Here is a 226,692-nt window from a genome sequence, read left to right on the forward strand (position 1 = left end):
GGCCGGTGGCGATGCCGACGCCGACATTGATGAGGGTGACGGTCAGCAGATAATTGCCGAGATGGACCTCGATCTCGTTGAGGATCCGGAGCGTGCGCAGCCGCGCGTCATGATCGCTGAAGGTCATGATCATGGCCCGCCGCAGGTCGCGCCAGCTTGCGATGAACAGGATCAGGGTGACGAAGAACAGCAGGAATTCGGTAAAGGTCGGTGACAGGAATTCCAGCGTCGGCTGCACCCACTCGACCTTGGGGATGTGGAGGCTCGGGAATCCCTCCGAGCCGCCGAGCATGGCTTGCATCTCCCGCCAGAGCGCAAGCGGCCGATCGAACACGTGCAGCTTGTCCCTCAGTTGCGCGCCAAGCTCCGGCAGGCGCGTGCTCCACTGCATGACTGGCGAAGCGATCAGCGCCACGACGAAAGCGGCCACCGCGGTCACCGCGACCACGATCAGCACGGCGCCGAGGCTGCGTGGGACCTTGTAACGCTCGAGAAAGCCGGCCGCCGGCGATAGCATTGTGCCGGTGACGAAGGCCATCACGACCGGCAGGAAGAACGCCTTGCCGACATAAAGCACGGCGACGATCGCAATCAGCAACAGGCCGGCCAGCGCGAACGCGACGAATTCGGTGCGGCGGATCACCGGCGGCAGCTCGACATGGCTCTCGGGAAGCGGATCGCCTTCGCTGTTGCCGGAAATCAGACGTTCACTGGGTAGGACGCGCACAATATCTCTCCCGCACGGAATCCGTGATCCGCGCGCCCATTGATGACCTGACTAATGCTTGGGCGGCGTGCTGGTTCCATCGCGGCTTCGTGAACAGACGCTCGCTTGACTGTGACGTCGCTGCCGCACGCTGAGCCGGAACTTCGATCCAGCCGGCGGAGTTTGTTGGAGCAGCGCATCACCTGATGCACATCCAACGGGGCAGCTCATGACAAAGTTGTTTGCAGTCCGTCGCAGCTTCTCGCCGCGCGCCGTCAGCGCGTTCGCTTTCGCAACCGCTCTTCTCGCAGGGCCGGTGGGCACTGCGAGCGCGCAAACCTTCGGCTATGCGCCGATGCAGCGGGTGTACCCGCAGGACCTGTACCAGCAGGACCACGGCTATTCGCAGGATAACATCAACGCGCCGCCGCAGGTCGCCGACGAGGATGCCCAATTGCCCGATCGGCTGCGCAGGCAGATCGTCGGCTTCGACCGGAGCGAGCCGGCCGGTACGATCGTCATCGATACCAACAGCACCTATCTCTATTACGTGCTCGGAGGCGGCCGCGCGATCCGCTACGGCGTCGGCGTCGGCCGCGAGGGCTTTACCTGGTCGGGCGTGCAGAGCGTCAGCCGCAAGGCCGAGTGGCCGGACTGGCATCCGCCGGCCGAGATGATCGCGCGCCAGCCCTATCTGCCGCGCTTCGTCGCCGGCGGCCCCGGCAACCCGCTCGGTGCGCGCGCAATGTATCTCGGCTCGAGCCAATACCGCATCCACGGCACCAACGATCCCTCCACCATTGGCAAGTTCGTCTCGTCCGGCTGCATCCGCATGACGAATGAGGACGTCATCGACCTGTTCAACCGCGTCAATGTCGGCGCCAAGGTCGTGGTGCTGCCGAAGAACGCGCCCTTGATGGCCAGAGGAGGCGACAAGGCAGGCGAGCCTGTACGCAGGCGGCCGGCCGTGACGACGCTGCCCTCGGGCCGGCAGGCGTTGAACATCACCTCGTCGGCCGTGAACTGAGCGTGAGCGAGGTCATATGAGCAGACGCCTGATTGGCAAATGGGCTGGTGGAACGGCGATCCTGATCGCGGTTTCCGCCGGTCTCGCATCGGCGCCGGTGGCCCATGCGGAGGATTTCTTCTCGGCATTGTTCGGCGGCTTCCGGGTGCGGCCGCCGCCGGAGATCCGCATGCCGTTCCCGAATGACCTGCCGCGCTACGATGCGCCACGTCAGCGGCCCTCCTATGGCGGCGGCACGGCCTATTGCGTGCGCGGCTGTGACGGCCGCTATTTCCCGGCGCAAGGCAGCGATGCCGAGAGCAAGGCGCAATCCTGCAAGAGCTTCTGCCCGGCCTCGGAAACCTCGCTGGTCTACGGCAGCAACATCGACGACGCCACCACGGAGAACGGAAAGTCCTATTCCGACCTGCCGAACGCGTTCCGCTATCGCAACGAGATCGTTGCGGGCTGTACCTGCAACGGCAAGGATCCGGTCGGGCTCGCATCGGTCAAGGTCGAGGACGACCCCACCCTGCGCAAGGGCGACATCGTCGCCGGTGCCAATGGCCTCGTGGTCGCCAGCCGCAACGCCAATGACCGCCGCGGCGTCGCGATGAATTTCTCGCCACTGCCGGAATCGGTGCGCGCCAGATTCCGCCAGGTCCCCGTGGTGGCGAAGGAGTAGCGCGCGACTGCATCGACGGCGGCCATCCCGTGTCGGACGCCCAAACTGCTGGCCGACCCGGCTCGGGACCGAATTTCGTAAGAGGCTACGGCAGGGTTTCCGAAATGGAACCGGCCTCGCTGCGGCGCGTTAGAACAGCATAGCAATTGCCTGAAGGGGGCCTCGCGATGCTGGTCGGCGTACTCGTCACCTTTCTCGTCGTCATTCTCGTGCTTTATCTCATCAACATGCTGCCGATGGACGGCCGCGCCAAGCAGATCGCGCGCGTGATCGTCATCATCATCGGCGTCGTGTCGCTGTTGAAATATTTGACGGTATTCTAGCGACGCTGTCCCAGTCCGGACGAGCGAAGCGACATCCGAAGCGACTTCTGGGGTGCCGCAACAAAAGTCCGGGATATCGCTGCGCGCATCCGGACTACTGCTCTCAAGCAATTAGCCCCGGCGTGAGCCGGGGCTTCGTTCGTGCCGCCTCAATGCAGCGACTTCAGCCAATCATCGACGTCCTGACGAACCTGGTCCTTGGCCTTGCCGTAGCGCTCCTGAAGCCGGCCCTCGAGCTGCTCGCGGCGGCCCTCGATCAGTTGGAGGTCGTCATCGGTGAGCTTGCCCCATTTCTCCTTGGCCTGACCCTTGAACTGCTTCCAGTTTCCTTCGATCCGATTCCAGTCCATGACCATCTCCCGTTGGTTGATGGCCCGACAACGCAAGGCCCATGGGGCCTGTTCCGTGACACAGCGCGACGTTTCGCCCAACAAAAAGCCCCGGCTTAGGCCGGGGCTTTCGATGTTCCCGTGACTTCGCTCAGCCGAGCGCCCTGTTATCCAAGAGCCTTGTTATCCAAGAGCCTCTTTATCCCAGCGCCTTGGCCTCGCGACGGCGCGCGGTGAGGATGTATTCGGTGTAGCCGTTCGGCTGCTCGCGCCCCTTGAAGATGAGGTCGCAGGCGGCCTTGAAGGCCACGCCGTCGAAGGCAGGCGCCATCGGCTTGTAGATGGGATCGGACGCGTTCTGCTTGTCGACAACGACCGCCATGCGCTTGAGCGACTCCATCACCTGCACCTCCGTGATGACGCCCTGGTGCAGCCAGTTGGCGAGGTGCTGGCTGGAGATGCGCAAGGTAGCGCGGTCTTCCATCAGGCCGACATCGTGGATGTCGGGCACCTTGGAGCAGCCGACGCCCTGATCGATCCAGCGCACGACATAGCCCAGAATGCCTTGGCAATTGTTGTCGATCTCCTGCCTGACGTCATCGGGCGCCCAGTTCGACTTCGACACCGGAATGGTGAGGATGTCGGACAGTTTTGCGCGCGGGCCGCCCTTGGCAAGCTCCTCCTGGCGCGCGATCACGTTGACCTGATGGTAGTGTAGCGCGTGCAGCGTCGCCGCGGTCGGCGAGGGCACCCACGCGGTGGTGGCGCCGGCCTGCGGATGGCCGAGCTTCTGTGCCAGCATGTCCGCCATCTTGTCGGGCGCGGCCCACATGCCCTTGCCGATCTGGGCGTGGCCGGGCAGGCCGCAGCTCAGGCCCATGTCGACGTTCCAGTCCTCGTACGCCTTGATCCAGGCCTGCGCCTTCATCTCGTTCTTGCGGATCATCGGGCCCGCTTCCATCGAGGTATGGATCTCGTCGCCGGTGCGGTCGAGGAAGCCGGTGTTGATGAACATGATGCGCTTGGAGGCGCGCTGGATGCAGGCCTTGAGGTTGACGGTGGTGCGCCGCTCCTCGTCCATGATGCCGACCTTCAGTGTGTTCTCCGGCAGGCCCAGCATCTTCTCGACGCGGTCGAAGATCTCGCAGGTCAGCGAGACCTCGTCCGGGCCGTGCATCTTCGGCTTGACGATATAGGCAGAGCCGGTGCGGCTGTTCTTGACCTTGGAATGGCCCTTGAGGTCGTGGATCGCGAGCAGGCCCGAGACGGCGGCGTCCAACAGGCCTTCCGGAACTTCTTCGCCCTTCTCGTCGAGCACCGCGTCGGTGAACATGTGGTGACCGCAATTGCGCATCAGCAGCAGGCTGCGGCCGTGCAGCTTGAGCTCGCCCTTGCCGTCGGGCGTCTTGTAGAGGCGGTCGGAATTGAGCGAACGGGTCAGCGTCTTGCCGCCCTTCTCGAAGTCGGCCGACAACGTGCCGTTCATCAGGCCGAGCGTGTTGCGGTAGACCAGCACCTTGTCCTCGGCATCGACAGCGGCGACCGAGTCCTCCATGTCCAGAATGGTGGAGACCGCGGCCTCCATGATCATGTCGGCGACGCCGGCCGGATCGTCCTTGCCGATCGCGCTGCTGCGGTCGATCTTGACCTCGATATGCAGGCCGTTGTTGACGAGCAGCACTGCGCTCGGCGCGGCCGGATCGCCCTGGTAGCCCGCGAACTGCGCGGCATTCTTCAGCGCCGTTGCGTTGCCGCTCTTCAGCTTCACCGCGAGCTGGCTCGCGACGACGCTGTAGCCGGTAACGTCGGTGTGGCTGCCGGTTGCGAGCGGCACGGCGTTATCGAGGAACGCCTTGGCCTTGGCGATCACCTTGTCGCCGCGCGCCTTGTTGTAGCCCTTGCCGCTCTCGGACGGGTCGTTCGGGATCGCATCGGTGCCGTAGAAGGCATCATAGAGCGAGCCCCAGCGCGCATTCGCCGCGTTCAGCGCGTATCGCGCATTGGTGAGCGGCACCACCAGCTGCGGTCCGCAGATCTTGCCGATCTCTTCGTCGACATTGGCGGTCTCGACCTTCTGCGTCGCCGGCTCCGGGACGAGATAGCCGATCTCCTTCAGGAAGGCGGTATAGGCATCGAGGTCGAACGCCTTGCCCTTGTTGGCGCGGTGCCAGTCATCGATCTTGCCCTGCAGCTTGTCGCGGAACGCGAGCAGCTCGCGGTTCTTCGGTCCCAGCTCCTTGATCATGCCGGCGAGCCCGGCCCAGAACGCATCCGGCGCGATCCCCGTTTTCGGGGTGGCTTCCTTGGCGATGAAGTCAAACAGAACAGGGGCGATCTTCAATCCGTGGGCGTCGACGCGTTTCATGATGGGCTTTCTTGTTGGAAATGGCTGTTTTTGGCTGCTTTTGACCCGACAGCAGCAAAATGCGCCCACGCGGGGCAGCTTTCGGACCTATTAGCCCCAAAATCAGGGCGGTGAGAAGACCCCCGGAGGCTTGTCAAAATGTCAAGAAGGGAGGGATGCGCTCGTTTTACAAGCCGATTGAGCCCAGCTCTCGGCCACGCACACAACTGCGCTCCCTCCCCCCTTGTGGGGGAGGCGGGGGAGAGGGGTAGCCCAGCAAAAGGTGTGTCTGAGATCGACGAAGCGGGATGTTCTTACTGACGGAGAGAATCCCCGTGGGGACCCCTCTCCCTAGCCCTCCCCCACAAGGGGGGAGGGAACGCACTACCTGTGTGGCGGCAGCGAGTGCAGCAACGAGAATGTGCTCAAATATTCGCAGCGAGGTCCACGACTTCGTCGAACAGCACGCCTGATGCCTTCAGCATCTGCTCGATCTCGTCGGCCGCTTCCGCAACCGTTCGCTTCGACGTATCAATCACGAGCTCGGCCGCCTCAGGCTTCTCGTAGTCGTTGCCGATGCCGGTGAACGAGGCGAGCGCGCCAGCGCGGGCCTTCTTGTAATGGCCCTTGGGATCGCGCTCCTCGCACACCTCGGCCGGCGTCGCGACATGGATCTCGCGAAACGCGGTGTCGGCGATGCGACGTGCGGCGGCGCGATCTTCGCGCGCGGGCGAGACCGCCGCGACGATGGCGATGTGGCCGTTGCGGGCGAGATGCGTCGCGACCTCGGCGAGGCGGCGGATGTTCTCGCTGCGATCAGTGGCGGAGAAGCCGAGATCGCTGTTGAGCCCGGCGCGCAGCGTGTCGCCGTCGAGCAGGATCGGCGAGCCGCCATTGGTGAAGAGACGCCGCTCCAGCGCCCGCGCCAGCGTCGACTTGCCGGAGGCCGGCAGGCCGGTGAGCCAGACCACGGCGCCGTTGTGGCGGTAGCGTGCCGAGCGCTCGTCGCTGCGCAGCGCCGATTCCACCGGCACGATGTCAACAGGCACGGCACGCTGACCGGCATCGACCGACAGCACCAGACCGCCGCCGGCGATGCGTCCGGAGACCTCGATCACGAGGCGGCCGGTGCGGGGATTCTCGGTGTAGGGATCGGTCGCGATCGGATTGGACAGGGAGATGTCGATCTCGCCGACATGGTTGCGGCCGATCGCCTTGTTCTCGCTGCTCGAGAGCTCGCCGGGATCGACCGCCTTCTCGATGGCGACCACGGTGGCGCGGCTTTCCTTCGGCCCGCAGCGCACCAAGAGCTGATTGCCCTTGGCGAGCGGCTTATCGTGCAGCCAGAATATCCGCGCGCGCAGCCGCCGCGTCTCGCGCGGGGCGCTGCCCGCATGCGCGATGATGTCGCCGCGCTCGATGAACAATTCGCGGTCGAGCGTGATGCCGACCGAGCGGCCCGCGCCCTGCCGTCCCGCCACGGGCGTCACCGGCCAGCTCTCGACCGTCTTGATTTTCGCGATCTTGCCTGCAGGCATGATCACGATCTCGTCGCCGGCGATCAGGCTGCCGGATTCGATGCGGCCGGCGACGATGCGGCGGTCGTCGAACTTGTAGATCGCCTGCACCGGCAGCCGCAGCGACAAGGCTTCGAGCGGACGTGCCGGCTCGAGGCGATCCAGCGCCTCGACCACGGTCGGCCCCTTGTACCAGCCGATGCGGTCGGTGCGCATCGCAACGCCGTCGCCGTCACGCGCGGAAATCGGGATCACGGCCGTGGGTGTCACGCCGAGGCCGTTCAGATGCGCGGAAATCTCGTCGCTGATGTCCTTGAAGCGTGCGGCGGAGAAATCGACGCGGTCCATCTTGTTGACGACGACGGCGACCTGCTTCACGCCGAGCAGATGCAGGAGATAGCCGTGCCGCCTGGTCTGGTCGCGCACGCCCTCCAGCGCGTCGATGATTAGGACAGCACCGTCGGCCTGCGAGGCGCCGGTGATCATGTTGCGCAGGAATTCGGCGTGGCCGGGCGCATCGATCAGCACGATGTCGCGCGAATTGGTGCGGAAGCGGATCTGCGTGGTGTCGATGGTGATGCCCTGGTCGCGCTCGGTCTGCAGCGCGTCGAGCAGGAACGACCATTCGAACGGCATGCCGCGCCGCGCGCTGACGGCTTTCAGCATTTCGAGCTTGCCCTCGGGCAGGCTGCCGGTCTCGTGCAGGAGGCGGCCGACCAGCGTCGATTTGCCGTGATCGACGTGACCAACGATGACGATGCGGACCTGCGGACGCGTGGTGCCGTTCGGCGTGGCGGGCGAAGCCGGGGTGACGATCATGTTCATATCGCGCTCGCGTCCTTGATCAGAGATAGCCGGCGACGCGAAGGCGCTCGAAGGCGTCCTCGGTCTCGTGGTCGAGCGCGCGCCCCGAGCGCTCCGGCACCTTGGTCTGCTCGAGCTCGATCAGGATCTCGTCGATGCTCGCAGCGTTTGAGGCAACCGGATTGGTGATGTCCTGGTCACCCAGCGAGCGATAACGCTTGCCATTCTTGGCGAGGTACAGCGGAATGATCGGGATGTTCTCGCGCTTGGTGTAGGCCCAGATGTCGGCCTCGGTCCAATGCAAGATCGGATGGATGCGCAAATGCGCGCCTTGCGGCGGCGAGGCGTTGAAATGATCCCAGAACTCCGGCGGCTGGTCGCGCACGTCCCAATTGCCCTCCAAGCCGCGCGGCGAGAACACCCGCTCCTTGGCGCGCGTTGCTTCCTCGTCGCGGCGGATGCCGGCGATCAGGCCGTCGAAGCCGTACTTTGCCAGCGCCATCTTGAGGCCCTCGGTCTTGCGCGCGGCGGACCGGGCCGCTGGCGGCAGCGTCGGGTCGACGGCATCGATCGGCGGACAGGGCTCGACGCGCAGATCGAGATCCCATTCCTTGCCGTAATGATCGCGGAAGCGGTACATCTCCGGAAACTTCTTGCCGGTATCGACGTGAAGGGCCGGGAACGGCATCCTGCCGAAGAAGGCTTTCCGCGCCAGCCAGATCATGACGTTGGAGTCCTTGCCGAGCGACCACAACAGAGCGATCTTCTTCAGCCGGGCAAAGGCCTCACGGAAGATGTAGATGCTCTGCGCTTCGAGCTGGTCGAGATGGTCCATGCTCGGGGCAAGTTCGGCAGAAAATTCTTGCGCGCGCACGCGCTCAGCCAGCGCCGGATTGCTCAGTCGATCAGCAGCGGAATCGTCCTTGAGAAGATGCATCTCTGCCACTTTGCGTTTGGAGGCGAAAATTCTATAGTTGCGCTGCGGAAGAGAAGAAAAAATTTCTCTTTGCGCGCTCGAAACGAGACATATATAGAAAATAATTCCAGTCAACCCCGTTTGTGGGGAAGCGAGTATCACATGCGGTTCTTGCCGGTGTTCCTCGATCTCAAGGCCGGCCCGGTGGTCCTCATCGGGGCGGGCGAGCTTTTGCGCGCCAAGCTGCGCGTGCTCGCCGCTGCCGGCGCGCGCCTGCGCGTGCATGCGATCGACGGCAATCATGACCTTGGCCTGGCTTACGAAGATGCGGCGCGCATCGAGATCGCGGCGGGCGATCCGCTCACGGCGGATCTTTCTGGCGTCATCGCCGTCGTCTGCGCGGGCGCAGGCGATGTCGGTGTCGCCATGTCGGCTCGCGCCAAGGCGGCTGGCCTGCCCGTCAACGTCATGGACGACCTCGAACATTCCAGCTTCATCTTTCCGGCCATCGTCGATCGCGGCGATGTCGTGGTCGCGGTCGGCACCGGCGGCACCTCCCCGGTGGTGGCGCGGCGCGTGCGCGAGAAGATCGAAGCGCTGCTGCCGGCGCGCATCGGCGAGCTCGCCGAGTTCATCGGCACCTTCCGCAAGTCGATCAACGAGCGCATCGCCGAGTTTCCGCTGCGCCGCCGCTTCTGGGAGCGCGTCGTCGACGGTCCGATCGGCGCCGCCGTGCTCGCGGGCCGCAACAGCGAAGCGGACGCATCGCTCAGGGCGATCTCCGATCCGGCCGCATTCGCGCGCGCGGGCAAGCCGGAAGGCTCCGTCACGCTGGTCGGCGCCGGCCCCGGCGATCCCGATCTGCTCACCATCAAGGCGCTGCGCGCGCTGCAGGACGCCGACATCGTCTTCCATGACGAGCTGGTCTCGCCCGAGATTCTTGACCGCATTCGCCGCGACACCACCCGCGTTGCGGTCGGCCGCCGCGTCGGCAAGCCCGGCATCGGCCAGGACGCCATCAACAAGCGCATGATCGAGGCCGCGCAATCGGGCCAACGCGTGGTGCGGCTGAAAGGCGGCGATCCCTTCGTGTTCGGCCGCGGCGGCGAAGAGGTGGAAGCGCTGCGTGCGGCCGGCGTCGCCTATTCGATCATTCCCGGCATCACCGCAGGGCTCGGCGCTGCTGCCGATTTCGAGGTGCCGCTCACTTACCGTCACGAAGCGACCCGCATCACCTTCCTCACCGCGCACAAGGCGCGCGATGCCGAGAACGTGGATTGGTCGACCCTGACCGACACCAGAATGACGGTCGTGGTCTACATGGGCATGACCGCAGCGCCCGCCGTGCGCGCCGGCCTGTTCGCCGCCGGCCGCTCGCCGGAGACGCCGGTCGGCGTGTTCGCGCGCGTCACGCGGCCCGATGCGCAAGGCGCGATCGGCACGCTGCGCGACCTACCGGAACTGGTGCGGCGGATCCATGGCGGTCCCGCCATCCTCATCATCGGCGACGTGGTCCGGCATGCCGGCTCGCTTCGCCGCCAGATACCCAAGAAAATCATCTCTGACCTATTGGATGCAGCCGAATGACCTCTCCGCTCGAACAAAAGAAGATCCGTATCGCCGGTCCCTCGGTCGTGACCGCCAACCGCACCTGGGACGGCATCGTGGTCTACCGCACTGCCGCCAAGAGCTGGTCCGCCGAGCTGTCGGAAGCCGCGATCGTGCGCAACTCCGACGAGGCCAAGGCGTTGCTTGCGGAGGCCGTGGCCGATGACGTCGGCGCCATCGGCCCCTATATCGCGCCGGTGCAGATCGGCGACGATGGCAAGGTCCTGCCCGGCAATCTGCGCGAACAGATTCGCCGCACCGGCGTCACCATTGGACAGCCGGCCCAGGTTTAAGGCACGCACTTATGTATGCTTACGACGAAATTGACCGCACGCTCGTCAACGAGCGCGTCTCGGAGTTCCGCGACCAGGTGAAGCGGCGCCTGTCCGGCGAGCTCACCGAGGACGAGTTCAAGATCCTGCGGCTTCAGAACGGCGTGTATCTGCAGCTGCACGCTTACATGTTCCGCGTCGCGATTCCCTACGGCACGCTGGCGACGAACCAAATGCGGGCGCTCGCCCACGTCGCGCGCAAATACGACCGCGGCTACGGCCACTTCACCACGCGGCAGAACATCCAGTTCAACTGGATCAAGCTCGCCGAGCTGCCGGATGCGCTCGAGGATCTCGCCAAGGTCGGCATCCATGCGATGCAGACCTCCGGCAACAATATGCGCAACGTCACGTCGGACCAATGGGCCGGCGTCGCGCCGGGCGAGATCGAGGACCCCCGTATCTGGTCGGAGCTGATCCGCCAGCACACCACGCTGCATCCGGAATTCTCGTTCCTGCCGCGCAAGTTCAAGATCGCGATCACCGCCTCGGACCACGACCGCGCTGCGATCAAGATCCACGATATCGGCCTGCGGCTGATCAAGAACGAGAAGGGCGAGACCGGCTTCGAGGTGCTCGTCGGCGGCGGTCTCGGCCGCACGCCGTTCATCGCCAAGACCATCAAGCACTTCGTGCACGGCCGCGACATCCTCAGCTACATCGAGGCGATCTTACGCGTCTACAATCAGTACGGCCGCCGCGACAACATCTACAAGGCGCGCATCAAGATCCTGGTGCACGAGCTCGGCATCGAAAAATTCTCGCGCGAGGTCGAGGACGAGTGGCAGCACATTCGCAACTCCTCGCTCCAGCTCGACGACGAGGTGATCGAGGACATCCGCTCGCGCTTCACCTATCCTGCTTACGAGAAGCTGCCGCACATGCCGGACGAGCTGCGCCAGGCCGCGGCCGACCCTGATTTCGAGGCATGGCGCAAGAACTCGGTGGCCCCTCACAAGGTGCAGGGTTACTCCATCGTCACGATCTCGCTGAAGCCGACCGGCGGGCCTCCTGGCGATGCCACCGCCGAGCAGATGGACGCGCTGGCCGATCTTGCCGACAAATATTCCTTCGGCGAGATCCGCGTCGGCCACGAGCAGAACCTGGCGCTGCCGCACGTCGCCAAGCGCGACCTGCCGGCGCTGTGGAAGGCGCTCGACAAGCTTGGGCTGGCGACGCCCAACGTCAACCTGATCACCGACATCATCGCTTGCCCCGGGCTCGATTATTGCTCGCTGGCGAATGCGCGCTCGATCCCGATCGCGCAGGAGCTCACGCGGCGCTTCGCCAATCACGAGCTGGCCAACCTGATCGGCCGTCTGCACATCAACATCTCCGGCTGCATCAATGCCTGCGGTCATCACCATGTCGGCCATATCGGCATTCTCGGCGTCGAGAAGAACGGCGAGGAGGTCTACCAGATCACCATCGGCGGCCGTGCCGACGAGAACGCCGCGCTCGGCACCCTGATCGGCCCCGGCGTCAAGTTCGACGAGGTCGCCGACGTGGTCGAGGATATCGTGGAAGCCTATCTGGCGCTGCGCGAGCGGCCGGAGGAGCTGTTCATGGACACGGTGAAGCGCCTCGGCGTCGAACCCTTCAAGGAGCGGGTCTATGCCACTCGTTAACGGCGGAAAGATCGTCGATGACAGCTTCGTCAAGCTCGCCGTCGACACCCCGCTGCCCGAGGGCGGCGACATCCTGGTGCCCGCCGAGCGCTTCTTTGGCGAAGCCGACGTGCTGCTCAAGCGGTCGGGCAAGGTCGGCGTGATCTGGCCCAACAATCGCGACATCGCCGAGCTCGTGCCGTATCTCGGCAAGGTCGCCGCGGTCGCGCTGGTGTTCCCGACCTTCCGTGACGGACGGGCTTACAGCCAGGCGCGGCTGCTGCGTGAACGTTACAATTACCGCGGCGAATTGCGCGCCACCGGTCAGGTGCTGCGCGATCAGTTCGTGTTCATGCTGCGTGCGGGCTTCGATGCCTTCGAGGTCAAGAAGCAGGCCGACGCGGAAGCCTTCATGCAGACCGCGAAGCGCTATTCGGTATTCTACCAGCCCACCGGCGATGGCCGCATCACCGCGCTGCACCGGCGCATGCAATTGCGCCACTCCGAAGGGGTCGGCACGTGAACGCGATCGCGCCTCAGGTTTCGCCCGTGTCTGCGCTGCCTTCGGCGGACGAGCTCGATCGCGCCTTGCGCGATGCCTCGCCTGCGGAGGTCATTGCCGCGGCGCTCAAGACGGTCGGGCGCGAGAAGCTTGCGCTGGTGTCCTCCTTCGGCACGGAATCGGCGACGCTGTTGAAGGTCATGGCGGACGTCGATCCGGCGATCCCCGTGATCTTTCTCGACACCGGCTGGTTGTTCGAGGAGACGCTGGCTTATCGCGATACGCTCATTGCGACGCTGGGCCTGAAGGACGTTCGCTCGATCAAGCCGGCCGAGGAGACACTGTCGCGGGAAGATCCCGACCGCGACCTCTGGTTCTCCGATCCCGACGCCTGCTGCCGCATCCGCAAGGTCGAGCCGCTGGCGCGCGCGCTGAAGCCGTTCGACGCCTGGCTCAACGGCCGCAAGCGCTTCCAGGGCAATGCGCGCGCCGACATTCCGGTGGTCGAGGACGACGGCGCGCGGCTGAAGTTCAATCCATTCGCCAACGTCTCGCGCGAGGAGATCGAGGCGATCTTCACCCGCGCCAAATTGCCGCGGCACCCTCTGGTTGTGTCAGGATTCCTGTCGGTTGGGTGTATGCCTTGCACCAGCAGAACGACTGAAGGCGAGGATGCACGCGCCGGCCGGTGGCGCGGCCGGGCCAAGACAGAATGCGGCATCCACACGATGAAGACTTCGTAGCACAGTCACGCTGCCACGCTGCGAACAAGAAAATCGGGTTCCGTTGACACAAGAGCGTTTCGCCACGAGTTATGCCTGCCGTCGATGACGCTGACGTCGTCGAGGTGAATGGAGATGGACATGATGCGCCGTATCGTTCCGCTCGCCGCAGCATTGCTCGCGACAGGGTTCTGGGCAGGCTCGGCTCTGGCCGCTGACATCAATTTGCTGAACGTGTCGTACGATCCGACGCGCGAGCTCTATGTCGAGTTCAACAAGGCGTTCGCGACCGCCTATCAGAAGGAAACCGGCAAGAGCGTCGAGATCAAGCAGTCGCACGGCGGCAGCGGCTCGCAGGCACGCGCGGTGATCGACGGCTTGCAGGCCGATGTGGTGACGCTTGCGCTGGCCTATGACATCGACGCCATCGCGAACAAGGGCCTCACCGCGGCTGATTGGCAGAAGCGGCTGCCGCAGAATTCATCACCCTATACCTCGACCATCGTCTTCCTGGTGCGCAAGGGCAATCCCAAGGGCGTCAAGGACTGGGACGATCTGATCAAGCCGGGCGTTGCCGTCATTACGCCCAACCCGAAGACGTCGGGCGGCGCACGCTGGAATTATCTGGCCGCCTGGGGCTTTGCGCAGAAGAAGTACGGCTCGACCGACAAGGCCAAGGACTTCATTGGAAAGCTCTACCAGCAGGTGCCGGTCCTGGATACCGGCGCGCGCGGCGCCACCGTGACCTTTGTCGAGCGCGGCGTCGGCGACGTGCTGCTCGCCTGGGAGAACGAGGCCTATCTCGCGCTTAAGGAGTTTGGTCCCGAAAAATTCCAGATCGTTGCACCGCCGCAGTCGATCCTCGCCGAGCCCCCGGTCGCGATCGTGGACAAGGTTGCCGACAAAAAAGGCACCCGCAATGCGGCCGACGCCTACCTTCAGTACTGGTACACCAAGGAAGGGCAGGAGATCGCCGCGCGCAATTTCTACCGTCCGCGCGATACCGAGACCGCCAAAAAGTATGAAAATTCCTTCGCCAAGGTCGAGCTGTTCACGATCGACGACGTCTTCGGCGGCTGGACCAAGGCACAGAAGGAACATTTTGCAGACGGCGGCGTTTTCGATCAGATTTACAAGAACTGATCGGGCGCTGTCGTAGGGGGCTTTAGCAGGGGGCCTGGTGAGCGCACTCGCAGCACGACGCCGGACATTGCCGGGCTTCGGTCTCACCATGGGACTGACGCTTTCCTGGCTGTCCGTGATCATCCTGATTCCGCTCGCCGGCCTGTTCCTGAGATCGCTTGAGCTCAGCCCCGAGCAGTTCTGGAACATCCTCTCCAGCCGCCGCACCCTGAACGCGCTCCGCGTCTCGTTCGGCCTCGCCTTTGCGGCGGCCTGCGTCAATCTGGTGATGGGCAGCATCATCGTCTGGGCGCTGGTGCGCTACCGCTTCCCCGGCCGCCGCATTTTCGACGCCATCGTCGACGTGCCGTTTGCGTTGCCGACGGCGGTGGCCGGCGTCGCGTTGACGGCGCTGTTCGCCGAGAAGGGCTGGCTGGGGGCACCGCTCGCCGCACTCGGCCTCAAGGTGGCGTTCACGCCGGTCGGCATCTTCGTCGCCATGATCTTCATCGGCATTCCCTTTGTTGTGCGCACCGTGCAGCCGGTGCTGCAGGATCTCGATCCTGAAATCGAGGAGGCCGCGGGCAGCCTGGGAGCCAGCCGCTGGCAGACCATCGTCCGCGTGATCCTGCCATCGCTCGCGCCGGCGCTGCTCACGGGCCTTGCGCTGGCCTTCGCCCGCGCGGTCGGTGAATATGGCTCGGTGATCTTCATCGCCGGCAATCTGCCCAACGTCTCCGAGATCGCGCCGCTCTTGATCGTGATCCGCCTGTCCGAATTCCGTTACGCCGATGCGACCGCGATTGCGGTGGTCATGCTGGTCGTCTCCTTCGTCATCATCTTTGCGGTCAATCGGCTCCAGCGCTGGGCGCAGAGCCGGATCCCGGCGCGCTGAGGGCGGATCATGACGATGCAGATCGCAGATTCCATGTCGCTCTCGGCCTCCGACTCGAAGGCACGCGCGCACGCGGCGGCAGCGCGGAACAATTTGCGCACCGAGCCGCGCGCTGTCCGCATCGCCATCATCACGCTGGCGGTGCTGTTTCTCACCGTCTTCGTCGTGCTGCCGCTCGTCGTCGTATTCGCGCAGGCGTTTTCGCGCGGCATCCTCGCCTATTTCGCCGCGCTCGCCGAGCCGGAGGCGATGGCGGCGATCAAGCTGACGTTGATCGTCGCCGCCATCTCCGTCGGACTCAATCTGGTGTTCGGCCTCGTCGCCTCCTGGGCGATTGCAAAATTCGAATTTCCGGGCAAGACCTTCCTGATCACGCTGATCGACCTGCCGTTCTCGGTCAGCCCGGTGATCTCGGGCCTCGTCTTCGTGCTGCTGTTCGGCGCGCAAGGCTATTTCGGCAGCTGGCTGCGCGAGCACGACATCCAGATCCTGTTCGCGGTTCCCGGCATCGCGCTCGCCACCACCTTTGTGACCTTCCCGTTCGTGGCGCGCGCGCTGATCCCCTTGATGCAGGAGCAGGGCACGCAGGAAGAGGAGGCCGCGATCTCGCTCGGCGCCTCCGGCCTGCAGACCTTCTTCCGCGTCACCCTGCCCAACATCAAATGGGGCGTGCTCTACGGCGTCCTGCTCTGCAACGCGCGCGCGATGGGCGAGTTCGGTGCGGTCTCCGTCGTCTCCGGCCACATCCGCGGCGAGACCAACACCATGCCGCTCTTGGTCGAGATCCTTTACAACGAATACCAGTTCGTCGCCGCGTTCGCGATCGCCTCGCTGCTCGCAATGCTGGCGCTGATCACGCTGATCGCAAAAACCGTTCTCGAACGTCATCTGGACGAAGGACACGAGCCCCGTGACCATTGAAGTCAAGAATCTCGTCAAGAAGTTCGGCAGTTTTGCAGCCCTCGACGGCGTTGATCTCAAGGTCAATGACGGTGAGCTGCTGGCGCTGCTCGGCCCGTCCGGCTCCGGCAAGACCACCTTGCTGCGGATCATCGCCGGCCTCGACTGGCCGGACTCGGGTGAAGTCACCTTCAACGGTGAGGACGCGCTGGCGCAAGGCGCCCGCGAGCGCCACGTCGGATTCGTGTTCCAGCACTATGCGCTGTTCCGCCACATGACGGTGTTCGAGAACGTTGCCTTTGGCCTCCGCGTGCAGCCGCGCGCGGTGCGAAAGGACGAGGCTGCGATCCGCTCGCGCGTCAAGGAGCTGCTCGATCTGGTGCAGCTCGACTGGCTCGCCGACCGCTATCCGAGCCAGCTCTCCGGCGGTCAGCGCCAGCGCATCGCGCTCGCCCGCGCGCTCGCGATCGAGCCGCGCATCCTCCTGCTCGATGAGCCCTTCGGCGCGCTCGACGCCAAGGTGCGCAAGGAGCTGCGCAAATGGCTGCGCTCGCTGCATCACGAGATCCACGTCACCTCGATCTTCGTCACGCACGACCAGGAGGAGGCGCTGGAAGTCGCCAACCGCGTGGTGGTGATGGATAAGGGACGGATCGAGCAGATCGGCTCGCCCGACGATGTCTACGACAATCCGGCGACGGCTTTCGTGCACGGCTTCATCGGCGAATCCATCGTGCTGCCGATCCAGATCGGCGATGGCGCGATCCGGCTCGGCGACCGGCAGCTCGATCTGGCCGCCGATGGGCTTGCGCCTGGCGCGTCGAGGCTGTTCGTGCGGCGACATGATATGCTGGTCGGACCGCCCGGCAGCGGCGCCTTCGAGGGGGCGGTCCAGCACGTCCGCAATTTCGGCCCGGTGCAGCGGGCGGAAGTAGCCCTGTCCGGCGGCGAGACCATCGAAATCGACGCCCCCCGCGACAAGGAACTGCGTGCCGGCGACACGATCGGCCTCAATCCGCGCCGTTACCGGATTTTTGCGGGCTGAACTGTCTCGTCATTCCGGGGCGCGCGCTAGCGCGAACCCGGAATGACGAGCTTGTAGCGTAAGATTCCGGGTTCAGTGCTGCGCACTGCCCCGGAATGACGGCTCAAATTCTCTTCAAAATTCACCTTTCAGCCATTGTTGGTATGCAACAACGGCCCCTCATTTGGGGGCCCCGATTCATGCGCGCTGCGGCCGCAATTCTCATCATGTTGCTGCTCGTCGGCTGTGCCGGCAACGAAGCACCGGTCGAGCAGCCGTCGATGTATGCCGACATGGCGGTCCCGGGCTCCAAGCTCGACGTCCAGGCAGCTGCGATCATGATCTCGCAATACCGCCAGAACAACGGGCTCGGCACGGTCGTGGTCGACCCGGATTTGACTCGGCTCGCCGAATCCCAGTCGGGCGCGATGGCGGCGGCCAACAAGATGGACCACGACGTCCGCGCGCCGCTGGCCAAGCGTCTGGCCTCTGGCGGTTATCCAGCCACCGTGGCGGTCGAGAACATCTCGGCCGGCTATCATACGCTGGCGGAAGCGTTTTCCGGCTGGCGCGACTCGCCTCCGCATCGCGCGAACATGCTCAAGAGCGGTGTCACAAAATTGGGCATCGCGGCGAGCTATGCTCCAGGCACCAAATACAAGGTGTTCTGGACCATGATCCTGGCCTCCACGGAGCCTCGATAAGGCAGACTTTATCCGGGGGATGCATTGACGTCGCGGCGGAGTGTCGCCACGGTGGCCAGCCTTTTGCTATTGTTCCCGCATGACCGATCATAGTCCGGAAACCGCAACAATCCCCACGAATGCGCAACGCGTTCTGGTCCTCCAGGGCGGCGGCGCGCTCGGCTCGTACCAGGCTGGCGCCTTCCAGGCGCTGTGCGGCTACGGCTTCGATCCGGAATGGGTGGCCGGCATCTCGATCGGCGCGGTCAATGCCGCCATCATCGCCGGCAACGAGGGGCGCACCCGCGTCGAGCGGCTCAAGGAATTCTGGGAAATGGTGTCCGCCCCGGTGCCGTGGAAGCCGGTCGGCAAGAGCGATCACAGCCGCGAGCTGTTCAATTCCACCAGTGCCGCGCTGATTGCGACCTTCGGCGTGCCCGGCTTCTTCACGCCGCGCATTCCGCCGGCGCCGCTGTGGCCGCCGGGGCATCCCGAAGCGGAAAGCTATTATGACACCGCGCCGCTGAAGAAGACGCTGGAACGTCTGGTCGATTTCGACCGCATCAACGATCTGAAGACACGCCTGTCGGTCGGCGCGGTCGGCGTCACCTCGGGCAATTTCAAATATTTCGACAATTACGCGTTCAAGAAGCTCGGCAAGAAAATCGGCCCCGAGCACATCATGGCCTCCGGCGCGCTGCCGCCGGGCTTTCCCTCCGTCGTCATCGACGGCGAACATTATTGGGACGGCGGCATCGCCTCCAACACCCCGCTCGACTACGTGCTCGATGCCGAGGTCGAACGCGACATGCTGATCTTCCAGGTCGATTTGTTTTCCGCGCGGGGCGAACTGCCGAACTCGCTGCTGGAGGCCGCCGAGCGCGAGAAGGACATCCGCTATTCCAGCCGCACGCGGATGAACACCGACAAGAACAAGCAGCTGCACAACGCCCGCAGGGCCGTGCGCGATCTGATCGGCAAATTGCCGGACTATCTCAAGAACGATCCTTCGGTCGAATTCCTGGCGAAAGTGTCGCGCGAAAGCACCGTCACCGTGGTGCATCTGATCTATCGCAGCAAGAACTACGAGTCCTCGTCCAAGGATTACGATTTCTCGCACATTGCCATGGTCGAGCATTGGGAAGCCGGCGTGCGCGACGTGCACCTGTCGATGCGCCACAAGGACTGGCTGGAGCGGCCGCAGTCGGGCGAGACCATGGTGACCTACGATCTCACGGGGGACGTCACCGCGCCCCCGGCAAAAAGGAGCGAATAGAATGGGTACTCTGTCAGGCAAGAACGCCGTCGTGACCGGATCGACCAGCGGCATCGGGCTCGCTTACGCGCGCGCCTTCGCCGCCGCCGGTGCCAACGTCGTCATCAACGGCTTCGGCTCGCCGGAGGACATCGAGAAGGAGCGCACCAAGATCGAATCCGACTTCGGCGTCAAGGCGGTCTACTCGCCCGCCGACATGACCAAGCCCGCCGAGATCGCCGGCATGATCGCGCTCGGCGAGAAGACGTTCGGCTCGGTCGACATCCTCGTCAACAATGCCGGCATCCAGTTCGTCTCGCCGATCGAGGAATTCCCGCCGGAGAAGTGGGACCAGATCATCGCGATCAACTTGTCCTCGGCCTTCCACGCCATCCGCGCCGCCGTGCCCGGCATGAAGAAGAAGGGCTGGGGCCGCATCATCAACACGGCGTCGGCGCACTCGCTGGTGGCCTCGCCGTTCAAGTCGGCCTACGTCTCGGCCAAGCACGGCATCGCCGGTCTCACCAAGACCGTGGCGCTGGAGGTCGCGACCCACAAGATCACTTGCAACTGCATCAGCCCGGGCTATGTCTGGACTCCGCTGGTCGAGAAGCAGATTCCCGACACGATGAAGGCGCGTAATCTGACGCGCGAGCAGGTCATCAACGACGTGCTGCTCGATGCGCAGCCGACCAAGGAGTTCGTCACCTCCGAACAGGTCGCCGCGCTCGCCCTGTTCCTGTGCAGCGACGACGCCGCCCAGATCACCGGTACCAACCTCTCGATCGACGGCGGCTGGACCGCGGAGTAGATCCATACTCCGTCATGCCCCGGCTTGACCGGGGCATCCAGCCGCAGGGTGGGCAAAGGCGCTCTTGCGCCGTGCCCACCATTTTTCCGCGATCGAGAGAGACGGTGGGCACGCTCCGCTTTGCCCACCCTACGAATTCCAATCGCTATTTTCCGAACGCCAGCACGTGCAGCCCCAACCGCTGCCGCACGATCCAGAACAACAGCACCGTCTCGAAGGTGAGCGAGATCGAGGTCGCAGCCGCCGCGCCGTGGCCGCCGTGGCGCGGCACCAGCGCGATGCAGAGCACGACATTCATCACGAAGGCCAGCGCGTAAGCGAGCGCGCAGATCTTCTGCTGGCCGAGCATGTTGAGCAGCCGCTCGACCGGCCCAATCGCGGCGCGCACCACGAGGCCGATCGCGGCCACGAACATGATGTCGTAGCCGATCACGAATTGCGGCCCGAACAGCCACAGCAGCGGCTTGCCGAGCGCAAGCAGCACGATCGTTGCCGCCAGCGACGGCCAGAACGTCCAGCTGATCGCATGCGCGACATAGGCCGACAGCCGCGCCTTGTCGCCGCTGGCGTTGTATTCGGCGAACCGGTGCGCCGTCGTCGCGGACATCGCATAGTGGATGAACGAGACCAGCGCCAGCGTCTTCACCACGGCGAAATAGACGCCGACCTCGTCCGAGGGACGGAATTGCTGCAGCACCAGCACGTCGGTGTAGGACAGGAGCAGGTAGAAGCTCTCGACCAGCAGGATCGGCAGCGAGACGGCGAGCCAGCCCTTGACGTCATAGGCCTTCGGTCCCGGCGCGATGTGCTCGGCGAGCTTGCGGTTCAGCACCACCAACTGGCCGGCCATCGCGATCCATACCGCGCCCAGGCTCGCCAGCATCGCGGCGACGGCGCCGAGATGATAGCCGAGCAGGAAGGCGAGCGCCGTGATGCCGATGATCAGCGCCTGGCGGATGATGAATTGCGGCATCAGGCCGAGCTGCATCCAGTCGTGCGAGCGCGCGATACCGTCCTGGGTGTTGGCGACGACGAAGGCGGGCAGCGTCATGCAGCCGATATAGAGCGGCAGCACCTCGGCCGGATCGATCCAGGGCGATAGCAGTTTGACGATGCCGGCAAGGCCGAGCGACACCAGCGTGGACACGGCAAAGGTCAGCCAGCGGCTGCCGGAGAGGAAGCCGCGCAGCAGCGCGTGCGCGGCGCTCGCGCGGTACTCCGGAATGATCTTTTGCGCGGAGGCCGAGATGCCGAAATCCATCATGCTGCCGAGCAGCAGCACCCAGGTCCAGACATAGACATAGATGCCGTAATCGGACGTCCCCATCCAGCGCGCGAGCAGCACCTGCGAGACATAAGCGAGGCCCGCGCTGATGACGCGGATGACGAAGATGGTGCCGGCGAGCCGCCGCGTCAGCGACGCCTCGCTCGAGCCGCCCGCGAGCTTGGCGCGCAGCCGCGCGACCAGCCCGGTCGGTCCGGTCGTTGCGGGTGGTGCGTCCATCACGGCCAATTCGAACAATCCCCAGAGCGACCTGCAGCGGCAGGTGAGGGATTAGCAACCATTCGTTAAGATTGGGTTGGGCGGCTATTCCATGCTCGGTGTCGTCCCGGACAAGCGCGCCTCAAGCGCGCCGATCCGGGACCCATACCCCCAGGGAAAAGTTGCAGCGCGAGCTGGCAACCGCGAGTCTTGGCCAAACCGCTCCCCGTGGCTGCACGCCGCTGCGCGGCGCTTGTCCGGGACGGCATTGAATGTGAGGCGCCGGTGGTGCAGCTGACTCGCGCTAACCGGCCTCACTGCAAATTCGTATTGAACTCGTACGCCTTGTCCGGCCCGACCAGCGTGAACTTCAGCGCGGCGCCCTCGGGCTTGGCGCCCGGCGGCAGCCCGTCGAGCTCGAACGAGAAGCGCACGACCCCCGGCGGGCCGTGCTGCACCGGCCCCGGAATCGGCAGCGCCCAATCGGGTGTCGGGCCTTCAACGAACAGATTGACGTTGCGGCCATCCGGCGTCGCCACGTCGACCACCACGTTCTTGGGCCCGTCCCGCTTGACGTCGCGAATGGTGAGCGGATTGGGATCGCCGATATTGGCCGGCTTCGGCACGGTGTCGAGCGCCGCTCGCAGGTTCGCGTCCTCGGTCGAGGCGACGCTGTTGAAGCCGAGCTCGGCGCTGGCCTCCACGGGAATGCAGAGCTTCTCGCACACCGCGTAGTTGATCTCGGCGCGCAGGGTCACCGGCTTGTCCGCGGCCTTGGCGACAATGCGCAAGGGAAGTACGATCTGGTCGCGATAGCCGATCGAATGGCCGCCCGCGCCGTCGTCGAACTTCAGCGGCGCCGGCCACATCACCGTCACCGCTTCGACATTATCGGACTTGGAGAAGTCGAACCGGGGTGGAACGCCGGAATCGCCGGGCGACCGCCAGTAGGTCTTCCAGCCGGGCTGCAGCTGGAAGGCGATACCGCCGAGCAGCACCGCGCCGCTGCGCGATCCCGCCAGGAGCCGCACCGCGGAATGTCCATCGCGCTGCCAGGGCGATGCGTCATCGGCACGGGCCGCGAGGGCCAACGACGACGCGAGCAGGGTTGTCGCGACGCCAATCGCCGCACGCAGGGGAACAATGCTGGACATGGCACGTCTTTACAGGGTCACCCAGGGCCAAACCATTGAATTGCTTGTGATGGATGCACTCGAATCAAGCCGCCGCAAGCCTTGATTTGACAGCCGCCCGGCCCGACATCAGGATAGGAATTGAAACCGGAGTGCTTGAGCGATGGCTCCCACAGGCAAGAGGACGGGCGAAAGCACCCGCAGCTCGGGCGCCGCGCTGCCCAGTTCCGGCGGCTATCTCGACGGCCGGCTCCTGATCGCAATGCCGGTGATGGGCGATTCCCGCTTCGAGCGCTCGGTGATCTATCTCTGCGCCCATTCGGCCGAGGGGGCGATGGGCATCATCGTGAACCAACCTGCCGGCAGCATCGATTTCCCCGAGCTCTTGCAGCAGCTCGGCATCATCAAGAAGGGCGAGCACATCAAGCTGCCGGAGAATGCCGAAAGCATGAAGGTGCTGCGGGGCGGTCCGGTCGATACCGGGCGCGGCTTCGTGCTGCATTCCAGCGACTTCTACATCGAGAACGCCACGCTGCGGATCGATGACGGCGTCTGCCTGACCGCGACGGTCGACATCCTGCGCGCCATCGCCAACGGCTCCGGCCCAAAGCACGCCATCCTCGCGCTCGGCTATGCCGGCTGGGCGCCGGGCCAGCTTGAGACGGAGATCCAGAGCAACGGCTGGCTGCATTGCGACGCGGATGCGGATCTAATCTTCGGCGACGACGTCGACGACAAGTACAACCGCGCCTTGCAGAAGATCGGCATCGACCCCGGCATGCTCTCGAACGAGGCCGGGCACGCGTAGTGCTATTGCTTCGCTGTAATCTTCCCACCCAGCTCTGTCGTCGCCCGGCTTGAACCGGGCCTAGTACGCCGCCGCCTCTCGGTTCAATCGCGGCCGTCTCTGGAATACTGGATCGCCCGGTCCCGGCTCCGCCAAGGCTACGCCGGGGCCCACACGGGTGCTTGGCGCGCCGAAGCCTTAGCGAAGGCGGCAAGCCGGGCGATGACACCGGTTACTGAGGAGCGTTGGTGCAGCGCCTACTCCGCCGCCTGCTGCTGCACCGTCGGCTCCGTCCCCGCCACCGTTGCGCGGCGCATGTCGCGGGGCTGGGACTGGTCGTAGCGGCGGACGCGGTGCATGGTCTGGCGGTTGTCCCACATCACGAGGTCATGCAGCTTCCATTTGTGCACATAGACAAACTCAGGCTGCGTGGCGTGCTCATTCAGATCGCGCAGCAATAGCCGCCCCTCGGGCACGCTCATGCCGACGACCTTGCCGGCATGCGATGACAGATACAGCGACTTGCGGCGATGCACGGGGTGGGTGCGCACCAGCCGTTGCAGCACCGGCTTGAACATCTCCTTCTCTTCGTCGGTGTATTCGGTGAAGCCGAGCGATCCCCGCGAATACATCAGCGAATGCTCGCAGACGAGGTCCTCGATCTCCGCCTTGGTCTCGTCGTCGAGCGCGTCATAGGCCGCGCGCATGTCGGCGAATTCGGTGTTGCCGCCCTTCGGGTTCACCACGCGAGCCGACAGCAGCGAGAACTTTGCGGGAATGGGGCGGAACGAGCTGTCCGAGTGCCACAGGCAATTGCCGAGGTTGAACAGATTGGCGCGGCTGTCCTTCGGCAGCGGCTTGCCGTCCTTGCCGAGGTTGGAGACGTCGTTCAGGCCCGAGGTGAGGCGGTATTCGTCCGCCTTGGTGATGTTGCCGCCGCGTGCATCCTCGCGCTGGCCGAAATTCAGCGCGAACGCCATCTGCTGCTCGTCGGTGATGTCCTGATCGTGGAAAACGAGCACCGCGTACTTGTCCATGGCGGCCTCGATCTCGCGCGCCTGATCCGGCGTGAGCGGCTTGCGCAAGTCGAGGCCGGACACCTCGCCGACGAAATGTTTCTGAAGCTGCCGGATGGCGATGGTCATGGCGTTCCTCCCGCATCTACGAGCGGTTTCCCCGCTCTGTTTGTGGAAAAAATGACTCCCGCATCCGGCGATGTCAACGCGCCGCGCGCATGCCTCTCACGCGTTCCGCGCCATCAGCCCGCCGTCGACCGGAATCACCGCGCCGGTGAGGAAGGATGCCGCCGGCAGGCACAGGCTCAGCGTCATATGCGCGACCTCTTCCGGGTCGCCGTAGCGGCCAAGTGCGGTGCGGCGCTTGGCGTAGATGGTCTTGTGCTCCTCCGGGATGCGGTCGGTGATTCCGGTGCGGATCGGTCCGGGGCAGATGCAGTTGACGGTGATGCCCTCGCGGCCGAGCTCCACCGCCAGCGAGCGGGTGAGGCTCGCAACGCCGCCCTTCGCGGCCGAATACGGGCTGTGCAATGCGGTGGCGCCGAGCGCCTCGGTCGAGGCGATGTTGACGATGCGCGGACATTTCGACTTGCGCAAATGCGGCAGCGCGGCGCGGATGATGCGCGGATGCGCCGTCAGCATCACGGCGATGCCCTTCGCCCAGGCATCCTCATAGGCCTCATCGTCGATCGCGACACGAACCGAGATGCCGGCATTGTTGACGACGATGTCGAGCGCACCGAAATGCGCGGCGACATCGCCGACCACGCGCTTGATCTCGCCGCCGTCAGCGACGTCGAGCTTCCACGCCCTTGCCGTGCCACCGCTCGCCGCGATCTCCCTGGCGACGTCATGCGCGCCCTGCTCGTCGAAATCCGTGACGGCGACGTTCGCACCTTCGTTTGCGAACACGCGCGCGGTGGCGCGCCCCATGCCGCTGGCCGCGCCCGTGACGAGCACGGTGAGGCCTTTCACGGACCGGCTGAGCTCCCTGACGTCGGACATGCTGTTTCCTCGCACTGAGCTGGCTCTTGTTATGATTGACAAGGCTGGCATCGATCCGCAGACAGGTCAAACAAGCAGAAAGCAACAGGGGAGGCCGGGAATGGCAAACGAGCTCAATTTCTCAGGCAAGCAGGTGCTGGTGGTCGGCGGTTCCAGCGGCATCGGCAACGGCATCGCGCAGGCCTTTCGCGCCAAGGGCGCAGCAGTTGCAGTTTGCGGCACGCGTGGTCGCGCAACGGAATATTCAACCGACGAAGGCTCCGATCTCGAAGGTCTTGCTTACGCGCAGCTCGACGTCGGCAGCCCCGGCGCGATCGAAGCATTCAGGCCGTCGTTCGACCGTCTCGACATCCTGGTGCTCGCGCAGGGCGCGGTGATCTACCGCTGCGGCGAATTCGAGATGGCGGGTTTCCGCAAGGTTGTCGAGATCAATCTGATGAGCCTGATGTCCTGTGCGACGCGCTTTCATTCCATGTTGCGGGACGCGAAGGGCGCGCTGATCATCGTGTCCTCGACCGCGGCCTATCATTCCACCATGGGCAATCCCGCCTACAACGCCTCGAAGACCGGTGCGGTCGGATTGACGCGCACGCTGGGCGAGGCCTGGGCCGAGGACGGCATCCGCGTCAACGGCATCGCCCCAGGGCTCGTCGACACCAAGATGACGAAGGTGACGACCGACAATCCGAAGCGGCTCGAAAGCGCGCTCGCCCGCATCCCGCTGCGGCGATTGGGCACGCCGGCCGACATGGCGGGCGCGGCGCTGTTCCTGGCCTCGCCCCTGTCGTCCTACATCATCGGCCAGACGCTGGTCGTCGATGGCGGCCTCATTCTGTAGGCAAGGCCAAGGAACCGCGCTGCGTCTGATCGGTTACTTCGGCTGACCACCGAGGAGGATCATCATGGACACGGATCGGATTGTTGGATCGGCGAAGGAATATGCCGGACGCGCGGAAGGCGCGATCGGAGACATGGCAGGCGATGCCAAGACGCAGGCGTCGGGCAAGGCGCGGGAAGCCGCGGGCACGGTGCAGAATCTCTACGGCCAGGCCAAGGATGCCGTGCGCGACGCCACGGACACCGCCGCGGGCTATGCCAAGGACGCCTACGAGAACAGCGGCGAGACGTTCCGCGACGGCTCGAAGGCCATTGCGCAGAAGGTGCAGGACAACCCGCTCGGCGCGCTGCTGGTTGCTGGCGGCATCGGCTTCGCGCTGGCGCTGCTGATGTCGCGTCCCGCCCGCCGTCCGCCGTCACGCTGGCGCTATTACGGCTGAGCGACGAACAGGCAGTCTCGTGCCCCGGACGCAGCGCAGCACGCAGTGTTGCGCTGCTGAGCCGGGGCCAATTCTTTCCTGAATGATGTGAGTGGGTCCCGGCTCTGCGCAGCAGCGTTTCACGCTGCTGCGCGTCCGGGACACGACTGTTGGCTTACCGAACGACTTCCGCCGACCGTCCAACATTGCCCGGCGGACGTGGGATCGCGGGGTTCGGATACGGATTGCGCGGTCCCGGCGCCGGCGCCAGCTGGCGCGGGGCCGGCGGGGGCTGTGGCGAGCCGAAGCCGAAGAAATCACGGAATGAGGGCGTTGCCTGGGCCGGCAGTTGCGGCGGGAGCTGCGGCTTCTTCGGCGCGAGCTTCGGCGGCGGCGCGATCGCGGCTGCCGCGCCCGGTGCGCCCTGAGCCGCCCCGCCGTCCGGAGTCGTTGCCGCCATCGGCGTATCGCCCTTGGCCTGCTCGCGGCCGACTTCCCGACGCGGCCAGGCGTAATCGTCGGCGCGGCCGGCGGGAGCCGCCAGCGGCTCACCCTTCACCATGGTCTTGGCGGCGAGTGCATCGACTGCGGCGGGACGCGTGCCTGGTCCGCCCAGCAATTGATCGGTCGAGATCGAGGCTGCAACCAGCGGCACGATCGGCCCGGCCAGCGGCCGCGGCGCGGGCTTGCCCGGCTCGGCGCTGGTGTCGGGGGTTGCGGGCTCGCTCGGCAGTGCGATCGGGCCGGAGCGTCCGGCGAGAAGGCGCGTGATCTCGCGCTCGACATAATGCGCGAGCTTGCGCGCGCCGGCCTTGGTGAAATAGACGCCGTCGGAGCTGCGCAGCTGGCGGATCTGGCCTTCGAAGTCCGGGCCCTTCTGCAGGAAGCGGCCGGCTTCGTCGACGAAGCCGTCCCACACGTCGACATAGGTGATGCCGGCCTTGGCCGCGCCCTCGCGGTATAGCGAATCCAGGAACAGCGTGTCCGCCGTGCCCTTCGGTCCGCGGACTGCGGGCAGGCCGACCCAGAGCACCGGCACGCCCTTGGTCTTGAGGACGGAAGCGAGCTCCTCGATCTTCTTGCCGTAGAGCTCGACCCAGCGCTCGTCACGGAATTCGTAGAGGCCGTTCGGATTGCGCGCGGTCTTTTCCGGCGCGGCCGCCGGCGTGTCGGCATTGTCGGCGTCGTCCTGCGGCAGGTCGGCATCGGCAGGCTTGTCATCCGGCTTTGCGGCGCTGTCGCCGGGCTTGGCGTCACCCGGCTTTGCTTGTGGCTTGGCGCGCGCACCCTTGTCGTTCTTCTTGTCCCTTTCCGCGGCCGCCTTGTCCGGTTTGTCGGCGGCTGGCTCGCGGATCGCGACGCGGTCGTTGAGGCCGAGCATGACGACGATCACGTCGGGCTTTTCGGTCTCGAGAATGCCCTTGGCCGCAGCCGCCCAGTCCGCAGGCTCGCCCTTGGGCTGGTACTTGATCAGGCCGGACGTGGTCTTGTGCTTGCGGATCACGCCCATGTCGGGCTGCTCGGCGTACGCGTCCTCGAGGCCATAGGCGAGCCAATCGGCCATGGCATCGCCGATCACCAGCACGTTCTTCTCGGGAATGGTGTCGCGCTTGGCCGGCGCCGGCGCACGCGAAAAATCCTGGCGCGGCGCCTGCGGCGGCGGCTGCTGGAAGGGTGCGAAGAAGTCGCCGCCGAACCAGCCGCCACCTCCGCCGCCCCGTGGCGGCGGTGGTGGGGCCGAACGCTGCGGCGGACCGCCGAAGCCGGGGAAGTTGAAGAATTGCGCCGAGGCGGGTGCCGCCACCGACACCAGGATCGCAAGCGCCGTCCCCAGCGCGATCAACGGGCCGGTCTCGGTCAGCGCCTTGAACAGGGACTTCTTCGACATGCGATCTCGGGCACGCGCAAATGGGGGATCGGAGCTAGCTCAATATAATAACGGAATCAGGCGCCAAACAGGCAAATTCCATCGCAGATTCTTGTCCATAGACCGGGGAACACCAGTCCCGGTCAAGGCTATCAGCCAAAATCCCCCTTCAAGGTTACTTCAGGCGCGATTTTACCGCCCGCGCAGCCGGTCCAGCACGTCGGACGAGGCAAAACCGTCGGCGGGCACGCCGATCGAGGCCTGGAAGTTGCGCAGGGCCTCCCTGGTCAGGCCACCGAACTGGCCGTCCGGGCTACCCTTGTAGAAGCCGCGCTGAGCCAGCAGCTGCTGCAGCTCCAGCCGCTCGGTGCGCGACAGCTCGCGCTCCTGCCGCGGCCAGGGCTGCACGAAAGGCTGTCCCCCGCGCAGGCGGTCGGCGAAATGGCCGATCGCCAGCGCATAGGCCTCGGCCGGGTTGTACTTCATGATGACGCGGTAATTCTGCAGCATCAAAAAGCCCGGCCCTTGCGCGCCGGCCGGTGCCAGCAGGTAGGCCTTCTCCGCCGAGTGCGGGAAGGGCTGGTTGTTCGGACGTTTGAGCCCGAGCTTCTCCCATTGCGCGATCGGCATTGCCTTGGCGCGGTCGGCCAGCATGTAGTTGAAGCCTTGCGGCACCACGACCTCGTAGCCCCAGGTCTGGCCGGGCTGCCAGCCGTCCTTCTTCAGATTGTTGGCGGTCGACGCGATCAGGTCGGTCGGATTGTCGACGACGTCGCGCCGGCCGTCGCCATCGCCGTCCACCGCGAAGCGCTTGAACGCGGTCGGCATGAACTGGGTCGGGCCGAAGGCGCCGGCCCAGGAGCCGCGCAGCTGCTCCGGACGCAAATCGCCGCGGTTGAGGATCTCCAGTGCGGAGAGGAATTCGTCCTTGAAATAGGCCTGGCGGCGGCCGATGCAGGCGAGCGTCGCGGTCGATTGCAGCACGCTGCGATCGCCCATCTGCGTCGAGTAATTGGACTCGATGCCCCAGATCGAGGCGATGATGTAGCGGTCCACGCCGGTGGCCTTTTCGGTGGCGTCGAACTGCGCCTTGTATTTGGCGAGGATCTCGCGGCCCTTGGCGAGGCGGTTGTCGTTCACCAGGATATCGAGATAGTCCCAGATCGACTTGGTGAATTCCGGCTGCGAATCCATGAGGTCCATGATGCGCAGGTCGGGCGAGAGTCCGCCGGTGAAGCGCTGAAAGTTTTCCTGCGTGACGCCGCGCCGTGCCGCATCGGGCCACATCGCAGCGACGCAATTGTTGAAGTTGCCGGCAGCCTCGCGGATCGCGGCTGCCGTCATCAACGGATGGCCGGAGGCGCCGTCCTCACCGCTCCATGGCAACGCTCCCGTCGGCGCGCCGCTCGGGCCAGGCGAGGGCTGCGCGGGTGCCGGGTTCGATCCCGAGAAGATGCCGCCGAACAGGTTGGACAGGCCGTTCTGCGCCTGGGCGTGCGCGCCAGCCGGCAGCAGCAAAGCCGCCGCAACGACTGCGCCGCCAGCCCGTCTCGCTAGTCCTGCCACTGATTGCATCATGTTCCACCCGTCGGCCTGAAAACCCGCCACAGGAGGCCTGGTTAGCGTTGCCAATAGCTTAACAAACGTGAAATTTTGGTGGCCGCCTTTTTCTTAACTCTGTCGGGGCGAGGCCCCACATCCGCCTTTGTTGGCGGCTGCAAACAGGCTAGCAAGGATGGATTGCTTCCGTCCCGTGTGCCCCAAGGTATTCGATCGATCCCATGAAAATTCGCAAAGCTGTATTCCCCGTCGCCGGCCTCGGCACCCGCGTTCTGCCTGCTACCAAGGCGATGCCAAAGGAAATGCTGACCATCGTCGACAAGCCCCTGATCCAATACGTCTATGACGAGGCCAAGGAAGCCGGGATCGAGCACTTCGTCTTCGTCACCGGCCGCAACAAGGCTGTCATCGAGGATCATTTCGACCGGATGTTCGAGCTCGACACGACGCTGGCCGCACGCGGCAAGAAAGCCGAGCAGGACATTCTGGCGCAGAACCAGCCCGAAGCCGGCGCGGTCAGCTTCACCCGCCAGCAGGCGCCGCTCGGCCTCGGCCATGCGGTCTGGTGCGCGCGCGACATCGTCGGCAACGAGCCGTTCGCCGTGGTGCTGCCGGACGAACTCGTGCTCAACACGCCCGGCTGCCTGAAGCAGATGATCGAGATGGCCTCCTCGCTCGGCGAGAAATCCAATCTGATCGCGGTCGAGGCGGTGCCCGATCACCTGACCCATCAATACGGCATCTGCGGTGTCGGCAAGCGCAACGGCAAGATGTTCGAGGTCGACGGCATGGTCGAGAAGCCGGCCAAGGGCACCGCGCCCTCCAACCTTTCGATCACCGGCCGCTACATCCTGCAGCCCGAGATCTTCAAGATCCTGGAGACCCAGGAGCGCGGCGCCGGCGGCGAGATCCAGCTCACCGACGCCATGATCGGGCTCGCCAAGACGCAGAAATTCTACGGCGTCGAATTCGAAGGCGAGCGCCATGATTGCGGCTCCAAGCCCGGCTTCCTGCGCGCCAACATCGCCTATGGCTTGAAGCGCCCGGAATTGCGCGACGGCCTGATCGCGGAGATGAAGAAGTATCTGGGGCAGTAGCTCTCGCCGTCATTGCGAGCGAAGCGAAGCAATCCAGAATCTTTCCGCAGAGAAAGTCTGGATTGCTTCGTCGCAAGCGCTCCTCGCAATGACGGGAGGGGAGCCTCACGCCACCAGCGACAGCTGCGGCAGGGTCGCCACCACCGACTGGTTGCGCCCGCCGGCCTTGGCGGCGTAAAGCGCCTTGTCGGCGGCGGCAATCAGCACCGGCCAATCCATGCCGGCGGCCGGGACGAGGCTGGCGATGCCGCAGGACACCGTCGACATCGCCTGATCGTCGGACCAGCCCTGCACCTTGAGGCGGATCGTCTCCGCCACCTTGAAGGCGTCGGTGGCCGAGGTGTTCGGCAGCAGCACGGCGAATTCCTCGCCGCCATAACGCGCCGCGCAATCGCCGGCGCGGCTCACCGAATCGGAAATGCAGATGGCGATGCCGACCAGCACCTGGTCGCCGGCCTGATGGCCGAACGTGTCGTTGTAGGCCTTGAAGTGATCGGCATCGATCATGAGCAGCGCGATCGGCGCCTTCTGGCGCATGGCGCGCCGCCATTCGACGTCGATGACGGAATCGAACTTGCGGCGGTTCTTCAGGCCCGTGAGCGCGTCCGTCGTCGCCAACTCCTCGAGCTTGCGCTCGGCCTCGGCGCGCCGGCCGATCTCGCGCGCGAGCACGAGGGTCGATCCCAGCACGAACAGGATGAGCGCCAGCACCACGGCGCCGATGCGGAGCGCCTCCTTTTGCCAAAGGGCGAACACCGCGGCCAAAGGCTTGCCGGCGACCACGAACAGTGGGCCGCTGTTGCCGCTGCGGACGTAGAGCCGGGGCGTCGGATCGACCGGGCCCTGTCCCGAATAGGAGGCGCCCACCCTGAGATTGTCGGCCTTCCAGTTCTGGCGATCGTTCAGGTTCGTGCCGATGATGTCGAGATCGAACGGCCGCCGCATGATGATGGTGCGGTCGCGCTTGAGCACGGTGATGGTGTCGTCGGCATCGAGCTTGAGCCGATCGAAAAATTCGTGGAAATAGCTGAAGCGGATCGAGCCGGCGACGACGCCCAGGAAGCCGCCGTCCGCATCGCTGATGCGCCGGCTCAGCACGATCGAGTAGGCGCCGCGAAACAGCATGGGACGGCTGATGAAAAGCTCCGCGCCGGGATTGTCGCGGTGAATCTTGAAGTAATCCTCCTCGCTGCGGTCCTCCGGCAGCGGATCGAGCGTGGAGGCGTCGATGGTCAGCCGGCCCTCGGCGTCGAACACCTGGATGGCGCCGAAATGCTTGGCAGTGGTCGCGTGGTCGAACAGGATCAGGTGACGGATCGGCTTGGAGACCGTCGCCAGCTCCGGCAGCAGCATGTTGCTGGCCACCGCCTTCAGCGACAGGTCGTAGATCTCGACGTTGCGGCTGACGTCGGACTCGATCGTGGTCGCGAGGTTCTGCAGCGTCTGGCGGGCGAGCGCCTCCTCGCCGCGGCGCATGTCGAGCATGACGTTGACGCAAATGGCGGAAAAGCCGATCACCGTCACCACGGACGAGATGATCAGCAGCTTCGCCGAAATCCGCCACGGCCGGCGGGCCGTGACGTCGCGCCATCCAGAGAACATTGTTCGCTCCTGTCCATAGTGGATGCGCCCGAAAGCTTGAGTAGTGTTTAAGCCGCGACGGCGCTGCCGCAATGAGTTAAGAATCGGTTTATGCGGCTGACGGTTTTGAGCAGGCCTGATCTTCCGCCCCGGACGAAGAGGACCATTGTGAACGACTACGACGCGTTGCGTGATTATCTGCTGCGGCAGAAGCAGGAGGAGTTCGTGCTGAGCTTCGAGCAGATCGAGGAGATCATCGGCGCGGCGCTGCCGCGCGCGGCCCAGCGTGCCTCATGGTGGGACAGCCTGCGCAGCCCCGACATCCAGATGCCGCAACGCGAAGCCTGCCTCGCCGCCGGCTTCGTCGCAACGCGCATGCCGGACGGCCAGAGCGTAAGGTTCAGGAAGCAGAAACCCCAGCGCAGGTGAGGAAGTCGCACACGGCTCATGCCTTGCGGACAGTCTCACCCTCCTCCTCCAGGGGAGGGTAAGAGAATGCTCAGCTCGCCGCTTCCAGCCGCACTTCCGTGAGCAGCCGCATCGCCGCGTCCGCATCCATCGGCTCGCCGAAGGCGAAGCCTTGTGCGTATTCGCAGCCCATCTGGTAGAGCTCTACTGCGTCCGAATCGGTCTCGGCGCCTTCGGCGACGACGTCCATGCCGAGATCGTGCGCGAGCGCGATGATCGACTTCAGGATCACGGGGCGGGTGCCGCGGCTGGTGGTGCGCACGAACGACTGGTCGATCTTGATAGTGTCGAACGGGAAGCGCTGCAGATAGGCCAGCGAGGAGTGGCCGGTGCCGAAATCGTCGAGCGACAGCCCGGTGCCGAGCTCGCGGATCCGGGTCAGCATCTGGGCTGCGTGCTCCGGATTCTCCATCACCAGCGATTCCGTCAGCTCGAGCTTGAGCGTGCCGCGCGCCACCGAGGAGCGCGACAGCACGGTGCGGATGTCGTGGATCAAATCGTGGCGCAGCAGCTGCCGCGATGAGACGTTGACCGAGGCGAAGATCGGGTCGCGCGAGCGCATCGCACGCTGCCACACCGAGAGCTGCTTGGCGGTCTGGTCGAGCACGAACATGCCGAGGTCGACGATCAACCCGGTCTCTTCGGCGATGGTGATGAACTCCGCGGGCGCCATGCGCCCGAGCTTCGGGTGGTCCCAGCGCGCCAGGGCCTCGAAGCCGGCGATGGAGCGATCCTCCAGCCGCACGATCGGCTGGTACAGGATCGTGATCTCCTGCCGCTCGATGGCGCGGCGCAATTCGCTCTCCAGCGTCAGGCGGTCGGTCTTGCGCGCGCGCATCGCCGGCTTGTAGACGTCGATGCGGTCGCCGCCGATGCGCTTGGAGTGATACATCGCGAGCTCGGCGTCCTTGATGATCTCGTCCGTGAGCTGGGTTTGCGGGTCGGACAGCGCGAGACCGATCGACGCGGTGAGGAAGATCTCGCGGTCGTTGAACGCGATCGGGGCGCGGATGGTCTTGCGGATGGTTTCGGCGAAAGCGGTGATGCGGGCCGGGTCCTGCTCCGACAGCAGGATCAGGCCGAACTGATCGCCGGCCATCCGGGCCAGCGTGTCCTGCGGCTTCAGGATGCGGGTGAGGCGCCGCGCCAGCGTGAGCAGGATGGAATCGCCGACCGCGATCCCGACGGAATCGTTGACCTGCTTGAAGCGGTCGAGGTCGATCACCATCAGCGTCGGCCGCAGCGTCGGCATGGTCTTGGCGAAGTTCGCGACCGCACCTAGCCGGTCCATGAACAGCTTGCGGTTGGGCAGGCCGGTGAGATTGTCGTGCACGGAATCGTGCAGCAGGCGCTCCTCGGCGTTGCGCAGCTCGGTGACGTCGGTGAGCGTGCCGACCACGCGCGAGACCTCGCCGTCAGAGCCGACCACCGGGCGCGCCTTGAGCGCGAACCACATGAAGTGGCCGTCCGGCGTGCGCAGGCGGAAATCCTGCACCAGACGGCCGCGGCGCTGGTCGAGCACGCTGTCGAGCGCGGCGCGGAAACGGTCCTGGTCGAGCGGATGCAGCACTTCTAACCAGGACGCCGCCGGTCCTTCCAGCGTGCCGCGCTTCAGCCCGAGCAGGGCTTCGGTCTCGGGGCTCGTGAACACCTTGTCGGCGGAGACGTCCCAGTCCCAGATCAGATCGCCGGAGCCGGCCAGCGCCAAGGCCCGCCGTTCGATGTCGGAGACGACGCCGGTGCTGGCGCCGCCGCCGGCAAAGGCGTGCTGCATCACCGTGAAGCCGATCAGCATCACGATGAGCACGAGGCCGCCGAGCAGGGCAGGGCCGACGATGTCGTTGGTGACGGAGCCGGCGACCGTCATACCGGCTGCGACCACCCAGACCACCAGGAGGAACCAGGTCGGGATCAACAGCACTGCGCGGTCGAAGCCGTGGGTGGAGAGATAGACAATCAGCGCGAAGCCGGCGAAGGCGATCAGCACCAGCGAGATGCGCGCGATGCCGGAGGCCACCGCCGGATCGAACAGCGCGAGCGCCACCAGCGAGCCGAGGAAGGCGAGCCAGCCGACCGTGATGTGCGAATAGCGCACGTGCCAGCGGCTGAGGTTGAGGTACGCAAACAGGAAGACCAGCAGCGTCGCCGCCAGGATCGCTTCGCCCGCCGCGCGCCAGATGCGCTCGGCGTTGTTCGACATGTCGAGCACCTTGCCCCAGAAGCCGAAATCGACGCCGATATAGACCAGCACCGCCCAGGCCAGCGCCGCCGCGGCCGGGAACATGATGCTGCCCTTGACCACGAACAGAATGGTGAGGACGAGCGCCAGGAGCCCGGAGATGCCGATCACGATGCCCTGGTACAGCGTGAAGGAGTTGACCTTGTCCTTGTAGGCTTCCGGCTCCCACAGATAGAGCTGCGGCAGCTTGTCGGTGCGCAGCTCCGCCACGAAGGTGACGACGGCGCCGGGGTCGAGCGTGATGCGGAACACGTCGGCGGTGGCGCTTTCCTGCCGTTCCGGCCGGTCGCCGATCGAGGGCGTGATGGTCGCGATGCGCGACAGGCCGAGGTCGGGCCAGAGCAATCCCGAGGAGACGATGCGGTAATGCGGGGCGACGATCAGGCGGTCGAGCTGGTCGTCGGTGTTGTTGGCGAGCGCGAACACCACCCAGTTCTGGCCGCCTTCGCGGGCGCGCACCTCGATGCGGCGGACGATGCCGTCGGTGCCGGGCGCGGTGGAGACCTGGATGCGATCGGCATCGCTGCGCTGATGCTCGAGCACGCCGGTGAGGTCGATCGCGGGCGCGTCGCTACGGACGCTGACGGCGTCGAGCGCGCGCGCGGGATACGCGGCGACGAGAATCATGAGGCCCAGCGCGATGGGCGCGAGGCACCTGATCAGACGCAAGGTCAGTTCTCCGCGTTCGACGCAAACTCGTCAGTGCAAGGCGAATCTAGAAGGCGATTTCAGACCGGACCGATGCGGTTCGGTGCGTCGCGATAGATGCCACGAAAGCGAGGAAAATCAAAGGGTTTCCGGCTTGCCCTGTGGGTCGGTGGCTTACGCCTCCAACACAATTTTGCCAATATGTGCGCTCGTTTCCATGCGCCGGTGGGCGTCTGCCGCCTTTTCCAGCGGGAAAGTGCTGTCCATCACCGGCTTGATGCGGCCTTCGCGCAAAAGCGGCATCACTTTCTGCTCGATCGCGGCCACCATCGCCGCCTTGTCCGCATTACTACGGGGGCGCAAGGTCGAGCCGGTATGGGTCAGGCGCTTGACCATGACCTTGGCGATGTTGACGCTGACCTTGGGGCCGTTGAGGGTCGCGATCTGGACGATGCGGCCGTCGACCGCCGCGGCATCATAGTTGCGATCGACATAGTCGCCGGCGACCATGTCGAGGATCAGGTTGACGCCAACGTTGTTGGTCTCTTCCTTGACCACGGCGACGAAGTCTTCGCTCTTGTAGTTGATGGCGCGGTCGGCCCCCAGCTTGAGGCAGGCGTCACACTTGTCCTGCGATCCCACGGTCACGAATACTTTTGCGCCGAAGGCTTTGGCGAGCTGAATGGCCATGGTGCCGATGCCGGAGGAGCCGCCATGGATCAGCAGCGTCTCGCCGGCCTTGAGGCCGCCGCGTTCGAACACGTTGTGCCAGACTGTCATCAGGGTTTCCGGCAGCGCGCCGGCTTCCTTCATCGACAGCGCCGGCGGCACGCTCATCGCCTGGGCGTCTTGGGCGATGCAGTACTGCGCATAGCCGCCGCCGGCGACCAGCGACATCACCTTGTCTCCGACCTTGTGCCGCTTGGCGTTGCTGCCGACCGCGACGACTTCGCCTGATATCTCGAGGCCGGGCAGGTCGCTGGCGCCGGGCGGCGGCGGATAGGCGCCGGAGCGCTGCGCCACGTCGGGCCGGTTGACGCCGGCAGCTTCGACCTTGACCAGGATCTCGTCGGGACCGGGCTGCGGAACGCTGCGTTGCTCCGGCACCAACACCTCCGGTCCACCGGGCTTGGAGATGGCGACCACGGTCATTTGCGCGGGCAGCTTGTCCATGATGTGTCCTTGAGCAAAGGTGCGGGAGGAAACGAGGCCCTTGCTTAGCCAGCGCGGTGCAGGCTGGCAACCGCCTTGGGCCGTGTGGTCCGGTCCGCGGACGAGAGGAGCAACGACGATGCCGATGGAAGAGGACGATCGCCCGCGCAAGAAGATCAGCCATGAAATTGGGCAGGACCTCTCACTTTTGTCAGTGGAGGAACTGACCGAGCGCGTGGCGCTGCTCAAGGCCGAGATCGCAAGATTGGAAGAAGCCGCCACCAAGAAGCGCGCCTCGCGCGATGCGGCGAACAGTATTTTCAAGTCGTAGTGGTCGCCACACAACGACTTCCCGGACGCGTGGGTTCTCCGCCTCGTCATTCCGGGGCGGCGCGTCAGCGCCGAGCCCGGAATCCATAACCACAAGAAGCCGTTGAAGCTGGCAGGCGGACCACTCCATCTTCCTGGGGCTATGGATTCCGGGCTCGCGCTGCGCGCGCCCCGGAATGACGGCGGAGCGCTTGTTCCGCACGTCCCTCGGCCACTGGCCGACATGGCTAACGAACTCCCAAAAAATTAGCTCGTTTACTTCGGATTAAGCTTTCGGGTTTATGACTGGAACTGTCCTCGTTTGGACACCGAGTGGCTCCTGTCCACTCTGTTTGACGCCTCCCTGTTATCAACTTTCAAAGCCGCCGGTCTCCGGCGGCTCTTTTTTGCGTTCACTGCCCGGTTTGGGCCTCTCACCCCGGTTGCATTCGAAAGGATTGACCCGCGGAAACCATATCCGCGCTTGTCACTGGACTCCGCGTCTCGCCCGCGCAATGATTTGTTCATCATAAGCCGGCGCCAAAGCCGGGCAGTCAAACAGTTGCGTAAGAGGCGTTAACCATGGAACGTTTGCAGGCCGAGGGCGCTCTCGTTCAGCTCAGCGAGCGATTCACCAATTCTGCGGCGTTCGGCAATTTGTTCCGTGAGGGCATGGACCTCGTCGAGGAGACCGCTGCCTATCTCGATGGCGCCGGCCGCGTCGAGGCCAAGGCGCTCGACCGCGCTGTCAGCCTCACCTATGCGACCGAGAGCATGCGCCTCACCACGCGCCTGATGCAGCTCGCCTCCTGGCTACTGCTGCACCGCGCGGTGAAGGAAGGCGAGATGACGCTGAGCCAGGCCAACCGCGAGAAGACCAAGGTCAAGCTCACCGCCGCCGATCCCGGTCCCGCCGATACCATCGAGAAGCTGCCCACCCAGCTTCAGGACCTGATCCATCGCTCGATGAGCCTGCAGACCCGCGTCCGCCGCCTCGACAGCACGATCCATACCCCGCCGGCGGAGCAGGCCGCGATCGGCAATCCGTTGGTGCCGCACCTCAACGCCCTGAAGGCCGCGTTCGAGCGGTAGGGACTATCAACAATCCCGATCGTCATTCCGGGACGCGCCTCTTGGCGCGGGCCCGGAATCCATACTCCCGATCGTGGTTATAGATTCCGGGCTCGCGACTTCGTCGCGCCCCGGAATGACAGCCCAAAAGAAAAACGCCCCCGGTCTCCCCGGGGGCGTTTTCATCTCCAGCCTTGCGGGCCGGCTCAATCCTTCTTGAGGAAGCCCGAAAACTTCTTCTGGAAGCGCGAGACGCGGCCGCCGCGGTCCATGATCTGGGCGGAGCCGCCGGTCCAGGCCGGGTGCGACTTCGGGTCGATGTCGAGGTTCAGCGTGTCGCCTTCCTTGCCCCAGGTCGAGCGGGTCAGGTACTCGGTTCCGTCGGTCATCACGACCTTAATCGTATGATAATTCGGATGAATTTCGGCTTTCATGGCAATTCCTCGGCGCTTCGGCGCCTTCTTGGGTGGCTAGCGAATGACGGATTTGGGCGGCTCTATACCCCACGAAACCTCGCAAAACAAGCCATACTGCCGCTGTGAACCGGGGTTTGCCCCTAAGGGACATCCCGGATTTGCCACTACTCTTGCACCGGCCTATTGGGAGCAAACGAATGCAATGGGTCGGATCTCATGAGCGCAGTGGAACGGCTTGATGACCGGGACATCGAACGGCCTGTAATGAACGCCGCGGACACCCCCTCGATCGAGGCCGAGCTGATCGAAGCGCCGGCCAAGGGCCGCGCCAGGCTGCGGCCGCTGCTCGCGCTCGCGCCGTATGTGATCCGCTATCGCGGCCGGGCGGCGCTGGCCTTCGTCGCGCTCACGATCGCAGCGCTGACCACGCTGCTGGTGCCGGTCGCGGTGCGCAGGATGATCGATTTCGGCCTGACGCCCGAGGGCATCGAGCTGATCAACAGCTACTTCTCGGTCATGCTCGCGGTCGTCGCCGTGCTCGCCATCGCCAGCGCGGCGCGCTACTACCTCGTGATGACGATCGGCGAACGCATCGTCGCCGATCTCCGGCGCGACGTTTTCGCGCATCTATTGTCGCTCTCCCCCGCCTTTTTCGATTCCGCGCGCAGCGGCGAATTGATCTCGCGCCTCACCGCCGACACCACCCAGCTGAAATCGGCCGTCGGCGCCTCCGTCTCGATCGCGCTGCGTAACCTGATGATGTTTCTGGGCGCGACAGCGATGATGGTGATCACGAGCCCGAAGCTCTCGGGCTTCGTGCTGCTGGCCATCCCTTTGATCGTGCTGCCGCTGGTGGCGTTCGGGCGCTGGGTGCGGCGCCTGTCGCGCAATGCGCAGGACACGCTCGCCGACGCCTCCGCCTATGCCGGCGAATTGGTCGGCGCGATCCGCACCGTGCAGGCCTATACCAGCGAGCAATTTGCCGAGAAGCGTTTCGGCGGTGAAGTTGAGCAGGCCTATGAAGCCGCGCGCACCTCGACCCAGGCTCGCGCCGTGCTCACCGCGATCATCATCTTCATCGTGTTCGCAAGCGTGGTCGCCATCCTCTGGATCGGCTCGCATGACGTGCTCACCGGCGCGATTACGCCGGGCCGGCTCGGTCAGTTCGTGCTGTATGCGGTGTTCGCCGCAGCGGGCCTCGGCCAGCTCAGCGAAGTCTGGGGCGAGGTCTCGGCGGCATCGGGCGCGGCCGAGCGCCTGTTCGAGATCCTCCACGTCAAGCCCGAGATCACCGCGCCTGCGGCGCCGCTTGCGCTGCCGGTGCCCGCGCGCGGCGAGGTCGGTTTCGATCGGGTCAGCTTCGCCTATCCGGCGCGGTCCGACGTCAACGTGCTCGACGCGGTGTCGTTCACCGTGCGTCCCGGCGAGAAGGTCGCGATCGTCGGTCCATCCGGCGCCGGCAAGAGCACCATCTTTCATCTGCTGCTGCGCTTCTACGATCCGCGCAGCGGGACGATCTCGCTCGACGGCGTGCCGGTCAAGTCCGCTGACCCCGGCGATTTCCGCGCGCGCATCGCACTGGTACCGCAGGAATCCGTGGTGTTCGCCGCGAGCGCCCGCGAGAACATCCGCTTCGGCCGGCCCGACGCGACCGATGCCGAGGTCGAGCGCGCCGCCGAGCTCGCCCATGCCGCCGAATTCATCCGTCGCCTGCCCGAAGGTTTCGAGACCGCGCTCGGCGAGCGCGGCGTGACGCTGTCCGGCGGCCAGCGCCAGCGCATCGCGATCGCGCGCGCCATCCTGCGCGATGCGCCGCTGTTGCTGCTGGACGAAGCCACCTCAGCGCTCGACGCCGAAAGCGAGACGCTGGTGCAGACCGCGCTGGAAGAGCTGATGCGCCACCGCACCACGCTCGTCATCGCTCATCGTCTCGCGACCGTTCTGTCCTGCGACCGCATCCTGGTGATGGACCAGGGCCGGATCGTCGAGCAGGGCACGCATGCCGAGCTCGTCGCGGCGAATGGGCTCTATGCGCGGCTGGCGCGGCTGCAGTTCGAGGGCGCGTGAGGCGTCGCCTCACTTTTGTCATTGCGAGGGCCGGCACTTCGGCGACAGCGCCGGCACGTTCGGCCAGGACCAGTTCTTCCAGCTTCCGTCCGCTTCGACGCAGGCTGATGCCCCAGGGCTGTTCGTCTGCGCAGGGGCGCTTGACGTCGCAAAGCGCTGGTCGACATAGGTCGTCGACACGTAGCCGGCGACGATGACGCCCAGCATCACCGAGGACCCCTTGGCCAGCTCGCTCAGCTTCATCGATCGTCTCCATCGGCCATGCCTGAGACAACGAATAACCGGCGCCTTGGGATCCCCGATGTGACAGGCCTCACGCCTTCCACACCATCTTCAACACCGGCCGCCCCGAGGTCGGGTTCACGTCGTCGCCGGCATGGGCAAAGCCGCTACGCTCGTAGAAGCGGATGGCACGGGCATTATCCTTGTTGACGAGCAGCGTGACGCCCGAGGGCGACAGGCGCTTGGCCTCGTCGACCAGCAGCCTTGCTGCATTGGAGCCCCAATGCGCGGGATCGACGACGAGCTGGTCGAGATAGCCTTCGCCGTCGATGGTAACGAAACCGATCAGCGCGCCGTCCTGCTCCGCCACCACGATCTGGGCCTTCGGCACCAGATCCTTGCGCCAGCGCTCGCGCCACCATTCCAGCCGTGCGGCGAAGTCGATCTGCGGATAGGCCTGCTGCCAGGTGCGATGCCAGAGGTCGATCGCAGCGGCCTCGTCGGAGGCCGCGTAGGGGCGGAGGTGGCGCGCGCTCACTACCGCTCCGTCAGCTTCAGCTCGATGCGGCGGTTGCGCTTGTAGGCCTCTTCCGTGTTGCCGGTATCGAGCGGCTGGAATTCGCCGAAGCCGGCCGCGACGAGGCGCTGGGCGGGCACGCCGAGCGAGACCAGATATTGTACCACCGAGATCGAGCGGGCCGCGGACAGGTCCCAGTTCGACTTGAAGTTCGGGCCATTGACGGGGCGCACGTCGGTATGGCCGTCGACGCGCAGCACCCAGGGGATGTCGCTCGGGATCTTCTTGTCGAGCTCGATCAGCGCGGCTGCCAAAGTGTCGAGCTCGGCGCGGCCCTCGGGCAGCAAGGTCGCCTGACCGGTGTCGAAGAACACTTCGGACTGGAACACGAAGCGGTCGCCGACGATGCGGATGTCGGGGCGGTTGCCGAGGATGGCACGCAGGCGGCCGAAGAATTCCGAGCGGTAGCGCGACAATTCCTGGACGCGCTGCGCCAGGGCGACGTTGAGGCGGGAGCCCAGATCGGCGATGCGGTTCTGCGATTCCTTGTCGCGCTTCTCGGAGGCATCGAGCGCCTCCTCCAGTGCCGCCAATTGCCGGCGCAGCGCGCTGATCTGCTGGTTCAGCACCTCGATCTGCGCCAGCGCCCGCGCCGAGACCGCCTTCTCCGAGTCCAATGCCTTGCCGAGCTCGGCGGTCTTGCCTTGCGCATCGTTGCCGGCGGCAGCTAAGCCGTCATAGAGACCCTTGATGCGGTCGCGCTCGGACTCGGCCGAGGCGAGGCCCGCCTTCAATTGCGACACCTGGTCGTCGAGCGAAAGCTTGCCGAGCTTCTCCAGCGACAACAGCTCGTTGAGCTGGGCGATCTTGGCGTTGAGCTGCTCCAGCGCCTTGTCCTTGCCGGTGACCTCCTGCGACAGGAAGAACTGCACCACCAGGAACACCGACAGCAGGAACACGATCGACAGCACCAGCGTCGACAGCGCGTCGACGAAGCCGGGCCAGTAGTTGAGACCGCCTTCGCTACGGCGGGCGCGGGCAAGGGCCATGTCATCCGTCTCCACTCTCGTGTCCCGGACGCGGTGCAGCGCCTTGGCGATGCGCCGCTGAGCCGGGACCCAGCGTTAGGTAGAAGATTCTGGGCCCCGGCTCGGCAGCGCATCACTGCGTGCTACGCTGCGTCCGGGGCAGGCTCTCTCCTTGCTGCTCAACTCTTCTCGGGCTGGCGCGCGATCCGTTCCAGGAGGCGCCGGATCTCGCGGTTCTGCTCGCCCTGGCCGTCGGCCCATTCGCGGATCATCTGCTGCTCGGTGCGCATGTGCGAGACCAGCGCCTGGATCGCTTCGGCAAGGCTCGCCATCGCCGCCGTGGTGCCGCGGCCGGCGCTGCCTTCCTCGAGCACGGAACGCAAGCGCTCGACCGCCGCTTGAAGCTCGCCGCTCGCGACGCCGCCACCTGAAGCGACCGGCACCTCGCCATTGCCGTATTCGCGAACGGTGGTGGCGAGCCAATCTTCGAGGTCGGTGTAGAAGCGGTTCTGCGCCTGGCTCGATTGCAGGTCGAGGAAGCCGAGGATCAGCGAGCCGGCAAGGCCGAACAGCGAGCTGGAGAACGAGATGCCCATGCCGCCGAGCGGGGCGGCGAGGCCCTCCTTCAGCGTGTCGAACAGCGCCCCGGAATCGCTCCCGACCTTGAGCCCCTCGATCACCTTGCCCACCGAGCCCACCGTCTCGATCAGGCCCCAGAAGGTGCCGAGCAGGCCGAGGAAGACCAACAGGCCGGTCATGTAGCGGGAGATGTCGCGGGCCTCGTCCAGGCGGGTTGCGATCGAATCGAGCAGGTGCCGCATCGTGGTCTGCGTGATGGTCATCCGCCCCGAGCGCTCCCCGCCGAGGATCGCCGCCATCGGCGCCAGCAGCTTGGGGTGGCGGGCCGGCGCCAGGCCGGGATCGGCGACGCGGAAATTGTTGACCCAGGAGACCTCGGGATAGAGCCGGATGACCTGGCGGAAGGCCAAGATGATGCCGATGAACAGCACCCCCCCGATCAGGGCGTTGAGCCCGGGATTGGCGAAGAAGGCCTGGACGATCTGCTTGTAGAGCACCACGCCCACCAGCGTGCACAGCACCAGGAAGACCAGCATCCGAACCAGGAAGACGCTGGGCGAGGACAATTTGGTGTACTCGATGTCCATGGTGGATCGGGAAGTGCCAGACCGCATGCCGGTATCATCCGTTACGTAAAGCTTGCTTGCGGCGCGCACTATGGCACAGCGCCGGCCCAAAAAAAGCGCCGGATGCGCCGATTTCGGGGACAGCTCGGGGAACCCGGCCCGGAAGCGGCGCTTTGATAAGCAGGTCTCTGCAGAAGTTCGCCATTCGGGGGGCGCATGAGCGTCGTTTCCGCGATCATCGGGACTGCCGAGCGCGTGCCGCTGCCCGACGTTGTGATCCGCGCCGCGATCCAGCGCCTGTGCTCCCGCATGGCGACGCGCCTGTCCGTGCTGGGCCCCGGCGACGATGCCGCCTTTGCCGGGCGGATGATGCTGCGGCCGATCGCCGAGGGCGCGGCAGCCTGGCGTGACGAGGTGCCCGCCGCCTTCTTCGCCGACTTGCTCGGCCCCAAACGTAAATTCTCCGCCTGCTTCTACAAGACCGACGCAACCACCTTGCGGGAGGCGGAGGAGGAGGCGCTGCGCCAGACTGTCGAGCATGCCGGCCTGGCCGACGGTCAGGCCATTCTGGAGCTCGGCTGCGGCTGGGGCTCGCTGTCGCTGTGGATGGCGCGGCAGTTTCCGCACGCGACGGTGACGGCGGTCGCGGCCTCGCAGGCGCAGCGCTCCTACGTCGAGGAGGAGGCGCGGCTGCGCGGGCTGGTGAATCTGCGCGTGGTCACGGCCGACATGAACGTGTTCGCGCCCGAGGGCCATTTCGACCGGATCGTCTCGGTCGAGATGTTCGAGCAGATGAGCAACTGGCGCAAGCTGATGACGCGCGCGCGGTCATGGCTCGCGCCGGAGGGGCGGTTCTTCATGCACCTCGTCACCCACCGGTCCGGCTCGCATCTGCCTGACCCGGCCGATCGCGACGATTGGATCGCCCAATACGTCTACACGGGCGGGCTGATGCCGAGCCATCATCTCGTCAGGCAGTTCGACGATATCTTTGCCATCGAGAAGGAATGGTGCTGGAGCGGCACGCACTACCAGCGCACCGCCAACGACTGGCTCGTTAATTTCGATGCGCGTCGCGAGGGCATTGAAGCCTCCCTGCGCAGGGTCCACGGCGAGGAGACCGCTCTCTGGATGCGTCGCTGGCGCTGGTTCCTGCTCGCGACCTCGGGCCTGTTCGGTCACGCCGGCGGAACCGAATGGGGCGTCAGCCATTACCGGATGATGGCCGCCGAGTAATTGCGATGTTCCGTCGCAGCACGTGCCGGTGGAACCCGACTCACAATCAAGTGACCCCGTAAAACCGTTCTGATCTCAACAGCATAAGCTGTGTGACAATGAGCCGCCCGCGCCATGCGTTGCATCGCAGCAGATGCATTCTATTTTGGCGGCATCAGCCGCGTGCAAAAGGCCCAGAACGGGCTTCGCGCGAGCATGATCAGTTTCAACAACGTCGGGGCATCCCATTCCATGTCTGGACTTCGTGCGCGATCGGCATGCGTTGCAATGATGCTCGCGGCCCTTGCGCCGCTGTTGGGTGCTTGCGAAGAATCCAGCTCCGCGGTGTCCGCCGCCCAGCCGCCTGCCCCTGACGTCAGCATCGTTATCGTCAAGCCGCAGCCGCGCGCCGTGGTGCGCGAGCTGCCGGGCCGCATCGCGCCGACCCGGGTCTCCGACGTGCGGCCGCGCGTGTCCGGCATCGTGGTCGAGCGCCTGTTCCGCCAGGGCAGCGAGGTCAGGGCCGGCGATCCGCTCTACCGCATCGATCCGCGCCCGTTCGAGGTCGAGGTCATGGCCAACGAGGCCGCGCTGGCCAAGGCCGAAGCGGCTGCGATGCAGGCGCAGCAGCAGGCACGCCGCATTGCCGCGCTCACCAAGGATCGCGCCGCGCCGGAAGCCGAGAACGAGAAGGCCATCGCCGCCGAACGCCAGGCCCATGCCGAGGTCGAGGGCCGCAAGGCCGAGCTCGCGCGGGCCAAGCTCAATCTCGATTATGCCACCGTGCGCGCGCCGATCGACGGCGTGGTCGGCGCGGCCCTCGTCAGTGAGGGCGCGCTCGCCGTGCAGAACGAGACCAATCTCGCCACCATCCAGCAGCTCGATCCGATCTATGCCGACTTCACCCAGTCGGTGACCGAGCTCAACCAGCTCCGCCGCGCCTTCGAGACCGGCGACCTCGAGCGCATCGCCGCCGATGCCGCCAAGGTGCGCCTCGTGCTCGACGACAACACCATCTATTCGCTGGACGGCAAGCTGCTGTTCTCCGACGCCAAGGTCGACGCCCACACTGGGCAGGTGACGTTGCGCGGCGAGTTCCCCAATCCCAAGCGCGAGCTGCTTCCGGGCATGTATGTCCGGGTCCGCATCGACCAGGGTCTTGATTCCGACGCGATCGCGGTGCCGCAGCAGGCGATCCAGCGCAATGGCGGCGGCGGCAGCGAGGTGTTCGTCGTCAAGGACGACAATCACATCGCGGTGCAGCCGGTGCGCACCGGGTCGGTGCAGGACGGCCTCTGGTTCGTTACCGAGGGTTTGAAGGCCGGCGACAAGGTCGTGGTGGAAGGCTTCCAGAAGTTCGCGGCCGGCGACAAGGTCAAGCCGCAATCCTGGTCGGAGGCGGAGGCGACCGCGGACAACCGGCACGCTCTTAAGCTCACGCGGTAACGCGATATGCCGAGTTTCTTCATCGACAGGCCGATCTTCGCCTGGGTCGTTGCGCTGTTCATCTGCTTGATCGGTGCGATCGCGGTGCCGCTGCTGCCGATCGCGCAATATCCGATCATCGCGCCGCCCTCGATCTCGGTCTCGACCAGCTATCCCGGCGCGTCGCCGGAAAACCTCTACAACAGCGTCACGCGACTGATCGAGGAGGAGCTCAACGGCGCCGCCAACATCCTCAATTTCGAATCGACCAGCGACTCGCTCGGTCAGGTCGAGATCATCGCCAACTTCCAGCCGGGTACCGATACCAGTGCAGCCTCGGTCGAGGTCCAGAACCGCATCAAGCGCGTCGAGGCGCGCTTGCCGCGCGCGGTGATGCAGCAGGGCATCCTGATCGAGGAAGCCTCGAGCGCAGTGCTTCAGATCATCACGCTGAACTCGACCGACGGCAGCCTGGATGAAGTCGGTCTCGGCGACTTCATGATCCGCAACGTGCTCGGCGAGATCCGGCGCATTCCCGGCGTCGGCCGCGCCACGCTGTACTCAACCGAGCGCTCGCTTCGTGTCTGGGTCGATCCGGCCAAGCTGGTCGGCTATGGCCTGACCGCCGACGACGTCAACAAGGCCATCAGCGCGCAGAACGCGCAGGTCGCTTCCGGCAGCATCGGCGCCGAGCCGTCGACCTCGAGCCAGCGCACCTCGGCGCTGGTGCTGGTCAAGGGTCAGCTCTCGTCGCCGGACGAGTTCGGCGCCATCATCCTGCGCGCCAATGCCGACGGCTCGACCGTGCGCCTGCGCGACGTCGCGCGCATCGAGGTCGGCGGTCTCAGCTATCAGTTCAACACGCGCCTCGACGGCAAGCCGACGGCGGGCCTGTCGGTGCTGATGTCGCCGACCGGCAATGCGCTGGCGACCGCGAGCGCGGTCGAGGCCAAGATGAAGGAGCTGTCGCGCTTCTTCCCAGCCAACATCACCTACGAGATCCCCTACAACATCACGCCCGTGGTCGAGGCCTCGATCAAGAAGGTGCTGTCGACGCTGGTCGAAGCCGTGGTGCTGGTGTTCGTGGTGATGTTCTTGTTCCTGCAGAACATCCGCTACACCATCATTCCGACCATCGTGGTGCCGGTGGCGCTGCTGGGCGCCTGCTCCACGCTGCTGCTCGCCGGCTATTCCATCAACATGCTCTCGATGTTCGGCATGGTGCTCGCGGTCGGCATCCTCGTCGACGACGCCATCGTCGTGGTCGAGAACGTCGAGCGCATCATGGCCGAGGAAGGCCTGCCGCCGAAGGAAGCGACGCGGAAAGCCATGTCGCAGATCACCGGCGCCATCATCGGCATCACGCTGGTGCTGATGGCGGTGTTCGTGCCTATGGCGTTCTTCCCGGGCTCGGTCGGCATCATCTACCGCCAGTTCTCCGTCACCATGGTCGCCGCGATCGGCTTCTCCGCCTTCCTGGCGCTGTCGTTGACGCCGGCGCTGTGCGCGACCTTGCTCAAGCCTGTTGCCAAGGGGCATGGCCATTCGACCAATTTCGTGTTCAGCCGGTTCAATCGTTTCCTTGAGGCCTGCCGGTTTCACTATGCGCGCACCGTCGGCTTTTCGCTGAATCGCACCAGCCGCCTGATGCTGGTCTATGCCGCGCTGCTGGTCGGGCTGTCCTGGGCCTTCGTCAACCTGCCCGGCGGCTTCCTGCCCGTCGACGACCAGGGCTTCATCACCACCGACGTGCAGACGCCGTCCGACTCATCCTATGCCCGCACCGAAGCCGTGATCGAGAAGGTCGAGAAATACCTCGCCGCTCGGCCGGGCGTCGACAACGTCACCTTCCTCACCGGCTTCAGCTTCTCCGGCCAGGGCATGAACACCGCGCAGGCCTTCATCACGCTGAAGGACTGGTCGGAGCGCGGGCCGAAGGACTCCGCTGCGGCGATCGTCAACGACATCAACCGCGACCTGGGCACCTCGATCCGCGACGCGAAAATCTCGGCGCTGCAGCCGCCGCCGATCGACAATCTCGGCAACTCTTCCGGCTTCTCGTTCCGCCTCCAGGATCGCGGCCAGAAGGGTTATCAGCAATTGATGCGCGCCGCCGACCAGCTGATCGCGGAGGCCAATGCCAGCCCGGTGCTGCAGAAGGTCTATATCGAAGGCCTGCCCGAGGCGGGCGTGGTCAATCTCATGATCGACCGCGAGAAGGCCGGTGCGTTTGGCGTCACCTTCGAGGACATCAACAACACCATCTCGACCAATCTCGGCTCGAACTACATCAACGACTTCCCGAACCGCGGCCGCATGCAGCGCGTCGTGGTGCAGGCTGATGCCCGCGACCGCATGCGGACCGAGGACATCCTCAACTACAACGTCAAGAACAGCCGCGGCCAGCTGGTGCCGTTCTCGTCCTTCGCCACGGTCGAATGGGCGCGCGGCCCGACCCAGATCGCGGGCTTCAACTACTATCCGGCGGTGCGCATCTCCGGCGAGGCCAGGCCCGGCTTCACCTCGGGCGATGCGATCGCCGAGATGGAGCGGCTCGCCGACCGGTTGCCGCGCGGCTTCGGCTATGAATGGACCGGACAGTCGCTGCAGGAAAAGCTGTCGGGTTCGCAGGCGCCGTTCCTGCTCGCGCTGTCGGTGTTCGTGGTGTTCCTGTGCCTCGCCGCGCTCTACGAGAGCTGGACCATTCCGCTCGCGGTGCTGCTCACCGTGCCGCTCGGCATCGTCGGCGCGGTCGCGGCTGCGACGCTGCGGAGCCTGCCCAACGACGTCTATTTCACCGTCGGCCTGATCACCATCATCGGCCTTGCCGCCAAGGACGCGATCCTGATCATCGAGTTCGCGAAAGACTTGCGGAAAGAAGGCAAGCCGCTGGTCGAAGCCACCATCGAAGCCTGCCGGCTGCGCTTCCGTCCCATTTTGATGACCGGTCTTGCCTTCATCTGCGGCGTGCTGCCGATGGCCATCGCCCACGGCGCCGGCGGCGCCAGCCAGCAGGCGCTCGGCAGCGTGGTGATGGGCGGCATGATCGCGGTGGTGATCCTGGCGCTGCTGATGGTGCCCGTGTTCTTCGTCTCGGTGCAGCGCGTGCTGGCGGGGGACCGGGAGCCGAAGGCGGCGAGAAAGGGCGAGGCCTACGGCCCGCCGGCGCGGGCGCACACCGGCCACTGACTTACCCTTCCGTCATTCCGGGCGCACGCAACGCGAACCGAGAATGAGAGCGGAGCTTGCCTTCTCGGGTTCGTCGATCCAGACTACATCTCTGGATTGAAAGAACGTGCATTCGCACTGCAGCGCGAATGCACACCTGCCGATTGAGAGCACCTGATGCGTCCGACCGATATTGCGATCTCGAACTATCGCTCGATCCGGCGGCTCTCCCTACCAATCCACCCCCTGTCCGTCTTCGTGGGCGAAAATGGTGTCGGCAAGTCCAATCTCTACAAGTCCCTGTCGCTGTTGCGCGACGCGGCGACCGGGCGGATCACGCGCACGATCGCCGAGGAGGGCGGACTGAATTCGGTCTGCTGGTCAGGCATCCGCAAACGGGGCGAGGATGGACGACTGCGATTATCGGCCAGATTCGATCGCCTGAAATACTCTATTGAGATCGGATTTCCGAGCCCGGTTGCGCCAGCGTTTGCCGGCGAGCCGATGATCAAGGAAGAGAGTATCGAGGCGACGCAGGGCAAACGAACGGTTCGGCTGATGGAGCGGAAGAATTCGCTCGTCAGCGTCCGCAGCGACAGCGGCGCATGGAGCAGCCACAAGGATGCTGTGCTGCCGTCCGAGCCGGCGCTTGCGGGCTTCTTCAACGGCAAGGAATGTCCTGAAATCGATTTGATCAGAAGCGCAATGCTGGGCTGGCGCTTCTATCACGACTTTCGCACCGATCCGGCGTCACCGATACGAAAGCCGTGCCTGGCGATCACGACGCCCTCGCTCAGTGCCGATGGTAGCGACCTGGCCGCGGCCCTGGCGACACTCTATACTATCAGGGAAGACGCAACCGACTTGCAGGACGCGATCCAGGATGCCTTTCCGGGCGCTGAGCTCCGCGCGTGGGAAAGAAACGGCTCGTGTGAATTCGATCTGCAACTCGAGGATATGCCGCGTCCGTTTGGGGCTCATGAATTGTCCGACGGGACGCTGAAATACATTTGCCTGCTCGCCGTGTTCATGGGATATCGGCTGCCGCCGTTCATCGCGCTGAACGAACCCGAGACCAGCCTGCATCCGTCGCTGCTGGCGCCGTTGGCCCGGCTGATCGTCAAAGCATCGGGCCGCGCCGACATCTGGATCGTCACCCACTCGGAGCAGTTGATGGAGGCCTTGCGAAGCGAGAGCTCGGTCCCGCTTCGCCGGGTGATCAAGTCAAAAGGCGCCACCATGATCGAGGGCCTGACCCTCGGCGGGGAATATCGGGACGAGGAGTCCGACGATGACGAGTCTTAGCCGCGACAGATGAGCCACAGCGCTGGCGCGGGAAGCTGAAGCGCACGGCCGGCCAGCGCGGGCGCACACCGATCAATGGATCGCGCCGAGAGGTGCGCCCGAGAATGAGAGGGGAATGTGGAGCGCGAGCTTCCGCCCTACGCCGCCTTCCGCAAAATCTTCACCAGCTCCCCGTGCACGTACTCGTTGCCGCACACGACATGGCCCGTCGTCAGCGCATCGCCCGGCGTGTCGATGTCGCTCACCGTGCCGCCGGCTTCCTTGACCATGATCTGCCCGGCCGCGATGTCCCAAGGCGACAGATTGCGCTCCCAATAGCCGTCGAGGCGGCCGGCGGCGACGAAGGCGAGATCGAGGGCGGCGGCGCCGAAGCGGCGCAGGCCGGCGACGCGGTCCTGGATCGCGGTCATCTCGCGGCGGAATTCCTCGTGATCGCCGCGGCCGATATGGGGCAGGCCGCAGGCCACCACGCATTCGCTCAGCTGGCGGCGGCCGGCGACGCGCAGGCGCTGGTCGTTGAGGAAGGCGCCCTTGCCGCGCTCGGCGATGTAGAGCTCGTCATTGGCGGGGTTGTAGATCACGCCGGCGATCACCGTGCCTTCGCGCGCAAGCCCGATCGAGATCGCAAATTGCGGGATACCGTGCAGGAAGTTGGTGGTGCCGTCCAGGGGATCGACGATCCAGGTGTGGCTCTTGTCGGTGCCCTCGCGCGTGCCCCCTTCCTCGCCGATGAAGCCGTAGCCGGGCCGGGCCTTGGCGAGGTCCTGGTAGAGGATCTCCTCGGCGCGCTTGTCGGCGAGCGAGACGAAATTCGCCGGCCCCTTCAGCGAGACCTGGAGATGCTCGATCTCGCCGAGATCGCGCTTGAGGCTGCGGCCGGCGCGGCGCGCCGCCTTGACCATGACGTTGATAGTGGCGGAATACAGCATGTGCTTCTGGTCTTGATCGGGAAGAGAGGCGCGGAAACACGCCTGTTTGAGGGACTGGGTGCCCCGTGAGGGGCCTCGCGTCAAGTCATTTGGACCCGAGCCACTTCCTGGCGGCGGCCTCGGCCTTGGCGCGGTCATCAGCCGGCAGATCGGAGAACTGCTTGTCGAGCTCCGGGTCGCCTTTGCCTGATGTCTTGGCCACCAGGTGCCATTTGAAGCCCTCGATCTTGTCCACGGGCGTGCCGACGCCGTTGATCAGCACCCATGCCAGCCGGTTCTGCGCGATCGCGCTGCCCTGGCGGGAGGCCTTGCGGAGCAGGGCGACGGCCGCCGGCTGGTTCTTCGGCGTGCCGGTGCCGTTGAACATCGCGATGGCATATTCGACCTCGGCATCGACATTGTCGGCGAGCGAGGCGGCCTGCAGCAGCCGCACCGCGCGTTCGGGGTCCTTCGGCACACCGGTGCCTTCCTTGTAGAAGGTCGCGAGCGCGTATTGCGCTTCGGGCAGGCCTGCATCGGCGGCCTGGCGCAACAGTTCCGCCGAACGCCGGACGTCCTGCGGCAGCGTCTGGCCGTCCAGGTAGAGCAGCGCGAGGTTGTAGGCCGCCTTGGGCTCGCCGAGCTTGGCGGCGGAGGCCATCAGCCTGACCGCCTCGCTTTTGTCGACCGGGCCGCCGCGGCCGGAGATGCGCAGCATGGCGAGCGCGAACATCGCCTCGCGATCGCCGGCATCGGCGGCGCGCTTGTACCATTCGGCCGCCTTGGCGTAATCGCGCCTTATGCCCATGGCGTTGGAATAGAGCTCGCCGAGCATGGTCATCGCCTTGGGATCGCCGGCCTGCGCGCGCACCGTGGCGAGCTCGAACGCCGTCTTGTATTGGCCGCGCTGATAGGCGCCGAACACGAGGTCTACGTTGGGATCATCGGCCGGCGGCGCGGGGATCACGGTTGCCGGCTTGGGCGAGGGGGACGGCTTGGGCGATGCCGAGGGCTTCGGCGCCGGTGCTGCCTCCTTCTTCTTGGCAGGCGCGGGCGGCTTTGGCTTCTGCTTTTCTGCCGGTGCGCTCGGCGTCGTCGCCGGCGGGGTGATCTGCAGCTGCGCCGCCGCGGGCCCTGTCAGCAGCAGCGTGGCCAGCATGGTGATGCACGGGAGCTTCATGTCGGGCGCTAGCCGTGCTCCCGGCTCTCTTGGCCGGCCAGCGCGGTCGCATGGGCCTTCTTGATCGCGGCATCGACCTCGATCAGCGCAGCCTTGGGCCCGCGCGGATCGGCCCAGATGAAGTCGCCGACCAGCACGAAATCGGCGCCGCTGGCGGCGAAATCGTAGGCCTCGTCCAGCGTGGTGGCAAAGCCGACGCAGGGCGGCTCGAACAGCTCGGCCCACCAGTCCAGCCGCTCGGCGATTGCTTGCGACGAGGGCCGCTGGCCTTTCGCATCGGGCTCGCCGAACAGCACATAGTCCGCCCCCATCTCGCCCGCATCCATGGAATGGTGCCGCGTCGTCAGCCCACCGACACCGGCGATGCGATCTGGCTTGAGCGACGGCAGCGCCTCCTCCAGCGCGGCGATGCCGGGCAGGTGTGCGCCGTCGGCGCCGCCGCGCGCGACGATATCAGGATGGCCGTCGACGAGGAGTGCCGCACCCGCCTTCTGCACGGGCGGCGCCAATGCCTTGACGCGCGAGATCATGCTGCGCTGATCGGTCTCCTTCAGCCGCAGCAGCACGGCGGCGACGTCGGCGGACGCGATCAGCCCCGGCAGCTCGGCAACCAGCGTCGCGGGATCATCGACGACGGGCGTCGCGAGATAGAGACGCGGCGCCGGACGCGGCGGAGGCGGTCTGTTCGACAAGGTCTAGGCTGCCTTCTGTTCCAGGCTGCTTTGCCATTCGCCCTTGGAGGCGAGGCCGTTCATCCGGGCGCGATGGCTGAAGGCGCGCTGGCCGGCCGCGACATTCTCGGCCTTGCCGGACCAGGCCTTCTGCGGTGCGGCCTGCAGCGCGCGGCCGTAGGAGAAGGTCAGGCCCCAGGGCAGGGACCCAAGCTTGTGCATGGCGTTGAGATGCGCGGTCGCTTCCTCGTCCGACTGGCCACCGGAGAGGAAGGCGATGCCGGGCACCGCCGCCGGCACGCAGGCCTTGAGCAGCCGTATCGTCTTCTCCGCGACCTCCTCGACGGAGGCCTGCTTTGCGCATTTCTTGCCGGCGATTGCCATGTTCGGCTTCAACACCATGCCTTCCAGCGCGACGCGCTGCACGCGCAATTCCTGGAAGGTCGTGTTGAGCACGCGTTGCGTCACCTCATAGCAGCGCTCGATATCGTGGTCGCCGTCCATCAGCACCTCCGGCTCGACGATCGGCACGATCTGCGCGGCCTGGCACAGCGCGGCGTAGCGCGCCAGCGCGTGGGCGTTGACGCTGATCGCGGTCATCGAGGGGATGCCGCTGCCGATGTCGATCACCGCGCGCCATTTGGCGAAGCGCGCGCCGCGCTCGTAGTACTTCTTTAAGCGCTCGGCGAGCTTGTCGAGCCCGACGGTGACGAGCTCGCCCGGACACATCGGCAGGGCCTGCGTGCCTTCGTCGACCTTGATGCCGGGAATGGCGCCGGCCTGCTCGATCAGCTTGATCAGCGGCGTGCCGTCCTTGGCGTTCTGCCAGATCGTCTCGTCATAGAGGATCACGCCGGAGATGTACTGGCTCATGGCGTCCTTGGCGCGAAACAGCATCTCGCGATAATCGCGGCGGTTCTCTTCGGTCGATTCCACGCCGATGGCGTCGAAGCGCTTCTTGATGGTGCCGGAGGATTCGTCGGCGGCAAGGATGCCCTTGCCCGGCGCGACCATGGTGGTCGCGATTCTGTTGAGCTCAGTCAGATTCATCGAGAGGTCCTCCCAAAACGATTCTGCCCTTGCCCGTGAAAATAGACCGTTCTCGGGCAATTGCCGAGTTATCGTTCGTCGCAGGGTAAAGGGGGTGGGAGGGAATGTCGTCGCAAGGAAGGCTGTCATTCCGGGATGCGCCGGAAGGCGCAGGCCCGGAATCCATAACCCCAGGCTGTGGTTATGGATTCCGGGCTCGCCGCTGCGGGGCGCCCCGGAATGACGGAGAGGCTATTCAGGAGTCAAGCCACCTTCGCGATCGCTGACGCGACGCGGGGATCCCTTACGCGACCTTCGGATCCAGCTCGCCCTTGGCGTAGCGCTTGGCCATCTCGGCGGTTGTCAGCACCTTCTTGATCTTGGACGCCTGGCCCGCGGTGTTGAACTCCTGCAGGCGCTGCTTGCACAGCTTGGTCATGGCTTCCATCGCCGGCTTCAGGTACTTGCGCGGATCGAACTCTTCCGGACTGTCCTTCAGCACTTTGCGGATCTGGCCGGTCATCGCCATGCGGTTGTCGGTATCGATGTTGATCTTGCGCACGCCGTTCTTGATGCCGCGCTGGATCTCGCTCACCGGCACGCCCCAGGTCGGCTTCATCTTGCCGCCATAGGCGTTGATGATGTCCTGCAGCTCCTGCGGCACCGAGGACGAGCCGTGCATGACGAGATGCGTGTTCGGCAACTTGCGGTGAATCTCCTCGATCACGTTCATGGCGAGGATGTCGCCGTCGGGCTTGCGGGTGAACTTGTAAGCGCCGTGCGAGGTGCCCATGGCGATCGCGAGCGCGTCGACCTTGGTCTCCTTGACGAACTTCACGGCCTCGTCCGGATTGGTCAGGAGCTGGTCGTGGCTGAGCTTGCCTTCGGCGCCGTGGCCGTCTTCCTTGTCGCCCATGCCGGTCTCGAGCGAGCCGAGCACGCCGAGTTCGCCCTCGACCGAGATGCCGCCGAGATGGGCCATGTCGGTCACCGTCTTGGTGACGCCGACATTGTAGCCCCAGTCGCCGGGGGTCTTGCCGTCGGCCTTGAGCGAGCCGTCCATCATCACCGAGGTGAAGCCGGCCTGGATCGCGGTCATGCAGGTCGCCGGCTCGTTGCCGTGGTCGAGATGCACGCAGACCGGAATGTGCGGATAGATCTCGGTTACCGCGTCCATCATGTGCTTGAGCATGACGTCGTTGGCGTAGGAGCGCGCACCGCGCGATGCCTGGATTATGACGGGCGCGTCGACCTGGTTGGCCGCGTCCATGATCGCCAGCGCCTGCTCCATATTGTTGATGTTGAAGGCCGGTACGCCGTAATCGTTCTCTGCCGCGTGGTCGAGCAATTGACGTAACGTGATCCGAGCCATCTGTCTTTGTCTCCCGTTGGGGCCTGCAAGGCCGCTTGATTACTTGCTACGCAGAACTTCAACGCCGGGCAGGGGCTTGCCTTCCATCCATTCAAGGAACGCGCCACCGGCCGTCGACACATAGGTGAAGTCACCGGCCACATGGGCCTGGTTGAGCGCTGCGACGGTGTCGCCGCCGCCCGCGATCGAGATCAGCTTCTTGGCCTTGGTGCGCTCGGCGGCGTGCTTGGCGGCCGCGACCGTGCCGCGGTCGAACGGCTGCATCTCGAACGCGCCCAGGGGTCCGTTCCAGACCAGCGTCGCCGCATCGTCTATGGCGGCGTGAACGCGCGCGACCGATTGCGGGCCGACGTCGAGGATCATGCCGTCGGCCGGGATCGCGTCGAGCCCATAGGCATGCGACGGCGCGTTGGCGGCGAAGTGGTAGGCGACGGTGGCATCGACCGGGAGGATGATCGCGCAATTGGCCGCGTCCGCCTTCTCCAAGATGCGCAGCGCGGTCGCGGCGAGATCCTTCTCGGCCAGCGACTTGCCGACCGCAACGCCCTGCGCGTGCAGGAAGGTGTTGGCCATGCCGCCGCCGATCACGAGCGCGTCGACCTTGGTCACGAGGTTTTCCAAAAGGTCGATCTTGGTCGAGACCTTGGCCCCGCCGATGATGGCGATGACAGGCTTGGTCGGCGAGCCCAGCGCCTTCTCCAGCGCGTCGAGCTCGGCCTGCATGGTGCGGCCGGCATAGGCCGGCAGCTTGTGGCCGAGGCCCTCGGTCGAGGCGTGGGCGCGGTGCGCGGCAGAGAACGCGTCATTGACCCAGATGTCGCCGAGCTTTGCCAATTCCGCGACGAAGGCGGGATCGTTCTTTTCCTCTTCCTTGTGGAAGCGGGTGTTTTCCAGGCACAGGATGTCGCCATCCTTCAGGCTGGCAACCGCCTTGGCCGCGGGCTCGCCGATGCAGTCGTCCGCGAAGGCGACGGGCTTCTTCACCACCTTCGCCAGCGCCTCGGCGACGGGCTTGAGTGAGTCCTTGGCGTCGCGTCCCTTCGGCCGGCCGAAATGCGCGAGCAGGATGACCTTGCCGCCCTTGTCCGCGATCTCGGTGATGGTCGGCGCAACGCGCTCGAGCCGGGTGGCGTCGGTGACGCGCCCGTTCTCCATGGGCACGTTGAGGTCGACGCGCAGCAGCACGCGCTTGCCCTTCACGTCGACGTCGTCGAGGGTGCGGAATTTGTTGGTCATCTGACGCTTCCTTGTCCCGGGCGAGCTGCGGCGCAAAGCGCCGCTGCGCTGAACCGGGACCCACGTTGCGGCGAGTCCCGCGGTTGAATGGGTCCCGGTTCTGCGGAGCAGCGCTTAGGCGCTGCACCGCGCCCGGGACACGAGACCGTGCTCAGATCACCTTCGCCATCGCAACGGCGGTGTCGGCCATGCGGTTCGAGAAGCCCCACTCGTTGTCGTACCAGGACATGACGCGCACCAGCGTGCCGTTCTGCACCTTGGTCTGGTCCTCGTGGAACGTCGAGGAGTGCGGATCGTGGTTGAAGTCGATCGAGACGTTGGGCGCGCTGGTGTAGCCGAGGATGCCCTTGAGCTGCTGCTCGCTGGCGCGCTTCATCGCAGCGTTCACTTCCTTGGCGTCGGTGGCGCGCTTGGCGACGATCTTGAGGTCGACGACCGAGACGTTCGGGGTCGGCACGCGGATCGCGACGCCGTCGAGCTTGCCCTTCAGCTCGGGCAGCACGAGTCCGATCGCCTTCGCGGCGCCGGTCGAGGTCGGGATCATCGACATCGCAGCGGCACGGCCGCGGTAGAGATCCTTGTGCAGCGTGTCCAGCGTCGGTTGGTCGCCGGTATAGGCGTGGATCGTGGTCATGAAGCCGGTCTCGATGCCGACGAGATCGTTCAGCACCTTGGCGACCGGGGCGAGGCAGTTGGTGGTGCAGGAACCGTTGGAGACGACCAGATGATCCTTGGTCAGCGTGTCGTGATTGACGCCGTAGACGATGGTGGCGTCGGCGCCGTCGGCGGGCGCGGAGACCAGCACGCGCTTGGCGCCGGCGGTCAGATGCGCGGAGGCCTTGTCCTTCGAGGTGAAGATGCCGGTGCATTCCAGCGCGATGTCGACGCCGAGATCCTTCCAGGGCAGCTTCGAGGGATCGCGCTCGGCGGTCACCTTGATCTTGCCGTTGCCGAGGCTGATGGAGTCGCCGTCGACGGTGACGGTGCCGGGGAAGCGGCCATGGACGCTGTCGAAGCGGAGGAGATGGGCGTTGGTCTCGACCGGGCCGAGGTCGTTGATGCCGACGACCTCGATGTCCTTGCGGCCGGACTCGGCGATAGCCCGCAGGATGTTGCGGCCGATGCGGCCAAAACCGTTAATTCCGACGCGGACTGCCATGTTTCGTCTCCTTCAATGACCGTTGTCATCCCGCACAACGCGCTTTGCACGCATGCGAGGGTTTTTTAGGGGCGGGCGCCCGGTTCGGCCGGGCGGTGCTTGATCATATGGGAGATTAGGTAGTCCTTTTTTGCGGCAAGCTCAACTCTCAGGAAACGCGCTTCAGCACAGCGTTAACCGCGGCCTCGGCGGTAATGCCGAAATGCTTGTAAAGCTCCTTTGCAGGGCCGCTTTCGCCGAACGAATGCATGCCGATGAATTCGCCATCCTGGCCGATCACGCCGTCCCAGCCCCAGCGCACGGCGGCCTCGATCGCGATCTTCACCGGCGCGTTGCCGATGATGGCAGCGCGTTTCGCCTCTGGTTGCGCTAACAACAGCTCGAGCGAGGGAACGGAGACAACGCGCGAGGCGACGCCGCGTTCCGCGAGCTGCTTCTGGGCCGCGACCGCGATCTCGACCTCGGACCCGGAGGCGAACAGCGTCGCCTTGGCTTCGCCCTGGGCTGCGACCAGTTCGTAGGCACCGGTCGCGCAGGGATTGTCGTTCGGCGCGGTGGTCCGCAGCTGCGGCAGGTTCTGCCGCGTCAGCGCCAGCACGGTCGGTCCGTCCACGCGGTTGAGCGCGAGCTCCCAGCACTCGGCGACCTCGATGGCATCGCAGGGACGGAATACGCGCATGTTGGGAATGGCGCGAAGCGCGGCGAGATGCTCGACCGGCTGATGGGTCGGGCCGTCTTCGCCGAGGCCGATGGAATCGTGGGTCATCACGTAGACGACGCCGGCACCCATCAGCGCGGCCAGGCGCATCGCCGGACGCGCATAATCGGTGAACACGAGGAAGGTCGCGCCATTCGGTGCGAAGCCGCCATGCAGGAAGATGCCGTTCATCGCGGCGGCCATGCCGTGCTCGCGGATGCCGTAGTGGATGAAGCGGCCCTTCGGCGTCTTGGCCGAGAAGGCGGTCGCTGACTTCGCCTTGTTGTTGTTGGAGCCGGTGAGGTCGGCCGAGCCGGCCAAAAATTCCATCGGCATCGCGGCTGCGATCGCCTCGATCGCGGCTTCCGAGGATTTGCGCGTCGCCGCCGTCAGCGGCTTCTCCAGGAGCTCCTTCTTGTGCGCCTTCAGCGCCTTTGCCAACGAGGCCGGACGCTCATGACGCAGGCGGCGCTCGAACTCGGCGCGCTTGCGGCTGCCGAGCTCGCCGAGCCGGGCTTCCCATTCCAGCCGCGCCGATGCGCCGCGGCTGCCGGCTGCGCGCCACGCCTTCAGCACGTCGTCGGCGACCGCGAACGGCTCGAGCGAGAGGCCGAGCTTTTCCTTGGCGGCCTTGAGCTCATCGGCTCCGAGCGCCTCGCCATGCACCTTCGCGGTGCCGGCCTTGTTCGGCGCACCGAAGCCGATCGTTGTGCGGCAGGCGATCAGCGTCGGCTTGTTGGATTTCTTTGCGCGCGTGATCGCGTCGGCGATCGCGGCCTGGTCGTGGCCGTCGATCTTTTCAGCGGCCCAGCCCGCCGACTTGAAACGTTTCACCTGGTCGACGGAATCGGAAATCGAGGTCGGGCCGTCGATCGAGATGCCGTTGTCGTCGTAGAGCACGATCAGCTTGTTGAGCTTCCAGTGCCCGGCCATCGCGATCGCTTCCTGCGAGACGCCTTCCATTAGGTCGCCGTCGGAGGCGAGCACATAGGTGTGGTGGTCGACGATCTTCTTGCCGAACTCGGCCGCGAGCATCTTCTCGGCCAGCGCCATGCCGACCGCAGTCGAGATGCCCTGGCCGAGCGGGCCGGTTGTGGTCTCGATGCCCTTGGTGCGGAAGTTCTCGGGGTGGCCGGGGGTCAGCGAGTCGACCTGGCGGAACTGCTTGATCTGATCCAGCGTCATTTCGGCATTGCCGGTCAAATACAGCAGCGAATAGAGCAACATCGAGCCGTGGCCGGCCGAGAGCACGAAGCGGTCACGGTCCGGCCAAGCGGGCGCTGAGGCATCGAATTTCAGGAACTGCGTGAACAGCACGGTGGCGATGTCCGCGGCGCCCATCGGCAGGCCGGGATGGCCCGATTTCGCCTTCTCGACAGCGTCCATCGAAAGGCCGCGGATCGCGTTAGCCATACGGGTGTGGTCGACCTGCGTATAGGCCGTACGGGTGGCATCGAGCTGCATCATGATGAAAATCCGTCTGAAATGAGGTGCTTGATGGCCGTGCGCGCCGCGCGGGATCGAGCCTGGCAGCCACGGGAGGTGGGGGCTGGATAGCACCTCGGTTCCGGGAGTCCAAGGCAATCAAACGCCGGTTTGGCCGTAAAAGTTGCCTGTGTGGACATCGGTTTCCGCCGCGATCGCGCCGAGCGGAATCGACGCAGCGACACGTCGTCCCGATTGATCGGTGCATAGTTTTGCGGCGGCGTTGCGCTTGGCTAGCTTGCCACGTAAATTTCTGCTTCTAACCGCTTGCCGAACCGAGTCTTTTGCCGGACGGCAAGCTCCAGGGAAAGGCCACTGGGCAAAGGCCGCCAGGTTCCGCCGCTGACTGCATGAACGATCGCGTATCCAACAGTTCCGCCATGACGGAATCATCCGCCGTCGAGATCGAGATTGCGACCCGCAGACTCACGGCGGCGCTCGACGCGCTCGAAAGTGCGGTGGAGCGGCGGCGCGACGCCGATCGCGACGAGAACGAGCTTGCGGCGCGAATCCAGGCGCTCGGCGCGGATCGCTCGCGTCTTGCCGACGAGCTCGATGGCGCGCTGGTGAAGGCACGCAAGCTCGAGCGCACCAATCGCGAGATCTCCGACCGGCTGGATTCCGCGATCGTCACGATACGCTCGGTGCTCGATACCGGAGAGGATGGATGAGCCACATCAACGTCACCATCAATGGCCGGCAATATCGCATGGCCTGCGAGGAGGGCCAGGAGGTGCGGCTGCTCAAGCTCGCCGAAACGCTGGAGACGCGTATCCAGTCGCTGCGCGGAAAATTCGGCGAGATCGGCGATGCGCGCCTGACCGTGATGGCCGCGCTGACCGTGTGCGACGAACTGATCGACACCACCAACCGCGTCCGTACCCTGGAGCAGGAATTGACCGAGCTCAGGGATTTCCGCAACGCCGCCGTCGAGCGCGCCCGCATGACGCAGACCGCCGTGGTCAACGCACTCAACGCCGCCGCCGAACGCATCGAGAAATCGACCCAGGTCCTGAACCGCACCGTCGGCAACGGCATCGCGATCGGCTGAAGCTCTTCGGAAGACTCGATCAATTGTTGAGCTTGATGGCTCCGCGCCCCTTACCCTCCCCTGGAGGGAGGGAGGGTCGATCGCGCGCAGCGCGAGCGGGGTGGGGTGATCTCTCCCCACGGGCACTGTTCGAGTGGAGAGACTGTCACCCCACCCCGCATTTCGCTTCGCTCCATGCGTCACAACCCTCCCCCTCCAGGGCAGGGCAATCGCATTTGAATATTGCAGAGGTCGTCATGCCCGGGCTTGTCCCGGGCATCCACGTTCTTTGTGCCGCGCGGAAAGACGTGGATGGCCGGGACAAGCCCGGCCATGACGCTGTGGAGACAGCCGGTGCCCATAGCCACATCTCATATGCGATAGCCCGGCCCCTCAAGGGGAGGGTAAGAAAGCGCAGCGGAGCCCGACCCTCTCGTCGCACTGGCGATTCGTCAGTATCGTTGTTACATTGCCCAGGCGAGGCTGCGACGTGCGTCAGGAGCCATATATCCCCGGGGCCTTATCGATCCTTTAGGGAACTGTCCCTGGCCGGGCCCGTGGGCCCGGACATATGGTGCCCACCTACTTTCGTAGGGAACTCCGGGATCGAGTGCTTCAACGGCGTCCGCGGCTTCGCACTTTCGTTTGCTTGCAATGAGTTCTTGTCGAGTGGGGTCTACGACAAACCGGCAGTGTCATGCCCCGGCTTGCCGTCTTCGCTGAAGCTTCGCCGGCCGAGCACCCGCGTTGGCCCGGCGTAGCCTAGCGGAGCCGGGACCGGGGCATCCAGGACGCCGCGGCGTCGATGTTTGATCACTGGCGTCTCTGGAATACTGGATCGCCCGCCCAGTGCGCGAGGGCGCACAAGGCGGGCGATGACCGCGGAGCAAGCGCACATGCCGAACTCGAAATCCGAACTTCGTGCCAAAGCCCTCGCCAAGCGCGATGCGCTGAGCGAGAAGAAACGCATCGCTGCGGCCGCAAAGCTCGCCAAGCGCGGGCTGCCGTTCAAGCTGCTGCCCGGCAGCATCGTCTCCGGCTATTCGCCGATCCGCAGCGAGATCGATCCGATGCCGCTGCTCACGAAGCTCGCGGAAGAGGGCGCCAGGCTCGCGCTGCCTTGCGTCACCGCGCGCGGCCAATCGCTGATCTTCCGCATCTTCCATCCGAACGACCGCCTGATGCTCGGCCCGCTCGGCATTCCCGAACCTTCACCTGCGGCGGCCGAAGTCATCCCCGACATCATGCTGACGCCGCTCGCCGCCTTCGACCGGCTCGGCCATCGCATCGGCTATGGCGCGGGCCATTACGATTTCACCTTCGCGCATTTGCGCAAGGCCAAGCACATCATCGGCATCGGCCTTGCGTTTGCAGCTCAGGAGATCGAGGCGGTTCCGGCACTATCCCACGACGTGGCGCTGGATTATGTGCTAACGGAATCGGACGTGTTCGATTTCCGGAGTTCTGAAGTTGCGCATTCTCTTCGTGGGTGACGTCGTCGGCCGTAGCGGGCGCGAGGCCGTTTCCGAACATCTGCCCGGCATGGTCAAGGACTGGTCGCTCGATCTCGTCGTCGTCAACGGCGAGAATTCGGCCGGCGGCTTCGGCATCACGGAAGCGATCTACCAGGAGTTTCTCGAGGCCGGCGCCGATGCGGTGACGCTCGGCAATCACTCCTGGGATCAGCGCGAGGCACTGGTGTTCATCGAACGCGCCGACCGCCTGGTGCGCCCCGCCAACTATCCGCGCGGCACGCCCGGCCGCGGCGCCGCCTTGGTCGAGACCAAGAATGGCAAGCACGCCCTCGTCATTAACGCGTTGGGCCGCGTCTTCATGACTCCGTTCGATGATCCCTTCGCGGCGCTCGAGCGCGAGCTCGGGGCCTGTCCGCTCGGTGTCGCCGCCGACGCCATCGTCGTCGATTTCCATTGCGAGGCTTCAAGCGAGAAGCAGGGCATCGGCTTCTTCTGCGACGGCCGCGCCAGCCTCGTCGTCGGCACGCACACGCATGTGCCGACGGCCGACCACCAGATCCTCTCAGGCGGCACCGCCTACATGACCGACGCCGGCATGACCGGCGATTACGATTCCATCATCGGCATGCAGAAGGAAGAGCCGCTGCGCCGGTTCACATCAGGCATTCCGTCGAGCCGCTTCGAGCCGGCGGCCGGCACTGCGACGCTCAGCGGCGTCGCCGTGGAGACCGACGACACAACGGGCCTCGCGCTGCGCATCGCGCCGGTGCGCATCGGCGGAAGGCTGGAGCCGACGACGCCGAAGTTCTGGTTGAGCTAGCTGGCACGGCAATCGCCGCTGCCACCCTCCCCTGGAGGGGGAGGGTCGATCGCGCGCAGCGCGAGCGGGGTGGGGTGATCTCTCCACACGGGCAGTGCTGGATGTGGAAAGACCGTCACCCCACCCCGCCACGCAATCTCGCTGCGCTCGATCGCGTGCCGACCCTCCCCCTCCAGGGGAGGGTAAGAGGAGCGACACCTCGTCTAGTCCCCGCTGTGAGAGGGAAAGGCGGGCGCTCCGACATTTCGGAATAATAGCATTAATGCCCGTGTTTTGCCCGACGAGTCAAAGCGCGCCATAGCTGCCGGTAAGCCATTGATTCCGCACACCCCGGCTACTGTGCATGGGGTTGTTTTCGAGCTTTTTGTTTTGGGACGCTGGAGCGCCCTCGGGGTGCTACAGCTTGTAAGCCGTGCGGAAGCCGCCCCAGTGCCGGCCCTGCACGCGGATCGGGACGTCGATCTCGCGCATCATCACCGTGTTGCCGTTGCCCATGTCGCGCGCATAGCTCTGGACCAGGTAGGATCGCAGGTTGCGTGCGGCGGCGAGCCCCGCCGGATCGTTGAAGATGCGCCGGTTGCGGCTGTTGGCCGTATTCCAGGCGACGTCGCCGGGCCGCTGCGGATGCGAATAGATCTTGTTGTGCACCGGCAAAAAGCCGTTGCGGTCGACCATGGCGCAGAACGCCATCCGCGGCTCCCTCGCCAGAAAGGCTTCCTGGAACGGCGGCAAAGCGCGATCGGCCCAGTCGAGATATTTGGTGCGGTATTGCTGCGGATTGGTGCCGGCGATTTCCACGTAGTCGGTGTCGAAGAGGTCGTCGATCTTGACCTCGCCGCGCGCAACCGCCTGCTCGAATAGCTTCGTCAGCGCATTGCCCGCCTCCATGGCGCGGGTGACGAACTCGGTGTTCTCCTCATGGATCGACCAGAGCTTGTCCTCGATCTTCTCGCTGAGCGCGGCGGTGGCGCCGACGAATTGCGCGCGGGCGCCGGCCTTGGATTGCTCGACCACGCGCAGCCGGCAGGCACCGATGTCCTCTAAGCTGCCTTCGATCGTCGCTTGCGCTGCGAGCCGGCCTGCGTCCGCGCCGCCGATCAGCACGCCGTCCATCGCGATTTCATAGACCGGCATCCCGCCGCGCGCGGTCTCGAATTTGAGGTGGCAGGGCAGCCGCTCGGTCTTGCGACGGTCGTCGTGCTCGCTCTGGCGCAGCAGCACCGCGCAGCGCGATTTCAGCTTCTGGGCGAAGGTGGTGACGGCCTTGCCGGCGCTGGCGACGCTTTCGCCATGGGACTCGGCCGCCTTGGTGGCCGCGTCGATCTCGGCCGCGCTCTCGCCGACCGAGACGATGAACTCCGAGGCGCTGGCGGCATTGCCGGAGACTTCGCTGGTCGTGGCATTCTGCTCGGCGACCGCGCCGTTGACGGTGTCGAACACCGGGCGGATCGCCTCGATCGCCTGCGAGATGCGGTGCACCGCCTCCGCCGAGCCGGCGGCGTCGCGCTGCAATGCGTCGATCTTCTTCGTGATTTCCTCGGTCGCGCTCTGAGTCTGCACCGCGAGCGCCTTGACCTCGGTGGCGACGACGGCAAAGCCTTTTCCAGCTGCGCCCGCGCGCGCGGCCTCGATCGTCGAGTTGAGCGCGAGCAGCGTGGTCTGCCGCGCGATCTGCGCGATCAGATTGACGACATTGCCGATGGCGGCGGAGGATTCGCGCAGGCGGTCGACATTGGCGCGGGCTTCCTGTGCGGCGGCGCTGGCCTCGTCGGCGAGCTTGCCGGCCTCGCGGACCTGCGCGCCGATGCCTTGCGCGGACTGGGTGAACTTGTCGGCGGCATGGGCGAAGGTGGAGGCGGTCGATTGCGCCGCGTTGGTCCGGCCGGTCAGGGCGTCGGTGCGGTCGCGAATGGCGGCGAGGGTCGCCGCGGTCGCCTCGGCGCCGCTGGCCACCGAATTGGCGGCGCGCTCGAGCTGGCGGATCATGGCGCCGAGCTCGAGTTCCAGCAGTTCCAGGATTTCCCGGGCCGAATCACTTTCGGCGGTCGGGGCGGGTGCGGAAGTAGCCGCCGGCTGCGCAGCCTCCGGGGCTGCCGCAGGCGCGGCCATGTCCGGCAGACGCTTCCGAAATAGTCCGAACGCCATCAGCTCTCTCTTGTTGGGGAACGGTCGGGCGCTATTTTCGCAAGTCGGAATGAAATCAGGGTTAACAGTGCCCGACATCTAGGCAGGCGCCGTTACGGCGGCTACCTTTACAGGGCTACCTCAGGAGCAGCCGAGCCCTTTGATTCCGGTGGGTTGGCGGCCTATAAGGCCGCGCTTCCCGCACTTACCTTGACGCACGCTTCCTTCACGAGACCACGCATGGCCGGACATTCCCAATTCAAGAACATCATGCACCGCAAGGGGCGGCAGGATGCCCAGAAGTCCAAGATCTTCGGCAAGCTGGCGCGTGAAATCACCGTCGCCGCCAAGCTGGGCACCCCCGACCCCGCCATGAACCCGCGCCTGCGCGCCGCCGTGATCGCGGCCCGCCAGGAGAACATGCCGAAGGACAATATCGAGCGCGCTATCAAGAAGGCGATCGGCAGCGACGGCGAGAACTATGACGAGATCCGCTACGAGGGCTACGGCCCCGGCGGGGTCGCCGTCATCGTCGAGGCGCTGACCGACAATCGCAACCGCGCCGCCTCCGACATCCGCTCCTTCTTCACCAAGTCCGGCGGCAATCTCGGCGAAACCGGCTCGGTCTCCTTCATGTTCGACCGCACCGGCATCATCGAATACGACCGCAGCGTCGCCTCTGACGACGCCGTGCTGGACGCCGCCATCGAGGCCGGCGCCGACGATGTGGTCTCGGGCGAGAACGGTCACGAAATCTACGCCTCGACCGAAAGCTATCGCGATGTCGCCAAGGCGCTGGAAGCCAAGTTCGGCGAGCCGCGCAAGGCCGCGCTGATCTGGAAGCCGCAGAACACGGTTGCGGTCGACGACGAGACCGGCGAGAAGCTCTTGAAGCTGATGGACCTGCTTAACGAGCACGACGACGTCCAGAACGTCTACGCCAATTTCGAGGTGTCGGACGCGCTGATGGCGAAGATGGGCGGCTGAGCCAGCTCCGAATTCCGCTGTCGTGGCCCGGCTCGACCGGGCGACCCAGTATTCCAGAGAGGTCAGAGGGATACGGATAAGCCGCGGCGTACTGGATACCCCGCTTTCGCGGGGTATGACGACGGAATGTGGAGTGGGCGGTGGTGCTCACCCGAGATACCCCACTTCCCCTGTTACTTCCGTTCTGTTTCTGTTTCCCTCGCGGCGGCCAGCCGCTATCACTGGCCCATGACTGCGCTCCCGATTCGTGGCCCCGTTCGCATCATCGGCATCGACCCCGGCCTGCGCCGCACCGGCTGGGGCGTGATTGAGGCCGAGGGCAATCGCCTGACCTACGTCGCCTGCGGCTCGGTGGAACCGGCGGACGATCTGCCCTTGTCGAGCCGGCTGCTCGCGATCCATGAAGGGCTCGCTTCCGTCTTGTCCGATCACCGGCCGGTGGAAGCGGCGGTCGAGCAGACCTTCGTCAACAAGGACGGCGTTGCGACGCTGAAGCTTGGCCAGGCCCGCGGCGTCGCCATGCTGGCGCCTGCAATGTTCGGCATCTCTGTCGCCGAATACGCACCGAACCAGGTCAAGAAGACGGTGGTCGGCGCCGGCCACGCCGACAAGCAACAGATCGCGATGATGTTGAAGATCCTGCTGCCGAAAGCCGAGCCGCCGTCCGCGGACGCCGCCGACGCGCTCGCCATCGCCATCACCCATGCCCATCACCGCCAGAGCACGGCGCTCCGGCTGAAGGTGGTGGGGATATGATCGGCAAGCTCAAGGGCCTGATCGATTCCTACGGCGAGGATTTCGTCATCCTCGACGTCGGCGGCGTCGGCTATCAGGTGCATTGCTCCTCGCGCACCTTGCAGCATCTGCCCTCGCCGGGCGAGGCGGCCGTGCTGTCGATCGAGACCTATGTCCGCGAGGACCAGATCAAGCTGTTCGGCTTCCGCACCGACCAGGAGCGCGAATGGTTTCGCCTGCTCCAGACCGTGCAGGGCGTCGGCGCCAAGGTCGCGCTGGCCGTGCTCGGCACGCTGTCGCCAGCCGATCTCGCCAATGCGATTGCGCTGCGCGACAAGGCCGCGGTGGCGCGCACGCCTGGCGTCGGCCCCAAGGTCGCCGAGCGCATCGTCACCGAATTGAAGGACAAGGCGCCGGCCTTCGCCAACGTCGATCCCGCCGTCGTGCATCTTGCCGGCGCCGTCGACGATCAGCGCGCGCCGCGGCCCGTGGCGGATGCGATCTCCGCGCTGGTCAATCTCGGCTACGGCCAGCCGCAGGCCGCCGCGGCGATTGCATCCGCATCGCGCAGTGCGGGCGAGGGCGCCGAGACGGCGCAGCTGATCCGGCTGGGCCTGAAGGAGCTCGCGAAGTGAGCGATCCCAAACCCAGCCGCATGGTCTCGCCCGAGCGCCGCAGCGATGATGTCGGCGACACCGCGCTGCGGCCGCAATCGCTGTCGGACTTCGTCGGCCAGCAGCAGGCGCGCAAGAACCTCTCGATCTTCATCGAAGCGGCGCGCAAGCGCGGCGAGGCGCTGGATCACGTGCTGTTCGTCGGTCCCCCGGGGCTCGGCAAGACCACGCTGGCGCAGATCGTCGCCAAGGAGCTCGGCGTCGGCTTCCGCGCCACCTCGGGTCCTGTCATCGCCAAGGCCGGCGATCTTGCCGCCCTCTTGACCAATCTCGAGGAGCGCGACGTGCTCTTCATCGACGAGATCCATCGCCTCAGCCCGGCGGTGGAAGAGGTGCTCTATCCCGCGATGGAGGATTTTCAGCTCGACCTCATCATCGGCGAGGGCCCGGCGGCGCGTTCGGTCAAGATCGAGCTGTCGAAATTCACGCTCGTCGGCGCCACCACGCGCGCCGGCCTGCTCACCAATCCCTTGCGCGACCGTTTCGGCATTCCGGTGCGGCTCAACTTCTACACGATCGAGGAGTTGGAGAGCATCGTCAGCCGCGGCGCGCGTGTGCTCAACGTCGGCATGAGCGCGGACGGCGCCAACGAGATCGCGCGCCGCGCCCGCGGCACGCCCCGCATCGCCGGCCGCCTGCTCCGCCGCGTGCGCGATTTCGCCTCGGCGGCCGATGCCGACAAGATCGACCGTGAGATCGCCGACCACGCGCTGAGCGCGCTCGAGGTCGACGCCGCGGGGCTGGACGCGATGGATCGACGCTATCTCTCGACCATCGCGCTCAACTATGGCGGCGGCCCGGTCGGCGTCGAGACGATGGCTGCGGCCTTGTCGGAGCCGCGCGATGCCATCGAGGACATCATCGAACCTTATCTGATCCAGTGCGGCTATCTGCAGCGCACGCCGCGCGGCCGCCTGCTGACCTCGCACGCCTTCCGCCATCTCGGTCTCGCCGAGCCCTCGCGCGATGCGGCGGCGCAGTTCGGCCTGTTCGGCACGGATGGCAGCGACGAGTGATCTGCAGAAACCGCTCGCCATTCCGGCTTTGATGAATTTCCGTTTACCTCGTGCAGACGATCTGCACGAACGCACCCCAATTCCGCTCCAATCGGATATCATCAAGACGCCGCATCATCATCGGGCTTCCATGATCACGCGCCGTCATCTCATCCGTTCCATCGGCGGCCTGTCCGCCCTCGGCGTCTCGACCGCCGCCTACGGCGTCGGTGTCGAGCCGGTGCTACGCCTCCGCGTCACGCGCTATCATCCGAAGCCGCGGCAGTGGCCGGCGGATCTTCCGCTGAAGATTGCCGCCATCGCCGACATCCATGCCTGCGATCCCTGGATGTCGCTGGAGCGCATCGAGGGCATCGTCGACCGTACCAACGCGCTCAACGCCGATCTCATCGTGCTGCTCGGCGACTATGTCGCTGGCCTTCACCACGTCACGCGCTTCATTCCGTCGCGCGAATGGGCAAGGGTGCTGGCGCGCCTGAAGGCGCCCCTCGGCGTCCATGCCGTCATGGGCAATCACGACTATTGGGATGACAGGACCGTGCAGCAGGCAGGGCACGGACCGACCATGGCGCATCGTGCGCTGGAGACGGCCGGCATCCCCGTCTACGAGAACGATGTCGTGCGCCTCACCAAGGACGGCCGGCCGTTCTGGCTCGCCGGCCTCGGCGATCAGCTCGCGTTCCTGCCGGCGCGCCGGTTTCGGAACGTGATGCGCTTCGGTGCCGATGATCTCAATGCTACGCTGGCGAAGATCACCGACGATGCGCCGGTCATCCTGCTCGCGCACGAGCCTAATATCGCGCCGCTCGTGCCCGCGCGCGTTGCGCTGCAACTGTCCGGCCATACCCATGGCGGCCAGGTCCGCCTGCTTGGCTGGTCGCCGGCCGTCGCGCCCAAGAACGGCCTGCGGCTCGCCTATGGCCACTTCCGCCTGAAATGCGATCTCATCGTCTCCGGCGGCCTCGGCTGCAGCATCATGCCGCTCCGCGTCGGCGTGCCGCCGGAGATCGTCGAGGTGACGCTGGGAAGGTCAGGACTGGTTGTGTCCTAACACGCTTGCGCGTCCGGCTGTTTTTAAGCAAAACGAGCCGGTTACCGATAAGCGAAGAGGCTCGCGACGTGACAGCTCATCTCGACGGCGAGATCCGCGACGGCCGCCACCACATGCAGGTCCGGGTCTATTACGAGGACACGGACTTTTCCGGGATCGTCTATCATGCCAATTACCTGCGCTACATGGAGCGCGGACGCACCAATCATCTCAGGCTGATGGGCGCCGAGCAGCAGGTGCTGTTCGAGCAGACCGAGACGGACGGTGCGGGCTTTGCCTTCGTGGTGCGTTCGATGCATCTGGACTTCTTGAAGCCCGCGCGAATGGATGACGTGCTCGATGTCGTGACCTGGCCGGTCGCGGTGAAGGGGGCGTCCATCATGCTGGCGCAGGAGGTGCGGCGCGGCCACCACGTGCTGGTGAAAGCCGAGGTCCGCGTTGCCTTCATCAGCGGCGGTCGCGCCCAGCCGATCCCGAAATCGATCCGCCAACTGATGAAGGCCGATCTGGTTTCGTGATCGCTCGATAGCGGATGGCCTATCGACTCCGCCAATTGCGACGATACATTCGCGGTCCCGATCAACCGATGAGGCCACCATGTCGCGCCCGCCGCTTCCACCCTTCACCCGCGAGACCGCCGCGCAAAAGGCCCGCATGGCCGAGGACGCCTGGAATTCACGCGATCCGGTGCGGGTCTCGCTCGCCTATACCGAGGACAGCCGCTGGCGCAACCGTTCGGAAATTTTTCAGGGCCGCGAAGCCATCGTCGCCTTCCTCACCCGCAAATGGGAGAAGGAGCAGGATTACCGCCTGATCAAGGACCTCTGGGCCTTCAACGGCAATCGCATCGCGGTGCGCTTCCAGTACGAATGGCACGATGCCAATGGCCAGTGGTATCGTTCCTACGGGAACGAGCAGTGGGAGTTCGACGAGCACGGCCTGATGAAGCGGCGGGAGGCGTCGATCAACGACATCGCCATTGCGGAGAAGGACCGCCGGTTTCACTGGGCGGCACCGGGTCCGCGGCCGGCGGACGTGCCGGGATTAGGAAGCAACCCGTTCTGAGTATCTAACCGCCCTCACTGCTCTTGGCTCTCGCTTTTGGGAAGTCCTCCCAGAGCCACATGCAGCCTAGCGCCGTCACGAAGCCGGCGGCCATTAACATCCAGCCCTTCCATGCAAGCGCGAAGAACAGGAGATATATTAGGGCCACCAGCCCCACGACGATCGGGGCGAGTGCAAACATCAGGCTTATCGTGCGACGAATCGGGCTCATTCCCCATCCAGCCTTAAGCGTCCAGAAGACAATTATGCCCCATCAATGAGGACACTCAAGGGGAGAGCTATGAAGTGTGCAACTAAGGCGCCGCGCGCCTCGCCAGAAATCGCGTAATCGCCCCGCCGAGCTTCGCGCTGTCCAGCGGCTCGGCCAGTGACGCCCTCGCTGTGGCCACGACATCCTCCGGTGCTTTCCCGTCGCGCAGCTCGCAGCACACTTGCGCAAACCCGACGTCGAATTCCGGATGCGGCTGGACGGTCAGAGTCGCGCCGTTGGCGTAGAGCAGGCCGGCATGCGGGGTGAACTCGGAGGAGAGGATCGTCAGCGCATCGCTTGGTGGCTCGATCACCTGGTCCTGATGCGAGGCGGCTACCGCAACCGCTTCACCGTCGATGAGGCCGTTCTCCGGGAGCACCTGATAGACATGCCGGCCGATGCCCCAGCCCTGTTCCGATTTGCGCACGGTGCCGCCGAGCGCCTGCGCGATCAACTGGTGGCCGAAGCAGACACCGACCATCGGCGTCTTGTTGGCGTAAGCCATCCGCACGAAATCTTCCAGCTGCGCGATCCAGTCGAGCCCGTCATACACCCCGGCCGCCGCGCCGGTGATCAGGACGGCCTCGAGCTTGCTCGGATCCGGAAGCGTATCGCCATTGGGGATGCTGACGACCTCGATCGTCGCGGCCGGATCCTCGGCGCGGATCATGCGCGCGAACATGTCCGGGAATGAACCGTGGCGCTCGCGGTATTTTTGCGGCACCTCTCCGGTCTCGATGATGGTGATGCGTGCCATGGGCCTCCCTGTCAAAAGGTTGCGAAGCTCAGCCGCTTTCTGCCCCATGTTGCTGGTGCGGCGCTGTGCGCTCGAGCAGAGCGCTTTCCTTGCGGATCTCGTTGAGGAAGGCCTTGGCCAGACGCGACAGTGGCTCGGCTTCCGACCATAGCATGTAGGCGATCGCCTGCGTCGTCGGCGTGAACGGACGGACGACGAGGCCGCTGCCGCCGTTCTGCCGCGGCGAGAAGGGATCGACCACCGCCGCGCCGACGCCGGCGGCGGCCAGCACGCAGGCCGTGTTGCAGTACCGCACCTCGACCGTCGGCCGGAACGGCGCGCCGGCGCGGGCAAAGCTGTCGCGCACGGCTTCGCCGAGCCGCGTGCCGCGTTCGAGCCCGATGAAGGGCAGGCCGGAGAGATCAGCAGCCGAGATCACCGGCCGTTCCGCGAGCGGATGCTGCGGCGGCAGCACGCACACCATCTCGCCGGTGTGCACCACCTCATGCGCGATCCCTGGGTGATGCGTCAGTCCGAGCGCAAAGCCGAGCTCGGCGACACGGCTCAGCACACCCTCGATGATGCCCTCATAGCGCCGTACGTCGAAGAACACCCGCGTCTCCGGGCGGCGGCGCAGGAAGCCCGACAGTGCGGACGGAATGATGCTGTAGGCGAGCGGCGGTGTCGCCACGATGGCGAGATGCCCGGAGCGGTTCTCGCGCAGATCGCGCACGCGGTTCTCGAGCTTGGCGTGCAGTGCAAAGATCGCTTCGCTCTCCTTGTAGAGCGCCATCGCTTCAGCGGTTGGAAACAGCCGGTTGTTGACGCGCTCGAACAGCGCAAAGCCCGCCTGCGCCTCCATCGTCTTCAGCGCGTTGCTGACCGCCGGCTGCGACAGCGCCAGCTCGTCCGCCGCCGCCACCGTGGTGCGGTGGCGGATCACGGCGCGAAGGATCTCGAGCTGACGCAGGTTCATATTACTGCCGATTATAGTCAGGGCCAAAACATCATAGCAACGCGAATTGATTTTGCAGCACCGCTTGCCCGTAATGGCAGCGGATTTGCACGTCGCATCAAAGGGTTCGTTCGCCCATTGAGGCAGCACTGCGCACAGATTGGAGGCAATCTTGGTTCGTGTCCTTCGCGCCGCCGCCGCTCAGATGGGGCCGACGCAAAAAGCCGATACGCGCGAGCATACGTTGTCGCGGATGCTCGACATGCTCGAGGAGGCGGCCGGTCGGGGTGCGAGCCTTGTGGTGTTTCCAGAGCTCGCCTTCACCACCTTCTTCCCGCGCTGGCTGCTCGAAGGCGAGGCACTCGACCGGTATTTCGAGCGCAGCATGCCGAACCCGGCGGTGGCAAAGCTGTTCGATCGTGCGCGTGCGCTCCGCGTCGGCTTCTATGTCGGCTACGCCGAGTTGACGCCGGAGGGCCGGCGCTACAATTGCTCCATACTGGTCGATCGCGACGGCGAGGTTCTCGGCCGCTATCGCAAGGTGCACCTGCCGGGCTCGGTCGAGCCGCGTCCGGGCGCGCGCTACCAGCAACTCGAGAAGCGCTACTTCGAATATGGAGACCTCGGCTTTCCCGCCTTCCGCGCCGGCTCGTCCTGGGCCCATGCCATCATGGGCATGATGATCTGCAATGATCGTCGCTGGCCGGAATCCTGGCGCGTGCTCGGTCTGCAAGGCGTCGAGCTCGTCTGCATCGGCTACAATTCGGCGGCCTACGATCCCAACGGCGGCACGACCGAAGACGGAGCCTTGCGCACCTTCCACTCGACGCTGGTGACGCAGGCCAACGCCTACATGAACGCGACCTGGGCGATTTCGGTGGCGAAGGCGGGTGAGGAGGACGGCTCCGGCCTGATCGGCGGCTCCTGCATCGTCGATCCCAACGGCCGCATCGTCGCGCAGGCGCAGACGCTGGCCGACGAGGTGATCGTCGCCGACATCGATCTCGACCTCTGCCGCCAGGGCAAGGACAAGATGTTCAACTTCGCCGCCCACCGGCGGCCCGACCAATACAGGGTGATCACCGAGCGTGCCGGCATCATCGAGCCGGCCGTTCTCGACGCAGATTGACCAACGGCCGGTCGCAGCATTGGCAAAAGGAGCTGACATGACACGCCTCTCGTATTTGCTTGCCTGCGCAGCGCTGGCTGCGGTGACGTCGGCGCGAGCCGCCGAGCTGCCGGCGGAGATCAGGCAGGCCGGCACGCTCAAGCTGACAGTCAATTCCACCTACGCGCCGATGGAATATCGCGACCCCGCAACCAACGAGCTGGTCGGGCTCGACATCGATCTCGCCAATGAGCTCGCCAGGCGACTCGGAGGCCTCAAGATCGTCTGGAGCGAGACGCCTTTCGCCGAGCTGATCCCCTCGCTCCAGACCAAGCGGGCCGATTTCATCATCTCCGGCATCTCCGATCGTGCCTCGCGGCGCGAGACCGGCGACTTCGTCGATTACCTCGCAACCGGCCCGCAGTTCTTCGTGATGGCGGAGAGCGCGGCCAAGGACGCCACCGATCTCTGCGGCAAAAAGGTCGGCACCACCCGCAGCACCAGCTTCCCGGTCGAGATCGAGAAGTGGAGCAAGCAGAATTGCGAGCCGGCCGGCAAGCCCGCGATCCAGTACGTGCCCGGCGAGAACTCGATCGACGTCCGCAACCAGCTCAAGCAGGGCCGCATCGACGCCGCCGTGCAGGGCAGCGAGACGCTGCCTTATGCGCAGCAACAGGAGCCCGGTAAATATCGCATCGTCGGCGAGCCCTTTGCCAGGGGCTATCAGGGCATCATGTTCCGCAAGGACGATGCCGCCTTGCGCGAGGTCGTGACCGAGAAGCTCGCGGCCATGATCGCCGACGGAGCCTACAAGGCCATTCTCGACAAATGGGGCTTGGGGACCAACGCGGTCGCCCAGCCCATGCTGAACGCGGCGCCGCAATGAAGCCGGCGCCGGCACTCGCGCAAGGATTTCCCGATCTGTCGGGCATGCGGATCGCGCGCGAGCCGCACTGGTTTCGCTGGATCAGTGCGGCCCTGATCGTCGTTGTGCTGGCGGCGATCGCGCGCGCCTTTGCGAACGGCCAGATCGAATGGTCCTATGTCAGCCGCTTCCTGACCGCAAAGGTCATCCTGGAAGGGATCGTCAACACCATGGTGATGGCGGTGCTGGCGATGATGCTCGGCATCTTTCTTGGCATCGTCGTCGCGATCATGCGGCTGTCGCCCAATCCGGTGCTGAAGTCGGTTGCCGCCGGTTACATCTGGCTGTTCCGCGGCACGCCGCTTATCCTACAATTGCTGCTGTGGTTCAACCTCGCGCTGGTGTTTCCGACCATCGGTATCCCCGGCCTGTGGTCCGCGCGCGCCGTCGACGTCATGACGCCGTTCCTCGCCGCGCTGCTCGGGCTCGGCATCAACCAGGGCGCCTACACCTCCGAAGTCATGCGCGCCGGCATGCTGTCGGTCGATATCGGGCAATATGAGGCGGCGCAGGCGATCGGCATGGGACGGCTGCGGGCGCTGCGGCGGATCGTGCTGCCGCAGGCGATGCGCGTGGTGATCCCGCCGCTCGGCAACGAGTTCATCAGCATGGTGAAGGCGACTTCGCTCGCGAGCGTCATCCAGTATCCGGAGCTGCTGCACAATGCCGAGAACATCTACTACGCCAACTCGCGTGTCATCGAGCTCCTGATCGTTGCCGGGCTCTGGTACCTGCTCGTGGTCTCGATCCTGACCCCGCTCCAGATGCTGCTCGAACGCCGCTTTGCGCGCGGCACATTGCGGCTGGCGCGATGACAAAACCGCTCGTCGCGATCCGCTCGGTAGCCAAGAACTTTGGAGAGTTTCAGGCTCTCAAGAACGTCTCGCTCGACGTCTGGCCCGGCGAGGTGATGTGCCTGATCGGCGCCTCCGGCTCCGGCAAGACCACGCTGCTCCGCTGCGTCAACCAACTTGCCACGATCGATGCCGGCGGCATCTGGCTCGACGGCGAGCTGCTCGGGGTGCGCGAGCAGGGCGGGAAGCTCCATCGCCTCAGCGAGCGCGAGATCGGGCGGCAGCGGCTCAAGACCGGCATGGTGTTCCAGCGCTTCAACCTGTTTCCACACAAGACCGCGCTGGAGAACATCACGGAAGGTCCGACCCAGGTTCAGGGGCGCAAGCTGGATGAGGTGCGCGCCGAGGCGATCGAACTGCTTCGTCGCGTCGGGCTGGCGACCAAGGCGGATTCCTATCCGGCGCAGCTCTCCGGCGGCCAGCAGCAGCGCGTCGCGATTGCGCGGGCGCTCGCCATGAAGCCGATGCTGATGCTGTTCGACGAGCCGACCAGCGCGCTCGATCCCGAGCTCGTCGGCGAGGTGCTCGCGGTGATCAAGGAGCTGGCGCGAAGCGGCATGACCATGATGGTGGTGACGCACGAGCTCGGCTTCGCCCGCGAGGTCGCCGACCGCGTCGTCTACATGGACCAGGGCGCGATCGTCGAGCAGGGCCGCGCCTCCGACGTGTTGGGCGCGCCGCGCGAGGAGCGCACCAAGGCATTTCTTTCGGCTGTGATCTGAAACGAGGGGGCGTGGTGATGAAGAGAATTTTGCTTGCTGCGGCGTTAGTGGGTGCCGTGAACGCGTCGGTGATGGCGGCCGAATTGCCGCCTGAGATCGCCAAGCGCGGCAGCATCAAGGTGGCCTTGGTGCCGAACTATCCGCCAATGGAATTCCGCGATCCCGCCACCAACGCGCTCTCCGGCTTCGACGTCGATCTCGGCGAGGCCATCGGCCGCAAGCTCGGCGTCAAGATCGAATGGACCGAGACCAGCTTTGCCGAATTCATGCCGTCGATCTCGACCGGGCGGGTGGATGCCATCCTGTCCGGCTTCACCGACTATGCGAGCCGGCATGAGGTCGCGACGTTCGTCGACTATTTGCGCAGCGGGCCGCAGTTCTTCGTGCAGGCGTCACGCAAGGCGGAATTCAAGGATGCGATGTCGCTGTGCGGCAAGAAGGTCGGCGCCAGCCGCCGCACCATGTTCCCGGCCCAGATCGCGGCGTGGAGCGATAAGAATTGCGGCAGCAATCCGATCCAGTTCGTCGGCACCGACGGTTCGGCCGATGCGCGCACCCAGCTGAGGCAAGGCCGCATCGATGCCGCCGCCCAGGGCAACGAGACGCTGCCCTACATCATGGACCTTGAGCCCAACGCCTATGCGACCGTGGGCGAGCCCATCGCACAGCAATTCACCGGTATTGCTCTGCCTGTGCAGGAGAAGGCATTGCAGCAGGCAATGCTGGAGGCGGTCGACGCGCTGATCGCGGACGGCACCTACAAGACGCTGCTGGCGAAGTGGAAATTGAGCGACAACGCAATCGAGAAGGCGACCATCAATGCTGGACAGTAAGGCACTCCAGAGCATCCCGCTCGTTCCGGCCAACACCGCGGATCCCGCGCCCGACTATCCATGGCCGAAGCCGTACTCGTCCGCGATGTTCCTGTCGTTCGACGTGGACGCCGAGAGTGCCTGGACCAGCAAGGACGCCTTGCATGCGCAGCGGCTGATCACCATGAGCTATGGCGGCTATGAGGCGCGCGTCGGCACGCCGAAGCTGCTGGAGCTGCTCGACCAGCTCGATCTCAAGGCGACGTTCTTCGTCACGGGGTGGTCGGTGGACGCGCATCCGGCGATGGCGGAGTCCATCCTCAAGGCCGGTCACGAGATCGGCCATCACGGCTATCACCATCTGCTGCCCGATCCCGGCGATCCCTGGATCGAGGAGGAGCTGGAGCGCGGCTTCGAGGCGCTGAAGCGCCGGCTCGGCGTCAAGCCGACCGGCTATCGCGCGCCCTATGGCGAGTTCACGGAGGAGCTGCGCGTCGGGCTGGTGCGCCACGGCATCGTCTACACGTCTTCGTTCCGCGACGACGTCAGGCCCTATCGCCATCGCCTCGCCGACGGCAGGCCCGGGACGATCGAACTGCCGGTGACCGCGAGCTATGACGACTGGATGCACGGCCTCTCGGCGCGCTTCAGCCCGCGCTCGATCTTCCCCAAGGAGCATGTTCTCTCGATGTGGAAGGACGAACTCGACGAAGTCCGCGACTGGGGCGCGATGGTGACGACCGTGCTGCATCCGCAATGCAGCGGTCGCCCGATGCGGCTGCGCCTGCTGCGCGAGTTCCTGACCTATGCGAAGTCGTGCCCGGATGTCTGGATTACCACCGGCGAGAACATCGCGGAAAACTTCCTGCGTCACGAAGCCGGTAGCCGCTAGGCAGCGAAGACGTGAGCCAGGAATGATGCAGTGTTTCCGTCGCGCTTCGCTCTGGCCGCGCCCTCGCTGCACCTCTCCCGCTTGCGGGAGAGGTCGGCGCAGCGCGCCGGGTGAGGGTTCTCTCCTCTGGGGGAGTCTCTCTGCGGAAGCACCCTCTCCCCAACCCTCGCCCGCAAGCGGGGGAGGGAGCGCACTGTCTTTGCCGCTGCATATCACATCCCTTAGGAGCCTCCCGTAATGTCCATCTCCCGCCGTTCGCTCCTCAAGGCCGGCGCGGCGCTGCCGGTGCTATCGCTGCCGGGCATCGTTCGCGCTGAATCGCAGTCCACGCTGCGCTTCATCCCTGTGATCGATCTCGCCTTCGTCGATCCCATCTATTCGACCGCGCAGGTGTCGCGAAACCATGGCTTCATGGTCTACGACACGCTCTACGGCATGAGCTCCTCGCTCCAGGTCTCGCCGCAGATGCTGTCGGGCCACGTCGTGTCCGGCGACCAATTGCAGTGGGACCTCACGCTTCGCGACGGCCTGTTCTGGCACGACGGCGAGCGCGTGCTGGCGCGGGATTGCGTTGCCAGCATCCGTCGCTGGGCCGCGCGCGATGGCTTCGGCGGCGAGCTGATGGAGGCGACCGCCAAGCTCTCGGCCGCCGACGACCCCACCATCCGCTTCCGTCTGAAGCGTCCGTTCCCGCTGCTGCCGCAGGCGCTCGGCAAGGCCGCGATCAACGCCTGTTTCATGATGCCGGAGCGGCTGGCGAGCCAGGATCCGTTCAAGCCGCTCACCGAGGTCATCGGCAGCGGCCCGTTCCGCTATCTCGCTGACGAGCGCGTGCAGGGCGCGCGCAACGCCTATGCCAGGTTCGAGCGCTACCAGCCGCGCACCGACGGCAAGCCGGATTGGACCGCTGGGCCGAAGATCGTGCACTACGACCGCGTGGTCTGGACCACGACGCCCGATGCTGGCACCGGCGTTGCCGCGCTCCAGACCGGCGAGCAGGATTGGCAGGAGACCACGCCGCACGATCTCTTGCCGGTGATCAAGGCGGCCGGTGACATCGAGACGCGCATCCTCGATCCCAGAGGCTACGCCTGCATGCTGCGCCTCAATCACCTGCAGCCGCCGTTCGACAATCCCGCCATCCGCCGCGCGCTCCTGGGTGCGATCGACCAGTCCGCGTTCATGGCCGCCGTCGCTGGCACCGATCCGGCGTTCCAGGTCTCACCGATCGGCTATTTCGCACCGGGCACGCCGATGGCGAACGATGTCGGCCTCGACGTGTTCCGCGGCCCGCGCAATTACGACAAGGTCAAGGCTGACCTCAGGGCCGCCGGCTATAACGGTGAGAAGATCGTGCTGCTGGTCCCGACCAACTCGCTGGCGCAGAAGCCGCTCGGCGAGATCGCGGTCGATACCTTGCGCAAGGCTGGCATGAATGTCGAATATGCCGGGCTCGATTTTGCCGTCGTGCTGCAGCGCCAGTTGAAGAAGGATCCGCTTTCGCAGGGCGGCTGGAGCGCCGCGGTCGGCAACTGGCAGGGCATCGACTGGCTCAACCCGGCCGGCAACACCAACATTCGCGGCGAAGGCAAGGTCGCCGGCTGGTATGCGAGCACGAAGATGGGCGAGTTGCGCAGCCAGTGGCTGGCGGCTTCCGAGCTCGCCGAGCAGCAGCGCATCTGCCGCGAGATCCAGGCGGTCGCGTTCGAGGAAATCCCCTATATTCCGATTGGCCTCTACAAGCAGCCGACCGCCTATCGCAAGGCGATCACCGGCATTCTCGACGGCACCGCCGTGTTCTGGAACGTGCGCCCCGCATGAGCACCACAGCCATCTTCGGCAGCTATGTGCTGTCACGGAAAGACGGCGCGCAGGATGTCTTGCGCGACCACTGGGTTCTGGTCGAAGGCAAGAAGATTGCAGCGATCACGCGCGACAGACCGAGCGCGGATCAGATCTATGACCGCCCCGGCCGCTTCGTATTGCCGGGCCTTCTGAACCTTCACAATCACTGCTTCTCCGAAGCTGTAGCGCGCAGTCACACCGAGGACGGCAACGGCCGCAAGAACAACCAGAGCATCGTCTACACGGTGCTGCTGCCGCTGACCAAGCGCGGCGCCGATATTCTGTCGGCGGAAGAGCGGCTTGCGGTGGCGCGGCTCGGCATCCTCCAGCTGCTCAAGGGCGGCGCCACCACGGTGATGGAGCCGTTCCGCAACTCGATCCCCGAAATGTTCGACGCGGCGGAGGAGATGGGCATCCGCTTCTACGGCGCGCCCTATCTGTTCTCGACCTCCGATGCCAAGGCCGGGCCTGACGGTGTGGTCCAATATTCCGGCGATGACGGCGCCGCGGACATGGCCACGTGGAATGCGCTCTATCAGCGCTGGAACAATCGCGGCGACGGCCGCATCAGCCTCGCTATGAGCCCGCATGCCACCGACACCTGCGGCCCCGATCTGCTGAAGGCCTGCGCCGCCCGGGCGCGCGAGCTTGGCGTCCCCATCACGACGCACATGGCGCAAAGCCGCGCCGAGGTCGAGACCATCGGCAAGCGCTATGGCGGCCGCACGCCGGCGCAATATCTGGACTGGCTCGGCCTGCTCGCGCCCGATCTGATGGCGGCGCATTGCATGTTCAGCAGCGACGACGATCTCAAGCTGATGGCTGCGCGCGGCATGACCGTGCTCAACTGCCCGCGCGTGTTCGCGCGCGCCGGCATCACCGCAGCGTTCAGCCGCTTCGCCGAGCATGGCGTGCGCACCGTGGTCGGCACCGACGGCTACAACATGGACCTGCTCGGCGAACTCAATGCGGCGTCGCTGATCTCCAAGATCACCTCGGCGCGCCCTGACGTCGCGAACTCACCCGAGCTGATCGAGGCGAACACGACGGTCGCCGCCGACGTCATCAAGCGGCCCGATCTCGGCCGCATCGAGCTTGGCGCGACCGCCGATCTCACGGTGGTCGATCTCACCCATCCGCATCTGCAGCCGCTGTTCGACCCGCGCCGCGCGCTGATCGCACTCGCCAACCGCGCCAATATCGATCAGGTCATGGTCGATGGCCGCGTGCTGGTCGATGAGGGACGCTATCTCGGCGTGGACGAGGCGGCGATCATTGCGGCGGGCAGCGCCGCAATCCGCAGGATCTGGGATCTGCCGGAGGCGCAGGCGGCGTTCAATGGGTGAGGGTCGCCGCTTGGGTTCGCGAGTCGGATAGGCGGTCACGCGCGGCAATATCGTGCCCGGCCCCCCACCCGGATTGCTCAGGCGCGCAATTGCGCGCCATAGCAATCCGACCTCTCCCCGCAGAAGGGCGGGGAGAGGTTGAGAGTAAGGGACGCGCCGCTCTCTCGCTCCCTCGCCCCGTTCTTACGGGGAGAGGGTGGGGTGAGGGGTGCCTCCGCAACTGAAGCTCTCAATCTAATCCTCGAACTCCACCAGCGCCTTGCGCATGGTCTCGACGAGATCCAGCGCCACCGGCGAGGGACTGCGCTGCGCCGGAAAGACCGCGGAGAATTCGAAGTCGATGCGCGGCAGAAAGCGGCGCACGACGACGCCGCGCGTTGCGAATTCCTGCGCCGTGAAGGGATCGCAGATCGCGACGCCAAGCCCTGACGACACCATGCCGCACATGATTTCCGACAGCGTGGTCTCGACCCTGAGCACGCGGCGGACATCGTGGCGGTGGAAGACCTGATCGACGAGATGCCGGCTCGACGATCCCGCCGACAGCGAGATGAAGGTCTCGCCCTCGAAATCGCGCGGCTCCAGGACTTCCTTCTCCGCGAGGCGATGACCGGTCGGCAGCACTGCGACGCGCGCCGGCGCTGGCAGCCTCTGGCTCGGCAGACCGGAATGCGCGATCGGCACCTCGGCGAAGCCGACGTCACATTGATTGTTCAGCACCCAGTCGACCACGATCGGCGAGATGACACCGAAGAACGCCAGGTTGAGGTTTGGCCGCTCCTTCAGGAAGTGACCGGTGAGCCGCGGCAGATAACCGTTCGACAGCGCAGGCAGTGCTGCGATGCGTAGCGAGCCCGTGCGGCGGCCGCGGATTTCTTCCGCCGCCGCAGTGATGCGTTCCAGGCCGACGAAGGAGCGCTCGACCTCGGTGTAGAGCGCCATCGCCGCGGCGGTCGGCACCAGGCCGGTGCCGCGCCGCTCGAACAGCTCCATTTTCAGCAGGGCCTGGAGGTCGCGCAGCAACCGGCTGACGGCCGGCTGCGTCACCTTCATCAGCGCCGCCGCCTCCGTCACGCTGCCCGTCAGCATTGTCGCCCGGAAGGCCTCCACCTGCCGCGAATTGATCCGCGCCATCCTAAATTCCGTCCATAATATTTCGGCATGCAGAGGGTGCCATTATTCATTGGACGATGGAAGTATAGGTTTGCAATCTTTTTCATCAGGACTGGAGACAGCCCGCTTTTTCGGCAGATTGGAGGGGTTCAAGCCTCCAGATCGCGCCAAAACCGCCGAATGGGGGCCGGGGCCCTGATCGGAGAGGGATTCGCGCGGAAGGAGATGCGGAAGGCGCTTCAGCCAGCGAGACTCGTCGGCACGTCACCTCATTCCGGTATGGAGATCGGTCCACATGAAGACTTTTCGCCTTCTGACCGCGGTCAGCATTGCAGCGCTCATTGCCGCCCCCTCGGTCGCCTCGGCCCAGCAGAAAACGCTCTATGTCGCCGGCTATGGCGGCTCGTTCGAGAAGACCATCCGTGACGAGGTGATCCCGGCTTTCGAGAAGGAGAACGGCGTCAAGGTCGAATACGTCGCCGGCAATTCCACCGACACTCTGGCCAAGCTCCAGGCGCAAAAGGGCAACCAGCAGATCGACGTCGCCATCGTCGATGATGGCCCGATGTACCAGGCGATCCAGCTCGGCTTCTGCGGCAAGCTCGACGGCCTGCCCTCCGATCTCTACGACACCGCGCGCTTCAAGGACGATCGCGCGGTTGCGATCGGCATCGTCGCCACCGGGCTGATGTACAACACGAAGGTGTTCAAGGAGAAAGGCTGGGCGCCGCCGACCTCGTGGAACGACCTGAAGGACACGAAGTACGCAAAACAGCTCGTGATTCCGCCGATCAACAACACCTACGGTCTCGAAGCGCTGGTGATGCTGTCGAAGATGAACGGCGGCGGCGAGACCAACGTCGAGTCCGGCTTCAAGATCTTCAAGGAGCAGATCAATCCGAACGTGCTGGCCTATGAGCCGTCGCCGGGCAAGATGACCGAGCTGTTCCAGTCCGGCCAAGCCGTGATCGCGGTGTGGGGCACCGGCCGCGTGCAGAGCTTCGCCAACACCGGCTTCCCCGTCGACTTCGTCTATCCTAAGGAAGGCGCAGCGACGCTGCTGACCACGGCGTGCCCGATCAACAAGCCCAACGCCTCGCCGCTCGCTGCGAGCTTCGTCAAGATGCTGCTCGATCCGAAAATCCAGCTCGTGATGCTGAAGGATTACGGCTACGGCCCGGTGCTGAAATCGCTGGTGATCCCGCCGGAGCTCGGCAAGATGGCGCCGATCGGGGAACGCGCGGCCAAGCTCTACAATCCGGACTGGACCGTCATCAACGAGAAGCGCGAGGAGTGGACCAAGCGCTGGAATCGCGAGGTCGAACGCTGATCGGTCGCCGCGGAGACAGCGCCATGGCCTATCTCGAGCTCGATCGGGTCGCAAAGCAGTTCGGCACGCAGACTGTGGTCGATGACTTCAGTCTGTCGGTCGGGAAGGGGGAGTTCATCTCCTTCCTCGGCCCGTCCGGCTGCGGCAAGACCACGACGTTGCAGATGATCGCGGGCTTCCTCGATCCCACGCGCGGCGCGATCCGGCTCGAGGGCAAGGACTTGACCGCGATCCATCCGGCCAAGCGCGGCCTCGGCATTGTGTTCCAGAGCTACGCGCTGTTTCCGCACATGACCGCGGCGGAGAACGTCGCCTTTGGCCTGGAGATGCGTGGCGTGCCGCGCGCTGAAAGGTCCGAGCGCGTCCGCGCCGCGCTCGCGATGGTGGGCCTCGCCGGATACGAGGACCGTCATCCCCGCCGTATGTCCGGCGGCCAGCAGCAGCGCGTGGCGCTGGCGCGTGCGCTGGTGATCAAGCCGAGCGTGCTGCTGCTCGACGAGCCGCTGTCCAACCTCGACGCCAAGCTGCGCGAGGAGATGCAGATCGAGCTGCGCCAGATCCAGCGCACCGTCGGCACCACCACGATCCTGGTGACGCACGACCAGAACGAAGCGATGTCGCTATCCGACCGCATCGTGGTGATGAGCCAGGGCAAGATCGAGCAGATCGGCACGCCGCAGGAGACCTATGAGAAGCCCGCCTCGGCCTTCGTCTCGCAGTTTCTCGGCAAGACCAACGACTTTGCCGGAACGATCGACCGGACCGTCGCGCCGACGCAGTTGGTGGCCGGCTCATGGCGTGCACCGGCGCCGGCCGGGCTTGGCGGCCCCGTTACCGTCAGCGTCCGCCCCGAAAGAATCGGCTTTGGCGAGACGGGGCTCAGCGCAAAGATCATCACACGAATCTTCCAGGGCAATCACTGGCTGTTCCAGTGCGACAGCGAATGCGGTCCGGCGATCGTGATCCGCCAGAATGACGGCAAAGCGCAGCCGGCCGAAGGCGACGCGGTTCGCCTCACCTGGCGGCCCGAGGACATGAGCGTGCGCGCGAGGGCCGGCGCATGAGCATGGCGGCCGAGGAGCGCAGCACACGCGCGCCGTGGGTGCTGACCGCGCCCGCCTTGATGCTGTTCGTCGGCGTGCTGCTGATTCCGCTGGCGATGACGGTGATGCTGTCGTTCCACGATTGGGGCCAGTACAAGGGCGTGGAGCCGGTCTTCATCCTCAAGAACTGGCACGAGATCGCGACCGATCCCTATTACGCGGAGATGTTCTGGCGGACGTTCCGCATCGCCATCTTGACCACGCTGCTCACCGCATTGCTGGGCGCACCCGAAGCCTACATCCTCAACCGCATGAGCGGCGGTTGGAAGAGTTTCTTCCTGCTGGTCATTCTCGGGCCGCTCTTGATCTCCGTCGTCGCGCGTACGCTGGGCTGGGCCCTGCTGTTCGGCGGCAACAACGGCCTCGTCAACAAGCTGCTGATGTCGCTTGGCGCGATCCGTTCACCCATTCCCTTCATGTTCACCGAAACCGGCATGGTCGTTGCGCTCGCGCATGTGATGATGCCGTTCATGGTGCTTTCCGTGTGGGCGGCGCTGCAGCGCCTCGATCCGCAGATCGAGAATGCCGCGATGTCGCTCGGCGCGGGCCCTGCGACCATCATCCGCCGCATCATCATGCCGCAGATCATGCCTGGCGTGCTGTCGGGAGCGATCATCGTGTTCTCGCTCTCGGCCAGCGCCTTCGCGACGCCGGCGATCATCGGCGGCCGCCGGCTCAAGGTCGCCGCGACGCTTGCCTACGACGAGTTCCTCAACACCCTGAACTGGCCGCTGGGCGCTGCGGTCGCAACGCTGCTGCTGGTCGCGCTGGTGCTGATCGTCGTCGGCAGCAACGCGCTGATCGAGCGCCGCTATGCGGAGGTGTTTCGATGAGCCGGAACGGCCCGCTCGCGCTGATCTTCCACACGGTGTTCGTCATCATCATGGTGGCGCCGATCCTGGTGGTCTGCCTCGTCGCCTTCACGCCCGAAGGTTTTCTGTCGCTGCCGACCAACGGCTTCTCGCTGCGCTGGTTCAGGACCATCGCGAACTATCCCGAATTCGTCCATGCCTTCTGGGTCAGCCTTGGCCTCGGGGCGCTCTCGTCCTTGGTGGCGCTCGTGTTCGCGGTGCCTGCCGCGCTCGCGATCGCGCGCTATCGCTTCCGCGGTCGCGATGTGCTCGCGGCTCTGTTCCTGTCGCCGCTGATGATCCCGCATGTCGTGCTCGGCATCGCCTTCCTGCGCTTCTTCACCTCGGCCGGTCTCGGCGGCAGCTTCGCGGCGCTGATCATCGCGCACGTCATTATCGTGTTTCCGTTCGCGCTGCGGCTGACGCTGGCGGCTGCGACCGGCATGGATCGCTCGGTCGAAATGGCTGCCGTCTCACTCGGTGCGGGCGGCTGGACTCTGTTCCGCCGCGTGACGCTGCCGCTGATCCTGCCCGGCGTCATCAGCGGCTGGGCGCTCGCCTTCATCCAGTCCTTCGACGATCTCACCATGACCGTCTTCCTCGCCGCCCCCGGGACCGAGACTTTGCCGGTCCGCATGTTCCTTTACATCCAGGACAACATCGATCCGCTGGTGACGTCGGTCTCGGCCTGCGTGATCGCGATCACCATGACCGCCCTCGTTCTGCTCGATCGCTTCTACGGGCTCGACCGTGTGCTCGCCGGCAAGGGCGATACGGGACGATAGGAGAACCTATGCGAACGGATTACGACGTCGCCGTCGTCGGCGGCGGACTGCTCGGCTCCGCCATTGCCTGGGGCCTCGGCCGGCTCGGCAAGAAGGTCGCTGTGCTCGACGAAGGCGACATCACAAAGCGCGCCTCGCGCGCGAATTTCGCGCTGGTGTGGGTGCAGAGCAAAGGGCTCGGCATGCCCGCCTATACGGTGTGGACCGTGCAGGCCTCGCAGGCGTGGGGCAGGCTGGCCTCCGAGCTGAAGCAGCAGACTGGCCTCGACGTCGCCCTGCAGCAGAACGGCGGCTTTCATCTCACGCTCGGCGAGGATGAATTCGGCCAGCGCACCGAGCTCGTCAAGCGCATGCACAACCAAGTTGGCGCGGCCGACTACAAGATGGAGATGCTGCGGCCGTCCGAGGTGAAGAAGGCGCTGCCGTTGATCGGGCCCGAGGTCTCCGGCGGCAGCTATTGCCCGCTCGACGGCCACGTCAATTCGCTGCGCACCTTTCGTGCGTTTCACACCGGCTTCATTGCGTTCGGCATCGACTATTTTCCGGAGCGCCCGGTCTCGGCCATCAGCAAGAGCGGCGGCGAGTTTCGTCTGACCACGCCGAAGGGCGAGCTGCGGGCCGCCAAGATCGTGCTGGCCGCCGGCAATGCCAACCAGACGCTGGCGCCAATGGTCGGCCTCTTTGCTCCGATGGGCCCGACCCGCGGCCAGGTCGTCGTGACCGAGCGCACCATGCCGTTCCTGCCGCATCCCCTGACCACGATCCGCCAGACCGACGAGGGCACGGTGATGATCGGCGACAGCAAGGAGGACGAGCTGGACGATCGCACGCTGAAGCCGTCGATCAGCGGCGTCATGGCCGATCGCGCGCAGCGGATGTTCCCGCATCTGGCGCGGCTCAACGTGGTCAGGAGTTGGTCCGGCATTCGCGTGATGCCGCAGGACGGCTTTCCGATCTACGACCAGTCGGAGACGCATCCCGGCGCCTTCGTCGCCTGCTGCCATTCCGGTGTGACGCTCGCCTCCAACCACGCCTTCGAGATCGCGCGCATGGTGGCGCAAGGCGCGCTTGAGCCGGAGCTGGTCGGCGCGTTCTCCGCAAGCCGTTTTGGCGGCGCAGGTGCTGCCAACAGCAGCGGTTATTGAAGATTTTGAGAAGGAGCCAAGAGGCATCCCCATGTTCAAGCGATCCGAACAGGACAAGCGGCCACAGGTGCAGATCTTCGTCGACGGCGTCGCCGTCGCGGCGCGCCAGGGCGACACCGTCTCTGCCGCGCTGCTCGCCTCCGGTGTTGACGCACGGCGTTCCACCGCAGTCAGCGGCGCGCCGCGCCTGCCTTATTGCATGATGGGCGTGTGCTTCGACTGCCTCGTCACCATCGATGGCGTCGGCAACCGGCAAGGCTGTCTCGTGCCCGTCGCCGAGGGCATGAGAATCGAAATCCAGAAGGGCAAGCGGGAGATCGGAAAATGAGCGTGGCTCCCAAGCGCGAAAACTACGACGTCGTGGTGATCGGCGCCGGCCCTGCCGGCCTTGCTGCTGCCGCAACATCCGCCGAGGCCGGCCTGTCGACGCTGCTGCTCGACGAGAACATCGGCCCGGGCGGCCAGGTGTTCCGCGCGATTTCCTCGACGCCGGTCACCGAGCGCAATCAGCTAGGCGCCGATTATTGGGTCGGGGCCGATCTCGTGCAGTCGCTGCGCGCAAGCAATGCGGAGGTGATCCAGCGTGCGACCGTCTGGAGCCTCGACCGCAATCTCGATATTGCCGTCTCGATCGGCGGCGCGTCCGCTTTCGTCAAGGCCAAGCGCGTGATTCTCGCGACCGGTGCGCTGGAGCGGCCATTCCCAATTCCCGGCTGGACGCTGCCGGGCGTGATGACCGCGGGCGCGGCGCAGACCATGCTGAAGTCCTCAGGCCTGGTGCCCGACGGACGCACGGTGATCGCAGGGCAGGGGCCGCTGCTCTGGCTGCTCGCCGCGCAGATCCTGCGGCTTGGCGGCCGCATCGACCGCATTCTCGACACCACCCAGCGCGGCAACTATTTCGCCGCGCTCCCGCACGCTTTCGCCTTCCTGACCTCGCCCTATTTCGCCAAAGGCCTGTCGATGATGCGCGAGGTGAAGGCGAAGGTGCAGGTCGTCTCTGGTGTCACCGAGCTTGCGGCTTCCGGTGATGGCCAGCTTGCCAGCGTGAGCTATGTCGCGGGCAGCAAGCGCGAGACCATTCCGGCCGATCTGCTGCTGCTGCATCAGGGTGTCGTGCCCAATGTCAATCTGGCGATGTCCGCCGGCATCGAACATCGTTGGGATGACCTGCAATTGTGCTGGTCGCCGGTGCTCGATGCGAGCGGCAATTCGTCGGTCGCGGGCATCGCGATCGCAGGCGATGGCGCGGGCATCGGCGGTGCCAATGCGGCCGTGGTGCGGGGCCGCATCGCCGCGCGCGCCGCGGTGGAGGCGCTGGCGCCCGCGGCAGCCGCAAAGCTGCCCGCAATGGCGACGCTCCGTTCCGATCTCGCCAAGGCCGAGCGCGGTCGCGTCTTTCTCGACACGCTGTTCCGCCCGGCGCCGCAGTTCCGCATTCCCTCGGGCGATACCATCGTGTGCCGCTGCGAGGAGGTGACCGCCAAGGGCGTTCTGGATTCCGTCGCGATCGGCGCGACCGGGCCGAACCAGCTCAAGGCCTATCGCCGCACCGGCATGGGCCCGTGCCAGGGCCGGCTCTGCGGTCTCACCGTCACCGAGCTGATGGCGCAGGCGCGGGGCAAGACCCCGCAGGAGATCGGCTATTACCGGCTGCGCGCGCCGGTGAAGCCGATCACGCTGGCCGAGCTCGCCGCCGTTCCGAAGAGCGAGGCCGACGTCAAGGCCGTGGTGCGCGGATGAGCACAAACGTGGATGCGATCGTCATTGGCGCCGGCATCCACGGATGCTCGACCACGCTGCATCTGTGTCTCGCCGGCATGAAGCCGGTGCTGATCGAAAAGGACTATGCCGGCCGCCACGCCTCCGGCGTCAATGCCGGCGGCGTGCGCCAGCTCGCCCGGCATGTCCCGGAGATACCGTTGTCGATCCGCTCGATGGGCATCTGGGAGAAGATCACGGATCTCGTCGACGACGATTGCAGCTTCGAGAGCAACGGTCAGGTGCTGGTCGCCGAGAACGAAGACGAGCTCGTGGCCTGCCGCGCCCGCGTCGCCGAGCTCAACGCGCTGGGCTTCACCCACGAAGAACTGATCGACGCGGCCGAACTGCGCCGGCTCGTGCCGGCGGTGGCCGAGACCTGTCCCGGCGGCGTGGTCTCGCGCCGCGACGGCGCGGCCAATCCGGCGCAGACGACGACGGCGTTCCGCCGCAAGGCCGAGCAGCTCGGTGCGACCGTGCGCGAAGGCGTAGCGGCCAGCAACATCCGCTACAACGACGGTCTCTGGCACGTCGATGCGGGTTCGGAGAGCTTTGCCGCGCCGGTGCTGGTCAATGCCGCCGGCGCCTGGGCCGGCAAGATCGCGGCTGATCTTGGCGAGCCGGTGCCGGTCGAGACCGTGGCGCCGATGCTGATGATCACCTCGCGCGTGCCGCACTTCATCGATCCGGTCGTGATCCTGCGCGGTCGCAAGCTTTCCTTCAAGCAGTTCAAGAACGGCACCGTGCTGATCGGCGGCGGCCATCTGGCGACGCCCTATCAGGATCGCAACGAGACCGTGCTGGACTGGAAGAGCCTTGCGACCAGCGCGCAGACCGTGTTCGAGCTGTTTCCGGTCATGCGCGGCGCGACCATCGTCCGCGCCTGGGCCGGCATCGAAGCCAAGATGAAGGACGACATTCCCGTGTTCGGGCCGAGCTCGCGTCACAAGGGGCTCTACCACCAGTTCGGCTTCTCGCTGCACGGCTTTCAACTCGGCCCCGGCGCCGGCGCCGTGATGGCGGAGCTGATTGTCAACGGCGGCACGCAGACCCGCGTCAGCGATCTCGGCATCGACCGCTTCCACCCTTCCACGCTCTAGCATGATCCGGAAAAGTGTGTAGCGGTTTTCCGAAAGGATCATGCTCAAACAAAGGAACAAGAGGACATCATGAGCATTACCCGCAGCATCCGCACGCCCATCATGCACCGCGCCGTCGAAGCCAATGGCTTCGTCTTCCTCGGCGGTACCATCGCCGACGACACCTCGGTCTCGATGGGCGACCAGACCCGCAACATCCTCGGCAAGATCGCCGGCTATCTGAAAGAGGCGGGAACCGACAAGTCGCGCGTGGTCAGCGCCTCGATCTTCGTCACCGATCTCTCCAAGAAGAACGAGATGGACGCGGCCTGGACCGAATTCTTCGGCGACAACCTGCCGACGCGCGCCACCGTCGGCGTCGCCGATCTCGGCGGCGGCGCGCTGATCGAGGTGGTGGTGACCGCGCTCAAGGGCTGATCAGCGATCGGCGGGAATCGAAACGACGCGAACTCTATTTTGCCAGCCCGCCAATGGCGGGATGGTCTAATCCCGCGCGAAGTTCCGAAGTCTTAGAACTATCAAACGCCCGACGCCCTGCCCCCAGCGCGTCGGGCGGAAAAAATGAGTATCAATCCGTCATCCCAACGCCGTTGTTGTGACGCGGGCCGCATCGATTTTCTACTCCGGGAAACTACCGCATCGGAACCAGGCGTCGTCTGCTCACGCACTGCGCGGCCTACGACGCAGCGCCCCCGCCTGGCTCCAGCGCCTCGCCGATCTCCAGCGGATGCGCCATGGTCTCGTGCAGCGCGTCGCGGTCGAGCTCGCCTTCGGAGATGCTGATGACGACGCAGGCAACGCCATTGCCGATCAGATTGGTGAGCGCGCGGCATTCGCTCATGAACTTGTCGATGCCGACCAGGATCGCGATCGATTGGATCGGTATATCAGGCACGATCGACAGCGTCGCGGCGAGAGTGATGAAGCCGGCGCCGGTCACGCCGGAGGCGCCCTTGGAGGTGATCATGGCGATGCCGAGAATGCCGAGCTCCTGCCAGATGGTCAGATGGGTGTTGGTCGCCTGCGCCAGGAACAGCGTCGCCAGCGTCATGTAGATGTTGGTCCCATCGAGGTTGAAGCTGTAGCCGGTCGGGATCACGAGGCCCACCACGGAGCGTGAGGCGCCGAGATGCTCCATCTTCTGGATCATCTGCGGCAGCACGGTCTCGGAGGACGAGGTGCCGAGCACGATCAAGAGCTCGTCCTTGATATAGGCGATGAAGCGCAGGATCGAGAAGCCGGCGAGCCGGGCGATTGCACCCAGCACGATCAGCACGAACAGGATGCTGGTCAGATAGAACGTGCCGATCAGGGCGGCGAGATTGAGCAGCGAGCCGAGGCCGTAGGCGCCGACGGTGAACGCCATCGCGCCGAAGGCGCCGATCGGCGCGACGCGCACGATGATGCGGATGATGCCGAAGAACATCTTCGCCGCCTTGTCGATCGCGTCCGCAATGGGCTCACCGGCCTTGCCGAGGAAGGCGATGGCGAAGCCGGACAGGATCGAGATCAGCAGCACCTGCAAGAGGTCGCCGCGCGCGATCGCGCCGAGATAGCTGTCGGGAATGATCGCCATCAGATGGGCGACGATGCCCTCTTCCTTGGCCTTGGTGACGTAGGTTGCCACCGAATTGGGGTCGATCGTGGCCGGATCGATGTTGAAGCCGTGCCCGGGCTGGAGAATCTCGCCGACCAGCAAACCCACCGCGAGCGCCACGGTCGAGACCGTCTCGAAATAGATCAGCGACTTCAGCCCGACCCGGCCAACCCGCTTGAGATCGCCCATCGAGGAGATGCCGTGCACCACGGTGCAGAAGATCACGGGCGCGATCATCATCTTGATCAGCGCGATGAAGCCGTCGCCGAGCGGCTTCAAGGCCTTGCCGAGATCTGGATAGACATAGCCGATGAGCACGCCGAGTGCGATCGCGATCAGCACCTGGACGTAGAGGATCTTGTACCAGGGCTGGTGCCGGCGCTGGATGGCTGACGGGATCGCAATCTGTGTCATAATGCGGGCTCGGGAACGGATTGATCGTGCATGATTTGCATCATGTGATGGGCGTCGCAGAAGCGACAATCACATTTTTGTCTGTTGGCACGCCATCGATCGCTGCACCGGAACCGGGGGAAACATGACGATCGCAACAGGCTCGGACGAGCAGAGCTATTTTCCACGTTGGAAGCTCAAGACCTCGGGCGTGATCATGCCGGAGGAGCGGCTGTCCTGGGGCCAGACTATCGTCTCAGGTCTTCAACATTGCGTCGCGATGTCCGGTGCGACGATCATCGCGCCGCTGTTGATGGGGTTCGATCCCAACGTTGCAGTTCTGTTCTCCGGCGTCGGCACGCTGATCTTCTTCGTCGTCGTCGCCGGGCGCGTGCCGAGCTACCTCGGCTCGAGCTTCGCCTTCATCGCCGTCGTCATCGCCGCGACGGGCTATGCCGGGCAGGGGCCAAACCCGAACCTGTCGGTTGCACTCGGCGGCATCGTCGGCGCCGGGGTGCTGTATGGCCTGATTTCGCTGGTCGTGATGTGGTCCGGTGTTGGCTGGATCGAGCGGCTGCTGCCGCCGGCCGTCACCGGCGCTGTCGTCGCCGCGATCGGCCTCAATCTCGCGCCAGTGGCGGTCAAGGCGGTGAGCGCCAATGCCTTCGACACCTGGATCGGGCTCGCCACCGTCTTGATCATCGGCGTGGTGGCCGTTGCAGCGCCAGGCCTGTGGCGCCGCCTGCCGATCATCCTCGGGGCGGTCGGCGGCTATCTCCTCTACCTGCTGTTCGCGAACGGCCTCGGCTTCGGCAAGCCGATCGACTTCACGCGATTGTCGGCCGCGCCGTGGCTCGGGCTGCCGAACTTCACGGCGCCGAGCTTTCAGGCCGATGCGATCTTCCTCATCGCGCCGGTTGCGGTCATTCTCGTTGCTGAGAACCTCGGGCACATCAAGGCCGTCGGCGCCATGACGGGCCGGAACCTCGATGCCTATCTCGGCCGCGCCCTGTTCGCGGACAGTCTCGCGACCATCGTGGCGGCGTGCGGCGGTGGCACCGGCGTCACCACCTACGCCGAGAACATCGGCGTGATGGCGGCGACCAAGGTCTATTCGACCCTGCTGTTTGCGTTCGCAGCCTTGGTGTCGATCCTGCTCGGCTTCTCGCCGAAATTCGGCGCGCTCATCTTGTCCATCCCGGGTCCCGTCATTGGGGGGCTTTCGATCGTGCTGTTCGGGCTGATCGCGGCGATGGCCGGACGAATCTGGGTCGAGAACAAGGTCGACTTTGCCAATCCTGCGAACCTCATCACCGTCGCGGTGGCGCTGATCGCAGGGGCCGGCGATCTCACGCTCAAATTCGGTGCGTTCACGATCGGCGGCATCGGCACTGCGACTTTCGGCGCGATCATCCTCTATCAAATCCTGACCTCGCCGCTCGCGCAGCCAGTCGACTAAAGCGCGATGCGATTAGGATTGATCGTCATCGCGCTTTAGGTTGTTGTTTGAGCATGATCCTTTCGGAAAACCGCTACACACTTTTCCGGATCATGCTCTAGATCCCGGCATCTGCGAGGGATGGAACAAAACGCCGGTTCCATCCATGATGATGCATCCCGGAGAGAACACATGCCGCAAACCGAACGCTCGACCTCGTTTCCCTCGCGCCTCGTCGGCCAGTACGCGCTGGTGACCGGCGCCTCCCAAGGCATCGGCCGCGCCGTCGCCATCCGGCTGGCGCAGGAAGGCGCGACCGTCGCCATCAACTATTTCGATCACGCCGGCAACGCCGAGGAGACCCTCGCGCTGGCGCGAACGGCATCGAGCGATCGCGGCCACGGCAGGCTCGACCATATCGTCGTCAAGGCCGATATCGGGGTCGAGCAGGACATCGCCGCGATGTTCGAGACCGTCCTGGCGCGCTTCAAGCGCCTCGACTGTCTCGTCAACAATGCCGGCTTCCAGCGGGAATCGCCGAGCGAGGGGCTCGACGTCGAAACCTACCGCCGCATCATCGACGTCAATCTCAACGGCGCCGTGCTCTGCGCGCACAAGGCGCTGGCGCATTTCGTCGCGCGTGGCGGAGGTGGCAGCATCATCAACTGCTCCAGCGTCCACCAGATCATCCCAAAGCCCGGCTATCTCGCTTATTCCATCAGCAAGAGCGGTATGGCCGGTCTCACCCGCACGCTGGCGCTCGAATTCGCGCGGCACGGCATCCGCGTCAATGCGGTCGGTCCCGGCGCAATCGATACGCCGATCAACGCGGCCTGGACCGGCGATCCCGAAAAGCGCGGTGTCGTCACCAGCCACATTCCGCTCGGCCGCGTCGGCACTCCCGAAGAGATCGCGGCGGTGTTCGCCTTCCTCGCCTCGGACGATTCCAGCTACATCACCGGGCAGACCATCTATGCCTGCGGAGGCATCACGCTGTTTCCGGAGTTTCGCGAGAACTGGGCGAGCTAAACTCGGGCCGCCACGCGGCATCTGGCAGAATCCGCCGGCGCAGACTACATCTGCACCATGACGAGTTCTCCGCTGGCAGATTCCCCACTCCAGGATTTCGTCGGCCGGCACGAAAAACTATTCGTGCTGACCGGCGCCGGCTGCAGCACCAATTCGGGCATTCCCGATTATCGCGACAGCCAGGGCAACTGGAAGCGGACCCAGCCGGTCAATTTCCAGGCTTTCATGTCGGACGAGCCGACGCGCCGGCGCTATTGGGCGCGCAGCCTGATCGGCTGGCGGCGGTTCGGCCAGGCGAAGCCGAACGATGCGCATCGCGCGTTGGCCCGGCTCGAGGCGAATGGCCGGTGCGGGATGCTGCTGACGCAGAATGTCGACCGGCTGCATCAGTCGGCCGGCCACCGGCAGGTGATCGACCTGCACGGCCGGCTCGATCTGGTCCGCTGCATGGGCTGCGGTCGCAAGACGCGTCGCGACCAGTTTCAGCACGCTCTCGGCCGCGCCAATGCGGCATGGCTGACGCTTGATGCCGCGGATGCACCTGATGGCGACGCCGATCTGGAGCACGAGGATTTTTCCTCCTTCGAGGTGCCGCCTTGCGAAGCCTGCGGCGGCATTCTCAAGCCCGACGTGGTGTTCTTCGGCGAGAATGTGCCGCGCGATGTGGTGGCCAAGGCGCAGGATCATCTGGGGCAGGCCGATGCCATGCTGATCGTCGGCTCGTCATTGATGGTCTATTCCGGCTTCCGCTTCGTGCAGGCTGCCGCGAAACGGCAGATTCCGATCGCCGCGATCAATCTCGGGCGTACCCGTGCCGACGATCTCTTGACGCTGAAGGTCGAGGAGCGCTGCGAAGCGGCGCTTGCATTCCTGCTCTGATCGCGCTCACGGCGAACACGCCTTGCCTATTGCATAGGTGCCGCGCAAAATAGCCGGGCACAGCGTTGCCGGCATGCCTCATGGCACGGGAATTGCTGCGCTTTTGGACCCAGTCTTGACGACCAGCACGGAGAATTTGGAATGCTTGAGGGAGCCGAGGTACGGCTTGCCGTGGATATCGGTGGCACCTTCACCGACATCGTGCTGGACGTGGGACAAGACCGCAAAACCCGCAAGGTGTTGACGACCCCGCAGCGCCCCGAGCAGGCGGTGCTGGACGGCATGCGGCTCATTCTTGCCGATGCACGTGCCCATATCAGCGATATCGACGTCTTCATCCATGGCACGACGCTCGCGACCAATGCGATCATCGAACGGCGCGGCGCCAAGACGGCGCTGATCGCAACCGAAGGCTTTCGCGACGTGCTCGATATCGGCACCGAGAGCCGGTACGACCAGTACGATCTCAGCATCGACAAGCCGAAGCCGCTGGCCCCGCGCAGCCTCCGCTTCACGGTGCCGGAGCGCATCGACGCCCATGGCGCCGTCCGCCTCCCGCTCGACGAGACGGCCGTGCGCGCGCTCGCGCCGAAATTGCGTGAGCTCGGCGTCGAGAGCGTCGCGATCGCCTTCCTGCACTCCTACGCCAATCCCGAGCACGAGCGACGCGCAGCGGCGATCCTGGCCGAGGAGATGCCCGGCATCTCCGTGACGGTGTCTTCCGCCGTCTGTCCCGAAATTCGCGAGTACGAGCGCACATCGACTGCGGTCGCGAACGCCTATGTGCAACCCCTGATCGACGGCTATCTCGCCCGCATGGCCGACGCCCTGCAGGTCGAGCAGTTTCGTGGCGCCATCTATCTGGTCACCTCGGGCGGAGGTGTCACCTCGATCGAGACGGCGCGGCGCTTTCCGGTGCGTCTCGTCGAATCCGGGCCTGCCGGCGGCGCGATCTTCGCTGCACAGATCGCGGCGCGGCTCGGCGAGAGCAAGGTGCTGTCCTTCGACATGGGCGGCACCACGGCCAAGATCTGCCTGATCGAGAAATACCAGCCCGAGACCTCGCGCGTGTTCGAGGTCGATCGCGCCGCGCGCTTCCTCAAGGGCTCCGGCCTGCCGGTGCGCATCCCCGTGATCGAGATGGTCGAGATCGGCGCCGGCGGCGGTTCGATCGCCCATGTCGATGCGATGAAGCGCGTCACCGTCGGCCCGGAGAGCGCCTCGTCGGAGCCGGGGCCGGCCTGCTATGGCCGAGGCGGCCAGCGTCCGGCGGTGACGGATGCCGACGTCGCGCTCGGCATGATCGATCCCGATGCCTTTGCGGCCGGCACAATCAAGCTCGATCCGGAGCTGTCGAAACAGGCGCTGCTGCGCGATGTCGGTGCGCCGCTCGGCCTGTCCGCGGAGACGGCAGCCTATGCCGTGCACGAGGTCGTCTGCGAGAACATGGCGAGCGCGGCGCGCGTGCACGCCGTCGAGCGCGGCGCCGTGGTCGGCCAGCACACGCTGATCGCCTTCGGCGGTGCCGCGCCGCTGCATGCGGCGCGCGTCGCCGAAAAGATCGGCGTCTCCCGCGTGATCGTGCCGTCGAATGCCGGCGTCGGCTCGGCGGTCGGCTTTCTGGCCGCGCCGATCGCCTATGAGCTGGTGCGCAGCCGGCACGTCCGCCTCGATGATTTCGACACCGCGGCCGTCTCCGACTTACTTCAGGAGATGGCGACCGAAGCGCGTGCGCTGGTCGAGCCTGGTGCCGCCGGTGCGCCGGTGCGCGAGCGCCGCGCGGCCTTCATGCGCTATGTCGGCCAGGGCCACGAGATCACCGTCGAGCTGCCGAACCGGCCGCTGATCTCCGCCGATCTCGCCGGCCTGCGCCAGAAGTTCGAGACGGATTATTCAGCCATGTTCGAGCGGCCGATCCCGGGCGCGGCCATCGAGGTGCTGAGCTGGTCGGTGCTCGCAACGACGGAGGCGCGCAATCCGCCTGCCGTTGCGGCGGTCGCGCGCAAGGCCGCGGCCACGGCGTCCGGCAGTCGAAAATTCTTCGACGGCCGGGCCGGAGAAGTGATCGAGATCCCGCTCTACCGGCGCGAGGACATGGCGCCGGGGGCGATCATCGCGGGCCCCGCCGTGATCGCGGAAGACGAAACCTCGACCTTCGTCTCCACCAGTTTCGACGCCCATATCGACGGTGCCGGCAGCATCGTCATGGAACGAAAGGCGGCCTGATCATGAGCAAGGCAAATGGCGCGAGCCTGATCGACCTTCAGATCATGTGGCACCGGCTGATCGCCGTGGTCGAGGAGCAGGCGCAGGTGCTCTTGCGCACCGCCTTCAGCCCGATCGTGCGCGAATGCGGCGACCTCTCGGCCGGCGTGTTCGACCTCAAGGGCCGGATGCTGGCGCAGGCGGTGACCGGCACGCCCGGCCACGTCAACTCGATGGCGGAATCGGTGAAGCACTTCATCGCTCACTTCCCGCTTGAGACGATGAAGGAGGGCGATGCCTACATCACCAACGATCCCTGGATGGGCACCGGTCATCTCAACGATTTCGTCGTCACCACGCCCTGCTTCAAGGACGGCAAGGTCGTCGCGCTGTTCTCCTGCACCAGTCATCTCATGGATATCGGCGGCATCGGCTTCGGGCCCGATGCCACCGACGTGTTCATGGAGGGGCTCTACATCCCCATGCTGAAGCTGATCGATCAGGGCGTCGTCAACGAGACGCTGATGGCGATGATCCGCACCAACACGCGCCTGCCGATCGATACCGAGGGCGACACCTATTCACTCGCGGGCTGCAACGATGTCGGCTGCGAGCGCCTGGTCGAGATGATGAGCGAGTTCAGCATCGACACGCTCGACGAGCTCGGCGATTACATCTGCGACCGCTCGCGCGAGGCCGTGCTGGCCGAGATCGCAAAGCTGCCGAAGGGCAGCTGGCGCAACACCATGGTGGTCGACGGTTATGATGCGCCGGTGACGCTGGCGGCGACGCTGACGATCTCGGATAGCGGCATCCACGTCGATTTCGACGGCACATCCGCGGCCTCGAAGTTCGGCATCAACGTGCCGCTGTCCTACACCACGGCCTATACTGTGTTCGGCCTCGGCTGCGTCGTCGCCTCTCAGATCCCCAACAATGCCGGCTCGCTCTCGCCGCTCACGGTGTCGGCGCCGGCGGGCGCGATCCTCAATGCGCCGAAGCCGGCGCCCGTGGCGTCGCGCCACGTCATCGGCCAGATGCTGCCGGACGTCGTGTTCGGCTGCCTGCGCCAGATCATTCCCGAGCGCGTTCCGGCGGAAGGCACCTCCTGCCTGTGGAATCTCAACGTGCGCGGCCAGACCCGCTCTGGCGCCGGCGGCAATTACGGTTTCTCGATGGCGGTCACCTCCAACGGCGGCACCGGCGCGCGCTTTACCAAGGACGGGTTGTCGGCCACCGCTTACCCAAGCGGCGTGCGCGGCACGCCGGTCGAGATTGCGGAAACGCAGACCCCGCTGATCTTCTGGCGCAAGGAGCTGCGCCCGGATTCCGGCGGGGCGGGGCGCACCCGCGGCGGTCTCGGCCAGATCATCGAGGTCGGCAGCGGGGTCGATGCGCCGTTCGACATTCTCGCCGCGTTCGACCGCATCGATCATCCGCCGCGCGGGCGGGACGGCGGCCGGAACGGCGAGGCCGGCTATGTCGGTCTCAAGTCCGGCAAGAAGCTGCGCGGCAAGGGCTTTCAGCAGGTGCCGCCGGACGACCGGCTGGTCGTGATGACGCCCGGCGGTGCCGGCATTGGCGATCCCAGGGAGCGCGATCGCGCGGCCGTCAACGACGACGTCGCGAGCGGTCTCGTGTCTTCGGAGAACGCAGTCAAGGTCTATGGGTACGCGCGTTGATGCATCAACGCGCTCGGTAAACGGAGGGGAGCAATGATTACGCGACGTCATTTCACCGCGGGCGCAGCAACGCTGCTCGCCGCCGGCCACATCTCGACGCGGTCGCGGGCGGCGACGACAAGCTGGGACATGTCAACGGTCTGGCCCGACGGCAATTTCCACACCCAGAACGCGATGGCGTTTGCGGAGGAGGTGAAGAAGCAGAGCGGCGGCGCGGTTGCCATCACCGTGAAGGCCGGCGGTCAGCTCGGCTTCAAGGGGCCCGAGCATCTGCGCGCCGTGCGCGACGGCCTCGTGCCGCTCGCCGACGTCCTCAACATCCAGCAGGTCGGCGACGAGCCCTTCATGGGCGTCGAGAGCATCCCCTTCCTCTGCGGGTCCGTGGACGAGCTCAAGGTGCTGCACAAATATGTGCGGCCCGAATACGAGAAGATCGCCGCGCGCAACAACCAGAAGATCCTCTACATCGTGCCGTGGCCGACGCAATATCTGCATCTGAAGACGAAGGTCGCCGACGTCGAGGGCCTCAAGAACATCAAGATCCGGGTACCCGACAAGAATGCGGTCGAGATGCTCAATGCCATCGGCATGGCGGCGGTGATGATCCCCTGGGGCGAAACGATCCCCGCACTCGCCTCCGGCGCGGTGGCTGGGGTCTCCACCTCGTCGGTTTCCGGCGTTGACGGCAAGTTCTGGGAGTTCCTGAAATACGTCTACCCGACCAACCATGTCTGGTCGTCGCAGATGCTCACCGTCAATCTGGATTCCTGGAAGGCGCTCTCCGCAGATCAGCAGAAGCTCGTCGCCGATGTCGCGGCGAAGATGGAGCCGGGCTTCTGGGCCAATTCGCTCAAGGCCGACGTCGACAGCCTCAACCGCCTCAAGGAGGGCGGCATGGAGGTGGTGCCGGTGTCGGACGCGATGATGGCGGAGATCCGGGCCAAGACCGCGCCGCAGCTGGACGCCTTCCTCAAGCGCGTGCCGGCCGCGGACAAGCCGGTGCGGGCCTATCTCGCCGAAATGAAGCGCGGCTGAGGACGAGGCGTGGTGAGCGTTACGCCCGAAGCATCGCACAGCCTCAACGCAGCGGCGCCCGCGCCGCTGCGCATCATGCTCGACGGCATCGATCGCCTCGGCCGGCTCGACGGCTGGATCGGCGGCTTCTGTCTCTTGATGCTGACGCTGTTGATGTTGTGCGAGGTCGCAACCCGCTTTCTCTCGAATTTCCTGCCGTTCTTTCCGCCAACCATCTCGATCGCGTGGGAATACTCGTCCTATCTGATGGCGGCGTCCTTCACCTTCGGCGCCGCCATGACGCTGCGCGTCGGCGGCCACATTCGCGTCGTGCTGCTGCTGAAGAACGCACCAGCGACCGTGCAGCGCGGGCTCGAGATCCTCTCGGCGGCGGCCGGCTTCGCCTTCATGGCGTTCCTGACCTCGGCCATGGCGAAATTCGCCTGGAGCGCCTTCCTGCGCGGCCAGGTCTCGACCTCGAGCGACACGCCGCTGTGGTTTCCCCAAGCGATCGTCACCTTCGGCATGCTGCTGCTGACGCTGCAGTTCCTGGCGCGTGCGATCCAGGCCGCGCTCGGCCTGCCGCTGGAAGATCATCGCATGAAAGCCTCGCCCGTCGAATGACCGCCCTATCCGCATCCGGATCCAAGATCGCATGACCATCGAAGTCGTCGCCCTGTTCGCGATCCTGTTTGTGCTGCTGGCCTGCGGCGTCTGGATCGGCCTCACGCTTGCGCTCACCGCGACGTTGCTGCTCGCGATGTTCCGTTCGATCCCGCTCGACAAGCTGCTGCCGCAATACGCCTGGAACATCCTGACCACGCAGGAGCTGCTGGCGCTGCCGCTGTTCATCCTGATGGGCGAGTTGCTTTTTCGCACCCGCCTGTCGCGCTCGCTGTTTCAGGGATTGGCGCCGTGGGCCGGGCTGCTGCCCGGCCGCCTCCTGCATGTCAACGTGATCGGCTGCACCATCTTCGCGGCGATCTCTGGCTCCTCGGCCGCGACGACGCAGGTGATCGGCCGCATGTCGCTCAACGAGCTCCTGCGCCGCGGCTATTCCCGCGACATCGCGATCGGCTCGCTCGCCGGCGCCGGCACGCTCGGCTTCCTGATCCCGCCGTCCAACATCATGATCATCTACGGCGTGCTCGGCGATGTCTCGATCCTGAAGCTGTTCACCGCCGGCGTGCTGCCGGGCTTCCTGCTGGCCGCGACCTTCATGGCCTGGGTGATGCTGCATACGAGCCTCAAGCCCGCGATGGTACCCGAGACGGAAGCCAAGCTTTCGCAGGTGCCGTGGAGCGAGCGCTTTGCAGCACTGAAGGATCTCGCGCCGGCGCTGTTCCTGATCGCCTGTGTGCTCGGCTCGATGTATGGCGGGCTCGCAACGCCCTCGGAGGCCGCCGCCGTCGGCGTGCTCGGCGCGGGCCTGGTTGCCTGGGCGCAAGGCGCGATCTCGCAACAGGTGATGCGCGACGTGCTGATCGGCTCGGTCGTGACCTGCTCGATGATCGCGCTGATCGTGCTGGGGGCCTCGATCCTCGGCAATGCCGCGGCGTTCCTCGGCATTCCTCAAGCGGTCGCCGCGTTCGTCAAGGGCCTCGGCCTGTCGCCCTTCATGCTGATCGTGGCGCTGATCGTCTTCTATCTCGTGCTCGGCTGTTTCCTCGACGGCTTCTCGATGATCGTGATGACGCTGCCGATCGTGCTGCCGATCGTGAAGGGCGCCGGCTTCGACGAGGTCTGGTTCGGCGTCTTCCTTGTGCTCGCCGTAGAAATGGCGCAGATCACCCCGCCCGTCGGCTTCAACCTGTTCGTCATCCAGGGCCTGACCGAAGACGGCCTCGGCTACATCGCGCGCGTCACCTTGCCGTATCTCTTGATCATGATCGGCTTCGTGCTGCTGCTGACGCTCTGGCCGGGCATCGTCACGATTCTGCCAAAGGTGCTTTACGGATAAAACGACATGTTTCGGGATCGGCGGATCAAAAGCAAAAACGGTCAGTGTCACTGCCGTTTCAGGTCGCCCTGCATCGAACCGACTTCAGCGCGCATTCCGTATTTGCACGTCCTGTGATCCGTCGTACAGTGTAACGGCAAGCGGAAGTACAACAGCAACCACTCCGGTGAACGTGGCTCCTCGGCGCAATGTGCCGAGAGAGGGGCATCTGTTGACGATTCGGTCCGATGGAGGACGATCGACGCACACTGAACTGCAAATAGCCCTCGTAGCGGCGTTCACGAGACGCAATCAACAAACACAAGAGCGGGAGGAAGTACAAATGAGGAAGCAGTGGCTCAGCTCGGTCTTGCCTGTCGTTGTCGTTGCGACATTTGCAGCGACGGCGGCATTGGCTCAGTCCGTGGATACGGCCCGTATCGAGTCCGCCGGCCAGAACGATTGGCTCACCTATCACGGTTCCTACAAGTCCCATCACTACAGCCCGCTTGCGCAGATCAATGCGAGCAATGTCGGCAATCTGAGCGTGGCATGGACGCACATTCCCGGGCGATCGACGCGCGGCCTGCAGTCGATGCCGCTCGTCGCCGATGGCGTGCTGTACTATTCGGGCTCTTACAGCCGGGTGTTCGCGCTGAACGGCGCGACCGGCGAGGTCATCTGGTCGTTCTTTCCGGAGCTGGATGAGGCGCTGATCAGCCGGCAGACCCACTCGCCTTACAACCGCGGCGTCGCTCTCGGCGAAGGCAAAGTCTTCGTCGGCACGATGGATGGCCGTGTCTTCGGGCTGGACGCCAAGACCGGAAAGGTTCTCTGGGAGTCCAGGCTGATCGACTCGCAGAAGCTGACGGTGGGTTTCACCGGCGCGCCGCTCTACGCGAAGGGCAGCGTGATTATCGGCGCGCAGGGCGGCGAATGGCCGGGCCGCGGCCCGATCTTCGCGCTCGACGCCGCGACCGGAAAGAAGAAGTGGGAGTTCCTCACGGTCGCAGGCACTGAAGAGGCCATGAAGACCTGGGGCAACGAATCCTGGCGCACCGGCGGCGGTGGCGGCTGGATGCCGGGCACCTACGATTCCGAGACCAACACTATCCTGTGGGGCACTGCGAACCCGGCGCCGCTCTACGATTGGTCGGGCCCAGACTACAAGACGCAGGGCGCGCGTCCCGGTGACAATCTCTATACGACCTCGGTGATCGGGCTCGACATCGATACCGGCAAGCTGAAGTTCTACCATCAGGAACTGCCGCACGATGCCTGGGACTTCGACAGCTCGGTCGGCGAATTCGTGATGCTCGAGCGAGACGGCCAGAAATACGTGGTCCATCCGAACAAGGGCGGCTTCGTCTTCGTCTACGACCGCAATCTCAAAGTGAAGAACGTCTGGCGGCTGGTCGAGAACATCAACTTCGTCAAGGATATCGATCCCAAGACCGGCGCGCTGATCGGCCGTCGCGATTTCCCGGTCGGCAAAGTCACCGAACCACCGCTGTGTCCGTTCATCGGCGGCGGCATCAGCTGGAACGCCGGATCGTACAGCCCCAAGACCGGTCTCTATTACAAGATCGGACAGGAATGGTGCATGACGCTGGATATCCAGAAGACGACACCGGTCACCACGCCGCAGGCCCAGCTCAATATCGGCGCCGATTTCAAGATGGTGCCTCCTCCAGGTGGCGAGATCTACGGGCATCTCGACGCGCGCGATCCCATTACGGGCGCGAAGAAATGGGAGGTTCGCTATCCCGAGCCTCCGCTCGGAAGCGTGCTGTCGACCGCGGGCAACCTCGTCTTCGTGCCTGATTCCCGCGGCGTGCTGCACGCCTATGATGCCGAGACCGGCGCCGAGCTGTGGAAGCACAACAACGGCACCGGCCACCAGGGCGGCATCGTCAGCTACTCCGTCGGCGGCAAGCAATATATCGCCGTGACGGCAGGCTTCGGCGGGATGCTGGCGGACGAATATGCGCCGAACTTCGGCGGCGTCTACAAGAGCATGCCGCGTGACGACGGCGCCTTGGTCGTCTTCAGCCTGAAATAGGTAAGCCGCGGATGGTCTGATCCTGGAGCGGGCGCAAGCCCGCTCCAGGATCGATGTCGCGGCAGTGCGCGGATCAGGAATGGAGCGTAGCTGTTGAGACTGCCTTGCAAGACGATTTTGGCGGGGCTGGGCGCCTCGTTGGTGTGGGCTGCGATGGCCCAGGCACAATCCGCCACACCCGCGCCGGAGAACGCGGCGTTCGAGGTCGAGCAGGTGTTCGCGGGGACCTGCGGCTTTTGTCACTCCGACGGTGGCCGGGCCGCCGGCAAGGGGCCGCAATTGATGAATTCGCCGCGCGACGATGCCTTTATTCGCGACCGCATCAAGCACGGCAAGCAGGGGGCGATGCCGGCGTTCGACGGCGCCTTCACCGATGCCCAGATCGACCAGATGATCAAGTACATCCGCGCCCTGAAACCGCGCGACGGCTGACGAGCAGAGAGCGCGGAATGAAGGCATTTGCCCCGGTCATCGTCGCTGCCGCCATCGTCCTGTCGGGGCAAGCGTCGGCACGACCCCTGGAGGCGATCCGCTCCAGCGGCGTGATCGGGCTGTGCGCGCACCCCAATTCGCTTCCCTTTGCGCACAAGGCCGGCGAGCCGCCCGGCTTTCAGGTCGAGTTCGGTCGGGCGCTGGCACGCGAGCTCGGTGTCTCGCTGAGGCTCGATTGGATCATCACGCAGTACCAGATGCGCAGCGCCGGCTGCGACATTCTTCTGGACGTCATCGCCGATCGCGAAGCGCAAGGCGAAACCCGCCTGAGAATCTCCAAACCGTATTATCGCACGGGCGTCGCGCTCGCCGTGCCCTCATCCAGCACGCTCACGTCCTTCGCCAGCCTCAACGAGTCGACCAAGGTGGGGGTGCAGGTTGGATCGATCGCAGCCATGATCATCGGCCGGCGGCGCGTGCCGATATCGACCTTCGGCTTCGAGAGCGACAGTCTGGAGGCCGTATCGAAACGTGAGATCGACGCCGCCGCGGTCACGCCCACCGCCGCCAGCTATTTCAATCTGACCCATCCGGACAATCCGCTCCGGATCCTGGATCGCGACGAGAGCACGGCCGATCTGAACTGGAATGTCGGCGTCGGCATGGTCCGCCCGGACGATGCGTTGCGCGAAGCCATCGACGCGGCCGTCGAACGGCTGCGCAGCGACGGCACGATCGACCGCATCTACGGCCGCTACGGTATCGCGCTGCAGGCGCCGAGATAGCGCGCTGCATGACGCAACGACGCTGTCCCGACTTAGCCGGGATAGCGTCGCTGCCGCGCGAATCGGTGCTCGCGTGCGGCCTCAGGCCGCCGCCTTCTTCCGCGCGAGCTCAGCCTTATACAGCTCGAACTCCTCGGCGATCGCCTTCGCAATTGACGGCCGCTGACGCAGCCGCTCGTAATACGCCTTCACACTCGGCCATTTCGCAAGCTCGATCGGCGGCGTCGCCATGGTCCAGTTGATGATCGTGACGAGATAGGCATCGGCCACGCTGAAATGGTCGAGCAGGAACTCGCGTCCCTTCAGGTAATTGTCCAGATAGTCGAGCCGCGACAGGTTCTTCTCCAGGGCATAGGCCTTGGCTTCCTGCGGCGCCTTGCGGTCGAGCATGGGGATGAAGAGACCCTTGTGCAGCTCGGTGCCGATGAAGCAGAGCCATTGATGCAGCCGGGTGCGTTCGATGCCGGCGCTCGCGCCGAGGCCGGCTTGCGGGAAACGGTCCGCGACATATTGCAGGATCGCGGCGTTCTCGGTCAGCACCACGCCCTCGTCGGTGCGCAGCGTCGGCACGAGGCCGATCGGATTCACGGTGCGGAAATCGGAGCCGTCGTTCAGCACCTTCTTGGTCGGCGGATCGACTTCGAGGTAGTTCGCCTCGGCGCCGGCTTCATACAGCGCGACGCGTGTCGCCATCGAGCAGGCAAGCGGCGAGAAATAGAGATCCATCTGTAGCCTCCTTGGACAATTCCTCTTGGGTGTCGCTCAACCTGGCCAGATTGATTTTTGTACCATCTTGCATAATATGGGCTTGGTCAAGGATTATCTTGCGGAATGGTACAAAAATCGAAGCCGCCAGCTGCTGTCAATCAGCCCGAGCCCCGCAGCGGGCCCAAGCGCCGCGGCCGTCCGCGCGCCTACGAGCCCGATGTCGCGCTCGGCAAGGCGCTCGATCTGTTCCGCAAGCAGGGTTTCGCGGCCACCTCGCTCGACGATCTCAGCGCAGCCACCGGCATGAACCGGCCGAGCCTCTACGGCGCCTTCGGCGATAAGCGCGAGCTCTACATCAAGAGCTACCAGCGTTATCGCGACGAGGCTGCCGCGGCGACGGTTGCGATCTTCCGCGAGGAGATGCCGCTGCGCCAGCGGCTGGAGCGCGTCTACGCAGCCGCGCTGGATATCTATCTGTCGGGCGACACCGGGCCGCGCGGTTGCTTCACGGTCGTGACCGCGGCCTCCGAGGCGGTCGGCGATCCCGAGATCCGCGCCATGGTGCTGGATGGCCTCACCGGGCTCGACAAGGCGTTTGCCAGTTGCTTTCGCCGCGCCAGGGAGAAAGGCGAGCTGCCGGAGAGCGCCGATCCGGTCGCGCTGGCGCAGATCGCATCGGCCACCATCCACACCATCGCCATCCGCTCCCGCGCCCGCGTGCCGCGCAAGGAGCTGGAGGCGATCGTGAAGGGCGCGATCGACGTGTTGGTGGGGGCCAAAAACTAGGCCGGAAGCGAAGCCTCAATATCCCCTTGCGCGGTCCACCACGTTCTCCAGCGCGCCGCCCGCCTCGAACCGGGCGATCTGCTCGGCGACATAGGCCGAGATCGCATCCGCGTCGGTGTCGGCGGCATTGTGCGGCGTCAACACCACCTTGGGGTGGGTCCAGAACCGGCTGTCCTTCGGCTGCGGCTCCTGCACGAAGACGTCGAGCGATGCGGCGCCCAGCGTGCCGTCGTCGAGACAGGCGAGAATATCGGCCTCGTTCTGCAGGCCGCCGCGGCCTGCATTGATCAGCACGGGCGCGTCGAGCGGGCTGGTGCGATTGAGCTTGGCGAAGACCTCGCGGTTGAGGATGCCGTGCGTGTCTGATGTCAGCGGCAGCAGGCAGACCAGGATATCGGTCTTGCGCAGGAACGCCTCCATGCCTGCTCTGCCGTGGAAGCATTCGACGCCCTCGATCGTGCGCGGGCTGCGGCTCCAGCCGACGACGCGGAAGCCGAGCCGCCGCAGCACGTCGGCCGCATCAGCGCCTAGCGTGCCAAGTCCCATGACGCCGACCGTGATCGCGCTCGCCGGCCACTGATATCTGGGCTCCCAGCGCTTCTCGCGCTGCGATTGCCGGAGGTAAAGCTCCTGGCGGTGATGCATCAGAACGTGCAGCACGACATATTCGGTCATGCGATTGGTGAGATCGGGCACGGCGACCCGCACCAGCGGCACCTCGGGCAGGCTCTTGTCGGCCATCAGCGCATCGACGCCCGCCCCAAGGTTGAAGATCGCCCGCAGATTGGGGAACGCACCGAGATCGCCCGGCACCGGCTTCCACACCGCCGCATAATGCACCTCCGCCGGATCGAGCCCGGCGTCCGGCAGCAGCACAACGCGGCGCTTGCCGCAGACCGCGTCGAACCGGGCCTTCCAGCGCTCGGGCAGCCAGTTCTGCTGCGTGCTGTTGATCAGGACGGCCAGTGTGCCCATGGTCATTCGAAGTGCCTCTTTAAGGTTCCGCTCGAGAAAGCCCTCCTTGGCACGATCTGCCGGATTTTTCTTGCAAATTTTTTCCGCAGCGCTGTCGGCGCAAGGCATATTGGCGCGTCTTTAAGAACAGACCAGGGAAGTGCCGCCCATGCTTTACGCCATTCTTTGCTATCACGATGAGGATTTCGTCGGCTCCTGGAGCAAGGAGCAGGACGAGGCCGTGATGAAAAAGCTCTCCGTGGTGCAGGACAAGCTCACCAAGCAGGGCCGGCTCGGGCCGGTGGCGCGGCTGTTGCCGACGACCGCGGCAGCGACGCTGCGCAAGGAGGATCCGCCGCTGGTGCTCGACGGCCCCTATGCCGAGACCAAGGAGCAGCTGCTTGGCTTCTACATCGTCGATTGCAAGAACCTCGACGACGCGCTCGGCGTCGCGCGCGAGCTGGGCGCCGCCAACCCCGGCGGCGCTTATGAGGTGCGTCCCGTCGGTGTGTTCCGGCCCGGAGGAAACCTGACGTGAGCGAGGCCGATACCGCCTGGATCGAGACTGCGCTGACTTCGGCGCGACCCCAGGCGGTCGGCGCGCTGCTGCGCTATTTCCGCGATCTCGACACCGCCGAGGAGGCGTTTCAGAACGCCTGCCTGCGCGCGCTCAAGACCTGGCCGCAGAACGGGCCGCCGCGCGATCCCGCGGCCTGGCTGATCATGGTCGGCCGCAACGTTGCGATCGACGAAGTGCGCCGCGCGCGCAGGCAGCAGCCGCTGCCCGAGGACGACCAGGCGATCTCCGATCTCGACGACGCCGAAGGCGAGCTCGCCGAGCGGCTCGACGGCTCGCACTATCGCGACGACATCTTGCGGCTGATGTTCATCTGCTGCCATCCGGGGCTGCCGGCGACGCAGCAGATCGCACTGGCTCTGCGCATCGTCTCGGGCCTCACGGTGAAGCAGATCGCCCGCGCGTTCCTCGTCTCGGAAGCGGCGATGGAGCAGCGCATCACGCGCGCCAAGGCAAAGGTTGCCGAGGCCGGGACGCCGTTCGAGGCGCCCGGCGCGGTCGAGCGCTCCGAACGGCTCGCCGGTGTCGCGGCGATGATCTACCTGATCTTCAACGAAGGCTATTCCGCGAGCGGCGACACCGCGGAGACCAGGAAGCCGCTGTGCGAAGAGGCGATCCGGCTGGCGCGGCTGCTGCTGCGGCTATTTCCGAGCGAGCCGGAGATCATGGGCCTGACGGCGCTGATCCTGTTGCAGCACGCGCGCAGCGCCGCGCGCTTTGCCGCGGACGGGTCGCTGATCCTGCTGGACGATCAGGACCGTTCCTTGTGGAACGGCACCATGATCGCGGAGGGCCTCGCGCTGATCGACAAGGCGATGCGCCACCGCCGCAGCGGGCCCTACCAGATCCAGGCCGCGATCGCCGCACTGCATGCGCGCGCGGCGACGCCGGAGGAGACCGACTGGACCGAGATCGACCTGCTCTACGGCGCGCTCGAAGTGGTGCAGCCATCGCCGGTGGTGACGCTCAACCGGGCGGTCGCGGTCTCCAAGGTGCGAGGGCCGCAGGCCGCGCTCGAGCTGATCGAGCCGCTGGCGCCGAAGCTCGCCAATTACTTCCATTTTTACGGCGTCCGTGGCGCCTTCCTGATGCAGCTCGGCCGCAATGACGAAGCCCGGATCGCCTTCGACCGCGCCATCGCGCTCGCCAACACCTCGGCCGAAGCCGCCCACATCCGCATGCATCTCGATCGCCTGATCCGGGACAGCCAGCCGAAGGGAGCTGGCGCGCGGCAGGGCGCGAAGGCGACATAGGCGCATCTGCCTCCACATCGTCATGCCCCGGCTTGTCCCGGGCATCCACGGTCTTCCCTCCGCGCCAAGAACGTGGATGGCCGGGACAAGCCCGGCCATGACGTGGGGTGGGCAGTGCGCCAAAGAATTTCTGTCCCTTTGTCGGCCCTTGCCATCCCTGTTCGTCTTAATCCCGTACCAGGGGAGCCATCCATGCTGAAAGCCATTGCCGTCATCGCCATCGTTCTTGCCGCCGGCCTTGCCGCGGTCCTCGGCTTTGCCCTGACGAAGCCCGACACGTTCCGTGTCGAGCGCTCGCTCGCCGTCAAGGCGCCGGCCGCTGCGATCTATCCGCTGGTTGCCGATTTCCATCGCTGGACCGCCTGGTCGCCCTATGAGACCCGCGATCCCGCCATGAAGCGGATGTTCGGCGGAACCGCGGCAGGGAAGGGGGCGACCTATGCCTGGGACGGCAACAACAATGTCGGCGCCGGCCATATGGAGATCCTGGAGGCGAACGGGCCCTCCAAGCTCCGCATCAAGCTCGATTTCGAGCGGCCGTTCGAAGGCCACAACACCGCCGAGTTCACCTTTGTGCCGCAAGGCGATGCCACACTGGTCACATGGGCGATGTACGGTCCGGCCCCGTTCCTGTCCAAGCTGATGCAGGTGTTCTTCAACATGGACAGCATGATCGGCAAGGATTTCGAGGCGGGCCTCGCCGGCCTGAAGAAGCTCACCGAGACGCAATAGGCCTCACTGCAAACGAAGAGGAGAGAAACGATGCTCAATCCCTATCTTTTCTACCAGGACAATTGCGAAGCGGCATTCAACTATTACGTCAAGATTCTCGGCGGCAAGATCGACGCCATGATGCGCGCATCGGATGCTCCGCCGGAAATGCCGGCCGCGCCCGGCCGCGAGAAGATGATCATGCATGCGCGCATGTCGCTCCCCGACGGCAGCGTGCTGATGGCTTCCGACGCGCCGGCCGAGCATTTTCACAAGCCGCAGGGCTTCTCGATCTCGCTTACGGTCAAGGACCCCGCAGATGGCGAGCGCAAGTTCAACGCGCTCGCCGACGGCGGCAGCGTCACCATGCCGTTCAGCAAGACGTTCTGGGCCAAGGGCTTCGGCATGTGCGTCGACAAGTTCGGCATTCCCTGGATGGTGAATTGCCCGGCCGAGGGCATGTGACGGGCGCGACCGCGCTTCGTCGCGTTGCGATCCCTCTCTCCAATGCTGCGAGAGAGGGGACGCACGCTTCGTTACGTCAGGCGCTGATCGGCCGTTTGTCCTCTCACCGGATGGATCCGGTGAGATCCTCGCGCGGCGCTGACGATTCCACGCAGCGAGGACAGATCACGAGCTTGGCGCCGAGCTTCCTGTCGTTCTCCGCCTGTATCTCGTCTTGGACCGCCCACCACGCCTCGGAATATGGACGCAACGTGCCGAGCACCTTTTCCCGCTCCTGATTGGGATCACTCGCCGCCGGCGCGCCGGTCGTGACGCGCCGCTTGGTGACATGCGGACGGTTCGGATCTTTGCCGAGACCATCCCATGCGATGGCGCGGCGTTCCTGCGCCGGCGCCTCTGCGAATCCGATCAGCGCTGTGAAAAAAGTGAGCACGATCAAGCCGTGTCGAATCATGCCGGGCTTTTGCCTCCATAAGCGGCGCGCAGAATCTGCGTGAGACACGCGCACCGTCGGTTCAATGGAACTCAAGGCAAAACAAGCTTGCCGGCACGGCCGAATATGAGTCGTGCTTTCGCATCACTTTGCGGACGCAGTGAGGCCGCTTCGTGAAACGAGCTGCATCGCACAACAATTGGCGCAATATTGGGCTGTGCTCTGCACACCAGAATCGTTATTGGTGGGTCATAAAAGCTACAAACTGGGATGGACGTCACGTGGAAGGGAGCGACCGATGGCGGCGGCGCTACAGATCAACTTTGCTCTTTGGGGAATGCTCATTTGCGCCAGCGCGAAGCTGGCGCCGGTGATCCAGACGCTCTTTTGAAAGCGGTTGGCGGCTGCCGGCTGTATCAGCGGCAACGCGGATAGATCGCGGCGAGATCGCGCCCCTTCAACAGCAGCAACCGCGAGGTGAGACCGCCTCGGCGGCTGATCCAGTCGCGCACCGGACCGGGATACGCGGCAAGCACCGCGACCGATGCTTCCGGCTCGGCATAGAAGCGGCCGCGCCGGTCCACGGAGCGTGCGGCATGGAAGCCGAGCACGGCGCGCTTGGTGACGCAGATGCGCTCGCCCGGCACGATGCTCAGCACCAGCGTGCAGGCGGACAGGCAGGGGCCGTCGATCACCACGCGCTCGCCACTCTCGCGCACCTTTTCGAACAGATCGAGGAACGGCCCGACCTGTCCGCCAGGGGACTGGATGATGCGGATCTCGGCCGCCGCGGGCGTGATGGCGAGCAGCGCGGATGCAAGCATCAAGGTTTTGAGGAAGGTGATGCGTTGCATGAACTTTCCACCAACTCGATTCCGTAGGGTGGGCCAAGCGTAGCGTGCCCACCATCCGCACCGCAAACTTGGGATCGATAGTGGGCACGGCGCGTTGCGCCTTTGCCCACCCTACAAATCCTGTGCCTACCCGTTGCGCCGTTGCCCGCGCAGCGTCGGTAGGCCGATGCCCGCCGCATCGAAGCCGCCGTCCACGGCCAAAATTTGGCCGGTGATGTAGCTCGCGCGGCCCGAGCATAGGAAATAGATCGCTTCCGCGAGTTCCTCTTCCAGGCCGTAGCGGTTGAGCGGAATGGCGTCGTGATAGTCGGCGCGGATCTCCTTGGTGTGCACCTGCTTGGCCATCGCGGTGTCGACCGGTCCCGGTGCGACCGCGTTGACGCGGATGTTGAGGGAGGCGAGCTCGACCGCGAGCTGCTTGGTGAGGTGCGCAAGGCCAGCCTTGCTGGTGCCGTAGGCCGAGCGCAGCGTCGAGGCGCGCACGGCCGAGATCGAGGTGATGTTGACGATGGCGCCGCCATTGCCGTCGCGCATCAAGGGCACCGCCGCCTTGGTGCAGAGGAACGGTCCGGTGAGGTTGACCTCGAGCACGCGGCGCCAGTCAGCGTCCGACGTCTCCATCAGCGGCGCGAACACCGCGATGCCGGCATTGTTGACCAACGCGTCCAAGCGGCCGAACCGCTGCTCGATCGTAGTCATTGCGGTGCTGACTGCGGCCGCGTCGGAGACATCACAGGTCAGCGCCAGCGTCGCCTCGCTCTGGCCGATGTCCGCGACCGCGCGGCCGAGCAGTTCGCCCTCGATGTCGAGCAGCGCCACCCGCCAGCCTTCTGCGAGGAACTTCTTCGCGGTCGCAAGCCCGATGCCGCGGGCGGCACCGGTGACAAGGGCGACTTTTTGCGTGGCTTGCGGCATTGACTGATCTGTCCTGTGTCCGGGAGGGGCGTGCGAGAGCGCCGGCCCCCTTTTACTGCGCTTTCGTTCCGGCATGAAAGGCCTCGCGCCGAGCCGATCGAACCCGGTGCGGCCCAGAATGCGACAGCCGCGGCTGCGCTGCGGCCTCCAAAATAATTCCTGTCCCGCTGTCGGTCCGGCAGAAGGTCGTTCGTCTTGGAGGTGAGCGCGGGCCAGCCGTTTCCGCCCGCAAGACATATCGGAGTGACTGAGAGCAGCGAGGAAATCCCATGCGATTCATGATGCTGATGATCCCGCTAGGCTACGAGAACGCCCCGCCGGAGGTGCAGCTCGATCCCGAGCGCGTCGCCGCGATGATGCGCTACAACGAGGCGCTGAAGGACGCAGGCGTGCTGATCACGCTCGATGGGCTGCACCCGCCGTCGACCGGGGCCCGCGTCTCGTTTGCGACCGGCAAGCCCGTCGTCACCGACGGGCCCTTCGCGGAAGCCAAGGAAGTCCTGGGCGGCTATTGGATGATCGAGGTCGCCTCGCGCGCCGAGGCGATCGCCTGGGCCAAGAAATGTCCCGCTTCAGCCAACGAGATCATCGAGGTCCGCCAGGTGCAGGAGATGACCGATTACTCGCCCGAAGTGCAGGAGATCGTCGCCGGGTTTGGCGACCTGAAGACGTAGACGAGACGGCGGCTGCGCGATGTCCCAATCAACCTGAGGAGAAAACCCATGAGCACCGAACACAAATTTCTCGCTATCTATCTCGGCAGCACGACCGGATCGAAGATGGCGGCGTGGCGCGCGCTGCCCGAGGCCGAGCGGAAGGCGAAGGAGCAGGCGGGCATGGCCGCCTGGCACGGCTGGGTCGAGAAGCACGAATCCGTGATCGTCGAGATGGGCGGCCCGCTCGGCAAGACCCGCAGGATCGACGGGAACGGCATCACCGAGGTCAGCAACGCGCTGACTGGTTTCACGGTGGTGCGCGCCGCCTCGCAGGAGGAAGCTGCAAAACTGTTCGAGAACCATCCGCATTTCGCGATCTTCCCGGGCGAGGCGATTGAGGTCATGCCCGTGCTGCCGATTCCGGAGATGTAGGTTCAGGGCAGTTGTAGGTTGGCCGTCATTCCGGGGCGATGCGAAGCATCGAACCCCGGTGCGCAATTGCGCACCTGAGAATCTCGAGATTCCGGGGTCGGCTCTTTGCGCCGCCCTGGAATGACTGCGGAGAATACGGGTTAACCAATCCGGCCGTCGCTAGTGACCTTCACGCCCGGCTCATGTAAAGGTCGTTCACATGAGCTGGCGCAAGGAGCAGCGCCGCGCCGAGCGCGGCTATCACCACGGCAATCTGAAGGAAGCCCTGTTGCAGGCGGCCCTCGGGCTGATCGCCGAGAAGGGGGCGGCCGGCTTCACTTTCGCCGATGCCGCGCGCATGGCCGGCGTCAGTGCGGCGGCGCCCTACCGGCATTTCCGCGACCGTGACGAGCTGCTGTCCTCGATCGCCCAGCGCGGTTTCGAGCAGTTCGAGGCGCGCCTGTCGGCGGCGTGGGATGACGGGCGGCCTGACACGGTCACCGCCTTCGAGCGCGTCGGCAAGGCCTATCTCGCCTTCGCCCGCGAGGAGCCGGCCTTCTACAACGCGATGTTCGAATCGGGCGTGCCGGTCGATGCCAATGCCGCACTTCAGGCCGCCAGCGAACGCGCCTTCAACGTCATTCGAGCCGCAGCCGAGCGGCTCGCCGCCCTGACGCCGCCCGGCACGCCCCGTCCGCCGGCGATGATGATGGCGCTGCACATCTGGTCGATGGCGCATGGCGTGGCCTCGCTGTTTTCCCGCGGCGATGCTGCGCGACGCAAGCTGCCGATGTCGCCGGACGAGCTGCTGGAGGCCGAGGTGCTGATCTATCTGCGCGGCCTCGGCTTTCCGATCGACCGCCGTCCTCCGGCCAAGGGCGCCCAGCCGCCGCCGGTGCCGCCGGAGGCTCCCTCCGGTTCGGGTGTGCCTCCGGGCGGCCCCTGGGGCAAGCCGAAATAAGATTGCGCGAATAATCACGCGGGCGTGTCTGGCGGCCGGCTTGACAAAATCGCGGGATGGTCTAGCTATGTAAATGTTATTTACATTCACAACGGCGCTGGTGCCGTGATGGAGATGGGAAATGGCCTACACCGCTGACGTCAATCGCTGGCGCGGCCCTTCGGACCAATACCAACAGTACGAGCGTCCCCGCATGCTCGATACGCCTTGGCATCCCGGCTGGATCGCCGTGACCATTCTCGGCTTCATCATCTGGTGGCCGATCGGACTTGCCCTTCTCTTTTTCACACTCGGGAGCAGAAGAATGTCGTGCTGGAGCCACCAGGATCGCTGGCAGAACAAGATGGAAAAGATGCAGTACAAGATGGATCGCATGCGCGACCGCATGGAGCGCCGCGGCTTCGGCTTTGGCTTCGGCCCCCCGTCCTCCGGCAACCGCGCCTTCGACGAATATCGCGCCGAGACGCTGCAGCGGCTCGAGGAAGAGCAGCGCGAGTTCAAGGATTTCCTGACCCGTCTGCGTCACGCCAAGGACAAGGAAGAGTTCGACCAGTTCATGGCGCAGCACAGGACGCGTCCGACCCCGCCGCCGGCCGACCAGCAGCAGGGTTGATCCAAAGAATTACACCTCTCAAAGCCTTCAGGCGCATGCCCCCAAAGTCCTGATGGCCCCGAGCCGCCCGTCCGCGCAACCCGCAGGCGGGCGGTTTGGCTTTTTGGCTATGCTCGCGCGAAACTGACAAGTGACCGCAGAAGCAAAGCGCGTCTTGCATGTCTCCCAAGAGCGCGCGACAGCGCTGTCCGATTGGTTTCGAGCCTTCGTGCCGGTGGTTATCGGTTCCCCAATGGAGGGCCGGCTGAAGTTCAGCTCGATCCACAACGGTTGAATCTGGGCAGTTCTTCCTTTGAATGGGCGCGATGGTTCAGGTCGCCGCGAGCTGCGTGCGAACCGACGCCAGGAAGTGGTCGTAGGCGTGGTCGACGATCTCGTTGAGTGATCGCGTTCGCGCGAACATCGCCTTGGCCTCCGCGAGAAACTCCTCGCGTGTCGGGATCTTCGGCAGATGCAGATGCGTCAACGCGTCGACACCTTCATGCGCGCGATTGAGGATGTCGTGCAGCGTCGGCAGCTGCAACTGGGCGAGATCGGCGCGGCGGCGTGCCGACGAGATCGCATGCGCCAGGGTCTGCGCATCGAACCGTCCGGCGAGCTCGCGGGCCGCCCGCTGGATGACCCGCGCGCCGAGCGGCTGCTCGTTGCGCAGCACCTGTTCGGGCGGTGCCTTCATGTTCCAGACGACGCCGATCCACGATAGCAGCGTCAGGATGTAATAGGTCACGTCGACTTCCCACCAGCGAAAGCCCTGTCGCACGCTGCTCTGGTAGGCGTGGTGGTTGTTGTGCCAGCCTTCACCCAGCGTGAACAACGCCAGCAGCCAGTTGTTGCGGGAATCATCGCCGGTCACGTAGCGCTTGCGCCCATGGACATGGGCGAGAGAGTTGATACAGAAGGTCGCGTGATAGAGCAGCACCGTGCTCCAGAGAAAGCCGACGACGAGACCGGACCAGCCAGCAATCAGGAAGCAGAGCCCGGCCAGCACGAACGCCGGCAGCAGCTCCAGCCGATGCAGCCACATCAGCTCGGGATAGGCGGCGAGATCGCCGACCTTCACGAGGTCGGTTGCGTCGTGCTGCCGGTAAAAGATCCAGCCGAGATGGCTGTAGACGAAGCCGCGGTGACGCGGCGAATGCACGTCGTTCTCGGTGTCGGAATGCAGGTGATGGTGGCGATGCTTGGCCGCCCACCACAACACGCTCTTCTGCGCGCTGCTTTGCGCAAGGCAGGCCAGGATGAACTGAAACACCCGGCTCGTCGCAAACGCCCGATGCGAGAAATAGCGATGGTAGCCCGCGCCGATCGCGAACATTCGCAAGCAATAGAGTGAGACGCAGATCGCGACCGCCTGCCAGGTGACGCCCGACCAGATTGCCGCAAGGCAGCCGAGATGGACCAGCAGGAACGGCAGGGCGGATGGATACATGATGTCGTCGTGGTGGTGGTCGTCGGCGGGGGCATTGGTCGACATATATTCAGCGTGACCTCGGATGACGTGGATTCGGAATTGGATCCGGCAGCTTGACAGCAGGCGGGTACGAAAAACCCGCGGATGGCAGACCACCGCGGGTTTCGGCCGAAAGACTTACGGACTATATGGGCGCGGCTCTCCGGCAAGCAAGCTCGTAGCCTCACGGGGAGCAGGGCGCTCGACGACCGCGCGTGTCACCGACGTCAATTGGCGCGTCGGCTGTCTGGGTCCTATATTCGTCTATGAGAAGCAAGCGTCAAAACACCGCAGGCGGCAATGCGGGCGGAGACTGCGATCATGGCGAGCGACATCCTCTGGCAGGAGATACGCGGCGAGGCGCGGCGCGCAGCAGCGGCGGATCCCATCTTCGGCAAGGCTCTCGCCGATGCCATCCTTGCCCATGACGATTTTACCGCTGCCTTGGCCGATCTGATCGGGCGTCGGCTGGGCGGCAGCGCCGCCGATCGCGAGCGTTTCACGACGTTTTCCCGCGATGCCTTTCGCGGCCAGCCGGATCTGGTCGAAGCGGCAGGCAGCGACCTGCGCGCCATCGTGCTCCGTGATCCCGCCATCGCCGGACTGTTGCCGCCGCTGCTGCACTTCAAGGGCTATGTCGCGCTGCAGTCCTGGCGCGTCTCGCACTGGCTATGGCGTCATGACCATCGCGATGCGGCGCTGCTGCTGCAGAACGAGGCTTCGAACGTCCTGCAGGTCAGCATTCATCCGGCCGCGAGCCTCGGCTCGTCGGTGTATCTCGACCATGCCACCGGCATCGTGATCGGTGCCAATGTTGTCATCGGCGACGAGGTCACCATCCTTCAGAACGTCAGCATCGGACGCCATGGCGACCTGCCGATGCGCTCGCCTCGCATCGGTCGCGGCGTGTTCATTGGCTCCGGCGCGACCATCCTCGGCGACATCGAGATCGGCGATTTCGCCAAGATCGGCGCCGGGACTGTCGTGACCGGTGACGTGCCTGGCGGCTGCACCGCAATCGGCAATCCCGCGCGGCTCACCAATTGCCTTGCGCCGGCTTCGTCAGCTTGACTGTCGCTCAGGCGGCGCGGCGGCGGCTTTCGCCGCCATGATGCGGGTTCACCGGCTCCGAGCTGGTCTGGCCCGGCGCATCCAGCACCGCGACGTGGTGGCGATAGACCATCTCCCAGCCTTTCCATCCCGTGAACAGGAGGATGCCGACCACGACCAGGGACAGCACGACGCCCCAGGGCTTGATCGTCGCCTCCGCGCCTTGGGCGTAGCGGAGATAGAAATTGACCAGGGCCAGCACCACCGCCGTGAGATTGCCGACCATGTGGTACCAGGCATCATTCAGGCGGCGGATGCGCGGCTCGCTGAAGAAGTCGGTGAAGCCGGCCGCCGCGGCAACCAGCGCCATGACGATGCCGGCGCCGATCAGCCACATCGCGGCGCGTGCCCAGAAACCGTCGCCGGTTCCGATGAAGGCGAGATCGGCGATGGGGGCGCCGACCAGGAACGCGACGGGGAAGGGGATCAGCATGGGGTGGAGCGGGTGATCGCCGACCGCGGCGGTCGTCTTGGGGTTGATGGACATGGCGGGACCTCGCTGAGAGTGATTTTCCGGACAATTTTTGGCGCGAGAGCAGGTTCCTCGGGCCCCGCCCCTGGTCCGGGACCGGGCCATCTCCCTGCACGGCCTGGGTTTCCCGCAGCCAAAAGCGCCGCCGGTAACCTCGCATTAACCATCGGCGGGCTCTGGTAAGGCGGGACAGGCGTGCCCGGAGCCCGACGTCAAGGCCCGGGGCCAAAGGCCCTTAGTTTTGACATGTTGGCGGGGAATGCAGGCGGCCGGCTTTGGAAGATCCTTTGGACGAGCCCTGCACCCCCAGAAAGACAAGGCTTTGAGCGGGCTTGCCCGCCGCGCGGGTCCAGCGCGGCTGCTCGGGAACACCGGCCGCGATTTGCTGGCCGAAGGACATTAGGTAACGATCGCCTTGAGAGGATACTGCTTATGAATCCGGCCGAATTGGCTCAGTCAGCCCTTCCGGTTGCTGCCTCCGCCGACGTGTCGCTGATTGCGCTGTTCTGGCAGGCTCACTGGATCGTGAAAGCGGTGATGCTGGGACTTCTGGCCTGCTCGGTCTGGGTCTGGGCGATCGCCATCGACAAGATCTTTCTTTACGCGCGCACCCGCCGCTCGATGGACCGGTTCGAACAGGCGTTCTGGTCCGGCGAGTCGATCGAGGAGCTCTATCGCACGCTCTCGGCCAAGCCGACGCATTCCATGGCGGCCTGCTTCGTGGCGGCGATGCGCGAGTGGAAGCGCTCGTTCGAGAGCCATGCCCGCTCGGTCGCAGGGCTTCAGATGCGCATCGACAAGGTGATGAACGTCTCGATCGCCCGCGAGGTCGAGCGGCTGGAACGGCGCCTTTTGGTGCTGGCGACCGTCGGCTCCGCCGGCCCCTTCGTCGGCCTGTTCGGCACGGTCTGGGGCATCATGTCGAGCTTCCAGTCGATCGCGGCCTCGAAAAATACCTCTCTGGCGGTGGTCGCCCCCGGCATCGCCGAGGCGCTGTTTGCGACCGCCGTCGGCCTTATCGCCGCCATTCCTGCCACTATTTTCTACAATAAGTTCACCTCCGAGGTGAACCGGCAGGCCCAGCGGCTCGAGGGTTTCGCTGATGAATTTTCGGCCATCTTGTCTCGTCAGATCGACGAGCGGGGCTGACGGACGGCATGTATGGAGCGTTTTCGAGCGAAGTGGATACCGGTTCGCGTAAAGAAAACGCGTCAAGGCAAGAATCTAGAGCCCCGTTCCGATTTCATCGGAACGGAATTGGCTCTACTGTGAAGGGCAATTTGGGCACGCGATCATGGCCATGAACGTTGCGAGTTCGTCCGGCGGCGGCGGGCGCCGCGGCCGGCGCAAGCCGGTCGTGGCCGAGATCAACGTCACGCCGATGGTTGACGTCATGCTGGTGCTGCTCATCATCTTCATGGTGTCGGCACCGATGTTGACGGTCGGCGTGCCGCTCGACCTGCCCCAGACCCAGGCCAAGAGCCTCGAGAACAACGACCAGAAGCCGATCCAGATGTCGGTCGACATCAAGGGCAAGGTGTTCATCAACGACGCCGAGATCGCGCTGAACGAGTTGATCCCGAAGCTGAAGGCGATCACCGATGCGCGCGGCGGCCTCGAGGAGCGCATCTACCTGCGCGCCGACAAGAAGGCGGATTACGGCACCGTGGCCAAGGTGATGGGACAGCTCTCTGGCGCCGGATTCAAGAAGCTGGCGCTCGTCACGGAAGCGGATCAGGGGTCTTGAGGCCGTGAAGGTGAACGTCGACAAGACACTCGTTGCGTCGATTGCCCTGCATGTCCTCGTGCTGGGATGGGGGCTCGTCACCTTCAGCAGCAAAGCCTATGTCGCGCCTGAGGAGTCGCTTCCGGTCGACATCATCACTACCGACCAGCTCGCCAAGATGATGGCGGGGCAGAAGGCCGGCAAGAAGGAAGAGCCGAAGCCGAAGGTCGAGAAGATCGCCGAAGCCAAGCCCGAGGAAGACGCCGTCGGCAAGGTCACCGAGAAGAAAGAGCTGATCAAGACCAATTCGCAGCCGGAGCCGCCGCCGAAACCCGTCGAGAAGCCGGTGGAAAAGAAGCCCGAGCCGCCCAAGCCCGTCGCCGAGGCCAAGCCGAAGGAAGAGCCGAAGCCGCAGGACAAGAAGCCTGATCCGGCCAAGGAAGATCCGATCGCCGAGCTGCAGAAGAAGCTCGAGACCAAGAAGCCGCCGCCGAAGCCCGTGGAGCAGAAGGTCGCGGCGGTGCAGCCGCAGCAGCAGCCCAAGCCCAAGGAGCGCACCTTCGATCCCGCGCAGATCCAGCGCGACCTCGACAAGCGCGCCGCGACGCGGCACGAGCTCGCCGGCTCGACGCTGAACGCATCGGCCTCGCTGGGAGCGGCAACCGGGACGGCCGCCAACAACGTTGCGACCTGGCGCGGTGCATTCCAGGGCGCCGTCAAGCGCTGCTTCACCCCCACCTATAACGGGCAGGATGCCGATCAGTACGAGGCCGACATCGACATTCCCATGAAGATCGACGGTTCGCTCGCCTCCGAGCCGATCGTCGTCGCAGTGCGTGGACCGTCGCGGTCGATCGCACAGGCCGTGGCGGAGAGCGCCAAGCGTGCCATCGTGCAGTGCCAGGTCTATTCCTTCATGCCGAAGCAGCAGTACGAGAGCTGGAAGCTCATTCCGATGACTTTCGGCCTGAAAGATATGTTGTGACATCCGAACAAAAGAATTTTGCGATGAATGACGTCCGATCGATGAACCGCCGCCGCTTCATGACCCTGACCGGATCGACGCTCGCGATGCTCGGGAGTGGACGCGCTTTCGCTCAAGGGCAGGAGGGGCGCCTGCGCATCGATCCCACGGCTTTCCAGCCGATCCCGATCGCGATCACCAATTTCCTGCCCGGCTCGCCGTCCGACGGCGACGTCGGCAACGGCGTCACGCAGGTCATCACCAACAATCTGAAGCGTTCGGGCCTGTTCGCGCCGATCGACCAGGCCGCCTTCATCGAGCGCATCAGCAACATGGACGTCGCGCCGCAATTCCAGAACTGGAAGACCCTCAACGCGCAGGCCCTTGTCACCGGTCGCATGACGCGGCAGCCCGACGGCCGCCTCAAGGCCGAATTCCGTTTGTGGGACGTCATCTCCGGCCAGCAGCTCGCCGGCCAGCAATATTTCACCTCGCCGGAATATTGGCGCCGTATCGCCCACATCATCTCCGACCAGATCTACGAGCGCATGACCGGCGAGAAGGGCTATTTCGACAGCCGCGTCGTGTTCGTGGACGAGACCGGGCCGAAGGAGCGCCGCGTCAAGCGGCTCGCGATCATGGACCAGGACGGCGCCAATGTGCGCTATCTGACCCGCGGCTCCGACCTCGTGCTGACACCGCGCTTCTCGCCGAACTCGCAAGAGATCACCTATATGGAGTTCGGCCAGGGTGATCCGAAGGTCTATCTCTACAATATCGAGACCGGCCAGCGCGAGATCGTCGGCAATTTCCCCGGCATGACGTTTGCGCCGCGCTTCTCGCCGGATGGCCAGCGCGTCATCATGAGCCTGCAGCAGGGCGGCAATTCCAACCTGTTCGTGATGGATCTGCGCTCGCGCTCGACCACGCGTCTCACCGACACGCCGGCGATCGACACTTCGCCGTCCTATTCGCCCGACGGCAGCCGCATCTGCTTCGAGTCCGATCGCGGCGGCAGGTCGCAGATCTACGTGATGAGTGCGGGCGGCGGACAGGCGCAGCGCATCTCCTTCTCCAAGGACGACACTAACGCCAGCTATTCGACACCGGTGTGGTCGCCGAAGGGCGACTACATCGCCTTCACCCGGCAGGGCGGCGGGCAGTTCGCAATCGGCGTCATGAAGCCGGACGGCTCCGGCGAGCGGCTGCTCACCTCCGGCTTCCACAACGAGGGCCCGACCTTCTCGCCGAACGGCCGCGTGCTGATGTTCTTCCGCGATCCCGGCGGCAACGGCGGGCCCTCGCTGTACTCGGTCGACATCTCCGGCCGCAACGAATTGAAGGTGCCGACGCCGGGCTTTGCCTCAGACCCGGCATGGTCGCCGCTGTTGTCCTCGACGTCGGGCTGACGATATCGCAGCTGAAACATCGCGCGTTCAGACGCGCGATGTTTTCGAAAAACCGCACCGATTTTTCCGCGTTCTCTACAGGTGCAACACTTCCTTCACCTTGTGCCTCGGCAAGACTTGCCTACCTGCTTGAAATATCAGCGGAAATCATTTCGCTATTGCCGAAAAACAACCTGACTTTAACGATGTTCCCTCAGAAAAGCTTCACCTGGAGTGGGTAAAAGTACGCGGCAAACAGGACGCGCGTACAAACCAAATGCAGTTCGCAAGCCAGAGCGGAGAGCCTGACCCGGCCTCGCCGACCATTTCGGCGGCGCTGACCGATTCGCTGTTCGAAGCTCCCGGCACGGTGCTGACGGGCATTGTCTTCTCGGCGTTTTCGGCCTCGCTGACGGCGCTCAAGACCGGACAGATGCTGCTTTGGGGCTTTGTTCCGCTTCTCATTCTTGCCGGAGCTATCCGCGCCTACGATCTCAGCCGGTACCAGGCCCAAAAATCGGTTCTGAGCGCAGAACAAGCGGCGCGTTGGCAGACGCGTTACCAAATCGGCGCGCTCATTCAGGCTGCCGTGATTGGTCTCTGGTGTTCCACGACGCTGTTGAGCAATGAGGACGCCATCGCTCACATGATTGCGCTCTCGGTCACCACCGGAATCGTGGCGGGAGGGGCCGGGAGAGCTTATGGACGACAATCGATATTTCGTCTGCAAGCCACTCTGATCTTCGGACCGGCCGTGATCGCGCTGGCGCTGCACCGCACGCCCTATTACGTCGCGATGTCCGTCGTGTGCGCCGCGTTCCTCCTTTCGGTCATGCGTCTGTCGGGCAATCTGCACAAGATATTCTTGCGCGCTGTGGTGGCGCGCGAACGCGAGGCCGCACTCGCCGGCCAGTTCGACACGGCGCTCAACAACATGCCGCACGGGCTCTGCATGTTTCGCATCGACGGCCAGCTCGCGGTGATGAACCACCGCTTCGCCGCCATGATGAACCTGCCGGACAATCTCGCCCAGAGCAGCACGACTGCGCGCGACATCGTCGCCTCATGCGTCGAAGGGGGGGCGATTTCGGCCGCGAGCGGCGCGGCGATCATTGCCGATATCGAAAACGCGCATGCGAAAGAGATCGTCACCGCCGACCCCGATCCACAAAGGAACCGTTCGCTGTCATGGACCGTCCAGCCGATGGCTGACGGCGGTGCGGTGGTGCTGCTCGAGGACATTACGGAGCGGCGCACGGCGGAGGCCAGGATCAGCCATCTGGCCCGCTTCGACGATCTCACGGCGCTACCGAACCGCGTCAGCTTCCGCGACGAGATCGAGCGACTGCTGGCGAGCGCGCATCATGCCGAGCGGCTCTCCGCACTGCTGTTCGTCGATCTGGACCAGTTCAAGCAGGTCAACGACACGCTCGGCCATCCCTGCGGCGACCAGCTCCTGTGTGCGGTGGCCAACCGCCTGCGCGAGATGCTGCGGCCCGAAGATTTCGTCGCCCGTTTCGGCGGCGACGAGTTCGTCGTATTCCAGCAGAACCTCGCTTCGCCGGAGGATGCGGCGGCGCTCGCCCGCCGCATCGTCGAGCGGCTGAGCGAGCGCTATCGCATCGACAATCACCTGGTCGAGATCGGCGCCAGCGTCGGCATTGCGCTGACGTCGCCGGATGGCACCAGCGCCGACACGCTGCTCAAGAACGCCGACATGGCGCTGTACCGTGCCAAGGCCGATGGTCGCGGCACCTTCTGCTTCTTCCGCGACGAGATGGCGGCGACCGTCGAGGCCCGCCGAATCCTCGAGCTCGACCTGCGCAAGGCGCTCGCCAACGAGGAGTTCGAGCTGTTCTATCAGCCGCTGGTCAATCTGAAGTCCGGCAAGATCACCACCTGCGAGGCGTTGCTGCGCTGGAATCATCCGGTGCGGGGGACGGTGTCGCCGATCGACATCATCCCGGTCGCCGAGGACATGGGCCTGATCGTCGATCTCGGCCGCTGGATCCTGCGCCGCGCCTGCGTGGAATGCATGAAGTGGCCGGAAGGCGTCAGCGTCGCCGTCAACTTCTCGCCGCAGCAATTCCACCAGCGCGACGTCCTGAGTGAAATCCGCTATGCCCTCGAAGTGTCGGGCCTGCCGGCGCATCGGCTCGAGATCGAGATCACCGAGTCCTCGCTGTTGCGTAACACCCAGCTGACGCACGACATCCTGTCGCAATTGCACGCGCTTGGCGTGCGCATCTCGCTGGACGATTTCGGCACCGGCTATTCCAGCCTCAGCTATTTGCACAACTTCCCCATGCAGAAGGTGAAGATCGACCGCTCTTTCCTGGAAGGCATCGACTCGGACCGTCCGCTGACGCTGCTGCGGGGCGTGGCGCGGCTATCCGCCGACCTCGGTATGTCGGTGGTGGTGGAAGGAATCGAATCCAACGAGCAACTCGAGCTCATCAACGCCGACGGGACGGTAACCGAAGCGCAGGGATACCTGTTCAGCCGGCCTGTCCCTGCCGTACGCATTCGTCAACTGCTCAATGCCTCTTACGGCGTTCGCGGCAGCAACGATCAGTCCCTCGCAGCTTCGGCGCGATCGATCGCCTGACCTCCCTTCCGACTTCACAAAGGTTCTTCTTCTCGGTGTTTTTACGGGGCGCAAAAGGTTAACCCTAACGTTTCTAACGCTTTGCAATTTCTTTAAGGAACTATTAACTTGTACTCACTCGTAGAAGTTGCTTGCAGCGTAGGGGTTATCGATGAAGTCCGGGGCCGAACCGCAAACGGCGCTTGTTCCACGCGGAGCCGCGCTGTTTGAGCGTGTCGATTATCGGCTCATCGAAACGGAAGAGGACAAGGATCGCCTCCATCGGATGCGTTACCAAGCCTATTTGCACGCCGGGCTGATTCCGCCGTCGGAATCCAAGCAGGTGACCGACCGTTTCGACGACGCGCCCAACGTCTGGAATTTCGGAGTCTACGTCGACAACGAACTCTGCAGTGCCGTCCGCATCCACGTTCTGACATTCGAATGGCGGATGTCCTACACGACCGAGGTGTTCGGTGACGTGCTGCATCCCCGCCTGGACCGGGGCGAGGTATTCATCGACCCCTGTCGATTCGTCGCTGATCCGGAAATGCAGCAGCGGTTCCCCGAACTGCCTTATCTGACCGTGCGGCTTCCTTTCGTCGCCTGCGAGCACTTCAATGCCGATGTCGGACTCTCGATGGTGCGCACCGATCATCAGGCGTTCTACCGCCGCGTGTTCCTGTCCGAGACTCTCACCGAGCCGCGTTCATTTCCGGGCTGGCCGACCAAGAAAGCCGTCCTGATGGCCTCGGATTATCCTAGAGTCCGGGAAAAGATCCTCACGCGTTTCCCCATCATGCGATCGAGTGCGTTCGAGCGGCGGATGCTGTTCGAACGTAGCACCCCCCGGATTGCCCCATCGCGGCCGGTTCTCGTTGCCGGCGCGGCTGCGCAGGCCTGAACCCTGCAGTCCGCAAGCGGCTTCAGCCGCCCGGCCGCCGGGGTCGATCCTGGCGGGACGGTGTTTTGATCATGACCGGCTTGCCTTCACCCTCGCGCCACATTTACAACCCATTAACCATGAGGTTTGCTTTTCGCTGGTTGGGGGCATTTGACCGGCTGAGGCAAGGTTCCGTCAAGGTTGACGGAACGTTCGCTTAACCAACCCCCTGTAGACCGGACAGCAGTGGACTAACGTGAGCGTGGAGGCTCCGGAATGAAACATCCTATGCGTATCCTCCAGGGATTGAAGCTGGCCGCGGTGCTCGCCGTCGCGCTGTCGATGGGCGCCTGCGCCAACAAGAATGCCACGACGGATGCGATGGCCAATGCGGCGACGCCGGGCAGCCAGCAGGACTTCGTCGTTAACGTCGGCGACCGCGTGTTCTTCGAAAGCGACCAGACCGATCTGACCCCGCAGGCGATCGTGACCCTGGAGAAGCAGGCGCAATGGCTGCAGACCTATCCGCGCTATTCCTTCACCATCGAAGGCCATGCCGACGAGCGTGGCACCCGCGAATACAACATCGCGCTCGGCGCCCGCCGTGCTCAGTCGGTGCGTTCGTTCCTCGCCTCGCGCGGCATCGATCCTAACCGCATGCGCACGATCTCCTACGGCAAGGAGCGGCCGGTCGCCGTCTGTAACGACATCTCCTGCTGGTCGCAGAACCGCCGCGCGGTCACCGTCTTGAACGCAAGCTCCTGACGATCAGGTCCTCGGCGGTCAGTCAGGTGCCGTTCAGCTTTGCAATTGGATGATGCCGGCGCCCTCTCGGGCGCCGGTTTCGTTTCAGCATTCTGTGACTGAAAACCCCTTGGTATCAGTCACATTTTTGGCGTACTCCACTTCAATGTGTGGCGCGTCGAGGGTTCCGTCGCAGGCCATTTCGCTTTCGTCATCAGGGCAAGATGTCATCCAGATTTAAGGTCTTTACCGGCACCGTGGCCACCGCCGCGCTGCTCTCCTTGTGCTCGCCCGCACTCCCGCAATCGGCCTACGGGCAGTCGGAAGACGCCGACCCGGAGATGCGGATCGAGCGGCTGGAGAACCGGCTGCGCCAGCTCACCGGCCAGAACGAGGAGCTGCAATATCGCAATCGCCAGCTCGAGGAGCGCCTGCGGGCGCTCGAGGGCGGCGCGCAAGGCGCACCCGGCCAGGCACCCAACGTCGCGGCGATGCCGCCCGCGCAGATCGCACCGAGCCAGATTGCACCGGGTCAGGTCGCGCCCGGCTATCGCCAGCCGTCGCAACAGCAGGCCGCGCAGCCTGCTTACGAGCAGCCGCAGATCGCCGCGCCCGCGCCGATCATTCAGGAGCAGCCGGCGCCCGGCGCACCCGGCACGCGCCGCCGCGGCGATGCCTTCGACCCCAACCAGAACCCGAATGCGCCCGGTGCGCCACGTGCGCTCGGCGGCGGGCAGCAGCCGATGCCGGCGGTCACGCCTGGCGGCGGCCGCAACGCGGGCGAGCCGCTCGATCTCGCCAACACCACCCCCCGCTACCAGCAGGGTGTGCCGCCGGCCGCGCAGCCCGGCTATCCGCCGGCACAATCGGGCTATCCCGCGCCGGCCGGTGGTGCTGCTTTGGCCACCCTGCCGCCGTCCGCGACGCCGCGCGACGAGTTCGACCTCGGCATCGGCTACATGCAGCGCAAGGACTACGCGCTCGCCGAGCAGACCATGAAGAACTTCACGCAGAAATTCCCGAGCGACCCGCTGGTCGGCGACGCGCAATACTGGCTCGGCGAGAGCTATTTCCAGCGCCAGCAATATCGCGATTCCGCCGAAGCCTTCCTCGCCGTCACCACCAAATACGAGAAATCGGCCAAGGCGCCGGATGCGCTGCTGCGGCTCGGCCAGTCGCTCGCCGCGCTGAAGGAGAAGGAGGCCGCCTGCGCCGCCTTCGGCGAGATCGGCCGCAAATATCCCCGCGCCTCGGCGAGCGTCAAAGCCACCGTCGATCGCGAGCAGAAGCGGGTGAAGTGCTGATCCGCTGACAAAGCGGATGGCGTTGCGCTAAACATTCGGTCCATCCGCGGATGATTGCAGCGTCATGTCAGACGACGACAATTCACCGATCTCGGCGCGCGAGGCGAGGCGGCTGTTCGCGGGCCTGAGAGATGCGCCGGCCCTGGTGCTCGCGGTCTCCGGCGGGCCCGACTCGGTTGCGCTGATGTGGCTTGCGGCGCGTTGGCGGCGCAGCCTTGCGCGCGGTCCGCTTCTCACCGTCGTCACGATCGATCACGGCCTGCGCCCGGAAGCCGCCAGCGAGGCGCGCGAGGTCAAGCGGCTCGCCGCCGCGCTCGGATTGCCGCACCGGACCCTGCGCTGGCGCGGCGCAAGGCCGAAGACGGGGTTGCCTGCCGCCGCGCGCGAGGCCCGCTATCGCCTGCTCGCACAGGCCGCGCGTGCCGCCGGCGCGAGCCACGTGCTGACGGCCCACACCCGCGACGATCAGGCCGAGACCCTGTTGATGCGCCTGTTCCGCGGCAGCGGACTTGCCGGGCTCTCGGCCATGGCTCCGTTCACCGAGCGCGACGGAATCGTGCTGGCGCGTCCGTTGCTCGATGTCGCGAAATCGCAGCTGATCGCGACATTGCGGCGGGCGAGGATCGGCTTTGCCGAGGACCCCACCAACCGGGACACCGCCTTCACACGGCCGCGGCTGCGCGCGCTGCTGCCGCTCCTCGCGGCCGAGGGCGGCGACGCCAGAAATCTGGCGCGGCTCGCGGCAAGGCTGGCGCGGGCCAATGCGGCGGTCGAGGTGCTCGCCGACGGCGCCGAGCGCTTCCTCCGCTTGCGGGATCGCGGCGATGCGCCGCAGGCGGGCGTCCGGAGCTTCGAGGCCTCGGCCTTTGCAGCCCTGCCGGAGGAGGTGCGGCTGCGGCTCTTGCTGCGGGCCATCAACGCGCTCGGCCATGAAGGTCCGGCGGAACTCGGCAAGGTCGAAACCCTGATGTCCGTGCTTGATCGGGCGATCACCGGCCCCCGTGCCGCCGCAAATGGCCGGCCGGTCCTGAAGCTGACCCTCGCGGGAGCCTTGATCAGCCTTGCCGGCGGGCGTATCCAGATCGCGGCGGCGCCGGCCCGGCGGCGCAAGGGCAATGAGCGCGAAGAGAGCGGATCATGACACCGGTCAATTCGCGTCCACGCCGTCAGGCCACTTTAACCAGGCAGTAAAAACCCGGGTTCGGACGCCATGATTTCAGCGGGAATCGCGCTAAGATGGGATAAATAGTCCCATCTCGTTCCCTTGGCAGCGACCGGGGCGGCACCTAAATTGTATGCGTCTAACGAAGAGGATTCCTTGGGATTTCCTCGCATTGACGGAATGTAACGACCCAAGGATCAGGGCCGCGATCCGCGCGACCACGAAGGAAGATCGATGAACGCCAATCTGCGCAATTTCGCCCTCTGGGTCATCATTGTCTTGCTGCTGTTGGCGTTGTTCACGCTCTTCCAGAATCCGGGTCAGCGGGCCTCCTCGCAGGACATCGCCTTCTCGCAGCTGCTGAGCGAAGTTGACCGCGGCAATGTGCGCGACGTCGTGATCCAGGGGCCGGACATCCACGGCACCTTCACCAATGGCTCCAGCTTCCAGACTTACGCGCCCAACGACCCGACGCTGGTGAAGCGCCTCTATGACAGCAAGGTGCAGATCACCGCGAAGCCGCCCGGCGACAACGTGCCGTGGTTCGTCTCGCTGCTGGTCTCCTGGCTGCCCTTCATCGCGCTGATCGGCGTCTGGATCTTCCTGTCGCGGCAGATGCAGGGCGGCGCCGGCAAGGCGATGGGCTTCGGCAAGTCGCGCGCGAAGATGCTGACGGAGGCGCATGGCCGCGTCACCTTCGAGGACGTCGCCGGCGTCGACGAAGCCAAGCAGGACCTGCAGGAGATCGTCGAATTCCTGCGCGACCCCGGCAAATTCCAGCGCCTCGGCGGCCGCATTCCGCGCGGCGTGTTGCTGGTCGGCCCTCCCGGCACCGGTAAGACCCTGATCGCGCGTGCGGTCGCGGGCGAAGCCAACGTGCCGTTCTTCACCATCTCCGGTTCTGACTTCGTCGAGATGTTCGTCGGCGTCGGTGCGAGCCGCGTCCGCGACATGTTCGAGCAGGCCAAGAAGAACGCGCCCTGCATCATCTTCATCGACGAAATCGACGCCGTCGGTCGTCACCGTGGCGCCGGCCTCGGCGGCGGCAATGACGAGCGCGAGCAGACGCTGAACCAGCTGCTGGTCGAGATGGACGGCTTCGAGGCGAACGAAGGCGTGATCCTGATCGCCGCGACCAACCGTCCCGACGTGCTCGATCCCGCGCTGCTGCGTCCGGGTCGCTTCGACCGCCAGGTCGTGGTGCCGAACCCCGACGTCGTCGGCCGCGAGCAGATCCTGAAGGTGCATGTTCGTAAGGTTCCGCTGGCGCCCGATATCAACCTCAAGACCATCGCGCGCGGCACCCCGGGCTTCTCCGGCGCCGACCTGATGAACCTCGTCAATGAGGCTGCGCTGACCGCCGCCCGCCGCAACAAGCGCATGGTGACGCAGGCCGAGTTCGAGGAGGCCAAGGACAAGGTGATGATGGGCGCCGAGCGCAAGTCGCTCGTCATGACCGAGGAAGAGAAGCTGCTGACGGCCTATCACGAGGGCGGCCACGCCATCGTCGGCCTCAACGTGCCCGCGACCGATCCGATCCACAAGGCGACCATCATCCCGCGCGGCCGTGCGCTCGGCATGGTCATGCAGCTGCCCGAGCGCGACAAGCTGTCGATGTCTCTCGAGCAGATGACCTCGCGCCTTGCCATCATGATGGGCGGCCGCGTCGCTGAAGAGCTGATCTTCGGCCGCGAGAAGGTGACCTCGGGCGCGGCGTCCGACATCGAGCAGGCCACGCGCCTTGCCCGCATGATGGTGACGCGCTGGGGCCTGTCCGAAGAGCTCGGCACCGTCTCCTATGGCGAGAACCAGGACGAGGTCTTCCTCGGCATGTCGGTGTCGCGCACGCAGAACGCCTCCGAAGCCACCGTCCAGAAGATCGATTCCGAGATCAAGCGCCTGGTCGAGGAAGGCTACAAGGAAGCGACCCGCATCCTTACCGAGAAACGCGCCGATCTCGAGACGCTGGCCAAGGGCCTGCTCGAGTTCGAGACGCTGACCGGCGACGAGATCGTCGACCTGCTCAAGGGCAAGAAGCCGAACCGCGAGTCCGTGCTCGAGCCGACCACCCCGCGCGCCTCCGCCGTGCCGCCGGCCGGCAAGCCGCGTCCGCGCCCCGATCCGGATCCCGGCCTCGAGCCGCAGCCGCAGGCGTAGTTCCAGGCGGCAACGGAGAATCGAAAAACGCGGCGGAAACGCCGCGTTTTTTGTTGGCTGGCCCCGGGGCGCGCCAGCGCGCGCGGCCTGAAGCGGGCGGCAGAAGCGCACCGCGCTCCAGGGCAAATGCGCGAAACACTCAAGAAGAACTTAACGCTTGCGGCCTATTTTGGCCCGCCATGACTGATCAAGTCGCCCATAGCGCGGTTCAACCTTTTTCGGCACGCGCAGTGCTCCCCTGGGCCGTGGGGCTCAGCCTCTATGCCGTGTTGCTGGCGATCGGCCCGCGATTGCTCGGCGATCCCGACAGCTATTCCCACATCGAGCTCGGACGCTGGATCATCGCGCATGGCACCCTGCCGACGAGCGACCTGTTTTCCTTTTCGAAGCACGGCGCGCCCTGGATCACCTTCGAATGGCTGTCCGAAGTCATCTATGCCGTCGCCTACGCGCTGGCCGGCTGGCCGGGCGTCGTCGCCGTCGCCGCCGCGGCGATCGCGCTCGCCTTCGGCCTGCTCACGTTCTTCCTGCTGCGGGAGCTTTCGCCGCCGTTGACGTTGCTGATGGTCATCGCGGCCGTCGTCCTGCTGGCGCCGCACATGCTGGCGCGGCCACATGTCCTCGTGCTGCCGCTGATGGTGACCTGGGCGGCCGCGTTGGTGCGCTGCATGGATCGCAGCTCGCCTCCGCCATATTGGGCCCTGCCGCTGCTGGTGCTGTGGGCCAATCTGCACGGCAGCGGCATACTGGCGCTTGGGCTGATTGGCCCGGCGGTGCTCGAGGCGCTGCTGCGTGAGAAGCGAAGCGAATGGCTGCACGTGCTGCTGCGATGGCTGCCATTCACGGCGCTGGCGGTGGTCGCGTCCTGCCTGACGCCGCACGGGCCGGAACCATTGTTGATGCCGTTGACGACATTGGCCGCAGGTCCCGCACTCGCCTGGATCTCGGAGTGGCGGCCGCAGGATTTCAGCCATATTGGCAGCTTCGAGTTGCTGCTGCTGGCTGGCATCTTTGCGCTCTCGCGCGGCGTGACGCTGCCGGTCGTGCGGGTCCTGGTGGTGATCGGCCTGCTGCATTTCGCGCTAGCGCAAATGCGCAATGCGGATCTGCTGGGCATGCTGGCGCCGCTTTACCTGGCGGCCCCGCTGGGGCGTAGGTTCGGCGGACCGACCGAGATCGATGCGACCGGCTCGTCGCGCGGCCTCAATCTGGCCGCGCTCGGTGTCTTGGTCGCGATAAGCGGGGCGGCCCTGGCGCGTGACATACGGCCGGCTCCGGCCATCACCCCGCAGGCTGCCATCGCTCAGGCCAACCTGGCCGGGACGGGGCGCGTGCTCAACGATTACGCCTTCGGCGGCTATTTGATCTTTGCCGGCATTCCCACCTTCATCGACGGCCGCTCCGAACTGTACGGCGGCCCGTTCATCGACCGCTACAATCGCGCCCTGGCGCTGATCGACCTCGGAGATTTCCTCCGATTGCTCGACGAATACAACATCAACGCGACACTGCTCGCACCGCAGACGCCTGCGATAGCGATGCTCGACCGACTGCCGCAGTGGCAGCGCGTCTACGGCGACGATGTGGCGGTCGTGCACAAGCGGCGAGATACGCCGCGACAATAGGTCAGGCGCGCTCGTGGCCGGGTCACTCGTTGATGGCGTGGATCGTCTGTGTCGATGCCTTCTCGTCGCGATCGAAGCCGATTCGTGCCTGCACCACGTAGAGCGGGCGGCGTTTCACCTCGGCATGGATGCGGCCGACATAGAGCCCAACGAGGCCCGTCATCAGCATGTTGATGCCACACAGCAGCGACATGAGGACGATCGTCGAAGACCAGCCGGTCACGAGATGGCTGTCCTTGCTGAGCCATAACAGAATTACCCAGCCACCGTAGAGCAGCGCAAGCGCGGAGACCGTCAAGCCGCACCAGATCGCCAGCCGCAGCGGCAGATCGGAAAAGCCGAGCGCGGCGTTCACCGCGAGCCGGACCATCTTGAACAGCGGATATTTGGTCTCGCCCGCGGCGCGCTCGAGGCGGTGGAAGGCGACCTCGGCCTGGCGGAAGCCGAGCCAGGCGATCATGCCGCGCACGAAGCGATCCTGCTCCGGCATCTGCCGAAGCGCGTCCAGCACCTTGCGATCGATCAAGCGGAAGTCGCCGACATCGGCGGGGATGCCGACGGAGGACATCTTGCCGAGCAGGCGGTAGAACAGATGCGCGGTCGCACGCTTGAAGCGGCTTTCGCCCTCGCGCGACAGGCGGCGGGCGTGAACGACGTCGTTGCCTTCCTTCCATTTTCCGATCAACTGCTCGATCACTTCGGGCGGGTCCTGCAGGTCGGCGTCCATGACGATGATGGCATCGCCTTGCGCGGCGTCCATGCCGGCGGTGATGGCGATCTGATGACCGAAATTGCGCGACAGGCCGATGTAGCGAAAGCGTGTGTCGCGCACGGCGAGCGCCCGCAACACGATCGAGCTGGAATCGCTGCTGCCGTCGTCGACGAAGATCGCTTCTGCCGGCCCGTCGAGCTTGCACATGACCTGGTCGAGCCGACGCAGCAGCACCGGCAGCACGGCTTCCTCGTTGAATACGGGAATGACGAGGCTGTAGCGGATCGATCTGGAATTGGCCGCCATGAAGGAGTCCGGCTGGGTTTGAGGGGCGGAAGTCTATGAGCAGGTGGTTAAGGTCGCCTTGCCGCAACCGTTAAGGGTCTATCGCCCGGAGCACGGCTTGAGCGCGCGATGAGAGGCGGACCGAAATGATGAAGCCCGGTTAACCACGTCCTTGCCGCCGCGGCTTCGCTCTAGGGCTTGCGGCGAATCCAGTAGAGGACAAATCGCTCGGCCTCGCGCTCTGAGGGAACCATCTGATGGCGTCGCTGAGGCCGAAGCGCGCGCCGGAGCGGGTCCTCACTTCGCAGGCGCCGCAATTGCGCCCTCTGTGCTGTCGCGCACGTGGATCACGGCGATGTCGTCCGCATAGATCCGCTTCCAGCCCTTGAGCTGGTCGAGGATCTGTGGGCCCGGCGCATCGGCGACCAGGAGCGTCGCGTCGATCTTGTGCTCGTCGAGCAGGCGCGGCAGCAGCTCGGGCTTCTTGCCCTCGGTCGCCTTGAAGAAGTCCATGACGAACTTTTCGCCGTAGAGCTCGGCGCGGCCGTCGACGAACACGGGGATATCGCGCGAGATCAAATAGCCGCCGAACTGGTAGGCATTGAAGACGCGCTGCACCTTGCGCCCTTCGAGCAGGTCGACCGCCACAACCGGCGTCTGCGTCATGGTGAAGGTGAAGCGGTGGTGCCCCAGATAGAGCGAGGTCGAGGTCCAGCTCGCCGCCACGATCATCAGCGCGCCGAGCGCCGTGAGGGTGCGGCCCGGCCAACTTTCGGCACCGGCGGCGTCAAGCGCTGGCTGCGGGAACATCTCGCCGAGCGGCTTGGCCAGCACCAGCGGCACCAGAAACGCAAATGCGTCGATGCTCCTGACATGGCTCAGCGCGCTCCAGGTCAGGAACAGGATCAGGAAGATCCGCGGCGCCGACAGCACCAGGCCGCGATAATAGCCGAATGCGATCAGGGCGAGCAGGGCGCCTTCGAATGAGGTGAACGTGGCGAAGTTCGCCGGCATCCATTCGAGGATCAGCGTCAGCAGCTCGCCGAGGCTGAGGATGTTGGTCGCGCCCTGCAGCGTTCGCCAGCCGTAAGGCGTGCAGCAGCTCGCGATCAGCGCCCCGATTCCGAACAGCACCCAGCGCATGAACAGGGCGAGCCGCCGTCCTTTCTCCGCATGCTCGACCGCCTCGAGCGAGATCGGGCCGATCAGCGCGAGCCCGAGCACGAAGCCGCCGTGCAGGTTCGCCCACAGCGCCATCAGCGGCAGCCAGGTCCAGGACGGCGCGCTCCTGCGGTTCGCAGCCACCATCAGCAAGCCGACCCACGCCACCATGACCGGCAGCGCCAGAATATGCGGTCGCGCCAGCACGTGATGGATCGACAGCAGCAGCGCCAGCATCGCAAACAGCACCGCGCGCGGGGCTCCGATATGCGCGTCGAGCAGATAGACGAAGATTGCGACGGTGAGCGCGACGGCGGCCGCCGTGAGAATGACGGGGCCTGCCCAGCCCCATTGCGCATGCGAGAAGGCGAACGCGACCTGCGACAGCCAGGACGTCGAGATCCACGGCGCGCCCGTTCGCGTGAAGGAGTAGAAGTCGATGGTGGGCATGGCACGGTGATCGAGGATCCATTGCCCGATCTTGATCTGCCAGAACGAGTCGGAATCCTGAAGCAGCGTGTCGCCGTGGAAAAGGAAGAACAGATAGGCGCCGGCGCCGACGCACAATGGCACCAGGGCGCGCGCGCGGCCCTGCACCGCGATGCTGTTGGCGAAAGAAAGGGACATGCCGCCTCGTCGTCCTGTTTGTTCTTGCCGGTCCGGCCATGATCCGGACCCGGAGGGCTGCGTGCGCACCATCTTGTCGCGCTTCAGTCCGAGCGGGCGGCATTGGACCACGCCGGTCATAACTTCGGGTAAACCGGCCGCGCTAGACCGGCGTCATATGGTTACAATTTAACGGATTGTTTCGAACTTGGGTTTACCATGGGCCAATACACGCAATCCGCCCAGTGTTTACGCAGTCGAATTAACTGCGGCGCAATTCTTTGCCTCTACGTTCCGTTCCCATGGTCGGGCGGCGCTGGGAAGCCGAAGAGACCAGATCAGTTGTAGTCTCGTGTACTCATTTGGAGCACTCTATGAAGAACCTCGTTGCGCGTTTCATGAAGGATGAATCCGGCGCCACCGCCATTGAATACGGCCTGATCGCTGCCGGCATCGCGCTGGCGATCATCACCGTCGTCAACAATCTCGGCACCACGCTGAACGCCAAGTTCAACTCGATCTCGAGCAGCCTCAAGTAAGGCCGGACGACCAGCGGAATAGCGAAGAGCCCCGTCATCGACGGGGCTCTTTTGCTTTGCCCGGGAATTCGGCGGGGCCGTTCGACGATCAGGCTTAAGCCTCCTTCAAGCCCCTCCGGTGTATGGCTTGGACGCATCCGCTTCACATGATCGCATAAGGAAGCCGCATGGCCGTAGCCTCGTCCGTCCCGCCTGCCTTTGGCCGTCACGGTGCGGTCCCTGCGATCCTCTTCAACATCGCCTTCGTGCTGGCGATCGTGACGCTGGCGTATTTTCCGACGGCCTATCTCACCCATTTCTGGATCTTTGACGCCGACGGACGCGGCATCCCCACTGATTTCGTCAATGTCTGGGCGGCCGGAAGACTGGCGCTCGATGGGCATCCCGCGCAGGCCTGGGATTGGGACATTCAGAAGCAGGTCGAGCTTGCGCTGCTCAAGCAGGATTTCGTCGGCCATTTCGCCTGGCACTATCCGCCGCCCTTCCTGTTCGTCGCGTCCTTTCTCGCGCAATTTCCCTATGCAGTGGCGTTCATCGGCTGGGCCGCGTTCAGCATGGTGCCCTATCTCGCAGTGATGCGCGCCATCATCGGGCGCAATGCGGGCCTGGTGATTGCGGTTGGATTTCCGGCCGCCTTCCTCAACATCCTGGTCGGGCAGAACGGTTTCCTCACGGCCTCGCTGATCGGCGGCATGCTCTATCTGATGCCGGCGCGGCCGGTGCTGGCCGGAATCTGTCTCGGCCTTCTCAGCTACAAGCCGCAATACGGACTCTTGTTTCCGCTTGTCCTGCTCGCCGCCGCCGAATGGCGCGTGTTGTTCGCCGCCGCGATCGTCACCGTTGCGATCGCTGCAATGTCCTGGTTCGCCTTCGGCACCGAAAGCTGGCAGGCGTTCTTCCACTGGATCCCCATGTTCTCCCAGGCCTTCCTGACCGAAGGCAGGGCGCCCTGGTTCAAGATGCAGAGCATCTTCGCGCTGGTGCGCTACGTCGGCGGCACCGAGCAGCTCGCATGGATCTTCCAGTGGGTGTTGACCGCGGCTGTGGCTGTAGTGCTGGTCGTGGTGTGGCGGAGCCGGCTGCCTTACGCCCTCAAGGCGGCGATGCTCGCGACGGCGACGCTGCTGACGACGCCCTATCTCTTCATGTACGATTTGGTCGTGCTGGGCATCGCGGTGGCCTTCCTCATCCGTGCCGGACTCGATGAAGGTTTCGCACGCCACGAGGTGATGGCGCTGGCGCTCGTCTTCGCGCTGCTTGCGAGCTTCCTGTTTCTCGGGCAACCGGTCGGCTTCCCGGCGATCCTGATCGTGTTCGGGCTGATCCTCGGTCGCTGCGCAGCCTGGCGGAGTGCCGAGGCCGCATCGGCGCAGCTCGCTCTCACGCGAACGAGCTGAGGAGCTCGGTCGGGCACAGATACCGGGTGAGACGCCAGATGGGAAATGTCGCCACTCAAGCTAAAGCTGGCGACGACACTGACGAGGCTTGCTTTGATTTATCATTGGACAACCGCCACAGAAGACGAGCGGCGAACAAGGGGAGGATCAGTAAAGCAATCGGTATTTGCGCGAAGCCGAATGGGAACATCAGAATAGGCAACATCCACAACGCAAGCGAAAGAATCTGATCGGCGAACGCTTCGTTTCCGCGCTGACGCAGGAGCGCGACAATCCATCCGAATACGACCATGTCGTAGTTCATGATCCAGGGTGAAAACAAGAAGGTAGCGGTAACGAAGAGCGCGAGTGAGAGGACCGGATCGCGCCTGCGCCAGAATGTCCAAACCACCGCACCAACGGCGCACACCGACGCCGCTCCTTGCACCACCCAGGCCAGATCAGCCGGAAGACCCGCAAGGCGCGCGTTGATCAGGGCTGAGGCAACGATCGGCCAGCCCATGATACCTGCCACGTCGAGCAGTTCGTGCTGTTGCGGCAAAACTTTATGCCAATATTCCGTCCAGATTTCCGGCCCAAACCATGCTGCAGTCGCGGCGACAAACAACGCCGTTGTGACGAGGGCAGAACCAATGGCTCGCCAGTGCCCTCCCAGCACCAGCAAGATCGGAAGCAGGAGTCCGAGTTGCGGCTTGATAGTCAGGATACCAAACAAAATTCCAGCGAGTATCGGCCGTCGCTCGAGGTTTGCCAGGCCGCCGATCAAGAGCGCGGCGGTCAAGAAACCATTTTGGCCGAGGAATATGTTAACCGTGACGGCAGGTGCGACGGCCAGAAACAGCCAGTATTTTCGTTCGACGCCACACGATATTGCTGTCCAAACATACAGGGCGAGCCCGGCGACGCACCACACAATGTACGACGGCAGAAAACCGAGCAAACCAAAGGGCCAAATGAAGAACAGAAGATGCGGCGGATACGACCAATACAGAGGTGCCAGATCGGGAATGCCGGTCACCTTCGCTATTGCAGCCATGTAGACGTTGGAATCAAACCAGTCCGCAGGGCCGCCGGAAAAAGCCGATCGGCCGCCCATCCAGGTGTTCAGAAAATCTCGACCAACCGGAAAGCCGCCTGGGTCAAGTACGAACGACGGGAACGACTGGGCTGCTGCCAGTTGGAAGTCAAATATGACTACCGCCAGCAGAATGGCCGCAGCGACCACGGTGAAGGACGCGTAAATCCTTGCTGATGCTGGAATTGCCTGTGCCAACCTTGCCATGATTCATTGTACCGCTCAAAGGGTAAAGCCTCTGTTCAAACACGGGTGGTGTTTCTCAGGTTGAGTTCCGCCCGGACGCGACTCATTGCTCCCGTGCCATTGATGGCAGCAACATTCGTTGACCGCCCAAGGTACACTCGGTCGCTCGTTCTTTTTCTTTCGATTTCGTGGATCGTTGCCGCCGTGAGAGGCGGCTCTTACCGCTGTGAGTCTCTATAGAATTCCATCATGGTTCGAGGCGGGATTTCCTGACATTGCATGACGGTACGAGGTCGCGCTGCATCGCCCTCGATGCCTTCGATCGTGATGGTCTGGCGGCTTCTGCTCCATACGACCCGGCGGGGGACCTCGAAATTCATCGATAGCGTGACTTCATCCTGGCCGGCATCGGTGACTTCACCGCGAAACCCTCTGCCCTCCTTGCCACGCTCGAAGAGTGCTTGTTTCGAAGCTGCATCCATCGTGAAGTACACAGCGCCTTTGTCTTCACAGCGCACAGAGATCGGATTCACAATGGGATCGCGAACCCGGAAGCTCAAAATGCTTCTCGGGGGCGTGACAGTGCATGGATGGGTTAATATCGGCCGAAAGGTGGGGTCGTCGAGTCCCGGCCAAGTCATCATCTTGTTGCGATCAAAGATCAGGTCGATCCGACCTGGACGAACGCGCAGCATGAATTCGATCTTTCCATCGTTTGTGGAAATGATCTCTCCAGAACGTGTAGTGATGCCGAAATTTGTTTCGACGTCTATCGGCGGCGTCTCAAACACGACAGCTTTGGCATCGACGTCGAACGTTGCAAAGTACGGGCGGACAGGCGCGCCACCCTCGCACCGCACCGAGAATAATTCAGCGGCTGCCGCGTCGTCTGGTGTCGGCATCAGAAAGAGGATGAGCGCGAGGACCAAGAGCCGCTTCATGACGCACGCTCCGTTGGTCTATGAGACTCTCCACCGCAGCTTGAGAGAGCGCCAAGGTCGCTCAGGCTCGAAAACTGCCTGGCAGTGAAGATCGATGCCATCAGCACACTGCGCCATGCACACGTCAACGTCCGGCTGCGAACAGGATAAATGAACTTATACGTATATGCATGTAGCCCAATCTAGACGGAACACTCTCAGTCTCGCGTCGGTTCGTTGCAGGTCGCCTGGACGGGAGAGAAGATGACGTTGATCCCGCTCCGCACCTGGCAAACTGCCACCGATGGGCACCGTTGGAGGCAGCCTCGACCGGGATGCTGCCGACCAGCTTGGCGTCCCCGTCCGCTCCTCATGGCGCTCCACGCATTTCCCATCTTGTCATTCATCCTGAATAGTTGTTCAGTCCTTGCGGGGCGATTTGCATCTTTTGCGTGAGAAGCGTTCGGCCGCAGGGCGTGCGGCCGGCGTGGTGGGACAGGAAGCGCGCCATGGTTTATCGGCGGACGCATCAAGTGGTGAAGCGCCTTGCGGCGCGGCGCAGCGCTATACTGGCGGCGGCGCGGGAGGCGGCGGCGGAAGGGGGCATGGCGGCGGTGCAGATCGCGCCGGTCGCGGTCCGGGCCAATGTCGCGGCCGGCACGGTCTATCGCTATTTCCCCTCCAAGGCCGAGCTGATCTCCGAGCTCATTGCCGAGGTCTCCCGCGACGAGCTCGCGGCGATCCGAAGGGCGGCCGATGCCGCGCCGGGGCCGTCCTCGGCGCTGGCGGCTGCGGTCACCACCGTGGCGGTGCATACGTTGTCGCAGCGCAGGCTGGCCTGGGGCATCCTGGCCGAGCCGGTCGACGTCGATGTCAGCGCCTCCCGACTTGCCAGCCGGCGCGAGATCGCCGGCGAGATCGCCTCCCGGATCGACGCCGCGGTGCGTGCCGGCCATCTGCCGGCGCAGGACACCGCGCTCGCCGCCACCGCCTTGCTCGGGGCGTTGCATGAGGCTCTGGTCGGGCCGCTCGCGCCCGACAATCTCGATGACCCCGTCAAGATGCGCGATGCGGTGCAGACCGTGACCCTGCTGGCGCTGCGCGCGGTCGGCGTCATGGACGCCCGCGCCCGCGGCCTCGTGGTGCAGCAGACGCTGTTGCCGACGACCAAGGCGCTGGTCGGCGCGTAAAGGTCGCGCCGCGCGCGCGGTGGCGAGGTGATCGCGCTCAGGCCATTGCCTGAGCATGCGTTTTCGCAAAACCCCGGCACATCCGGCCAAGCGGCCGGCTACTGTGCATGGGGTTGTTTTTCGACTTTTTTGTTTGGCTGCCCCGGCGGGGCTCACATGTTCGCGTCGCCCTCGGGGCCGACCGAGGCGATGCGCACCATGTTGGTGGTGCCGGGGATGCCGAGCGGCACGCCGGCGACGATGATCACGCGCTGGCCGGCGCGGACAAAACCGTCCCGGAACGCGATCTGGCCGGCGCGGCTCACCATGTCGTCCTGGTCGCGCGCGTCCTCCGCCACCACGCAATGCACGCCCCAGGCGACGGCAAGCCGGCGGCCGGCGGTGATGTTCGGCGTGATCGCCACGATCGGCGGCTTCGGCCGCTCACGCGCCACGCGCACAGCGGTCGAGCCCGATGAGGTCCAGCAGATCAAGGCGGGCAAATCGAGGGTCTCGGCGATCTGCCTCGCGGCGTCGGCGATGGCATCGCCCGCGGTGGATTCCGGCGCCGGGCGCTGGGCCATGATCACCGAACGGTAGGTCGGGTCGCGCTCGACCTCCTCGCCGATGCGGTTCATGGTCGAGACCGCCTCGACCGGGAATTTGCCGGCCGCCGATTCCGCCGACAGCATGATGGCGTCGGCGCCTTCATAGACCGCCGTGGCGACGTCGGAGACTTCGGCGCGGGTCGGCACCGGCGACTGGATCATCGATTCCAGCATCTGGGTCGCGATCACCACCGGCTTGCCGGCGCGGCGCGCCATCCGTGTCATCTGCTTCTGCAGGCTCGGCACCCGCTCCAGCGGCAGCTCGACGCCGAGGTCGCCGCGCGCCACCATCAGCGCATCGGACGCCTCGATGATGTCGGCGAGGCGGTCGATCGCCTGCGGCTTCTCGATCTTGGCCATCACGGCGGCACGGCCGCGGATCATCTTCTTGGCCTCGATCACGTCGTCGGCGCGCTGCACGAAGGACAGCGCGATCCAGTCGACGCCGGTGACCAGGGCGGCCTCGAGGTCGGCGCGGTCCTTGGGCGTCATCGCCGAGACCGGCAAATCGGTGTCGGGCAGGCTGACGCCCTTGCGGTCGCTCATCTTGCCGCCGACGACGACGCGGGTCACCGCATGCTCCTTCGAGGTCTCCTCCGCGATCAGCCGCACCTTGCCGTCGTCGAGCAGCAGCGCATGGCCGGGCCTGAGCGCGGCCAGGATCTCCGGATGCGGGAGATGGACGCGCGTGGCATCACCCGGCGTCTTGTCGGAATCCAGCGTGAAGGTCTGGCCGTTCTGGAGCTGGATCGCCCCGTCTGCAAAGGAGCCCAGTCTCAGCTTCGGGCCCTGCAGGTCGACCAGGATGCCGATCGGCCGGCCGTAGCTGCTCTCGACGTTGCGGATCGTCGCCACCAGCTCCCGCATCTTGTCATGCGGGGTGTGGCTCATGTTGATACGGAACAGATCGGCGCCGGCCTCGAACAGGCGGCGGATCATCGCGAGGTCTGAGGAGGCCGGTCCCAGGGTCGCGAGAATCTTGATACGGCGAAGACGCCTCATGGCTTATTTCCAGACGGGGGTGGCAGGCCGGGAGAGCCCGGGGGCGTAGCACCGGGCGGGCTATTGGGCAAACCCGGAACGCCGCCGGGGCCCACCGGGCCGGGCAGGCCAGGCACGCGCTGCTGCGCCGGCTGTTCGTTGGCGTCGGTCAGCTGCACCGTCCAGGCCCGCTGCTCGCCGGTGTCGACCTCGAAATAGCCGGTGCGGTCATAGCCGCGCGCCAGGCAATCCTCGGTGCCGCGGATGGTGAACTCCTTGTCGCGCGAGCACATGAAGGCTTGGCCCGACCATTCGCCGCCGCGATCGTAGTCGATGGCGTAGATGTAGTAGTACCGGGCGACCAGCGTGCCCCGCAGCAGCGTCTCGCAGGAGCGGGACGAGATGTTCCACCAGCCCTCGGTGGTCCAGCCCTCGGCGTCCTTGTAGCCGAGCGCGATCCCGACCCGGCTCGATGTGTTGTTGCAGAGGCGGAAATCGGCGGAGGCCGGGCCGGCGTAGAGGCACGCCAGGGCGACCACCAGCACCGGGACCAACCGGGCGAGCAGGTAAAGCGGGGAGCGGGGAGATTCGGCAGTCATTGTCGCGGAAGCTATACCAGATCATTGACGATTTGGCGTTGGGCCGGGGGCAGCCGGCAGTGGCCCCTTTGCGCTGCGATATGGCAAAATCTGTGACAAGACCCACCTGATCCCGTAACCCTGCCCCCGAACGGACCTTGAGGGAAGACAGCCATGGCAATCGACGACAAAACCAGAACGGAGCTCGAGGCGGCCGCTTTCCGGCGCCTGGTCGAGCATCTGCGGAGCCGCACGGACGTCCAGAACATCGATCTGATGAATCTGGCCGGCTTCTGCCGCAACTGCCTGTCCAACTGGCTCAAGGACGCCGCGGACGCCCAGGGCGTCGCCTTGAGCAAGGACGAGAGCCGGGAGGCCGTCTACGGCATGCCCTACGAGACCTGGAAGGCGAAGTACCAGGGCACGGCCACGACCGAGCAGCTCGAGGCGATGAAGAAGGTGCATCCCCACGGGCATTGAACGGCGGTGCCCTGAGTCGCACCACACAACAGCTTTCTTTGCCTCGGCGCAGGAAGGTGTGGGCGCGCTGTGGACGAGCGTGATGCTTGCTTGAACGCTGGGGGCGCCGACCCTAAGGGTCTACCCAGCACGCGCGGTGAGGATGCCGGCGTCACCTCGTTTTGCCAGTTCCATTGGGAGTACCAAGATGGCCACCTCCGCCGCCGTCCGCGACGACGAGCCCGCGACAAAATTCGCCAAGGACCAGCTCAAGTCCATCATCGAGCGCATCGAGCGGCTGGAGGAAGAGAAGAAGGCGATCTCCGACGACATCCGCGACGTCTATGCCGAGAGCAAGGGCAACGGCTACGACGTCAAGGCGCTGCGCACCATCGTGCGCCTGCGCAAGCAGGACCCCAACGAGCGCGCCGAGGCCGAGACCATCCTCGAGACCTACATGCAGGCACTGGGGATGCTCTGAGGCACCTCGCCCTGTCGGCGTTGCAGCGCACCAAGCTTGGGCAATATCTCGGCATCTGCTAGATTGCTTGGTGAAGGGACCGAGCGATGGATGTGCCGGGACCAGAGCGCAGGCTTGCCGCGGTTCTCGCCGCCGACATGGTCGGCTTCAGCCGACTGATGGAGGTCGACGAGGCCGGCACCCTTGCGCGCCTCAAGACCCATCGGGTCGAGCTCATCGATCCCGCCATTGCCAAGAATCGCGGCATCATCATCAAGACGACCGGTGACGGCATGCTCGCCGAATTCCACAGCGTCGTCGACGCTGTGCTGTGTGCCGCCGAGGTTCAGCGCCGCATGGCGCGGCGCAATGCCGACGTCCCGCCCCCGCGATGGATACAATTCCGCATCGGCATCAATCTGGGCGATGTCATCGTCGATCAAAACGACATCTTCGGTGACGGCGTCAACATCGCGGCGCGACTGGAGGCGCTCGCCGAGCCTGGCGGAATCTGCGTTTCAGGCGCGGTGCGCGATCAGGTCGGCGACCGGCTGGACGGCGTTCAATTCGACGATCTCGGCGAGCAGACCGTCAAGAACATCGCTCGCCCGATCCGCGTCTTCCGCATTCGGCTGGCGGAGGGGCCTGCAAGCCTGCCAGACGCGACGAAGGCCATTACAACACCGGTCGTCTCAAAGAAGCCGTCCATCGCCGTGCTGCCATTCGCCAACATGAGCGGTGATCCGGAACAGGAGTTCTTTGCGGACGGCCTCACGGAAGACATTATCACCGAGCTCTCACGCTTCCACGACTTGCTCGTCATCTCGCGAAACTCAACCTTCGTCTACAAGGGCAAGGCCGTAAAGGTCCAGGACATCGGCCGTGAGTTCGGGGTCGACTATGTCATCGAGGGCAGCGTGCGGAAAGCCGGGGGGCGCGTCCGCGTCACCGTGCAGCTGATCGACGCGGAAACCGACCGTCATGTCTGGGCCGAACGTTACGATCGCGAGCTCCAGGATATTTTCGCCATCCAGGACGAGATGACCCGCGCAATCGTCGCGACGTTGCCTGGTCGCGTCGAAGCGGCAGCGCATGACCGCACCAAGCGCAAGCCGACCGAGAACATGCGGGCCTATGAATGCGTGCTGGCTGCAAAGCTGCTGCATCACCGTTCAACACGCGAGGACAACTCGCAGGCGCAGATACTGCTCAACCGGGCGCTCACAATGGATCCGAATTACGCCCACGCTCACGCCTGGAAGGCGTGTGTGCTCGGCCAGTGCTGGATCTATGGCTGGTGCGCTGACCGTGACGCGACCTTCGAGCAGGTGGCTTCCGAGCTCGAGATCGCATTGGCACTCGACGACAACGATGCCGACGTGCACCGGATCCTCGCCGCGCTCAATCTGACGCGCCACGACTACGAAAAAGCCACCTATCATCAGGAGCGTGCGCTGGCCCTCAACCCGAACTACGATCTGATCGTCGTGCAGCAGGGAGAGCTCCTGACCTGGCTGGGCCTACCCGAGGAGGGTATCGACTGGATCAGGAAAGCGATGCGTCTCAATCCTCATCATCCCGAGCGGTTCTGGAGCCATCTCGGCCGCGCCTATTATTGCGCGGAGAAGTACGCTGAGGCCGCCGAGGCCTTCTCAAGGATCACGCGGCCCGACTATACCCATCACGCGTTCTTGGCAGCGATTTTCGCGCAGATGAACAATTCCATCGCGGCTGGCGCTCATGCCGCGGAGGTCCTGAAGCGCGAACCAGGGTTCTCGGTGGCGGCCTATCTTGCAACACTGCACTACAAGCGCGAGATCGATCGCGAGCGTCACGAATCCGGCCTGCTCAAGGCCGGCCTGCCAGCATGATCAATACGCGGGAGCAAGAACGGGGCAGGGGTGAAGTTTGCGTAGGCCGCAGCCCTCAGCGCAGCGCGGCGGTGCGCATGACGAACGACGTCATCTCGAGCTTTGCGGTCGCGCTGCCCGAGAAATTGTCGCAGGACAGGCCCTGCGTCGGGTCGTCGGAGAAGCCCATCGCGATTACGGCGTTCGGCTTGACGAAATAGCCGCGCAGCGCCGCGGTATCGAGCTCGCCCATCAGCGTCACCGACATCGCGCGGCTGGCGCTCGGCGACAGCATCACGATCTTGAGCCAGATGCTCTCGCCCTTGGCCGCGGAGAGGCGGGTCGCGGTTGCGATCCTGCCGTCGATGCTCTTGCCGACCACCGTGTTGATCTCCGCTGCCTGAGCCAGGCTGCGGGGGCGGGCGGTGCGCGGGATCGGCGCGGAGGCGGCGACGACATTGGCGCGATCGACCGGGGACGCCGCCGGCGCGTAAGCCAGGGCTTGGAGGGCCGCGTTGGACACGCTCGCGGTTGGTTGCGGATCGGTGGCCGCGGCCAGCGCCTGGCGCGCCTTCAGCGCGGCGACCTGCGCCGGCGTCGCCTGCTGCGGCGTGGCCGGAACGTCATCCCAGAAGCCGCGCGCATTGATGATGTCGGCAGGCGTCTCCGGCTTGCCGGCAGCGGGCTTGTCAGCCACCGGCGCGGGCTTCGGCTTGGGCGGCGCGACGATCTGCGCATCGGCCGAGGCGAGCTGGAGGGTTGCGGCGATCTGCGGCTTGGCGCGCGGCGTCGGCACCGGCTCGGCGGGCTTGGCGGCGGCTGCGACGATGGTCGGTGCCGCCGGCTTCGCGGCCGGGGCGGTCGCACCCTCGTCATCCTCGTCGCTGGCGGCCGGAGCTGCCGGCTTGCTCTTGAACAAGGCGGCGAAGAAATTCGGCTTGCTGCCGGCATCGTCGCCGCTGCCGCGCCGCTCGATCTCCGCCTTGGCGAGCTCATAGTTCTTCAGCGGTACGCCATCGGTCGGCAGATGCACCGTCTTCCCGTCCGGGAACACGCGGGCGAGCTGGTCATGCGTCATGCGCGGCCAGTGCCGGACGCTGCCGGTGTCGAGGTGCACGAAAGGCGAGCCGGAGGTGGGATAGAAGCCGACGCCACCGCGCTGCAGGCGCAGGCCGGCGAAGCGGATCTGCTCCAGCGGCACGCCGGGGATGTAGAAGTCCATCGCATGTCCCAGCATATGCTGGCTGGAGCGCGCCACGCCGGAGGAGCGGCGGCGGAGCATGGCGTTGGTGGCGGGGGAGCGATAGGAGGAAATGATCTGGATCGGCTGCTTGCCGTCGACGTCCCGATAGACTTCCCAGAGGATGTCGAACAGGCGACGGTCCATGACCGTCTGCTCCTGGGTGCGCCAGTCGCGCAGGAAATGGTTGAGCTGCTTCAGCGCCGCTTCGTCGTAGCGCCCATCGCGCTTGAAGGTGACGGTGAGGTCTTCGCCGGAATGGGTGTGGTGGAACGAGAGCGTCTTGGTCTCGTTCAGCGCGGCGGCGTCATGAACCGAACCGGCGGCCGCAAGCAGCAATGCAGCCGCAAGGCCGATCCGGGATCCGGCCTTCACGCCCGCATGGGACAACGACAGCACAGCGAATTGGCGTGCGAGACCCGTCAGCACGTATGAGCCCACCCAGTCGACGAGCGTTCAAATGGACTCTCCCGCCAACCCCGTTAGCAGCGCGAAAGAGGATGAACGCTTTCTTAAAGCGAGAAGGTTAATTTGAGGTTGACCTTCCCGCCCCCAAACCAAGTCAGACTACGATCCTAAGCGGTTGACTGTGGCAAAAAAACGCCCGCCGCCCCAGGGTGGGTCGCAGCATGGTTAACGTGAAGCGACCCCATCCTGGGGACGGGATCGCTGATTTCATTGCAGAATTTCAGGAAAACGAGGTGCCGGACGGGCGTCAGCGGGTAAACACCCGCTGCTGTTGCGGACGGCGGCCGACCGGCGCCGGCGGCGCGGCCGGGGTGGGCGCCCCGAACAGCCGCTCGAAGAAGTTCGGTCCGGACGAGCCGAAGCCGCTGCCGTTGTTGGCCACGGCCACTCCGGAGGGCAGCGTCGTCGCCGGACGCGAATAGCTCGGCTGGGAATGCGCCACGACGGCCTCGAGGTCCTTGCCGCGGTTGTTCTTCAGGATGTTGATCATGGTCGCGTCGCGGCCATAGACGTCCTTGCGGAATTGCAGCTTGCCGGCGTCGTCCACGAACGCGGTCTGATAGGTGATGTTGACCGGGATCGGGGTCGGGAATTTCAGATCGATCTCGCTCTTGCCGTACATGCTGCGCACGCGCTCCGGCGTGTACTTCTCGTTCGGCATGACGATGTTGAGCAGAACGGAGGCGTACTGATCCGGATTCTGCACGCGCATACAGCCATGGCTGAAGGCGCGCTCGTCGCGAGCGAACAAATGCTTGTCCGGCGTGTCGTGCTGATAGACCAGGAACTTGTTCGGGAAGTTGAAGCGGATGCGACCGAGCGCGTTGGCTTCGCCGGGCGGCTGCGAGATGTGCACCGAGCCGTCGCGGTTCTGTTCGAGCCTCAGGCCCATGCGCTGAAGCACGGTCGGATCCTGCTGCAAGGCCGGCAGGTATTCGTTGTAGACGATCGACGGCGGTACGTTCCAGGTCGGATTGACCGTGATGTACTTCATCGTCTCGGTGAGCAGCGGCGTCGCATGCGAACCCGGCTTGCCGGTCACGACGCGCGTGGTCCAGACCTGCTGGCCGCGCTGCATCACCTTCAGCGTGAAGTCCGGAATGTTGAGGATGACATAGGCATCACCCAGCGACGGCGCGCCGAGGTCGCGCGGCAGCCAGCGCCAGCGCTCCATGTTCACCAGCACCACGTCGATCTGCTTGTCGCGCTTGGGGGTGTTAAGCGCCTTGACCGTCTTGTCGTCGAGAATGCCGGTCGGCTTCATCTCGGCGCCGCTCTGGAATTTCCGCACGGCTTCGGCGACCACAGCGTCGTAGCGGGTATCGCTGGCATTCTCGGCGAGGCCGAGCTTGGCGCGCAGTTGCGGCACGCGCGGATCTTCCACGACGATCTCAGCCTGCTTCTTGCCGGCCGGGGTGTATTTCAGCGCAGGGCCGTCGGCGATCTCGATCACCGGACCGCTGCCCTGGCCGCGCAGCTCGGCGAGCTTGGCCTTCAGCTCCTTGTAGAGCTTGTGCGGCGGGTTGTAGCTGTCGAGCGCGGCGGAGGCGTCGGTCGCCGTCGTGACCTTGGCGAGCACCTCGGCGGGGTCGACCGGGTGCTCGGGATAGAGAATGTCGCCGCTGACCTGCGACCAATGCATGCGGCCGCTCTGGGCGTGGCGCGCATAGTCGAACATGCTGGCGGTGAGCCTGAGCTCGGCATCCGCGAGCGCATCGGGCGTCGTGGTGGCGAAATCCGGCACCGGATAGTCGGCGGGATTGAGACCGTCGGAGGCCGCGTCCTTGAGCCGCGCGATCACACCCTTGGCCGCAGCAGTCAGGCTGCCGCCTTGCGTCCAGACCGGCGCGAAGTCGCGCGCGCCGTAGAACTTTTCGACCGCTGCGCGCTCGTTCTTGCGGTCGAAATGCCGCGAGGTCTTGGCGCCGATAATGTCCTTGAGCTTGTCCGCGACCGGCTGGTCGGCGGCGGGAATATTGCTTGCGGCCTTCACCGGCTCGGCCGGTGCTGCGGGAGCCGCCGGCGTTGCGGTTGCGGTGTCGGCCTTGACCGGTTCAGTACTGGCCGGCTCGGTCTTTGCCGGCTCGGTTTTCGCAGTCTCGCTCTTGGGCGGTTCTGGCGCGGGTGTGGTGGCAATGTCGGAGGGCTTGGTCTCCACCTTGTCGGGCGCTGGCGCGACGTTCGTCGTGGCGGAGTCCCTCGCAGCGTCCTTCGTGGAATCCTGGACCGTGGCGGTGGTGTCGAGCTTGATGTCGGCTGCAGTCGGGGGCGGGACGTTTGCGGGCTCCGGGCGCGGGATCGCAGCTTCGATCGCGAGCTCGGCGGCGCTGCTGCGCACCTGATCCTGCGCCAGGGCCGAGCTGGCCGACACCGTGAGGAAGGTCGCCGCGACCGTCATCAAGACGCGGTCAAAGCCCACACGATGATTCAAACAGTCACGCATTGTGTCGCACCCCTCGGGTGAACTGTTCCTTCGTGGAACAGCTTCGTTATCGCCTATTGATGAGTTTCGGCTAAAACCGCGCCGGCCTCTCGAAAGTTGCACGCCTGCACGCAACGATTCTGACGCAGACGATATACAGGCCCCGATTTTGCAGCCAGCGCTACCCGGGACAACTCACCACAAACTGACGTCAAGGGAGCCTCTTGGCAACGGATTGTACGCTTCTGCCACGCGCTTTTCCCTCTGTCTGTCACTTCCAAGTCACGGTTCAAATCGCAGCCGAATCCCTTGCCATGCGAACGGCTTAGAGCGGTCTCGCACCGCTGCGCGAATCCCCGCTCGCGCTGGGCTCAGTGCGTCTCCTCGCCGCTTTTGCCGCCATGCCCGGGAACCCCGGCTTCGTCGAGTTTGCGGTAGAGCGTCGAGCGGCCGATCTTGAGGCGGCGGGCCACTTCGGACATCTGGCCGCGATAATGCGAGATCGCGAAACGGATGATCTCGTTCTCCATGTCCTCCAGCGGGCGGACATCCCCGGTCGCAGTGAGCATGGACAGCGTTCCCACCGCGGGGAGCGGGGCGATTGGTATGTCATTACCTGACACCACAGAGGGCGTCGCCGCCGGCTCGAGCATCAGCGGGGCGGTCGGAATATCCGTGACGGGATGCGCCTGCGAGGCGAGCAGCGGGAAGTCGCCGAGACCAAGCTGGTCCCCGTCGCTCATCACCACGGCGCGATAGACCGCGTTCTCGAGTTGGCGGATGTTGCCGGGCCAGTCGAGCTGGGCAAGGTGGGCCACCGCCTCGCCGCTGATCCCCGTGATCGGGCGGTTCTCTTCGGCGGCGAAGCGCGCGATGAAATGCCTGAGCAGATGCGGGATATCCTCACGCCGCGCGCGCAGCGAGGGGATCGTCAGCGGCAGCACGTGCAGCCGATAGAATAGGTCTTCCCGGAAATGGCCCTGCTTGACCCGCTCCAGCAGCTTGCGATTGGTGGCCGAGATGATGCGGACGTCGACCTTGACCGGCTTGCGGCCGCCGACCGATTCCACGGCTCCTTCCTGGAGCGCACGCAGCAGCTTCACTTGCGCCGTCAGCGGCAGCTCGCTGACCTCGTCCAGAAACAGCGTGCCGCCATGAGCCTCGACGAACTTGCCCGTGTGCCGCTCGGTGGCGCCGGTGAAGGCGCCCTTCTCGTGGCCGAACAGGATGGACTCGACGAGGTTGTCGGGAATCGCGCCGCAATTGACGGCGACGAACGGCTTGGCCTTGCGTTCGCCACTGCCATGGATGGCGCGCGCGAACATCTCCTTGCCGACGCCGGACTCGCCCTCGATCAGCACGGGGATCGCGGAGTTTGCCGCCTTCTGGGCGGCGCGCATCACGCCCGTCATCGCCTCGGAACGGGTGATGATGTCGGAGAAGGTGAGCCGTCCTTCGCGGCTGTGACGGATGCGCTGCAATTCGCCCTTGAGCGCGGACGTGTTGAGGGCGTTGCGCAGCGAGACCTGGAGCCGCTCGACGCCGACCGGCTTGACGACGAAATCGGCCGCGCCCGCGCGCATCGCGGAGATCACGTTGTCGATGCCGCCATGGGCGGTCTGCACGATGACGGGGACACTCAGGCCGGCTTCGCGGATCTTTGCCAATACGCCCATGCCGTCGAGGCCGGGCATCACGAGATCGAGGATGACGGCGTCGATGGCCGGTCCGTCGGGTGCGGTGAGGGCGGCAATTGCGGCGTCACCGGAGTCCACGACGACCGTCTCATAGCCGCATTTCTGCACCATGTTCTCGACCAGCCGGCGGGCTACAGCGTCGTCGTCAGCGATCAAAATACTGGCAGCCATGGTGTTCCCCGCACGCTACTACTATCTGTCTCGAATCGGGGCACTCTGGCCGAAGCCGATTAACGCACGCTTAAACCTTGATGCCCCCGCCCGCCGCCGCGATGGTTGAACACAGGTTTCCCACACAATGAATTCGCGCTCCAAATCTGCCTTGAACAAGTCTACCTCGAACAAGACCGCTCTCAAGAAGTCCGCTCCCAGCAAACCCGCTCTCCGCAAGCCAAGCACCAAAAAATCCGCCGCCAAGGCAAGACCCTCCAAAGCTGCGAGCAAGACCGGCAAGCTTCCGGAGTGGAACCTGGCCGACCTCTATTCCGGGATTGAGGCGCCGGAAGTCGCGCGCGATCTCGAAAAGTTGGATGCCGACTGCGTCGCCTTCGAGACGGACTACAAGGGCAAGCTGGCGACAGGGACAGCAAACGAAGATGGCGGAAAGTGGCTCGCCGAGGCGGTGCGACGCTATGAGGCGATCGACGATCTCGCCGGCCGTCTCGGCTCCTATGCCGGCCTCGTCCATGCCGGCGACAGCGTGGACCCAGCGATTTCAAAGTTTTACGGCGACGTGTCCGAACGGCTGACGGCGGCGTCCACGCATCTGTTGTTCTTCGCGCTCGAGCTCAACCGGATCGATGACGATATTTTGAATCGCGCGATGCAGGCTCCCGAGCTCGCGCACTACCGTCCCTGGATCGAGGATCTGCGCAAGGAGAAGCCGTACCAGCTCGACGACAAGCTCGAGCAGCTCTTCCTGGAGAAGGCGCAGACCAGCTATTCCGCCTTCAACCGGCTGTTCGACCAGACCATCTCCGGCCTGCGCTTCAAAGTCGGCTCCAAGGAGCTCGCGATCGAGCCGACGCTCAACCTGTTGCAGGACCGCGACGGCTCCAAGCGCAGAAGCGCGGCGGAGGCGCTGGCGAAGACCTTCAAGGCCAATGAGCGGACCTTTGCGCTGATCACCAACACGCTGGCCAAGGACAAGGACATCTCCGACCGCTGGCGCGGCTTCAAGGACGTTGCCGATTCCCGCCATCTGAACAATCGCGTCGAGCGCGAGGTCGTCGACGCGCTGGTCGCCTCAGTCCGGGCAGCCTATCCGAAACTGTCGCATCGCTATTATGCGCTGAAGGCGAAATGGTTCGGCAAGAAGCGGCTGGCCTATTGGGACCGCAACGCGCCGCTGCCTTTTGCGGCGACCGACGTCATCGCCTGGCCGGAGGCGCGCAGCATGGTGCTGACGGCCTATCGCGGCTTCTCGCCCAAAATGGCCGATATCGCCGAGCGCTTCTTCACCGACCGCTGGATCGACGCGCCGGTGCGGCCGGGCAAGGTGCCGGGGGCGTTCTCGCATCCGACCACGCCGTCAGCGCATCCTTACGTGCTCATGAACTACCAGGGCAAGCCGCGCGACGTCATGACGCTCGCGCACGAGCTCGGCCATGGCGTCCATCAGGTGCTCGCGGCAAAGAACGGCGCGCTGATGGCGCCGACGCCGCTGACGCTGGCGGAGACCGCCAGCGTGTTCGGCGAGATGCTCACCTTCAAGCGGCTATTGGCCCAGACCAAGAACGCGAAGCAGCGCCAGGCGCTGCTCGCCGGCAAGGTCGAGGACATGATCAACACCGTGGTGCGGCAGATCGCATTCTATTCCTTCGAGCGCGCGGTCCATACCGAGCGCAAAAACGGCGAGCTCACCGCGACGCGGCTCGGCGAGATCTGGTTGTCGGTGCAGGGCGAGAGCCTGGGACCGGCGATCGAGATCAAGGCGGGCTACGAGAACTACTGGATGTACATCCCGCACTTCATCCACTCGCCGTTCTACGTCTACGCCTACGCGTTCGGCGACTGTCTCGTGAACTCGCTGTATGCGGTCTACGAGAACGCGGCCGAGGGTTTTGCCGAGCGCTATCTTGACATGCTCGCTGCCGGCGGCACCAAGCACTATTCCGAGCTGCTGCGCCCGTTCGGGCTCGATGCGAAGGACCCAAAGTTCTGGGATGGCGGGCTCAGCGTCATCGCGGGCATGATCGACGAGCTCGAGGCGATGGGCTGACGTGGTGGCGTTGCCGCGGGTTCCAACTGCATGGGCCGAGACCAGGTCCCGCGGCATCTCCCAACATTTTGCTACGTGGGATTGAACGTTGGCGCAACCCCACAGACTAACTCAGGAGATACTGCGAAAATAATGTTCAACGGTTGATTGTCGATTGGTCGATTTCTGCCTGGGGAGGCACCCATGCTCGATCAAGGACCTGCCGCGCCGGTTCCGGAGTCGAAAAACGCTGCCGGGATCGAGCAGGAAATTCCCTGGTGTGAGAAGCACCACCAGATCGTCCGCGATGAAATTGTCGCGATCAACACCCGGCGTGAGCCGGATCGGCGTATCGATCCCGATCGCCTTGAAAGCTGCCAGTTGCTCGACGTGACCGGGCTCGCATTGTCCGGCGGTGGCATCCGCTCGTCGGCCCTCTGCCTCGGCGTGCTGCAGGCGCTGAACCACCACGATTTGATCAGGCGGATCGACTATCTCTCCACGGTATCGGGCGGCGGCTATATCGGCACCTCTCTCAGCGCTACGATGACGGCGGCGCGGCGATTTGTATTCGGCGAGAGGCCGATTGGTGGAACCGTCACGGCCGCGGAGATCAGCGACACGCCTTCGGTCGGACATCTCCGCAACTATTCCAACTATCTGATCCCGGCCGGGGCCCGCGATCTTCTGACCGGAATTGCAATCGTCGTGCGGGGGCTGGTCGCCAATGTCGGCCTGACGTTACCCGTCGTGCTGCTCCTGGCCGCCGTCACCGTATGGTCGACGCCGCTGCGGAGCTGCCTGACGGATGCCAACGTCTTTGGCGTCAGCCTCAGCAACAGGAAGTTATGCGAACTGCACAATTTCGGCACTGTCGATCGCTACGGGTTCAGCACGTTCGGCGCCGCGATCGCCCTGGTCATGTTCCTTTGCAGCGCGCTCACTTATTTCGCTTCGCGCTCCGTCCGCGGCAGCGGGCCAAGCATCGTGCTTGCTTACATTGGCGGGCTCGCGTTGTTGCTGGGTGTCGCCTGCGATTTCGCGCGGTTCGTCAAGGTCCATCATTTCGCGCTGACGCTCGCGATCGCCATCATCGGGGCCGTGTTGTTCTTTGGGTGGGCCCTCAAGCAGTCCTTCGCAAGCCCGCAGAAGCGGCAGGAGTTCCGTTCGCATTGGCCGAGCATGGGGGCGACCTTCCTGGTGCTGCTGGCGGTGATCGCTTTCTTCGAATTTCAGCCCTTCATGCTGGAGCAGATGTTCGATGTCGCCGAGAGCAACGCAATTGGTGGACCGGCCGCGGGCGTTGCGATCATCTGGATCAAGTCGCTGGCGGCCGCGGCCGCGCCGATCGGTGTTTTCGTCACCGCATTCAGGCAGCAATTCGCAGAACTGTTGAAGGGAAACGGCGCGTCCTCGCAATGGGGCTCGCTGATCCTCAAGATCGTCGCCAAGGTCGCGCTGTGGATTGCGGGTCTCGCGCTTCCGCTCGTCATCTGGGTCGCATACCTCTATCTGTCGTATTGGGGCATCTCCAACGACTTGTTCGAGAGGTGTTCGGCGGGTCTGGGGACTGCCACGCAAAGAGAATGCCTGGCGAATGCCAAGTCGAACGCTCCCTCCGGTAACCTCGCCGGCAGGATCCAGTTCGACGCCGGCAAGGGCACATTGTCGGCCGAGATCACGCCGAAGGCCGCGCCGCCGGTCGTCGACGACAGCGAGCAGCTGACACCGACCTGGCACACACCTGCATGGCTTGAATTTCTGGCCGAGAAAGTCGGACCGGTGGTTCAGGTCCGCTTTCCCCATCTGTTCAAGGGCGAGGCTTCGGAACTCGCCTATTCCCACAGTCTGCCGAAGGTGATCCTCTACATGTTCGCCGGCGTCGTCCTGTTCGCCATCTCGTTCTGCCTGACGCCAAATGCGAACTCGCTGCACCGGCTCTATCGCGATCGTCTGAGCAAAGCGTTCCTGTTCGATCCGACACGGTCGGCCGACGGGAGCGTTGCACGGGCCGAAGCTAGCCTCGATCAGGGGCGCGATTTCCGGGCACTCGATCGCATGAAGCTGACTGATCTCTATGCGGTTCCGGCCGAGGCGGCTCGAATTCCGGGGCTGCCGGCCACGCCGAAGCTGCACGCGCCCTATCAACTCATCAACACGGCTCTGAATATCCAGGGCTCGGACTTTGCCAACCGGCGTGGCCGCAACGCGGACTTCTTCCTGTTCTCCGCGCTGAATGTCGGCAGCGAGGCTACAGGCTATGCGCCCACGGGTCTCGTCCAGGACGACGAGCAAAGTCTCGATCTTGCTACGGCAATGGCGATTTCCGGCGCCGCGGCTTCCTCGAACATGGGCTCGAGCTCGATCAAGGCGCTGACGCCGACGCTTGCGCTCCTCAACGTGCGGCTTGGCTATTGGCTGAAGAATCCGCGCTACGTCGACGAGCGCGTGCGGCCGCAACGCCGTTCCACGCCGCTCTATCTCTGGTCCGAAATCTCGGGGCGCCTGTACGAGAACAGCGACAGCGTCTACCTCACGGATGGCGGCCATATCGAAAATCTCGGCGTCTACGAGCTGCTGCGCCGGCGCTGCAGGCTGATCATCGCGGTCGACGCGGAAGCCGACGCGCCGATGAATTTCGGCTCCCTGATGACGCTGCAGCGTTATGCCCGCATCGATCTCGGGGTCCGGATCGACCTGCCGTGGACGCCGATTCGCGAGCGCACGCGTGAACTCATGGCCCGCAATGCCGACAAGGCAGGCGATCCCGAGGCGGCCGACGATCACGATGAGATGGTGCAGGACCACGTTCACGTTGCCATCGGCACCATCGACTATGGAGGAGATGAAAGAGGCTATCTCGTCTACATCAAGTCGTCGCTCAATGGCGACGAGAACGACTATATTCGCGATTACGCGCGCCGAAACGACCGCTTCCCCCATGAGACCACGGGCGATCAGTTCTTCTCCGAAGAACAGTTCGAGGTTTACCGCGCGCTCGGTTTCCACATGGCCCATGGCTTCCTGTCCGGTGACAGTCCGGTGGCGGTCGGGTCTGGCGTCAGGCCGCGGAGGGCCCGGTTCACCGCGGCGGGCGAGCCCGCCATCGACGCGGTCCGCGAGGCGCTCGGCCTTGCGGTGCTGCAGCGGCGCACCGCGAGCGTCGCTGCCACGATGATCGATCAGGGTTGAACCGCGCGAGAGCTGGATTCCCGGCAATCGGAATTCCAAATGACCCGATTTGCGGAAAACCGCGCCTTGGTGCCGTTGCCCTGCCTGAAAGATTGAGGTATCCCAGCCCGAGAATTCGACTTTCGACTGGGGACATTCCATGGCTGACCATAGCGAAGTGGCGTACACCACTGCCGACGGCAACGACTACGTTGCCCACGAGCAGACCTATGAAGGCTTCATCAAGCTGGTGAAGTACGGCACGGCCTCGGTCGCGCTCATCGTGATCCTGATGGCCATCTTCCTCACCTGATCCATCGCCCGCCGCACCGCCAGCGCCGTCGGTGCCCATAAAATTTGCATTCAAGCCGGTTCTAAAACCGGTATCCAACGTTGCGGGAGTAACGCTAAGTTCGCGTGCGCGCTTTGTCCCGCGTCGCCGGAGGGCCTATGAAGATCGCCGTTGCCAAGGAAATCGATCCGTCGGAGCCGCGCGTTGCCGCTTCGCCTGATACGGTGAAAAAATTCAAGGCGCTCGGCGCCGAGATCGCCGTCGAGCCGGGTGCCGGCATCAAGTCGGGCCTTCCGGATTCCGAATTCACCGCGGCCGGCGCCACCGTCAGCACTGACGCGCTCAAGGACGCCGACATCATCATCAAGGTGAAGCGCCCCGAGGCATCCGAGCTGGCGCAATACAAGCGCGGCGCCCTCGTCATCGCCATCATGGACCCTTACGGCAGCGATGCCGCGCTGAAGGCGATGGCCGATGCCGGTATCGCCGCCTTCGCGATGGAGCTGATGCCGCGCATCACCCGCGCGCAGGTGATGGACGTCTTGTCCTCGCAGGCCAACCTCGCCGGCTACCGTGCCGTAATCGAGGGCGCCGAAGCCTTCGGCCGCGCCTTTCCGATGATGATGACCGCGGCCGGCACCGTGCCAGCCGCAAAGGTGTTCGTGATGGGCGTCGGCGTCGCCGGCCTCCAGGCGATCGCGACCGCGCGCCGTCTCGGCGCCGTCGTCACCGCGACCGACGTGCGGCCCGCCACCAAGGAGCAGGTGGAATCGCTCGGCGCGAAATTCCTCGCGGTCGAGGACGAGGAGTTCAAGAACGCGCAGACCGCCGGCGGCTACGCCAAGGAAATGTCCAAGGAATACCAGGCCAAGCAGGCCGCGCTTACCGCCGAACACATCAAGAAGCAGGACATCGTGATCACGACCGCGCTGATTCCGGGCCGTCCGGCGCCGAAGCTCGTCAGTGCCGACATGGTCAAGTCGATGAAGCCCGGTTCGGTGCTGGTCGATCTCGCCGTCGAGCGCGGCGGCAATGTCGAAGGCGCCAAGGCCGGCGAAGTCGTCGACCTCGATGGCATCAAGATCGTCGGCTACACCAACGTCGCCGGCCGCGTCGCAGCCTCGGCTTCCAGCCTTTACGCACGCAATCTGTTCTCCTTCATCGAGACCCTGGTCGACAAGAAGGAGAAGAAGCTCGCCGTGAACTGGGACGACGAGCTCGTCAAGGCCACCGCGCTGACCAGGGACGGCGCCGTGATCCACCCGAACTTCCAGCCGAAGGTTTAAGGAGAGATTGCCATGGAGCACGCTGCACAGGTCGTCGACCCCTTCATCTTCCGGCTGTCGATCTTCGTCCTCGCCGTCTTCGTCGGTTATTTCGTGGTGTGGTCGGTGACCCCGGCGCTGCACACGCCGCTGATGAGCGTGACCAACGCGATCTCCTCGGTGATCGTGGTCGGCGCGCTGCTCGCCGTCGGCGTCGGCATGGTCTCGAGCGGCTCGGGCTGGGCGCGCGGCTTCGGCTTCGTCGCGCTCGTCTTCGCCTGCGTGAATATTTTCGGCGGCTTCCTTGTCACCCAGCGCATGCTGGCGATGTACAAGAAGAAGTCGAAGTAAGCGGCCAGCTCGGGCTGAAGGGATCAATGGGGACCTGAGATGAGCGCCAATCTCTCTGCATTCTTGTATCTCGTGGCGGGGGTGCTGTTCATCCTGTCGCTGCGCGGGCTGTCGAGCCCGGCAACCTCGCGCCAGGGCAATCTGTTCGGCATGATCGGCATGGCGATCGCGGTCGCCACCACGCTGGCGAGCCATCCGCCGGCGGATGGCGTGGCCTGGGTCCTCGTGATCCTCGCGGTCGCGATCGGCGGCGGCATCGGCGCGGTGATCGCCCGCCGCGTGCCGATGACCTCGATGCCCGAACTGGTCGCCGCCTTCCATTCGCTGGTCGGCATGGCCGCGGTGCTGGTCGCCGCCGGCGCGTTCTACGCGCCCGAAGCCTTCGACATCGGCAAGCCCGGCGCCATTCATGCGTCCAGCCTGGTCGAGATGTCGCTCGGCGTCGCCATCGGCGCACTGACCTTCACCGGTTCGGTGATCGCCTTCCTGAAACTGTCCGCGCGCATGAGCGGCGCGCCGATCATCCTGCCGGCCCGTCACATCATCAACATCGCTCTCGCCGTGGCGCTGGTGTTCTTCATCGTCCGTCTCGTCCTCACCGGCGGCGCGTTCGACTTCTGGATGATCACCATCATCGCGCTGGCACTCGGCGTGCTCATGATCATTCCGATCGGCGGCGCCGACATGCCCGTCGTGATCTCGATGCTGAACTCCTATTCGGGGTGGGCCGCCGCCGGCATCGGCTTCACGCTCGGCAATTCCGCGCTGATCATCACCGGCGCGCTGGTCGGATCGAGCGGCGCGATCCTGTCCTACATCATGTGCCACGCGATGAACCGGTCCTTCATCTCGGTCATCCTCGGTGGCTTCGGCGGCGAGACGGCCGCGGCCGGCGGGGCTACAGGCGAGCAGAAGCCCGCCAAGCTCGGCTCGGCGGACGATGCTGCCTTCATCATGAAGAACGCCTCCAAGGTCATCATCGTCCCCGGCTACGGCATGGCGGTGGCGCAGGCCCAGCACGCGCTGCGCGAGATGGCCGACATCCTGAAGAAGGAAGGCGTCGAGGTGAAATACGCCATTCACCCGGTCGCCGGCCGCATGCCCGGCCACATGAACGTGCTGCTGGCCGAGGCCAACGTGCCCTATGACGAGGTGTTCGAGCTCGAGGACATCAACTCCGAATTCGCGCAGGCGGACATCGCCTTCGTGATCGGCGCCAACGACGTCACCAACCCCGCGGCCGAAGAGGACAAGTCCTCGCCGATCTACGGCATGCCGGTGCTCCAGGTCTGGAAGGCCGGCACGGTGATGTTCATCAAGCGCTCGCTCGCCTCGGGCTACGCCGGCATCGACAATCCGCTGTTCTACCGCGACAACACCATGATGCTGCTCGGCGACGCCAAGAAGGTCACCGAGAACATCGTCAAGGCGATGTAACGCGGGAGGGACCGTGGCCATCAACAAGGAATGGCACCGGTCCCATCGCATGCCGCCCAAGGCGACGCGCGCGCAGCGCATCGCCTGGCACGCTGCCCACAAGGCGGCGTGCGGCTGTCGCGACGTTCCGGCGAGCCTGCGGCCCGACGTCATGAAATTGCTGCGGAGCCAGCGCAAGCCCTAGTCTGGATCGGGGGCCGGCCGCGCACATGATGACCATCGTCAAGTGGATCGCCATCCTGCTCGTGACCGTCTATCTTGCCGGTCTCGTCGTGCTGTACGTCCGCCAGCGCGAGATGTTGTTTCCGATCCCGCCCGTCGGCCGCACCGCACCCGATGCTGCGGGCCTTCCCGAAGCCGAAGAGCATGTCCTGACCACGTCTGATGGCGAGCAGGTCATCGTCTGGCACGTGCCGGCCAAGCCCGGTCGTTCGGTGATCCTCTACTTCCACGGCAACGGCGATTTTCTCGCCGGCCGCGTCAGCCGTTTCAAGGAGATGACTGCCGACGGCACCGGTCTCGTTGCGCTGTCCTATCGCGGCTATGGCGGCTCGAGCGGGATGCCGAGCGAACAGGGCCTGCTGCGCGACGCTGCAGCGGCCTACGCGTTCACCACCGCGCGTTATGCGGCGGAACGAATCGTCGCCTGGGGCTTTTCGCTCGGGACGGGCGTCGCGGTCGCGCTCGCCTCGGAGCATCGCATTGGAAAACTCATCCTGGAGGCGCCCTATACGTCGACGGCCGACATTGCGGCGACATCGTTCTGGTTCGTTCCGGTCCGCCTCTTGATGCGCGATCCGTTCCATTCGGTCCAGCGTATATCGCGCGTCACGGTGCCGCTGCTCGTCATGCATGGCACCAATGACCTTGTCATTTCGATCGTCTTCGGAGAGCGTCTGTTCGCACTCGCCCGCGAGCCCAAGCGGTTCGTTCGCATGGAGGGCGGCGGGCACGATAATCTCGATCAATATGGCGCGATCGAAACGGCGAGAGGCTTCATTGGCGGTTGACGGCTTGGCTCAACGTTACATCCCCGCGCTCGCTGTCTCCTGCTTGACGCTTCTGCCGCAGAACGCGCTTGCCGCGACCGGCCTCGATGGTGCCGCGATGCGCTGGCCCCACGCGCTGCCCTTTGCCGGCTTGTTGCTGTCGATCGCATTGGGGCCGCTGCTGTTCCCAAAAATCTGGCATCACCATTACGGCAAGATCACCGCTGCCTGGTCGCTGCTGGCGCTCGCCTCGCTCGTTGTCTTCGCCGGCGGCATGGCAACACTGGCGGCGCTGGTCCATGCCATGCTCGCCGAATATCTCGGCTTCATCGTGCTGTTGTTCGCGCTCTATGTCGTGGCCGGCGGCATTCTCATCACGGGCGACATCCAGGGCACGCCGGCGGCGAATGTCGGGATCCTCGCGCTCGGCACGTTGGGGGCGAGCATCGTCGGCACCACGGGTGCCGCGATGATCCTGATCCGTCCTTTGATCCGCGCCAATCGGCTGCGGCGCCACAACGCCCATGTCGTCATCTTCTTCATCATCCTGGTGGCCAATGTCGGCGGCGCACTGAGCCCGCTCGGCGATCCCCCGCTGTTCGTCGGTTTTCTCCATGGTGTCGACTTCTTCTGGACCACGCGGACCATCTGGTTGCAGACCGCGCTCGTCGCCGTTCTGCTGCTCGCGATCTTCGCCGTCGTCGACGTCTGGCGTTTTCGCAGCGAACCGCCGCCAGGCGACACGGGCCGGCGCGAGCCGCTGCGCATCCGAGGCCTCGTCAATCTGGTGCTGATCGCCGCCATCGTCGCCAGCCTGCTCGCCTCGGCGATGTGGAAAATCGGCATCGCTTTTGACGTTCTCGGCACCAAGCTGGAGCTCGAAGACATCGCCCGCAATCTCGTGCTGCTGGCCATTGCGGCGCTGTCGCTATGGCTGACGCCCGACGAGCACAGGCAAGCCAACGGCTTCACCTGGGAGCCGATCCGCGAGGTGGCAAAACTGTTCGCGGGCATCTTCGTTGCCATCATCCCGGTCATAGCCATGCTCAATGCCGGCCATCACGGCGCGTTCGCCTGGCTGCTGTCGGCGGTGACCGCGCCGGACGGCGCGCCGCGCGAGGTCGTCTATTTCTGGTTCACCGGCCTGATGTCGGCGTTCCTCGACAATGCGCCGACCTATCTGTTGTTCTTCGAGCTCGCGGGCGGCGACCCGCACGTGCTGATGCATGAGCTCTCGGGCACGCTCGCCTCGATCTCCATGGGAGCGGTCTACATGGGAGCGCTGACCTATATCGGCAACGCGCCGAACTTCATGGTGAGCAGCATCGCCCGCGAGAACGGCATCGCGATGCCGAGCTTCTTCGGTTATCTCCTGCGCGCGGGCGCCGTGCTGATCCCGCTGTTCCTGTTGCTGACGTTCCTGCCGGTCGCGCCGATCCTGCACTGGCATTGAATCTGCCGGCCGATTTGCTACTGCTCGGCGGAGCTGAAATGATTTCATCGTACCTCGGTTTTTCGATTGCGCATGATCATATCGGAAAACCGCAACACACTTTTCGCTAACGCGGCCCTTCGGGTCCGGATCATGCTAGGACGGGAGCCGGTGGATGAGTGCGCATGATCCGATGCCAAAGTCGGCCTGGGTCTTTCCGGCGCTGGCCTTGCTGTTGTTTGCAGCCGTCAGCGCGACCGATTACGTGTTCACGCTGTCGTTTGGCGGACTCCTCTTCGCCCTGGTCCTCCTGGTCATTCTGTTCGGCACGGTGTTCGCCGCGGTTCATCATGCCGAGGTGATCGCGGAGCGGGTCGGCGAACCCTATGGCACGCTGGTGCTGACGCTCTCGGTGACCATCATCGAGGTCGCGCTGATCACCACGATCATGCTGGGCGACAAGCCTGCCCCGGCGCTGGCCCGCGACACCGTGTTCGCGGTGGTCATGATCGTCTGCAACGGCCTCGTCGGGCTCTGCATCTTCATCGGCGGGTTGCGCTATCGCGAGCAGGGCTTTCAGCTCTCCGGCGCCAACGTCTATCTCAGCGTCCTGTTCGCGCTCGCGACCATCACGCTGATCATGCCGAACTACACCACCACCACGCCGGGGCCGGTCTATTCGGCGGCCCAGCTCGGCTTCGTCGACGTGGTCACGCTGGCGCTCTATGCGGTGTTTCTCTACACCCAGACGGTCCTGCACAAGGATTATTTCGTGCATGACCGTGCGGGAGGCGAGGGCGGGGCGGCGCACGGATCGGCCGGGGCACTCGCGCTCACCGTGGTGCTGCTCCTGGTCTCGCTTCTGGCGGTCGTGCTGCTCTCCAAGAAGTTCTCGCTGGTGGTGGACGCCGTCGCGATCAAGATCGGCGCGCCACCGGCCTTTACCGGGCTTCTCGTCGCGCTCCTGATCCTGATGCCGGAAGGCGTCGCGGCCGTATCGGCGGCCCGCCAGAACGACCTCCAGAAGAGCATCAACCTCGCGCTTGGATCGTCGCTGGCGACCATCGGGCTGACGATCCCGGCCGTCGGGGTCGCCACCTATGCGCTCGACAAGGAGCTCGAGCTCGGCCTCAGCGCCCAGGGCAGCGTGCTCTTGTTGCTGACCTTCTTCCTGAGCATGCTGACCTTCGGCACGGGCAGGACCAATGTCCTGTTCGGCCTGGTGCATATGGTGGTATTTGCCGTCTACGTGTTCATGGTTTTCGTGCCCTGAAGCGCGGTCGCGCTTCAGGCTATTGTTTGAGCATGATCTTTCCGGAAAACCGCTCCACACTTTTCGCTGGCGCGGCCCTTCGGGTCTGGATCATGCTGTGAGGGGGAATTCCAATGCTTGCCGCCAAGTCCGAGGTTCAGGTCGACAACGAAGAGGTCCGGGTGACCGAATGGCGGCTTGCCCCCGGCAGCGCCACCGGCCATCACACCCACGGCATGGACTATGTGATCGTTCCGGTCGCCGCCGGCGAGATGACCATCGTGGCGCCCAATGGCGAAAGGTCCAAGGCGCAGCTTGCCGCCGGGAAATCCTATTTCCGCAAGGCCGGCGTCCAGCATGACGTACTTAACGAAACCTCAACTGAGATCGTGTTCCTTGAAATTGAGCTGAAACGCTAGGGTCGCGCCGCCGTTTGCCATCGATCCGTCGCAGTTGATCCCTCACAATGCCCTAAAGTTCCCGCATCAGGTCGCGCGGGGAGTGTGGTCGGAATGCTGAAATACCTCGCAAAAATTTCGATGGATATTTTCCCCTCGGTGCTCGCGACGATCATCGGGGCCTACATCGTTAATCACTACATCAACGCCAAGCCGGCCGCCGACACCCCAGCCGCCGTGACCGCGCCTGCCCAGACCGGCAGCGACGGCAAGCCCACCGATACCGCCAACCTTCCCGCTCCCGGCGTCAAGGCCAAGGGCATCCCCGAAAAGACCGTGACGGACAAGGCGGCAGCCGAGAAGCCGGCCGATCATCCGCCGGCTGCCGAGCCCAAGGCCGCAGACCTGGCCCCCGCTGAGACCGGCCCGCGCGGCCGTCCCTCTGCCCGCGACAAGGCCGCGGCGAAATCCGCACCGGCAGCGTCCGCTCCCGTGGTTGAGGCCAATTCGGCCCCGGCGGCGGCTTCGCCGACCCCCGATGCCAACGATCTGGCGCGTGCTGCGATCGAGCGCCTGCGCAAGTCGCCCGAGGGCAAGGCTGCCGAGGCGAGATCGTCCGAAACCAAGCCGGCCGAGGCTCGTGCCTCGGATTCCAAGCCGGCCGAGCGGCCGGCAGAGCCTGCGGTGCGGGACGCCGCCCGCACGCCGGACGCGCCGCGGGTCGTGAATATGGAGCCGTCTCCGGTCCGTCCGCTGCCGCCGCCGATCAATGTCTCGACGCCTTCACCCGAGGCTTATGGCAATGGGGGCTCCAATCCGCCCTACACAGCCTCGATCGGCAACGACGATCCGAATCGGGTGACGCCGCCGGCCGACATTCCCGTGCCGGTCATCGCACCGCCGCTCGATCTGCGTGCCGACGCGGGCGCCGCCATGCCGCGGCCGAAGAAGACCAATGTGGCCGACGAGATGCTGTCGGGCATGAAGTCGATGTTCAACGCCGTTCTGCCCAAGAGCGCCACGCCCGACTAGAACGACTAAGGCCGCGCACCGTCAGCCGCCGACGCGGGCGAGACCGCTGCGGGCGGCTTCATCGCGTGGGCGAAGCGCAACCGCCTTCGTGTAGGACGCCGCCGCCTTGGCCTTGTCGCCCAGGCGCTCATAGGCCTGTCCGCGCGCGGTCCAGACCTGGGCATTGTGCGGATCGGCCGCGGAGGCTTCATCGAGATCGGCTGCGGCCTCCTTGACCTTGCCGAGCGCGAGATAGCTGTTGGCGCGGCCGAGCAGCGGCTCGGCCTTTTGCGGGTTGAGTCCGCTGGCGGCGCTGAAATCGGCGATCGCGAAGTCGTGCTGGTTGTTGCCCTGGTAGATCAGGGCGCGGCCATAGAGCGCCTGAGCATTGTAGGGGTCGAGGCCGACCGCGCGATTGAACTCGTCGAGCGCTGCCGCGGTCTCGCCTGACTTCGCCAGAGACTGAGCCTTCGCGGTATGGGCCTGGGCTTCGGTGACGTTGCCGGCGCTCACCGCGCTCTCGGCCGGCGCGGCGGTTTTGGGGGCCTCCTGCGGCTTGTCCTTCTCCGGCATCAGCGATCCCAGATCGAACGAGCAGCCGCACAGCGCGATCCCCGTCAAGACGACTGCGAGCGGCGGCTGCCAGATCCGGCGCCGTCGCGGAAGGCCGCGCTGGGAAAAGGGGGAGGCCATCTACGGTTCGCTCGCGCTAGAGCTTGATCCGACAAGTCCTCAAAACAATAACGCGGGCCTGGGGCCCGCGTCATCGAAAACTGAAGTCTTGCTGAATCGGATCAGCGCGGTCCGCGCGGACCTGCACCGGGGCCGCCGCGACCGCCGCGATCACCGCCCGGGCCGGCGCCGAACACCGGCTTCGGCTTCATCGGCAGCAGGCCTTCGCGCTGCAACTTCTTGCGGGCCAGCTTGCGCGCGCGGCGCACGGCCTCGGCCTTTTCGCGGGCCTTCTTCTCGGAGGGCTTCTCGTAATGACCGCGGAGCTTCATCTCGCGGAAAATTCCCTCGCGCTGCATCTTCTTCTTCAGCGCCTTGAGGGCTTGATCAACATTGTTATCGCGAACGAGAACCTGCACGCGGCATCCTCTTTGAGTGGATCGGATTTGAATTCTGGTAAGTCAATGGGGATGGCGAAACGCGCAAGCCCTTAACCTTGAGCGCGCGGATGTATCAGACAAAACCGGAGATGTCCACCGGCCAAGCGGGTTTTCGGGCCAAGTTCGGCCATTAAATGCGGCGAAAATACCTCCATGCGGCCCCGATTTGGGCGGTTTGGTGCCGAGGACGGGGCCGCGCCGGAGCTTTGTTCCGGAATCTTTGCAATGAGGGGACCACAATGGACGTCAAAAAATATGCTGCCGAAGCCATCGGCACCTTCTGGCTCACATTCGCGGGCTGCGGAAGTGCGGTGATCGCCGCCGGCTTCCCGCAGGTCGGGATCGGGCTGGTCGGCGTGTCCCTGGCCTTTGGATTGAGCGTCGTCACCATGGCCTACGCGATCGGCCATGTCTCCGGCTGCCATCTCAACCCGGCCGTCACGGTCGGTCTCGCCGCCGGTGGCCGTTTTCCGGCGGGTCAGGTCCTGCCTTACATCGTCGCCCAGGTAGCGGGCGCGATCATTGCCGCCTGGCTGCTCTATGTCATTGCGAGCGGGGCGCCCGGCTTCGACGTCGGCAAGGGCTTTGCCTCCAACGGCTATGGCGCGCATTCGCCCGGCCAGTACAGCATGATGGTGTGCTTCCTCACTGAAGTGGTGATGACCATGATGTTTCTGTTCATCATCATGGGGACCACCCATGGCCGCGCGCCGGCCGGTTTTGCACCGCTGGCGATCGGGCTCGCGCTGGTGATGATCCACCTCGTCAGCATTCCCGTCACCAACACTTCGGTGAACCCGGCACGCAGCACCGGCCCGGCGCTGTTCGTCGGCGGCTGGGCGCTGTCGCAGCTCTGGATGTTCTGGGTCGCGCCGCTGATCGGCGGTGCGCTCGGCGGGGTGATCTATCGCTGGCTCAGCGAGGAGCCGAGCGGCGTCGTTGCGGGCGTGAAGACGGCATAATCACAATCACCCGGCGGGATTGCTGCCTTTGCTGCGATCCCGTCACGTGTCCCGGAGCTGCCTGACTTCGGTCACGTGGCCCATCTTGCGGCCGGGGCGCGGCGCGCCCTTGCCGTAGATGTGCACGGTCGCGCCCGGCACGCCGAGCCACTTTTCGTAATCGTTGATCTCGTCGCCGATCAGGTTGGTCATGGTGACGACCTCGCCGTGGCGCACCGGCTTGCCGAGCGGCCAGCCGGCGATGGCGCGGATGTGCTGCTCGAACTGCGAGACCGAGGCGCCGTCGAGTGTCCAGTGCCCGGAATTGTGCACGCGCGGCGCGATCTCGTTGACCAGCACCTTCGGTCCGGTGCCGTTGGCGAGCACGAACATCTCGACCGCGAGCACGCCGACATAATCGAGCGCGCTTGCGATCCTGCCGGCGATGCTGCGCGCCTCCTCGGCGAGCGCATCAGGGATCGACGCGGGCGCACGCGATATCTTCAGGATGTGGTCGCGGTGCTCGTTCTCGGTGACGTCGAAGCACTCGACCTCGCCCGTGGCGGAGCGCGCGGCGATCACGGAGATCTCGCGCTCGTAGGGAACGAAGGCCTCCAGGATCGCCGATTTGGTGGCGAGGCTGGTCCACACTTTCGCGATGTCGTCACCCTCGCGGATGATGGCCTGGCCCTTGCCGTCATAGCCGAAGCGGCGGGTTTTCAGCACCGCCGGAAGGCCGATCCTGCCGACCGCCTCGCGTAGCGAGGCGACAGAGGTGACGTCGGCATAGGCGGCAGTGCCGATCCCGAGCTTCGTCACGAAATCCTTCTCGGCGAGCCGGTCCTGGGTGGTCTCGAGAACCTTGCGGTTGGGCAGCACCGGGCGGCGCGCGTCCAACACCAGCGCCGCCGCCGCCGGAACGTTCTCGAATTCGTAGGTGATGACGTCGACATCGTGTGCGAACAATTCGAGCGCCTCGACGTCGGCATATTCGGCGCAGGTCGCGTTCAGCACGACATCGAAGGCCGGCGAATCCGGATCGGGTGAGAACACCTGGCAGCGCAGGCCGAGCCGCGCCGCCGCCATGGCCAGCATCCGGCCCAATTGTCCGCCGCCGAGGATTCCGATGGTGTCACCGGGCTTCAGCTTCACGTGCCTGGTGTCCGTCACGCCGTGTCCTCCGGGCGCTCGGCGACCGCCTCGGTCTGCGCTTTGCGCCAGGCGGCGAGGCGATCCGACAGGGCCGGGTCGGACAATGCCAGCACGGCGGCTGCCAGCAGCGCGGCATTGATCGCGCCGGCCTTGCCGATGGCGAGGGTGCCGACCGGGATGCCTGCGGGCATCTGCACGATCGAATAGAGCGAATCGACGCCTTTGAGGGTCTTGGATTCGACGGGAACGCCGAAGACGGGGAGTTCCGTCAGCGCCGCCGCCATGCCGGGCAGATGGGCGGCGCCACCAGCGCCGGCGATGATGACCTTGTAACCCGCGGCCTTGGCGCCCTTGGCGAATGCGAACAGCCGGTCGGGCGTGCGGTGGGCCGAGACGATGCGGCTGTCGGCAGCAATGCCGAGCACGTCAAGCGTGTCGGCGGCGTGCCGCATCGTGTCCCAGTCCGACTGGCTTCCCATAATGATGGCGATCGGCGCGGTCATGACGTCAATTGTGCCCAGAAAAACAGAGAGATAGGCCAGATTAACGATTCCGGCCGGCGGCTCGCAAGGCGGTGGCAAGGAGAAGGGAATCCACTATCCTGTCTTGGTGAATCCCCGCAAGCCTTCATTGAGCAGGATGCCCATGAAGAAACCGAAAAGGGCGAGCCCTGCGAAGGCCGGAAAGGGCCGGAACATCAGCGCCGGCCGATCCAAAGCCGTTTTGAGCCGCGCAGCCAAACCGGCCTTGCGCAGAGCGCCGGCTGCCGATGACAGCAAGGCGATCATCCGCGCCCTCAGGAGCAAGCTCAAGGCAGCCCTGCTGCGGATCTCGGAGCTCGAGGCGGCCGCCGATACCGATTTCCTGCTCGGGATTCCCAACCGGCGCGGTTTCGAGCGCGAGCTCGCCCGCGGCATCGCCTATATGAAGCGTTACCGCGCCAACGGGGCGCTGATCGTGCTCGACGTCGATCGGCTGAAGCCGATCAACGATTCCTTCGGTCATGCCGCCGGCGATGAGGTGCTCAAGGCGATCGTCGCCACGCTGACGCGGCAGGTGCGCGCCTCCGACGTGGTTGGCCGGCTCGGGGGCGACGAGTTCGCGCTGCTGCTCTGGAATCTGAGCGAGACCGATGCCAAGGCGAAGGCCGCGGCCTTGGAGCAGGCGATCGACGAATTGTCATTCGTTTTTCGCGGCCAGCACGTGACCGCGGGCGCCTCGGCCGGCGTCGCCCTGCTCGGTCCGCAGTCCGCTGCAGGCCGCGCCCTGGAGGAGGCGGATGCCGCCATGTATGTGCGCAAGGCGCACCGCCGGCACGAGCCGCGGATCAGGCTGGTCGGCGGCGAGCGCTAACGCATGATCCGGACCCGAGGGGCCGCGTCAGCGCAAAAAGGATCATGCTCAAACAAGGCCTAAAGCGCGATGACGATCCATCCAGATCTCATCGCGCTTAGAGCGTCGCAAGATCTTCCGGCACGTTGCCGAACTTGCGCAGCAGCGTTGCGTCGCCGAATTCGCCCGTCATGGGATCGCCGCTGCGGCTGAACGCGACCGCGCCGATATGGCCGGCGCCGCGCGCCAGACTCTCGGCGCGTCGTAGTGCCGCCGTCGAGGACTGGCATTCCTCTGCCGCGCCTGCAACGGGTGATCCGTCGTCATCGATCAAGAAGGGCATTGCAACGTAATAGGTCACATCCGACATGGCGTTGCTCCAATGTTGAAGATCAGGCGGCGCTGCTCTTGCTCCGCATCTTGCTGCGCGAGCTCTCCGGAATGCAGCCGGCGGAAATCGCTGCCTGCAATTCCTCCAGCTCGGCTTCCAGATACTCGTTGGCCATGATCAGCGCCTTGATGGTGCTGCGCAGATTGCCGTCGCACATCGCGATCGCCTGATCGCAGGCCTGTTCATAATGGCTGTTGTCGAAAAGGGCGGCTGCCGACATCTGCGTTGTCCTCGTGTGTTGTGGTTGGGCGTTCTCTGAGGTGTTGGGGTGCCCGCGAATGTTCCTATTTTGTTCTTATTGAGTCAAGGGGATTCGGAGACAGCGGGCGCCGCAAGACCGGCTCACGCTCAGGCGATGATGTCAGGGGTTATCTGGTCTTCGATGAACGCGATGCGGTCGCGCAACAACAGCTTGCGCTTCTTCAGCCGCTGTAACCGCAACAGGTCGGGGGCGGGCGATTGATGCAACGCATCGATCGCCGCATCGAGATCTCGGTGTTCCTGCTGCAACCGGGTGAGCTCGGCTTCGAGCTCACGCTCATCTTCATTGGTCATGTCTGCGGTGGCCGAAAACCGATAGGCGTGAGATCTGGGCTGTGGATGCCCTGTGGAAATTATCGTCCTTGCGCCGCGTGATCGCAAGCGATCTGCGATCCCCCGTCGCCGATCTCCCGCAACATATTTCTGAGACGAGCTGCGGCATTGCGCCGGCGCATTGATATCATGGATTTTTCCGGCGTGGTTCCCTTAGTCACGCTTCGTTACATATGAACTTTCAAAAATGACGCTGCGGCGACGGATACCCATCGACAGGACGAATCGGTGATGTAGACTTGGGCGTCCGGATCGAATCCTAAGGTTCAACCCTACCGAGGAGGTTTCGAATGACAATTCAGGCACATCTGGTTGAATTGGAACGGAAGCACAAACTTCTCGAAAACGAATTGCACGAAGCTCTCGTGCACCTTTCAACAGACGACCTGCAAATTGTTGAGTTGAAGCGCCGGAAGTTGATGGTCAAGGACCAGATCGAGCGTCTGAAGCAATCTGGCGACACGCTCCACTAGTAACCCCCGCGACAGTGTAGAGTTGATCACGTCCTTCACGCAGGGATGAGAGCATTCGTGCTCATCCCTGCTGCAACGTGTGCACCGTGCAACACGTTTGCGCGGCGCCTGCTTGGACGCGTGGTCTTGGCGCGCACGCTGCTCGCTTTTCGAAACGCTAGGTGTCTGCGAGCTCGGCGACGTGATCGGCGATCGCGAGCGAGGACGTCAGTCCCGGCGATTCGATGCCGAACAGATTGATCAGGCCTGCAACGCCGTGATCGCGCGGGCCCTGCATCAAGAAATCCTGCGTGGCGACCGCCGGCGGCACGATCTTCGGGCGGATGCCCGAATAGCTCGGCATCAGCGCGCCGTCGGGCAGCGTCGGCCAGTATTTGCGGATCGCGGGATAGAAGCGCTCGGCGCGCGAGGGATCGACCTCGTAGTCGATCGTCTCGATCCATTCGACGTCAGGCCCGAAGCGCGCCTGTCCTGCCATGTCCAGCGTCAGGTGGACCCCCAAGCCGCCGGGCTCGGGCACCGGGTAGATCAGACGCGAGAACGGCGCCTTGGCGTTGCAGCTGAAGTAATTTCCCTTGGCGAGATAGGCCGGCGGAATCCGGTCCAGCGGCATGCCGTCGATGCTGCGCGCCACATGCGTTGCCGACAACCCCGCGGCGTTGACGAGGAGGCTGCATTGCAGCGTCATCGGTGCCTCGCCGCCGGCATCGATCTCGATGAAGCCCGCCGCCGCCTTGGCGCGGATCAGCGGGGTGTGGAACGCGAAAGCCGCGCCGGCGTCCTCGGCTTCGCCGCGCAGCGAGAGCATGTAGGCGTGGCTGTCGATGATGCCCGTCGACGGTGACAGCAGCGCGGCGTCGCAGGCGAGCGCCGGCTCAAGCGCGCGTGCGGCCTCGCCCGAGAGCAGCTGCATGTCGAGCACGCCGTTGGCCTCGGCATGCGCCTTGATCGATTGCAGCTTCTCGGTCTCCTTCGGACTGGTCGCGACGATCAGCTTGCCGCAATTCCTGTGCGGGATGCCGCGCTCGGCGCAGTAGCGGTACAGTGCGTGCTTGCCGGCCACGCACATGCGCGCCATCCAGCTCCCGGCCCGGTAGTAGATGCCGGCATGGATCACCTCGCTGTTGCGCGAGGAGGTGACGGTGCCGATCGCCTCGGCTTCCTCGAGCACGATCACCTCGCGCCCGGCCTGGGCGAGCTTCCGGGCCACCGCGAGCCCGACTACGCCGGCTCCGATGACGACGCAATCGACCCTATCCATGGTTGTGCAGGATAACGGTTGGGAGCACTGGTGGCGCATGGCCCGGGACCGGCGGGGCAGGCGGGGCTTCCGTTAAGATGGCGTTTATCATGTCAGGGCAATTGCCGTATTTCACGTGACATTATTCTGTTGTTCCCACAGGCGTTTACCCGATCCAAACCCGCGAGGCCAGACAATCCGACGTTGAAATCGCGGGTGGCTGATGGCTGAGAAGAACTGGCACGTGGGCAGCACGCTTTCGATTGCTGTGCAGACCCTCCTATGCCTGGCCGGGGCGGGCGCGCCTGCGCGCGCCTTTGCGGCATCCGACAGCCTTGCCGTTCCGGGCGATCTCACCAGGCTCGATCCCGGCGTGATCTGGGAAGCCCTGATCGCCGGCATCGTGGTCTGCGCGTTCCTCGCCGCCATCGGGCTGTGGATCCATTCCTCACTGCGCCGGTCCAGGCGTTTGCAGCTGCGGCGCAACGCCTTCATCTCCTCCGCCATGAACAATCTCAACCAGGGCGTGGTGATGACGGATGCGCAGCACCGCATCATCTTCTGCAATGACCGCTATCTCGAGATCTATGGCCTGACGCGATCCGACCTCCGGCCCAACATGACCGGCTACGACATCCTGAGGCTGCGCCGCGAGCGCGGAGTGCTCGGCGTCACCGATGACGAATTTTACCAGAAGGCGGCAAGCGCGAACGGCCTGATCACGGAGCTGCCCGACGGACGGGCCATCCTGGTGAAATATTTCGTGCTGCCGAACGGCGGTTCGGTGGCGACCCATCTCGACGTCACCGAGCAGCGCAGGCTGTCGCGGCAGCTCGCCTCCACCAAGCAATTCCTGGAATCGGTGCTCGACCATGTGCCGGCCTGCGTGGCGGCCAAGAACATCGAGGACGGCTGCTACATCTTCGCCAACAGCGCCTATGAGAAGTTCTGGGGATTGTCGCCGGACTTCGCCGTCGGCAGGAATGCGCGGGAGCTGTTTGCGGCGACCTCGGCGGCCAGCATCGAGGCGGCCGACCAAGCGGCGCTCGATTCGCCGGATGGCCAGTACCGCAATGAGTTCGAGGTGGATCGTGCCGATGCGCGGCGCATGGTCGCCTCGATCCGGATCGTGGTCCGCAACGAGAGCAACAAGCCCGAATTTCTGCTCATCGTGTTCGAGGACATCACCGACCGCCGCTCGCTGTCGCAGGAGCTGGAGAGCACCAAGAAGTTCCTCGAGCTCGTGGTCGACAACATCCCGGTTGCACTGATCGTGGAGCAGGTCAAGGACGGACGCTATCTGCTCGCCAACCGCAGCGCGGAGACGATCCTTAACCGCAGGCGGGAGGAAGCCACCGGCCTGACCGCGTCCGACATCTTCAACGCCAAGGAAGCCAAGCTGATCGTCGCGCGCGACGAGGCTGCGATCAAGAAGCGCGGGATGATCACCGAGGAGCATCCGATCTCCACCAAGGATGGCCTGCGGCTGTTCCTCACCCGCCGCGCCACTGTGGTCAATGATGCCGGCGAGCCGCAATACCTGATCAAGACCCACGAGGACGTCACCGACCGCCGGCAGACCGAGTCGCGCATGGCGCACATGGCCTATCACGACGGCCTCACCGATCTGCCCAATCGCGCCGCCTTCCTGCAGGCGCTGACCCAGATGATCGAGGCTTGCGAGGGCACCCGCGAGGAGTTCGCCGTACTCTGCGTCGACCTCGACGGCCTCAAGGAGGTCAACGACGTCTTCGGCCATGCGCTCGGCGACAAACTCCTGATCGAGGTCGCCCATCGGCTCCAGGATTCCGCACGCGGCGGCGTGGTGGCGCGCCTGTCCGGAGACGAGTTCGGCCTGATCATCGACGGCAAGCAACCCGAGGCCGGCCTCGCGCTGGCGCAGCAGATCGGCGAAGCCGTCGCGAAGGATTTTCAGATCGACGGCCGGCCGGTCCGCGCTGGCATCACCACGGGCATGTCGGTCTTCCCCCACAATGGCACCGATGGCGCCTCGCTGCTCGCCAATGCGGGCGCGGCGCTGTTCCGCGCCAAGCAGAAGTCGCGCGGCACGATCAGCCTCTACCAGCCCGAGATGGACCAGCAGATCCGCGACCGCCGCGTGCTGCACCAGGACCTCTCGATGGCGGTCAAGAACGGCGAGCTCTCGCTCGCCTTCCAGCCGCAGGGGGCCGCGGGCCACAGCGTCGCCGAGAGCGAGATCATCGGCTTCGAGGCGCTGGCGCGCTGGCAGCATCCGGTGCGCGGCCAGGTTTCGCCGGCCGAATTCATTCCGATCGCCGAGGAGAGCGGCCTCATCGTCGAGATGGGCGAGTGGATCCTGCGCGAGGCCTGCCGCGAGGCGGCGTCCTGGCCGAAGCCGCTGCAGGTCGCGGTCAATCTGTCCCCGGCGCAGTTCATGCACGGCGACGTGGTCGGCCTCGTCCATTCGATCCTGATCGAGACGGGCCTTGCACCCGGCCGGCTCGAGCTTGAGATCACCGAGGGTGTTCTGATCGAGGATTTCGATCGCGGCCTTGCGCTGCTGCGCCGCCTGAAGGCGCTCGGGGTGCGCATCTCCATGGACGATTTCGGCAGCGGCTATTCCTCGCTGAGCTATCTCCAGGCGTTCCCGTTCGACAAGATCAAGATCGACCGCGCCTTTATCATCAATCTCGGCCGCAACCCGCAATCGGCGGCGATCGTGCGCGCCGTCATCGACCTCGGCCACGGCCTCGAAATGTCGATCATCGCCGAAGGCGTCGAGACGGTCGACCAGCTCGCCTTCCTCGCCAAGGAGGGGTGCGACGGGGTGCAGGGCTATCTGCTCGGCAAGCCGTTGCCGATCGGCAAATATGCCGGGCTCGTCGGCCGCGCCGAAGTCATGGAGCTTGCGCTGAAGACCGGTTAGAGCGTTTTCGAGCGAAGTGGACACCGGTTCGCGTCAAGAAAACGCGTCAGAATATGAATCTAGAGCCACCGTTCCGATTTCATCGGAACGGAAATGGCTCTAGTGATGGGAGTGCTTCGCTCCCATTCGACGGCTTCATGGCGGACTACGACCTCGCGATCATCGGCGGCGGCCTGAACGGCGTCAGCCTCGCGCGCGATGCGGCGGGCCGCGGCCTGCGGGTGATCCTGTTCGAGCAGGGCGATCTCGGCAGCGCGGCGTCGTCGGCAACACCGCGGCTGATCCATGGCGATCTCTCGGTGCTGGAGCGCCGCGGCTTCTGGCGGGTGCGCCGGGCTCTGGCCGAGCGCCGGATCTGGCTCCGGATCGCGCCGCATCTGGTTCGGCCGATGCGCTTCGTCATCCCCGCGCATGCGGACGAGCGTCCACCCTGGTTGCTCCGGGCCGGCCTGTTTCTTTATGACGCTCTCGCCGGCCGGAGCGGCCTGCCCGGCTCGGCGACCCTCGACATCACCCATCACCCGGTCGGCAACGCGCTGAAGCGCCCGTTCGGCACGGCGTTCGAATATTCGGACTGCATCGTCGACGATTCCCGACTTGTCGTGCTCACGGCGCTGGACGCCGCCGAGCGTGGCGCGACGATCCGGACCGGGGCACGCTGCGTGCGTGCCGACCGAACCGACATCTGGCGGCTCGCCGTAGTCGATCGCGGCCACCGCCGCTCCGTCACAGCAAGGGCGCTGGCCAATACCAGTGGCGGCTGGACCTCGATCGTCGCGGAGACGGTCCTGCGCCAGCCACAGCCCGCCGCGACGGCCATGCAGATGAGCCAGATCATCGTGCCCAGGCTGTTCGACTCAGACAATGTCTACGTCTTCCAGAACAGCGACGGCCGGCTGATCTTCGCAAGCCCGTTCGAGCGCGCGTTCACGCTGATCGGCACGGTCACGCATGATTTCACCGGCGATCCCGCCATCGTGGCGATGCGAGGGGCCGACGTCGGTTATCTCTGCGAAGCGGCGAGCCGCTACTTTCGCGAGCGCGTTGTCCCGACCGACGTGGTCCGGACGGTCTCCGGCGTCAATTTGAGGCCGGCGTTCGCGCGGCAACGCGAGAGCACGACCCAGTTCCACGCACGCCGGCGCAAGGCGCCGCTGATCACGATGTTCGGCGGCGACGTTACCACCTCGCGCTGGCGTGCCGAGCGGGCGGTGACGAAGCTGACGCCGTTCTACCCGATGTCGCCGCCCTGGACCGCCCGCGCTGCGCTGCCAGGTGGAGATTTCGCCTGTGACCGTTTCGACACCGAGGTCGACCTCGCACGCGAGCGCTGGCGCTTTTTGTCCGAGCCGGAAGCCCAGCGCCTGGTTGCGGCCTACGGCTCGCGATTGGCGGCCGTGCTCGGTGAAGCAAGGACACGTGAAGAGCTTGGCGCAGCCTTCGGTCCCGAACTGACCGCCGCCGAGGTGCGCTATCTCATGACCCGCGAATGGGCACGTTTTCCGGATGATATCCTGTGGCGCCGTTCCAAGCTGGGCCTGACGATGCCTGCGGCGGACCATGAAGCGCTGGCGGCGTTCATGGTGGGCGGCAGCGTTTCATCCCGAACCGGTTGAGCTAAAGACGATCGGCCGCTAGCGTGCGGCGGAATCGGGGTTGGCAGGGACCATGGCGGAAGAATTGCCCGGAACGAACGTTGCGGCTGATACGGCTGGCGGAGATGCATTTCTGGCGGCCGGCCAGCCGCTGCTCCGCATCGAGGGCGTCGCCAAGACCTTTGGCACGTTCCGTGCCGTCGACGGCGTGTCGCTCGATATCGGGGCCGGCGAGTTCTTCGCACTGCTCGGCCCGAGCGGCTGCGGCAAGACCACGCTCTTGCGCATGCTCGCGGGCTTCGAGGCGCCGGACGAGGGGCGCATCCTGCTCGGCGGCAAGGACATCGGGCAGGCGCTGCCGCATGAGCGCCCGATCAACATGATGTTCCAGAACTATGCGCTGTTCCCGCATCTGTCGGTGCGCGACAACATCGCCTTCGGCCTGAAGCGCGCCGGCATGCCGCGTGCCGACATCGCCGCGCGGGTGGCCGAGATGGTGGCGCTGGTCAAGCTCGAAGGATTGGAGAAGCGTAAGCCGGACCAGCTGTCCGGCGGTCAGCGCCAGCGCGTGGCGCTGGCCCGCGCCCTGGCGCGCCGCCCGCAGCTCCTGCTGCTCGACGAGCCTCTTGCAGCCCTCGACAAAAAGTTGCGCGAAAACACGCAGGCCGAGCTGATGGAGCTGCAGCGGCGGCTCGGCATGACCTTCATCATCGTCACGCACGACCAGGAGGAGGCGATGACGATGGCTGATAGAATCGGGGTGATGAAATCAGGCAAGCTCGCCCAGGTCGCGAGCCCCCGCGAGCTCTACGAGGCGCCGCGCTCGCGCTGGATTGCCGAGTTCGTCGGCGACATCAATCTGTTCGACGGCGAGTCCAAATTGCGCGATGGTCGTCGTCTGGTGATCGGCACGCGCGATGCTGGGGCGCTGGTGGTGGCCGAGCCGCGCGAGGCGGTCGGCACTGGAAAACTGGCGGTCGCGATCCGCCCCGAGAAGGTCAAGCTGTCACGCCATGGCCCGGTCAGCGAGGCCGGTCGTGAAACGGCGATCAACACCCTCGACGGCGTGATCGCCGACATCTGCTATCTCGGCGGCACCACCACTTACAAGGTGAAGCTCGACACCGGCGGGATGCTGCAGGCGTCGGTCGCCAACAGTGCGCGGCTCGACGTCGACGCCTACAGCCTGAACCAGCATGTCGTCGCCTGGTTCACGCCTGATGATTGCGTGGTGCTGCAATCATGAGCTCGCGCCGCATCTTCGCAAGGCCGGCGCGCTTTGCTGCGATCGCGCCCTATGTCTGGATGGCGCTGTTCTTCCTGGTGCCGTTCGCCTTCGTGCTCAAGATCAGCCTGTCGCAGACCGCGATCGCGCAGCCGCCTTACGAGCCGGTGTTCGACCTGACTGCCGGATGGGATGCGCTCAAGGCGGCGTTCGCTGCGCTCTCGGTCGACAATTTCAGGCTGCTCGGCTCCGACGATATCTACGTCTTCGCCTATGTCCGCAGCCTCACCGTCGCCCTCACGGCCACCGCGCTGCTGCTCCTGATCGGCTATCCCATCGCCTATGGCATGGCGCGTCTGCCGAAGCGCTGGCAAGCGGTGGCGATGATATTGGTGATCGTGCCGTTCTGGACCTCGTTTCTGATCCGCATCTATGCCTGGATCAACATCCTTCAGCACGACGGCTTGCTGAACCAGATCCTGCTCGCGCTGCATCTGGTCAGCCAGCCCGTGGTGTGGCTCTCGACCGACACTGCGATGTATATCGGCATCGTCTATTCCTATCTGCCGTTCATGATCCTGCCGCTCTACGCAACGCTCGCCAAGATGGAGCCGGCGCTGGAAGAGGCGGCCGCCGATCTCGGCGCGCCGCCGTGGCAGGTGTTCTGGCTCGTCACCTTCCCGCTGTCGCTGCCCGGCGTCGGCGCCGGCGTGCTCTTGTGCTTCATCCCTGTTGTCGGCGAGTTCGTGATCCCCGACCTTCTGGCCGGCTCCAACGCGCTGATGATCGGCCAGACCCTGTGGCTCGAATTCTTCACCAACAAGGACTGGCCGGTTGCCTCCGCTGCGGCGATAGTGCTGCTGGTCGTGCTGCTGGTACCGCTCTTGCTGTACGAGCGGGTGCAGAAGCGGCAGCTGGAACAGGGAAGGTAGCGCGATGCGCAAGGTCTCCCGCCTGTCCCGCTTCAACATCGCCTCGCTGGCACTCGGGCTGGCATTCCTCTATTTGCCGATCCTGATCCTCGTTCTCTACTCCTTCAACGCCTCGCGCCTGGTGACGGTGTGGGGCGGCTGGTCGCTGCGCTGGTATCATGAGTTCTTCAACGACCGCGCCATGATCGAGGCGGCATGGATGAGCCTGCGGGTTGCCGTCGCCTCCGCGACCATCGCGACGCTGCTCGGCACGCTGGCCGCGGTGGCGCTCTCGCGCGGTGAACGCTTTCGCGGTCGCACCCTGTTCTCCGGCATGCTCTACGCGCCACTGGTGATGCCGGAGGTGATCACCGGATTGTCGCTGCTCTTGCTGTTCGTCGCGCTGAACGCCGAGCGCGGTTTCTGGACGGTGACGGTCGCCCACACCACGCTGACCATGTGCTTCGTCGCGGTGGTCGTGCAGTCGCGCCTCGGCTCGCTCGATCGCTCGCTGGAGGAGGCGGCGATGGATCTCGGCTGCGATCCGGTGCGAGCGTTCGTCGCCGTGACGCTGCCGCTGATCGCGCCGGCGATCGTCGCCGGCTGGATGCTGGCGTTCACGTTGTCGCTCGACGATCTCGTGATCGCGAGCTTCACCACCGGCCCAGGCTCGGCGACGCTGCCGATCCGCATCTATTCGGAGGTGCGGCTCGGCGTGAAGCCCGAGATCAACGCGATCTGCACGCTGGTGATCGCGCTGATCGCAGTCGTCATCGTCATCGCCTCGCTCGCTTCGAAACTGTCGAGCTCGCAGGGCGAGAGCGCGGCGCCGCTGTAAGCCGATCGCCATTGCGAGGAGCGTAGCGACGAAGCAATCCAGAGTGTTCCCGCGGGGGCGTTTCTGGATGCCTCGCTTCGCTCGCAATGACGGCGGTTGCTACGACTTCACCGCGCCCGCCGTGAGCCCGCCCACCATGTAGCGGCGGAAGGCGTAATAGACCGCGGCCGGCGGCAGCGCGTAGATGAAGCCGGTGGTCATCAGCAGCTCCCACGGCGAGTCGTCGGCGGCGAGGAAGTTGCCGAGCGCGACGGGGAGGGTGATCTCGCGGTCGTTCGACAGCAGCAGGAACGCGTAGAGATATTCGTTCCAGGCCAGCAGCACCGCATAGGTGCCGATCGCGACCAGCGAGGGCATCATCAGCGGCAGGTAGACCAGGCGGAAGATCTGCAGCGTGGTGGCGCCGTCCATCACCGCGGCTTCGTCGAGCTCCACCGGCAGCTTGTCGGAGGCCTGCTTCAGCACCCAGATCGCGTAGGGGCTCGCAATCGTCACCATGGCCAGGATCAGCGACCAGTGATTGTTGAGCAGGCCGTAATTGCCCATAGTGCGATACATCGGCACCGCGAGGAACGCCGCCGGAATGAAATAGGTGAACAGCGCGAGGTTCAGCACCGCGCGTCCGCCCGGCACCTTCAGCCGCGAGATCGAGAACGCGGCTGCGGTCGCGATGAACAGCGTCAGCACGCCGACGGAGACTGCGATCAGCGTCGAATTCCAGAACTGGACGTAGAAGTCGCGCAGGAAGTAATGCTGCTGCTTGAACACGATCTCGAAGTTGTGCAGCGTCGGATGGTCGGGCCACAGCTTGCCCGAGAACGCGTCTTCCTTCGGGGAGATCGCGAACAGGAACATGTGGTAGATCGGGATCATCGTCCACAGGAAGACGGGAATGCCGATCAGCAGCAGCCGCGCTTCCGTCGCGACGTCACGGAGAGAGGGGAGCTTCATCGCGACAACCGTTTCATCATGAAGTAAACGAGCGGCAGGACGAACGGCATCGCGCAGACGATGGATGCCATCGCGAGCGAGAGCTGGTCGAGCCGGAGATAGCGGATGCCGAGCGTGGCCAGCACGTGCGTGAGGTCGGCAGGTCCGCCGCCGGTGAGCAGGTAGACGCTGTTGAAATCGCCGAGCGTCCAGATCATCGAGAGCAGCGTGCAGGTGACGTAGAGCGTCTGCATCGACGGCCAGGTGATGTAGCGGAATTTCTGCCACCAGCTCGCGCCGTCGACCTCGGCGGCCTCGAACAGATCGTGCGAGATCGCAAGGCGTCCGGTGATCAGGATCAGCGTCCAGAACGGCAGCGACTTCCAGATATGCACGGCGATCGCCATGGTCAGCGCCACGGTGGGATCGTTGAGCCAGTTCGGGCCGTCATCGCCGGTGAAGGAGAAGATGAAGTGGTTGATCATGCCCCATTCGGGATTGAGCATGAAGCGCACCGACAGGATGGTCGGGATCGACGGCACCGCCCAGGGCAGGATGAAGATCACCGAAAGCCATCTGATCCAGGTGCGCTGCTGCGCGAAGAAGCCGGACAGGAACAACGCGATCAACATTTTGACGTTGATGCCGATGACCAGGAAGATCAGCGTGTTGATTGCGGCGCGCGCGAAGATCGGGTCGTTGTACAGCGCGACATAGTTCGACGGAGCCCGCGCCAGCCACAGCCCGTAGCAGACGGGATAGACGACGAAGGCAAGGAAGACGAGCAGATAGGGCGCGAGCAGGATGATGCCCCAGACCTGCGCCGGGGTCAGCCGCGACGACAGGGGCGGGCCGGGAATTGCCTGATCGCCAGAGAGCGTGATCGCCATTCTTTTTGGACTCTTCAAAGAGAAGCCGGCCGCGAAACGCGGCCGGTGTTGTTCTTATACCTCTCCTCGCGCGGCGGGGAGAGCGCGGATGACCTAACCCGCGACCTGCTTGATGCGGGCGATCAACTCGTCGACGGCCTTGTCGACGGGAACCTTTTCGCTGACGACGCGGTTCATCGCCTTCGCCCACACGTTCTCGTTGTTGAGAATCGTGAACTTCCAGTTCTTGGTGAAGTCGAACGCCGCGGTGCCGCCCTTGAACTGGGCGTAGACCGCCTTGCGGTGCTTGTCAGCCTGCCAGAACGGGCTTTCCTGGCTTTCCTTCGTCACCGGGAACCAGCGGCCGAGCGCGCCCTCGATGTAGGGACGGACGTTCTCTTCCTGCAGCAGGAAGCTGATGAACTGCTTGGCCTCGGCCTTGTTCTTGGCCGCGGTGAAGACCAGTCCGGTCTTGACATCGGAGCGGTAGCGGATGGTCGAGCCATCCGGCGCCTTCGGGAACGACGCCGTGATGATGTCCTGCTCATAAGCCTTCTTGCCGGCCTCGCGCTGTTCCGGCGTGAGGTTCTGGTTCTGGGAATCCTCGAACCATTTCGCCGCGATCGAGATCGTGAAGTTATGGGTCATCACGATGGTCTTGTTGTGGAACGCGACGTTGTTGTCGGGATCCTTCCAGGTGGTCGAGGAGGGCGGGGCGCAGCCCTTGATGTAGGTGTCGGTATAGTCCTTCATCGCCTTGATCAGGTTCTCGCGAACCGTGGGATCGTCCACCAGCAGCTTGCCGTCGTCATCGACCAGCTTGACGTGGTAGGCGTCCATGAAGGTGTAGAACGACTGGAAGGAGTCGGTGGATTCCACGCCCATCGGCTGGCCGACGGCGTAGAGACGCTGGCCGGTCGCCTTGCGGATCGCCGGCTGCACCTTGTCGCACCAGAACGTCCAGTAGCCTGTCCAGTCGTTCGGGATGTCGCTCTGCTTGAAGCCAGCCTTCTCGAGCAGGTCGTTCCAGATCTGGACGTGCATGCTCTGCTGCTTCAGCGGAAAGCCGTAATAAGCCTTCTTCTTGGCGACGTCGTTGTAGAGGATCGAGGCATCCAGCGTGTTCTGGACGAAACGGCCCTTGATCGGCTCCATGACGTCGGTGAGGTCCTCGAGCTTGCCCTCATAGGCCCACTTGCCCTGTACCTGCACGTCGTAGCTGTCGGAATAGGCGACGTCGGGCACGGTGCCGGCATCGAGCGCCGCGACGGTCTTCGGAATCATGTCCTGGATCGCGTACTGCGACAATTCGACCTTGATGCCGGTCTTGGCTTCAAACTTCTTGATCGTCTCGGCGAGCGCTTCGTCCTCGGACTTGTAAAAGCCCTTGACCCACCAAACCGTAATCGTCTTTTGCTGCGCAAAGGCGGGTGCCGCGGCTGCAAACAGCCCAGCTGCGGCGACCGCCAGTGTGATTGCGCCGATAACCTTGGATTTCACGTTTTTCTCCCTCAAACGGCCGGTGTTTTAACCGGTCGTATAAAACACTAGCGCATGGCCGTCATCCGATCTAGCCGCTTCTTGTCAGACCTATGTCGCGGTTGGAACGAGGCTAAGAAGATGCGAATTCGCGCATCGATCCAAAGGCCGCATCAATACACGTCAATCAATTCGCCTCGCGCTGTCTGGCCTCGTCAGCGTTTCCCTCTGGGGTGGATCGAAGCAGCATTCGGGCTTGTGTCAGCCGATCGCGCGCGCGGCTTGCCTTGCCCGCTGGTCCGAGCAGGCGAGCGCCACGCCTCGAGCAGCATCCTGAGAAACTGGCTGGCATGAGGGGACAGAGTCGCTCCGCGCCTCCGTACGATGCCGATCGTCCGCGACACTTCCGGCTCGATCAGGCGAATGGTCTGAATGATCGGATGGCCGGCCGCGGGCGTCGCGAGCTTGGGTAGCACGGCGATGCCGAGCCCCGCTTCGACCAGGCCAAGCGAACCGGAGAGGTGAGCGACCTCATAGGACCAGTTCAGCTGCAGGCCGTGCCGCGCCAGCGCGTTGTCGATCAGCGCACGATTGCCGCTGTTGCGGCCGACGGTGATGACCCGGTGCGGCACGATCTCCGGCCAGCTGACCTGTTTGCGCGATGCCAGCGGATGGTCATGACGGCAGGCGAGGACGAAAGGATCCTCCACCAGCTTCTCGAACTCGATCTCGGCATGCGAGGCGCCGATGAAGTTGATGCCGAAATCGGCCTCGCCGCGCGCGACCGCTTCCAGTCCCTCGTTGGCACCGATGTCGAGGATCCGGATGCGAATGCGCGGATAGGCTTCGGCAAACCGGCCGATCGCGCGCGGAAGGAAGTAGAACACCGCGGTCGGCACCGCCGCCACCGAGACCAGGCCCGAACTTCGCGCGCCAATATCTTGGATGGCGAGCACCGAGGTCTCGAACTCGTCGATGAGGCGGCGCACCTTCGGCAGGAAGTCGCGGCCCGTCATGGTGAGATTGACGTGGCGCGTCGAGCGCTCGAGCAGTGGCGCACCGAGGCCTTCTTCCAGCTTCTGAATGCGCCGGCTGAGCGCGGGCTGGGACAGGTTCAGCGCCTTGGCGGTGCGGACGAAGCTTCCCGTCTCCGCCACCGTGATGAAGGCCTTGAGGTCGAGCAGTTCCGCGTTCATGGCCCTCTCCAATTATACCGATATACGAAATAATACCTCAGATATTTGCATTTCACAAAAGAGTTCTGCCGGGGGATGCTCTGGCCGGCGCGAAGTTGTCGCCGAACGGAACAGCTCTATGAACGATCAGATTGCCATTCCCTGTGTGGTTATGCGCGGGGGGACCTCGCGCGGGCCGTTCTTCCTGGCCCGCGATCTTCCGGCCGACGCAAGGTCGCGTGATGCGGTTCTGCTGTCGGTGATGGGAGGCGGACACGACCTCGGAATCGACGGGATCGGCGGCGGCAACGCCGTCATCAACAAAGTCGCGATCGTTGGACCGGCATCGGTGTCCGGCGCCGACGTCGACTACCTGTTCGCGCAGGTGCGTGTTCGCGAAGGGATCGTCGATACCTCGCCGAACTGCGGAAACATGCTGGCGGCGGTTGGGCCATTCGCCATCGAGGCCGGTCTGGTCGCCGCCGCCGCAGATCGCACCCATGTACGCATCCACAACGTCAACACCGGTAAGCTGATCGACGCGACGGTCGCCACGCCGGGAGGACGGGTGACCTACGACGGCGAGGCGCAAATCGACGGTGTGCCGGGAACGGCCGCGCCGATCGAGCTGTCGTTCCCCAACGCGGCCGGCGCACGCACCGGTCGTCTCCTGCCGACGGGACGAGCCTCCGACACGATCAACGGAATCGACGTGACCTGCCTTGACGCGGCGATGCCGGTCATGCTGGTCCGTGCGGCGGATCTGGGATGGAGCGGCCGCGAGGCCCCCTCCGACTTTGCCGACAGCAGTTTTCGCGCGCGTCTCGAGGACCTGCGGATCGAGGCCGGACGCCGGATGGGCTTTCCCAATCCCGCCTCGATGGTGATCCCGAAGCCGGTTCTGATCGCGCCCGCGAGCGGGGCGACGTTGAACGTCAGGTACTTCATGCCGCACGACTGCCACAGCGCGCTGGCGGTCACCGGCGCGGTCGCGATCGCGACCGCATGCGTCACGCCCGGAACGATCGCCGCAGAGATGGCCGGAAAGCTGGCGCCGCCGGTGCCGATCGCGCTGGCCCATCCCTCCGGCCAGCTCGTGGTCAGGCTCGAGCCGGGCCCGGTTGCCCGGGTGCTGCGGACGGCCCGGCGGATCTTCGAGGGCCACGTCTTCGCGCGCCGGTCACACGTGCCTCATTCGGTGCTGGCGGCCTGAGCCCCGCCGCCTATCGAAGCCATCACAAAAAATCAGAGCCATGGGAGAGATGAGAATGCACAAGGAAGCGCAGGTTGGCCACGCCAACATCGAAGCGGGAAAACCATTCTACCGGATTCTCTATGTCCAGGTGCTGATTGGCCTCGCGCTCGGTGTCCTCACCGGTCACTTCTGGCCTGAATTCGGTGCCGCGCTAAAACCCTTCGGCGACGGCTTCGTCAAGCTGGTCAAGATGATGATCGCGCCGATCGTGTTCTGCACCATCGTGAGCGGCATCACCAGCATCAGCGATTCCCGAGAGGTCGGCCGCACGCTGGTGAAGTCCATGGCGCTGTTCTACCTGCTGACCGTGCTCGCATTGCTGGCCGGGCTGGTCGCCGTTTGGCTGATCCAGCCGGGCGTCGGCATGCATGTTTCCGTCAGCACGCTGGATCCGTCGGTGGCTGCGAAATTCACCAAGCAGGCCAGCGCGACCGGATTTACGGAGTTCATGCTGCACATCATCCCGCATTCGTTCTTCGGAGCGTTCGCCGACGGTGAAGTGCTGCCGGTCCTGCTGATCTCGATCCTGATCGCCTTCGGCCTCAGCCGAGCCGGCGACGGAGGCGTGGTGGTGACCAAGGCGGTGACCTCGTTCTCTCACGTGCTGTTCGTGGCCTTCGGCTTCATCATGAAGCTCGCTCCGCTCGGCGCCTTCGGCGCCATGGCGTTCACCGTGGGCCGCTATGGCATCCGCTCGATCGGCTCACTCGGACTGCTGATCCTGACGTTCTACATCGCCTGTTCCGTGTTCGTGGTGGTCGTGCTTGGCACGCTGGCGCGACTGAACGGCTTCAGCCTGTGGAAGACCATCCGCTACTTCAAGGAAGAATTGCTGATCGTGCTAGGCACCTCGTCGTCGGAGCCGGCGCTGCCTGGCGCGCTGCGCAAGCTGGAGCAGCTCGGATGCCGCAAGGGCGTCTCGGGGCTCGTGCTGCCGATGGGCTATTCCTTCAATCTGGACGGCAGCGCCATCTATCTCACCCTGGCGTCCATCTTCATCGCGCAGGCCTGCGACATTCACCTGTCGTGGGGACAGATCGCCGCGATGCTCGGGCTGATGCTGCTGACGTCCAAAGGGGCGGCCGGCGTCACCGGCAGCGGCTTTGTCGCGCTTGTCGCGACGCTTTCGGTGATGCCGGATCTGCCCGTGACAGGCGTGGCACTGCTCGTCGGCATCGATCGCTTCATGTCGGAGGCGCGGGCGCTGACCAGCATGGTCAGCAATTGCGTGGCGTCCATCACCATTTCGCTGTGGGAGAATGCCTGTGACCGCGAGGTGTTGGCCCGTGAACTCGGCCAGGGCAGCACGCCTGCGGCCGCGGCCGCGCCGGCGATCGCTGCGGCGCCCCTGGTGCGGGAGGACAAGAGCTGGATTTCGACGACCCAATCGGCCGCGTGACGCCCGCGCCGGATCTTGCCCTAGTTGGACTTGGCGTTTTCTTTGGCGTTTTCCTTGGCATTCTCCGCCGTCGGCGATCCGTCGGGGCGCTTTCCGCCCCCCGTGATCCGCTGCTTGAGGAGATCGAGGAAGGGAGACGCCGCCGGCGACTGCCGGATCAGGCTTTCGGGATCGGGAAAGATCAGGGGATCGTCCCAGGGGCCCTGCACCATGAAGGGCAACTGAAAGCCGGACGCCGTGTTGAGGCTCGCCACGCCTTTCATGTCGTATTCGCGGGTCGGCACCGAGGCGGTGCCGGTCAGCGTGATCTTGGCCGCCGGGCCCTCGATGCGGATGTCTTCGGCGGTGGCGATGCCGTCGGAGAATTTCACCGAGATCGTGAGCTTGTCGTATGGCGTCGAGCCGTTGCGGAAATTGCCGCCGCCCGACAGTGGCCGCCGCTCCAGACGTTTCAGCAGCTGCTCGGCATTGAAGCCCGCGATCGCGCCGTTATGCCCGGTCACGGTGGCGCTGCCGTCGAGCGACTGCACGAGGCCGAACGGGCTCGAGCCCGAGGCGAAGAGCGAGACGTTGATATTGCCGCGGCCGGACAGCTTGTTGAGGCCGAACAGCTCGGTGGCGCAGGCCTGCAGATCCACGTCGGTGAACTGGAATTGCGCCTTGATGTCGGCGACCGTATCGGACCGCGCGATGCCGAACGAGCCCTTCGCGATACCGCCATAGACCTGCGCCTCGCCGACCGAGAGCGCCAGCGTGCCGTTGCGCAAATTGGCGCCGATCGCGGTGCGGCCGAGTCTCGTGGGCCCGACCGTCAGCTTGGCCGCCGACAGGCGCATGTCGAGGTCGGTGGTCGACAATCCCTGGAGATCGAACAGCTGCCTGTTCCACTCGCGCGCGCCGCTCGCGAGCAGGCGGAACGTTGAGATATAAGGTGTGAAGTCGAGCGCGTCGGCGGCGAGCGTGGCCTGCAGCGTCTGCCGCCCGTTATTGGCGTAGGTCATGACGCCCTCGGCGGCATTGCCGTCGAGCTCGACGTTGACATTGGTGAGCGCGATCGAGGCGCCGACGACGTTGGCGCGCGCCTTCAGCACGAAGCGGCCGAAGCCGCCGCTGCCGGGCTGCGGCTGCCCGGTCCAGCGCAGCGCGTTGCGCAAGGACGGGCTGTCCACCGTGAGCGTGCCCTCCATCATCGGGCTGGTGCGGTTGGCGACGCTGCCGTCGAAGGCGAGCTTGAGCGGCGCGCTGGCGATGCGCGCCTTCAGGCCGGATCGCTCGCCGGAGAGGGCAGCGACGAAATCGGAAAAGCTGATCGAGCCGTCGACACGCTCGCCGCGCCAGTCGAACTGCCCGGTCGCGGCAAAGGAGCGCGAGATCGAAGGCCAGGCCAGCGACAGGTCGATGTCCTCGAGCTTCTCGGTGGCATGCGTGGCAACGTCCTCGTAATCGAGCACGCCGTCCTGGATGCGGATTTCGGAGAACGAGACCTGGTTCTCGGCCCCGGGCTTCATGGTGCGTGCGATGGTCTGGATGAAGGGCGTCCAGTTGCTCTCGCCGTCCGGCTTCAGGCTGACGTGAATGCGCGGCCGCAGCAGCGTCAGGTCGGCGATCTCGAAACGTTGCAGCAAGAGCGGCAGCAGCCGCAAATTCGCGGTGAGCACGTCGACCTGGAGCGCGGGAGCGCTGGTGCCGCCGCCCTTGAGGCCGACGTCGCGGAAGGAGATGTAGCTCGCCGGAAGCACGGAGATGTCGATGCTGCCTGCCACATTGAGCTCGAGCCCGGTGACGTCGCGGATCTGCGCTTCGACCGCCTTGCGCAGCGCGTCGCGGTTGATGAGCCAGGAGGTCGCGATCAGGGCGATCAGCGCGATGCCGAGCAGCGCCGCGATCGGCGTCCCGAGGCGCTTCATTCCTTGGGCCATGGTCAATGGCATGTCCTGATCGGGTTGGTCGTTGGAGCCAGAAGGGCGGGCCGCGAAAGCTTGCGTGCGCCCAGATCCTATGGTGTTAAGTGCCGCAACTTGATGGGTTTTCTTGACGCTTTCAAGGCCGCTGCACGGTTATGCCCACGGCATGAGCAGCTTCTATCACCCAGGGGCGGAGCGGAGAACCCCGTATCATTGACGGCTTCGGACCATTTCGCCTAATAATCGCCGCCAATGAGGCACGACGCCCGCCAGCCGAAGGTTCAGTCGAGGTTTTTTGCATGAACAAGGTCTATCCCGACGCCAAGTCGGCGCTCGACGGCATTCTACGAGACAACATGATGATCATGTCGGGCGGCTTCGGCCTCTGCGGCATTGCCGAGGAGCTGTCGGACGCGATCCGGGAGTCCGGCGTCAAGGGCCTGACCGTGGTCTCCAACAATGCCGGCGTCGACGGGATCGGCCTCAGCCGCCTGCTCGAAACCCGCCAGATCAAGAAGATGATCTCGTCCTATGTCGGCGAGAACAAGCTGTTCGCCCAGCAATACCTCGCCGGCGAGCTGGAACTCGAATTCAATCCGCAGGGCACGCTGGCCGAGCGCATCCGCGCCGGCGGCGCCGGCATCCCGGCCTTCTACACCAAGACTGGCGTCGGCACGCTGATCGCCGAAGGCAAGGAAGTGAAGGAATTCGACGGCGAGAAGTACCTGATGGAGCGCGGCCTATTCGCCGACCTCGCCATCGTGCACGCCTGGAAGGGCGACACCGCCGGCAACCTGATCTACCGCAAGACCGCGCGTAACTTTAACCCGATGATGGCGACCGCCGCGAAGATCACGGTGGCCGAGGTCGAGCATCTGGTTCCGGCCGGTGAACTCAATCCCGACCACATCCACACGCCCGGCATCTTCGTGAAGCGCATCGTCGAGGTCGGCACGGCCAAGAAGCGCATCGAATTCCGCAACACCCGCCCGCGCCCCGCCGCTTAAGCGCAACAGGAGACTCATATGGCCTGGACCCGTGAACAGATGGCCGCGCGCGCCGCGAAGGAATTGCGCGACGGCTATTACGTCAACCTCGGCATCGGCATCCCGACGCTGGTCTCGAACTACATCCCCGATGGCATGGATGTCTCCTTGCAGAGCGAGAACGGCATGCTCGGCATGGGGCCGTTCCCCTATGAGGGCGAGGAAGACGCCGATCTCATCAACGCCGGCAAGCAGACGGTGAGCGAGCTGCCATCGACCTCGTATTTCTCGAGCGCGGATTCCTTCGGCATGATCCGCGGCGGCCACATGGATCTATCGATCCTCGGCGCCATGCAGGTGGCCCAGAACGGCGATCTCGCCAACTGGATGATCCCCGGCAAGATGGTCAAGGGCATGGGCGGCGCGATGGATCTCGTCGCCGGCGTCAAGCGCGTCGTCGTGGTGATGGAGCATTCGGCCAAGGACGGCCCGAAGCTGCTGAAAAAGTGCAATCTGCCGCTGACCGGCGAGCGCGTGGTCGACATGGTCGTCACCGATCTCGCCGTCTTCACCATCGACAAGCATGGCACCGGCGGCATGGCGCTGATCGAGCTCGCCGACGGCGTCTCGCTCGACGAGGTCAAGGCCAAGACCGAAGCCGAATTCCGCGTCGCGCTGAAGAATACGTAAGGTCGCCGTAAAGGGGCGCGCATGACGATACGGTCCGCGCGTCCCGAAGATGCCGAATTCATCGCACAAACCATCCTGAATTCCATGCGCGGCCACCGGCCGCGCGGCTGGTTCGACGTGGCGCTCGGCTGGCCGGAAGCGGAGTGCCTCGCTTTCGTCGCGGGCGTCGCCGTCGCACGGGCGGTGTCGATGTGGCACGTTTCGCAGTTCCTGGTCGCCGAGATCGATGGCAAGCCCGCTGCTGCACTTTGCGCCGTGCCGGCGGCCGGCACCGGATCTGCGGCATGGCGCGCGATCGAAGAGGTCAGTCTCTCAATTGGGCTCACGGCGTCAGAGCTCGACGCCATCCGCCAGCGTGGTGCTTATTCGCGAGCTTGCTGGGTCCAGGGCGGCGAGGGCGACTGGATGATCGAGCATGTCGCGACTGACCCTGCCTATCGTGGTCGCGGCTTGATGCAGGCGTTGATCGCGCATGCGCTGGACAAAGGGCGGGCAGCGGGGTTTGCCCGGACGACGATATCGTTCCTGATCGGCAACGAGCCGGCCGAGCGCGCCTACTCGAAGGCGGGCTTTGTCTTCGTCGAAGAGAAGCGCGATCCGAATTTCGAGGCAATCATCGGCGCACCCGGCTTTCGCATGTTCGCGCGGAAGATTTGAGCAGGTTGCAGGCGCCGCGAGCGCCATGAATGTGCGGACGATGTGCCCCTTCAAGCGGGGCCGCTCGGCACCTCGGAGAACCGGGTCAGCCAGGCAACCGGGCCGATGCTCGCCGCGATGATCAGGAGGGCCGCGAGTGCGCCGTCCTCGAAATTGCCGCGGCTTGCGTACTGGTAGATCGACGTGGACAATGTTTCGACGTTGAGGGGCCGCAAGAGCAGCGTTGCCGGGAGCTCCTTCAGACAATCGACGAACATGATGATGACGGCGCCAAGCATCGCCGGCCGGAGCAACGGCAGATAGATCTGCCTCAACATGACCGCCTGGCCTGCGCCGACCGCGCGCGCGCTCTCGTCATAGTCGCTCGGAATGCTGTCGAACCCGGCCTTGATCATGCCGACCGGCACGGCCAGAAAACGAATCGTGTAGGCGATCACGACGGCCATCCCGGAGCCGACCAGGACCAGCCCGGGAAGGGAACGTCCGGTCCAGGTCGCGACCGCGCTCAGCGCATTGTCGACCGCCAGGACCGGGGTGAGCAGGCCGAGAGCGATGACGAGGCCCGGCAGCGCGTATCCGGCCTGCGCGATGCTCAGCGCGACATATCGCAGAGGATCCGGCCGCAAGCGGTGCGCGATCGTCGTGGCGAGCGCAAGCATCAGCGCCATGAGCGTCGCGAGCCCCGCAAAGGCAAACGAATGGAAGGTGTGGCGCCACAGGAGCGGGTCGAAATTCGCAAGCAGGCCGCGACCGAGAGCCTGATGCGCCAGATAGAGCAGCGGTACCACGAAACCGATCAGCACCGGCAGCACGCAGACCGCGAACGCGATCGACGCTCTTGCGCCCGACAGCGGGGTTCGCTGCCTCACATGCGGGCTTTCGGCCGAGAATTCGATGTTGGCGTTGCGGCGGCCGTAGCGCTCCATCGCGATCAGGCCGGCGACGATCGCAAGCATCAGGCATGCGAGCTGCGCTGCACCGGCAAGGCTGCCGCGGTTGAGCCAGGTGGTGAAGATCGAGACGGTCAGCGTGCGGATGCCGAGATATTCGCTGGCTCCGATGTCGTTGAGCGTTTCCAGCGCGACCAGCGCCACGCCGACCGCCAGCGCCGGCCGCGCCATCGGCAGTGAAACGCGCCACAAGATGGTCCATCGGCCGGCGCCCAGCGTCGTGGCCGCTTCCGCGAATTCGGCTGACTGAATCTGGAACGTCGCGCGCGCCGAGAGATAGACGTAAGGGTAGAGCACGAGCCCGATCACGAAGATGGCGCCCGGCAGCGAGCGGAGGTTGGGCAGAAGGCCGAGGGCATCACCCAGCGGCAGCCAGATCGCCAGTGTGCGATGCACCAGGCCCAGCGGTTCGAACAGATCGGCATAGACGTACGCCGCAAGATAGGTCGGAATTGCCAGCGGCAGCGGCATCAGCCACAGCAGCAAGCCTCGGCCGGCAAAATCGTGCCGCGACATCACCCACGCAGTGCCGGCGCCGATCAAAAGTGTGACCGCGCCGACCCCGACGAGCAGAAGGGCCGTGTCGAGAAGGGCGGCCGGCAACACGTAGTTGATCAGGTCGTGCCACACATCGGACGCCGGCTGCAAAGCCAGCGAAACGATCGAGATCACGGGCGCCGCGACCAGGATCGCGGTTGCGATCGCGATGGCGGTTGCGGCGCGCCCGGCGTGCACACGGCCCCTCGCGCGAGGCCGTGTGCTCGTTGCTTCCAGCGGTTTGACAGACGTGGGCCGCCAGAGATCAGTTGTCAAAGCCGACCTTGTCCACCAGCGAGGCCGCAGCCTTGCGGTTGGCGGCGATCTTTGCGATCGGCAACGGATCCGGGCCGAGCTTGCCGTAGCCCGCGATGGTCGCGTTGACGGCGACACCGCTCCGAACCGGATATTCGTAATTCTGGTCGGCATACATCTGCTGCGCCTGCTCGCTGACGAGCCACTCGATCAGCTTGATGCCGTTTGCCTTGTTGGGCGCGTTCTTGGCGAGCAGCACGCCGGAGAGGTTGACGTGGGTGCCGCCGCCCTCGAAGGTCGGCAGGATGACGCGGGTCGCCTCCGCCCAGGGCTTCTTCTCGGGATCGTTGTTCATCATCAGCGCCCAATAATAGGTGTTGCCGATGCCGATGTCGCATTTGCCAGCGGCGACGTCACGCGCGGCTTCGCGATCGCCGCCCGACGGCTTCTGGGCGAGATTGGCCTTCACGCCGCGCAGCCATTCCTCGGCCTTGGCCTCGCCGTACTTGGCCGCGTAGGCCGCGAACAGCGCGTTGTTATAGATGTGCTGGCCCGAGCGAATGCAGATCTTGCCCTTCCACTTGGGATCGGCGAGCTCCTCATAGGTGATCTTGTCCTGCTTGACACGATCCTTCGAGGCATAGATCACGCGCGCGCGCATGGAGATGCCGGCCCAGTGTCCGTCCGGATCGCGATACTGCGCCGGCACGACCTTGTCGACCGCCTCCGACTTGATCGGCTGGGTGACGCCGGCCTGCACGGCCTCGTCGATGCGGCCGATGTCCACCGTCAGCAGCACGTCGGCGGGACTGTTGGCCCCTTCCGCCTTCATGCGCTGCTCCAGACCGGAGCTTGCGGAGACGACGTTGACCTTGATGCCCGTGTCCTTGGTGAACGCATCGAACAGCGGCTGGATCAGCTTGGTCTCGCGGTAGGTATAGACGTTGACCTCGCCATTGGCGGCTGCCTTCGACACGAAAGACGTGGTCAGGCTGAACACCGCCGCAGAAGCGGCGAGGACGCGAAGATAGATCATAAGGGCTGCTCCCAGGCGCACGATTGAATGCCGCTTGAGTAGCGCAGGCGTTGGGACAACGTTAGCGACGCGATGTCGCGACGGCATAAGCTTAGAGCAATTCCAATATCTATCTTAGACTCATTCTAATGAGACGCAGGCCAAGCGAGACGAGAGGCGCCCCTCGTCTTGCTCAGGCGCTGCGAGACGCTGGCCAGCCACGACGTCTCCTCGCGTAAAAGGCGGAAGCCGAGATTGGCCGGCGGCACGCCCTGGGCGCAGCCGCCGGCACGGGCGTCGCGGATAAAGTCGGTGACATAGGCGCGGTGCGCACCCTCGGCGACGCGCACGCCGCAATTCACGGTCGCGCGGCCGGGATTGCCGGCGTCATCGACACGCGAGCGCACGAAGCACGTCGCGGTCCACTCCCAGACGTTGCCGGCGAGGTCTTCGACGCCATGCTCGTTCGGGCCGAACTTGCCGAAGCGATGGGTCGTGGTGTCGGAGAGGTCGCGTCCGGATTCACGCTCATAGCGACTGATCCAGCGCTTCGAGGGGTCGCTTGCATCGACCGGTACCCCGTCATCCCGGAATCTGGAGCTGGCGGCAAAGGCCCATTCCTCGTCGCTCGGCAGGCGGTATTGATGGCCGGTCTTGCGCGACAGCCAGCCTGCATAGGCCTCGGCGTCGTGCCAGCTCACCTGCACTGCGGGACGATCGGGAGCGATTGCGACGTGGCGATCGAGTGCGCGGCAGGCGCCATCCTGTACGCAATGCTGATAGTCGGATGAGGCGACCTGATTTCGCATGATGCGCAGCGGTCGGTTCATCCGCACGGTGTGCAGCGGCGCTTCCGCCTGCTGTCCGCCGCGGGTGAAATCGCCTGCCTCGCGATAGGAGAAGCTGCCCGCGGCGACCTCGACCAAGGCCGGCTCGCCTCCCGCTTGGCGCGTCGTCACCTCCGAGACCAGAGGCGCAATGGCCAGCGGCCCCGCAAGCCCGGCCGCGCAGGCAAGTGCCAATTTGAGCTTGAATGCGATCAGCACAATCATTCCTCCGCAGAAGGAAAAGGGGCCGGTGTGACCGGCCCCTCGTCGCGTCTAGTTGGTGGCAGGAGGTATTTCGGCAGGCGCCTTCACTTGCATCATCAGATCGTCGTTCCACTTGCCTTCGACCTTGAAGTGCGCGGTGGCGCCGAGGTCGGCGGCCTCGATCAGGTTATGCGTGACATAGGCGTAGATGCCGGGCTGCTGGAACTTGTACAGCGCAGCTCCTGCCGAACCGCCGCGGATGAACCAGGTCTCGAGCCCGACCTCGGGCGCGTTGCCGAACTTGCCGGTCTCCCAGACATAGTCGCCGTGGCCGCCGATCAGATGCGGACGGCTGTCGCGATTGGCCTGCGAGTGCACGATCAGCACGTTCTCGCCGACCTTCGCGGTGAGCGCGTTCTTGCCGGTGAGCGCGCCGACCTTGCCGTTGAACAAGACGTGGGTCGGGATCAGCTTCTTCATCACCTCTTCGGTCTCGGTGAAGGCTTCGCCCGGCGATTCGTAGGACTTGAAATTGCCCTTCTCGTCACGCGGCACGTACATGTCCTGCTCGCCGATATAATAGACCTTGTCGTATTTGAGCGCGTGGCCCTTGCCGTCGTTCAGCCCCTCGCGCGGCAGCACCATCACGGCGCCGTTCATGCCGGAGACGACGTGCCAGGGGATCATCGGGCCGCCCGGTGCGCAGTGATAGACGAACACGCCGGTCTTGGTCGCCTTCCAGCGCAGCACGACCTGCTCGCCGGGATTGATGAGCGTGAGCTCGCCGCCACCGAGCGCGCCGGTCGCGGAATGGAAGTCGATGTTGTGCGGCATGGTGTTGGTCGCGGGATTGACCAGCGTCAGCTCGACGTAGTCACCCTCGTGCACGACCATGAGCGGGCCCGGCATCGAGCCGTTGAACGTCATCGCCTGAAAGGTGGTGCCCTTGTCGTCGATGACGACCTTCTTCTCCTCGACCGTCATCCTGAACTCGACGATCTTGGGGCCCTGCGTCGTGGCCTGCTCGTGCGCGTGCACGAAGGGCGGAGCGACCAGCTCCACCTTCTGACGCGGCAGCTTGAGATCGCTGGCGGCGAAAGCCGGGGTCGCCAACATCAGGGCGGTCGCGGCGGCGCTGATCAATGCGGCTCTGCGGGTGAACATCGGAAGCATCCTTCATCTGAAATTGGTTTTGATGACGGAGTGCAGTGTGGGCCTGTTACGGCAAGCGTGTTTGCGCTGCGACAAGCTTCCGCCGGATTCACCTCGGCAACAGGACCTGGATTTCTCGAAGGAGCGGGATCGGCGATGCCAACTCACCGCGTTCGCAGGCGCGATGCCGATCGAGGCCGAGCGTCAACTCGGCGGCAACTCGTTTGCATGTTCAAGTTGGAGGACGATCTCGATCGCCCCGCTCATGCGCGTGGATGAGATCGCAAGGCAGGCCTTGGCGAAGGCGCTGCCGGTCAGAGCAGGTTCACGGCGAGCCAGACCAATCCCCAGATCGCCAGCGCCAGCGCGGCGAAGACGGCGGTCGCGGCAGCCAGGGCGCGCACCACGCCGGCGGGGGCCGGCGTGGCCGGGGCCGGCCGGAAGTCGTCGAAACGCGGGATATGGCCGCGGACGTCGAGCAGGGAGAGAATGAGTTCGAGTGCGAAAAGCCTCATGGCAAACGCTCCGAATAGCCGCGATTTTTCTCACCATGGCCGGGAACCGGTGCCCGCGTTTTGCGCGAGCGCAAAGTCGCGTCCGCCGATCCGGGTTATTTGAGTTCATTCCGTGATTTGCCGCGAGGTCTCGCGCGCGGCGGACATTTACGAATGGGTTAACTCATGAGAGCTGATCTTGCGGCGATCTACGGCGAAGAACGCCTGCCACGCTACACCAGCTATCCGACCGCACCGCATTTCTCGCCCGCGATCGGTCCCGACGCCTATGCCCGCTGGCTGGCGGAGCTGCCGGTGGCCGCCAGCGCCTCGCTTTATCTGCACGTGCCGTTCTGCCGCGAGATGTGCTGGTACTGCGGCTGCCATACCCAGATCGTCCGCCGCGAGGAGCTCATCGCCGGCTACCAGCGGACGCTGCGCAGCGAGATCGCGCTGACCGCCGAATCCATCGGCCACCGCATCAAGGTCGAGCACATCCATTTCGGCGGCGGTACGCCGACCATCATGGCGCCGGATGCCTTTGCCGAATTGATGGCGACGATGCGTCAGGAATTCTTCGTGCTGCCTTCGGCCGAAATCGCGGTCGAGATCGATCCCCGCACATTGACCGCGGACATGGTCGAGGCGATGCGGCTCTCCGGCGTCAACCGTGCAAGCCTCGGCGTGCAGAGCTTTGATCCGGTGGTGCAGCGGGCGATCAACCGCGTGCAGAGCTTTGCGCAGACGGCGTCCGTGGTCGAGATGCTCCGCGGCGCCGGGATCGAGGGAATCAACTTCGACCTGATCTACGGGCTGCCGCACCAGATAATGGCTTCGTGCCTGGAGACGGTCCGGCGCAGCCTCGCGCTCGCGCCCAGCCGCTTCTCGGTGTTCGGCTATGCTCACGTGCCACAGTTCAAAAAGCACCAGCGCATGATCAATGAGGCGGTTTTGCCCGACGGCCTTGCGCGCCACGACCAGGCCTGCGCCATTGCCAATGCGCTGAAGGAAGCCGGTTACGTGCAGATCGGGCTCGACCATTTCGCGCGGCCTGACGATGCCATGGCCGTGGCGTTCGAGCAGGGCACGCTGCGGCGCAATTTTCAGGGCTACACCACCGATCGGAGCGAAGTCCTGCTCGGCTTCGGCGCCAGCGCGATCGGGCACCTCCCGCAGGGCTATGTCCAGAACGAGGTGCAGATCGGCGCCTATGCGCAGAGCATCGCCGCCGGCCGCCTCGCCACCGCGAAGGGCTATGGCCTTACCAATGACGACCGGCTGCGCGCCGACATCATCGAACGCATCATGTGCGAGTTCGGTGCCGATCTCGGCGACATCTGTGCGCGCCACGGCGCGGAGGCGGGCGCCATGCTGAAATCGGCTTGGCGTCTGAAGCCGCTGATCTCCGACGGCGTCGTGAGGTTGGACGGCGACCGGCTCGCCGTCGCCGGGGATTCGCGCTTCCTGGTCCGCAGCGTCGCCGCCGCGTTCGACGCGCATCTGGATCCGGGCAAGCAGCTGCACAGTCGGGCTGTGTAGCTTTCACCTCTCCCCGCCTGTGGGGAGAGGTCGGAATTTGCGTAAGCAAATCCATGCCCTTCCGATCCGACGATCTGGTCGATGACATCATGCATTCGGCTCCGCACACGATCCGCGTGTTTCTCGTCTTCAGGATGGCTTGTGTCGGCTGTCCGATCGCGACCTTCCATACGGTCGATGACGCCTGCCGCGAGCATGGCATCGACCGCGACAAGTTCCTCGCGGCGTTGAGCGAATGCGTCCCGGCGTGAAGCGATCAGGAATCGCGCAGGTGTGCGTGGATTCCCGGATGATGAGCGCGCTTTCGCCGTAAGCGGAAGCGCGCCTCATCCCTAGCTTGAACAGAGAGGTGTCTCTCACGCCGCGCCGCTGTCGGCGCTCCGCTCCGCCAGCACCACGATCTTGTGCGGCTCGCGCAGGATGATGCGCTGGCGGCCGCTCTCGACGAGGCCCTGGCTCTCCCAGCCGCTCAGGATGCGGCTGACGGTGTGCAGCGTGGTGCCCGTCATCTGGGCGATGTCCTGGCGGCTGATCGGGAAGTCGATCTCGATGCCGTGGTCGAGCTTCTTGCCGGACTGCTTGGCGAGGCGCAGCAGCGCGTGCGCGATGCGTTGCTCGACCTGCTGGGTCGACATTTCCAGGATACGGGTATGACTTTCCTGCAGCCGCGTGCCGACGGTCTGGAGCGTGTTGGCGGCAAGCGCCGGAAACCGCTCGACCAGCCGCGGCCAGGCCGAGGTCGGCCAGATCAGCACGACGCTGTCGTCGACCGCCGTCGCAGTCGCCGGATACCGTGCGGCTCCGATCGCCATCGCGAGCCCGAACGTCTCGCCGGGCGCGACATAGCGCATCACGATCTCCTCGCCGGACGGCGTGGTCTTGGCCGCGCGGACATGGCCGTGCAGCAGCAGGAAGAAGGACTGCGCGTCCGCCCCCTGCTCGAAGATCGCACTGTTCTTGGGATAGCGCGCCGAGCGGGCCTCACGCAGGATCTCGTCGAGAGCTTCCGGCGTCATCCCCGCAAACAGCGGCAAATGCGCAACCAGCGATGTGTCGACCTTGGCCATTCTGCCTCCCTGGCAACAGGGAGTGTGATGGCACCTGCAATCGTCCACTAGTTTGCGATAGCGCAAAACGAGGCGGCCGGGCGGCAGTATTTTTCCAAGTAACGATCTGAATTGATTGGAGTTGACCCATGGCTGGCGCCCGATCCCGCAACTTTGCGGGCTGGCCGCTGTTTGCGAACAGCTTTCGCCGCTTTTTCCTGCTCGCCGCAGTCCAGGCGGCGCTGTCGATCCTGGCCTGGCTGCCGATGTTCTATGGCGAATTGTCGGTGAGCTCCGCATTCGCGCCGCGCGACTGGCACATCCACGAGATGCTCTATGGCTTCCTGCCGGCTGTCATCACCGGTTTCCTGTTCACCGCCATTCCGAACTGGACGGGGCGCCTGCCGATCCAGGGCGCGCCGCTCGCGGCCTTTTTGACGGTCTGGCTTGCCGGGCGCGTCGCGGTGACGCTGTCGGCGAATACCGGTTGGGCGTTTGCCCTGGTCGTTGATGCCGCGTTCCTGGCCTTGGTCGTTGCCGCCGCGACGCGCGAGATCATCGCAGGCGGCACCTGGCGCAACCTGCCGGTGGTGGGGCTGGTGCTGGTTCTGCTCGCCAGCAACCTCGCCTTCCATATCGAGACGCATTACGAAGGCACGGCCGACGTCAGCTTCCGCGTCGGCATTGCCGTCGTCATCCTGCTGATCGGCTTGATCGGCGGCCGCATCATTCCGAGCTTCACCCGCAACTGGCTGGTCAAGTTCAATCCCGGCCGCCTGCCGGTGCCGTTCGGACGATTCGACGGCGCGGTAATCGGCTTGAGCGCGCTCGCGCTGATCGCATGGATCGCGGCACCGCTGAACATGTTCACCGGAATCGCGATGGCGGCGGCTGGCGTGCTGCACCTGGTTCGGCTTGCACGCTGGGCCGGCGATCGCACCAGGCGGGAGCGGCTGCTGCTGATCCTGCATGTCGGTTATGTCTTCCTGCCGCTCGGCTTCATCCTGAACGCTGTGGCGGCCTTCGGCGCGCTGCCGCCGAGCGCCGGCATCCACGCCTGGATGGCAGGTGCGGCGGGAACGATGACGCTCGCAGTGATGACCCGCGCCAGCCTCGGCCATACCGGACAGGCCCTGACGGCTTCGCCGGCGATTCAGGGAATCTATGCTGCAATCATCATTGCGGCTCTGGCCCGGGTCGCTGCCGTCGTATTGCCCGCGTATGGCGATGTGCTGCTGCACATCGCCGCCTGCGGCTGGATTCTCGCCTTCCTGGGATTTGCCGTCGCATTCGGTCCGCTGCTCGTCGGCAGCGGGCGGCGGGCGCTCGCCACGATGGGCGTGGCCGCTCCGGCACGCTGAAGTCAGGCGGCACTCGCCGAGGGTGCCGAGAGAGGCCGCACGCCCTTGCGCCAATCAGTGATGGTGCAGCCGAAGCGGCCGCGAAACCAGCGCGCCATAGCGCTCTGCGCGGAGAAGCCGAGCTGCACCGCGATGCCGGCCAGCGGCCGGGCGGGATCCTCGATCAGCTGGACAACGAGATCGGCGCGTTGCGCGTCCAGGATGGCCGAGAAGCTGGTGCCCGATGCAGCAAGGCGGCGGTGGATGGTGCGGCGGGTGCAGGCCAGATGCTCGGCGACGCGCTCGACCGTGCAATCGCCGCTGGCGAGCAGGGTCCGCACCACCTCGTCGACCTTCGCCTCCCAGCTTGCCGGCCTGCTCTCGATCGCCTCGATCCGCTTGCGCAGGTAATTCGCGATCAAGGGATGCGCGCTTGGGATCCGGCGCTCCATGTCGTGCGCCGACAACAGGATCGCATCGTCGTCCGCATTGAAGGTCACCCGGCAGCCGAAGAAGTCGCGGTAGCGCTTGCGATCGAGCGGCGGCGGATAGTGCAGATGCACCTCCAGCGGCCGCCAATCGCTGCCGAACAGCGACTGGATGATGCGGTGGACGCTGCCGAGCGCCATGTCGATCGACTGCCGCGGCGCGCGCGGCCGCCGGCCGCGCAAATGCAGCGTGATGGTCACCGTCCGCTCGTCAGGCGTGACGTCGAGCCGCATGCCGTCATGATGGATATGGATGAAACGCGAGAACGCCTCGATGGCTTCGCCGACGGTCGCCTGTTCGCGCACGATCAGGCCGACCGCTCCGAAATTGGTGAGGCCGCCGCGCTCGGCGAGACGCAGGCCGAAATCCTCGGCACCGGACGCCTTTGCCGACAATTCGAGCAGGCGGCGCAGACCGGCGACGGCGATGGGGATGTCCGGCTGGTCGAGGCAGGCCAGCGGCAGCCTGACTTTGCGCATCATCTGGCTGGGATCGAGCCCGACCGACCGGGCGACCTCGGGGTAATAGCTCAAGCCTGCGCTGCGAATGAGGTCGGTCATGCCAACCGTTCCTGCCAGCCATTCCCGCAGATGTCCCGAAATGTAAAGTTTCTGTCTCGATGCGTCAAATCCGGGAACCCGGTGGCGCATACATAAGAGAAACCGAAGCACTGGCGTGAATGCCGTGCGCATGACGGCGGGCGCGACGCGGCCCCCGGCCGTCTCGGGCCATTTGACCAAGACATTGCTGGATCGGGACTATGCCGGGGAACATGCTTTCCAAGGGCGAGGTATTCGTCATCGACACTGACGCCGCCTCCCGCGAACAACTTTCCGCCGCGCTCCGACAGAGCGCCTACGACGTGATCTGCTTTGCCGATGGCCCCTCTCTGCTCTCGGAAGCCAAGGCGAGGATGCCGGCCTGTGTGCTGCTGGAGATGCCGCCGGATCGCTCCGCTCTCGAGTTGCTCAGGCAGCTGCGCGAGGAGAATTGCATGGCGCCGGTGCTGGTGACGTCGGCGAACGGCAGCATCGCCATGGCGGTCGACGCCATCAAGAGCGGCGCGACCGACTTCATCGAAAAGCCGTTCCGCACCCACGACATCGTCGGCCGGATCGATGCCGCCATCGATGAATTCGCGCAACCCGGCACGATCCGGCAACGCTGGCTGCCGGGCTGCGAACCTCTGACCGCGCGCGAGGGCGACGTGCTCGAGCATCTTGCCGCCGGCCTCACCAACAAGGAAATCGCCCGGCGGATGCATCTGAGCGCGCGGACGGTCGAAGGTTACCGCGCCAGCGTCCTGAAGAAGGCCGGAGCCAAGAACGTGACTGATCTGCTCCGGCGCATCTTCGGCCAGGGCTCGCCGATCCAGGCCTGAAGCCACCCGGACCACCGAGCCTTCCACAGACATGGTGCCGCCGCGGCGGCGCCCTGCGGAAGTCTCAATCGAACCGGTTCCTCCCCTGCCGCGTCCAACCACGATGGCGAGGCATCTCATCGCGCGCGTCCGGCTGGCGGCGCGGCGATACCGGCAGGAGGGACTTCATGCGCATCACCGCAAGCTATTTGGCAACCACGGGCCTGGTCCTGGTGACCACGGCGCTGGCATCGCCGTCATGGGCGGCCAACGTGGACGCCACGTCGACGATCGACACGGTCACCGTCTATCCCGACGGTGCCACCGTCACCCGCGTCATTTCGCTGGATCTCGCCTCCGGCGATTCGACGCTCGTCGCCAAGGATTTTCCGCTCTCGCTCGATCCGTCTTCCCTCCGCGTCGAAGGCGAGGCAGGCGCCAAGCTCACCATCGGCACGATCGATGCACGCCCGCCGAAGGCCGCGCCGCCGGTCAACCTGCCCGAGCTCGACAAGCGCATCGAAGCGCTGAGGGATCAACGGGCCGATCTGCAAGGCGCGATCGATTCCGCCAATGCCCGCCGCAAGTTCGCGCAGCATTTTGCTGAAGCTTCGCCGGCCGGCCTCGGCGAGAAGGGCGAGGCGCGCCCGATCGCCGAATGGCGCGCCGCCTTTGCGGTGGTCGCCGAGGAGGTCGCGACCGCCGACAGCGCGATTCGCGATGCCACGCGAAAACAGCGCGAGCTCGACCGCCAGATCGCGGAATTGGAAGCCGAGCGCTCGGCCAAGCCGCCGAGCAAGGTGGAAGTGCGGATCGACGTCGCCTCGGCCGCTGCGACCAAGGCGACGCTGCGCGTGACCTATGCCGTGCGCAACGCGCGCTGGGTGCCGCTCTACGACGCCCGGCTCGATACCGGCGCCAAGGATCGCAAGCCGCAGCTCGAACTGGTTCGTCGCGCCGAGGTGACGCAGTCGAGCGGCGAGGACTGGTCGAATGTGACGCTCGGCGTCTCCACCGTGCGCATCAGCCGCGGCGGCAGTGCCCCGGAGCTGGGCTCGCTGCTTGCGCAATATCCGCAGGGGCCGAAGCCGCTCGCGCTCGGGACCGCCTCGGATCTGGCGCGGCCGGCCCCGATGACGCGCCAGGCGCAATCGCCGGCCATGGCCAAGATCGCAGAGGCGGCCGAGTCGCGCGAGCGCGCCGACGAGCAGCAGGCGATTGCCGAGATCGGCGACTTCCAGGCCACCTTCAAAATTCCTGGCCGCGTCAGCCTCGGCGCCGCCGACGGCGCCAAGAGCCTCCGTATCGCTTCGGTCAATGTGCCCGCCGACCTCGCGGTGCGCGCCGCGCCGGTGCTGGATCCGACCGCGTTCCTCGAAGCCAGCTTCAAGCAGACCGACGACACCACCCTGCTGCCGGGCAAGGTCGCGATCTACCGCGACGGCACCTTCGTCGGCCGCGGCAAGATTACGGCGTCCGCCAAGGACGACATCGTGCGGCTCGGCTTCGGCGCCGACGACAAGGTCAAGATCGAACGCGCGGTGCTCAAGCGCAACGAAGGCTCCGCAGGCCTGCTCGTGACGACGTCGAAGACCGACGAGCGCGCGTTCAAGACCACCATCCGTAACGGCCATGATTTCCCGATTCGCGTCGCGATCGAGGATCAGCTGCCGGTCAGCGAGAACGAGGACATCGTCGTCGAGATGCTGCCCTCGAGCACCCAGCCGACTGCAAACAACATCCGCGACAAGCGCGGCGTGCTGGAATGGTCGTTCGACGCCAAGCCCGGCGAGATCAGAGACATCAACTTCGCCTGGCGCATCCGCTGGCCGAAGGACAAGAGCATGGTGATCGTCCCGGCGGGGTAAGTGCGAGCCGCGAAGGAAGTGCGCTCCCTCTCCCGCGTGCGGGAGAGGGTTGGGGTGAGGGCTCTCTCCTCTTGGAGAGTCTTCGTTGTTGAGACACCCTCTCCCCAACCCTCCCCCGCGAGCGGGGGAGGGAGCGCACCTTCACCGTGGCGGCATCGCCGCCCGCATCGACTGCGGCAGCACATACGGCACGCCGTCTGCCTGGTGCACCACCGCGTCGATCTCGAAGACATCCCGGATCCTCTCGCGTGTGACGACCTCGGCGCGCGGGCCGTCCGCGGCGAGCCTGCCGCCGGCCAGCACGACCAGCCGGTCGGCAAAGCGGATCGCGAGATTGAGATCGTGCAGGATCGCGATGACGGCGGTGCCATTGCCAGCGCGACGGCGCGCCGCTTCGACGAGGTCGATCTGGTGACGCAGATCGAGGCTCGAGGTCGGCTCGTCCAGCAGCAGAAGTCCGGGGCCGTGCTCGGCCTCGCCGCAGGCGAGCTGCACCAGCACGCGGGCGAAATGGGCGCGCTGCTGCTCGCCGCCCGACAACGTCGGCAATTGCCGTTCGCGGAAACGCGACAGGCCCACCTCGTCCAGCGCGGCGTCGACGAGCGGGCCGGCCTCGCGCAAGCTGCGCTCGCCCGCGCCCATCAGCACGATCTCCTCGACGGTGAAGGGGAAGGTGACGTTGATGTGCTGAGACAGCATCGCACGGCGCGCGGCAAGCTCGCGCGGCGTGAAGCTGCCGATGTCGCGCTGCTTGAGCCGGACCTCGCCGGTGTTTGGGCGAAGATCGCCGGAGAGCAGCCGCAGCAGCGTCGACTTGCCGGCGCCGTTCGGGCCGATGATGGCGACCATCTCGCCGGCCGCAACCGACAGGCCGACGCCATCGAGCAATGTCGCGCGGCCGGCGCGTTTGCCTAAGTGTCGTGCTTCGAGCACCGCGGTCATAGCGCGGCGAGCCCGCGCTGCCGCAGCAGGATGAAGAGAAAGACGGGTGCGCCGACGGCCGCCGTCAGGATGCCGATCGGCATCTCCGCCGGCGCGACGATGGTGCGCGCCAGCGTGTCGGCGCCGACCATCAGGATCGCGCCCAATAGCACCGACGCTGGCAGCAGCAGGCGATGCGCCGGGCCGATCACGAGACGGAGCAGATGCGGCACGACGATGCCGACGAAGCCGATGACGCCGCTGATTGACACCGCGACGCCGGTCATCGCCGAGACCATTACGATCGAGATCCGCTTCAGACGCTCGACGTCGACGCCGCCGTGAAAGGCGTCGGCCTCGCCGAGAACCAGCAGATCGAGACCGCGGGCGATGAAGGCGCAGGCCGCTAGTCCGGCAATGAGGACCGGCGCGAGCACGGCGGCCTTGGTCCAGGTCGCCCCGCTCATCGAGCCCAGCATCCAGAATGTGATGTCGCGCAGCTGGCGGTCGTCAGCGATGAATACCAGGAGGCCGATGCCCGCATTGGCGATCGCGGTGATGGCGACGCCGGCGAGCAGGAAGATCGCGATCGAGGTGCGGCCTGCGCGGCTGGAGATGCCGTAGAGGATTGCGGTGGTCGCCAGCGAGCCCGCGAAGGCCGCCAGCGGCAACAGCTCGGTCTGGAGAAAGCGCAGCGCCTCGCCGAAGCGGGAATCGGTGAAGACGATCGCGCTCGCGGCTGCGAGCGCGCCGCCGCTGGAGACGCCGACCAGGGCGGGATCGGCGAGCGGGTTGCGGAACAGCCCCTGCATGATCGCGCCGGCCGCGGCAAGCAGACCGCCGATCATCGCGGCCGCCGCGATCCGGGGGATGCGGATCGACCATAGCACGAGCTGGTCGCGCGACGTCATGGCCGTGCTTTCGCCGGCCAAGCCCAGCGCGGCTGGCAGCCGGGAGAGCGGGATGCCGGCGGCGCCGACCGTCAGGGCGCCGATCGCGGTGACCACCAGCACCACGAGCAGAAGCGGAATCGCGAACGATGCGGCCCGCCGTCCCGCGCTGCGTCGCGCGCTTCGTGCTTCGATCCCGATGGCCACGCTCATTGCCGGCAATTCGCCGTCGACAGCGCCGACGTGAACGCGCCGCCCTCGGCCAAGGCCGGATAGAGTTTGACCGAGAGATCGCGCGCCGCCGCCGCCGTCCGCGGCCCGAAGCCGAGCAGATAGAGCCCGTCCATGGTGATGAAGCTCTTGTTGGCCGCGACCGGCGTCAGGGCAAAGCCGGGATGCGCGTAGACTGCATCGGCTTGCAGCGAATCCTTGCCGCGCTCGATCGACAGCACGACATCAGGCTTTGCGGCCACGACCGCCTCGTCGCTGATGATCTTGTAGCCGTCGTAATCGTCCACCGCATTGGTCGCACCCGCAAGTTGGATGATCTCATCGGCCGCGGTCTTGTGGCCGGCCACCATCGCCCGTCCGTTCTGGAGCGACATCACGAACATCACGCGCACCGACTTCGTCACCTTGGCGCGCAGTGCGCGCAGCTGCGCAAGATCGGCGGCGACCGCGGCGCTGAGACATTCGGCACGCGCATCGACGCCCATGGCGTGGCCGACCAGCTTGATCTTCTCAATCAGGCCGTCCTCGGAGAAGGTTTCGGGCACCAGCACCAGCGGCACCTTCGCCGTCTCCAGTATGTCCAAGGTTTCGCGCGGGCCCGAACCCTGGATCGCCAGGATCAGCGTCGGGTTGAGACCGAGCACGCCCTCGGCCGAGATCTGGCGCATATAGCCGACATTGGGTTTGTCGTGCAGCGCCGCCGCCGGATAAAGGCTCGTGGTGTCGACGCCGACCAGCCGGCTCTCCAGCCCGAGCGCATAGAGGATCTCGGTGATGGCGCCGCCGATCGACACCGTGCGGGCAAAGTCGGCAACAGTGACCTCGCGATTGCGCGCGTCATGCACGATGATGCTCGCGGCGTGCGCAGCGGAGGCGAATGCGAGTCCGCCGGAGAGCAGGAGACGGGTGAGGGTGCGGCAAAATGTCATTGCAATCACTTCGTCAGGATCAGCTTGTTCTGCGAGGTCAGGCGGAGACGATAACTGTCCTCGCCATGCGCAATGATGATCTCGCGCTCGGCGGCAAACAGCTCGCGGCTGTCGATGCGGCTCCCGCGCATGGTGAGCGTTCGCGTTGTTGCAGAAGGGCCCTGTGCCGGCCCTGCCGCGCTGCCGCTGCTGTCTCCTGATGTTGCTGACATAGTTGGTGTGATGCGCTTTCGAAACTTGGAGTACCGCCCGTTTGTATAGGCGGCGCCAAGCGCATTCCAACGGCCGCAGTTTACAATCGATATAAACTGCAACCTGATGTCATTGACCGTCAGAGTGTTGCCACGTAACCATTTCTGGCGGCGGGGAACTTGCCCGCCTCTTGAAACAATCAGCCAGCCAGTCGCTCGCGTTGCGAGCGCGCGCCAGCCAGACGACATCAAAAACTTAAGTGAAGTGCAGGCTGGGGCTGATATGGCTGACGGGGCTAGGTATTCGCGCGCCCTGATTTTGGGCGCGTCGATTTCAATTGCGGCAATGACGGCGGAGGGCAGTCTCGCGCAGACCGCGTCGCCGCAGAGTGAAAACGCGTCCTCCGAACGGCCGAAGCAGGCCAAGCGCAAGCCGGCGAAGCCGCAAGTTGTGCAGCAGGCCGCGCCGGAGGTGATGAACGCCCGCGCTCAGGCCGGCGGCGCAGCGCCCGTGCAAACCCTCGACGCGATTACGGTCGCGGCAACGAAGACCGAGGAGCGTGCCGTGGACGCGCTGGCACCGGTCAGCGTCGTGACCTCGGCGCAGATCGAGGGACGTCAGGCCAGCACGGTTGGCGACCTCATCTATAATGTGCCGGGCGTATGGGTTCAGAATCGCGGCGACGAGCCGTCGACCTCGATCAACATTCGCGGCCTGCAGGATTTCGGCCGCGTCGCCGTCGTCGTCGATGGCGCGCGGCAGAACTACCAGCGCACGGGCCACTTCGCCAACGGCTCCTTCTTCCTCAACCCCGAGCTGATCAGCGGCATCGACATCGTCCGCGGTCCAACTGCCAATATCTACGGTTCCGGTGCGATCGCGGGCGTGGCATCGTTCCGGACCAAGGATGTCGAGGATGTCGTCCGTGTGGGCGAGCGCTGGGGCGTCGACGTCAAGACGATTCTTGGCAGCAATTATGGTCGCGCGCTCGGCTCGGCCTTCGGCGGCGTGCACGTCAATCCGAATGTCGACGTGTTCGCAGGCGGCACCTATTCGACGCAGGAGAGCTACAAGGACGGCACCGGCTTCGAGGTCGCCAATACCGGCAATCGGCTCAGCAGCGGCATCGCCAAGCTGACGGTGCGGCCGGCGGACGGCCACGAGGTCAAGCTCGGCGCCATCTTCCAGGAAGACATCTACAGCGTCGGCCAGCCGCCGCGACGCGCGGGCGATCCCAATTCGACCAATGCGAACGGCACGAACAATCTGAACGGCACGTCGATCTACGCCTCCAACGTGAAGAATTACACCACGACGCTCGGCTGGAAATACTCGCAGCCGGATGATCAGTGGTTCGACTGGGATGCGAAGATCTACTGGAATCGCACCGAGAACGACCAGATCAAGACGAGGCACACCACCACGACACCATCGGTCTATTGCGGCGGCGTGCCCGGCAATGCCGTCTCGGGGTGCATCGGGAGCAATCGCGGATATCTGCTCGATACAATCGGTGTCGACGTGCACAATACGACGCGGTTCGACACGGGAAGCTGGCGTCACGCGGTGACATACGGCCTGGACGCCTTTCAGGACAAGGTATCTACGCAGGATAGGACAGGTACCGCGGAAGTGACGACGCCCGGCGGCCAGCGCACGGTGTCTGGCGGCTTCGTGCAGTGGAGGGCGAACTACACCTCGATGCTCGAGGTGATCGGTGCGCTCCGTTACGACAATTATCAGCTTTCCTCGGCGTCCTCGTCGTCGGGCGGCGATCGCCTCTCGCCGAAGATCACCGTTGCCCTCGTTCCGACCGCGGTCGTGACCCCCTATGTCAGCTACGCGGAAGGCTATCGGGCGCCTTCGATCACGGAGACGCTGGTGAGCGGGCCACATGCCGGCGCGACGGTCAACGATTCGTTCTTCCGCTGTCCGTCGGGCACGCCGGGACCGGGCGCGGATTCGACCTTCTGCTTCGTGCCCAATCCAAACCTGCGCCCCGAGGTCGGCAAGAACAAGGAGATCGGCTTCAACATCAAGAAGAACGATCTGTTCACGGCGGGCGACACGCTGCGCGGCAAGATCAACGTGTTCCGCAACGACATCAGCGACTTCATCGATCAGGTCGCCTACGGCAACCCGCTCGTGGTCCCGACCGGGCCGCCACCGGCACCGTCCATCACGGTGCTCCCGTTCCTGCAGTACCAGAACGTGGCATCCGCGCGCATTCAAGGCGTCGAGGCCGAGGCGATGTATGACGCCAACCTGTGGTTCTTCGGCCTCTCCGGAACCTATCAGAGCGGAAAGAATCTCCAGACCGGCTTCGGCCTCTACAGCATTCCGCCGCAGAAGATCACGACGACGGCCGGCGTGCGTCTGCTCGACCGCACCCTCATCCTTTCGATGATGTGGACGTCGGCAATCGCCAACTATGACATCCCCAGGACCTACACGCCGGCAACGTCGTACGATCTCGTCAATCTCTACGCGCAGTATCACCCGACGCCCGATCTCACGCTCAACTTCTCGGTCGAGAACCTCTTCAACCGCTACTATCGTCCGTACGCCATTCCGGTCGGCAGCACGGGCGACACGCAAAACGACGTGAAGTGGGCGAGCGCCGGTGCCGGGCTCGTGGTCAAGGGAGGTCTCAAGTACCACTTTGGCGGCACCTGAGGGAGACAACAGAGGTCCTCTGCGGGCGATGCCTTGCTGATCTCGAAAGCCACGCTGATGCGTCAGCGTGGCTTTCGATCCGTTCTGAAATATTCGATCGGCAATTGCCGATTTACAAGTCGCAGGAGAAAAGTCGAATGTTCATCGCCATGAATCGTTTCCAGGTGAAGCCCGGCTCGGAAGCCGCGTTCGAGACCGTCTGGCGGACCCGCGAGTCCTATCTCGGCAGCATGGCGGGGTTCGTCGAATTCCATCTGCTCAAGGGTGCGGTCGCCGAGGACCACACGCTGTACTCCTCGCATACCGTGTGGGTCGACAAGGCGGCTTTCGAGGCCTGGACGCGTTCGGAGGAATTCCGCCGTGCTCATGCACGCGCCGACAACAAGACCGGCGAGAGCCTCTATCTCGGCCACCCCAAGTTCGAAGGCTTCGAGGTCATCATGACCGAGCGCAAGGCGAGCGCGGCGGCCTGATCGCGGCCGATCATGAAAGGAAGCCGGACATGCTGAGCACCGATCTCGCCGATCTCAAGGCGTACATGGCCGACAATCCCGGCGCGGTGATCGAGGACGTCGCGCGCGAGCGCAAGGTCACGCCGCGCGCGGTGATCGAGGCGCTGCCGCCGTCCATGGTGCGCATGGGGGGCGGCGTGCATTTCGCCGCCGCCATGCAGGACATTTCGGAATGGGGCGAGGTGACGATGATCGTGCACACGGATGACGCGATCTTCGAGTTCACGGGCCCGATTCCCGCGGGCGAGATCGGCCGCGGCTATTTCAACCTGTTGCAGCCGAAGGGCCTGCACGGCCATCTCCGTCACGAGCGCTGCGCGGGAATTGCCTTCGTCGAGCGGCCATTCATGGGCAAGGTGTCGGCCTTCGTCGCCTTCGTGAACGCCGACGGCGGCATCATGTTCAAGGTCTTCGTCGGTCGCGACGAGACGAGGGCGCTACGGGCGGATCAGCTGGCGCGGTTCCGGCAGCTTGCGGACCGGATCGCGCCCGCGCTCTAGCTTGCTTCAACGGGTCGGGAGATCAGGATGCAGAGCAATTCCACGCTTCGGCATGTGATCCTAACAAGCGCGCTGGCGCTCGCGCCGGCGCCGGCGTTCGCGATCGACGCGGCGCTCTTGCCGCGCAATCTGTCGCCCTGGGGCATGTTCCTCGGTGCCGACATCGTCGTGAAGATCGTGATGGTCGGGCTCGCCGTCGCCTCGCTGGTGACATGGACAGTGTGGCTCGCCAAGAGCATCGAGCTGCGTCGCAAGAGCTCGCTCGCCTTGCAGCGGACGCGCAGCCTCGAGGGCAACATGACGCTGGCCGAGGCATCCGCGCGGACCGGCGAGGCGCGCGACGCAGTTGCGCAACTGATCCAGTCCTGCGCCAGGGAGGCCGAGCTCTCCGGCGGCATCCTCGACGACGGCCTGCAGGAGCGCGTCGCGTTGCGGCTGGAGCGGGTCGAGGCGGCGATGTCCAGGCAGATCGCGCGCGGCACCGGCGTGCTCGCGACCATCGGCGCCATCGCGCCGTTCGTCGGCCTGTTCGGCACCGTCTGGGGCATCATGAATTCCTTCATCGGCATCTCCGAGAGCCACACCACAAGTCTTGCGGTGGTCGCGCCCGGCATTGCGGAAGCGTTGCTTGCGACCGCGCTCGGTCTCGTCGCCGCGATTCCGGCGGTCGTGATCTACAATCATCTCGTCCGCGGCATCGCCAATTACCGCGCTTTGCTCGGCGACGCCTCGGCGCAGCTCATGCTGCTGGTGAGCCGCCAGCGCGATCACGGCCATTTCCGTCTGGCCCGAGCGGCGGAGTAGGCCATGGCCGCCAAGCTCGGGATATCGAAGCTCGGCTCGCGCGGCGGCGCGAGCGAACTCGATGTCACCCACGAGATCAACGTCACCCCGTTCATCGACGTCATGCTGGTGCTGTTGATCATCTTCATGGTGGCGGCGCCGCTTGCCACCGTCGACATCGGCGTCGATCTGCCGGCAACGGCCGCCGAGCCGGCACCGCGGCCCGACAAGCCGGTCTTCGTCACCGTCAAGCCGGACCTTTCGATCGCCGTGGGCGAGGATATCGTCGCTCGCGACGGGCTCAGCACCTCACTCGATGCGGCCACCAAGGGCCGCAAGGACGAGCGCATCTATCTTCGCGCCGACAAGGCCGTCTCCTATGGCGACCTGATGGAGGTGATGAACACCTTGCGCAACGCCGGCTATCTCAAGGTCGCCCTCGTCGGGCTCGACGGACGCAGCTGATGGCCGCGAATGCCTTTGCCTTGCACCAGCCGCTTGACGAGCGGGAGGGCGCGCGCTGGGGCGCCTCGGCGGCGATGATCGTGGCGTTGCATCTCGGCGCTGCGCTGCTTGCGATGAACTGGCTGAAGCAGGTGCCGGACGAGGGCGTCAACATGCCGGCCATCCTGATCGACATGACGCCGGAGACGTCGGCACCGCAGTCGACGCCACTGGACATCGCGCCGGGACCGATGATGCAGCAGGCGGATGTGTCACCGCCCGAGCCGGTGCAGCAGCAGGCCGTCGAGGAAATGATCCCGCCGACACCGCCGCAGGAGCAGCCGGATGTGGTAGCTCCACCGGAACAGAAGCTCGAGCCGGGCCCGCCGAAGCCCGAGCCTGCGAAAGTTACTCCCGTGGAGAAGCCCGCTCCGGCGAAGGCCAAGGTAGTACGCCTCGACGCTCGGAAGCCGTCGGATGCGCTTCCGGAGCCGCGCACCAGCGCACCGCCGCGCGCGGAGCGGCAGGCTCCGTTGGCCTCTGCCGTCAACGCCGGCGCGGTCGCGTCTGCGATGGCGACCTATTATCAGCGCGTCCGCGCGCACCTCATGCGCTTCCACCAGTATCCGACGAGTGCAAATGGCCAGCGGGGCGTGGTCAAGGTGAGCTTCACGCTCGGCCGTAACGGTCAGGTATTGTCCAGCCGTCTCGGCGGCTCCTCGGGCGTCGCAGCGCTCGATGCGCAGGCAATGGCCATGGTGCGCCAGGCCCAACCATTCCCGCCGGTGCCGGCCGAGATCACTTATGCAACGATACCCATCAACGTCCCGGTGGTCTTCGGGAAGTAAGCCATGGTCAATGACCCTCCCTCCCGCGGAAAAGCGGGAGGGAGAGAGAGCCTCGCCTCACTTCGCCTTCAGGAAATCCGCGACTTCGAGCAGCACGAACTCGTTGTCGTCGGCCTTGTTGGGATCGCGGCTGGAGGAGAACGGCAGGTTGTTGTCGTTGCCGACGATGATGTGGGTGTCATCGACGCGATCGACGTTCTCGATGGTGAAGAACGGGAAGGTATAGACGCCGTCGTTGAGCGGCTTCCGCGCCTTCTTGTCGGGATCCCTGATCTTCATCAGGTCGATATAGCCGATCTTGCGCACGGGCTTGCCGACATTGGCGTCGGTCAGCTCGATCTTGTAGACGCGCTTGAACTTGGCGAGGTCGGGGAAGCAGCTTTCGCCGCGCTGGCCTTGCGGGCAGGCCTTGTCGGCGGTGCCTTCGCCGTTGTCGCGCTCGATGACGAGGCCGGAGGCCTGATCGATCATGTTGAAGTCGCCGATGGCGTTGCCGTTCTGCTCGAACACATAGTGCCAATAGCGGCCGGTGAATTTCTCCGCGGCGACGTCGAATTCGAGGATGCGGGAGGCTTCCTTGCCGTCGACCTTCTCCCAGTCCTTCTTGTCGGCATCCCACAGCGGTCCCTCGAGCAGGCCATAGAGGAACTTGCCGTCCTTGGACGCAGCGAAGCCCTCATAGCCCTTGGAGCGGCGGAGATTGACGTTGGTGTAGGTCGCGCCCGGCGCAGCCGGCGTTCCCACCGCCCAATTGTCGGGCGAGCGCACCGGCTTGCCGTCGGCCACGGTGTCGAACACGCCGAGGATTTTGCCTGACTTGTCCGCCTTCAGGATATAGGGGCCGAATTCGTCGCCGATCCAGAAGGTGTCCCCGACGATCTGGAAACCTTCGGTGTCGAAATCGGAGCCGGTGAGATAGCGCTTCTGGGTATCCTCATGCACGATGCGGAAGGGGACCTTCTTGTCGGGGTCGTGCAGGAAGATGGTCTCCTGCCGCTCGATCTTGCCGCTGGCCCAATCCATCTTGTAGCGGTTGAGGTACAGCATCGAGTCCGGCGAGTTGGCGCGCGCGCCCATGCCGTTGTCGGTGAGGACCCAGAACGTGCCGTCGGGCATGGTCTTGATGCCGGAATGGCCCTGCAGCGGCTGGCCCTTGAACGGCAGCGACACGTCGGTCGGACGCTCGAAGGACTTGCCCATCACGGTGCCGAGCGCGTCGACCCGCTTGCCGGTGGTATATTTGCCCGCCATCTTGAGATCGGCGGGGGCATCAGCCGGCGCCTCGATGAACGTTTCGGCCGGCATCACCGCGTGGCCGGCGAGCTTGGCGGGGAATTCGCCCTCGCTCTGCGCAAGCGCTGTGCTCGCGGTGAAGATGATCGTGGCGACGGTGCAAAGAAAAGTCGCGCGCATGTGCGTCTCCTGTTGGCGGACACAACGCTTATGCGGATCGCATGTTGCAGGATTGTGAAGCCGGGCCAAAGGCCGCAGTTTCGTCTACTCCTTTACCGCACCGGTCAGCGAGGACACGTAATAGTCCACGAACAGCGAGTAGAAGATCGCGACCGGCAGCGAGCCGAGCAGCGATCCCGCCATCAGCGCGCCCCATTGATAGACGTCGCCGGTGACGAGCTCGGTCAGGATCGCGACCGGCACGGTCTTGTTGGCGCCGCTCTGGATGAAGGCGAGCGCGTAGATGAACTCGTTCCAGGACAGCGTGAAGGAGAAGATACCGGCCGAGATCAGCCCGGGCACTGCGAGCGGCAGCGTGATCCGGCGCAGGATCTGCAGCCGCGTGGCGCCGTCGACCAACGCGCATTCCTCGAGCTCGTAGGGAATCGATTTGAAATAGCCAATCAGGAGCCAGGTGCAGAACGGCACCAGGAAGGTCGGATAGACCAGGATCAGGGCCAGCGGCGAGTCGAACAGGCCGAACTGCACCACGACGGTGGCGAGCGGAATGAACAGGATCGACGGCGGCACCAGATAGGCGAGATAGATGCCGAGGCCGACATAGGGACTGCCGCGGAAGCGCAGGCGCTCGATCGCGTAGGCCGCCAGCGTGCTCGCGATCAGCGACAGCGTGGTCGAGCCGATCGCGACCATCATCGTCGTCTTCAGCCATTGCGGATAGGCGGTGTTGAATAGCAGATGCTTGATGTGCGCCAGCGTCGGCGAGGAGACCCAGAACGGGTTGTTGTCCCGGTAGTTCATGAGCTCCGCGTTCGGCTTGAACGAGGTGATCGCCATCCAATAGAACGGAAACAGCAGGATCAGCACGAAGCAGCCGAGCGGCAGGTAGATCATCATCAGCCGCCGCAGCCCGGAATCCCAGGCCATGGTGTCGGGCGGCGCTTTTGCGTCCGCGACGGTCGATTGCGCGACGGTTTCAGTCATTGGCCTCTCCCTGCTGCCATTTGCGGCGCGCCAGGCCGAAATAGGAGAACAGCGTCGCAAACACCAGGAACGGGATCATCGATACCGCGATCGCCGCGCCTTCGCCGAGTTCGCCGCCGGCGATGCCGCGCTGGAATGCCAGCGTCGCCAAGAGGTGGGTCGAGTTCACCGGACCGCCGCGGGTGATGGCGTAGACCAGCTGGAAGTCGGTGAAGGTGAAGATGATCGAGAACGTCATGACGATGGCGAGGATCGGCATCATCATCGGAAAGGTGATGTAGCGGAAGCGCTGCCAGGCGCTGGCCCCGTCCAGCATCGCGGCCTCGTAGAGCGAGGGCGAGATGGTCTGCAAGCCCGCCAGCAGCGAGATCGCGACGAACGGAATGCCGCGCCAGATGTTGGCGGCGATCAGCGAGAAGCGCGCCGGCCAGGGCGAGCCGAGGAAGTCGATATTGCTGGACCTCCAGTGCAGAACGTCGACCAGGAGGTACGAGATGATCGAGAACTGCGGATCGTAGATCCACCAGAACGCCAGCGCCGAGAGCACCGTCGGGACGATCCAGGGCAGCAGCACGATGGCGCGGAGCAGGCTCTTGAACGGGAAATGGTTGTTGAGCAGCAGGGCGAGCCAGAAGCCGAGCGCGAATTTTCCGAAGGTCGCAACCGCCGTGTAGAACACGCTGTAGAACACCGCGTTCCACCACAAGGGGTCGGTGAGCAGGTACTGGAAATTCTCGAGCCCGACGAAGATGCCGCGCCGGCCGATCGTGGTGTCGGTGAAGGCGAGCCAGAGGCCGAGGCCGAGCGGGTAGGTCAGGAACACGGTGAGCAGCCCGAGCGCGGGCGCGAGGCACATCGCGATCAGGAACGGCTTGTAGTCGAACAGGCGCACGATCCAGTTCGGCTGCCGTTGCGCCAGTGCGTCGGAGGAAAGCGTCGTCACGGACATCAGGGCGTTGTCCTGTCTAGACTATCACTACACTCGTCATTGCGAGCGAAGCGAAGCAATCCAGTCTGGTTCTGCGGTGGCAGTCTGGATTGCTTCGTCGCAAGAGCTCCTCGCAATGACGACGGCTTGATCGATTTCTACCGGCCTTGCCGCCGGAAGTAGCGCTTGCAGCGCTGCTCGGCTTCGGCGGCCGCGGCCTCCGGCGTGGCGGCACCGGTGGCTACGGACGCGAACATCTGAACCGTGACATAGTCCGCCCGCACCGCACCGGTGGCGGTCGATATCGGACCTTTATAGCCGGCGTAGTAGCCGTTGTTCATGGTGTTCTTGAAGATTGCGACCTTCGGATCACCTGACCACACTGCTGCATCGGCATAGGCTGCGAGCGGCTGCGACCAGTAGCCGCTATTGGCGTTGAGCCAGGGCTCGTACTGTTCCTTCTCCAGCATGAATTGCAGAAATGCCTTCGCTGCGTTCGGATACGGGCTGTGCTTGAACACCATTGCGTTTAGCGTCAGGCCAGACATCGGCGGGGCCGGCGCAAAGAACTTCGGCAACAACTGGTGTTCCGAATCTTCGGCGATGGCGGCGGTGGCCGGATCGTTCTTCAACGAGAAGTACAAGGACACCCCATTTGCCGTCAGCGCGATTTCCTGGGAAGAATAGGCGCGATTGTTGCTGACGTCGTTCCAGGACGGCGTGCCGGCGATGAAGGTCGGGTAAAGCTGCTTCACAAATTTCAGTGCCGCGATCGTCTCCTTGCTGTTGATGGTGACATTGCCCTCCTCGTCAAGCAACGCCGCGTTGTGCGCCCACATCATCCAGTCCGCAAAGCCGTTGCCGTCGCCCACCGCGTTGCCCAGTGCGAAGCCGGCTGGCTTGCCCGCCTGCTGAAGCTTCTTGCAGAGATCGAGGAAGCCTGCTGCATCTTCCGGAGCCTTGTCGAACCCGACTGATTTAAGAATGGACTTGCGATAGATCAGGGGGCCAGCTGTGGCGCCGAACGGCAGCCCGATCCACGTGTCGCTCTTAGCCTTCTTTCCATAGGTCTTCGCAAGAGTCTGCCAGCCGCCGTACTTCTTGCCGAGATAGTCGGCGACGTCGCTGAGCTCGATCAGCTTGTCGATGTAGATATGCGGTGCATCGGAGAAGCCGATGATAATATCGGGCCCGGCGCCGGAATTCGAGGTCACCGCAGTCTGCTGGTTGATGTCTTCCCAGCCGACGAAGTCGACCTTGACCTCGACCCCGGTGTCCTTGGTGAACTTTGCCGCATTGGCGCGGAACACGTCCTCGTCCGCCTGCACGAAGCGCACCGGGCGCAGCATGCGCAAGGACGCGCCCTTTTCGATCTCGAGCTTGGGTGCCGGGACATCGGCAGCCTTGATATTGGATGTTTGCGCTGCAGCACCGGTGGCCGCGAGCGTTGCAGCGGACAGGCCCAGCGCCAAGGCATCACGACGTGTGATGTCGTTCCTCATCAGTTCCTCCCTATGATGTCCCCCTTCCCGGCGTTGATCGCCGGTGAAGGTCCGTTTCGGTCGTAGGCGCCTTTGCGCCGGCCGCCTAGCTGTTCGGCCCGCGATCCATGCTGACGGGTTGCCAGCGGCGGAGCGTGGTGTTCTGCAGCACCGACGGATTGACGCAGCTTACCGGCCACATGCCCTGGAGCACCAGTGACAATTCGTAGCCCACCCGGCGCTTGCGCGCTTCGTCGAACCGTGCCGAGGCCGAGGCGACATGGGCGGTCAGGGTCACATTGTCCATGCCGAGCAGGGGATTGTTGTGCGAGGGCGGCTCCTTCTCCAGCACGTCGAGGGCGGCGTGCGCGATCCAGCCCTCCTGCAGCGCCTTGATCAGGCTCTCCTCGTCCACGGTGGCACCGCGCCCGGTGTTGATGAAGATCGAGCCTTTCTTCATCTGCCGGAAGTGCTTCTCGGTCAGCATGTGGTGCACCTCGGGCCGCGCCGGGGCATGCATCGAGACGAAGTCGGATTGCGACAGCACCTCGTTCAGCGTCGCCGGGATCACGCCGTGGTCGTACATCAGCGTTTCCTGGATGAAGGGATCGTAGGCCATCATGCGCAGGCCGAAGGGCGCGGCGCGTTTCGCGACCGCACGCGCAACCCGGCCGAACGAGATGAAGCCGAGCGTCTGGCCCATCAGCCTCGGGATCTTCAAGAGCGCCGGCCGGCCCTCGGCCCAGCGGCCGTCGCGCACCATGCGGTCCTGCTCGACCAGGCGGCGGAAGCCCGCGAGCAGCAGCATCATGGCGTGGTCGGCGACCTCCTCGATGAAAGTGTCGGGGATGTTGGTGACCGGAATGCCGCGCGCAGTGGCGGCCTTGACGTCGACACTGTCGACGCCGACCGAGCCGAGCGTGATGACCTTGCAGCTCTCGAGCGCGTCGATGATCGACTTGGTGATCGGGATGCCCTTGGCGTAGATCGCGTCGGCGTTTTTCGCGGCGGCGATGAACTCGGCCTCGTCGGCGGGCGCCTCGACGATCTCGGCATCGATCGGATCGAGCGCCTCGCGCTCATAGGAATAATCGCTGCCGGCTACTGTGAAGCTCGCACCCTTCGGCGTCACCACCCTGTATTTCGGCATTCTCTGCTCCCGATTTGGTTTCTTGTTGTGACCCGCCTCCACGAGCGGGCCTTTGCGTCTTTTACGCGAAATCCGGGCGAGTGCGTACAATTCACGGTTGTTGCGGGCGAGGTATATTTCCGCTTTTCCGTGCAAGCTCCGGGCTTCTACGGAGGTACGTAAGTAACTTGCTAAGGGCCCCGCCACTAAGACTTGATTCGAATTTGATCAATCTCGTCGTGCGCCGTACCCCATTATTGCCGGAGCCAGCCTGTGAAGTTGAGCAATCTGAAGATCGCCTCGAAGCTTGGCATTCTCGTCGGCGTCACGCTGTTCGGCCTCTGCATCTCCGGAGTTCTCGCCGGCTATCTGATGAAGCGCGAGATGGTGAATGCGCGCATCGACCAGGCCAAGGCGATCGTCGAGCTGGCGCGCAACTATGCCGCCGCGTTGAAGAAGCGCGTCGATGCCGGCGAGATGACGAAGGACGCCGCGATGGCCGAGCTTCGCCGCTACGGCAACGCGATGACCTACGACAAGGGTGCCGGCTACCTGTTCGGCACGTCCTATGACGGTCTCACCCAGCTTGCGCCCGATCCGAAGGTCATCGGCACCAACCGAATGGACGTCGTGACCAATGGCCGCAAGCTGTCGCTGGAATTGATGAACGGCGTCAAGGCCAACGGCGAGATCCTGCTTCACTATGAGTATATGAAGCCCGGCCAGGAAACGCCGATCCGCAAGATCGGTTACGCCGTCGCGGTCCCCGGGTTCGACATGTATCTCGGCACCGGCGCCTATCTGGATGACATCGACGCCAAGATGGGCCCGGTCTACTGGCTGCTCGGCCTGGCGGTGCTCGGCATCGTCATCGTTGCCGGCAGCGTCGCCTGGATGATCGGTCGCAGCATCAGTGCTCCGCTAGGCCTGCTCGGCACCCGGATGCGGGAGCTGGCCGACGGCAAGCTCGAGGGTGATATTCCGGGCCTCGGTCGCGGTGACGAGGTCGGCGCGATGGCTTCGACCGTCCAGATCTTCAAGGACAACGCGGTCCGCATCCGCGACCTCGAGAAGACCGAGGCGGAGGCCAAGGAACGCGCCGCGGCGGAACGCCGTAGTGCCATGGAGGAGATCGCCAACGACTTCGAGCGCAGCGTCAACGGCATCGTCCGCTCGGTCTCCTCGGCCGCAGCCGGCATGCAGACCACGGCGCAATCGATGACCGCGACCGCCAGCGATGCCTCCTCGCGCGCGGCGACCGTCGGTGCCGCTTCGCAGAAGGCGTCCGGCAATGTCGGCACCGTTGCGGCCGCCGCCGAAGAGCTGTCGAGCTCGGTTGCGGAGATCTCGCGCCAGGTGACGCGCTCGACTGAAGTTGCGAGCCGTGCCGTCAACGACGCCGAGCGCACCAACGCCACGGTGCAGGAGCTCTCCACCGGTGCCGAGAAGATCGGCGAGGTGGTCAAGCTCATTCACTCGATCGCAGCGCAGACCAACCTGCTCGCGCTCAACGCCACCATCGAGGCGGCGCGTGCCGGCGAGTCCGGCCGCGGCTTCGCCGTGGTCGCCTCCGAGGTCAAGGCGCTCGCCAACCAGACCGCGAAGGCGACCGAGGAGATCTCTGCCCAGGTCGCGGCAATGCAAACCTCGACCAGCGACGCGGTGGCGGCGATCTCCGGCATCACCCAGACGATCGCCGAGATGAGCGAGATCACCGCCGGCATTTCCGCATCGATCGAGCAGCAGGGCGAGGCGACGCGCGAGATCGCCCGCAACATTCAGTCGGTCGCGGCCGGATCCAGCGAGATCAACGCCCATATCGGCAGCGTCACCTCGGCCGCGGAAGCGACCGGCAGCGCGGCCAGCGACGTGCTCACCAATGCCCGCGAGCTGGACAACCAGTCCGGCGCGCTGCGCAATGCTGTCGATGGCTTCCTCGCCAAGGTCCGCGCGGCGTAAATCCTTGCACTGAATTCGTAGGGCGGGCAAAGACGCGAAGCGTCGTGCCCACCTTTTCTTTTGAGTTCCCGGTGACTCCTCTGTGGGCACGCTGCGCTTTGCCCACCCTACGAGAGCCTGCGTTTTGCGCCGTCATTCCGGGGCGATGCGAAGCATCGAACCCGGAATCTCGAGATTCTCAGGTGCGCAATGCGCACCATAGTTCGCGCTAACGCGCGCCCCGGAATAACGGAGTTCACTGCTTCTCGATCTTCGCGTTGGTGATCAGCTTCTCCCACAGCACCAGCTGCTCGTTCACGAAGGTGCCGAGCTGCTCCGGCGTGCCGGAGAAGGCGTCCATGCCGAGCGTCGCGAGCTTGGCCTTGATCTCCGGGTTCTCGATGATCTTGCGGATCTCGGTGTTGAGCCGCGTCACGATCTCCTTCGGCATGCCGGCCGGGCCGAAATAGCCCTGCCAGGACGTGATGTCGAAGTCCGGCACGCCGGCCTCCTGCATCGAGGGCAGGTGCGGCACCAGCGGTGAGCGGTCCTTGGTGGTGACCGCGAGCGCGCGCAGCGCGTTGCCGTTGACGTGGGGCAGGCCGGTCAGGATGTCGACGAACATCATCGAGACGCGTCCGCCCATGACGTCGTTGAGCGCCGGCGGCGAGCTCTTGTAGGGCACGTGCAGCAGGTCGATCCCGGCATTGTGCGCGAAGGTCGCGCCCGACACGATCGCCGCCGACGAGCCCGAGGCGTAGCTCAGCTTGCCCGGATTGGCCTTGCCGTAGGCCACCAGCTCTCCGACCGTCTTGGCCGGCACCTCGGGATTGATGACCAGCATGAAGGGCAGATCGCCGGTGCGGGCGATCGGGGTGAAATCCTTGACCGGGTCGTAAGTGAGACTCTTGAGCAGATAGGGATTGGCCGAATGCGTGGTGTTGGTCGTCACCAGCAGCGTGTAGCCGTCGGGGGCGGCCTTCGCGACATAGGTCGCGGCAAGCATGCCGTTGGCGCCCGCCTTGTTCTCGATCACGATCGGAACGCCGAGCGCCTGCGACAGATGCTGCGAGATCAGCCGCGTCGTGGTGTCGGTGCCGCTGCCGGCCGCGAACGGCAGCACCAGCGTGATGTTGCGGCTGGGATAGGTGTCGGCGTGAGCGGTGGATGCTGCCGTGAGGCAAAGCGCGGCCGCGGCGACGGTCCGCAAGTTTCGAATCAGCCCGGAAATCATGTCTGGTCGTTCCCTCTTTTTCGTTGGCGGGGAACCTAGCTTGTCCGAAGGGGAATCGGAAGATGGCTATAGGTCGTGAATGCGTCCGTCGCGCGGAATTACTTCACCGCCGAGCCCCGGCGCGATGCAAGCACGACCCCGGCGAGCACCAGCGCGTAACCGATCAGGTGGAACGGCTGGAGCTTCTCGCCGAGCAGCAGGATCGCCAGCGCCGAGCCGAACACCGGGACCAGATGGAAGAACGGCGCCGCCCGGTTCGGCCCGATCAGCGCCACGCCGCGGTTGAAGAAGAGATAGGCGAGGGTGGAGGGAAAGATCAGGATGTAGCCCAGCGTCGCCAGCGTGATCGCGTCGAATTGCAGCACGCGGCCGCTCGCCGCCTCCCAAATCGCCGTCGGCAGCAGCAGGGTCGCGCCGCAGCAGGTGGTGAAGGAGAGGAAGGAGAGCTGGTGGATCTTCGGCCGGCGCGGGATGAAGGCTGAGTAGAGCCCGAACGCCACCAGCGAGGAGGCGAACATGATGTCGCCCCTGTTGAAGCTGATGCTTGCCAGTGCCGCGAGGTCGCCGCGCAGGATGATGATCAGCACGCCGAGCAGCGAGATCGCGATGCCGCCGAGCTGCGCGCCGGTCAGCCGCACACCGAACAGCACCAGCGACCACAGCGCCACGAACAGCGGACCCGCCGACTGGATCAGCAGCGCATTCAGCGCCTCGGTGTATTGCAGCGCCCAGTATGAGATCGCGTTGTTGAAGGCAAAGCCGACCAGCGACAGAAACAGCATCAGCGGCAGGCTCCTGCGCAAGGCTGGCCAGTCGCGCTTCAGATGCGGCCAGGCGAACGGCAGCAGGATCAGGAACACGCCGAACCAGCGGATCGTGGTGATCGTCAGCGGCGGCACATGCGCCCCGACGTGGCGCGCGATCACGATGTTGCCGGCCCAGAACAGCGAGGTCAGGCTGAGCAGCAGATAAGGCTGGTTGTTGAGCCAGCTGGCTGGACCAGCGGCCGGTGGCGCGGGCGAAGCAATTGTCATGGGCGTTTATGCCAGCTTGCGCCGGATCGGCGTCGTGGCACAAGTCACAGCGCCGCAATGCTACAATGCAGCCGAGCCTTGAGGAGGTGCCATTGACGGTCAATATGTTGAACATCGAGGGCCTGAAGCGGCTCGATCCGAATGCGCCAGTGGTGATGCTGAACCTGATGCGCTTCCGCGCGCGCTCGCGCGATGGCAACGGGTCGGGCTGGGAGGCATATTTGCGCTACAGCGCGATCACGGTGCCGATGATCAAGGCGCGCGGCGGCACGCTGCTCTGGACCGGTGAAGCCAAGGCGGTCGCACTCGGTCCGCAGGCGGGCAACGATTGGGACTTCGTCGCGCTGGTGTATTACCCGTCCGTCTCGGCCTTTCTCGACATGATGACCTCGGAAGCCTACGAGCGCGAAGCCGATCCGCATCGCGTCAACGGCTGCGCCGAGCACGTGATCATTGCGACGAGCGAGGCGTACAGCAAGTTGAAGGTGAAGTAGCGGGTCGCTCTTGCTTACCCTCCCCTGGAGGGGGAGGGTAAGAGGCACCAGCGCGTTTGGACGAAACGGTCGCCTAAGTCGCCTGCTTCCGCGACGCCGCGAATACGCCCGCCAGCACCAATGCAAAGCCGATGAAGTGGAACGCCTGCGGGTGCTCGCCCAGGAACGCCATCGCCATGATCGAGCCGAACACCGGCACGACGTGGAAGAACGGCGCGGCGCGGTTGGCGCCGATGAGGCGCACGCCGCGATTGAAGCAGAGATAGGCGAGCGCCGAGGGGAAGACGGCGACGTAGAACAGGGTCAAGAGGTTCGGCCCGTCGAGCTTCATTACAGGGCGTGCGGACAGTTCCCAGATCTCCAGCGGAATGAGGCAGGCCGCGCCGCAGCCGAAGGTGAAGGCGAGGAACGAGAGGCCGTGCATCGGCGGCCGCTTCAGCGACAGC

The 226,692-nt window shown here is 65.0% G+C and carries 213 protein-coding genes and 1 other RNA gene (1 of these 214 only partly in view); 133 read left to right on the top strand and 81 right to left on the bottom strand.

Translation table 11 applies throughout. The features are described 5' to 3' along the window. Positions 1–727 (bottom strand): AI-2E family transporter (locus HZZ16_RS08670; protein ID WP_197948064.1); only part of this gene is annotated, 727 nt, incomplete at its 3' end. Positions 728–935: 208 nt separating this feature from the next. Between HZZ16_RS08670 and HZZ16_RS08675 the strand changes: the two genes are divergently transcribed. From HZZ16_RS08675 to HZZ16_RS08685, 3 genes are all read left to right on the top strand, one after another. Further along, the gene (locus HZZ16_RS08675; protein WP_197948065.1) at positions 936–1,733 is read left to right on the top strand and encodes a L,D-transpeptidase; all 798 of its coding nucleotides are present in this window, start codon (positions 936–938) and stop codon (positions 1,731–1,733) included. 16 nt (positions 1,734–1,749) lie between these two features. Continuing rightward, positions 1,750–2,397 carry a DUF2865 domain-containing protein gene (locus HZZ16_RS08680; RefSeq protein ID WP_197948066.1) on the top strand — a complete coding sequence of 216 codons (648 nt, stop codon included), beginning with the start codon at positions 1,750–1,752 and terminating at the stop codon, positions 2,395–2,397. 167 nt (positions 2,398–2,564) lie between these two features. Further along, entirely contained in the window at positions 2,565–2,720 is a 156-nt protein-coding gene (locus HZZ16_RS08685; protein ID WP_042335954.1) for a Thivi_2564 family membrane protein, read from the top strand. 149 nt (positions 2,721–2,869) lie between these two features. On the opposite strand, the gene HZZ16_RS08690 is transcribed toward HZZ16_RS08685, so the two are convergent. From HZZ16_RS08690 to cysD, 4 genes are all read right to left on the bottom strand, one after another. After that, positions 2,870–3,070, bottom strand: coding sequence for a CsbD family protein (locus tag HZZ16_RS08690; RefSeq protein ID WP_197948067.1), 201 nt, complete (start codon positions 3,068–3,070; stop codon positions 2,870–2,872). Between the two features lie 178 nt (positions 3,071–3,248). Continuing rightward, positions 3,249–5,414 carry a malate synthase G gene (locus HZZ16_RS08695; protein WP_197948068.1) on the bottom strand — a complete coding sequence of 722 codons (2,166 nt, stop codon included), beginning with the start codon at positions 5,412–5,414 and terminating at the stop codon, positions 3,249–3,251. Positions 5,415–5,818: 404 nt separating this feature from the next. Beyond that, positions 5,819–7,735: an adenylyl-sulfate kinase gene (gene cysC / locus HZZ16_RS08700; protein WP_197948069.1), complete on the bottom strand. Its 1,917-nt coding sequence runs from the start codon at positions 7,733–7,735 to the stop codon at positions 5,819–5,821. 19 nt (positions 7,736–7,754) lie between these two features. Beyond that, positions 7,755–8,549: a sulfate adenylyltransferase subunit CysD gene (cysD, locus tag HZZ16_RS08705; RefSeq protein WP_197948313.1), complete on the bottom strand. Its 795-nt coding sequence runs from the start codon at positions 8,547–8,549 to the stop codon at positions 7,755–7,757. A 243-nt stretch (positions 8,550–8,792) separates the two neighbouring features. Between cysD and cysG the strand changes: the two genes are divergently transcribed. The 12 genes from cysG to HZZ16_RS08765 all read left to right on the top strand — a co-directional run bounded on the left by cysG (position 8,793) and on the right by HZZ16_RS08765 (position 20,091). Then, complete coding sequence (gene cysG, locus HZZ16_RS08710; RefSeq protein ID WP_197948070.1) at positions 8,793–10,217, top strand: siroheme synthase CysG; 1,425 nt, start codon at positions 8,793–8,795, stop codon at positions 10,215–10,217. Beyond that, positions 10,214–10,531: a DUF2849 domain-containing protein gene (locus tag HZZ16_RS08715; RefSeq protein WP_036036910.1), complete on the top strand. Its 318-nt coding sequence runs from the start codon at positions 10,214–10,216 to the stop codon at positions 10,529–10,531. Before cysG ends, HZZ16_RS08715 begins: the two co-directional genes overlap by 4 nt. An 11-nt stretch (positions 10,532–10,542) precedes the next feature. Beyond that, positions 10,543–12,198 carry a nitrite/sulfite reductase gene (locus HZZ16_RS08720; RefSeq protein WP_197948071.1) on the top strand — a complete coding sequence of 552 codons (1,656 nt, stop codon included), beginning with the start codon at positions 10,543–10,545 and terminating at the stop codon, positions 12,196–12,198. Further along, positions 12,185–12,700 carry a DUF934 domain-containing protein gene (locus HZZ16_RS08725; protein WP_197948072.1) on the top strand — a complete coding sequence of 172 codons (516 nt, stop codon included), beginning with the start codon at positions 12,185–12,187 and terminating at the stop codon, positions 12,698–12,700. The genes HZZ16_RS08720 and HZZ16_RS08725 overlap by 14 nt, the downstream gene beginning before the upstream one ends. Further along, positions 12,697–13,422, top strand: a complete 726-nt coding sequence (locus tag HZZ16_RS08730) for a phosphoadenylyl-sulfate reductase (protein WP_197948073.1) — start codon at positions 12,697–12,699, stop codon at positions 13,420–13,422. Before HZZ16_RS08725 ends, HZZ16_RS08730 begins: the two co-directional genes overlap by 4 nt. A gap of 120 nt (positions 13,423–13,542) precedes the next feature. Then, positions 13,543–14,544, top strand: coding sequence for a sulfate ABC transporter substrate-binding protein (locus HZZ16_RS08735; RefSeq protein ID WP_197948074.1), 1,002 nt, complete (start codon positions 13,543–13,545; stop codon positions 14,542–14,544). A 37-nt stretch (positions 14,545–14,581) separates the two neighbouring features. Continuing rightward, on the top strand, positions 14,582–15,418 hold the full coding sequence (gene cysT / locus HZZ16_RS08740; protein ID WP_197948075.1) for a sulfate ABC transporter permease subunit CysT: 837 nt from the start codon (positions 14,582–14,584) through the stop codon (positions 15,416–15,418). A 9-nt stretch (positions 15,419–15,427) separates the two neighbouring features. Continuing rightward, positions 15,428–16,339 carry a sulfate ABC transporter permease subunit CysW gene (gene cysW, locus HZZ16_RS08745; protein ID WP_197948076.1) on the top strand — a complete coding sequence of 304 codons (912 nt, stop codon included), beginning with the start codon at positions 15,428–15,430 and terminating at the stop codon, positions 16,337–16,339. Next, positions 16,329–17,363, top strand: a complete 1,035-nt coding sequence (locus HZZ16_RS08750) for a sulfate/molybdate ABC transporter ATP-binding protein (RefSeq protein WP_197948077.1) — start codon at positions 16,329–16,331, stop codon at positions 17,361–17,363. The genes cysW and HZZ16_RS08750 overlap by 11 nt, the downstream gene beginning before the upstream one ends. A 179-nt stretch (positions 17,364–17,542) precedes the next feature. Beyond that, positions 17,543–18,046 carry a CAP domain-containing protein gene (locus HZZ16_RS08755; protein WP_197948078.1) on the top strand — a complete coding sequence of 168 codons (504 nt, stop codon included), beginning with the start codon at positions 17,543–17,545 and terminating at the stop codon, positions 18,044–18,046. A gap of 79 nt (positions 18,047–18,125) precedes the next feature. Further along, positions 18,126–19,301 carry a DUF3734 domain-containing protein gene (locus tag HZZ16_RS08760; RefSeq protein WP_197948079.1) on the top strand — a complete coding sequence of 392 codons (1,176 nt, stop codon included), beginning with the start codon at positions 18,126–18,128 and terminating at the stop codon, positions 19,299–19,301. 1 nt (position 19,302) lies between these two features. Further along, the gene (locus HZZ16_RS08765; protein ID WP_197948080.1) at positions 19,303–20,091 is read left to right on the top strand and encodes a 3-hydroxybutyrate dehydrogenase; all 789 of its coding nucleotides are present in this window, start codon (positions 19,303–19,305) and stop codon (positions 20,089–20,091) included. Between the two features lie 145 nt (positions 20,092–20,236). Here the strand turns inward: HZZ16_RS08765 and HZZ16_RS08770 are convergent, their stop codons facing one another. Beyond that, positions 20,237–21,604, bottom strand: a complete 1,368-nt coding sequence (locus HZZ16_RS08770) for a flippase (protein ID WP_376707558.1) — start codon at positions 21,602–21,604, stop codon at positions 20,237–20,239. A 284-nt stretch (positions 21,605–21,888) separates the two neighbouring features. After that, on the bottom strand, positions 21,889–22,728 hold the full coding sequence (locus tag HZZ16_RS08775; RefSeq protein ID WP_197948082.1) for a protein-disulfide reductase DsbD domain-containing protein: 840 nt from the start codon (positions 22,726–22,728) through the stop codon (positions 21,889–21,891). A gap of 142 nt (positions 22,729–22,870) precedes the next feature. Between HZZ16_RS08775 and HZZ16_RS08780 the strand changes: the two genes are divergently transcribed. Beyond that, positions 22,871–23,515, top strand: coding sequence for a YqgE/AlgH family protein (locus HZZ16_RS08780; RefSeq protein ID WP_197948083.1), 645 nt, complete (start codon positions 22,871–22,873; stop codon positions 23,513–23,515). Positions 23,516–23,751: 236 nt separating this feature from the next. Here HZZ16_RS08780 and HZZ16_RS08785 read toward each other — a convergent pair whose 3' ends face one another. Then, entirely contained in the window at positions 23,752–24,639 is an 888-nt protein-coding gene (locus HZZ16_RS08785) for a TauD/TfdA dioxygenase family protein (RefSeq protein ID WP_197948084.1), read from the bottom strand. Between the two features lie 96 nt (positions 24,640–24,735). Then, positions 24,736–25,515, bottom strand: coding sequence for an SDR family NAD(P)-dependent oxidoreductase (locus HZZ16_RS08790; RefSeq protein WP_197948085.1), 780 nt, complete (start codon positions 25,513–25,515; stop codon positions 24,736–24,738). A gap of 100 nt (positions 25,516–25,615) precedes the next feature. Here HZZ16_RS08790 and HZZ16_RS08795 point away from each other — a divergent pair, with 100 nt between their 5' ends. After that, positions 25,616–26,353 (top strand): SDR family NAD(P)-dependent oxidoreductase, encoded by a 738-nt coding sequence (locus HZZ16_RS08795; protein ID WP_197948086.1) that lies wholly within the window; start codon positions 25,616–25,618, stop codon positions 26,351–26,353. 64 nt (positions 26,354–26,417) lie between these two features. Next, entirely contained in the window at positions 26,418–26,792 is a 375-nt protein-coding gene (locus HZZ16_RS08800; RefSeq protein WP_035998251.1) for a CsbD family protein, read from the top strand. Between the two features lie 154 nt (positions 26,793–26,946). Here HZZ16_RS08800 and HZZ16_RS08805 read toward each other — a convergent pair whose 3' ends face one another. Together HZZ16_RS08805 and HZZ16_RS08810 are read right to left on the bottom strand one after the other, a co-directional pair. Beyond that, on the bottom strand, positions 26,947–28,659 hold the full coding sequence (locus HZZ16_RS08805; RefSeq protein WP_197948087.1) for an SGNH/GDSL hydrolase family protein: 1,713 nt from the start codon (positions 28,657–28,659) through the stop codon (positions 26,947–26,949). 171 nt (positions 28,660–28,830) lie between these two features. After that, positions 28,831–30,216 carry a lytic murein transglycosylase gene (locus tag HZZ16_RS08810; RefSeq protein ID WP_197948088.1) on the bottom strand — a complete coding sequence of 462 codons (1,386 nt, stop codon included), beginning with the start codon at positions 30,214–30,216 and terminating at the stop codon, positions 28,831–28,833. Positions 30,217–30,419: 203 nt separating this feature from the next. Between HZZ16_RS08810 and HZZ16_RS08815 the strand changes: the two genes are divergently transcribed. Then, entirely contained in the window at positions 30,420–31,295 is an 876-nt protein-coding gene (locus HZZ16_RS08815; protein WP_035998261.1) for a UTP--glucose-1-phosphate uridylyltransferase, read from the top strand. A gap of 105 nt (positions 31,296–31,400) precedes the next feature. Here HZZ16_RS08815 and HZZ16_RS08820 read toward each other — a convergent pair whose 3' ends face one another. Then, positions 31,401–32,897, bottom strand: coding sequence for a sensor domain-containing diguanylate cyclase (locus tag HZZ16_RS08820; protein WP_197948089.1), 1,497 nt, complete (start codon positions 32,895–32,897; stop codon positions 31,401–31,403). Between the two features lie 147 nt (positions 32,898–33,044). Here HZZ16_RS08820 and HZZ16_RS08825 point away from each other — a divergent pair, with 147 nt between their 5' ends. After that, complete coding sequence (locus tag HZZ16_RS08825) at positions 33,045–33,305, top strand: DUF7662 domain-containing protein (RefSeq protein WP_197948090.1); 261 nt, start codon at positions 33,045–33,047, stop codon at positions 33,303–33,305. Positions 33,306–33,375: 70 nt separating this feature from the next. Here HZZ16_RS08825 and HZZ16_RS08830 read toward each other — a convergent pair whose 3' ends face one another. After that, on the bottom strand, positions 33,376–36,252 hold the full coding sequence (locus tag HZZ16_RS08830; protein ID WP_197948091.1) for an EAL domain-containing protein: 2,877 nt from the start codon (positions 36,250–36,252) through the stop codon (positions 33,376–33,378). A gap of 153 nt (positions 36,253–36,405) precedes the next feature. Further along, positions 36,406–37,404, bottom strand: a complete 999-nt coding sequence (locus HZZ16_RS08835) for an NAD(P)H-quinone oxidoreductase (RefSeq protein WP_197948092.1) — start codon at positions 37,402–37,404, stop codon at positions 36,406–36,408. A 118-nt stretch (positions 37,405–37,522) separates the two neighbouring features. Here HZZ16_RS08835 and HZZ16_RS08840 point away from each other — a divergent pair, with 118 nt between their 5' ends. Together HZZ16_RS08840 and rcdA are read left to right on the top strand one after the other, a co-directional pair. Beyond that, positions 37,523–37,714: a DUF1192 domain-containing protein gene (locus tag HZZ16_RS08840; RefSeq protein ID WP_197948093.1), complete on the top strand. Its 192-nt coding sequence runs from the start codon at positions 37,523–37,525 to the stop codon at positions 37,712–37,714. A gap of 560 nt (positions 37,715–38,274) precedes the next feature. Beyond that, positions 38,275–38,784: a protease adaptor protein RcdA gene (gene rcdA, locus HZZ16_RS08845; RefSeq protein ID WP_197948094.1), complete on the top strand. Its 510-nt coding sequence runs from the start codon at positions 38,275–38,277 to the stop codon at positions 38,782–38,784. 185 nt (positions 38,785–38,969) lie between these two features. Here rcdA and rpmE read toward each other — a convergent pair whose 3' ends face one another. Beyond that, entirely contained in the window at positions 38,970–39,197 is a 228-nt protein-coding gene (rpmE, locus tag HZZ16_RS08850; protein ID WP_027573780.1) for a 50S ribosomal protein L31, read from the bottom strand. A gap of 198 nt (positions 39,198–39,395) precedes the next feature. Between rpmE and HZZ16_RS08855 the strand changes: the two genes are divergently transcribed. After that, positions 39,396–41,246, top strand: coding sequence for an ABC transporter ATP-binding protein/permease (locus HZZ16_RS08855; RefSeq protein WP_197948095.1), 1,851 nt, complete (start codon positions 39,396–39,398; stop codon positions 41,244–41,246). An 18-nt stretch (positions 41,247–41,264) separates the two neighbouring features. Here HZZ16_RS08855 and HZZ16_RS08860 read toward each other — a convergent pair whose 3' ends face one another. The 4 genes from HZZ16_RS08860 to HZZ16_RS08875 all read right to left on the bottom strand — a co-directional run bounded on the left by HZZ16_RS08860 (position 41,265) and on the right by HZZ16_RS08875 (position 44,206). After that, positions 41,265–41,489, bottom strand: a complete 225-nt coding sequence (locus tag HZZ16_RS08860) for a hypothetical protein (RefSeq protein ID WP_197948096.1) — start codon at positions 41,487–41,489, stop codon at positions 41,265–41,267. A gap of 70 nt (positions 41,490–41,559) precedes the next feature. Then, positions 41,560–42,006: a GNAT family N-acetyltransferase gene (locus HZZ16_RS08865; protein ID WP_197948097.1), complete on the bottom strand. Its 447-nt coding sequence runs from the start codon at positions 42,004–42,006 to the stop codon at positions 41,560–41,562. Then, positions 42,006–43,034 carry a peptidoglycan -binding protein gene (locus HZZ16_RS08870; RefSeq protein WP_197948098.1) on the bottom strand — a complete coding sequence of 343 codons (1,029 nt, stop codon included), beginning with the start codon at positions 43,032–43,034 and terminating at the stop codon, positions 42,006–42,008. The genes HZZ16_RS08865 and HZZ16_RS08870 overlap by 1 nt, the downstream gene beginning before the upstream one ends. 158 nt (positions 43,035–43,192) lie before the next feature. Beyond that, entirely contained in the window at positions 43,193–44,206 is a 1,014-nt protein-coding gene (locus tag HZZ16_RS08875; RefSeq protein ID WP_197948099.1) for a flagellar motor protein MotA, read from the bottom strand. A gap of 168 nt (positions 44,207–44,374) precedes the next feature. Between HZZ16_RS08875 and HZZ16_RS08880 the strand changes: the two genes are divergently transcribed. The 4 genes from HZZ16_RS08880 to HZZ16_RS08895 all read left to right on the top strand — a co-directional run bounded on the left by HZZ16_RS08880 (position 44,375) and on the right by HZZ16_RS08895 (position 51,271). Further along, positions 44,375–45,394, top strand: coding sequence for an SAM-dependent methyltransferase (locus HZZ16_RS08880; protein WP_197948100.1), 1,020 nt, complete (start codon positions 44,375–44,377; stop codon positions 45,392–45,394). Between the two features lie 231 nt (positions 45,395–45,625). Continuing rightward, positions 45,626–46,819 carry an efflux RND transporter periplasmic adaptor subunit gene (locus HZZ16_RS08885; RefSeq protein WP_197948101.1) on the top strand — a complete coding sequence of 398 codons (1,194 nt, stop codon included), beginning with the start codon at positions 45,626–45,628 and terminating at the stop codon, positions 46,817–46,819. 6 nt (positions 46,820–46,825) lie between these two features. Continuing rightward, on the top strand, positions 46,826–49,987 hold the full coding sequence (locus HZZ16_RS08890; RefSeq protein WP_197948102.1) for a multidrug efflux RND transporter permease subunit: 3,162 nt from the start codon (positions 46,826–46,828) through the stop codon (positions 49,985–49,987). A gap of 156 nt (positions 49,988–50,143) precedes the next feature. After that, positions 50,144–51,271 carry an AAA family ATPase gene (locus HZZ16_RS08895; protein ID WP_197948103.1) on the top strand — a complete coding sequence of 376 codons (1,128 nt, stop codon included), beginning with the start codon at positions 50,144–50,146 and terminating at the stop codon, positions 51,269–51,271. 137 nt (positions 51,272–51,408) lie between these two features. On the opposite strand, the gene HZZ16_RS08900 is transcribed toward HZZ16_RS08895, so the two are convergent. The 8 genes from HZZ16_RS08900 to tkt all read right to left on the bottom strand — a co-directional run bounded on the left by HZZ16_RS08900 (position 51,409) and on the right by tkt (position 60,990). Beyond that, positions 51,409–52,200, bottom strand: coding sequence for an inositol monophosphatase family protein (locus HZZ16_RS08900; protein ID WP_197948104.1), 792 nt, complete (start codon positions 52,198–52,200; stop codon positions 51,409–51,411). 85 nt (positions 52,201–52,285) lie between these two features. Continuing rightward, positions 52,286–53,359 (bottom strand): tetratricopeptide repeat protein, encoded by a 1,074-nt coding sequence (locus tag HZZ16_RS08905; protein ID WP_197948105.1) that lies wholly within the window; start codon positions 53,357–53,359, stop codon positions 52,286–52,288. Between the two features lie 8 nt (positions 53,360–53,367). Continuing rightward, positions 53,368–54,051, bottom strand: coding sequence for a thiamine phosphate synthase (locus HZZ16_RS08910; RefSeq protein WP_197948106.1), 684 nt, complete (start codon positions 54,049–54,051; stop codon positions 53,368–53,370). A gap of 3 nt (positions 54,052–54,054) precedes the next feature. Beyond that, positions 54,055–55,080: a class I fructose-bisphosphate aldolase gene (locus tag HZZ16_RS08915; RefSeq protein WP_197948107.1), complete on the bottom strand. Its 1,026-nt coding sequence runs from the start codon at positions 55,078–55,080 to the stop codon at positions 54,055–54,057. A gap of 283 nt (positions 55,081–55,363) precedes the next feature. After that, positions 55,364–56,431: a class II fructose-bisphosphate aldolase gene (gene fba / locus HZZ16_RS08920; protein ID WP_197948108.1), complete on the bottom strand. Its 1,068-nt coding sequence runs from the start codon at positions 56,429–56,431 to the stop codon at positions 55,364–55,366. Positions 56,432–56,470: 39 nt separating this feature from the next. Further along, positions 56,471–57,667, bottom strand: coding sequence for a phosphoglycerate kinase (locus tag HZZ16_RS08925; RefSeq protein ID WP_197948109.1), 1,197 nt, complete (start codon positions 57,665–57,667; stop codon positions 56,471–56,473). A 151-nt stretch (positions 57,668–57,818) separates the two neighbouring features. Next, entirely contained in the window at positions 57,819–58,826 is a 1,008-nt protein-coding gene (gap, locus tag HZZ16_RS08930) for a type I glyceraldehyde-3-phosphate dehydrogenase (protein ID WP_197948110.1), read from the bottom strand. Positions 58,827–58,974: 148 nt separating this feature from the next. Beyond that, positions 58,975–60,990, bottom strand: a complete 2,016-nt coding sequence (gene tkt / locus HZZ16_RS08935; RefSeq protein WP_197948111.1) for a transketolase — start codon at positions 60,988–60,990, stop codon at positions 58,975–58,977. Positions 60,991–61,358: 368 nt separating this feature from the next. Here tkt and HZZ16_RS08940 point away from each other — a divergent pair, with 368 nt between their 5' ends. The 5 genes from HZZ16_RS08940 (at position 61,359) to HZZ16_RS08960 (ending at position 64,333) form a co-directional block, all read left to right on the top strand. Continuing rightward, on the top strand, positions 61,359–61,679 hold the full coding sequence (locus tag HZZ16_RS08940) for a DUF4164 domain-containing protein (RefSeq protein WP_014439722.1): 321 nt from the start codon (positions 61,359–61,361) through the stop codon (positions 61,677–61,679). Continuing rightward, on the top strand, positions 61,676–62,059 hold the full coding sequence (locus HZZ16_RS08945) for a cell division protein ZapA (RefSeq protein WP_035998340.1): 384 nt from the start codon (positions 61,676–61,678) through the stop codon (positions 62,057–62,059). The genes HZZ16_RS08940 and HZZ16_RS08945 overlap by 4 nt, the downstream gene beginning before the upstream one ends. A 456-nt stretch (positions 62,060–62,515) precedes the next feature. Further along, a non-coding RNA gene (gene ssrS / locus HZZ16_RS08950) (6S RNA) lies at positions 62,516–62,676 on the top strand. A gap of 258 nt (positions 62,677–62,934) precedes the next feature. Next, positions 62,935–63,531, top strand: coding sequence for a 5-formyltetrahydrofolate cyclo-ligase (locus HZZ16_RS08955; RefSeq protein WP_197948314.1), 597 nt, complete (start codon positions 62,935–62,937; stop codon positions 63,529–63,531). Further along, complete coding sequence (locus HZZ16_RS08960; protein WP_197948112.1) at positions 63,509–64,333, top strand: TIGR00282 family metallophosphoesterase; 825 nt, start codon at positions 63,509–63,511, stop codon at positions 64,331–64,333. Before HZZ16_RS08955 ends, HZZ16_RS08960 begins: the two co-directional genes overlap by 23 nt. 396 nt (positions 64,334–64,729) lie before the next feature. Here HZZ16_RS08960 and HZZ16_RS08965 read toward each other — a convergent pair whose 3' ends face one another. Continuing rightward, on the bottom strand, positions 64,730–66,478 hold the full coding sequence (locus tag HZZ16_RS08965; RefSeq protein WP_197948113.1) for a methyl-accepting chemotaxis protein: 1,749 nt from the start codon (positions 66,476–66,478) through the stop codon (positions 64,730–64,732). A 219-nt stretch (positions 66,479–66,697) separates the two neighbouring features. Here HZZ16_RS08965 and HZZ16_RS08970 point away from each other — a divergent pair, with 219 nt between their 5' ends. The 7 genes from HZZ16_RS08970 (at position 66,698) to HZZ16_RS09000 (ending at position 71,985) form a co-directional block, all read left to right on the top strand. Beyond that, positions 66,698–67,444 (top strand): YebC/PmpR family DNA-binding transcriptional regulator, encoded by a 747-nt coding sequence (locus tag HZZ16_RS08970; protein ID WP_197948114.1) that lies wholly within the window; start codon positions 66,698–66,700, stop codon positions 67,442–67,444. 228 nt (positions 67,445–67,672) lie between these two features. Beyond that, complete coding sequence (gene ruvC / locus HZZ16_RS08975) at positions 67,673–68,200, top strand: crossover junction endodeoxyribonuclease RuvC (RefSeq protein ID WP_197948115.1); 528 nt, start codon at positions 67,673–67,675, stop codon at positions 68,198–68,200. Next, entirely contained in the window at positions 68,197–68,814 is a 618-nt protein-coding gene (ruvA, locus tag HZZ16_RS08980; RefSeq protein ID WP_035998377.1) for a Holliday junction branch migration protein RuvA, read from the top strand. The genes ruvC and ruvA overlap by 4 nt, the downstream gene beginning before the upstream one ends. A 20-nt stretch (positions 68,815–68,834) precedes the next feature. Continuing rightward, positions 68,835–69,869, top strand: coding sequence for a Holliday junction branch migration DNA helicase RuvB (gene ruvB / locus HZZ16_RS08985; protein WP_197948315.1), 1,035 nt, complete (start codon positions 68,835–68,837; stop codon positions 69,867–69,869). A gap of 130 nt (positions 69,870–69,999) precedes the next feature. Then, positions 70,000–70,920, top strand: a complete 921-nt coding sequence (locus tag HZZ16_RS08990) for a metallophosphoesterase (protein ID WP_197948116.1) — start codon at positions 70,000–70,002, stop codon at positions 70,918–70,920. A gap of 68 nt (positions 70,921–70,988) precedes the next feature. After that, on the top strand, positions 70,989–71,438 hold the full coding sequence (ybgC, locus tag HZZ16_RS08995; RefSeq protein WP_197948117.1) for a tol-pal system-associated acyl-CoA thioesterase: 450 nt from the start codon (positions 70,989–70,991) through the stop codon (positions 71,436–71,438). 79 nt (positions 71,439–71,517) lie between these two features. After that, entirely contained in the window at positions 71,518–71,985 is a 468-nt protein-coding gene (locus HZZ16_RS09000; RefSeq protein ID WP_197948118.1) for a nuclear transport factor 2 family protein, read from the top strand. Between the two features lie 4 nt (positions 71,986–71,989). Here HZZ16_RS09000 and HZZ16_RS09005 read toward each other — a convergent pair whose 3' ends face one another. The 3 genes from HZZ16_RS09005 to HZZ16_RS09015 all read right to left on the bottom strand — a co-directional run bounded on the left by HZZ16_RS09005 (position 71,990) and on the right by HZZ16_RS09015 (position 73,947). Further along, positions 71,990–72,196: a hypothetical protein gene (locus HZZ16_RS09005; RefSeq protein WP_197948119.1), complete on the bottom strand. Its 207-nt coding sequence runs from the start codon at positions 72,194–72,196 to the stop codon at positions 71,990–71,992. A gap of 82 nt (positions 72,197–72,278) precedes the next feature. Continuing rightward, a complete protein-coding gene (locus HZZ16_RS09010) occupies positions 72,279–72,992 on the bottom strand; it encodes a type 1 glutamine amidotransferase (protein WP_197948120.1) in 714 nt (237 codons plus the stop codon). 28 nt (positions 72,993–73,020) lie between these two features. Next, positions 73,021–73,947, bottom strand: a complete 927-nt coding sequence (locus HZZ16_RS09015; RefSeq protein ID WP_197948121.1) for a LysR family transcriptional regulator — start codon at positions 73,945–73,947, stop codon at positions 73,021–73,023. Positions 73,948–74,098: 151 nt separating this feature from the next. On the opposite strand from HZZ16_RS09015, the gene HZZ16_RS09020 reads away from it, so the two are divergent. The 8 genes from HZZ16_RS09020 (at position 74,099) to HZZ16_RS09055 (ending at position 82,430) form a co-directional block, all read left to right on the top strand. Continuing rightward, a complete protein-coding gene (locus tag HZZ16_RS09020; protein WP_074447730.1) occupies positions 74,099–75,055 on the top strand; it encodes an N-carbamoyl-D-amino-acid hydrolase in 957 nt (318 codons plus the stop codon). Between the two features lie 37 nt (positions 75,056–75,092). Beyond that, entirely contained in the window at positions 75,093–75,920 is an 828-nt protein-coding gene (locus tag HZZ16_RS09025) for an ABC transporter substrate-binding protein (RefSeq protein WP_197948122.1), read from the top strand. After that, positions 75,917–76,774 carry an amino acid ABC transporter permease gene (locus HZZ16_RS09030; RefSeq protein WP_197948123.1) on the top strand — a complete coding sequence of 286 codons (858 nt, stop codon included), beginning with the start codon at positions 75,917–75,919 and terminating at the stop codon, positions 76,772–76,774. Before HZZ16_RS09025 ends, HZZ16_RS09030 begins: the two co-directional genes overlap by 4 nt. Then, a complete protein-coding gene (locus tag HZZ16_RS09035; protein WP_197948124.1) occupies positions 76,771–77,535 on the top strand; it encodes an amino acid ABC transporter ATP-binding protein in 765 nt (254 codons plus the stop codon). The genes HZZ16_RS09030 and HZZ16_RS09035 overlap by 4 nt, the downstream gene beginning before the upstream one ends. Positions 77,536–77,552: 17 nt before the next feature. Beyond that, positions 77,553–78,368 (top strand): ABC transporter substrate-binding protein, encoded by an 816-nt coding sequence (locus HZZ16_RS09040; protein ID WP_197948125.1) that lies wholly within the window; start codon positions 77,553–77,555, stop codon positions 78,366–78,368. Then, positions 78,355–79,239: a polysaccharide deacetylase family protein gene (locus tag HZZ16_RS09045; RefSeq protein ID WP_197948126.1), complete on the top strand. Its 885-nt coding sequence runs from the start codon at positions 78,355–78,357 to the stop codon at positions 79,237–79,239. Before HZZ16_RS09040 ends, HZZ16_RS09045 begins: the two co-directional genes overlap by 14 nt. Positions 79,240–79,476: 237 nt before the next feature. Then, positions 79,477–81,060, top strand: a complete 1,584-nt coding sequence (locus HZZ16_RS09050) for an ABC transporter substrate-binding protein (protein WP_197948127.1) — start codon at positions 79,477–79,479, stop codon at positions 81,058–81,060. After that, on the top strand, positions 81,057–82,430 hold the full coding sequence (locus tag HZZ16_RS09055; protein ID WP_197948128.1) for an amidohydrolase family protein: 1,374 nt from the start codon (positions 81,057–81,059) through the stop codon (positions 82,428–82,430). The genes HZZ16_RS09050 and HZZ16_RS09055 overlap by 4 nt, the downstream gene beginning before the upstream one ends. A gap of 234 nt (positions 82,431–82,664) precedes the next feature. On the opposite strand, the gene HZZ16_RS09060 is transcribed toward HZZ16_RS09055, so the two are convergent. Beyond that, positions 82,665–83,564 (bottom strand): LysR substrate-binding domain-containing protein, encoded by a 900-nt coding sequence (locus HZZ16_RS09060; RefSeq protein WP_128264216.1) that lies wholly within the window; start codon positions 83,562–83,564, stop codon positions 82,665–82,667. Positions 83,565–83,838: 274 nt separating this feature from the next. Here HZZ16_RS09060 and HZZ16_RS09065 point away from each other — a divergent pair, with 274 nt between their 5' ends. The 9 genes from HZZ16_RS09065 to HZZ16_RS09105 all read left to right on the top strand — a co-directional run bounded on the left by HZZ16_RS09065 (position 83,839) and on the right by HZZ16_RS09105 (position 92,035). Next, positions 83,839–84,873: an ABC transporter substrate-binding protein gene (locus tag HZZ16_RS09065; RefSeq protein WP_197948129.1), complete on the top strand. Its 1,035-nt coding sequence runs from the start codon at positions 83,839–83,841 to the stop codon at positions 84,871–84,873. A gap of 23 nt (positions 84,874–84,896) precedes the next feature. Continuing rightward, positions 84,897–85,937 carry an ABC transporter ATP-binding protein gene (locus HZZ16_RS09070; protein ID WP_197948130.1) on the top strand — a complete coding sequence of 347 codons (1,041 nt, stop codon included), beginning with the start codon at positions 84,897–84,899 and terminating at the stop codon, positions 85,935–85,937. Beyond that, positions 85,934–86,809: an ABC transporter permease gene (locus HZZ16_RS09075; RefSeq protein ID WP_197948131.1), complete on the top strand. Its 876-nt coding sequence runs from the start codon at positions 85,934–85,936 to the stop codon at positions 86,807–86,809. The genes HZZ16_RS09070 and HZZ16_RS09075 overlap by 4 nt, the downstream gene beginning before the upstream one ends. After that, on the top strand, positions 86,806–87,612 hold the full coding sequence (locus tag HZZ16_RS09080) for an ABC transporter permease (protein WP_197948132.1): 807 nt from the start codon (positions 86,806–86,808) through the stop codon (positions 87,610–87,612). The genes HZZ16_RS09075 and HZZ16_RS09080 overlap by 4 nt, the downstream gene beginning before the upstream one ends. An 8-nt stretch (positions 87,613–87,620) precedes the next feature. Continuing rightward, on the top strand, positions 87,621–88,757 hold the full coding sequence (locus tag HZZ16_RS09085) for an NAD(P)/FAD-dependent oxidoreductase (RefSeq protein ID WP_197948133.1): 1,137 nt from the start codon (positions 87,621–87,623) through the stop codon (positions 88,755–88,757). A 31-nt stretch (positions 88,758–88,788) separates the two neighbouring features. Next, positions 88,789–89,085, top strand: a complete 297-nt coding sequence (locus tag HZZ16_RS09090; RefSeq protein ID WP_197948134.1) for a (2Fe-2S)-binding protein — start codon at positions 88,789–88,791, stop codon at positions 89,083–89,085. Further along, positions 89,082–90,500, top strand: coding sequence for an FAD/NAD(P)-dependent oxidoreductase (locus tag HZZ16_RS09095; RefSeq protein ID WP_197948135.1), 1,419 nt, complete (start codon positions 89,082–89,084; stop codon positions 90,498–90,500). The genes HZZ16_RS09090 and HZZ16_RS09095 overlap by 4 nt, the downstream gene beginning before the upstream one ends. Beyond that, positions 90,497–91,618 carry an NAD(P)/FAD-dependent oxidoreductase gene (locus HZZ16_RS09100; protein WP_197948136.1) on the top strand — a complete coding sequence of 374 codons (1,122 nt, stop codon included), beginning with the start codon at positions 90,497–90,499 and terminating at the stop codon, positions 91,616–91,618. Before HZZ16_RS09095 ends, HZZ16_RS09100 begins: the two co-directional genes overlap by 4 nt. Before the next feature lie 69 nt (positions 91,619–91,687). After that, positions 91,688–92,035: a RidA family protein gene (locus HZZ16_RS09105; RefSeq protein WP_197948137.1), complete on the top strand. Its 348-nt coding sequence runs from the start codon at positions 91,688–91,690 to the stop codon at positions 92,033–92,035. A 259-nt stretch (positions 92,036–92,294) separates the two neighbouring features. On the opposite strand, the gene HZZ16_RS09110 is transcribed toward HZZ16_RS09105, so the two are convergent. After that, complete coding sequence (locus tag HZZ16_RS09110; protein WP_197948138.1) at positions 92,295–93,629, bottom strand: dicarboxylate/amino acid:cation symporter; 1,335 nt, start codon at positions 93,627–93,629, stop codon at positions 92,295–92,297. A 124-nt stretch (positions 93,630–93,753) separates the two neighbouring features. Between HZZ16_RS09110 and HZZ16_RS09115 the strand changes: the two genes are divergently transcribed. The 11 genes from HZZ16_RS09115 to HZZ16_RS09165 all read left to right on the top strand — a co-directional run bounded on the left by HZZ16_RS09115 (position 93,754) and on the right by HZZ16_RS09165 (position 107,073). Next, on the top strand, positions 93,754–95,067 hold the full coding sequence (locus HZZ16_RS09115; protein ID WP_197948139.1) for a solute carrier family 23 protein: 1,314 nt from the start codon (positions 93,754–93,756) through the stop codon (positions 95,065–95,067). Between the two features lie 171 nt (positions 95,068–95,238). Continuing rightward, positions 95,239–96,075, top strand: a complete 837-nt coding sequence (locus tag HZZ16_RS09120; protein WP_197948140.1) for an SDR family oxidoreductase — start codon at positions 95,239–95,241, stop codon at positions 96,073–96,075. Positions 96,076–96,132: 57 nt separating this feature from the next. Further along, positions 96,133–96,954, top strand: a complete 822-nt coding sequence (locus HZZ16_RS09125) for an NAD-dependent protein deacetylase (RefSeq protein ID WP_197948141.1) — start codon at positions 96,133–96,135, stop codon at positions 96,952–96,954. A 141-nt stretch (positions 96,955–97,095) separates the two neighbouring features. Next, positions 97,096–99,180 carry a hydantoinase/oxoprolinase family protein gene (locus HZZ16_RS09130; RefSeq protein WP_197948142.1) on the top strand — a complete coding sequence of 695 codons (2,085 nt, stop codon included), beginning with the start codon at positions 97,096–97,098 and terminating at the stop codon, positions 99,178–99,180. 2 nt (positions 99,181–99,182) lie between these two features. Then, complete coding sequence (locus tag HZZ16_RS09135; RefSeq protein ID WP_197948143.1) at positions 99,183–100,841, top strand: hydantoinase B/oxoprolinase family protein; 1,659 nt, start codon at positions 99,183–99,185, stop codon at positions 100,839–100,841. 33 nt (positions 100,842–100,874) lie between these two features. Then, on the top strand, positions 100,875–101,876 hold the full coding sequence (locus HZZ16_RS09140) for a TRAP transporter substrate-binding protein (protein ID WP_197948144.1): 1,002 nt from the start codon (positions 100,875–100,877) through the stop codon (positions 101,874–101,876). A gap of 9 nt (positions 101,877–101,885) precedes the next feature. Then, positions 101,886–102,479 carry a TRAP transporter small permease subunit gene (locus tag HZZ16_RS09145; protein ID WP_197948145.1) on the top strand — a complete coding sequence of 198 codons (594 nt, stop codon included), beginning with the start codon at positions 101,886–101,888 and terminating at the stop codon, positions 102,477–102,479. A gap of 31 nt (positions 102,480–102,510) precedes the next feature. Beyond that, on the top strand, positions 102,511–103,815 hold the full coding sequence (locus tag HZZ16_RS09150) for a TRAP transporter large permease (protein ID WP_197948146.1): 1,305 nt from the start codon (positions 102,511–102,513) through the stop codon (positions 103,813–103,815). A gap of 322 nt (positions 103,816–104,137) precedes the next feature. Then, the gene (locus HZZ16_RS09155; RefSeq protein WP_197948147.1) at positions 104,138–105,856 is read left to right on the top strand and encodes a pyrroloquinoline quinone-dependent dehydrogenase; all 1,719 of its coding nucleotides are present in this window, start codon (positions 104,138–104,140) and stop codon (positions 105,854–105,856) included. A 93-nt stretch (positions 105,857–105,949) separates the two neighbouring features. Then, positions 105,950–106,288 carry a c-type cytochrome gene (locus tag HZZ16_RS09160; RefSeq protein WP_246510044.1) on the top strand — a complete coding sequence of 113 codons (339 nt, stop codon included), beginning with the start codon at positions 105,950–105,952 and terminating at the stop codon, positions 106,286–106,288. Between the two features lie 17 nt (positions 106,289–106,305). Next, on the top strand, positions 106,306–107,073 hold the full coding sequence (locus HZZ16_RS09165) for a substrate-binding periplasmic protein (protein ID WP_197948148.1): 768 nt from the start codon (positions 106,306–106,308) through the stop codon (positions 107,071–107,073). Positions 107,074–107,154: 81 nt separating this feature from the next. On the opposite strand, the gene HZZ16_RS09170 is transcribed toward HZZ16_RS09165, so the two are convergent. After that, complete coding sequence (locus HZZ16_RS09170) at positions 107,155–107,799, bottom strand: glutathione binding-like protein (RefSeq protein ID WP_197948149.1); 645 nt, start codon at positions 107,797–107,799, stop codon at positions 107,155–107,157. Positions 107,800–107,904: 105 nt separating this feature from the next. Here HZZ16_RS09170 and HZZ16_RS09175 point away from each other — a divergent pair, with 105 nt between their 5' ends. Next, complete coding sequence (locus HZZ16_RS09175; protein ID WP_197948150.1) at positions 107,905–108,567, top strand: TetR/AcrR family transcriptional regulator; 663 nt, start codon at positions 107,905–107,907, stop codon at positions 108,565–108,567. A gap of 15 nt (positions 108,568–108,582) precedes the next feature. Here the strand turns inward: HZZ16_RS09175 and HZZ16_RS09180 are convergent, their stop codons facing one another. Further along, positions 108,583–109,548, bottom strand: a complete 966-nt coding sequence (locus tag HZZ16_RS09180) for a 2-hydroxyacid dehydrogenase (RefSeq protein WP_197948151.1) — start codon at positions 109,546–109,548, stop codon at positions 108,583–108,585. A gap of 142 nt (positions 109,549–109,690) precedes the next feature. Here HZZ16_RS09180 and HZZ16_RS09185 point away from each other — a divergent pair, with 142 nt between their 5' ends. From HZZ16_RS09185 to HZZ16_RS09200, 4 genes are all read left to right on the top strand, one after another. After that, positions 109,691–110,059 carry a YciI family protein gene (locus HZZ16_RS09185; protein ID WP_197948152.1) on the top strand — a complete coding sequence of 123 codons (369 nt, stop codon included), beginning with the start codon at positions 109,691–109,693 and terminating at the stop codon, positions 110,057–110,059. Continuing rightward, positions 110,056–111,351, top strand: a complete 1,296-nt coding sequence (locus HZZ16_RS09190) for an RNA polymerase sigma factor (RefSeq protein WP_197948153.1) — start codon at positions 110,056–110,058, stop codon at positions 111,349–111,351. Before HZZ16_RS09185 ends, HZZ16_RS09190 begins: the two co-directional genes overlap by 4 nt. A 192-nt stretch (positions 111,352–111,543) precedes the next feature. After that, positions 111,544–112,083: an SRPBCC family protein gene (locus HZZ16_RS09195; protein ID WP_197948154.1), complete on the top strand. Its 540-nt coding sequence runs from the start codon at positions 111,544–111,546 to the stop codon at positions 112,081–112,083. Positions 112,084–112,113: 30 nt separating this feature from the next. Continuing rightward, entirely contained in the window at positions 112,114–112,527 is a 414-nt protein-coding gene (locus HZZ16_RS09200) for a VOC family protein (protein WP_197948155.1), read from the top strand. Between the two features lie 103 nt (positions 112,528–112,630). On the opposite strand, the gene HZZ16_RS09205 is transcribed toward HZZ16_RS09200, so the two are convergent. The 3 genes from HZZ16_RS09205 to HZZ16_RS09215 all read right to left on the bottom strand — a co-directional run bounded on the left by HZZ16_RS09205 (position 112,631) and on the right by HZZ16_RS09215 (position 114,729). Next, positions 112,631–112,981 carry a hypothetical protein gene (locus tag HZZ16_RS09205; protein WP_197948156.1) on the bottom strand — a complete coding sequence of 117 codons (351 nt, stop codon included), beginning with the start codon at positions 112,979–112,981 and terminating at the stop codon, positions 112,631–112,633. Positions 112,982–113,376: 395 nt separating this feature from the next. Then, on the bottom strand, positions 113,377–113,814 hold the full coding sequence (locus tag HZZ16_RS09210; protein ID WP_197948157.1) for a hypothetical protein: 438 nt from the start codon (positions 113,812–113,814) through the stop codon (positions 113,377–113,379). A gap of 126 nt (positions 113,815–113,940) precedes the next feature. After that, a complete protein-coding gene (locus HZZ16_RS09215) occupies positions 113,941–114,729 on the bottom strand; it encodes an SDR family NAD(P)-dependent oxidoreductase (RefSeq protein ID WP_197948158.1) in 789 nt (262 codons plus the stop codon). A 269-nt stretch (positions 114,730–114,998) separates the two neighbouring features. Here HZZ16_RS09215 and HZZ16_RS09220 point away from each other — a divergent pair, with 269 nt between their 5' ends. From HZZ16_RS09220 to HZZ16_RS09235, 4 genes are all read left to right on the top strand, one after another. Beyond that, positions 114,999–115,403 (top strand): YciI family protein, encoded by a 405-nt coding sequence (locus tag HZZ16_RS09220; protein WP_197948159.1) that lies wholly within the window; start codon positions 114,999–115,001, stop codon positions 115,401–115,403. 48 nt (positions 115,404–115,451) lie between these two features. Beyond that, complete coding sequence (locus HZZ16_RS09225; RefSeq protein ID WP_197948160.1) at positions 115,452–115,817, top strand: YciI family protein; 366 nt, start codon at positions 115,452–115,454, stop codon at positions 115,815–115,817. Between the two features lie 199 nt (positions 115,818–116,016). Beyond that, the gene (locus HZZ16_RS09230; protein ID WP_197948161.1) at positions 116,017–116,757 is read left to right on the top strand and encodes a TetR/AcrR family transcriptional regulator; all 741 of its coding nucleotides are present in this window, start codon (positions 116,017–116,019) and stop codon (positions 116,755–116,757) included. A gap of 121 nt (positions 116,758–116,878) precedes the next feature. Then, entirely contained in the window at positions 116,879–117,370 is a 492-nt protein-coding gene (locus tag HZZ16_RS09235; protein ID WP_197948162.1) for a DUF2852 domain-containing protein, read from the top strand. A 310-nt stretch (positions 117,371–117,680) separates the two neighbouring features. On the opposite strand, the gene HZZ16_RS09240 is transcribed toward HZZ16_RS09235, so the two are convergent. Then, a complete protein-coding gene (locus HZZ16_RS09240) occupies positions 117,681–118,844 on the bottom strand; it encodes an acyl-CoA desaturase (protein ID WP_197948163.1) in 1,164 nt (387 codons plus the stop codon). A gap of 297 nt (positions 118,845–119,141) precedes the next feature. On the opposite strand from HZZ16_RS09240, the gene HZZ16_RS09245 reads away from it, so the two are divergent. Continuing rightward, positions 119,142–119,891, top strand: coding sequence for a serine acetyltransferase domain-containing protein (locus HZZ16_RS09245; protein WP_376707559.1), 750 nt, complete (start codon positions 119,142–119,144; stop codon positions 119,889–119,891). Positions 119,892–119,898: 7 nt separating this feature from the next. On the opposite strand, the gene HZZ16_RS09250 is transcribed toward HZZ16_RS09245, so the two are convergent. Continuing rightward, positions 119,899–120,417, bottom strand: coding sequence for a DUF2231 domain-containing protein (locus HZZ16_RS09250; protein WP_197948165.1), 519 nt, complete (start codon positions 120,415–120,417; stop codon positions 119,899–119,901). Between the two features lie 417 nt (positions 120,418–120,834). Here HZZ16_RS09250 and tolQ point away from each other — a divergent pair, with 417 nt between their 5' ends. The 12 genes from tolQ (at position 120,835) to HZZ16_RS09310 (ending at position 134,942) form a co-directional block, all read left to right on the top strand. After that, the gene (tolQ, locus tag HZZ16_RS09255; RefSeq protein ID WP_008546343.1) at positions 120,835–121,551 is read left to right on the top strand and encodes a protein TolQ; all 717 of its coding nucleotides are present in this window, start codon (positions 120,835–120,837) and stop codon (positions 121,549–121,551) included. 145 nt (positions 121,552–121,696) lie between these two features. Continuing rightward, on the top strand, positions 121,697–122,149 hold the full coding sequence (tolR, locus tag HZZ16_RS09260) for a protein TolR (protein ID WP_197948166.1): 453 nt from the start codon (positions 121,697–121,699) through the stop codon (positions 122,147–122,149). A gap of 4 nt (positions 122,150–122,153) precedes the next feature. Next, positions 122,154–123,113 (top strand): cell envelope integrity protein TolA, encoded by a 960-nt coding sequence (gene tolA / locus HZZ16_RS09265; RefSeq protein ID WP_197948167.1) that lies wholly within the window; start codon positions 122,154–122,156, stop codon positions 123,111–123,113. 41 nt (positions 123,114–123,154) lie between these two features. Continuing rightward, positions 123,155–124,501, top strand: a complete 1,347-nt coding sequence (tolB, locus tag HZZ16_RS09270; RefSeq protein WP_197948317.1) for a Tol-Pal system beta propeller repeat protein TolB — start codon at positions 123,155–123,157, stop codon at positions 124,499–124,501. Further along, positions 124,468–124,722: a hypothetical protein gene (locus tag HZZ16_RS09275; protein ID WP_197948168.1), complete on the top strand. Its 255-nt coding sequence runs from the start codon at positions 124,468–124,470 to the stop codon at positions 124,720–124,722. Before tolB ends, HZZ16_RS09275 begins: the two co-directional genes overlap by 34 nt. A gap of 35 nt (positions 124,723–124,757) precedes the next feature. Further along, positions 124,758–127,088 carry a putative bifunctional diguanylate cyclase/phosphodiesterase gene (locus HZZ16_RS09280; protein ID WP_197948169.1) on the top strand — a complete coding sequence of 777 codons (2,331 nt, stop codon included), beginning with the start codon at positions 124,758–124,760 and terminating at the stop codon, positions 127,086–127,088. A gap of 151 nt (positions 127,089–127,239) precedes the next feature. Continuing rightward, complete coding sequence (locus tag HZZ16_RS09285) at positions 127,240–127,971, top strand: N-acyl amino acid synthase FeeM domain-containing protein (RefSeq protein WP_197948170.1); 732 nt, start codon at positions 127,240–127,242, stop codon at positions 127,969–127,971. A 255-nt stretch (positions 127,972–128,226) separates the two neighbouring features. Continuing rightward, a complete protein-coding gene (gene pal / locus HZZ16_RS09290; RefSeq protein WP_197948171.1) occupies positions 128,227–128,715 on the top strand; it encodes a peptidoglycan-associated lipoprotein Pal in 489 nt (162 codons plus the stop codon). A gap of 203 nt (positions 128,716–128,918) precedes the next feature. After that, positions 128,919–129,998, top strand: a complete 1,080-nt coding sequence (ybgF, locus tag HZZ16_RS09295) for a tol-pal system protein YbgF (RefSeq protein WP_197948172.1) — start codon at positions 128,919–128,921, stop codon at positions 129,996–129,998. Between the two features lie 64 nt (positions 129,999–130,062). Beyond that, a complete protein-coding gene (gene tilS / locus HZZ16_RS09300) occupies positions 130,063–131,139 on the top strand; it encodes a tRNA lysidine(34) synthetase TilS (protein ID WP_197948173.1) in 1,077 nt (358 codons plus the stop codon). 255 nt (positions 131,140–131,394) lie between these two features. Further along, positions 131,395–133,317, top strand: a complete 1,923-nt coding sequence (ftsH, locus tag HZZ16_RS09305) for an ATP-dependent zinc metalloprotease FtsH (protein ID WP_035998585.1) — start codon at positions 131,395–131,397, stop codon at positions 133,315–133,317. A 179-nt stretch (positions 133,318–133,496) separates the two neighbouring features. After that, positions 133,497–134,942: a hypothetical protein gene (locus tag HZZ16_RS09310; RefSeq protein ID WP_197948174.1), complete on the top strand. Its 1,446-nt coding sequence runs from the start codon at positions 133,497–133,499 to the stop codon at positions 134,940–134,942. A gap of 22 nt (positions 134,943–134,964) precedes the next feature. Here the strand turns inward: HZZ16_RS09310 and HZZ16_RS09315 are convergent, their stop codons facing one another. Continuing rightward, the gene (locus HZZ16_RS09315) at positions 134,965–135,960 is read right to left on the bottom strand and encodes a glycosyltransferase family 2 protein (protein ID WP_197948175.1); all 996 of its coding nucleotides are present in this window, start codon (positions 135,958–135,960) and stop codon (positions 134,965–134,967) included. Between the two features lie 276 nt (positions 135,961–136,236). Next, entirely contained in the window at positions 136,237–137,727 is a 1,491-nt protein-coding gene (locus HZZ16_RS09320; RefSeq protein WP_197948176.1) for a hypothetical protein, read from the bottom strand. A 353-nt stretch (positions 137,728–138,080) separates the two neighbouring features. Between HZZ16_RS09320 and HZZ16_RS09325 the strand changes: the two genes are divergently transcribed. After that, positions 138,081–138,245: a Flp family type IVb pilin gene (locus HZZ16_RS09325; protein WP_197948177.1), complete on the top strand. Its 165-nt coding sequence runs from the start codon at positions 138,081–138,083 to the stop codon at positions 138,243–138,245. A gap of 167 nt (positions 138,246–138,412) precedes the next feature. Next, positions 138,413–139,642 (top strand): glycosyltransferase family 87 protein, encoded by a 1,230-nt coding sequence (locus tag HZZ16_RS09330; protein ID WP_197948178.1) that lies wholly within the window; start codon positions 138,413–138,415, stop codon positions 139,640–139,642. Positions 139,643–139,697: 55 nt separating this feature from the next. Here the strand turns inward: HZZ16_RS09330 and HZZ16_RS09335 are convergent, their stop codons facing one another. Both HZZ16_RS09335 and HZZ16_RS09340 read right to left on the bottom strand, forming a co-directional pair. Further along, entirely contained in the window at positions 139,698–140,924 is a 1,227-nt protein-coding gene (locus HZZ16_RS09335; protein ID WP_197948179.1) for a glycosyltransferase family 87 protein, read from the bottom strand. A gap of 197 nt (positions 140,925–141,121) precedes the next feature. Further along, positions 141,122–141,844, bottom strand: coding sequence for a hypothetical protein (locus tag HZZ16_RS09340; RefSeq protein WP_197948180.1), 723 nt, complete (start codon positions 141,842–141,844; stop codon positions 141,122–141,124). 488 nt (positions 141,845–142,332) lie between these two features. Between HZZ16_RS09340 and HZZ16_RS09345 the strand changes: the two genes are divergently transcribed. Next, positions 142,333–143,013, top strand: coding sequence for a TetR/AcrR family transcriptional regulator (locus HZZ16_RS09345; protein WP_057028549.1), 681 nt, complete (start codon positions 142,333–142,335; stop codon positions 143,011–143,013). A gap of 152 nt (positions 143,014–143,165) precedes the next feature. Here HZZ16_RS09345 and pyk read toward each other — a convergent pair whose 3' ends face one another. Further along, positions 143,166–144,602 (bottom strand): pyruvate kinase, encoded by a 1,437-nt coding sequence (gene pyk / locus HZZ16_RS09350; RefSeq protein ID WP_197948181.1) that lies wholly within the window; start codon positions 144,600–144,602, stop codon positions 143,166–143,168. Then, positions 144,599–145,180, bottom strand: coding sequence for a DUF1036 domain-containing protein (locus HZZ16_RS09355; protein WP_035998649.1), 582 nt, complete (start codon positions 145,178–145,180; stop codon positions 144,599–144,601). The genes pyk and HZZ16_RS09355 overlap by 4 nt, the downstream gene beginning before the upstream one ends. Before the next feature lie 153 nt (positions 145,181–145,333). On the opposite strand from HZZ16_RS09355, the gene HZZ16_RS09360 reads away from it, so the two are divergent. From HZZ16_RS09360 to HZZ16_RS09370, 3 genes are all read left to right on the top strand, one after another. Beyond that, positions 145,334–145,639, top strand: coding sequence for a DUF1244 domain-containing protein (locus tag HZZ16_RS09360; protein WP_197948182.1), 306 nt, complete (start codon positions 145,334–145,336; stop codon positions 145,637–145,639). Positions 145,640–145,826: 187 nt separating this feature from the next. Further along, positions 145,827–146,099 carry a DUF2312 domain-containing protein gene (locus HZZ16_RS09365; protein WP_018641571.1) on the top strand — a complete coding sequence of 91 codons (273 nt, stop codon included), beginning with the start codon at positions 145,827–145,829 and terminating at the stop codon, positions 146,097–146,099. Positions 146,100–146,185: 86 nt separating this feature from the next. Then, on the top strand, positions 146,186–147,949 hold the full coding sequence (locus HZZ16_RS09370) for an adenylate/guanylate cyclase domain-containing protein (protein WP_197948183.1): 1,764 nt from the start codon (positions 146,186–146,188) through the stop codon (positions 147,947–147,949). Positions 147,950–148,004: 55 nt separating this feature from the next. Here the strand turns inward: HZZ16_RS09370 and mepK are convergent, their stop codons facing one another. The 3 genes from mepK to HZZ16_RS09385 form a co-directional block, all read right to left on the bottom strand. Beyond that, complete coding sequence (mepK, locus tag HZZ16_RS09375) at positions 148,005–149,597, bottom strand: peptidoglycan L,D-endopeptidase MepK (protein WP_311974003.1); 1,593 nt, start codon at positions 149,595–149,597, stop codon at positions 148,005–148,007. 286 nt (positions 149,598–149,883) lie between these two features. Next, on the bottom strand, positions 149,884–152,079 hold the full coding sequence (locus tag HZZ16_RS09380) for a L,D-transpeptidase family protein (RefSeq protein ID WP_197948185.1): 2,196 nt from the start codon (positions 152,077–152,079) through the stop codon (positions 149,884–149,886). Between the two features lie 350 nt (positions 152,080–152,429). Beyond that, the gene (locus HZZ16_RS09385; protein WP_197948186.1) at positions 152,430–153,926 is read right to left on the bottom strand and encodes a sigma-54-dependent transcriptional regulator; all 1,497 of its coding nucleotides are present in this window, start codon (positions 153,924–153,926) and stop codon (positions 152,430–152,432) included. Positions 153,927–154,053: 127 nt separating this feature from the next. Between HZZ16_RS09385 and HZZ16_RS09390 the strand changes: the two genes are divergently transcribed. The 12 genes from HZZ16_RS09390 to HZZ16_RS09445 all read left to right on the top strand — a co-directional run bounded on the left by HZZ16_RS09390 (position 154,054) and on the right by HZZ16_RS09445 (position 167,574). Further along, positions 154,054–155,976, top strand: a complete 1,923-nt coding sequence (locus tag HZZ16_RS09390) for a M3 family oligoendopeptidase (protein ID WP_197948187.1) — start codon at positions 154,054–154,056, stop codon at positions 155,974–155,976. 183 nt (positions 155,977–156,159) lie between these two features. After that, the gene (locus HZZ16_RS09395) at positions 156,160–159,147 is read left to right on the top strand and encodes a patatin-like phospholipase family protein (RefSeq protein WP_197948188.1); all 2,988 of its coding nucleotides are present in this window, start codon (positions 156,160–156,162) and stop codon (positions 159,145–159,147) included. 139 nt (positions 159,148–159,286) lie between these two features. Then, positions 159,287–159,439 carry an aa3-type cytochrome c oxidase subunit IV gene (locus HZZ16_RS09400; protein WP_008136857.1) on the top strand — a complete coding sequence of 51 codons (153 nt, stop codon included), beginning with the start codon at positions 159,287–159,289 and terminating at the stop codon, positions 159,437–159,439. A 137-nt stretch (positions 159,440–159,576) separates the two neighbouring features. Then, positions 159,577–160,704, top strand: coding sequence for a Re/Si-specific NAD(P)(+) transhydrogenase subunit alpha (locus tag HZZ16_RS09405; RefSeq protein WP_197948189.1), 1,128 nt, complete (start codon positions 159,577–159,579; stop codon positions 160,702–160,704). A 12-nt stretch (positions 160,705–160,716) separates the two neighbouring features. Next, entirely contained in the window at positions 160,717–161,034 is a 318-nt protein-coding gene (locus tag HZZ16_RS09410) for a proton-translocating transhydrogenase family protein (RefSeq protein ID WP_035998681.1), read from the top strand. A 39-nt stretch (positions 161,035–161,073) separates the two neighbouring features. Then, positions 161,074–162,471, top strand: a complete 1,398-nt coding sequence (locus HZZ16_RS09415; RefSeq protein ID WP_197948190.1) for an NAD(P)(+) transhydrogenase (Re/Si-specific) subunit beta — start codon at positions 161,074–161,076, stop codon at positions 162,469–162,471. A 13-nt stretch (positions 162,472–162,484) separates the two neighbouring features. Further along, a complete protein-coding gene (locus HZZ16_RS09420) occupies positions 162,485–162,655 on the top strand; it encodes a hypothetical protein (protein WP_197948191.1) in 171 nt (56 codons plus the stop codon). A gap of 28 nt (positions 162,656–162,683) precedes the next feature. After that, the gene (locus tag HZZ16_RS09425; protein WP_197948319.1) at positions 162,684–163,481 is read left to right on the top strand and encodes an alpha/beta hydrolase; all 798 of its coding nucleotides are present in this window, start codon (positions 162,684–162,686) and stop codon (positions 163,479–163,481) included. Positions 163,482–163,578: 97 nt separating this feature from the next. After that, positions 163,579–164,913 (top strand): sodium:proton antiporter, encoded by a 1,335-nt coding sequence (locus HZZ16_RS09430; RefSeq protein ID WP_197948318.1) that lies wholly within the window; start codon positions 163,579–163,581, stop codon positions 164,911–164,913. A gap of 154 nt (positions 164,914–165,067) precedes the next feature. Continuing rightward, complete coding sequence (locus tag HZZ16_RS09435; protein WP_197948192.1) at positions 165,068–166,165, top strand: calcium:cation antiporter; 1,098 nt, start codon at positions 165,068–165,070, stop codon at positions 166,163–166,165. Positions 166,166–166,278: 113 nt separating this feature from the next. After that, the gene (locus tag HZZ16_RS09440) at positions 166,279–166,563 is read left to right on the top strand and encodes a cupin domain-containing protein (RefSeq protein WP_036021948.1); all 285 of its coding nucleotides are present in this window, start codon (positions 166,279–166,281) and stop codon (positions 166,561–166,563) included. Between the two features lie 93 nt (positions 166,564–166,656). Beyond that, positions 166,657–167,574 (top strand): hypothetical protein, encoded by a 918-nt coding sequence (locus HZZ16_RS09445; protein ID WP_197948193.1) that lies wholly within the window; start codon positions 166,657–166,659, stop codon positions 167,572–167,574. 21 nt (positions 167,575–167,595) lie between these two features. Here the strand turns inward: HZZ16_RS09445 and HZZ16_RS09450 are convergent, their stop codons facing one another. After that, the gene (locus tag HZZ16_RS09450; RefSeq protein WP_197948194.1) at positions 167,596–168,246 is read right to left on the bottom strand and encodes a tetratricopeptide repeat protein; all 651 of its coding nucleotides are present in this window, start codon (positions 168,244–168,246) and stop codon (positions 167,596–167,598) included. Positions 168,247–168,347: 101 nt separating this feature from the next. After that, complete coding sequence (rpsU, locus tag HZZ16_RS09455) at positions 168,348–168,644, bottom strand: 30S ribosomal protein S21 (RefSeq protein WP_008546194.1); 297 nt, start codon at positions 168,642–168,644, stop codon at positions 168,348–168,350. A 260-nt stretch (positions 168,645–168,904) separates the two neighbouring features. Between rpsU and aqpZ the strand changes: the two genes are divergently transcribed. Further along, a complete protein-coding gene (aqpZ, locus tag HZZ16_RS09460) occupies positions 168,905–169,627 on the top strand; it encodes an aquaporin Z (protein ID WP_197948195.1) in 723 nt (240 codons plus the stop codon). Positions 169,628–169,669: 42 nt separating this feature from the next. Here aqpZ and HZZ16_RS09465 read toward each other — a convergent pair whose 3' ends face one another. Continuing rightward, the gene (locus tag HZZ16_RS09465) at positions 169,670–170,776 is read right to left on the bottom strand and encodes a 5-(carboxyamino)imidazole ribonucleotide synthase (protein ID WP_197948196.1); all 1,107 of its coding nucleotides are present in this window, start codon (positions 170,774–170,776) and stop codon (positions 169,670–169,672) included. Further along, complete coding sequence (gene purE / locus HZZ16_RS09470) at positions 170,773–171,261, bottom strand: 5-(carboxyamino)imidazole ribonucleotide mutase (protein WP_197948197.1); 489 nt, start codon at positions 171,259–171,261, stop codon at positions 170,773–170,775. Before purE ends, HZZ16_RS09465 begins: the two co-directional genes overlap by 4 nt. A gap of 142 nt (positions 171,262–171,403) precedes the next feature. On the opposite strand from purE, the gene HZZ16_RS09475 reads away from it, so the two are divergent. After that, positions 171,404–172,111, top strand: coding sequence for a GGDEF domain-containing protein (locus tag HZZ16_RS09475; RefSeq protein ID WP_197948198.1), 708 nt, complete (start codon positions 171,404–171,406; stop codon positions 172,109–172,111). 97 nt (positions 172,112–172,208) lie between these two features. Here HZZ16_RS09475 and HZZ16_RS09480 read toward each other — a convergent pair whose 3' ends face one another. From HZZ16_RS09480 to HZZ16_RS09490, 3 genes are all read right to left on the bottom strand, one after another. Beyond that, the gene (locus tag HZZ16_RS09480) at positions 172,209–172,460 is read right to left on the bottom strand and encodes a hypothetical protein (RefSeq protein WP_197948199.1); all 252 of its coding nucleotides are present in this window, start codon (positions 172,458–172,460) and stop codon (positions 172,209–172,211) included. Between the two features lie 22 nt (positions 172,461–172,482). Beyond that, positions 172,483–172,701 (bottom strand): hypothetical protein, encoded by a 219-nt coding sequence (locus tag HZZ16_RS09485; protein WP_197948200.1) that lies wholly within the window; start codon positions 172,699–172,701, stop codon positions 172,483–172,485. 128 nt (positions 172,702–172,829) lie between these two features. Next, on the bottom strand, positions 172,830–173,036 hold the full coding sequence (locus HZZ16_RS09490; RefSeq protein ID WP_008546179.1) for a YdcH family protein: 207 nt from the start codon (positions 173,034–173,036) through the stop codon (positions 172,830–172,832). Between the two features lie 329 nt (positions 173,037–173,365). Between HZZ16_RS09490 and HZZ16_RS09495 the strand changes: the two genes are divergently transcribed. Then, positions 173,366–173,548: a YdcH family protein gene (locus HZZ16_RS09495; protein WP_008546178.1), complete on the top strand. Its 183-nt coding sequence runs from the start codon at positions 173,366–173,368 to the stop codon at positions 173,546–173,548. Between the two features lie 157 nt (positions 173,549–173,705). Here the strand turns inward: HZZ16_RS09495 and HZZ16_RS09500 are convergent, their stop codons facing one another. Next, positions 173,706–174,809 carry an NAD(P)/FAD-dependent oxidoreductase gene (locus HZZ16_RS09500; protein ID WP_197948201.1) on the bottom strand — a complete coding sequence of 368 codons (1,104 nt, stop codon included), beginning with the start codon at positions 174,807–174,809 and terminating at the stop codon, positions 173,706–173,708. A 202-nt stretch (positions 174,810–175,011) separates the two neighbouring features. Here HZZ16_RS09500 and HZZ16_RS09505 point away from each other — a divergent pair, with 202 nt between their 5' ends. The 5 genes from HZZ16_RS09505 to HZZ16_RS09525 all read left to right on the top strand — a co-directional run bounded on the left by HZZ16_RS09505 (position 175,012) and on the right by HZZ16_RS09525 (position 182,265). Then, positions 175,012–177,696: an EAL domain-containing protein gene (locus HZZ16_RS09505; RefSeq protein WP_197948202.1), complete on the top strand. Its 2,685-nt coding sequence runs from the start codon at positions 175,012–175,014 to the stop codon at positions 177,694–177,696. A 137-nt stretch (positions 177,697–177,833) separates the two neighbouring features. After that, positions 177,834–179,312 carry a glycerol-3-phosphate dehydrogenase gene (locus tag HZZ16_RS09510; protein WP_197948203.1) on the top strand — a complete coding sequence of 493 codons (1,479 nt, stop codon included), beginning with the start codon at positions 177,834–177,836 and terminating at the stop codon, positions 179,310–179,312. 52 nt (positions 179,313–179,364) lie between these two features. Next, positions 179,365–180,537 (top strand): ABC transporter ATP-binding protein, encoded by a 1,173-nt coding sequence (locus tag HZZ16_RS09515; RefSeq protein ID WP_197948204.1) that lies wholly within the window; start codon positions 179,365–179,367, stop codon positions 180,535–180,537. Continuing rightward, entirely contained in the window at positions 180,534–181,448 is a 915-nt protein-coding gene (locus HZZ16_RS09520) for an ABC transporter permease (protein WP_197948205.1), read from the top strand. Before HZZ16_RS09515 ends, HZZ16_RS09520 begins: the two co-directional genes overlap by 4 nt. 4 nt (positions 181,449–181,452) lie before the next feature. Continuing rightward, positions 181,453–182,265, top strand: coding sequence for an ABC transporter permease (locus tag HZZ16_RS09525; protein WP_197948206.1), 813 nt, complete (start codon positions 181,453–181,455; stop codon positions 182,263–182,265). Positions 182,266–182,364: 99 nt separating this feature from the next. Here the strand turns inward: HZZ16_RS09525 and HZZ16_RS09530 are convergent, their stop codons facing one another. From HZZ16_RS09530 to HZZ16_RS09545, 4 genes are all read right to left on the bottom strand, one after another. Beyond that, on the bottom strand, positions 182,365–183,216 hold the full coding sequence (locus tag HZZ16_RS09530; protein ID WP_197948207.1) for a carbohydrate ABC transporter permease: 852 nt from the start codon (positions 183,214–183,216) through the stop codon (positions 182,365–182,367). Beyond that, positions 183,213–184,085, bottom strand: a complete 873-nt coding sequence (locus HZZ16_RS09535) for a carbohydrate ABC transporter permease (RefSeq protein ID WP_197948208.1) — start codon at positions 184,083–184,085, stop codon at positions 183,213–183,215. The genes HZZ16_RS09530 and HZZ16_RS09535 overlap by 4 nt, the downstream gene beginning before the upstream one ends. A 93-nt stretch (positions 184,086–184,178) precedes the next feature. Then, positions 184,179–185,564, bottom strand: a complete 1,386-nt coding sequence (locus HZZ16_RS09540; protein WP_197948209.1) for an ABC transporter substrate-binding protein — start codon at positions 185,562–185,564, stop codon at positions 184,179–184,181. A 194-nt stretch (positions 185,565–185,758) separates the two neighbouring features. After that, positions 185,759–186,739, bottom strand: coding sequence for a LysR family transcriptional regulator (locus HZZ16_RS09545; RefSeq protein WP_197948210.1), 981 nt, complete (start codon positions 186,737–186,739; stop codon positions 185,759–185,761). Between the two features lie 118 nt (positions 186,740–186,857). Here HZZ16_RS09545 and HZZ16_RS09550 point away from each other — a divergent pair, with 118 nt between their 5' ends. Further along, positions 186,858–187,931, top strand: a complete 1,074-nt coding sequence (locus tag HZZ16_RS09550; RefSeq protein ID WP_197948211.1) for a 4-oxalomesaconate tautomerase — start codon at positions 186,858–186,860, stop codon at positions 187,929–187,931. A 55-nt stretch (positions 187,932–187,986) separates the two neighbouring features. Continuing rightward, positions 187,987–189,372 carry a C4-dicarboxylate transporter DctA gene (dctA, locus tag HZZ16_RS09555; RefSeq protein WP_197948212.1) on the top strand — a complete coding sequence of 462 codons (1,386 nt, stop codon included), beginning with the start codon at positions 187,987–187,989 and terminating at the stop codon, positions 189,370–189,372. 20 nt (positions 189,373–189,392) lie between these two features. On the opposite strand, the gene HZZ16_RS09560 is transcribed toward dctA, so the two are convergent. Continuing rightward, positions 189,393–191,291: an AsmA family protein gene (locus HZZ16_RS09560; protein WP_197948320.1), complete on the bottom strand. Its 1,899-nt coding sequence runs from the start codon at positions 191,289–191,291 to the stop codon at positions 189,393–189,395. 284 nt (positions 191,292–191,575) lie between these two features. Here HZZ16_RS09560 and HZZ16_RS09565 point away from each other — a divergent pair, with 284 nt between their 5' ends. From HZZ16_RS09565 to HZZ16_RS09575, 3 genes are read left to right on the top strand one after another with little or no spacing between them, the layout of a single operon-like run. Continuing rightward, on the top strand, positions 191,576–192,283 hold the full coding sequence (locus tag HZZ16_RS09565) for a CoA transferase subunit A (RefSeq protein ID WP_197948213.1): 708 nt from the start codon (positions 191,576–191,578) through the stop codon (positions 192,281–192,283). 18 nt (positions 192,284–192,301) lie between these two features. Further along, positions 192,302–192,952, top strand: a complete 651-nt coding sequence (locus HZZ16_RS09570) for a CoA transferase subunit B (RefSeq protein WP_197948214.1) — start codon at positions 192,302–192,304, stop codon at positions 192,950–192,952. A gap of 21 nt (positions 192,953–192,973) precedes the next feature. Next, the gene (locus HZZ16_RS09575) at positions 192,974–193,609 is read left to right on the top strand and encodes a GNAT family N-acetyltransferase (RefSeq protein ID WP_197948215.1); all 636 of its coding nucleotides are present in this window, start codon (positions 192,974–192,976) and stop codon (positions 193,607–193,609) included. 50 nt (positions 193,610–193,659) lie between these two features. On the opposite strand, the gene HZZ16_RS09580 is transcribed toward HZZ16_RS09575, so the two are convergent. The 5 genes from HZZ16_RS09580 to HZZ16_RS09600 all read right to left on the bottom strand — a co-directional run bounded on the left by HZZ16_RS09580 (position 193,660) and on the right by HZZ16_RS09600 (position 199,064). Next, positions 193,660–195,294 (bottom strand): ABC transporter permease, encoded by a 1,635-nt coding sequence (locus tag HZZ16_RS09580; protein WP_197948216.1) that lies wholly within the window; start codon positions 195,292–195,294, stop codon positions 193,660–193,662. Between the two features lie 67 nt (positions 195,295–195,361). Then, positions 195,362–196,387 carry a Fe(3+) ABC transporter substrate-binding protein gene (locus HZZ16_RS09585; protein WP_197948217.1) on the bottom strand — a complete coding sequence of 342 codons (1,026 nt, stop codon included), beginning with the start codon at positions 196,385–196,387 and terminating at the stop codon, positions 195,362–195,364. Positions 196,388–196,512: 125 nt separating this feature from the next. Next, the gene (locus HZZ16_RS09590) at positions 196,513–197,412 is read right to left on the bottom strand and encodes an SUMF1/EgtB/PvdO family nonheme iron enzyme (RefSeq protein ID WP_197948218.1); all 900 of its coding nucleotides are present in this window, start codon (positions 197,410–197,412) and stop codon (positions 196,513–196,515) included. A gap of 54 nt (positions 197,413–197,466) precedes the next feature. Continuing rightward, positions 197,467–198,561, bottom strand: a complete 1,095-nt coding sequence (gene nirK / locus HZZ16_RS09595; protein WP_197948219.1) for a copper-containing nitrite reductase — start codon at positions 198,559–198,561, stop codon at positions 197,467–197,469. Between the two features lie 302 nt (positions 198,562–198,863). After that, positions 198,864–199,064 carry a hypothetical protein gene (locus HZZ16_RS09600; protein WP_197948220.1) on the bottom strand — a complete coding sequence of 67 codons (201 nt, stop codon included), beginning with the start codon at positions 199,062–199,064 and terminating at the stop codon, positions 198,864–198,866. Positions 199,065–199,229: 165 nt separating this feature from the next. Between HZZ16_RS09600 and hemN the strand changes: the two genes are divergently transcribed. Both hemN and HZZ16_RS09610 read left to right on the top strand, forming a co-directional pair. Further along, positions 199,230–200,582, top strand: a complete 1,353-nt coding sequence (gene hemN, locus HZZ16_RS09605) for an oxygen-independent coproporphyrinogen III oxidase (RefSeq protein WP_197948221.1) — start codon at positions 199,230–199,232, stop codon at positions 200,580–200,582. A gap of 53 nt (positions 200,583–200,635) precedes the next feature. Continuing rightward, entirely contained in the window at positions 200,636–200,833 is a 198-nt protein-coding gene (locus tag HZZ16_RS09610; RefSeq protein ID WP_197948222.1) for a DUF1858 domain-containing protein, read from the top strand. A gap of 105 nt (positions 200,834–200,938) precedes the next feature. Here HZZ16_RS09610 and HZZ16_RS09615 read toward each other — a convergent pair whose 3' ends face one another. After that, positions 200,939–201,649, bottom strand: coding sequence for a Crp/Fnr family transcriptional regulator (locus tag HZZ16_RS09615; protein WP_197948223.1), 711 nt, complete (start codon positions 201,647–201,649; stop codon positions 200,939–200,941). Between the two features lie 128 nt (positions 201,650–201,777). Between HZZ16_RS09615 and HZZ16_RS09620 the strand changes: the two genes are divergently transcribed. Then, positions 201,778–202,989, top strand: a complete 1,212-nt coding sequence (locus HZZ16_RS09620; protein ID WP_197948224.1) for an NnrS family protein — start codon at positions 201,778–201,780, stop codon at positions 202,987–202,989. 2 nt (positions 202,990–202,991) lie between these two features. On the opposite strand, the gene HZZ16_RS09625 is transcribed toward HZZ16_RS09620, so the two are convergent. Then, a complete protein-coding gene (locus tag HZZ16_RS09625; protein WP_197948225.1) occupies positions 202,992–204,017 on the bottom strand; it encodes an AraC family transcriptional regulator in 1,026 nt (341 codons plus the stop codon). A gap of 200 nt (positions 204,018–204,217) precedes the next feature. Between HZZ16_RS09625 and HZZ16_RS09630 the strand changes: the two genes are divergently transcribed. Both HZZ16_RS09630 and HZZ16_RS09635 read left to right on the top strand, forming a co-directional pair. Next, positions 204,218–204,838 carry a response regulator transcription factor gene (locus tag HZZ16_RS09630; protein ID WP_197948226.1) on the top strand — a complete coding sequence of 207 codons (621 nt, stop codon included), beginning with the start codon at positions 204,218–204,220 and terminating at the stop codon, positions 204,836–204,838. A gap of 167 nt (positions 204,839–205,005) precedes the next feature. Beyond that, on the top strand, positions 205,006–206,685 hold the full coding sequence (locus HZZ16_RS09635; RefSeq protein ID WP_197948227.1) for a mucoidy inhibitor MuiA family protein: 1,680 nt from the start codon (positions 205,006–205,008) through the stop codon (positions 206,683–206,685). A gap of 141 nt (positions 206,686–206,826) precedes the next feature. On the opposite strand, the gene HZZ16_RS09640 is transcribed toward HZZ16_RS09635, so the two are convergent. From HZZ16_RS09640 to HZZ16_RS37130, 4 genes are read right to left on the bottom strand one after another with little or no spacing between them, the layout of a single operon-like run. Then, on the bottom strand, positions 206,827–207,627 hold the full coding sequence (locus HZZ16_RS09640; RefSeq protein WP_197948228.1) for a heme ABC transporter ATP-binding protein: 801 nt from the start codon (positions 207,625–207,627) through the stop codon (positions 206,827–206,829). Beyond that, positions 207,624–208,709 (bottom strand): FecCD family ABC transporter permease, encoded by a 1,086-nt coding sequence (locus tag HZZ16_RS09645; RefSeq protein ID WP_197948229.1) that lies wholly within the window; start codon positions 208,707–208,709, stop codon positions 207,624–207,626. The genes HZZ16_RS09640 and HZZ16_RS09645 overlap by 4 nt, the downstream gene beginning before the upstream one ends. After that, complete coding sequence (locus HZZ16_RS09650) at positions 208,706–209,656, bottom strand: heme/hemin ABC transporter substrate-binding protein (RefSeq protein ID WP_197948230.1); 951 nt, start codon at positions 209,654–209,656, stop codon at positions 208,706–208,708. The genes HZZ16_RS09645 and HZZ16_RS09650 overlap by 4 nt, the downstream gene beginning before the upstream one ends. Positions 209,657–209,661: 5 nt before the next feature. Then, the gene (locus tag HZZ16_RS37130) at positions 209,662–209,868 is read right to left on the bottom strand and encodes a hemin uptake protein HemP (protein ID WP_246510059.1); all 207 of its coding nucleotides are present in this window, start codon (positions 209,866–209,868) and stop codon (positions 209,662–209,664) included. A 262-nt stretch (positions 209,869–210,130) separates the two neighbouring features. Between HZZ16_RS37130 and HZZ16_RS09660 the strand changes: the two genes are divergently transcribed. The 6 genes from HZZ16_RS09660 to HZZ16_RS09685 all read left to right on the top strand — a co-directional run bounded on the left by HZZ16_RS09660 (position 210,131) and on the right by HZZ16_RS09685 (position 215,611). Next, entirely contained in the window at positions 210,131–212,524 is a 2,394-nt protein-coding gene (locus HZZ16_RS09660) for a TonB-dependent hemoglobin/transferrin/lactoferrin family receptor (protein ID WP_197948231.1), read from the top strand. Positions 212,525–212,661: 137 nt separating this feature from the next. After that, positions 212,662–212,997, top strand: a complete 336-nt coding sequence (gene hmuQ, locus HZZ16_RS09665) for a heme-degrading protein HmuQ (protein WP_197948232.1) — start codon at positions 212,662–212,664, stop codon at positions 212,995–212,997. Between the two features lie 29 nt (positions 212,998–213,026). Beyond that, entirely contained in the window at positions 213,027–213,536 is a 510-nt protein-coding gene (hutX, locus tag HZZ16_RS09670) for a heme utilization cystosolic carrier protein HutX (protein ID WP_197948233.1), read from the top strand. A 27-nt stretch (positions 213,537–213,563) separates the two neighbouring features. Next, positions 213,564–214,340, top strand: a complete 777-nt coding sequence (gene exbB, locus HZZ16_RS09675) for a tonB-system energizer ExbB (RefSeq protein WP_197948234.1) — start codon at positions 213,564–213,566, stop codon at positions 214,338–214,340. Between the two features lie 3 nt (positions 214,341–214,343). Then, on the top strand, positions 214,344–214,784 hold the full coding sequence (gene exbD / locus HZZ16_RS09680) for a TonB system transport protein ExbD (RefSeq protein ID WP_197948235.1): 441 nt from the start codon (positions 214,344–214,346) through the stop codon (positions 214,782–214,784). Then, the gene (locus HZZ16_RS09685; RefSeq protein ID WP_197948236.1) at positions 214,784–215,611 is read left to right on the top strand and encodes an energy transducer TonB; all 828 of its coding nucleotides are present in this window, start codon (positions 214,784–214,786) and stop codon (positions 215,609–215,611) included. Before exbD ends, HZZ16_RS09685 begins: the two co-directional genes overlap by 1 nt. A gap of 57 nt (positions 215,612–215,668) precedes the next feature. Here the strand turns inward: HZZ16_RS09685 and HZZ16_RS09690 are convergent, their stop codons facing one another. The 5 genes from HZZ16_RS09690 to HZZ16_RS09710 all read right to left on the bottom strand — a co-directional run bounded on the left by HZZ16_RS09690 (position 215,669) and on the right by HZZ16_RS09710 (position 221,567). After that, entirely contained in the window at positions 215,669–217,024 is a 1,356-nt protein-coding gene (locus tag HZZ16_RS09690) for an esterase-like activity of phytase family protein (protein WP_197948237.1), read from the bottom strand. Between the two features lie 84 nt (positions 217,025–217,108). Continuing rightward, entirely contained in the window at positions 217,109–218,008 is a 900-nt protein-coding gene (locus HZZ16_RS09695) for a carbohydrate ABC transporter permease (RefSeq protein ID WP_197948238.1), read from the bottom strand. Beyond that, entirely contained in the window at positions 218,001–218,957 is a 957-nt protein-coding gene (locus tag HZZ16_RS09700; protein ID WP_197948239.1) for a carbohydrate ABC transporter permease, read from the bottom strand. Before HZZ16_RS09700 ends, HZZ16_RS09695 begins: the two co-directional genes overlap by 8 nt. A gap of 137 nt (positions 218,958–219,094) precedes the next feature. Then, positions 219,095–220,438 carry an ABC transporter substrate-binding protein gene (locus HZZ16_RS09705; RefSeq protein ID WP_197948240.1) on the bottom strand — a complete coding sequence of 448 codons (1,344 nt, stop codon included), beginning with the start codon at positions 220,436–220,438 and terminating at the stop codon, positions 219,095–219,097. A gap of 85 nt (positions 220,439–220,523) precedes the next feature. Continuing rightward, positions 220,524–221,567 (bottom strand): C-terminal binding protein, encoded by a 1,044-nt coding sequence (locus HZZ16_RS09710; protein WP_197948241.1) that lies wholly within the window; start codon positions 221,565–221,567, stop codon positions 220,524–220,526. Between the two features lie 252 nt (positions 221,568–221,819). On the opposite strand from HZZ16_RS09710, the gene HZZ16_RS09715 reads away from it, so the two are divergent. Further along, positions 221,820–223,505 carry a methyl-accepting chemotaxis protein gene (locus HZZ16_RS09715; RefSeq protein WP_197948242.1) on the top strand — a complete coding sequence of 562 codons (1,686 nt, stop codon included), beginning with the start codon at positions 221,820–221,822 and terminating at the stop codon, positions 223,503–223,505. Between the two features lie 235 nt (positions 223,506–223,740). Here the strand turns inward: HZZ16_RS09715 and HZZ16_RS09720 are convergent, their stop codons facing one another. Continuing rightward, positions 223,741–224,718 carry a Bug family tripartite tricarboxylate transporter substrate binding protein gene (locus tag HZZ16_RS09720; RefSeq protein WP_197948243.1) on the bottom strand — a complete coding sequence of 326 codons (978 nt, stop codon included), beginning with the start codon at positions 224,716–224,718 and terminating at the stop codon, positions 223,741–223,743. A 98-nt stretch (positions 224,719–224,816) separates the two neighbouring features. Beyond that, positions 224,817–225,752 carry a DMT family transporter gene (locus HZZ16_RS09725; protein WP_197948244.1) on the bottom strand — a complete coding sequence of 312 codons (936 nt, stop codon included), beginning with the start codon at positions 225,750–225,752 and terminating at the stop codon, positions 224,817–224,819. A 104-nt stretch (positions 225,753–225,856) separates the two neighbouring features. Here HZZ16_RS09725 and HZZ16_RS09730 point away from each other — a divergent pair, with 104 nt between their 5' ends. Continuing rightward, positions 225,857–226,246 (top strand): DUF1330 domain-containing protein, encoded by a 390-nt coding sequence (locus HZZ16_RS09730; protein WP_197948321.1) that lies wholly within the window; start codon positions 225,857–225,859, stop codon positions 226,244–226,246. 73 nt (positions 226,247–226,319) lie between these two features. On the opposite strand, the gene HZZ16_RS09735 is transcribed toward HZZ16_RS09730, so the two are convergent. Then, positions 226,320–226,692, bottom strand: the 3' end of a protein-coding gene (locus HZZ16_RS09735) for a DMT family transporter (protein ID WP_197948245.1). Its footprint extends 560 nt past the window's final position; only the last 373 of its 933 coding nucleotides appear in the window; its start codon lies beyond the right edge, outside the window — the gene reads right to left on this strand; it ends in the stop codon at positions 226,320–226,322.

This window comes from Bradyrhizobium glycinis (genome assembly GCF_016031655.1).
Lineage (GTDB): Bacteria > Pseudomonadota > Alphaproteobacteria > Rhizobiales > Xanthobacteraceae > Bradyrhizobium > Bradyrhizobium glycinis.

Bases quoted from the DNA above. Each gene is read 5' to 3' on its own strand.
- HZZ16_RS08675 (WP_197948065.1), top strand. From the start codon at position 936: ATGACAAAGTTGTTTGCAGTCCGTCGCAGCTTCTCGCCGCGCGCCGTC.
- HZZ16_RS08680 (WP_197948066.1), top strand. From the start codon at position 1,750: ATGAGCAGACGCCTGATTGGCAAATGGGCTGGTGGAACGGCGATCCTG.
- HZZ16_RS08685 (WP_042335954.1), top strand. From the start codon at position 2,565: ATGCTGGTCGGCGTACTCGTCACCTTTCTCGTCGTCATTCTCGTGCTT.
- HZZ16_RS08690 (WP_197948067.1), bottom strand. From the start codon at position 3,070: ATGGACTGGAATCGGATCGAAGGAAACTGGAAGCAGTTCAAGGGTCAG.
- HZZ16_RS08695 (WP_197948068.1), bottom strand. From the start codon at position 5,414: ATGAAACGCGTCGACGCCCACGGATTGAAGATCGCCCCTGTTCTGTTT.
- cysC (WP_197948069.1), bottom strand. From the start codon at position 7,735: ATGAACATGATCGTCACCCCGGCTTCGCCCGCCACGCCGAACGGCACC.
- cysD (WP_197948313.1), bottom strand. From the start codon at position 8,549: ATGGACCATCTCGACCAGCTCGAAGCGCAGAGCATCTACATCTTCCGT.
- cysG (WP_197948070.1), top strand. From the start codon at position 8,793: ATGCGGTTCTTGCCGGTGTTCCTCGATCTCAAGGCCGGCCCGGTGGTC.
- HZZ16_RS08715 (WP_036036910.1), top strand. From the start codon at position 10,214: ATGACCTCTCCGCTCGAACAAAAGAAGATCCGTATCGCCGGTCCCTCG.
- HZZ16_RS08720 (WP_197948071.1), top strand. From the start codon at position 10,543: ATGTATGCTTACGACGAAATTGACCGCACGCTCGTCAACGAGCGCGTC.
- HZZ16_RS08725 (WP_197948072.1), top strand. From the start codon at position 12,185: ATGCCACTCGTTAACGGCGGAAAGATCGTCGATGACAGCTTCGTCAAG.
- HZZ16_RS08735 (WP_197948074.1), top strand. From the start codon at position 13,543: ATGATGCGCCGTATCGTTCCGCTCGCCGCAGCATTGCTCGCGACAGGG.
- cysW (WP_197948076.1), top strand. From the start codon at position 15,428: ATGACGATGCAGATCGCAGATTCCATGTCGCTCTCGGCCTCCGACTCG.
- HZZ16_RS08755 (WP_197948078.1), top strand. From the start codon at position 17,543: ATGCGCGCTGCGGCCGCAATTCTCATCATGTTGCTGCTCGTCGGCTGT.
- HZZ16_RS08760 (WP_197948079.1), top strand. From the start codon at position 18,126: ATGACCGATCATAGTCCGGAAACCGCAACAATCCCCACGAATGCGCAA.
- HZZ16_RS08765 (WP_197948080.1), top strand. From the start codon at position 19,303: ATGGGTACTCTGTCAGGCAAGAACGCCGTCGTGACCGGATCGACCAGC.
- HZZ16_RS08775 (WP_197948082.1), bottom strand. From the start codon at position 22,728: ATGTCCAGCATTGTTCCCCTGCGTGCGGCGATTGGCGTCGCGACAACC.
- HZZ16_RS08780 (WP_197948083.1), top strand. From the start codon at position 22,871: ATGGCTCCCACAGGCAAGAGGACGGGCGAAAGCACCCGCAGCTCGGGC.
- HZZ16_RS08785 (WP_197948084.1), bottom strand. From the start codon at position 24,639: ATGACCATCGCCATCCGGCAGCTTCAGAAACATTTCGTCGGCGAGGTG.
- HZZ16_RS08790 (WP_197948085.1), bottom strand. From the start codon at position 25,515: ATGTCCGACGTCAGGGAGCTCAGCCGGTCCGTGAAAGGCCTCACCGTG.
- HZZ16_RS08795 (WP_197948086.1), top strand. From the start codon at position 25,616: ATGGCAAACGAGCTCAATTTCTCAGGCAAGCAGGTGCTGGTGGTCGGC.
- HZZ16_RS08800 (WP_035998251.1), top strand. From the start codon at position 26,418: ATGGACACGGATCGGATTGTTGGATCGGCGAAGGAATATGCCGGACGC.
- HZZ16_RS08805 (WP_197948087.1), bottom strand. From the start codon at position 28,659: ATGTCGAAGAAGTCCCTGTTCAAGGCGCTGACCGAGACCGGCCCGTTG.
- HZZ16_RS08810 (WP_197948088.1), bottom strand. From the start codon at position 30,216: ATGATGCAATCAGTGGCAGGACTAGCGAGACGGGCTGGCGGCGCAGTC.
- HZZ16_RS08815 (WP_035998261.1), top strand. From the start codon at position 30,420: ATGAAAATTCGCAAAGCTGTATTCCCCGTCGCCGGCCTCGGCACCCGC.
- HZZ16_RS08820 (WP_197948089.1), bottom strand. From the start codon at position 32,897: ATGTTCTCTGGATGGCGCGACGTCACGGCCCGCCGGCCGTGGCGGATT.
- HZZ16_RS08835 (WP_197948092.1), bottom strand. From the start codon at position 37,404: ATGGACAAGCTGCCCGCGCAAATGACCGTGGTCGCCATCTCCAAGCCC.
- HZZ16_RS08840 (WP_197948093.1), top strand. From the start codon at position 37,523: ATGCCGATGGAAGAGGACGATCGCCCGCGCAAGAAGATCAGCCATGAA.
- rcdA (WP_197948094.1), top strand. From the start codon at position 38,275: ATGGAACGTTTGCAGGCCGAGGGCGCTCTCGTTCAGCTCAGCGAGCGA.
- rpmE (WP_027573780.1), bottom strand. From the start codon at position 39,197: ATGAAAGCCGAAATTCATCCGAATTATCATACGATTAAGGTCGTGATG.
- HZZ16_RS08855 (WP_197948095.1), top strand. From the start codon at position 39,396: ATGAGCGCAGTGGAACGGCTTGATGACCGGGACATCGAACGGCCTGTA.
- HZZ16_RS08860 (WP_197948096.1), bottom strand. From the start codon at position 41,489: ATGAAGCTGAGCGAGCTGGCCAAGGGGTCCTCGGTGATGCTGGGCGTC.
- HZZ16_RS08870 (WP_197948098.1), bottom strand. From the start codon at position 43,034: ATGGCCCTTGCCCGCGCCCGCCGTAGCGAAGGCGGTCTCAACTACTGG.
- HZZ16_RS08875 (WP_197948099.1), bottom strand. From the start codon at position 44,206: ATGCGGTCTGGCACTTCCCGATCCACCATGGACATCGAGTACACCAAA.
- HZZ16_RS08880 (WP_197948100.1), top strand. From the start codon at position 44,375: ATGAGCGTCGTTTCCGCGATCATCGGGACTGCCGAGCGCGTGCCGCTG.
- HZZ16_RS08885 (WP_197948101.1), top strand. From the start codon at position 45,626: ATGTCTGGACTTCGTGCGCGATCGGCATGCGTTGCAATGATGCTCGCG.
- HZZ16_RS08890 (WP_197948102.1), top strand. From the start codon at position 46,826: ATGCCGAGTTTCTTCATCGACAGGCCGATCTTCGCCTGGGTCGTTGCG.
- HZZ16_RS08895 (WP_197948103.1), top strand. From the start codon at position 50,144: ATGCGTCCGACCGATATTGCGATCTCGAACTATCGCTCGATCCGGCGG.
- HZZ16_RS08900 (WP_197948104.1), bottom strand. From the start codon at position 52,200: ATGCTGTATTCCGCCACTATCAACGTCATGGTCAAGGCGGCGCGCCGC.
- HZZ16_RS08905 (WP_197948105.1), bottom strand. From the start codon at position 53,359: ATGAAGCTCCCGTGCATCACCATGCTGGCCACGCTGCTGCTGACAGGG.
- HZZ16_RS08915 (WP_197948107.1), bottom strand. From the start codon at position 55,080: ATGAATCTGACTGAGCTCAACAGAATCGCGACCACCATGGTCGCGCCG.
- fba (WP_197948108.1), bottom strand. From the start codon at position 56,431: ATGGCTCGGATCACGTTACGTCAATTGCTCGACCACGCGGCAGAGAAC.
- HZZ16_RS08925 (WP_197948109.1), bottom strand. From the start codon at position 57,667: ATGACCAACAAATTCCGCACCCTCGACGACGTCGACGTGAAGGGCAAG.
- gap (WP_197948110.1), bottom strand. From the start codon at position 58,826: ATGGCAGTCCGCGTCGGAATTAACGGTTTTGGCCGCATCGGCCGCAAC.
- tkt (WP_197948111.1), bottom strand. From the start codon at position 60,990: ATGATGCAGCTCGATGCCACCCGTACGGCCTATACGCAGGTCGACCAC.
- HZZ16_RS08940 (WP_014439722.1), top strand. From the start codon at position 61,359: ATGAACGATCGCGTATCCAACAGTTCCGCCATGACGGAATCATCCGCC.
- HZZ16_RS08945 (WP_035998340.1), top strand. From the start codon at position 61,676: ATGAGCCACATCAACGTCACCATCAATGGCCGGCAATATCGCATGGCC.
- HZZ16_RS08955 (WP_197948314.1), top strand. From the start codon at position 62,935: ATGCCGAACTCGAAATCCGAACTTCGTGCCAAAGCCCTCGCCAAGCGC.
- HZZ16_RS08965 (WP_197948113.1), bottom strand. From the start codon at position 66,478: ATGGCGTTCGGACTATTTCGGAAGCGTCTGCCGGACATGGCCGCGCCT.
- HZZ16_RS08970 (WP_197948114.1), top strand. From the start codon at position 66,698: ATGGCCGGACATTCCCAATTCAAGAACATCATGCACCGCAAGGGGCGG.
- ruvC (WP_197948115.1), top strand. From the start codon at position 67,673: ATGACTGCGCTCCCGATTCGTGGCCCCGTTCGCATCATCGGCATCGAC.
- ruvA (WP_035998377.1), top strand. From the start codon at position 68,197: ATGATCGGCAAGCTCAAGGGCCTGATCGATTCCTACGGCGAGGATTTC.
- ruvB (WP_197948315.1), top strand. From the start codon at position 68,835: ATGGTCTCGCCCGAGCGCCGCAGCGATGATGTCGGCGACACCGCGCTG.
- HZZ16_RS08990 (WP_197948116.1), top strand. From the start codon at position 70,000: ATGATCACGCGCCGTCATCTCATCCGTTCCATCGGCGGCCTGTCCGCC.
- HZZ16_RS09000 (WP_197948118.1), top strand. From the start codon at position 71,518: ATGTCGCGCCCGCCGCTTCCACCCTTCACCCGCGAGACCGCCGCGCAA.
- HZZ16_RS09005 (WP_197948119.1), bottom strand. From the start codon at position 72,196: ATGAGCCCGATTCGTCGCACGATAAGCCTGATGTTTGCACTCGCCCCG.
- HZZ16_RS09010 (WP_197948120.1), bottom strand. From the start codon at position 72,992: ATGGCACGCATCACCATCATCGAGACCGGAGAGGTGCCGCAAAAATAC.
- HZZ16_RS09015 (WP_197948121.1), bottom strand. From the start codon at position 73,947: ATGAACCTGCGTCAGCTCGAGATCCTTCGCGCCGTGATCCGCCACCGC.
- HZZ16_RS09025 (WP_197948122.1), top strand. From the start codon at position 75,093: ATGACACGCCTCTCGTATTTGCTTGCCTGCGCAGCGCTGGCTGCGGTG.
- HZZ16_RS09030 (WP_197948123.1), top strand. From the start codon at position 75,917: ATGAAGCCGGCGCCGGCACTCGCGCAAGGATTTCCCGATCTGTCGGGC.
- HZZ16_RS09035 (WP_197948124.1), top strand. From the start codon at position 76,771: ATGACAAAACCGCTCGTCGCGATCCGCTCGGTAGCCAAGAACTTTGGA.
- HZZ16_RS09040 (WP_197948125.1), top strand. From the start codon at position 77,553: ATGAAGAGAATTTTGCTTGCTGCGGCGTTAGTGGGTGCCGTGAACGCG.
- HZZ16_RS09045 (WP_197948126.1), top strand. From the start codon at position 78,355: ATGCTGGACAGTAAGGCACTCCAGAGCATCCCGCTCGTTCCGGCCAAC.
- HZZ16_RS09050 (WP_197948127.1), top strand. From the start codon at position 79,477: ATGTCCATCTCCCGCCGTTCGCTCCTCAAGGCCGGCGCGGCGCTGCCG.
- HZZ16_RS09055 (WP_197948128.1), top strand. From the start codon at position 81,057: ATGAGCACCACAGCCATCTTCGGCAGCTATGTGCTGTCACGGAAAGAC.
- HZZ16_RS09060 (WP_128264216.1), bottom strand. From the start codon at position 83,564: ATGGCGCGGATCAATTCGCGGCAGGTGGAGGCCTTCCGGGCGACAATG.
- HZZ16_RS09065 (WP_197948129.1), top strand. From the start codon at position 83,839: ATGAAGACTTTTCGCCTTCTGACCGCGGTCAGCATTGCAGCGCTCATT.
- HZZ16_RS09070 (WP_197948130.1), top strand. From the start codon at position 84,897: ATGGCCTATCTCGAGCTCGATCGGGTCGCAAAGCAGTTCGGCACGCAG.
- HZZ16_RS09075 (WP_197948131.1), top strand. From the start codon at position 85,934: ATGAGCATGGCGGCCGAGGAGCGCAGCACACGCGCGCCGTGGGTGCTG.
- HZZ16_RS09080 (WP_197948132.1), top strand. From the start codon at position 86,806: ATGAGCCGGAACGGCCCGCTCGCGCTGATCTTCCACACGGTGTTCGTC.
- HZZ16_RS09085 (WP_197948133.1), top strand. From the start codon at position 87,621: ATGCGAACGGATTACGACGTCGCCGTCGTCGGCGGCGGACTGCTCGGC.
- HZZ16_RS09090 (WP_197948134.1), top strand. From the start codon at position 88,789: ATGTTCAAGCGATCCGAACAGGACAAGCGGCCACAGGTGCAGATCTTC.
- HZZ16_RS09095 (WP_197948135.1), top strand. From the start codon at position 89,082: ATGAGCGTGGCTCCCAAGCGCGAAAACTACGACGTCGTGGTGATCGGC.
- HZZ16_RS09100 (WP_197948136.1), top strand. From the start codon at position 90,497: ATGAGCACAAACGTGGATGCGATCGTCATTGGCGCCGGCATCCACGGA.
- HZZ16_RS09105 (WP_197948137.1), top strand. From the start codon at position 91,688: ATGAGCATTACCCGCAGCATCCGCACGCCCATCATGCACCGCGCCGTC.
- HZZ16_RS09110 (WP_197948138.1), bottom strand. From the start codon at position 93,629: ATGACACAGATTGCGATCCCGTCAGCCATCCAGCGCCGGCACCAGCCC.
- HZZ16_RS09115 (WP_197948139.1), top strand. From the start codon at position 93,754: ATGACGATCGCAACAGGCTCGGACGAGCAGAGCTATTTTCCACGTTGG.
- HZZ16_RS09120 (WP_197948140.1), top strand. From the start codon at position 95,239: ATGCCGCAAACCGAACGCTCGACCTCGTTTCCCTCGCGCCTCGTCGGC.
- HZZ16_RS09125 (WP_197948141.1), top strand. From the start codon at position 96,133: ATGACGAGTTCTCCGCTGGCAGATTCCCCACTCCAGGATTTCGTCGGC.
- HZZ16_RS09130 (WP_197948142.1), top strand. From the start codon at position 97,096: ATGCTTGAGGGAGCCGAGGTACGGCTTGCCGTGGATATCGGTGGCACC.
- HZZ16_RS09135 (WP_197948143.1), top strand. From the start codon at position 99,183: ATGAGCAAGGCAAATGGCGCGAGCCTGATCGACCTTCAGATCATGTGG.
- HZZ16_RS09140 (WP_197948144.1), top strand. From the start codon at position 100,875: ATGATTACGCGACGTCATTTCACCGCGGGCGCAGCAACGCTGCTCGCC.
- HZZ16_RS09150 (WP_197948146.1), top strand. From the start codon at position 102,511: ATGACCATCGAAGTCGTCGCCCTGTTCGCGATCCTGTTTGTGCTGCTG.
- HZZ16_RS09155 (WP_197948147.1), top strand. From the start codon at position 104,138: ATGAGGAAGCAGTGGCTCAGCTCGGTCTTGCCTGTCGTTGTCGTTGCG.
- HZZ16_RS09165 (WP_197948148.1), top strand. From the start codon at position 106,306: ATGAAGGCATTTGCCCCGGTCATCGTCGCTGCCGCCATCGTCCTGTCG.
- HZZ16_RS09170 (WP_197948149.1), bottom strand. From the start codon at position 107,799: ATGGATCTCTATTTCTCGCCGCTTGCCTGCTCGATGGCGACACGCGTC.
- HZZ16_RS09175 (WP_197948150.1), top strand. From the start codon at position 107,905: ATGGTACAAAAATCGAAGCCGCCAGCTGCTGTCAATCAGCCCGAGCCC.
- HZZ16_RS09180 (WP_197948151.1), bottom strand. From the start codon at position 109,548: ATGACCATGGGCACACTGGCCGTCCTGATCAACAGCACGCAGCAGAAC.
- HZZ16_RS09185 (WP_197948152.1), top strand. From the start codon at position 109,691: ATGCTTTACGCCATTCTTTGCTATCACGATGAGGATTTCGTCGGCTCC.
- HZZ16_RS09195 (WP_197948154.1), top strand. From the start codon at position 111,544: ATGCTGAAAGCCATTGCCGTCATCGCCATCGTTCTTGCCGCCGGCCTT.
- HZZ16_RS09200 (WP_197948155.1), top strand. From the start codon at position 112,114: ATGCTCAATCCCTATCTTTTCTACCAGGACAATTGCGAAGCGGCATTC.
- HZZ16_RS09205 (WP_197948156.1), bottom strand. From the start codon at position 112,981: ATGATTCGACACGGCTTGATCGTGCTCACTTTTTTCACAGCGCTGATC.
- HZZ16_RS09210 (WP_197948157.1), bottom strand. From the start codon at position 113,814: ATGCAACGCATCACCTTCCTCAAAACCTTGATGCTTGCATCCGCGCTG.
- HZZ16_RS09215 (WP_197948158.1), bottom strand. From the start codon at position 114,729: ATGCCGCAAGCCACGCAAAAAGTCGCCCTTGTCACCGGTGCCGCCCGC.
- HZZ16_RS09220 (WP_197948159.1), top strand. From the start codon at position 114,999: ATGCGATTCATGATGCTGATGATCCCGCTAGGCTACGAGAACGCCCCG.
- HZZ16_RS09225 (WP_197948160.1), top strand. From the start codon at position 115,452: ATGAGCACCGAACACAAATTTCTCGCTATCTATCTCGGCAGCACGACC.
- HZZ16_RS09230 (WP_197948161.1), top strand. From the start codon at position 116,017: ATGAGCTGGCGCAAGGAGCAGCGCCGCGCCGAGCGCGGCTATCACCAC.
- HZZ16_RS09235 (WP_197948162.1), top strand. From the start codon at position 116,879: ATGGCCTACACCGCTGACGTCAATCGCTGGCGCGGCCCTTCGGACCAA.
- HZZ16_RS09240 (WP_197948163.1), bottom strand. From the start codon at position 118,844: ATGTCGACCAATGCCCCCGCCGACGACCACCACCACGACGACATCATG.
- HZZ16_RS09245 (WP_376707559.1), top strand. From the start codon at position 119,142: ATGGCGAGCGACATCCTCTGGCAGGAGATACGCGGCGAGGCGCGGCGC.
- HZZ16_RS09250 (WP_197948165.1), bottom strand. From the start codon at position 120,417: ATGTCCATCAACCCCAAGACGACCGCCGCGGTCGGCGATCACCCGCTC.
- tolQ (WP_008546343.1), top strand. From the start codon at position 120,835: ATGAATCCGGCCGAATTGGCTCAGTCAGCCCTTCCGGTTGCTGCCTCC.
- tolR (WP_197948166.1), top strand. From the start codon at position 121,697: ATGGCCATGAACGTTGCGAGTTCGTCCGGCGGCGGCGGGCGCCGCGGC.
- tolB (WP_197948317.1), top strand. From the start codon at position 123,155: ATGAACCGCCGCCGCTTCATGACCCTGACCGGATCGACGCTCGCGATG.
- HZZ16_RS09275 (WP_197948168.1), top strand. From the start codon at position 124,468: ATGGTCGCCGCTGTTGTCCTCGACGTCGGGCTGACGATATCGCAGCTG.
- HZZ16_RS09280 (WP_197948169.1), top strand. From the start codon at position 124,758: ATGCAGTTCGCAAGCCAGAGCGGAGAGCCTGACCCGGCCTCGCCGACC.
- HZZ16_RS09285 (WP_197948170.1), top strand. From the start codon at position 127,240: ATGAAGTCCGGGGCCGAACCGCAAACGGCGCTTGTTCCACGCGGAGCC.
- pal (WP_197948171.1), top strand. From the start codon at position 128,227: ATGAAACATCCTATGCGTATCCTCCAGGGATTGAAGCTGGCCGCGGTG.
- ybgF (WP_197948172.1), top strand. From the start codon at position 128,919: ATGTCATCCAGATTTAAGGTCTTTACCGGCACCGTGGCCACCGCCGCG.
- tilS (WP_197948173.1), top strand. From the start codon at position 130,063: ATGTCAGACGACGACAATTCACCGATCTCGGCGCGCGAGGCGAGGCGG.
- ftsH (WP_035998585.1), top strand. From the start codon at position 131,395: ATGAACGCCAATCTGCGCAATTTCGCCCTCTGGGTCATCATTGTCTTG.
- HZZ16_RS09310 (WP_197948174.1), top strand. From the start codon at position 133,497: ATGACTGATCAAGTCGCCCATAGCGCGGTTCAACCTTTTTCGGCACGC.
- HZZ16_RS09315 (WP_197948175.1), bottom strand. From the start codon at position 135,960: ATGGCGGCCAATTCCAGATCGATCCGCTACAGCCTCGTCATTCCCGTA.
- HZZ16_RS09320 (WP_197948176.1), bottom strand. From the start codon at position 137,727: ATGTCCCTTTCTTTCGCCAACAGCATCGCGGTGCAGGGCCGCGCGCGC.
- HZZ16_RS09325 (WP_197948177.1), top strand. From the start codon at position 138,081: ATGAAGAACCTCGTTGCGCGTTTCATGAAGGATGAATCCGGCGCCACC.
- HZZ16_RS09330 (WP_197948178.1), top strand. From the start codon at position 138,413: ATGGCCGTAGCCTCGTCCGTCCCGCCTGCCTTTGGCCGTCACGGTGCG.
- HZZ16_RS09335 (WP_197948179.1), bottom strand. From the start codon at position 140,924: ATGGCAAGGTTGGCACAGGCAATTCCAGCATCAGCAAGGATTTACGCG.
- HZZ16_RS09340 (WP_197948180.1), bottom strand. From the start codon at position 141,844: ATGAAGCGGCTCTTGGTCCTCGCGCTCATCCTCTTTCTGATGCCGACA.
- HZZ16_RS09345 (WP_057028549.1), top strand. From the start codon at position 142,333: ATGGTTTATCGGCGGACGCATCAAGTGGTGAAGCGCCTTGCGGCGCGG.
- pyk (WP_197948181.1), bottom strand. From the start codon at position 144,602: ATGAGGCGTCTTCGCCGTATCAAGATTCTCGCGACCCTGGGACCGGCC.
- HZZ16_RS09355 (WP_035998649.1), bottom strand. From the start codon at position 145,180: ATGACTGCCGAATCTCCCCGCTCCCCGCTTTACCTGCTCGCCCGGTTG.
- HZZ16_RS09360 (WP_197948182.1), top strand. From the start codon at position 145,334: ATGGCAATCGACGACAAAACCAGAACGGAGCTCGAGGCGGCCGCTTTC.
- HZZ16_RS09365 (WP_018641571.1), top strand. From the start codon at position 145,827: ATGGCCACCTCCGCCGCCGTCCGCGACGACGAGCCCGCGACAAAATTC.
- HZZ16_RS09370 (WP_197948183.1), top strand. From the start codon at position 146,186: ATGGATGTGCCGGGACCAGAGCGCAGGCTTGCCGCGGTTCTCGCCGCC.
- HZZ16_RS09380 (WP_197948185.1), bottom strand. From the start codon at position 152,079: ATGCGTGACTGTTTGAATCATCGTGTGGGCTTTGACCGCGTCTTGATG.
- HZZ16_RS09385 (WP_197948186.1), bottom strand. From the start codon at position 153,926: ATGGCTGCCAGTATTTTGATCGCTGACGACGACGCTGTAGCCCGCCGG.
- HZZ16_RS09390 (WP_197948187.1), top strand. From the start codon at position 154,054: ATGAATTCGCGCTCCAAATCTGCCTTGAACAAGTCTACCTCGAACAAG.
- HZZ16_RS09395 (WP_197948188.1), top strand. From the start codon at position 156,160: ATGCTCGATCAAGGACCTGCCGCGCCGGTTCCGGAGTCGAAAAACGCT.
- HZZ16_RS09400 (WP_008136857.1), top strand. From the start codon at position 159,287: ATGGCTGACCATAGCGAAGTGGCGTACACCACTGCCGACGGCAACGAC.
- HZZ16_RS09405 (WP_197948189.1), top strand. From the start codon at position 159,577: ATGAAGATCGCCGTTGCCAAGGAAATCGATCCGTCGGAGCCGCGCGTT.
- HZZ16_RS09410 (WP_035998681.1), top strand. From the start codon at position 160,717: ATGGAGCACGCTGCACAGGTCGTCGACCCCTTCATCTTCCGGCTGTCG.
- HZZ16_RS09415 (WP_197948190.1), top strand. From the start codon at position 161,074: ATGAGCGCCAATCTCTCTGCATTCTTGTATCTCGTGGCGGGGGTGCTG.
- HZZ16_RS09425 (WP_197948319.1), top strand. From the start codon at position 162,684: ATGACCATCGTCAAGTGGATCGCCATCCTGCTCGTGACCGTCTATCTT.
- HZZ16_RS09430 (WP_197948318.1), top strand. From the start codon at position 163,579: ATGCGCTGGCCCCACGCGCTGCCCTTTGCCGGCTTGTTGCTGTCGATC.
- HZZ16_RS09435 (WP_197948192.1), top strand. From the start codon at position 165,068: ATGAGTGCGCATGATCCGATGCCAAAGTCGGCCTGGGTCTTTCCGGCG.
- HZZ16_RS09440 (WP_036021948.1), top strand. From the start codon at position 166,279: ATGCTTGCCGCCAAGTCCGAGGTTCAGGTCGACAACGAAGAGGTCCGG.
- HZZ16_RS09445 (WP_197948193.1), top strand. From the start codon at position 166,657: ATGCTGAAATACCTCGCAAAAATTTCGATGGATATTTTCCCCTCGGTG.
- HZZ16_RS09450 (WP_197948194.1), bottom strand. From the start codon at position 168,246: ATGGCCTCCCCCTTTTCCCAGCGCGGCCTTCCGCGACGGCGCCGGATC.
- aqpZ (WP_197948195.1), top strand. From the start codon at position 168,905: ATGGACGTCAAAAAATATGCTGCCGAAGCCATCGGCACCTTCTGGCTC.
- purE (WP_197948197.1), bottom strand. From the start codon at position 171,261: ATGACCGCGCCGATCGCCATCATTATGGGAAGCCAGTCGGACTGGGAC.
- HZZ16_RS09475 (WP_197948198.1), top strand. From the start codon at position 171,404: ATGAAGAAACCGAAAAGGGCGAGCCCTGCGAAGGCCGGAAAGGGCCGG.
- HZZ16_RS09480 (WP_197948199.1), bottom strand. From the start codon at position 172,460: ATGTCGGATGTGACCTATTACGTTGCAATGCCCTTCTTGATCGATGAC.
- HZZ16_RS09485 (WP_197948200.1), bottom strand. From the start codon at position 172,701: ATGTCGGCAGCCGCCCTTTTCGACAACAGCCATTATGAACAGGCCTGC.
- HZZ16_RS09490 (WP_008546179.1), bottom strand. From the start codon at position 173,036: ATGACCAATGAAGATGAGCGTGAGCTCGAAGCCGAGCTCACCCGGTTG.
- HZZ16_RS09495 (WP_008546178.1), top strand. From the start codon at position 173,366: ATGACAATTCAGGCACATCTGGTTGAATTGGAACGGAAGCACAAACTT.
- HZZ16_RS09500 (WP_197948201.1), bottom strand. From the start codon at position 174,809: ATGGATAGGGTCGATTGCGTCGTCATCGGAGCCGGCGTAGTCGGGCTC.
- HZZ16_RS09505 (WP_197948202.1), top strand. From the start codon at position 175,012: ATGGCTGAGAAGAACTGGCACGTGGGCAGCACGCTTTCGATTGCTGTG.
- HZZ16_RS09510 (WP_197948203.1), top strand. From the start codon at position 177,834: ATGGCGGACTACGACCTCGCGATCATCGGCGGCGGCCTGAACGGCGTC.
- HZZ16_RS09515 (WP_197948204.1), top strand. From the start codon at position 179,365: ATGGCGGAAGAATTGCCCGGAACGAACGTTGCGGCTGATACGGCTGGC.
- HZZ16_RS09520 (WP_197948205.1), top strand. From the start codon at position 180,534: ATGAGCTCGCGCCGCATCTTCGCAAGGCCGGCGCGCTTTGCTGCGATC.
- HZZ16_RS09525 (WP_197948206.1), top strand. From the start codon at position 181,453: ATGCGCAAGGTCTCCCGCCTGTCCCGCTTCAACATCGCCTCGCTGGCA.
- HZZ16_RS09530 (WP_197948207.1), bottom strand. From the start codon at position 183,216: ATGAAGCTCCCCTCTCTCCGTGACGTCGCGACGGAAGCGCGGCTGCTG.
- HZZ16_RS09535 (WP_197948208.1), bottom strand. From the start codon at position 184,085: ATGGCGATCACGCTCTCTGGCGATCAGGCAATTCCCGGCCCGCCCCTG.
- HZZ16_RS09545 (WP_197948210.1), bottom strand. From the start codon at position 186,739: ATGAACGCGGAACTGCTCGACCTCAAGGCCTTCATCACGGTGGCGGAG.
- HZZ16_RS09550 (WP_197948211.1), top strand. From the start codon at position 186,858: ATGAACGATCAGATTGCCATTCCCTGTGTGGTTATGCGCGGGGGGACC.
- dctA (WP_197948212.1), top strand. From the start codon at position 187,987: ATGCACAAGGAAGCGCAGGTTGGCCACGCCAACATCGAAGCGGGAAAA.
- HZZ16_RS09560 (WP_197948320.1), bottom strand. From the start codon at position 191,291: ATGGCCCAAGGAATGAAGCGCCTCGGGACGCCGATCGCGGCGCTGCTC.
- HZZ16_RS09565 (WP_197948213.1), top strand. From the start codon at position 191,576: ATGAACAAGGTCTATCCCGACGCCAAGTCGGCGCTCGACGGCATTCTA.
- HZZ16_RS09570 (WP_197948214.1), top strand. From the start codon at position 192,302: ATGGCCTGGACCCGTGAACAGATGGCCGCGCGCGCCGCGAAGGAATTG.
- HZZ16_RS09575 (WP_197948215.1), top strand. From the start codon at position 192,974: ATGACGATACGGTCCGCGCGTCCCGAAGATGCCGAATTCATCGCACAA.
- HZZ16_RS09585 (WP_197948217.1), bottom strand. From the start codon at position 196,387: ATGATCTATCTTCGCGTCCTCGCCGCTTCTGCGGCGGTGTTCAGCCTG.
- nirK (WP_197948219.1), bottom strand. From the start codon at position 198,561: ATGTTCACCCGCAGAGCCGCATTGATCAGCGCCGCCGCGACCGCCCTG.
- HZZ16_RS09600 (WP_197948220.1), bottom strand. From the start codon at position 199,064: ATGAGGCTTTTCGCACTCGAACTCATTCTCTCCCTGCTCGACGTCCGC.
- hemN (WP_197948221.1), top strand. From the start codon at position 199,230: ATGAGAGCTGATCTTGCGGCGATCTACGGCGAAGAACGCCTGCCACGC.
- HZZ16_RS09610 (WP_197948222.1), top strand. From the start codon at position 200,636: ATGCCCTTCCGATCCGACGATCTGGTCGATGACATCATGCATTCGGCT.
- HZZ16_RS09615 (WP_197948223.1), bottom strand. From the start codon at position 201,649: ATGGCCAAGGTCGACACATCGCTGGTTGCGCATTTGCCGCTGTTTGCG.
- HZZ16_RS09620 (WP_197948224.1), top strand. From the start codon at position 201,778: ATGGCTGGCGCCCGATCCCGCAACTTTGCGGGCTGGCCGCTGTTTGCG.
- HZZ16_RS09625 (WP_197948225.1), bottom strand. From the start codon at position 204,017: ATGACCGACCTCATTCGCAGCGCAGGCTTGAGCTATTACCCCGAGGTC.
- HZZ16_RS09630 (WP_197948226.1), top strand. From the start codon at position 204,218: ATGCCGGGGAACATGCTTTCCAAGGGCGAGGTATTCGTCATCGACACT.
- HZZ16_RS09635 (WP_197948227.1), top strand. From the start codon at position 205,006: ATGCGCATCACCGCAAGCTATTTGGCAACCACGGGCCTGGTCCTGGTG.
- HZZ16_RS09640 (WP_197948228.1), bottom strand. From the start codon at position 207,627: ATGACCGCGGTGCTCGAAGCACGACACTTAGGCAAACGCGCCGGCCGC.
- HZZ16_RS09645 (WP_197948229.1), bottom strand. From the start codon at position 208,709: ATGAGCGTGGCCATCGGGATCGAAGCACGAAGCGCGCGACGCAGCGCG.
- HZZ16_RS09650 (WP_197948230.1), bottom strand. From the start codon at position 209,656: ATGACATTTTGCCGCACCCTCACCCGTCTCCTGCTCTCCGGCGGACTC.
- HZZ16_RS37130 (WP_246510059.1), bottom strand. From the start codon at position 209,868: ATGTCAGCAACATCAGGAGACAGCAGCGGCAGCGCGGCAGGGCCGGCA.
- HZZ16_RS09660 (WP_197948231.1), top strand. From the start codon at position 210,131: ATGGCTGACGGGGCTAGGTATTCGCGCGCCCTGATTTTGGGCGCGTCG.
- hmuQ (WP_197948232.1), top strand. From the start codon at position 212,662: ATGTTCATCGCCATGAATCGTTTCCAGGTGAAGCCCGGCTCGGAAGCC.
- hutX (WP_197948233.1), top strand. From the start codon at position 213,027: ATGCTGAGCACCGATCTCGCCGATCTCAAGGCGTACATGGCCGACAAT.
- exbB (WP_197948234.1), top strand. From the start codon at position 213,564: ATGCAGAGCAATTCCACGCTTCGGCATGTGATCCTAACAAGCGCGCTG.
- exbD (WP_197948235.1), top strand. From the start codon at position 214,344: ATGGCCGCCAAGCTCGGGATATCGAAGCTCGGCTCGCGCGGCGGCGCG.
- HZZ16_RS09685 (WP_197948236.1), top strand. From the start codon at position 214,784: ATGGCCGCGAATGCCTTTGCCTTGCACCAGCCGCTTGACGAGCGGGAG.
- HZZ16_RS09690 (WP_197948237.1), bottom strand. From the start codon at position 217,024: ATGCGCGCGACTTTTCTTTGCACCGTCGCCACGATCATCTTCACCGCG.
- HZZ16_RS09695 (WP_197948238.1), bottom strand. From the start codon at position 218,008: ATGACTGAAACCGTCGCGCAATCGACCGTCGCGGACGCAAAAGCGCCG.
- HZZ16_RS09700 (WP_197948239.1), bottom strand. From the start codon at position 218,957: ATGTCCGTGACGACGCTTTCCTCCGACGCACTGGCGCAACGGCAGCCG.
- HZZ16_RS09705 (WP_197948240.1), bottom strand. From the start codon at position 220,438: ATGAGGAACGACATCACACGTCGTGATGCCTTGGCGCTGGGCCTGTCC.
- HZZ16_RS09710 (WP_197948241.1), bottom strand. From the start codon at position 221,567: ATGCCGAAATACAGGGTGGTGACGCCGAAGGGTGCGAGCTTCACAGTA.
- HZZ16_RS09720 (WP_197948243.1), bottom strand. From the start codon at position 224,718: ATGATTTCCGGGCTGATTCGAAACTTGCGGACCGTCGCCGCGGCCGCG.
- HZZ16_RS09725 (WP_197948244.1), bottom strand. From the start codon at position 225,752: ATGACAATTGCTTCGCCCGCGCCACCGGCCGCTGGTCCAGCCAGCTGG.
- HZZ16_RS09730 (WP_197948321.1), top strand. From the start codon at position 225,857: ATGTTGAACATCGAGGGCCTGAAGCGGCTCGATCCGAATGCGCCAGTG.